This is a genomic window from Saccharothrix lopnurensis (assembly GCF_042658445.1).
In the GTDB taxonomy this organism is placed as follows: domain Bacteria; phylum Actinomycetota; class Actinomycetes; order Mycobacteriales; family Pseudonocardiaceae; genus Actinosynnema; species Actinosynnema lopnurensis.
The window spans coordinates 1-185078 of record NZ_JBHSQO010000015.1; the positions used below are offsets into that span (position 1 = coordinate 1).

132 protein-coding genes and 1 tRNA gene are annotated in these 185078 nt (G+C 74.0%); 53 read left to right on the top strand and 80 right to left on the bottom strand.

Translation table 11 applies throughout. The features are described 5' to 3' along the window. The 3 genes from ACFP3R_RS16800 to ACFP3R_RS16810 all read right to left on the bottom strand — a co-directional run. A partial coding sequence (locus ACFP3R_RS16800; protein ID WP_380637145.1) for a GTP-binding protein occupies window positions 1–1066 on the bottom strand: 1066 nt, incomplete at its 3' end. Then, entirely contained in the window at window positions 1057–2436 is a 1380-nt protein-coding gene (gene selA / locus ACFP3R_RS16805) for an L-seryl-tRNA(Sec) selenium transferase (RefSeq protein WP_380637146.1), read from the bottom strand. The genes ACFP3R_RS16800 and selA, both read right to left, overlap by 10 nt. Before the next feature lie 129 nt (window positions 2437–2565). Continuing rightward, window positions 2566–2660: transfer RNA gene (locus ACFP3R_RS16810), tRNA-Sec, on the bottom strand. A 168-nt stretch (window positions 2661–2828) separates the two neighbouring features. Between ACFP3R_RS16810 and selD the strand changes: the two genes are divergently transcribed. Continuing rightward, window positions 2829–3833, top strand: a complete 1005-nt coding sequence (selD, locus tag ACFP3R_RS16815; protein ID WP_380637274.1) for a selenide, water dikinase SelD — start codon at window positions 2829–2831, stop codon at window positions 3831–3833. Window positions 3834–3961: 128 nt separating this feature from the next. Here the strand turns inward: selD and ACFP3R_RS16820 are convergent, their stop codons facing one another. After that, window positions 3962–4900: a S1 family peptidase gene (locus ACFP3R_RS16820; RefSeq protein WP_380637147.1), complete on the bottom strand. Its 939-nt coding sequence runs from the start codon at window positions 4898–4900 to the stop codon at window positions 3962–3964. A gap of 135 nt (window positions 4901–5035) precedes the next feature. Here ACFP3R_RS16820 and ACFP3R_RS16825 point away from each other — a divergent pair, with 135 nt between their 5' ends. From ACFP3R_RS16825 to ACFP3R_RS16850, 6 genes are all read left to right on the top strand, one after another. After that, complete coding sequence (locus ACFP3R_RS16825) at window positions 5036–8296, top strand: GH92 family glycosyl hydrolase (protein WP_380637148.1); 3261 nt, start codon at window positions 5036–5038, stop codon at window positions 8294–8296. Window positions 8297–8421: 125 nt separating this feature from the next. After that, complete coding sequence (locus ACFP3R_RS16830; RefSeq protein ID WP_380637149.1) at window positions 8422–9966, top strand: extracellular solute-binding protein; 1545 nt, start codon at window positions 8422–8424, stop codon at window positions 9964–9966. Window positions 9967–9995: 29 nt separating this feature from the next. Then, the gene (locus ACFP3R_RS16835; RefSeq protein ID WP_380637150.1) at window positions 9996–10283 is read left to right on the top strand and encodes a hypothetical protein; all 288 of its coding nucleotides are present in this window, start codon (window positions 9996–9998) and stop codon (window positions 10281–10283) included. Between the two features lie 166 nt (window positions 10284–10449). After that, window positions 10450–11301 carry an alpha/beta fold hydrolase gene (locus tag ACFP3R_RS16840; RefSeq protein WP_380637151.1) on the top strand — a complete coding sequence of 284 codons (852 nt, stop codon included), beginning with the start codon at window positions 10450–10452 and terminating at the stop codon, window positions 11299–11301. Next, window positions 11298–12560: a hypothetical protein gene (locus tag ACFP3R_RS16845; protein WP_380637152.1), complete on the top strand. Its 1263-nt coding sequence runs from the start codon at window positions 11298–11300 to the stop codon at window positions 12558–12560. The genes ACFP3R_RS16840 and ACFP3R_RS16845 overlap by 4 nt, the downstream gene beginning before the upstream one ends. Before the next feature lie 8 nt (window positions 12561–12568). Next, window positions 12569–13723 (top strand): SAM-dependent methyltransferase, encoded by a 1155-nt coding sequence (locus ACFP3R_RS16850; RefSeq protein ID WP_380637153.1) that lies wholly within the window; start codon window positions 12569–12571, stop codon window positions 13721–13723. Here ACFP3R_RS16850 and ACFP3R_RS16855 read toward each other — a convergent pair. Together ACFP3R_RS16855 and ACFP3R_RS16860 are read right to left on the bottom strand one after the other, a co-directional pair. Beyond that, window positions 13714–15204, bottom strand: a complete 1491-nt coding sequence (locus tag ACFP3R_RS16855; protein ID WP_380637154.1) for a hypothetical protein — start codon at window positions 15202–15204, stop codon at window positions 13714–13716. The genes ACFP3R_RS16850 and ACFP3R_RS16855 overlap by 10 nt on opposite strands. A gap of 84 nt (window positions 15205–15288) precedes the next feature. Beyond that, the gene (locus ACFP3R_RS16860; RefSeq protein ID WP_380637155.1) at window positions 15289–15708 is read right to left on the bottom strand and encodes a hypothetical protein; all 420 of its coding nucleotides are present in this window, start codon (window positions 15706–15708) and stop codon (window positions 15289–15291) included. Window positions 15709–15790: 82 nt separating this feature from the next. Here ACFP3R_RS16860 and ACFP3R_RS16865 point away from each other — a divergent pair, with 82 nt between their 5' ends. The 3 genes from ACFP3R_RS16865 to ACFP3R_RS16875 all read left to right on the top strand — a co-directional run bounded on the left by ACFP3R_RS16865 (window position 15791) and on the right by ACFP3R_RS16875 (window position 19052). Continuing rightward, window positions 15791–16474, top strand: a complete 684-nt coding sequence (locus tag ACFP3R_RS16865) for a permease prefix domain 1-containing protein (protein WP_380637156.1) — start codon at window positions 15791–15793, stop codon at window positions 16472–16474. Between the two features lie 750 nt (window positions 16475–17224). After that, complete coding sequence (locus tag ACFP3R_RS16870; RefSeq protein WP_380637157.1) at window positions 17225–18115, top strand: AAA family ATPase; 891 nt, start codon at window positions 17225–17227, stop codon at window positions 18113–18115. A gap of 58 nt (window positions 18116–18173) precedes the next feature. Then, a complete protein-coding gene (locus ACFP3R_RS16875; protein ID WP_380637158.1) occupies window positions 18174–19052 on the top strand; it encodes a DUF4082 domain-containing protein in 879 nt (292 codons plus the stop codon). Between the two features lie 231 nt (window positions 19053–19283). Here the strand turns inward: ACFP3R_RS16875 and ACFP3R_RS16880 are convergent, their stop codons facing one another. The 4 genes from ACFP3R_RS16880 to ACFP3R_RS16895 form a co-directional block, all read right to left on the bottom strand. Continuing rightward, complete coding sequence (locus ACFP3R_RS16880; protein WP_380637159.1) at window positions 19284–19808, bottom strand: NlpC/P60 family protein; 525 nt, start codon at window positions 19806–19808, stop codon at window positions 19284–19286. Between the two features lie 131 nt (window positions 19809–19939). Next, entirely contained in the window at window positions 19940–20485 is a 546-nt protein-coding gene (lepB, locus tag ACFP3R_RS16885) for a signal peptidase I (protein WP_380637160.1), read from the bottom strand. Between the two features lie 234 nt (window positions 20486–20719). Beyond that, a complete protein-coding gene (locus tag ACFP3R_RS16890; protein WP_380637161.1) occupies window positions 20720–21721 on the bottom strand; it encodes an alpha/beta hydrolase in 1002 nt (333 codons plus the stop codon). A 7-nt stretch (window positions 21722–21728) separates the two neighbouring features. Continuing rightward, window positions 21729–23078: a cytochrome P450 gene (locus ACFP3R_RS16895; RefSeq protein ID WP_380637162.1), complete on the bottom strand. Its 1350-nt coding sequence runs from the start codon at window positions 23076–23078 to the stop codon at window positions 21729–21731. 133 nt (window positions 23079–23211) lie between these two features. Between ACFP3R_RS16895 and ACFP3R_RS16900 the strand changes: the two genes are divergently transcribed. Both ACFP3R_RS16900 and ACFP3R_RS16905 read left to right on the top strand, forming a co-directional pair. Beyond that, on the top strand, window positions 23212–24081 hold the full coding sequence (locus ACFP3R_RS16900) for an SAM-dependent methyltransferase (RefSeq protein WP_380637163.1): 870 nt from the start codon (window positions 23212–23214) through the stop codon (window positions 24079–24081). A 7-nt stretch (window positions 24082–24088) separates the two neighbouring features. After that, entirely contained in the window at window positions 24089–26197 is a 2109-nt protein-coding gene (locus ACFP3R_RS16905) for a putative bifunctional diguanylate cyclase/phosphodiesterase (RefSeq protein WP_380637164.1), read from the top strand. Here the strand turns inward: ACFP3R_RS16905 and ACFP3R_RS16910 are convergent. Continuing rightward, window positions 26187–28268, bottom strand: a complete 2082-nt coding sequence (locus ACFP3R_RS16910) for a glycosyl hydrolase (protein ID WP_380637165.1) — start codon at window positions 28266–28268, stop codon at window positions 26187–26189. The genes ACFP3R_RS16905 and ACFP3R_RS16910 overlap by 11 nt on opposite strands. 208 nt (window positions 28269–28476) lie before the next feature. Then, on the bottom strand, window positions 28477–29379 hold the full coding sequence (locus ACFP3R_RS16915) for an SDR family NAD(P)-dependent oxidoreductase (protein ID WP_380637166.1): 903 nt from the start codon (window positions 29377–29379) through the stop codon (window positions 28477–28479). Window positions 29380–29456: 77 nt separating this feature from the next. Here ACFP3R_RS16915 and ACFP3R_RS16920 point away from each other — a divergent pair, with 77 nt between their 5' ends. Together ACFP3R_RS16920 and ACFP3R_RS16925 are read left to right on the top strand one after the other, a co-directional pair. Then, entirely contained in the window at window positions 29457–30047 is a 591-nt protein-coding gene (locus ACFP3R_RS16920; RefSeq protein WP_380637167.1) for a TetR/AcrR family transcriptional regulator, read from the top strand. A 49-nt stretch (window positions 30048–30096) separates the two neighbouring features. Beyond that, window positions 30097–33342 (top strand): ATP-binding protein, encoded by a 3246-nt coding sequence (locus ACFP3R_RS16925; protein WP_380637168.1) that lies wholly within the window; start codon window positions 30097–30099, stop codon window positions 33340–33342. Here ACFP3R_RS16925 and ACFP3R_RS16930 read toward each other — a convergent pair. From ACFP3R_RS16930 to hisG, 3 genes are all read right to left on the bottom strand, one after another. Then, window positions 33327–34169 carry an ABC transporter permease gene (locus ACFP3R_RS16930; RefSeq protein ID WP_380637169.1) on the bottom strand — a complete coding sequence of 281 codons (843 nt, stop codon included), beginning with the start codon at window positions 34167–34169 and terminating at the stop codon, window positions 33327–33329. The two genes, ACFP3R_RS16925 and ACFP3R_RS16930, sit on opposite strands and share 16 nt — an antisense overlap. Then, window positions 34166–35140 carry an ATP-binding cassette domain-containing protein gene (locus tag ACFP3R_RS16935; protein ID WP_380637170.1) on the bottom strand — a complete coding sequence of 325 codons (975 nt, stop codon included), beginning with the start codon at window positions 35138–35140 and terminating at the stop codon, window positions 34166–34168. The genes ACFP3R_RS16930 and ACFP3R_RS16935 overlap by 4 nt, the downstream gene beginning before the upstream one ends. Window positions 35141–35475: 335 nt before the next feature. Continuing rightward, window positions 35476–36339: an ATP phosphoribosyltransferase gene (gene hisG, locus ACFP3R_RS16940; protein ID WP_380637171.1), complete on the bottom strand. Its 864-nt coding sequence runs from the start codon at window positions 36337–36339 to the stop codon at window positions 35476–35478. A 293-nt stretch (window positions 36340–36632) separates the two neighbouring features. Between hisG and ACFP3R_RS16945 the strand changes: the two genes are divergently transcribed. After that, entirely contained in the window at window positions 36633–37775 is a 1143-nt protein-coding gene (locus tag ACFP3R_RS16945; protein ID WP_380637172.1) for an MFS transporter, read from the top strand. 86 nt (window positions 37776–37861) lie between these two features. Here ACFP3R_RS16945 and ACFP3R_RS16950 read toward each other — a convergent pair whose 3' ends face one another. Further along, the gene (locus tag ACFP3R_RS16950) at window positions 37862–38440 is read right to left on the bottom strand and encodes an FMN reductase (protein WP_380637173.1); all 579 of its coding nucleotides are present in this window, start codon (window positions 38438–38440) and stop codon (window positions 37862–37864) included. Continuing rightward, entirely contained in the window at window positions 38437–39525 is a 1089-nt protein-coding gene (locus tag ACFP3R_RS16955; protein WP_380637174.1) for an LLM class flavin-dependent oxidoreductase, read from the bottom strand. The genes ACFP3R_RS16950 and ACFP3R_RS16955 overlap by 4 nt, the downstream gene beginning before the upstream one ends. 132 nt (window positions 39526–39657) lie before the next feature. Here ACFP3R_RS16955 and ACFP3R_RS16960 point away from each other — a divergent pair, with 132 nt between their 5' ends. Together ACFP3R_RS16960 and ACFP3R_RS16965 are read left to right on the top strand one after the other, a co-directional pair. Beyond that, the gene (locus ACFP3R_RS16960) at window positions 39658–40698 is read left to right on the top strand and encodes an acyl-CoA dehydrogenase family protein (protein ID WP_380637175.1); all 1041 of its coding nucleotides are present in this window, start codon (window positions 39658–39660) and stop codon (window positions 40696–40698) included. A 94-nt stretch (window positions 40699–40792) separates the two neighbouring features. Continuing rightward, window positions 40793–42010 carry an MFS transporter gene (locus ACFP3R_RS16965; RefSeq protein WP_380637176.1) on the top strand — a complete coding sequence of 406 codons (1218 nt, stop codon included), beginning with the start codon at window positions 40793–40795 and terminating at the stop codon, window positions 42008–42010. Here ACFP3R_RS16965 and ACFP3R_RS16970 read toward each other — a convergent pair. The 11 genes from ACFP3R_RS16970 to ACFP3R_RS17020 all read right to left on the bottom strand — a co-directional run bounded on the left by ACFP3R_RS16970 (window position 42007) and on the right by ACFP3R_RS17020 (window position 53728). Next, window positions 42007–45147: an NACHT domain-containing protein gene (locus ACFP3R_RS16970; RefSeq protein ID WP_380637177.1), complete on the bottom strand. Its 3141-nt coding sequence runs from the start codon at window positions 45145–45147 to the stop codon at window positions 42007–42009. The two genes, ACFP3R_RS16965 and ACFP3R_RS16970, sit on opposite strands and share 4 nt — an antisense overlap. 9 nt (window positions 45148–45156) lie before the next feature. Next, window positions 45157–45702, bottom strand: coding sequence for a SagB/ThcOx family dehydrogenase (locus tag ACFP3R_RS16975; protein ID WP_380637178.1), 546 nt, complete (start codon window positions 45700–45702; stop codon window positions 45157–45159). After that, entirely contained in the window at window positions 45699–46988 is a 1290-nt protein-coding gene (locus ACFP3R_RS16980; RefSeq protein WP_380637179.1) for a YcaO-like family protein, read from the bottom strand. The genes ACFP3R_RS16975 and ACFP3R_RS16980 overlap by 4 nt, the downstream gene beginning before the upstream one ends. Next, window positions 46985–48325 carry a CocE/NonD family hydrolase gene (locus ACFP3R_RS16985; protein ID WP_380637180.1) on the bottom strand — a complete coding sequence of 447 codons (1341 nt, stop codon included), beginning with the start codon at window positions 48323–48325 and terminating at the stop codon, window positions 46985–46987. Before ACFP3R_RS16985 ends, ACFP3R_RS16980 begins: the two co-directional genes overlap by 4 nt. Next, window positions 48315–49094 carry a hypothetical protein gene (locus tag ACFP3R_RS16990; RefSeq protein ID WP_380637181.1) on the bottom strand — a complete coding sequence of 260 codons (780 nt, stop codon included), beginning with the start codon at window positions 49092–49094 and terminating at the stop codon, window positions 48315–48317. The genes ACFP3R_RS16985 and ACFP3R_RS16990 overlap by 11 nt, the downstream gene beginning before the upstream one ends. Before the next feature lie 58 nt (window positions 49095–49152). Further along, complete coding sequence (amiA, locus tag ACFP3R_RS16995; RefSeq protein WP_380637182.1) at window positions 49153–49263, bottom strand: streptamidine family RiPP; 111 nt, start codon at window positions 49261–49263, stop codon at window positions 49153–49155. A gap of 62 nt (window positions 49264–49325) precedes the next feature. Then, entirely contained in the window at window positions 49326–50105 is a 780-nt protein-coding gene (locus ACFP3R_RS17000; protein WP_380637183.1) for an ABC transporter ATP-binding protein, read from the bottom strand. Further along, entirely contained in the window at window positions 50102–51055 is a 954-nt protein-coding gene (locus ACFP3R_RS17005) for a FecCD family ABC transporter permease (protein WP_380637184.1), read from the bottom strand. The genes ACFP3R_RS17000 and ACFP3R_RS17005 overlap by 4 nt, the downstream gene beginning before the upstream one ends. After that, window positions 51052–52002, bottom strand: coding sequence for a FecCD family ABC transporter permease (locus tag ACFP3R_RS17010; protein ID WP_380637185.1), 951 nt, complete (start codon window positions 52000–52002; stop codon window positions 51052–51054). Before ACFP3R_RS17010 ends, ACFP3R_RS17005 begins: the two co-directional genes overlap by 4 nt. Further along, on the bottom strand, window positions 51999–52970 hold the full coding sequence (locus ACFP3R_RS17015; protein ID WP_380637186.1) for an ABC transporter substrate-binding protein: 972 nt from the start codon (window positions 52968–52970) through the stop codon (window positions 51999–52001). The genes ACFP3R_RS17010 and ACFP3R_RS17015 overlap by 4 nt, the downstream gene beginning before the upstream one ends. Then, a complete protein-coding gene (locus ACFP3R_RS17020; RefSeq protein ID WP_380637187.1) occupies window positions 52967–53728 on the bottom strand; it encodes a sugar phosphate isomerase/epimerase family protein in 762 nt (253 codons plus the stop codon). Before ACFP3R_RS17020 ends, ACFP3R_RS17015 begins: the two co-directional genes overlap by 4 nt. Before the next feature lie 354 nt (window positions 53729–54082). Between ACFP3R_RS17020 and ACFP3R_RS17025 the strand changes: the two genes are divergently transcribed. Next, window positions 54083–54247, top strand: coding sequence for a hypothetical protein (locus tag ACFP3R_RS17025; protein WP_380637188.1), 165 nt, complete (start codon window positions 54083–54085; stop codon window positions 54245–54247). A 16-nt stretch (window positions 54248–54263) separates the two neighbouring features. Then, window positions 54264–56063 (top strand): HEXXH motif domain-containing protein, encoded by a 1800-nt coding sequence (locus tag ACFP3R_RS17030; protein WP_380637189.1) that lies wholly within the window; start codon window positions 54264–54266, stop codon window positions 56061–56063. A gap of 154 nt (window positions 56064–56217) precedes the next feature. Here ACFP3R_RS17030 and fxsT read toward each other — a convergent pair whose 3' ends face one another. The 6 genes from fxsT to ACFP3R_RS17060 form a co-directional block, all read right to left on the bottom strand. Continuing rightward, window positions 56218–60354, bottom strand: a complete 4137-nt coding sequence (gene fxsT / locus ACFP3R_RS17035) for an FxSxx-COOH system tetratricopeptide repeat protein (RefSeq protein WP_380637190.1) — start codon at window positions 60352–60354, stop codon at window positions 56218–56220. 2 nt (window positions 60355–60356) lie between these two features. Beyond that, window positions 60357–61319, bottom strand: coding sequence for an AAA family ATPase (locus ACFP3R_RS17040; RefSeq protein WP_380637191.1), 963 nt, complete (start codon window positions 61317–61319; stop codon window positions 60357–60359). Window positions 61320–61405: 86 nt separating this feature from the next. Then, complete coding sequence (locus tag ACFP3R_RS17045; protein ID WP_380637192.1) at window positions 61406–62881, bottom strand: VMAP-C domain-containing protein; 1476 nt, start codon at window positions 62879–62881, stop codon at window positions 61406–61408. A 330-nt stretch (window positions 62882–63211) separates the two neighbouring features. Continuing rightward, window positions 63212–63883 (bottom strand): hypothetical protein, encoded by a 672-nt coding sequence (locus tag ACFP3R_RS17050; protein WP_380637193.1) that lies wholly within the window; start codon window positions 63881–63883, stop codon window positions 63212–63214. 107 nt (window positions 63884–63990) lie between these two features. Further along, a complete protein-coding gene (locus ACFP3R_RS17055; RefSeq protein ID WP_380637194.1) occupies window positions 63991–66471 on the bottom strand; it encodes a DNA gyrase/topoisomerase IV subunit A in 2481 nt (826 codons plus the stop codon). A gap of 20 nt (window positions 66472–66491) precedes the next feature. After that, complete coding sequence (locus ACFP3R_RS17060) at window positions 66492–69506, bottom strand: ATP-binding protein (RefSeq protein ID WP_380637195.1); 3015 nt, start codon at window positions 69504–69506, stop codon at window positions 66492–66494. Between the two features lie 253 nt (window positions 69507–69759). On the opposite strand from ACFP3R_RS17060, the gene ACFP3R_RS17065 reads away from it, so the two are divergent. Then, window positions 69760–71847, top strand: a complete 2088-nt coding sequence (locus ACFP3R_RS17065; protein WP_380637196.1) for a hypothetical protein — start codon at window positions 69760–69762, stop codon at window positions 71845–71847. A gap of 73 nt (window positions 71848–71920) precedes the next feature. Here the strand turns inward: ACFP3R_RS17065 and ACFP3R_RS17070 are convergent, their stop codons facing one another. Continuing rightward, entirely contained in the window at window positions 71921–72967 is a 1047-nt protein-coding gene (locus ACFP3R_RS17070; RefSeq protein WP_380637197.1) for a polysaccharide deacetylase family protein, read from the bottom strand. Between the two features lie 149 nt (window positions 72968–73116). On the opposite strand from ACFP3R_RS17070, the gene ACFP3R_RS17075 reads away from it, so the two are divergent. Then, window positions 73117–74673: a putative glycoside hydrolase gene (locus ACFP3R_RS17075; RefSeq protein WP_380637198.1), complete on the top strand. Its 1557-nt coding sequence runs from the start codon at window positions 73117–73119 to the stop codon at window positions 74671–74673. Next, window positions 74670–75470 (top strand): DUF3152 domain-containing protein, encoded by an 801-nt coding sequence (locus ACFP3R_RS17080; RefSeq protein ID WP_380637199.1) that lies wholly within the window; start codon window positions 74670–74672, stop codon window positions 75468–75470. The genes ACFP3R_RS17075 and ACFP3R_RS17080 overlap by 4 nt, the downstream gene beginning before the upstream one ends. Before the next feature lie 335 nt (window positions 75471–75805). Here the strand turns inward: ACFP3R_RS17080 and ACFP3R_RS17085 are convergent, their stop codons facing one another. From ACFP3R_RS17085 to ACFP3R_RS17110, 6 genes are all read right to left on the bottom strand, one after another. Further along, window positions 75806–75934, bottom strand: a complete 129-nt coding sequence (locus tag ACFP3R_RS17085; protein WP_380637200.1) for a hypothetical protein — start codon at window positions 75932–75934, stop codon at window positions 75806–75808. Window positions 75935–76300: 366 nt separating this feature from the next. After that, window positions 76301–77899, bottom strand: a complete 1599-nt coding sequence (locus ACFP3R_RS17090; RefSeq protein ID WP_380637201.1) for a CATRA conflict system CASPASE/TPR repeat-associated protein — start codon at window positions 77897–77899, stop codon at window positions 76301–76303. A gap of 10 nt (window positions 77900–77909) precedes the next feature. After that, a complete protein-coding gene (locus ACFP3R_RS17095) occupies window positions 77910–78218 on the bottom strand; it encodes a CATRA system-associated protein (protein ID WP_380637202.1) in 309 nt (102 codons plus the stop codon). A gap of 58 nt (window positions 78219–78276) precedes the next feature. Further along, entirely contained in the window at window positions 78277–81195 is a 2919-nt protein-coding gene (locus ACFP3R_RS17100; RefSeq protein WP_380637203.1) for a CHAT domain-containing protein, read from the bottom strand. Window positions 81196–81336: 141 nt separating this feature from the next. After that, window positions 81337–81882 (bottom strand): GNAT family N-acetyltransferase, encoded by a 546-nt coding sequence (locus ACFP3R_RS17105; RefSeq protein WP_380637204.1) that lies wholly within the window; start codon window positions 81880–81882, stop codon window positions 81337–81339. After that, a complete protein-coding gene (locus tag ACFP3R_RS17110; RefSeq protein WP_380637205.1) occupies window positions 81879–82688 on the bottom strand; it encodes a class I SAM-dependent methyltransferase in 810 nt (269 codons plus the stop codon). Before ACFP3R_RS17110 ends, ACFP3R_RS17105 begins: the two co-directional genes overlap by 4 nt. 53 nt (window positions 82689–82741) lie before the next feature. On the opposite strand from ACFP3R_RS17110, the gene ACFP3R_RS17115 reads away from it, so the two are divergent. Beyond that, window positions 82742–83335 (top strand): TetR/AcrR family transcriptional regulator, encoded by a 594-nt coding sequence (locus tag ACFP3R_RS17115; RefSeq protein WP_380637206.1) that lies wholly within the window; start codon window positions 82742–82744, stop codon window positions 83333–83335. Window positions 83336–83448: 113 nt separating this feature from the next. Here ACFP3R_RS17115 and ACFP3R_RS17120 read toward each other — a convergent pair whose 3' ends face one another. From ACFP3R_RS17120 to ACFP3R_RS17135, 4 genes are read right to left on the bottom strand one after another with little or no spacing between them, the layout of a single operon-like run. Beyond that, a complete protein-coding gene (locus ACFP3R_RS17120) occupies window positions 83449–84825 on the bottom strand; it encodes a GH1 family beta-glucosidase (RefSeq protein ID WP_380637207.1) in 1377 nt (458 codons plus the stop codon). Continuing rightward, window positions 84822–85703 (bottom strand): carbohydrate ABC transporter permease, encoded by an 882-nt coding sequence (locus ACFP3R_RS17125; protein WP_380637208.1) that lies wholly within the window; start codon window positions 85701–85703, stop codon window positions 84822–84824. The genes ACFP3R_RS17120 and ACFP3R_RS17125 overlap by 4 nt, the downstream gene beginning before the upstream one ends. A gap of 14 nt (window positions 85704–85717) precedes the next feature. After that, the gene (locus tag ACFP3R_RS17130; protein WP_380637209.1) at window positions 85718–86638 is read right to left on the bottom strand and encodes a carbohydrate ABC transporter permease; all 921 of its coding nucleotides are present in this window, start codon (window positions 86636–86638) and stop codon (window positions 85718–85720) included. Further along, complete coding sequence (locus ACFP3R_RS17135) at window positions 86638–87882, bottom strand: ABC transporter substrate-binding protein (RefSeq protein WP_380637210.1); 1245 nt, start codon at window positions 87880–87882, stop codon at window positions 86638–86640. The genes ACFP3R_RS17130 and ACFP3R_RS17135 overlap by 1 nt, the downstream gene beginning before the upstream one ends. 257 nt (window positions 87883–88139) lie before the next feature. On the opposite strand from ACFP3R_RS17135, the gene ACFP3R_RS17140 reads away from it, so the two are divergent. Further along, window positions 88140–89174 carry a LacI family DNA-binding transcriptional regulator gene (locus ACFP3R_RS17140; RefSeq protein WP_380637211.1) on the top strand — a complete coding sequence of 345 codons (1035 nt, stop codon included), beginning with the start codon at window positions 88140–88142 and terminating at the stop codon, window positions 89172–89174. A gap of 255 nt (window positions 89175–89429) precedes the next feature. On the opposite strand, the gene ACFP3R_RS17145 is transcribed toward ACFP3R_RS17140, so the two are convergent. The 4 genes from ACFP3R_RS17145 to ACFP3R_RS17160 all read right to left on the bottom strand — a co-directional run bounded on the left by ACFP3R_RS17145 (window position 89430) and on the right by ACFP3R_RS17160 (window position 92898). Further along, complete coding sequence (locus ACFP3R_RS17145) at window positions 89430–89933, bottom strand: hypothetical protein (RefSeq protein WP_380637212.1); 504 nt, start codon at window positions 89931–89933, stop codon at window positions 89430–89432. A 49-nt stretch (window positions 89934–89982) separates the two neighbouring features. After that, a complete protein-coding gene (gene ctaD, locus ACFP3R_RS17150; RefSeq protein ID WP_380637213.1) occupies window positions 89983–91746 on the bottom strand; it encodes an aa3-type cytochrome oxidase subunit I in 1764 nt (587 codons plus the stop codon). Between the two features lie 220 nt (window positions 91747–91966). Next, window positions 91967–92185 carry a hypothetical protein gene (locus ACFP3R_RS17155; protein WP_380637214.1) on the bottom strand — a complete coding sequence of 73 codons (219 nt, stop codon included), beginning with the start codon at window positions 92183–92185 and terminating at the stop codon, window positions 91967–91969. Then, entirely contained in the window at window positions 92182–92898 is a 717-nt protein-coding gene (locus ACFP3R_RS17160) for an AfsR/SARP family transcriptional regulator (RefSeq protein ID WP_380637215.1), read from the bottom strand. Before ACFP3R_RS17160 ends, ACFP3R_RS17155 begins: the two co-directional genes overlap by 4 nt. 204 nt (window positions 92899–93102) lie before the next feature. Between ACFP3R_RS17160 and ACFP3R_RS17165 the strand changes: the two genes are divergently transcribed. Then, window positions 93103–93963 carry a manganese catalase gene (locus ACFP3R_RS17165; RefSeq protein ID WP_380637216.1) on the top strand — a complete coding sequence of 287 codons (861 nt, stop codon included), beginning with the start codon at window positions 93103–93105 and terminating at the stop codon, window positions 93961–93963. A gap of 67 nt (window positions 93964–94030) precedes the next feature. Continuing rightward, on the top strand, window positions 94031–95260 hold the full coding sequence (locus ACFP3R_RS17170; protein ID WP_380637217.1) for an Nramp family divalent metal transporter: 1230 nt from the start codon (window positions 94031–94033) through the stop codon (window positions 95258–95260). On the opposite strand, the gene ACFP3R_RS17175 is transcribed toward ACFP3R_RS17170, so the two are convergent. Both ACFP3R_RS17175 and icmF read right to left on the bottom strand, forming a co-directional pair. Continuing rightward, window positions 95250–96059 carry an MBL fold metallo-hydrolase gene (locus ACFP3R_RS17175; RefSeq protein WP_380637218.1) on the bottom strand — a complete coding sequence of 270 codons (810 nt, stop codon included), beginning with the start codon at window positions 96057–96059 and terminating at the stop codon, window positions 95250–95252. The genes ACFP3R_RS17170 and ACFP3R_RS17175 overlap by 11 nt on opposite strands. A 36-nt stretch (window positions 96060–96095) precedes the next feature. Then, window positions 96096–99338, bottom strand: a complete 3243-nt coding sequence (gene icmF, locus ACFP3R_RS17180) for a fused isobutyryl-CoA mutase/GTPase IcmF (protein WP_380637219.1) — start codon at window positions 99336–99338, stop codon at window positions 96096–96098. A gap of 520 nt (window positions 99339–99858) precedes the next feature. Between icmF and ACFP3R_RS17185 the strand changes: the two genes are divergently transcribed. From ACFP3R_RS17185 to ACFP3R_RS17195, 3 genes are all read left to right on the top strand, one after another. Further along, window positions 99859–100023 carry a hypothetical protein gene (locus ACFP3R_RS17185; RefSeq protein WP_380637220.1) on the top strand — a complete coding sequence of 55 codons (165 nt, stop codon included), beginning with the start codon at window positions 99859–99861 and terminating at the stop codon, window positions 100021–100023. A 62-nt stretch (window positions 100024–100085) separates the two neighbouring features. Then, complete coding sequence (locus tag ACFP3R_RS17190) at window positions 100086–100718, top strand: alpha-ketoglutarate-dependent dioxygenase AlkB (protein ID WP_380637221.1); 633 nt, start codon at window positions 100086–100088, stop codon at window positions 100716–100718. A 144-nt stretch (window positions 100719–100862) separates the two neighbouring features. Beyond that, on the top strand, window positions 100863–101543 hold the full coding sequence (locus ACFP3R_RS17195) for a phosphatase PAP2 family protein (RefSeq protein WP_380637222.1): 681 nt from the start codon (window positions 100863–100865) through the stop codon (window positions 101541–101543). A gap of 514 nt (window positions 101544–102057) precedes the next feature. On the opposite strand, the gene ACFP3R_RS17200 is transcribed toward ACFP3R_RS17195, so the two are convergent. Continuing rightward, window positions 102058–102378: a hypothetical protein gene (locus ACFP3R_RS17200; protein ID WP_380637223.1), complete on the bottom strand. Its 321-nt coding sequence runs from the start codon at window positions 102376–102378 to the stop codon at window positions 102058–102060. Between the two features lie 223 nt (window positions 102379–102601). After that, the gene (locus tag ACFP3R_RS17205; protein WP_380637224.1) at window positions 102602–103651 is read right to left on the bottom strand and encodes an RNase H family protein; all 1050 of its coding nucleotides are present in this window, start codon (window positions 103649–103651) and stop codon (window positions 102602–102604) included. Window positions 103652–103828: 177 nt separating this feature from the next. Between ACFP3R_RS17205 and ACFP3R_RS17210 the strand changes: the two genes are divergently transcribed. Further along, window positions 103829–105340, top strand: coding sequence for a sensor histidine kinase (locus tag ACFP3R_RS17210; protein ID WP_380637225.1), 1512 nt, complete (start codon window positions 103829–103831; stop codon window positions 105338–105340). Further along, window positions 105337–106020 (top strand): response regulator, encoded by a 684-nt coding sequence (locus tag ACFP3R_RS17215; protein WP_380637226.1) that lies wholly within the window; start codon window positions 105337–105339, stop codon window positions 106018–106020. The genes ACFP3R_RS17210 and ACFP3R_RS17215 overlap by 4 nt, the downstream gene beginning before the upstream one ends. A 158-nt stretch (window positions 106021–106178) precedes the next feature. Here ACFP3R_RS17215 and ACFP3R_RS17220 read toward each other — a convergent pair whose 3' ends face one another. Beyond that, on the bottom strand, window positions 106179–106622 hold the full coding sequence (locus tag ACFP3R_RS17220; RefSeq protein WP_380637227.1) for a winged helix-turn-helix transcriptional regulator: 444 nt from the start codon (window positions 106620–106622) through the stop codon (window positions 106179–106181). 189 nt (window positions 106623–106811) lie between these two features. Here ACFP3R_RS17220 and ACFP3R_RS17225 point away from each other — a divergent pair, with 189 nt between their 5' ends. Next, window positions 106812–108584 carry a protein kinase domain-containing protein gene (locus ACFP3R_RS17225; RefSeq protein ID WP_380637228.1) on the top strand — a complete coding sequence of 591 codons (1773 nt, stop codon included), beginning with the start codon at window positions 106812–106814 and terminating at the stop codon, window positions 108582–108584. A 67-nt stretch (window positions 108585–108651) separates the two neighbouring features. On the opposite strand, the gene ACFP3R_RS17230 is transcribed toward ACFP3R_RS17225, so the two are convergent. The 5 genes from ACFP3R_RS17230 to ACFP3R_RS17250 form a co-directional block, all read right to left on the bottom strand. Further along, window positions 108652–110889 (bottom strand): transglutaminaseTgpA domain-containing protein, encoded by a 2238-nt coding sequence (locus ACFP3R_RS17230; RefSeq protein ID WP_380637229.1) that lies wholly within the window; start codon window positions 110887–110889, stop codon window positions 108652–108654. Beyond that, on the bottom strand, window positions 110886–112031 hold the full coding sequence (locus ACFP3R_RS17235; protein WP_380637275.1) for a DUF58 domain-containing protein: 1146 nt from the start codon (window positions 112029–112031) through the stop codon (window positions 110886–110888). Before ACFP3R_RS17235 ends, ACFP3R_RS17230 begins: the two co-directional genes overlap by 4 nt. After that, on the bottom strand, window positions 112031–113017 hold the full coding sequence (locus tag ACFP3R_RS17240; RefSeq protein WP_380637230.1) for an AAA family ATPase: 987 nt from the start codon (window positions 113015–113017) through the stop codon (window positions 112031–112033). Before ACFP3R_RS17240 ends, ACFP3R_RS17235 begins: the two co-directional genes overlap by 1 nt. Next, on the bottom strand, window positions 113014–115197 hold the full coding sequence (locus ACFP3R_RS17245) for an NHL repeat-containing protein (RefSeq protein ID WP_380637231.1): 2184 nt from the start codon (window positions 115195–115197) through the stop codon (window positions 113014–113016). The genes ACFP3R_RS17240 and ACFP3R_RS17245 overlap by 4 nt, the downstream gene beginning before the upstream one ends. A 249-nt stretch (window positions 115198–115446) precedes the next feature. Further along, window positions 115447–115938 carry a MarR family winged helix-turn-helix transcriptional regulator gene (locus tag ACFP3R_RS17250; RefSeq protein WP_380637232.1) on the bottom strand — a complete coding sequence of 164 codons (492 nt, stop codon included), beginning with the start codon at window positions 115936–115938 and terminating at the stop codon, window positions 115447–115449. Between the two features lie 89 nt (window positions 115939–116027). Here ACFP3R_RS17250 and ACFP3R_RS17255 point away from each other — a divergent pair, with 89 nt between their 5' ends. Beyond that, the gene (locus ACFP3R_RS17255) at window positions 116028–116570 is read left to right on the top strand and encodes a YceI family protein (RefSeq protein ID WP_380637233.1); all 543 of its coding nucleotides are present in this window, start codon (window positions 116028–116030) and stop codon (window positions 116568–116570) included. Window positions 116571–116847: 277 nt separating this feature from the next. Then, the gene (locus ACFP3R_RS17260) at window positions 116848–117342 is read left to right on the top strand and encodes an ATP-binding protein (RefSeq protein WP_380637234.1); all 495 of its coding nucleotides are present in this window, start codon (window positions 116848–116850) and stop codon (window positions 117340–117342) included. Between the two features lie 163 nt (window positions 117343–117505). Here ACFP3R_RS17260 and ACFP3R_RS17265 read toward each other — a convergent pair whose 3' ends face one another. Further along, window positions 117506–118351 carry an EamA family transporter gene (locus ACFP3R_RS17265; protein WP_380637235.1) on the bottom strand — a complete coding sequence of 282 codons (846 nt, stop codon included), beginning with the start codon at window positions 118349–118351 and terminating at the stop codon, window positions 117506–117508. A gap of 178 nt (window positions 118352–118529) precedes the next feature. Between ACFP3R_RS17265 and ACFP3R_RS17270 the strand changes: the two genes are divergently transcribed. The 6 genes from ACFP3R_RS17270 to ACFP3R_RS17295 all read left to right on the top strand — a co-directional run bounded on the left by ACFP3R_RS17270 (window position 118530) and on the right by ACFP3R_RS17295 (window position 149227). Further along, window positions 118530–119150 carry a GTP pyrophosphokinase gene (locus ACFP3R_RS17270; RefSeq protein WP_380637236.1) on the top strand — a complete coding sequence of 207 codons (621 nt, stop codon included), beginning with the start codon at window positions 118530–118532 and terminating at the stop codon, window positions 119148–119150. 753 nt (window positions 119151–119903) lie between these two features. Next, window positions 119904–121178 carry a serine hydrolase domain-containing protein gene (locus ACFP3R_RS17275; protein WP_380637237.1) on the top strand — a complete coding sequence of 425 codons (1275 nt, stop codon included), beginning with the start codon at window positions 119904–119906 and terminating at the stop codon, window positions 121176–121178. A 99-nt stretch (window positions 121179–121277) separates the two neighbouring features. Then, entirely contained in the window at window positions 121278–129029 is a 7752-nt protein-coding gene (locus tag ACFP3R_RS17280) for an amino acid adenylation domain-containing protein (RefSeq protein ID WP_417750596.1), read from the top strand. A 7-nt stretch (window positions 129030–129036) separates the two neighbouring features. Next, window positions 129037–147819 carry a non-ribosomal peptide synthase/polyketide synthase gene (locus ACFP3R_RS17285; RefSeq protein ID WP_380637238.1) on the top strand — a complete coding sequence of 6261 codons (18783 nt, stop codon included), beginning with the start codon at window positions 129037–129039 and terminating at the stop codon, window positions 147817–147819. Then, the gene (locus ACFP3R_RS17290; protein WP_380637239.1) at window positions 147816–149039 is read left to right on the top strand and encodes an MFS transporter; all 1224 of its coding nucleotides are present in this window, start codon (window positions 147816–147818) and stop codon (window positions 149037–149039) included. Before ACFP3R_RS17285 ends, ACFP3R_RS17290 begins: the two co-directional genes overlap by 4 nt. Beyond that, window positions 149036–149227: an MbtH family protein gene (locus ACFP3R_RS17295; protein ID WP_380637240.1), complete on the top strand. Its 192-nt coding sequence runs from the start codon at window positions 149036–149038 to the stop codon at window positions 149225–149227. Before ACFP3R_RS17290 ends, ACFP3R_RS17295 begins: the two co-directional genes overlap by 4 nt. A 196-nt stretch (window positions 149228–149423) precedes the next feature. Here the strand turns inward: ACFP3R_RS17295 and ACFP3R_RS17300 are convergent, their stop codons facing one another. Together ACFP3R_RS17300 and ACFP3R_RS17305 are read right to left on the bottom strand one after the other, a co-directional pair. After that, window positions 149424–149915, bottom strand: coding sequence for a metallophosphoesterase family protein (locus ACFP3R_RS17300; RefSeq protein WP_380637241.1), 492 nt, complete (start codon window positions 149913–149915; stop codon window positions 149424–149426). Window positions 149916–149925: 10 nt separating this feature from the next. Further along, the gene (locus ACFP3R_RS17305) at window positions 149926–150168 is read right to left on the bottom strand and encodes an acyl carrier protein (RefSeq protein ID WP_380637242.1); all 243 of its coding nucleotides are present in this window, start codon (window positions 150166–150168) and stop codon (window positions 149926–149928) included. 176 nt (window positions 150169–150344) lie between these two features. Between ACFP3R_RS17305 and ACFP3R_RS17310 the strand changes: the two genes are divergently transcribed. Next, on the top strand, window positions 150345–151547 hold the full coding sequence (locus tag ACFP3R_RS17310) for a glycosyltransferase (RefSeq protein ID WP_380637243.1): 1203 nt from the start codon (window positions 150345–150347) through the stop codon (window positions 151545–151547). A gap of 71 nt (window positions 151548–151618) precedes the next feature. On the opposite strand, the gene ACFP3R_RS17315 is transcribed toward ACFP3R_RS17310, so the two are convergent. Both ACFP3R_RS17315 and ACFP3R_RS17320 read right to left on the bottom strand, forming a co-directional pair. Continuing rightward, window positions 151619–152035, bottom strand: coding sequence for a DUF6292 family protein (locus ACFP3R_RS17315; RefSeq protein ID WP_380637244.1), 417 nt, complete (start codon window positions 152033–152035; stop codon window positions 151619–151621). A gap of 135 nt (window positions 152036–152170) precedes the next feature. Then, complete coding sequence (locus tag ACFP3R_RS17320; RefSeq protein ID WP_380637245.1) at window positions 152171–152614, bottom strand: DUF4383 domain-containing protein; 444 nt, start codon at window positions 152612–152614, stop codon at window positions 152171–152173. Between the two features lie 135 nt (window positions 152615–152749). Here ACFP3R_RS17320 and ACFP3R_RS17325 point away from each other — a divergent pair, with 135 nt between their 5' ends. Next, complete coding sequence (locus tag ACFP3R_RS17325) at window positions 152750–153430, top strand: DUF1990 family protein (RefSeq protein ID WP_380637246.1); 681 nt, start codon at window positions 152750–152752, stop codon at window positions 153428–153430. 1 nt (window position 153431) lies between these two features. Beyond that, window positions 153432–154481, top strand: a complete 1050-nt coding sequence (locus tag ACFP3R_RS17330) for an NAD-dependent epimerase/dehydratase family protein (RefSeq protein ID WP_380637247.1) — start codon at window positions 153432–153434, stop codon at window positions 154479–154481. 360 nt (window positions 154482–154841) lie between these two features. Here the strand turns inward: ACFP3R_RS17330 and ACFP3R_RS17335 are convergent, their stop codons facing one another. The 4 genes from ACFP3R_RS17335 to ACFP3R_RS17350 form a co-directional block, all read right to left on the bottom strand. Then, complete coding sequence (locus tag ACFP3R_RS17335; protein WP_380637248.1) at window positions 154842–156308, bottom strand: aldehyde dehydrogenase family protein; 1467 nt, start codon at window positions 156306–156308, stop codon at window positions 154842–154844. Between the two features lie 558 nt (window positions 156309–156866). Continuing rightward, window positions 156867–158033, bottom strand: a complete 1167-nt coding sequence (locus ACFP3R_RS17340; protein WP_380637249.1) for a M14 family zinc carboxypeptidase — start codon at window positions 158031–158033, stop codon at window positions 156867–156869. Between the two features lie 413 nt (window positions 158034–158446). After that, a complete protein-coding gene (locus tag ACFP3R_RS17345; protein WP_380637250.1) occupies window positions 158447–159445 on the bottom strand; it encodes a YdcF family protein in 999 nt (332 codons plus the stop codon). A 52-nt stretch (window positions 159446–159497) separates the two neighbouring features. Continuing rightward, window positions 159498–160802 (bottom strand): APC family permease, encoded by a 1305-nt coding sequence (locus tag ACFP3R_RS17350; protein WP_380637251.1) that lies wholly within the window; start codon window positions 160800–160802, stop codon window positions 159498–159500. A gap of 115 nt (window positions 160803–160917) precedes the next feature. Between ACFP3R_RS17350 and ACFP3R_RS17355 the strand changes: the two genes are divergently transcribed. After that, window positions 160918–161304: an ATP-binding protein gene (locus ACFP3R_RS17355; RefSeq protein WP_380637252.1), complete on the top strand. Its 387-nt coding sequence runs from the start codon at window positions 160918–160920 to the stop codon at window positions 161302–161304. Between the two features lie 26 nt (window positions 161305–161330). Here ACFP3R_RS17355 and ACFP3R_RS17360 read toward each other — a convergent pair whose 3' ends face one another. The 4 genes from ACFP3R_RS17360 to ACFP3R_RS17375 all read right to left on the bottom strand — a co-directional run bounded on the left by ACFP3R_RS17360 (window position 161331) and on the right by ACFP3R_RS17375 (window position 164981). After that, on the bottom strand, window positions 161331–161858 hold the full coding sequence (locus ACFP3R_RS17360) for a YflT domain-containing protein (protein ID WP_380637253.1): 528 nt from the start codon (window positions 161856–161858) through the stop codon (window positions 161331–161333). Between the two features lie 75 nt (window positions 161859–161933). Next, complete coding sequence (locus ACFP3R_RS17365) at window positions 161934–163376, bottom strand: family 43 glycosylhydrolase (protein WP_380637254.1); 1443 nt, start codon at window positions 163374–163376, stop codon at window positions 161934–161936. Between the two features lie 31 nt (window positions 163377–163407). After that, window positions 163408–164772, bottom strand: a complete 1365-nt coding sequence (locus ACFP3R_RS17370) for an AbfB domain-containing protein (RefSeq protein WP_380637255.1) — start codon at window positions 164770–164772, stop codon at window positions 163408–163410. A gap of 74 nt (window positions 164773–164846) precedes the next feature. Beyond that, entirely contained in the window at window positions 164847–164981 is a 135-nt protein-coding gene (locus ACFP3R_RS17375; protein WP_380637256.1) for a hypothetical protein, read from the bottom strand. Window positions 164982–165587: 606 nt separating this feature from the next. Between ACFP3R_RS17375 and ACFP3R_RS17380 the strand changes: the two genes are divergently transcribed. Further along, window positions 165588–165932 (top strand): hypothetical protein, encoded by a 345-nt coding sequence (locus ACFP3R_RS17380; protein WP_380637257.1) that lies wholly within the window; start codon window positions 165588–165590, stop codon window positions 165930–165932. Window positions 165933–166007: 75 nt separating this feature from the next. Here ACFP3R_RS17380 and ACFP3R_RS17385 read toward each other — a convergent pair whose 3' ends face one another. Then, complete coding sequence (locus ACFP3R_RS17385) at window positions 166008–166280, bottom strand: hypothetical protein (protein ID WP_380637258.1); 273 nt, start codon at window positions 166278–166280, stop codon at window positions 166008–166010. A 61-nt stretch (window positions 166281–166341) separates the two neighbouring features. On the opposite strand from ACFP3R_RS17385, the gene ACFP3R_RS17390 reads away from it, so the two are divergent. Together ACFP3R_RS17390 and ACFP3R_RS17395 are read left to right on the top strand one after the other, a co-directional pair. Then, entirely contained in the window at window positions 166342–166845 is a 504-nt protein-coding gene (locus ACFP3R_RS17390; protein ID WP_380637259.1) for a SigE family RNA polymerase sigma factor, read from the top strand. Further along, on the top strand, window positions 166842–167870 hold the full coding sequence (locus ACFP3R_RS17395) for an LCP family protein (RefSeq protein WP_380637260.1): 1029 nt from the start codon (window positions 166842–166844) through the stop codon (window positions 167868–167870). Before ACFP3R_RS17390 ends, ACFP3R_RS17395 begins: the two co-directional genes overlap by 4 nt. Window positions 167871–167930: 60 nt before the next feature. Here ACFP3R_RS17395 and ACFP3R_RS17400 read toward each other — a convergent pair whose 3' ends face one another. Then, a complete protein-coding gene (locus ACFP3R_RS17400; protein ID WP_380637261.1) occupies window positions 167931–169019 on the bottom strand; it encodes a Gfo/Idh/MocA family protein in 1089 nt (362 codons plus the stop codon). Between the two features lie 212 nt (window positions 169020–169231). Here ACFP3R_RS17400 and ACFP3R_RS17405 point away from each other — a divergent pair, with 212 nt between their 5' ends. Beyond that, a complete protein-coding gene (locus ACFP3R_RS17405; RefSeq protein ID WP_380637262.1) occupies window positions 169232–170908 on the top strand; it encodes a DEAD/DEAH box helicase in 1677 nt (558 codons plus the stop codon). 358 nt (window positions 170909–171266) lie between these two features. Here the strand turns inward: ACFP3R_RS17405 and ACFP3R_RS17410 are convergent, their stop codons facing one another. Further along, window positions 171267–172571: a carboxylesterase family protein gene (locus ACFP3R_RS17410; RefSeq protein WP_380637263.1), complete on the bottom strand. Its 1305-nt coding sequence runs from the start codon at window positions 172569–172571 to the stop codon at window positions 171267–171269. Between the two features lie 20 nt (window positions 172572–172591). On the opposite strand from ACFP3R_RS17410, the gene ACFP3R_RS17415 reads away from it, so the two are divergent. The 3 genes from ACFP3R_RS17415 to ACFP3R_RS17425 are packed head-to-tail and all read left to right on the top strand — an operon-like array spanning window position 172592 to window position 175720. Further along, complete coding sequence (locus tag ACFP3R_RS17415) at window positions 172592–174172, top strand: pyridoxal phosphate-dependent decarboxylase family protein (RefSeq protein WP_380637264.1); 1581 nt, start codon at window positions 172592–172594, stop codon at window positions 174170–174172. A gap of 10 nt (window positions 174173–174182) precedes the next feature. Continuing rightward, window positions 174183–175136, top strand: a complete 954-nt coding sequence (locus tag ACFP3R_RS17420) for a P1 family peptidase (RefSeq protein ID WP_380637265.1) — start codon at window positions 174183–174185, stop codon at window positions 175134–175136. Window positions 175137–175147: 11 nt separating this feature from the next. Continuing rightward, a complete protein-coding gene (locus ACFP3R_RS17425; protein ID WP_380637266.1) occupies window positions 175148–175720 on the top strand; it encodes a DUF4865 family protein in 573 nt (190 codons plus the stop codon). On the opposite strand, the gene ACFP3R_RS17430 is transcribed toward ACFP3R_RS17425, so the two are convergent. Continuing rightward, entirely contained in the window at window positions 175698–178973 is a 3276-nt protein-coding gene (locus ACFP3R_RS17430) for a CHAT domain-containing protein (RefSeq protein ID WP_380637267.1), read from the bottom strand. The two genes, ACFP3R_RS17425 and ACFP3R_RS17430, sit on opposite strands and share 23 nt — an antisense overlap. Window positions 178974–179367: 394 nt before the next feature. Between ACFP3R_RS17430 and ACFP3R_RS17435 the strand changes: the two genes are divergently transcribed. After that, window positions 179368–179571, top strand: a complete 204-nt coding sequence (locus ACFP3R_RS17435) for a hypothetical protein (protein ID WP_380637268.1) — start codon at window positions 179368–179370, stop codon at window positions 179569–179571. Window positions 179572–179606: 35 nt separating this feature from the next. Here the strand turns inward: ACFP3R_RS17435 and ACFP3R_RS17440 are convergent, their stop codons facing one another. Together ACFP3R_RS17440 and ACFP3R_RS17445 are read right to left on the bottom strand one after the other, a co-directional pair. Beyond that, complete coding sequence (locus ACFP3R_RS17440) at window positions 179607–179771, bottom strand: helix-turn-helix domain-containing protein (RefSeq protein ID WP_380637269.1); 165 nt, start codon at window positions 179769–179771, stop codon at window positions 179607–179609. Between the two features lie 48 nt (window positions 179772–179819). Continuing rightward, on the bottom strand, window positions 179820–180707 hold the full coding sequence (locus ACFP3R_RS17445) for a hypothetical protein (protein WP_380637270.1): 888 nt from the start codon (window positions 180705–180707) through the stop codon (window positions 179820–179822). A gap of 1594 nt (window positions 180708–182301) precedes the next feature. On the opposite strand from ACFP3R_RS17445, the gene ACFP3R_RS17450 reads away from it, so the two are divergent. Next, window positions 182302–183255 (top strand): RNA polymerase subunit sigma-70, encoded by a 954-nt coding sequence (locus ACFP3R_RS17450; RefSeq protein ID WP_380637271.1) that lies wholly within the window; start codon window positions 182302–182304, stop codon window positions 183253–183255. Between the two features lie 218 nt (window positions 183256–183473). On the opposite strand, the gene ACFP3R_RS17455 is transcribed toward ACFP3R_RS17450, so the two are convergent. Next, entirely contained in the window at window positions 183474–184100 is a 627-nt protein-coding gene (locus tag ACFP3R_RS17455; protein ID WP_380637272.1) for a DJ-1/PfpI family protein, read from the bottom strand. Between the two features lie 13 nt (window positions 184101–184113). Next, window positions 184114–184962 (bottom strand): GlxA family transcriptional regulator, encoded by an 849-nt coding sequence (locus tag ACFP3R_RS17460; RefSeq protein WP_380637273.1) that lies wholly within the window; start codon window positions 184960–184962, stop codon window positions 184114–184116. Window positions 184963–185078: the final 116 nt, after the last annotated feature.

Sequence of the window (185078 nt, forward strand, 5' to 3'; positions counted from 1 at the left end):
CGCCGGCCAGGTCCGCGCCGCGCCGCCGGGCCGCCCCGCGCCTGGCCAGGGCGGGCGGGCGCACGTCGAGGGCGAGCACGCCGGCGGTGATCCGGTGGCGGCCCGGGTCGCGCAGCAGGCCCCGGTCACCCGCGCGCAGCGGCAGCGACCGGGCCAGGACGACCCGGGCGGTGTCCGGGCCCAGCGGCCGGACGTGCACGGGCACGGCCGCCGAGCCGACGTGCAGCACGAGCCGGGTGGGCACCCCCTCCACCGACGCGCTCAGCCGCACGTCCACCTCGCGGGTCCCCACCCACGCGCCGGGGGTCAGCAGCGCGTCACCGCGCCCCACCCGGTCCCGCTCCACGCCGCGCAGGTTCACCGCGACCCGCGCGACGCCCCGCACCAGGTCGACCGGCTCGCCCAGCGCCTGGAGACCCCGCACCGGCACGCGCGCCCCGCCCACCTCCAGCTCGTCGCCGACCCGGATCGTGCCCGCGCCGAGCGTGCCGGTGACCACCGTGCCCGCACCGCGCACGGTGAACGAGCGGTCCACCCACAACCGGACGTCGGCGGCCGGGTCCGGTCCGGGCAGCGCGCGCGCCACCGCGTCCAGCCCGGCCCGCAGCTCCGCCAGGCCCGCGCCGGTCGCCCCGCTCACCGCCAGCGACCGCGCGCCGGCCAGCGAGGTCGCCGCCAGCCGCTCGCGCGCCGCCGCCAGCGCGGGTCCGGGGTCGGCCAGGTCCGAGCGGGTCACCACGAGCAGGCCGTGGCGGACGTCGAGCCCGTGCAGCGCGGCCAGGTGCTCGGTCGACTGCGGCATCCACCCCTCGTCCGCGGCCACCACGAACAGCGCGGCGGGCACCGGTCCCACGCCCGCCAGCATGTTGGCGGTGAACCGCTCGTGGCCGGGCACGTCGACGAACGCCACCGGTCCGGCGGGCAGGCGCGTCCAGGCGAACCCCAGGTCGATGGTCAGCCCGCGCCGGCGCTCCTCGGCCCAGCGGTCCGGCTCCATCCCGGTCAGCGCGCGGATCAGGGTGGACTTGCCGTGGTCCACGTGGCCCGCGGTGGCGATCACCCGCAACCCGGCACCCCTCGCTCCGGCACCTCTCTGGCCGGCACCCCTCTGGCCGGCACCCCTCTGGCCAGTGCCTCTCTGGCCGGCACCCCGCACCGCAGCACGGCTTCCCGCAGCCGGTCGTCATCGGCCGGGTCGACGGTCCGCAGGTCGAGCAGGCACCGGCCGCGCTCGACCCGGCCCACCACCGGCGGTCGCCCACCGCGCAGCGCCGGGGCGTACCGCTCGGGCAGGCTCACCGCCGCGCTCGGCAGCTCCACCCCCGGCGCTCCCCCGCCACCGACGGCCGCCGCGCTGGGCCCCGCCGTCGCGTCCACGCCCCGGTCGGCCAGCGCCCGCGCCAGGTCCCGGGCCCGCGCCAGCAGGTCGTCGGCCTCCGCACCCAGGGCCCGCGCGACCGGCGGCGGCGGACCGAGGAGCGTGGCCTCCAGGGCGGCCAGGGTCAGCTTGTCCACGCGCAGCGCGCGGGCCGCCGGGTGGCGGCGCAACCGGTGCACCACCTCGGCGTCGCCCAGCAGCAGCCCGGCCTGCGGGCCGCCCAGGAGCTTGTCGCCGCTGGCCGTCACCACCGCCGCCCCGGCGCGCAGCGCGCTCGCCGCGTCCGGCTCGTCGGGCAGCAGCGGGTGGGGTGCGAGCAGCCCGGAGCCGATGTCCACCACCAGCGGCACGCCCAGACCCGCCAGCTCGTCGATCCCGGGCGCGCTGGTGAAGCCGGTGACGCGGAAGTTCGAGGGGTGCACCCGCAGCACGAAGCCGGTGTCGGGGCCGATCGCGTCGGCGTAGTCGCGCAGGTGCGTGCGGTTGGTGGTGCCGACCTCCCGCAGCCGGGCGCCGGTCGAGGCCAGCAGCTCGGGGATGCGGAACCCGTCGCCGATCTCCACCAGCTCGCCCCGGCTGACCACGATCTCCCGACCGGGCGCGAGGGCCATCGCGCACAGCAGCAGCGCGGCGGCGTTGTTGTTGACCACGTGCACGTCACCCGCGTCCGGCACGGCCGCCGCCAACGCGGCCAGCACCCCGCGCCCGCGCCGGGCCCGCTCGCCGCCGACCAGGTCGAACTCCACGTCGGTGCAGCCGGCCGCGTCGGCGATCGCCGCCACCGCGGCGGCCGACAGCGGCGCGCGACCCAGGTTGGTGTGCACGACGACCCCGGTGGCGTTGAGCACCGGCCGCAGCGAGGACGCGCCGGCGGGCAGCGAGGTCAGCGCGGCGTCGACCACCTCGGCGGGCGCGATCAGCCCCTCGCGCGCCCGCTGCTGGGCCCCCACCACGGCGGTCTTGACCCGGCCCCGGCCCAGCGCCGCCACGGCGGGGGCCAGGCGCGGGTCGGCCAGGACCCGGTCGGTGCGCGGGATGGCGCGCCGGGGGTCGGCCACGGGCCCGGCAGCCGAATCGCCGGCAGCCGGTCCGCCGGCCACCGACCCACCGGCCGCCGGTCCGCCGGCCGCCGGTCCGCCGGCCCTCGAACCACCGGCAGCCGAACCACCGGTCACCGGTCACCGCCATGGCGGAGGCGGACGGGAATCGAACCCGCCAGCGACAGGTCCTGCCGCTCAACGGTGTTGAAGACCGCGCCGGCCACCAGGCCGGATACGCCTCCTCGTGCCATCGCCCAATCCTGCCAGTGCCCCCCGCCGCGCGCGCGACGGGTCCGGCCGACCTGACAGCGCCCGCCGCCCCTGCGCACCGGAGGCAGGGCCACCGCCCCGGCGCGGAGCGAGGCGGCCAACCGGTTCCCGCGGTGCGCGAGCCGGACCGGTCGGCCAGGCTGGCACGCGTGACTCGACCCAGGCTGACCCAGTACGCCCGCGGCGGCGGGTGCGCGTGCAAGATCCCTCCCGGCGAGCTGGAGGAGGTGGTGCGCGGCCTGACCGGGGCCGCGCCCCGCGACCCGCTCGGGCAGCTGGTCGTCGGCCTGGACCACGGCGACGACGCCGCCGTGGTCACCATCCGCGACGGCCTGGCGCTCATCGCCACCACCGACTTCTTCACCCCCGTGGTGGACGACCCCTTCGACTGGGGCCGGATCGCCGCCGCGAACGCGCTGTCCGACGTCTACGCCATGGGCGGCCGACCGGTGCTGGCGGTCAACCTGCTGTCGTGGCCGCGCGAGCTGCTGCCGTTCGAGCTGGCCGCCGAGGTGCTGCGCGGTGGCTTGGAGGTCTGCGCGGAGGCCGGGACGCACCTGGCGGGCGGGCACAGCGTGGACGACGCGGAGCCGAAGTACGGGCTCGCGGTGACCGGCATCGGCGACCCGGACCGGTTGCTGCGCAACGACGCCGGCCGCCCCGGGGTGCCGCTGTCGCTGACCAAGCCGCTGGGCGTCGGGGTGCTCAACAGCAGGCACAAGGCGACCGGCGAGGTGTTCCCCGAGGCGGTGGCGTCGATGGCGCGGCTCAACCGGGACGCCGCGCGGGCCGCGCTGGACGCGGGCGCGGTGTGCGCCACCGACGTCACCGGGTTCGGGTTGCTGGGCCACCTGCACAAGCTGGCCCGCGCCAGCGGGGTGACCGCGGTCGTGGACGCGGCCGCGGTCCCCTACCTGGACGGCGCGCGGGAGGCGTTGCGGGACGGGTACGTCAGCGGCGGCACGCGCCGCAACCTGGACTGGGTGCGCCCGCACGCCGACCTGGGCGCGGTCGACGAGGACGAGGCGCTGCTGCTGGCCGACGCGCAGACCTCGGGCGGGCTGCTGGTCGCGGGCGAGGTGCCCGGCGCGCCGGTGGTCGGGGAGCTGGTGCCCCGGGGTGAGCACACGATCGTCGTCCGCTGAACCCGCTGAACCCGCCACCCGCTGAACCCGCCGGAGCCCCCGCAGCCGCCACGCGGCAGCGGCGGGCGGCAGCGGGCGGCAGCGGGCGGCAGCGGCGGCGGCAGTCGCGCACCAGCCCGCCGGCCCCCTCAACCCCCCAGACCACCCACCACCGACCCGACCCACTCCGCGTAAGCGGGAACCAGCGTGTAAACCCCACCATCCCCACAAGGGCGCACCGCGCCGTCCGTGGCCCGCGACGTCGCACCCGCCAGCAACCACCGATCCCCCACCGACACGTAAGCCGGCCCCCCGCTGTCCCCGTTGCAGCTGTCGCGGTCGAGACCGGGCGCACCCGCCACGAACTCGGTGTCCGGGTGCGCGCCGTACCCCGGCAGGCGCCCGGCCAGCGGCACGTCCACCACCCGCCGACGCCCGTACCCGACGCGACCCTGGAAATCGGTGTTGCCGTACCCCACGAGCCGGACGAACGACGCCCCCGCCAGGGCCCCTGCCGGCGCGATCGGTCGCGGCGCGGTGTCGAGGGGTTCGGCCAGCAGCAGCACCGCGATGTCCCCGTACGGCCCGGACGAGCCGTACGACGGGTGGACCACGGCCTCCCGCACCGCGACCACGCGCCCCGCGCCGGTCGCCTTCACGTCCTCCCCGGAGAAGACCCGCCGCCCGCAGCCGCCCCGCGCGCAGTGCGCCGCGGTCACCACGGCGCCGGGCGCGACGAGCGTGCCCGAGCAGCACCACCCGGTGGCGCTGCCGACGGCCACGCAGTCGGGGAAGTCGGACGTCGGCACCCCGCCGACGATGCGGCGCCGGTCGGCCACCACCTCGCGGAGGTTCGCCAGGTACGTGCGGTCGGTGTAGAGGTCGGGCGCGGACAGCGGCGCGTCCCGCTCGACCGGCCGGCCGGCGGCCTCCCGCGCCAACAGCACCGGGTCCTCGGCGTCCGCGAAGCGCGCGGCCTGGTTGAGCAGGGTCTGGAACGCCAGGGCGAACCGGGTGTCGTCATCGCCCGCGACGACCCGCGCCAGCTCGGCGGCGGGACCCCGCAACGGGTCGGCGTCTTCGGTCAAGGCTCGGCTCCCTCGGTCGGGTGTCACCCCGTCCGGGTACCCCGTTGACCCCCGGCCCGCACGCGTTGTCCGGTTGACGACAGGAATCGCTCACCCTGTGGGGTTGACCGACCACGCTCAGTACGGTCGGGGACCATGCAGCGAACAAGCGTCCTGGCCCTCGTGGCCACCCTGCTGGCGCTCGGTGCGGCACCGGTCACCGCGCAGCCCGACGCCCGGGTGGTCCCCGACCCCGCCGCCCACGTCGACCCGCTCATCGGCACCGGCAACCAGGGGAACACCTTCCCGGGCGCGGTCGTGCCGTTCGGCATGTTCTCCTTCAGCCCCGAGGGCACCCGCGGCAACACCCTGCGCGCCGCGGCGCCCGGCGGGTACCGGCACGACGCCACCCGCCTGCGCGGCTTCAGCCTCACCCACATGTCCGGCACGGGCTGCGCCGGCGGGTCGGGCGACGTGCCGATCTTCCCGCACGTCGGCACGGTCACCACCAGCCCGACCACCGACGCGAAGGACGAGGTCTACGCGAGCGACTTCAGCCACGCCGACGAGGTAGCGCGCCCCGGCCGCTACGACGTGGCGCTGAAGTCCGGCGCGAGGGCCGAGCTGTCCGCGACCACGCGCACCGGCGCGGCCCGCTTCACCTTCCCCGCCGAGCGGCCCGCCACCGTGCTGGTGCACACCTCCAAGTCCCAGGTGGGCAGCAGCGACGCCCGCACCACCGTGGACGCGGCCACCCGCACCGTCACCGGTTCGGTGACCAGCGGCAACTTCTGCGGCTACATCAACCAGGAGGGCCGCCGCAGCTACTATACGCTGCACTTCGCCCTGGAGTTCGACCAGCCGTTCACCGAGGTCGGCACCTGGCGCGACGACGTGGTCACCCCCGGGTCGACCACCACGAGCGGCGGCACCACCTACGGCAGGAACGGCTGGCCCGTGCCGGGCAAGGGCTCCGGCGCCTACCTCGGCTTCGCGCCGGGTTCGACGGTCACCGCGCGCGTCGGCATCTCCTACGTCAGCGCGGACAACGCCCGGCGCAACCTGCGCGCGGAGAACGACGGCCTGACCGTCGAGGACGTGCGCGACAACGCCTACCGCGCGTGGCAGGAGCAGTTGCGGCGCGTCGAGGTCGGCGGCGGCTCGGACGGCGACCGGACGAAGTTCTACACCGCGCTCTACCACTCCCTGCTGCACCCCAACGTGTTCAGCGACGTCAACGGCGAGTACGCGGGCGCGGACGGCAGGACGCACCGCGTGCGACGGCCGCAGCGCGTCCAGTACGGCACGTTCTCCGGCTGGGACGTGTACCGCTCCCAGCTCCAGCTGCTGACCCTGCTGGAACCCGGGATCGGGTCGGACATCGCGCAGTCCCTGCTCAACCAGGCCGAGCAGAACGGCGGCGTGTGGGACCGCTGGACGCACGCCAACGGCGGCACCCACGTGATGAACGGCGACCCGTCGCCACCGGCGCTGGCGGGCATCCTCGCCTTCGGCGGCGACCGGTTCGACGTGCGGCGGGCGCTGGCGTCGCTGGTGCGCGCGGCGACGCGGCCGACACCGCTGGACCTGAGCAAGGACGGCTGGGCGGTGATGTCGGTGGGTCAGCGGCCGTCGCTGGACAAGTACCTGCGGCTGGGCTACATGCCGTCGGTGTCCAACGCGTGGGGCGGCGCGGCGGAGACGCTGGAGATGTCCGGCGCGGACTACGCGATCAGCCGGCTGGCCGCGCGGGTGGGCGACCGCCGCACGCAGCGCGAGTTCGCCGCCCGCGCCCAGTGGTGGCAGCACAACTACGACCCGGTCGCCGACGAGACCGGCGGCTACCTGCGCAACAGGGGCGAGGACGGCACGTGGGCGCCGGACTTCGAACCCGACACCGGCCACGGCTTCGTCGAGGGCACCAGCGCGCAGTACACGTGGATGGTGCCGCACAACGTGGCGGGCCTGGTGGCCGCGCTCGGCGGCCCGGAGCGGGCGAACGCGCGGCTGGACGACTTCTTCCACCACGAGGACGGCACCTGGGCGCTGGCCCGCGCGGGCGGCACGAAGTCCGCGCTGGACAACGAGCCCTCGCTGAACGCGCCGTGGCTCTACAACTACACGGGACAGCCGCACAAGACCCAGCAGACCGTGCGCGAGGTGGTGAACTCGCTGTGGACCACCGGACCCGGCGGCATCCCCGGCAACGACGACCTCGGCGCGATGTCCTCGTGGTTCGTGTTCGCCTCCATCGGGCTGTACCCGCAGGTGCCGTCGCGGGCCGAACTGGTCGTCGGCAGCCCGCTGTTCACCTCGGTGAAGATCAACCGCGGCGGCGGCCGGGACATCACCATCACCGCGCCGGGCGCGTCGCCGCGGGCGATGTACGTGCGGGGCCTGGAGGTGGACGGCCGGGCGAGCACGAAGCCGTGGCTGCCGGAGTCCTTCGTGGAGCGCGGCGGCCGGTTGGCCTTCACCCTGGCCGAGACGCCCGACCCGACCTGGGGTTCCGCGCCCGGTGACGCGCCGCCGTCGTTCCGCGAGGGCGAGCGGCCCGTCCGGCACGACCAGCCCTACCACCTGAAGGTCGAGCCCGGTGACCCCGTGGTGGCGCCCGGCGCGACGCTGGCCGCGCGGGTGGTGCCCACCAAGCTCTACGAGGGCGACCCGGCGGCCACCTACACCGTGACCGGTCCGCCGACGCTGTCGTTCGACCCGCCGTCCGGCGCGGTGCCCGGCGGGTTCTCGATCACCGCCGCGCCCGGCGCGCCGCGGGGCTTCCACCCGGCGACCGTGACGGTGGCGGTCGAGGGCGCGGACCCGGTGGTGCTGCCGCTCGTGGTGAAGGTGGCCCCGGAGGGCAGCATGTTGGCCGCGGTCGACAACACCGGCACCTCCGAGGACGAGACCGGCGACGGCGACTTCGACGGCGGCGGGTACAGCTACTCTCGCCAGGCGCTCGCCGCGGCGGGCCTCGCGCCCGGCGGCACGGGCGCCGTGGACGGCCTGTCGTTCCGCTGGCCCGACTCGCCCGCCGGGCGGCCGGACAACGCGGTGGCCGACGGGCAGCGCCTGGACGTTCCCGGCACCCGGCTGGCGTTCGTCGGCGCGGCCACCAACGGCGCGCGGGCGGCCACCGCCACGGTGACGTTCACCGACGGCAGCACCGCGCCGGTCGAACTGGGTTTCAGCGACTGGACGCTGGGCGGCGGCGGCAACTCCCCCGCCCACGGCAACGCGGTCGTCGCGACCACGCCGTACCGCAACCAGAGCGGGGGCGGCAGCGAGGAGGTGGCCACGCACATCTTCGCCACCAGGACGTTCACCGCGCCGGCGGGCAAGGTGCTGCGCTCGGTCACCCTGCCCGTCGACGAGGACCTGCACGTGTTCGCGATTGCCGCGGAATGGAATATGTGATCGAACAATTGATCGGCACCGCGGTTGTGCGGGTCTGAACAACGGAATCACGACACACCATTCGGCTGTTTGACACTCCCCCCGGTCGCTGTTATCCATGTGATCACACCGACCGGGGGGTTGGCATGACCGAGTCCGAGGGCCAACGACGGCCGGGCTACCGCTTTGTGCTCATGTTCCTGTTCGCGGCCGTGACCGCCGCGGTGACCTCGGTGTCCGCGCGCCTGGTGGCGGACGTGAGCCAGTGGTGGCGGCCCGGCGGGGCCGGTTACCTGGCGGCGACCGCGGTGATGCTCGTGCTGTCCGGCGTGCTGATCAACTCGCTGCCCCGGGTGCTGGGCGACCTCCGGCGCTGGGAGGGCTCCGCCGCCGCCTTCGCCAAGCAGTTCGTGGACGTGCTGGGCGGCGGGCGGAAACGGGCCGGGATCGTCGTCACGGTGGTCGTGCTGGGCCTGGGCAGCTACTTCCTGCTGCCCTCCGCGGACGGGCTGGAGCCCGGCGAGCTGGTCATCATGGCGGCCGAGGACCTGAGCCCGGACGACCCGCGCCGGACGCTGCTGGGCCAGTGGAACGCGACCCACCCCGCCAACCCCGCCAAGATCGTGAACGCGGTCGGCGAGACCGACGAGCAGTACGAGCACATGGTCAACGACGCCAAGCCGGACGGCAAGCACGAGGCCGACGTCTACCTGCTCGACGTGGTGTGGATGGCGCAGTTCGTCGACGAGGGCTACATCCGCGAGCTGGACCGGTCCCGGCTCGGGGCGGTCGACCTGGACGACTTCGTGGACAAGGTGCTGCGCACCGGCGAGCGCGAGGGGCAGGACGGCAAGCTGTGGGCCCTCCCGCTCAACACCGATGTCGGGCTCGTCTACTACCGCACCGACATCCCCACCCCCGTCGAGCCCGCCACCTGGGACGACCACTCCGGGATCACCGCGCGGACCGCGCCGATGGCGGTCCACGCGTTCCAGCTGTCCGGTGAGATGGCGACCATCACCTCGCTGGAGGCCATCTGGGCGGAGGGGGGCGTGGTGGTGCAGGACGACGGCCGGATCAGCCCCACCACCGACGGGGACCGGGCGCGCTTCGCCGACAAGGACAACGCGGGGCTCCGCAAGCTCAACACCGCCACCAGGGACCCCGCCCTGGCCCCGGGCGACCCCGGCCCCGGGGACACGAACGCGGGCGACGCCGTCAACCAGTTCGTCGAGGGCCGCGCGCAGTACATGCGGAACTGGGCGGTGGCGCACGAGCAGCTCACCGACCGGCAGCGCGAGCTGGACGAGAACGGCATCACCTTCCGCGTGGCCGCGCCGCCCACCCCCAGCGTGCTCGGCGGGCAGAACCTCGCGATCTCCGCGCACAACGAGGACAAACCGCGCGCCGCGCAGGCGCTGATCGAGTTCATGACCAGCGCGCAGAGCCAGCTGATCCTGTCGGAGATCGGCGGTTTCGCGCCCGCCCGCGACTCGGTCTACGAGCTGCTCAAGGGAGAGCAGTTCAGCAGCGTGCGCAACGCCCTCCGGGACGCCCGGCCGCGTCCCGCGATCCCCTGCTACACGCGGTGGAGCAAGGACTTCCGCGACGGCGTCCGGGACGTCGTCGGCCCGGACGACGAGGTGTCGGACGAGGTGGCCGAGAAGCTGACGGGCGCCTGCCAGGGGTGAAACGCCGGCCGATCGGGTACGCCGGGGACGTGACCGAACGAGAACCCCTGGACCTGGGTGCCACCGAGCTGTCCGCCGAGGAGGAGGCCCGCCTCCGGCGCGAGCACGACCTGGACCGACCCGAGACCTTCGACCGGCGCAACGGCGTGGACGAGCGGGCGGCGACGCGGGCCACCCTGCTACCCGAGGAGCGGGAGACCGGCAGCGCCGACCCGGAGGCGCAGGCCCGCGAGGTGCTGCGCGACTCGGACGTGCGCACCGAGATCCCGGAGTCCGCGCCGGACACCGTGTTCGAGCGACGGCGCTCCGACGACTGACCGGACATCCCCGGACATATTCCCCCGATTATTCACATTTCTCACTCGATCGGATTATCAAGGACCGGCTAACGCCACGCCGACCGCGCGCGAAATCCAGGACAGGCGCGGTTCGTCGGGCGGCCCGGTCCGGCGTCGCGCTCATTCGCACCGCCGAAGGAGCGCCATGCGCTACCCGACGAGGACCGAGGGCGGCATCCGCTACCTCGACGCCGGACCGGAGTCCCCGACCGGCGTCACCCACCTGCTCGTGCACGGCCTCGGCGGGTCGCTGGAGCAGTGGACGGCGGTGGTCGACGAGCTGAGGCCCACCACCCGGGTGGTCGCGATCGACATCCCGGGCTTCGGGCACAGCCGCACCCGCCGGGGCCACTTCGCGGTCCCGGACGCCGTGCGGGACATCTCCGGCTTCCTCGACGCGCGCGGCATCGACCGGTGCGTGGTCGTCTCGCACTCGATCAGCTGCGTGGTCGCGGCCGGGCTGGCCGCCGCCCGGCCGGCCGGGGTGACCAAGCTCGTCCTGGTCAGCGGCGCGCTGGTGCGGGCCTCGGAGCTGGCGCAGCACCCGGGACTGGCGCTGCGGGACCCGGCGCTGGGCCTGGCGGTGGCCGCCCAGTTCGCGGCGGGCGTGGTGCCGGTGCCGAGGGTCCTGCTGACCGCGCTGGCGGCCTCCCGGCTGCTGCGCACCGCGACGCTCTGGCCGTTCGTGGCGAGCCCGACCGGGGTGCCGACCGAGCACCTGGTGGAGGCGCTGTCCGGCAGCGGCAGCCTCGCCGTCCTGCGAATCCTGCTGTCCGCGCACTCGATCGACCACCACCGCCTGCTGGCCGCGGTGGAGCAGCCGGTGGAACTCGTCGTCGGCGACCGCGACCGCCTGATCAGCCCGAGCGACGTCGCGCGGCTGCGGGCGATCATGCGGGTCACCCGGGTGTCGGTGATCCCCGACTGCGGCCACTGGCCCTGGCTGGAGAACCCGGCGGAACTGGCCGCCCTGATCACCTCCCCGGAGCGCGCATGACCGGCAGGATCGCCACCGAGGACTTCGACCCGTTCCGGTTCTCCCTGCTCTACCGGAACGTCAAGCGGCTGCACACCGGGTGGCTGGCGCTGCCCGCGGTGGCGATCGTGGGCGTGCTCGTGCTGGTGTGCCTCGCCGAGGGCACGTTCGGCGGCCCGGCCGACTTCCAGCCGGTGGCCGACACCCGGCGCGCGGTCGGCGTCCCCGAGCAGGCCAGGTCGGCGCCCAGCTTCCCGTTCATGCGCGACATCGTCAGCTGGATGCTGGTGGTCATCGTGATCACCGGCGCGGTCCTGCTGCACCGCCAGTGGCAGCACCTGGCGAGGTGCCTGTCCGGGCTGGCCGGGAACGGCGTGCTGGTCGCGCGCGACCGGCCCAGGTCCAACCTGCTGTCCAGGCTCCTGCGGGTGGACCGGATGACCGCGGGCACGCCGCCGGAACGGGCCCTGGACGCCGTCGTGACCCGGGTGATGGCGCCGCTGGAGCGGCGGAGCGCGGGCCTGCTGCTGTGCCTGAGCGTGGTCGCGCTGGTGCTGACCATCCTGCTGGTGCTCGGGCTGGAGAACAACGTGTTCCACGTGCTGGCCCCCACCGGCCTGGACGAGGAGGCGAAGGCCGAGTGGACGCGCCAGGCTTACTCCAGCTGGTGGGCGGGCAAGCACCACATCGCCGGGCACATCCTGTACTGGGTGCTGGCCGTGTTCGCGATCTTCATCATCCTGAACTTCCAGGTGGTCGGCGTCATCGCGGTCTACCTGGCGGTGGCGATGCAGTTCGTGGTGCGGCCCTCGGCCGACTGGCTCAACCGCGACGGCCGGTACGGCTGGGCGCCGCTGGCGCGCGTGTACCGCACCGTGGTGTGGTCCAACGCCCTGCTGGGCGTGACGCTGACCATCGTGCTGGCCTCGCTGGGCATCGACAACTACGGCTGGGTCGCGGTGCTGGTCGTGGTCTACATCCTGCTGGTGCCGCTGTGCGTCGTCGTGCCGTGGCTGGTGTTCCGCAGGGCGGCGGAAGCCGCGCGCGACGCCCGCGCCGAGGTTCTGGCCCGACTGGTCGACCAGCGGGGCCTGGACATCGACTCCGACCTGGAGGCGCTGGCGCCCATCGTCGCCGAGCTGGAGCGGTGCCGGTCCGCGCGGATCCGGCCGTTGCGCCTGGGCACCGCGTCCTACTCGACGTACGTGGTGCTGGCCGTCCTGCCGGTCCTGCTGACCGCCGCCCAGATCTTCCTCCCGCTGACGTTCGGCACGCGTTAGGAGTCCCCGTGAACGATGTCACCACCATTCGGCCGATCGCCCTGCGCCACCGCGACTACTACGCCACCCGCCCGGCGGTCTCCTTCGCCGTGCGGGTGGCCTCCGGCCGGACCTTCGAGGTCGGGCCGGGCGACCCCCGCTTCACGTTCGTGGCGCGCGACCGGCGCGGCGAGGAGGCGCTGGCCTCGCTGGACCAGTTCCGGGTCGCCGTGGCGTACCTGGAGGGCTGGCTCGACGTCGAGGGCGACCTGGTGTCCGCGCTGGCGATGCGCGGGTTCTTCCGCGACTTCCACCCGCTCGTGTGGCTCGGGAAGTTCGCGCCGAGCCTGCTCGGCGCGGGCGCCGCCGACGACCGCCGGACCATCTCCTCCCACTACGACCGGGAGAGCGAGTTCTTCCTGACCTTCCTCGACCGCCGGCACCGGTGCTACACCCAGGGCTCGTTCGCCCACGACGACGAGCCCCTGGAAGACGCGATGACCCGGAAGCTGGACCTCGCCCTGGCGTCGCTGGACCTGCCGGCCGACGCGCGCGTGCTGGAGGTCGGCGGCGGCTGGGGCGCGTTCCTGGAGCACGCCGGGCGGCGCGGCGTGGAGGTCACCGCGCTCACCCTGGCGGCCGAGTCCGAGCGGTTCCTCACCGGGCTGGTGGCGCGCCAGGACCTGCCCGTCACCGTGGTGCGGCAGCACTTCCACGAGTACCGGTCCGAGCGGCGGTTCGACGCGGTGGTCAACATGGGCGTGACCGAGCACCTGCCCGACTACGGCCGGTCGCTGCGCCGGTACGCGGAACTGCTGGAGCCGGGCGGGCGGGTGTACCTGGACGCGTTCGCGATGCGCTCGCGCCACCGGATCTCCACGTTCATGACCAGGCTGGTGTACCCGGGCCGCTCCACGCCCCTGCTGCTGCACCGGTACCTGGCGCACGTGGCCCGCTCGCCGTTGCGGCTCGTCGAGCTGCACGACGAGCGGCACAACTACTTCCTGACCTGCCGCGAGTGGGCACGCCGGCTCGACGCCGCCCGGGACGAGGTCGTCGAGCGGTGGGGGCCGGCGCTGCACCGCCGGTTCCGGCTGTTCCTGTGGGCCTCCGCGCTGGGGTTCGACAGCGGGCTGCTCCAGGCGTACCGGTGGACCCTGGAGCTGCCCGCCGATCACCGCTGAGGTCGGTGGCGCATCACGACGAGGTCGCCGTGCCCGCCGTAGCCGAGGACGGGCTCGGCGTACTGCGTGCCGTCGAACGTGATCAGCCACCACTCGCGGCCCACGGGCACGATCACGGGGTGCGGGATGTTGGTGCCGTAGGGCGCGTCCAGGGTGCCGAGTTCGCGCATCGACAGGTCGTAGACGGGGTAGTCGCGGGCGTCGCCGTCGCTGGCGAGCACGTACCAGTCGCGGCCGACGCGCTGGATGATCGTGCCCTCGGTCTGGTCCACGGTCCGGTCGGCGCCGACCAGGCGCAGCGACTCGGCGTAGTCCGCGCCGCGCGGTCCGACCGCGAGCGCCGGGTGGAACACGAACGCGGGCTGCTGCGCCTCGCTCTCCACGAACGCCAGGTGCCACCGGCCGTCGATCCGGGTCAGCGCCGGGTCCCAGGAGCTGACCGCGGTCGGCAGCGGGACCCGCTCGGTGCGCAGCACGTGCACGCCGCGCAGGACGTCGGCGGTGGTGGTGGCGTGGCGGATGTGCACGCCGCGGAAGTCGAAGTCGCCCCAGGAGCTCATGAGCAGGATGAACCGGCCGGTGCGGTCGTCGAAGACGATCTGGCCGGCGTGGTCGCCGACCACCACGCCGTCGCGCTCGAAGAACAGGACGGCGACCTGCTCCAGCCTGGTCGGGTCGGCCAGGTCCAGGGTCCAGACCGCCCAGTGCGCCTGCTGGAAGAACCCGAGCCCGGCGTTGGTCATGGTCAGGTAGAGCTTGCCGCCGCGGGTGAACGGGCGGCCGTCGGCGTGCTGCACCACGTGCGGGTCGCGGACCCCGGCCTGCCCGAAGTAGCCGGCCCGCACGCGGCCGAGCCGGACCGACCCGTCGCCGCGCCCGCCGTAGGCGTACTCCAGCGCGCCGAGGACTGCGGGGACCCGCAGGTCGACCAGGGCCCGCACGGCGTCGCGGGCGGTCACCAGCGGTTGCCAGCCGGTGCCCGTGCCGGTGGGGTCGACGAGCACGGTGACGGCGTTCTCGTTGACCACCACGGCGAGCCGGAAAGCGCCTCGGACCTGCACGGGGGCCGAGGCGACCACGGTGGTGGCCCCGCCCGCGGTGACCTCGATCGAGGCGCGGCCGGCGGCGGGGTCGACCACGCCGAGCACCGACGTGCCGCCGCCCGCGAGCCCGGCGACCACGGCGCCCGCCCCGTCCACCCCCGCGACCTCCACCAGCACCGACGCGAACGGCGCCCGGGGGCGCACCCCGGTGCCGACCAGGGTGGCGAGGGGGCCGGTGGACCGGCCGACGGCGCTGTCGTACTGCACGAAGCGCGGTGCGACGAGGTCGAACGGCCGGAACTTGTGGGTGATCGAGAAGTGCAGGTCGAACGGCGTGAGCGCGGGGGCCGCCGTCGCGGGGAGGGTGCCGAGGAGCGTCGACGCCGCCCCCACGACCCCCGCCGTGCCCACGTGGCGCAGCAGTTCCCGTCGCTCCATGCCCGACCTCCCAGAACGTCGTTGGTCACCGAGTAACCATGTGTTACCCCTTGCGGTGGAAAAACGCCAGGGCCGGTCGGGGGCTCACGCGCCCGTCGTGGAGCCGGGGCGCACGACCATCAGCACCACCACGACCGCCCACAGCAGGTTGAACGCGCCGGTGAACGCGGCCAACCGGCCGGCGAGCCCGTCCCGGCCCGCCAGGGTCCGCCGCTGCGCGGGCAGGATGCCCAGCGCCAGCAGGCCCGCGGCGACCGCGGTCAGCGCGATCGACACCAGCAGCCACGCGTCGCCCAGGACGCCCATCGACGCGCCGGTGGCGAGCCCGAGGACGGGGACGGCGACGCCGACCGCCGCGTACGTGCGGCAGGTCCGGTGCAGGAAGGCCGCGACACCGGTCGCCGGCCCGCGCGCCAGGCGGGGGAACAGCGAGGCGGCCACCGTGATGGGCCCGACGGCCAGCACCGCGGCGAGCACGTGGGCGGAGAGCAGGAACTTGGACACCGGGGATCTCCCGTCGACGGCTGTATAGGTAGACAGGCAATGCATACCAGGACCACGTACGACTTGTGTAGGCTGCCTACCCATGAAGGCAACCGCGCCGGGCCGCCCCGCGAGCGCCGACCCGGTGACGGACTACGTCACCGCCCTGGCCGACGCCCTGCGCGGCCCGGCGCGGGTCAAGTCCGCCCTGATGCGCGAGGTCCACGACGGCCTCACCGACGCGGTCGAGGCGCAGACCCGCCGCGGGGTGCCCCGGACCCGCGCCGCCCGGCACGCGCTGCGCGAGTTCGGCGCCGCCGACGAGCTGGCGCCGTCGTTCCAGCGGGAGCTGACCCTCGCCCAGACGCGCCGCACCGCGCGGGTCCTCGGGGTCACCGTGCCGGTGCTGGTCGTGTGCCACCTGCTCGTGCACACCGCCGCGCCGGGCGCGGGCCCGGGCTCGGACTGGCGGCTGGGCGCGCTGGCCGCGCACCTGGGCGCCGTGGCGACCACCGCCGGCCTGCTCACGGTCACCGCGCTGGCCGCCACCGGCCCGCTGACCCGCCTGCTGCCCACGCCGCACCGGCTGCCACCCGCCGTCGCCTGGACCGCCACCGCCGCCTCGGTGGGGATGGCGCTGGCCGCGGTGGCGCTGGCGGTGGTCTCGGCCCTGTCCGCGAACTGGCCGGTGACCTCGCTCGCCTGCGTGCTCGCCGCCGTGTCGCACGCGGCCGCCGCGACCTCCGCCCGCGCCTGCCGGGAGTGCGCGCGGGCCGTCAACCGGTAAGACCGCGCCCGACCGGGGCGGGTGTCGGCCCGGCTCCGGCTCCCGGCTCCCGGCTCCCGGCTCCCGGCTCCCGGCTCCCGGCTCCCGGCTCCCGGCTCCCGGCTCCCGGCTCCCGAGCGCAGCGTTCCACCGCCCCACCGAGGGACCCGCGGCACGATCGCGCGGTCGACCAGCCGCCCGCCGCGACCGGACTGAGACCGAGGACACGTCCCAGGGGTGAAACAAGAACCCCCTCACTGCCGTTATTACGAGTGGTCGGTGCGGTCCGTGTCCCCCGGGCCTCACCTAATGGGCCTTCGCGGAATACCGTTCAGCTGGAGCCGCGCAGTGCCACTCGCCGAGAGGCGACCGCCGCGCCGACCCCTCAACCCGCCCCCGGCCGCAACCTCCCCCCAGCGCGGCCGGGGGCTGCCCCGGTCCCGAGCCGCCCTCCCCCCGGTGCGGCCGGGACCGCCCCTTCTCCGGCACCGCCCGCTCGACTTCACAGAGCGTGGCGGTCTCGTCGCACTCATCCTGGAAGACCCTGCCCCGCAGAGCCGCGACGGCCCTCGGCGCGAGCCTCGCGCCGAGAACCACCCCGGTCACCGCGCTGGAGCGACCTGAAATTCGTCGGACAGGCCGGTCGCGCCCCGACCGGGCGGGCGGGGACCGGCAGGCCCCGCCCCCCGTCCACAGTGGACTTCATCTCGGATCGCCCGGTCCTCGCGGGCGATCCGGTGCCCGGTCGGCGCGTCCCGCTACCCTCCCCCGGTGGACGACCTCCCGCTGCACCCCTCCGCCGAAGCCGCCGTCGGGACCGACGGGGTGGTCCGGGACCTGGCCGGCGACCTGGCGGGTGCCCTGTCCGACGCCGACGGGATCGCCGCGGAGCTGCTGGACCGGCTGGGGGCCGACCCGCTCCCCGGCGCGGTGGCGCGGGCCGACCTGCTGGCCGCGGCATCGCTGGAGGCCGACCGGCTCGGCGACGTGCTCGTGCGGCCGGAGCACCTGGTGCTCGGGTGGGCGCGGGCGACCGGCTCCGGGCTGGAGCACGTGCGCGGGGAGCTCCAGGGGCTGATGGCCGACCACGCGCAGGCGCGGTACGGGGCGCTGCGGCCGGTGCCCCGCGCGGACGCCGCGCGACCGCCCAGGGCGGTGCTGCTGGCCGGCGTGCCCGGCACCGGCAAGAGCACCCTGGCCGAGGCGCTGGCGTGGCGGCTGCGGGCGCCGGTGTTCTCGATGGACTGGCAGCTCGGCGCGCTCGTCCCGTTCGGCGCGCTGCGGCTGGACAACACGGGCCCGCTGGCGGAGACGAACCTGATCGCGTCGACGGCCCGCCAGCTCCAGCTGGGCCTGGACGTCGTCGTGGACGCGACCGGGCACCGCCGGGAGGCACGCGACCGGTTGCGGTCGGTCACCGAGCGGTTGGGCGGCGTGTTCGTCGGCGTCGAGTGCGTCTGCTCCGACGAGGAGGTCCACCGCGGCCGGGTCGAGGGTCGGGCGCGGGGCATCCCCGGCTGGCACGAGACCGTGTCCTGGGAGCACGTGCTGCGCGTCAAGGCCCTGTGGGAGAGCTGGGACGAACCCCACCCGGTCGTCGACTCGGCCGTGGAGTCGCCCGGAAGCGCGCTGCTCAGGGTGCTGGCGGCGGTGGGGGCGTAGCGGAGGGCGGGTTCCGGACGATCTCGTCCAAAGATCCCCGCTACACCGAGGAGAACGCGTGTCCCGCTTACCGAAGCTGCTCGCGGCGATCGCCGCCGGCACCCTGCTCCTGACCGGCCCGGCGCACGCGCAGGACGCGCCGTCGGCCACCGTCTTCACCCCGACGACCCAGTCTGGCGTCGAGGTCGGCGTGCCGCTGCTGGTCACGGGCAGCTCGTTCAGCGCCAACCCGCAAGAGATCATCGCCACCGAGCTGACCTTCGACGGCGGCGAGACGTGGGTGACCACCGAGCTGATCCGCGTGCTGTCGTCGTTCCGCACCGACTGGCGGCACACCCACACGCCGGAGGTCGCCGGCGAAGTCACCATCGCCGCGCGGGCCGTGACCGCGGCGGGCCCCGGCCCGACCGGTCCGGCGGTGACCGTGCACGTGGGCGGGGCGACCGTGCCGCAACCGCTGAACTGCTCGATCCGGTGCGAGTTCATCTCGCACCACGCCCCGGAGGTCGACGACGCCGACACCCTCCCGGTCGAGGTGGGCGTGCGGGTGCGGGTCGACCGGCCGGGCCAGGTGCTGGGCGCGTCCCTGCTGCGCGGCGCGCACCGGGGGCCGATCGTCCTGCGGATGTGGTCGGAGGACGGCGAACTGCTGGCCGAGCGCACGTGGGACCACCCCGGCCGGATGGCCGAGATCGACTTCCCGACCCCCGTGCCGGTCGAGCCGGGTCACGACTACGTGGTCTCGTACTACACGCCGCTGGGCGGCTACTCGACCTCCGAGAACTACTTCACCGGCACGGCGGTGCGGGCCCCGTTCACCGCGCCGCACAACGGCACGCACGGGGCGGGCGTCTACCACTACGGCGTCGGCGGCGGCTTCCCGACCGACAGCTGGCACGACAGCACCTACTGGGTGCAGCCCGAGTTCCGGGGCTGAGCACGGGGTCCGGGCCGGGCAGGCAGGGCAGGCCGGGCAGGCAGGCCAGGCAGGCCAGGCAGGGCGGGCGGCGGGAGCACCACGCCGCCCGCTCCACCCCTACCCCACCCCCTCCCCGCTCTTGCCTTGCCCGCCCTTCCCCTGCCCTCCCCTGCCCTGCCCTCCCCTGCCCTGCCCTCCCCTGCCCTGCCCTCCCCCGACCGGTCGATCCCGGCTCACCCCGCCGCGCGGTCAGCCAACGATCCGGTCGTACCGGATCGGCGTGTACCGGGCGGCCGTCTCCGGCGACCATGCGCGCTCGACCACCGGTTCACCATCGGGACCGGTGTGCTCCCGCACGACCGGCCGCGTCCTCGCCCCGTCCTCCCACCGGACGAACAGGGCCACGTGACCCGGGCTGTTGAGCGCGTCACCCGGCATCAGCTCCTCACGCGGGATCTCGCGGCTGACCTCACCGAGCCCGCTGGTCGGGCGCGAGCGGTCCAGGCCCCAGGCCAGCGAGACGAACCCGGAGCAGTCGGTGCGGTAGCTGCCGTGCTCGTTCTCGTGGCAGGCCCGTTGGCTGTAGGGCACGTGCGCCTCCAACCAGGTCCGCGTCCTGGCGAGGGCTTCCTCCCGGGACGTCGAGCGGTCCTCGGTGTACGCGCCGCACGCCTGGAGCGCGTCCGGCGCGTCGGCGAACGCGGTCGGCGCGGCCGGCGAGGTCAGCAGGGCGGCGCAGGCGAGAACGGCGGCCGTGGCGGTGCGGGTGGTCATCGTGCCCTCCGGTGCTGGGGGTGGCCACGGGCCGACCGGCCCGTGGCGCTTCGTCGTCCCCCGGTTTCCCGGCACCTGTCCGGGATTGCGCCAAACCACCTGCCCGGGTACTCGTCAGCGGCGGGTACGCCTCACGGGCCGGCGACCGCCGTCAGCGCGGGCGGGTCGACGTCGCCGAACTCCGGCAGCGGCCAGGTGCGCCACCACACCACCCCGGTCACGTCCCCGGCGGGCACGAAGCCGTACTCGCGGGAGTCGGTGGACATCGTCGGGTTGTCGCCGAGCACGAAGAAGCTGCCGGGCGGCACCACCGCCACCGCGTCGATCCCGCCCCGGCCGTCGGCCGCGCAGCACACGCCGGGGTCGCCGCCGGGCGACATCGCCAGCCACTCCCCCGACGCCGGGCGCACCCGGACCTCGCCGCCGGTGATGCGCACCTCGTCGCCCGGCAGCCCGAGGACCCGCCGCACCGCGGTGGCGTTGCCACGTGTGCGGAGAGTGATCAGGTCGAGGCGTTCCGGAGTGCCGTCGAAGGAGAGCACCCGGTTCCCGGACCGCAGGGTCGGGTGCATCCCGTCGCCCGACACGGGGGTCGACAGGACCACCGCCGCCAGCGCCACCACCAGGAAGAGCGACACCCCGCCACCGAACAGCGCGGCTGTGGTCCGTCCGCGCACCCGATGCCCCTCCCGCCGACCCCGACCGCCGCACGGGTCGACCTTGCGGAGACCCGAAGTTCACGCAGGGTAACTCACGACGGGCCGAGTCCGCACTAATGGGGTATGGCGGTGGGCTGGACGGCGGTACGGGAGCACAGCGACGCGGGGGCGGTGCGGAGGTCCTCAAGCGCGGCGGACCCCGCACCGCCACTCAGCAGCCCACCTGAGCCAGCCCACCTCAGGCAGCCCACCTCAGCGACCCACCTCGTCGAGCGCCCACCCGGCCACCGCCGAGTAGTACTCCCGCGCGTTCGGCGCCAGGTTGATCGAATGGCCGTACCCCGCCAGCACGAAGGTCCGCAGCGGAGCCGTGTAGTACGGCGCCTCGGCCGCCAGCACCGCCTCCGCCGACGAGCAGTCGGTGGCCAACGGACCGCACACCGCGCTGTCCCGGCTCCCCACCACCGACAGCACCGGCACCGTGATCAACCGGCTGTACGGCAGCAGCACCGCCACCCCGAGCCCGTCCACCGCCTCGGTCGGCGAGAACACGTCCTTGAGCGACTCCTCCAGCTCCGCCACCCGCCGCACCAGGGGACCGGGCGCGTGGAAGCTCGCGTACCGGGTCCCGGGCGCCGTGGTCAGGTAGCCCAGCGGGTGGAGCAGGCCGAACTTCGGGTCCAGGTTGGCGGGCCGGAAGTTCGCGAACGCGCCCACCACCCCCGGCGGGTTCACCCGGTGCGTCATGCCGGTCACCAGCACGCCGTCCACGTCCCGGTAGGTGCCGGCCTCGATGACGGCGATCGCCGCGCCGAGCGAGTGGCCGCCGACGATCACCCGGTCGAACCTCGGCCCGTACGCGCCGGTCCGCAGGCCGCCCACCACCTGGTGCACCACGTCGGCCTGGGTGAACGCGGTCAGCGTCACCGCCAGGGGCTTGGAGCTGCGGCCGGTGCCGAGGCGGTCGATGGTGAACGTGGCGAAACCGGCCTCGTTCTGCGCCACCCGGAACGAGTGCGCGCCGTCGGGGAAGTCCCAGTAGGAGCTGTTGTAGGTGGCGCCGGGGATCAGCAGCTGGACGGTCGCCGCCCCGGCCGGGGTGCAGAGGGTGCCGCGCACGACCTCGCGCTTGCCGAGCGCGGTCACCGGCGCGTCGACGTCGCGGCAGGCCGCCGGACCGGTCGCGGCCGAGGCGGGCGTCAGGGACGACGCCACCAGCAGGGCGACCAGGCCGACGGCGAGTGAGTACCGCAAGGAGGACCTACCTCCATCGTGATCGGGAACGGGACCGGGGGGTCATCGGCAGGCGGTTGGGGTACAGCAGGCCGTTCACCCTGGGCCGCACCGGTTTTCCCGGCACGGGGACGAGCCGCCAGCGGGCGGCGACGGTGGCGGCCACGAGCGCGATCTCCATCTGCGCGAACGCGTGGCCGGGGCAGTGGTGCAGGCCGCCCGCGAAGGGCACGTAGGCCCCTTTGGGCACGGTCGCGGCGCGCTCGGGCAGCCACCGGTCCGGGTCGAACTCCCCCGGCCGGTCGTGGTAGCGGGGGTCGTGGTGCAGGGCGTGCGGGCTGAACCCGACCTCGGCGCCCGCGGGCAGCTCCACGTCGCCCAGCCGGACGGCGCCGGCGGTGCGCCGCAGCATCAGCCACAGCGGGTACACCCGCAGCACCTCGTCCACGACGCGCCGGGTGTACGGCAGCGAGCGCAGGTCGTCGATCGTCGCCGGCCGGCCGTCGAGCACCCGGTCCACCTCGGCGTGCAGCCGCTCGGCCACCTCCGGGTGCCGGGCCAGCTCGTGGAACAGCCAGGACAGCGCGGTGCCGGTGGTCTCGCTGCCCGCGGTGAGCAGGGTGACCACGTGGTCGCGCACCTGGTGCGCGCCCATCGGCTCGCCGGTGTCCCCGTCGCGCGCGGAGAGCAGCACCGACAGCAGGTCGTCGCGGTCGCCGCAGGAGGAGCCGATCACCTCGTCCACCACGCGGTGCACGTGCGAGACCGCCTCGTCGAACCGCCGGTTGGCCCGGATCGGCAGCCTCTCCAGCACCGCCGGGGACAGCGCCCGGACCACGCCGAGCCGGATGAGCGTCGGGGTGTGCTCCCGGACCTCCGCGCTGATCCGCGCGTCGAAATCCGTCGAGAACAGGGTTCGGCCGACCACCGAGATCGCGAGGTCCTGCATCGCCCGGTCCACGTGCACCGGGAGTCCATCCCGCCAGGAATTCGCTAGTTCACCGGCCAGGGAGGTCATGGTTTCCGAATAGCGCACCAGGAACCGGCGGTGGAAGGCGGGCTGGATCATCCGGCGCTGCCGGCGGTGGAAATCGCCGTTCGTGCTCACCAGGCCGTCGCCGAAGGCGCGCCGGAGTTTGTCCACGAAGATGCCCTTCTCGAACACCTCGTCGACCAGCACCCGATCCGCCAATTCGGCCGTGGTGACCACGTGCAGCGGCAGTCCTCCCAGGTAGACCCGCACGACGGGACCGTACTCCGACAGCCGCGCGGTAAACGCGAGCCGTTGTCGCAACAGGGCCGCGGTGTGCCCCAGCACCGGTAATCGGCCCGGTACCCCGCGTTTTCCGGCGTCGCCGGTTTTCGGGCTGGCGGTCATCGCGCGCCGCTCCTCCTCCAGCCGAGCATTGACGGTGAGCACTCTATGCACCGTTCGGACGCCCGCGGGATCGCGCATTCGAGTTAAGTTGTTGCCTCCCCTGGTGCCGGCGGCCCACAGGCGGTTGGATGTCATGGATCAACCCCATGCCCAGCGTAAAAGTGCGGAGTGCGCCGTGAGCGACCTCGATTGGGTCCCCGAAGGCATCGACACGACCGTGCCCAGCATCGCCCGCACCTACGACTACCTGCTCGGTGGCGCGCACAACCTGGCCGTCGACCGCGCGATGGCGGAGAAGGTCGTCGCGGCGCTGCCCGGCACCCGCGACCTCGTTCGGCTGAACCGGGCGTTCCTCCGCCGTGCTGTCACCCATCTGGTGGAACAGGGGGTCCGGCAGTTCCTCGACATCGGCTCGGGCATCCCGACCGTGGGCAACGTGCACGAGGTCGCCCGCGGCCTGGACCCGCGGTGCCGGGTGGTCTACGTCGACAAGGACCCGGTCGCCGTCGCGCACAGCGGGCTGCTGCTGGCCGGCGACCCGAACTCCACCGCCGTGCAGGCCGACCTGCGCGAGCCCGACGACCTGCTGGCCAGACCGGAGGTCACCGGGCTGCTCGACTTCGACGAGCCGGTCGCGCTGCTGCTGCTGCTGGTCGTGCACTTCATGACCCCGGAGGACGACCCGGTCGGGCTGCTGGCCCGCTACCGCGACCGGTTGGTGCCGGGCAGCTACCTGGTCGTCTCGCACGCCACCGCCGACGGCCGCCCCGGCACCATGCGCCGCGCGGCCGAGCAGGTCCGGGAGAGCCGGTCGCGGGACAACCTGGTCTACCGCACGCACGAGGAGGTCACCGGGTTGTTCGCCGGCTACGAGCTGGTCGAGCCGGGCGTGGTCGGGTGCGCGCTGTGGCGGCCCTCGGGCGCGGGCGACGTGGCGAACCGGGCCGAGGACAACACGCAGGTCTGGGTCGGCGTGGGCCGCAAACCGGTCGGCGGCGGCTGAGGTGACCGTGCCGCTGCCGCTGGACGCGGACGCCCTGCGGGCCCGCTCGAAGCTGGCCAAGAAGTGGGCGTACCTGCTCAGCTCGAAGACGTTCGTGCCGATGTCGACCGCCGAGCTGGAGAGGCGGCTGCTGGGCCTGGTGGACCGGCTGTGCTCCGGGGTCGTGGTCGAGTCCCTGGCGCAGCACGCCGGCCGGGAGGTCGGCGAGGCGCTGGTGGGCCTGAACTGCACCACCCCCGAGGGGCTCCAGATCTCGATCGAGGTGGTCAGCAAGGGCCTGCTCGGCATGTCCTCGCTCGCGCCGCCGGACCGGCTGCGCAACCGCGTGGTGGACGTGATCGCCGCGCTGTCGGCGTCGTTCGTCGAGCGCATCCGGCAGGCCACGATGGAGCAGCAGGAGCAGCTGGGCCGCTCGCTCTACAAGGCGATGCGCGAGGCCCAGGTGGAGCTGCGGCTGAGCCGGGCGCGGGTCGACCTGCTGGAGACGCACTCGTCCACCGGCATCGCGACCGTCGAGCCGGACGGCGTGCTGGTGCGCTCGAACGACGCGCTGGCCCGCATCCTGGACCGGCCGACCGACGAGCTGGTCGGCCTGTCCCTGTTCGACCTGGCGCACCCCGACGAGCGGGCGGGGCTGCGGGCCGACATCGTCGGGCTGGCGGGCGAGGCGGCGCGGGGCGACGGGGCGCGGGCCGTCACGCAGCCGTGCCGGCTGCTGCGCGCGGACGGCGAGCCGGCGTGGGTGATGCTCACGCTCTCGCCGCTGCACCGGGCCGAGGCGCCGCCGCACGTGGTCGTGCTGGCCGAGGACGCCACCGACGTCAACCTGCTCCAGGGGCAGCTCAACCACCAGGCGCTGCACGACGTGCTGACCAGGCTGCCCAACCGGCAGTTCTTCACCAGCCGGCTGGAGCAGGCCCTGCGCACCGCCGACCCGCGCACCGGGGTCAGCGTGTTCCACCTGGACCTGGACGGCTTCTCCCGCCTCACCGGCGGGCTGGGCCGCGAGGTCGGCGACCACGTGCTCAAGGTCGTGGCGGGCAGGCTGGAGGCGGTGGTCGCGGGCGAGAGCGCGATGGTCTCCCGGTTCGGCCACGACGAGTTCGCGGTGCTGGTGGAGAACGGGCCGGCCACGCCGGACGTGGTGACCCTGGTGCGGCGGATCAACGACGTCCTGTCCGCGCCGTTCACCTCGCACGGCCACCGGGTCGCGGTGTCGGCGACCATCGGCGTGGTGCACCGCCCGCCGCCCGACTCGTCGCCGCTGGACCTGCTGGACTCGGCGGACCTGACGCTGCGGCGCGCCAAGTGCGGCGGCGCCCGGCAGTGGGAGCTGGCCGACCCGGAGCAGGACGGCCGGGACCGGCGCACGTTCAGCCTGGCCGCGACCATGTCCGGCGCGTGGGAGCAGGAGGAGCTCCTGGTGCGGTACCGGCCGGTGGTGCGGCTGGCCGACGGGTCGGTGGAGTCCGCCGAGGCGCTGCTGCGCTGGGACCACCCGACGCTGGGCGAGCTGCCGCACGAGCAGTGCGTGGCGCTGGCCGAGGACACCGGCCTGGCCGTGCCGCTGGGCGCGTGGGTGCTGCGGGTGGCGTGCGGGCAGGCGGCGGCGTGGCGGGCGGGGCTGGGCCGGGAGGTGCCGGTGCGCTGGGCGCTGTCGCCGAGCCAGGCGGCCGACCCGGAGCTGGTCGGCCTGGTGCGCGAAGCGCTGCGGGACACGGGCCTGGCGCCCTCGTCGCTGCGGCTGGGCGTGACCGGCCGGGTGCTGTTCTCCGGGCGCGGCGAGGCGGCGGACAACCTGGAGGTGCTGGCCGAGGGCGGGGTGTGCGTCGAGCTGGAGGAGTTCACCGGCGCGCCCGAGGACCTGCTGCGCGTGCTGGAGGGCCTGCCGGTGCGGGCGGTGCGGCTGGGTCAGACGCCGGCGGCCGAGCCGGGCACCCCGGTGGCCCGCGCGTTGGCGGGCGTGCTGGCGGTGGTGCGCGACGCCGGCATCGGCCTCACGGCCACCGGCGTCGCGACCCCCGAGCAAGCCCGGTGGTGGCGGGAGGTGGGTGCGGACACCGCGTCCGGTCCCCTGTTCGCCCCCGCCGGTCCACCGGACGACATCACCCGATAGCGCAAGTCAGGGCAGGCGCTGTCGGGGAGCCGGTGGCCAGGAACCCGAACGTGGTGCTGCCGCCGGGCGCGATCCCGGCGTTCCACGGCAGGTTCACGGCCGTCGCGGTCGAGCCGCTGGTGGTGATCTTCGAGCTCCACTGGCTGTCGATCCGCTGGCCCTCGCCGAGCTGCCAGCTCACCCGCCAGCCGGCGGACGGCGAGTTCTCCGGGTGGCGGACGGTGACCTCGGCGTGGAACCCGCGCCCCCACCGGGCGACCACGCGCAGGGTCGCGGTGCACTGGCCGGGCGTGGTCTTGAAGTCGGGCAGCTCGTCCAGGGTGATCACGCGGTCGTGGGCGTAGACGCGGCGCACGAAGTCCAGCGGGTTGACCACGCCGTCCTGGATGAACGACCCGCTCCAGGTGACGAACCAGCTCCAGCGGGCCTCGTAGGCGGCCAGCAGGTCGGGGTCCGGGATGGAGCCGACCTCGCCCAGCGCGACGAGCCTGCGGTCCTGGCCGAGCTCCACCAGCCGCTCGTACGGGCCGATCACCGGGCCGTGGTCGCCCTGCGGCGGGTAGGAGTCCATGCTGACGACGTCCACCACGTCGTCACCGGGGTACCACTCGGGCGCCACGGAGTTCCACACCCAGATCAGGTTGTGCAGCCCGTGGTGGCCGACCAGGCGCTGGTGCAGCAGCCGGTACAGCTCCTTGGCGGCCTCGGGGCCCTTGGCGCCCCACCAGAACCAGCCGCCCTCGGCCTCGTGCAGCGGGCGCCACAGCACCGGCACCTCCGCGGCGGCCAGGCGCTTGAGCTGCACGGCGATGGCGTCCACGTCGCGGATCAGCAGCCGGTGGTCCGCGGAGGACGGGTCGGCCAGGGCGGCGGCCACGTCGAACGTGGTCGCGTCGGTGTAGAAGCCGCGCCACCACTCCTTGCCCGGCTGGTCGATCAGCCCGCTGGGCGCGTTCCAGTGCCAGGCCATGGTGACCACGCCGCCGCGCCGGTCGTGGGCGATGGCGTGGTCGACGTCGCGGCCGACCGTGCCGCGCTCGACCCGGCTGGGCGAGTAGTCCATCAGGTCGTAGCCGCCGACGGCGGGCACCTCGCCGGTGTTCTGCTCGACCCAGTCGATGCTCGCCTGGTCCTGCTGGCCGGAGAGGATGGTCCGGCCGTAGTTGGCGGCCAGGTACCGCATGAGGCCCTTGGCCTCAGGGGTGGCGGCCGGGTCGGTGAGCGCGCCGGTGACCTGGTGCGGACCTCGGGGCGCGCTGGGGGTCACCTTGATCGCGTCGATCAGGTACCAGCCCCAGTTGTTCGTGATGGTGACCGTGTTGTCGCCCTCGACCAGCAGCACCTTGCCCGCGCCGGTGGTGGTGAACGTCGGGTTCGCCGGGAACTGGACGTCGCCCAGGCCGCTGCCGTTGAGCGACAGGGAGGCCGTCTTCGCGCCGTACGGGGTGGCGTAGCGGATGGTGAGGTCGTGCAGGCCGCCGGGGCTGTCCGGGATGGTGATGGTGACGCTGTCGGTGCCGGTGTCGAAGCCCGCCACGTAACCGCGGCCGGAGAAGCCGGGGACCGCGCTCTCCACGACGGTGCCGTTGAGCTCGCCGTCCTCGGCCTCGTGGAGGCCGGGCTCGGGCGGCGCGCTCGGGGTCACGCTGATCGCGTCGACCAGGTACCAGCCCCAGCCGGTGCCGAAGGTCAGGGTGTTGTCGCCCTCGGCCAGCAGCAGCTTGGAGCCGGTGGCCTCGGTGAAGGAGGCGCTCTCCGGCAGCGGGACCTCGCCGATCGCGGTGCCGTTGAGCGACAGGGCGGCGTTCTTGGGCCCGTACGGGGTGGCGTAGCGGATGGTGAGGTCGTGCAGGCCGCCGGGGCTGTCCGGGATGGTGATGGTCAGGGTGTCGGTGGGCTCGTCGAACCCGGCGACGTAGCCGGTGCCGGAGAAGCCCTCGACGCCCGACTCGACCACCGTCCCGGACAGCGCGCCGGCCTCGGCTTCGAGCCACGGGCCCGGTTGGGCCCCGGCCGTGCCGGGGGTCAGCAGGGTGGCCGCCATCAACGAGACGAGCAGCAACAACCTCACGTCGTCATGTCCCTTCACCGCCGTTGGCAGGGGCGCCGGTCCCGCCCCCACTTTTCTGGGAGCGCTCCCAGCGAGCATAGGGGGCGGGAGGCGTTCGACAAAGCGCTGTTCGCGCGCGGCGGCGCGCGGGCAGGGCCACCCGGAACGCCGCCGCACCGGCCGGGGTTCGCCCGGGGGCAACGCCGTCCCGGGTGAACCCCGGCCGGGGTCACGCCGAGCGGCGCCGCTCCCCGCTCGTGCCGCCGAGACCGCACAGCTCGTCGGCGTCGGCCCACAACTGCTCCTCGCGCCGCTCGTCGTAGGACTCCGCCGACGACGGGATCACCTCGCCCCGGCTGATGTACGCGCCGCTCTCGGCGGGCCGAGGACCCGCCATCACCTCCGCCAGCAGCCGCCCCGCCTCAGCCGGACCGGTGGCGATCGGCGTGGCGCGCAGCAGGTGGCCGACCCCCGCGAACAGCGCTCGCGCCACCGGGTTCGCGTCGCGCGCCAGGCTCGTGCCCGGCACCAGACCGGGGTTGTAGGTGTAGGCGTCCACCCCCTCCGGCAGCCGGCGCGCGAGCGCGTGCACGAGGTAGACCACGCCCAGCTTGCTGGTGGCGTACGCGCGCCGACCGTCCTCGGGCCCGCCCTCCACCGGCCTGGCCAGCTCGCGCGGACCCGTCCAGCGCGGCGGCGGGACCAGTCCCAGGGTGTTGGTCTCCGGGTTGTGGACGTCGCTGCCCACCACCACGATCCGCGCCGGGGCGGTGAACTTCGGCAGCAGCAGGTTCAGCAGCAGGTGGTAGGCGAGCACGTTGACGCCGAAGGTCATCTCGATCCCGTCGGCCGTGGCCTTGAGGGTGGACCGCACCTGGAGCCCCGCGTTGCCCAGGAACCCGTCCAGCGGCCGGTCCACCCGGGCGGCGGCGCGCCGGATGTCGGCGAAGGACGCCAGGTCGCCGGTGATCTCCGAGACGTTGCGGTTGCCGGTGCTCGCGGTCAGCTCGGCGGCCAGTCCCGGCCTGCGGTTGAGCACCAGCAGGTGGCGGTCCGGGTGGTGGCGCAGCAGGTGCTCGGCGGCGTGGCGGCCCAGGCCCCGGCTCGCGCCCGTCATCAGGATGGTGGACACGGTTCCTCCAGGTACTCAATTCAAAGTGGTACTGAGTACCATACAGGACTTCGTACCGGACCCGGTATGCTGGACCCGTGCCCGAAGCCGTGCCCCTCCGCCAGCGCAAGCGGCAGCGCGCGCGGGAACAGATCGTGGAAGCCGCGTTCGCCCTGTTCGCCGAGCGCGGGTTCGGCGAGGTGACCGTGGCCGACATCGCCGAGCGCGCCGAGGTCGGGCGCACCACGTTCTTCCGCTACTTCGGCGACAAGCAGGAGGTCGCGTTCTCCGACGAGCGGCAGATCGTCGAGCGGCTGACCGAGCGGCACCGGGCACTGCCGGCGGCGCACGACCTGGCGGGCGTGGTCGAGCAGATCCGCGCGGTCGTGGTGGAGCTGTGCGACGAGCTGACCGCGGACGTCGAGCACTACCGCGCCTACGAGCGGCTGTTGCGGGAGAACCCCGAGTTGCAGGACCGCGCGGCACGCAAGTTCCACGTGCTCGGCGAGGTGTTCCGGGACAACCTCCTGGGCCGCGGCACGCCCCGCGTGGTGGCCCTGCTCGCGCCGCACCTGGCCCTGGCGTGCTACCACGCGGGGCGTGAACTGGCGGGCGGCGACCCGACCGCGCTGCGCGCGGCGGTGGACTCCGCCTTCGCACAGTTGAGCGAATCTTTCGGCCCGGCGTGACCTGATCGCCGGATTCCTGTCGGTCCGGTGGGCTAAGTTTTCCCCTGCCATGCGACTCATCGGACGGGATCACCCAGCCGGGGTGCTGCGCGCCGAGGTCGACCGCGCCACCCGCAGCCACGGCGGGCTGGTGCTGGTCACCGGCGAACCCGGGATCGGCAAGACCACCCTGGTGACCGGCGCGGCCGAGCAGGCGCGTCGACTGGGCGCGCTCGTGCTCGCCGGGTCCTGCTGGGACTCCGACAGCGCGCCCGGTTACTGGCCCTGGGTGCAGGTGGTGCGGGCGCTGCGCCGGGCCGCCACCGACGAGGAGTGGGCGGCGGTCGACCAGGGCCTCCTGGCCGTGCTGCTCGGGGAGGCGCCGGGCGAGCAGCCGCCGGAGGGCTTCCCGCTCTACGACGCGGTGACCACGGCGCTGGTCGCGGTGTCGCACCACCGGCCGGTGGTGGTCGTGCTGGAGGACCTGCACTGGGCCGACCCGGCGTCGTTGCGGCTGCTGGAGTTCGCCGCCCGGCACACCTGGTTCGAGCGGCTGCTGCTCATCGGCACCTACCGCGACGCCGAGGTGGACGCGGAGGTGGACGCCGGGGCCGGCTCCGGGGTCACCGCCGCGGAGCACCCGGTGCGGCCGCTGCTCACGCCGCTGCTCGGCCGCGCCGCCACCCTCGCGCTGACCGGCCTCGACCCCGCCGGGGTCGGTGAGCTGATGACCCGCACGGCGGGCCGGGAGCCGGACCCGGACCTGGTCGCCGAGGTGCACCGGCGCACCGGCGGCAACCCGTTCTTCGTCGAGCAGACCGCCCGGCTCTGGCACGGCGGCGGCCCGGTGACCGCGGTCGCGCCGGGCGTGCGGGACGCGGTGCGGCGGCGGCTGTCGCTGCTGCCCGGCCCGCTGGGCGAACTGCTGGCGTCGGCGGCCGTGCTGGGCCGCGAGTTCGACCGGCGGGTGCTCGCCGCGACCGCGGCCCGCCCCGTCCCCGAGGTGGACCGGCTGCTGGAGCAGGCCGTGCGGGCGCGGCTGGTGCACGGGCTGGGCGGCGGCCGGTTCGCCTTCGCCCACGACCTGGTGCGCGAGGCGCTGTACGACGCGCTGCCCGACGCGGACGAGCGGCACGCCGCCGTGGTCCGGGCGCTGGAGGGCGACCTCGCCGCCCGGTCGCTGCCCACCGGCTTAACCCTGCACACCGACCTGACCCGACCCGCTGATCCGCCCCGACCCGGCGACCTGAGCCCACCCGGCGAGCCGACCCGGCCCGGCGACCTGGCCCGGCCCACTGATCCGACCGGGCCCACCAACCTGGCCCGGCCCGGCGATCCGACCCGACCCACCCCCCTCTCCCGGCCCGGCGATCCGACCCGACCCATCCACCGGGTGCTGCCCACCCACCGGGTGCTGCCCGCCGACCTGGCCCGGCACGCGTACCTGGCGGGAGACCGGCTCCCCGCCGACCGCGTGGTGGCCGTCATCGTGGCGGCGGCCCGGGACGCCGGCAGCAGGCTCGCGGTCGAGGAGGCGGTGGGCCACTACCGGCGGGCCATGGAGCGGGCGCGGGGGCCGCTGCGGCGGATCGCGGTGGCCGTCGAACTCGGCCACGAGCTGTGCCACTCCGCCGACCACACCACCGCGCACCACGTCTTCGACGAGGCGGCCGCCCTCGCCCGGTCGCTGGCCGACCCGGAGCCCCTGGTCCGCGTCGCGCTGGCCTGCTTCCGGTTCAGCGACCAGGAGGGCCCAGGCGGGCGGCTGCTGCGCGAGGCGTACGGCCGGTTCATCGGGCCGCCGCCGGACGTGCCGGTGGAGGAGCTGGCCCGCCGGATGGGTCTGCGCGCCATGGAGGTCGCGGCCGACGACGCCGCGCTCACCTCGGGCCTGTGGGCGGCGCACGACACCTCCGCCGGCATCGCCGACGCCGAGCGGCGGCTGGAGCTGATCGACGAGCTGATCACCGTGGCGCGCCGCAGCGGCGACCACGACACCGAGCAGTTCGCGGCCTCGATGCGCTGGGTGGCGCTCGTGGAGCTGGGCGACCCGCGCTACCTGGACCAGCTGCACTCGTTCGTGGCCCTGGCGGAGCGGTTGGGCACCACCAGGTTCGGCTTCTCCGCCGCCGCCGACCAGTCGATCATCTGCACCCTGCACGGCCGGTACGCCGAGGCCGAGGCGCTGCTGAGCAGGGCGGCCGACCTGGGCGCGCGGGTGCACGCCGCGTTCTCCATGGTGTACCTGCACCTGCGGTGGGCGCTGCTGCTGCCGCAGGGCCGGTTCGCCGAGCTGGAGCAGTTGGCGGAGGAGCTCGCGGCGAGCACGCACCCGGCCGTCGGGCTGCTGCTCGGCCTCACGGCGCTGGAGCGCGGCGACGTCGAGTCGGCCCGCGCGCACCTGGACGTGCCGGTGCCGGACGAGCGGTACCAGCCGACGTTCGAACCGCTGCGGCTGCGGTTCCTGGCCCAGTTCGCGGCCGCCGCGGGTGACCGCGAACTCGCCGGGCGGGTGCGCGGGCTGCTGGCGCCGCACCGCGGCAAGTGGCTGGTGTCGCTGTACGGGTGCGACATCAGCGGCCCGGTGGACCTGTGGCTGGGCGTGGTGGACCTGGTGCTGGGCCGGTGCGACGAGGCCGAGGCGGAGCTGACCGCGGCGCGGCGGTCGGCCGAGCGGCTGCGGGCCCGGCCGTGGGCGGCGCTGGCGGACCGCCACCTCGCCGCGGTGGCGCGCGTGCGGTCCGGCAGGGCCCCGGCGGTCGTGCCGACCCTGGCCCGGCGCGCCGACACCGACCCGGCCGACGAGTTCCGCCGCGACGGCGAGGTGTGGTCGCTGACGTTCGGCGGGGTGACGGTGCGGGTGCCGGACTCGAAGGGCCTGCGGGACCTGCACGTGCTGCTGAGCAGTCCCGGCGAGCCGGTGCCCGCGATGACGCTGCTGGCGCCGGGGGCGGTGGCGTTCGCGCGGCTCGGCAGCGACCCGGTGCTCGACGACGAGGCCAAGGCCCGGTACCGGCGGCGGCTGGCGCTCCTGGACGAGGAGATCGACCGGGCGCCCGACGACGAGCGGGCCGCCGCGCTCGACCGGGAGCGGGCGGCCCTGCTGGAGGAGCTGCGCGCCGCGGCCGGGTTGGCCGGGCGCACCAGGAGGCTCGGCGACGAGGTCGAGCGGGCGCGCAAGACCGTCACCGCCCGAATCCGCGACGCGCTGCGCAAGCTCGACGCGCGCCACCCCGGTCTCGCGGCCCACCTGCGGGAGACCGTCTCGACCGGGGCGACGTGCGTCTACTCAGGACGGTCTCACTTCCGGTTGTAGAGCCTCATGGTCAGCGAGCCGAACACGGCCGTGAGGACGACGACGTAGCCGAGCGTCCACAGCATCGCGTCGGCGTTCACCTCGCCAGCCATCAGCGCGCGCACCGCGTCGACGAGCTTGGTGATCGGGTTGACGTTGACGAACGCCTGGAGCCAGCCGGGCATGGTGGTCGGCATGACGTAGACGTTGGACAGGAACGTCAGCGGGAACAGCACCAGCATGCTCACGCCCATCACGGACTTCTCGCTGCGCATCAGCAGGCCGAACATGGTCCAGATCCAGGAGAACGCGAACGAGAAGCCGACCAGCGCGGCGACGCCGAGCACGACGCCGACGAACCCGCCGCCGGGCCGGAACCCGAGGACGAGGCCGACGACCACGATGGTGGTCGAGGCGAGCACGTAGCGCAGCAGGTCGCCCAGGATGTAGCCGACCATCGGCGCGGGGCGCCAGATGGGCAGCGTCCGGAACCGGTCGAACACGCCCTTCTCGATGTCGGTGTTCACCGCGAGGCCCGTGTACATGGTGATCATCACGACGCTGGTGACCGTGATGCCCGGCAGCAGGTACTGGATGTACTCCGCCGGCGAACCGGCCAGCGCGCCGCCGAACAGGTAGGTGAACATCAGGATCATCATGATCGGGAACGCGGTCACGTCGAACAGCTGCTCCGGCACGTGCTTGATCTTGAGCACGGCGCGCCAGCCGAACGTGAGCGACACCGACAGCGCGCTGGGGCGCGGCGGGCGCTCGGTCTCCAGCAGCACCTCGCCCAGGTCCGCGGTCCTGGGCGCCGGCAGCAGCTCGGCCTCCTTGGTGACGGTCACGCCGCCGCCTCCTCGTCCTTGTTGTTGCTCTTGTTCTTGTTCTTGTCGGTCAGGGCCAGGAAGACCTCGTCCAGGCTGGGTTGCCCCAGGGAGAAGTTGTCCACGGTGATGCCCTCGCGGGCGAGCCGGGCCAGCGCCTCGGCGGCCTGCTCGGTGGTGCGGTCGGTCAGCCGGGCGGTCAGCGCGACCGGGTCCGGGTCGAGCAGCACGTCCGCGTCGAGCACGTCGGCCAGCACGCGCTGGGCCATCGGGCGCTGCTCGGCGTCGCGCAGGCGCAGGTGCACCGCGCCGACGCCCACCGACGCCTTCAGCTCGCCCTTGGTGCCCTCGGCGATGACACGGCCGTGGTCGATCACCGCGATGCGGGAGGCGAGCTGGTCGGCCTCGTCGAGGTACTGGGTGGTCAGCAGCACGGTGGTGCCGTGGGCGACGACCGCCCGCACGATGTCCCACACCTGGTTGCGGCTGCGCGGGTCCAGGCCCGTGGTGGGCTCGTCCAGGAACAGCAGCTTCGGGGTGTTGAGGATGCTGGCCGCGATGTCCAGCCGGCGGCGCATACCGCCCGAGTAGTGCTTGACCTGCTTGCCGGCGGCCTCTGTCAGGCCGAACGCCTCCAGCAGCTGCGCCGCGCGGCTCTTGGCGCGCGGCCGGCCGTGGCCGAGCAGCCGCGCGAGCATGACCAGGTTCTCGGTGCCGGTGAGGTCCTCGTCGACCGAGGCGTACTGACCGGTGAGGCTGACCAGCGAGCGCACGGCGTCGGGGTCGGCGCGCACGTCGTGGCCGAACACCCGCGCCTCACCGCCGTCGGGGCGCAGCAGCGTGGCCAACATCCGGACCGTCGTGGTCTTGCCCGCCCCGTTGGGGCCGAGCAGTCCGTACACCGTCCCGGCGGGCACGGTCAGGTCGACGCCGTCCACCGCGCGGGTGTCGCCGAAGACCTTGACCAGGCCCGACGTTTCGATGGCGTTCATCTTGTCCTCTCCAGGCGTCACTGAACTCTTCTCCGGGGGCGCGCGCTTCCACGCCACACCACCTAAATTGACGCCCAGCCCACCAAGAACTGTTCGCACGCCCCCACCCCTACCGCGCGAGCCCCCTCGCTAGACCAGACCTAGCACCGCGAGTCGTACGTCCAGACCTCGCGAGTCGTACGTCCAGGACCCCCGAATTCAGCGTTCAGAACGACGAACTCCACGTTCGCACACACCGAAGTGCGCGTGAACGTGGAGTTCGGGGGTCCTGAACGTACGACACGAGGGTCCTGAGCGTACGACTCGCGGGGTCTGAGCGTACGACTCGCGGGGGGTTAGATGCGGCAGGTGTCCAGGGAGCTCACCAGGATGGCGCGGGCGCCCACGCGCCACAGTTCGTCCATGATGAACGGGGCGTCGTCGCGCGGGACCAGGGAGCGCACCGCGACCCAGCCCTCGCGGGCCAGCGGCGAGACGGTGGGCGACTCGATGCCGGGCACCAGCTTGAACGCCTCCTCCTGCGCCTCCGCCGGGCAGTCGAAGTCGAGGATCACGTAGCGGCGGGCGATGAGGACGCCCTGGAGCCGCCGGTGCAGGATCTCGACCGCGCGCACCGAGCCCGGCGTGTCGGCGACGGTGTCGCCCTGGACCAGCACCGCCTCCGACTTGAGGATCGGCGAGCCGAACGTCTCCAGGCCCGAGGTCTTCAGCGTGATGCCGGTCTCCACCACGTCGGCGATCGCGTCGGCCACGCCCAGCTCCACGGCCGTCTCGACCGCGCCGTCCAGCCGCACCAGGTGCGCCTTCACGCCCAGGTCGTCCAGGTGCTGCTCGACCAGGTTCGGGTAGCTGGTCGCGATCCGCTTGCCCGCCAGGCCCGCCGCGTCGTCGATGGTGCCGGGCTTGGACGCGAAGTAGAACTTCGCCCGCCCGAAGCCCAGCGGCAGGATCTCCTTCGCGGACACCGTCGAATCCAGCAGCAGGTCGCGGCCGGTGATGCCGACGTCCAACGACCCCTCCCCCACGTACACCGCGATGTCCCGGGGCCGCAGGAAAAAGAACTGCACATCATTTGCCGGGTCCGCCACGATCAGCTCACGGCCGGACCTGTTCACCCGGTAGCCCGCTTCCGCCAGCATTTGCGCCGCGGGAGCACTCAACGAACCCTTGTTGGGCAGGGCGAAGCGAAGAGGAGCCATGGGGCGCAGTCTCCCACACCGGGCACCGCATCCCCGTCCCGGGCACACCCCTCCGTCCCACGGGGTGGAAACCACCCGGTGTCGTGGCCTGATCACCCGTTCGCGGCTCCCACCAGGTGAGCGAGGCCGCGCGAACGCCTTTCCGCACCGGTCCGCCCGATTCACCGGGCGCGCCCCGAAAAGCGACGAAACACGACAGGACGACCAACCGGAAATGTCCGTTCCCATTATCACGTGAGCCGCGCAAGGGTATTCCACTACCCTGGCGGGATTCCCCCGGCGGGAGGTTGCCCGTGCGTCGACCCGTGGCGCCCCTCGCCTGCTCGGCGTTCACGCTCATCGGTCTCGGCACCGGCGCGGGCGGTGTGCTGCTGGTCGAACAGCTCCGCGATTACGGCGTGGACCGCGCCACCATCGGCCTCACCTTCTTCACCGGCTCCGCCGGTTTCGTGGTCGCCGGCGCCACCGCGGGCGCGCCGGTCCAGCGGTTCGGCTACCGCGCCGCGCTCGTCGCCGGCGGCGCGCTCCACACCCTCACCGCCCTGGTCACGGCCGCGCGCCCCGCGTTCGCGGTGCCGGTCCTGCTCCAACTGGCCGTCGGCTGCGCCACGGGCCTGCTGGAGTCGGTCCTCAACGCCCAGCTCGCCACCCTGCCCGGGGCCACCTCGCTGCTCAACCGCCTGCACGCGTTCTTCGGCGTCGGCGCCCTGCCGGGTCCCGTCCTGGCCACCCGGGTCCTGGCGCACGCGCCGTGGCCCGCGGTCTGGTTGGTGCTCGGCCTGGCCGGCGTGCCGCTGGTGCTGGGCTTCCTGGTGGCGAACCCCCGGTCGCCGACGCCGCGCGCGACCCGGGAACGCACCCCGGGCGGCCTGGCCAGGACCACGCTGCGGCAGCGCGGGGTGCGGTCGGCAGCCGTCCTGCTGACCGTCTACGTGGGACTGGAGCTCGGCGTCGGCACCTGGGCGTTCAGCCACCTGGTCGACGCGCGCGGCCTGCCCGACCAGCTCGCCGGGTACGCGGTCGGCGGCTACTGGCTGGGGCTGACCCTGGGCCGCTTCCTGATCAGCCCACTGGCCGCGCGCGTGGGGCTGACCGACACCGGCCTGATGACCGCCTGCCTGGCCGGTGTCGCCGCCGCCTCGGCCGCCTGGTCGCTGCCCGGCGCGGCGGTGGCCGGCCTGGTGCTGCCGGGTTTCTTCCTCGGCCCGGTGTTCCCGACCACGATGGCGCTCGTGCCGCGACTGGCCGGCGACCGGCTCGCGCCCGCCGCCATCGGCGTGGTGAACGCCGGTTCGGTGGTGGGCGGCGCGGCCCTGCCCTGGCTGGCCGGCACGCTCGCCCAGGGCCTGGGCGCGTGGGCGCTCGCGCCGTTCGCCGCGGCGCTGGCCGTGCTGCAACCGGCCGTCTGGTGGCCGTTGGCGGCCCGCGCCCGTTAGCGCGAGTCGCGGGGAGGGCATGAGCCAACCCGGGCACGGACCGTCACCGCCACGGACCGTCACCGCCACGGGCCGTCACCGCCACCTCACCGCTCGGCCAGCAGCCGGTCGAACGGCACGAAGTCCACCTCGGGCCCGGCCGCCGCCGGACGTCCGGCCAGCAGGTCGGCCAGCTCGCCGCCGGCCCGCTCGACCCGGGCCGGCAGCCCCTCCGCGCCCCAGTCCGACGAGGCCGCGTACACCCCGGTCGGCACGACAACCGCCCGCAGGTGGGCGAACAGCGGCCGGAGGGCGTGGTCCAGCACCAGGGAGTGCCGCTCGGTCCCGCCGGTCGCCCCGAGCAGCACCGGCTTCCCAACCAGCGACCCCGGTTCCAGCACGTCCACGAAGGACTTGAACAGCCCGCTGTAGGACGCGTTGAACGTCGGCGTCACCGCGATCAGCCCGTCCGCGCCGACGACGTCCTCCACCGCCGCGCGCAGCCTCGGCCCCGGGAACCCGGTGACGAGGTTGTCGGCCACGTCCCGGGCCAGGTCGCGGAGGTGCACCGTGCGCACCTCCGCCCCCGGCAACCGGGCCGCCACCGCGCCGGCGAGCCGACCGGCCAGCAGTTCGCTGGACGACGGCGAGCCGAGGCCCGCGTGCACGACCGCCAGCGTCGTCATCGCGCGTCCGCCTTCCCGGTGCGGGCCCCGACCAGCGAGGCGTGGGTGGGCGCGTCCGGCACGTCGGCGGGCCGGCCGATCGCGAACTCGCGACGCAGCGTCGGCACGATCTCGCCCAGCAGGTCCAGCTGCTCCAGCACCGTCTTCAGCGGCAGCCCGGCGTGGTCCATCAGGAACAGCTGCCGCTGGTAGTCGCCGAAGTGCTCGCGGAAGGTCAGGGTCTTCTCGACGACCTCCTGCGGGCTGCCGACGGTCAGCGGCGTCTGCTCGGTGAACTCCTCCAGCGACGGCCCGTGCCCGTACACCGGCGCGTTGTCGAAGTACGGCCGGAACTCGCGCACCGCGTCCTGGGAGTTGCGGCGCATGAACACCTGACCGCCCAGGCCGACGATCGCCTGGTGCGCGCCGCCGTGCCCGTGGTGCTCGTAGCGCTCCCGGTAGAACGCGATCAGCCGCTGGAAGTGCTCCTTGGGCCAGAAGATGTGGTTGGCGAAGAAGCCGTCGCCGTAGTAGGCGGCCTGCTCGGCGATCTGCGGGCTGCGGATCGACCCGTGCCAGACGAACGGCGGCACGTCGTCGAGCGGGCGCGGCGTCGAGGTGAACGACTGGAGCGGCGTGCGGTGCTTGCCCTGCCAGTCCACGACGTCCTCCCGCCACAACCGGTGCAGCAGCGCGTAGTTCTCGATGGCGAGGTCGATGCCGTCGCGGATGTCCTTGCCGAACCAGGGGTAGACGGGCGCGGTGTTGCCGCGGCCCATCATCAGGTCCACCCGGCCGTCGGCCAGGTGCTGGAGCATCGCGTAGTCCTCCGCGATCTTCACCGGGTCGTTGGTGGTGATCAGGGTGGTGGCGGTGGACAGGACCAGCCGCTCGGTGCGGGCCGCGATCCAGCCGAGCATGGTGGTCGGCGAGGACGGCACGAACGGGCGGTTGTGGTGCTCGCCGGTCGCGAACACGTCGAGACCGACCTCCTCGGCCTTCAGCGCGATCGCGACCATCGCCTTGATGCGCTCGGCCTCGGTCGGCGTCCGCCCCGTGGTGGGGTCGGGCGTCACGTCGCCGACGGTGAAGACACCGAACTGCATGACCACTCCTCAAGTAGTTGCGCTTTCAACTAACTCGCTCAACCGTACCCGAGCCCGCGCTATTCCGTGCTTGCCGGGTGGCGCGGCCCACGCCAAGGTGGGAGGCCAACGCGACAACCGGGGGAGGCTGCGGTGGACGAACTCGTCCGGCGGGCCGCCGCGATCGTGCCGGTGCTGCACGCCCGCGCCGCCTGGGGCGAACGGCACCGCCGCCTGCACGACGAGGCGCTGGAGGCCATGGCCGACGCGGGCGTGTTCCGCCTGCGCGCCCCCGCCGGGCACGGCGGCCACGAGGCCGACCTGGGCGCGGTGCTGCGGGTGGTCGCCGAACTGGCCCGCGGCGACGGGTCGGCGGCGTGGACGGCGGCGGTGTGGGCGGTCTCGACGTGGGTGGCCGGCCGGTTCCCCGAGCACGTGCGGCAGGAGGTCTTCGCCAAGCCGGACGCGCGGATCACCGGCATCCTCAGCCCGACCGCCACCGCCGCGCCCGTGCCCGGCGGCGTGCTGGTCAACGGGCGGTGGGCGTTCACCACGGGCGCGCCGCAGTGCGACTGGGCCACCAACGCCGCGCTGCTGGCCCCGCACCGGGAGCCGGTGGTGCTGGCGCTGCCGGTGGCCGACCTGGAGGTGGTGGACGACTGGCACACCACCGGCCTGCGCGCCACGGGCGGCGTCACCACGCTGGCCAGGGACGTGTTCGTGCCCGCCGACCGCGTCCTGCCGCTGTCGCCGCTGCTGGAGGGCGACCCGGCCGCGGCGCGGGCGCTGTTCCGCGCCCCCTACACGCCGGCCGCGTGCGCGACGGTCAGCGGCCCGGCGATCGGCCTGGTCCGCGCGGCGCTGCGGCTCGCGACCGACGGCCCGCGCACCCGGGAGGCGACCGTGCTCGCCGACGACTCGGAGCTGCACGCGAACCGCGCCGCCTCGGTGGTCGACGCGAAGGTGCTCACCGGGAGCACGTGGACGCCCCGGGAGCGGGCGTGGGTGCGGCAGGACCTGGTCGAGGCGTGCCTGCGGGCCAAGGACGCGGTCGACGTGCTGGAGGGCGAGGACCCGGTGCTGCACCGGGTCCGGCGGGACGTGCACGCGCTGAGCCTGCACGCCGTGCTGCACCCCAACGCCAACCTGGAGCGGTACGCGCAGGTCTTCACCGGACAGCCGGGCGGCGGCTGACGTCCGGCGGCCGACGTCCCGCGGCCGACGTCCGGGTGGGCGAATTCCACCGCCCCGGCCACTATCTGAACATGGCATTCATTACCATATCTGGGTGACGATCACCCGCGAAGCGCCGACGCGCGACTTCAACCGCTACCTCACCGCCCGACTGCTGTCCGTCGCGGGCAGCCTGGTGTCCGTCGTCGCCCTGCCCGTGCTCGTCTACCGGCTGACCGGCTCGGCCGGCTGGACGTCGGCGGTGGCGATGGCCGAAGCCCTCCCCTACCTGCTGTTCGGCCTGGTCGCGGGCGCGTGGGCGGACCGGGTCGACCGCAAGCGGCTCATGGTCGGCCTCGACCTGGCCACGGCGGGAGTGCTGCTGACCGTACCGGTGGCGTGGTGGCTGGACGCGCTCACCGCGCCGCACGTGGTCGCGGTGGCGTTCGCCGCGCAGACCGCGTTCGTGTTCTTCGACGCGGCCAACTTCGGCGCGCTGCCGTCGCTGGTGGGCAAGCAGGCGCTGACCGACGCCTACGCCAAGCTCTACGGCCGCACCACGCTGGCGGAGCTCGCGGTGCCGCCGCTGGCGGGCCTGCTGGTGGCGGTGACCGCGCCCGCCGGGCTGATCGCGGTGCACGCGGTGGCCGCCGTGGGCTCGGCGGCGCTGGTCCGCGCGATCACCGGCGCGCTGTCCGCGCCCCGGGAGCACCGCCCGCCGCTGGTCCGCGACATCGGGGTGGGCCTGCGGTTCCTGTGGGGGCAGCCGATCGTGCGCACGTTGACGCTGGTGGGCGCCACGCACTCGGCCGCGGCCGGGGCGTGGGTGGCGGTGCTGGTGCCGTGGGCGGACCGGGTGCTGGGGGTGGCGCCGAGCGGTGACGTGCGGCTGGCCGTGCTGTTCAGCTGCTGGGGGTTGGGCGCGCTGGGCGCGTCGAAGCTGGTGCCGGTGCTGTCGCGGCGGTGGGGCGGGGCGCGGTTGGCGCTGGGCGCGTTGCCGGTGTCGCTGCTGTGCGCGGTGTCGGCGCTGCTGAGCACGCACTGGCTGGCGGCGGCCGGCGCGGCGGTGGCGTGGGGGACGGCGCACTCGACGGTGGTGCTCAACGCCATCACCTACCGGCAGCAGGTGTGCCCGGCGGAGTTGCAGTCGCGGGTGAACACGACCGCGCGGATGCTGTCGTGGGGGGTCGGTCAGCCGCTGGGGGCGGCGCTGGCGGGTGGGGTGGCGATGGCGGGTGGACCGCGGGCCGGGCTGGCGGCGGGGGCGGCGGTGCTGGCGGTGGGGGTGGCGCTGGCGTGGGTGACGCCGACGCTGCGCCGGGCGGCGGGTTAGTCGAAGTGGAGGAAGAGGTCCGCGAAGGTGTCGCTCGACGGGGGCATCGGCACGTTCTCGCTCAAGAGCCGGGCCCGCACCTCGTCCCACTCCGGGAGCGGCTGCGGGCCGAGCAGCCTCTCGGCCCGGTCCACGATGACGTGCAGTGCCGGTCCCAGGCTCCCGTAGAAGGCGCGGTTCTGCCACCGGGGCTCCGCCAGGAGGATCTCCGGGTACAGGTGGGCAACCGTCAGCACGGTCCTCATGTCGATCCCGAAGGGAACCGGGTACTCGGCCAGGCTCTTGACCGCCCGGAGGGTGAATTCCTTGCCCAAGGTCCTCCCGCGAATCCTCAGCAACAGCGACAGCGCCCTACCCACCTCCTGGAGGTCCTCGGTGGAGGCGTTCCCGGGCGGGTCCACGAGCAACGAGGTCGACACCTTCCGCGGCGACACCAGGACGGGCACGATCCAGGTCAGCATGTGGTCGGTCCACCCCGAGCCCCGTTCGAGGAAGATGTGATCGTCGACCAGCCCCATGCCACGCTGGACCCGTGCGGCGTGCACCGGGTCGGCGCCGATCCTGGCCAGCCAGTACTCGTCCACCCCCGCTTTCCCGGAAGGCACGGCCGGTCGCGTCGGGCTCAAGGTCGTCCCGTCGGTGTTGAGCGAGAACAGCAGGGCCTGCCAGCTGTCGGGGTCGAGGCCGGAGCGCCACAGGAACAAGGCGGACCGCCAGTTCCCCAGCGCCTCCCCCTGGTCGTCGCCGAACGGGCCGACCAGGTCGAGACCGGTGGCCGGGTCCCCGCACCAGGTCGCCAGGGTGGTCAGGTTCGCCGAGTACACCGCCACCTGCCGGACGAGGTCCAGCGGCGTCGGCCGGTAACCGTCGAACCGGGCGGAACGCCTCCGCTGCCGGTATGACCGGAGGAGTTCTTCGAGGGCGCGTCGGACGTTGCGCCGTTCCTCGTCCGGCATGGTCCCGAAGATCGCCGCCGCGAACTCGGTGATCGAGGGTCGAGCCGCCCAGACCTGGTGGGACAGCAGCGCGAACAGCACCTCGTCGTCCAGCGGGCGGTCCCCGTAGCGGCCCCCGTAAGCCGCGTTCGCCAGGGCGGCCAGCTCGCTCACCACGTGCAGGGCCACCAGGTACTCGCCGAACGTGGCGTGCAGGAACTCGTAGGACCGCTCCCTGCCCCGGAGCACCGCCTCCGGCGCGTGCACGAAGAAGAACTCCCCCAGCAGGCGCGTGCCGGCGTCGTCGGACAGGTCGGTCCGGCCGGTGAGCCCGGCGAGGTCCGCGCGCACCTCGACCTCCCGCGCGTGCTGCACGCCCCGGTTGAACATCGCCAGCGCCGCGACCGACAAGCGGAACACCTGGTCGTCCACCCGGCGCTCCACCTCGTCCTCGCGCAGCCGGGTGCCCGCGCGCTTGCGCACCTCGCGCCGCGCGAAGTTGTCGAAGATCCGCTCGTACAGCGCCGAGGTCGACAGGCCGGCATCCAGCTTCGGCGACCGGGGGTCTGCCGCGTAGAGCGCGAGCATGAGCAGCAGCAGCGGCTGACGGGCCAGGTCGCGCTGGTGGAGCGCTTCACCCGAGGTCAGGGGGCGCACCAGGCCGGCCTGGATCGCCGCCGCGTTGGCGGCCCGCCACTCGTCCAGCCAGGCGGTGACCTGGTCGTCGGTGAACTCCTCCAACTTGACGACCGGCGAGCCGTGCGGGATGTCGACGCGATCGGCGACGACCGTCCGCGACGTGACCACCACGGCGACCGGCCGGTTCTGCTCCTCCTCGATGCGCTGGAACTCCATGACCTCCCGGAGGTAGCCGCTGCGGTCGAAGGCGGCGGCCTGGAGCAGTTCGTCCAGCCCGTCGAGCAGGACGACCAGCACGGTGTCCGCGCTGTCGTCGGTGACCTCGTGCCACCTCACCCGGTTGTTGGTGGCCGCGTCCAGGGCCTGCTGGACCTGGTCGATGATCGGCGCACCGGCCGCGACGTTGCGCAGCGGGACCCGGACCACGGTGTACTCCTCGGGCGGCAGTCGGGCGGCGAGCACCTTGGTGAGGAGCGACTTGCCCGCGCCGGGGTGGCCGAGGACCACCATCGGCGCCCTGGTGGCGTCCGCGGAGGTGAGGTAGACGGCGATCATCACCTCCAGGTCCCTCAGGACCGCCCGATCCGACCACCAGTTCTCATCGGCGGGCTGCGCCTTCCGGTCGTGCGTGGCGATCCGGTAATGCGGTGTGACGAAGGCCCGTTCGGTGGTCGGGAAGGTGATCTCGGTGTCGTACCGCTCGGCGTCACCGGGCACGACGGGCCGATCGAGCACGCCCGTGTTCGCCCTGTGCAGCCCTTCCCGGTGGCGGCCGATGTCCGCGCGCCCGGACACCAGCGCCAGCAAGGTCGAGACCTTCGACAGGGCCTGGTCTCGGCTGTCCAGAGCGGCTCGCAGGTCCGCGCCCAAGGCGTCGATGCGGTGCCGGGTGGCGGCGTGTTCCCCGAGAACGGCCCAGAAGACGAACTCCGGCACGTTCTGGGCCAACCGCAGGTAGTGCGACTCGTAGCGGCTGAGGGCCCGGCGGCGGAAGTCGTTCCCGAAGCGCACGGTGAGCCTTCGTTCGGTGACCAGGTCGCCGATGAAGAGGTCCACCCGGTTCGTCATGACGACGAGCCAGTCGACGACGCGTCGCAGGTTCTCCTGGAAGCCGCACGAGGGTGACGGAGCGGGGACTTCCGAGCGGTACAGCGTCTCGTGGTACTCCAGCGCGGTGCGCGTGCGGTCGCCGGTGACGAGGAACCGCCGCTCCTCCTCGGTGATGGCCAGGTCGCGCATCGCCCGGCCGAGCGTCTCCTCCAGCACCTCGAAGAACGCCGCCGCCACGAGGGTGGTGTGGGCGGCCAGGATCGCCTCCCGGCGCTCCAACCCCCGCACCCCGGCCAACCGGTCGGACAACCCGCCGACCAGCCCGCCCAGCAGCCGAACCGCCTCGTTCTTCTGGTCGACCCAGCCCCACAGCGCGGCGGGCAGCACCACGCCCGTCCCCGCGGCCAGGACCGCGCCGCCCAACGCCTTGTCCAGCGCGGCGACCACGCCGGAGTCGTGCCTGCCCAGGATGCGCAGGGCGCCCGAGAACGTCAGGGCCGGCTTGCGGTGCACCCGGAAACCCTAGCCCACCACGAACAACACCAGCGGCACCTCGCCGACCATCCCCCGCACCACCTCCTCGGAGAACCCGACCACCGCGCAGCACCTCAGCTCCAGCGCCGTCCCCACCAGGTACAGGTTCTGCACCGCGATCCCCGCGTCCAGCAGCACCGTGCGGTGGTGGCGCGCCCCGTACTTGGCCAGCCCCGGCCCCATCCGCCCGCTCAGCACGACCACGGTGCGGGCGCGCGAGGCGAACTCCGGCTGCGCGAACACCCCGTCCAGCTCGACCGGTCCCACCTCCTCCAGCGCGTGCGGCTCGCGGTGGTACTCGTGCAGCCCGCCGTCCACCACCACGTGCACCCGCAGCGACGGCAGGCCACCCGCGGTCGGGTTGGTGCCCAGCACGTGCGGCGGCACGCGCCGCTGCACGCCCACCGCGTAGCGCAGCAGCGTGCTCAGCACCCCGAGGCCCAACGGCCGGTAGGTGTAGCGGGACCGGCGGGTCAGCAAGACCTGCCCCAACGGCACGGCCAGGTCCGGCGCGGGGTCCGGCAGCGGGATCACAGGAACGGCGGCGGGTCGAGGACCAGGGTCGAGGTGTCGCCCCAGCGGGGCAGGCCGAGGTAGCGGAACGCGCCGGGGGCGTTGGGCACCAGGCCGGTGGCGCAGACGCGCACCACGCTCAACCCGGCCTCGGCCACGTCCGGCGTGGTCAGGTCGACGGTGGCGACGCGCTGCCCGGCCAGGCCCGCGCGCAGGTCCGCCAGGTCGCCGCGGCGCTCCGGCGAGACCACCCGGGACGGCCTGGTGAAGCGGTGCAGCAGCTCGGCCTGCACGCGCGGGTCGAGCCACACCTGCACCTGCGCGCCCAGGTCCCGCACGCGCGAGTACCGCTCCCCCGCCGCGTCCCGGTACGAGCGGTCGGGGCGGTGGTCCAGGTACAGGCCCTCGGCCAGGACGCCGGCGGCGATGGCCTGGAACACCCAGCCGTCGGGTTCCAGCAGCCCCTGGGTGAACACCCACGTGTGGACGGCCTCCAGCACGGCCTTCGCGCACGCCTCCACCGGGTCGAACCGCGCCGCGCCGCCGCCCGCGACGATCCCGGTGGCCGGGTCGACCACGACCGCGGCCACGCACGACACGGGGTGCTCGGTGGGCAGCTCCACCAGGTGGACCTCCAGCGGGCACCCGGCCAGTTCGGCGGCCAGGCCGGGCACGTCCTCGACCGCGATGCCGGCGGTCGGCGCGCCGAGGTGCCACCAGCGCTCCAGGGCGTCGCGCTCGACCAGCTCCAGCAGGGCGCGGGTGAACGCGTCCTCGGCGCTGACGCCCGTGGCGATGCCCGCGTAGTTGAGGTGGTGCAGGCGGGGTTCGCGGCGACGCGCGCCGGAGTGGTAGTTCAGGTAGGCCCAGGACGCGGGCAGCAGGCACGGCTCGCCGTCCTCCTCGCCCTCCGCCCAGGCGATCGGCACGTCGTCGGTGAAGGGCCGGTAGGGGAAGCCGGGCTGCTCGTGCTGCCAGGCGGCGAAGAACGGCAGGTCGTCGGGGCCGAAGTGGCGGACGCCCGCGGCGCGCAGCTCGCCGGCGGTCGCGGTGCGCAGGCCGGGCGGGACGCGGTTGCCGCAGTAGCGCTCCACCGCCTCGCCGACCGCCGCGGCGCGGGCCGCGTCCACGTCGCCGAACGTGGTGCCCAGGCTGACCCGGTCGGCGGGCCACGTGCCGAGCCGGCGGGCGTCGGCGACCTCGGCGGTGACGGCCCGGTAGCGGCGCGGCACCCCGGGCACCGGCGCGACGTCGACGAGCCTGCGCACGATCCCGGTCAGCGGGTCCACCAGCAGCGGCGCGGTCACGATGCGATCTCCTCGGGTAGGGCGGTGGCGGGCACGGCGTCCGCGCCCCGGTGGTGCCAGGGCAGGTCGGCGGTCGCCGCGCGGACCCCGCGCCGGCTGGGCCGCAGCGCGGTGGCGCGCACGGGGTCCTCGCCGGTGTGCGGGTTGCGGGCGTGGCGGGGCCAGTGGTGGCCCGCGACCTCCAGGCGCAGCGGCCCGGTGACCGCGAGGCCGACCGGCGGCAGGTCGAGGGTGACGGTGCGGGGCACGCCGGGTTCGTGCGCCACGCGGTGCACGGCGTGCGCCTCGTGGACCCCGTCGTGGGACAGCCGCACCACCCAGTCGGCGTCCGGGACGTCCGCGACCACGTCCAGGGTGACGGTGGCGCGGCCGCGCAGCTCGCCGGGCGGCAGGTCGGCGGTCAGCAGCGCGCACCGGGGGTCGGCCACCCGGGCGCCGGGCGCCGCGGAGCGGAACGGGTCGTCGGGGTCGGCACGGAACTCCCCGCGCGCGACGCGCAGCGGGACCCGTCGGCCGGCCGGGGTGTGGCGGCGCCACCCGTCCGCGAAGAGGAAAGCCTTGTCACCGCCCAGCTTCCCCAGCGCGCGGGCCCAGGCGACGTAGAGCGCGCCGACTCGGCGGCCCGCGAGCGCGGCGCCGGGCGCGGGCGCGTCCAGCTCGTGGCCCCAGGGCCCGAGGACCAGCCGGGTGGGGCCGCCCCAGCACCGCGCGAGCTCCTCGGTGTCGGCGGCGAACGGATCGCGCAGCCCGCCGACGGCCAGCAGCGGCATGGTCAGGCCGGGCAGCGCGTCCCACAGCCCGGCGGTGCGCCGGGGCGCGGACCACAGCTCGTCCCACCCGTCCACGGCGTCGACCACGGGGGTGTGCCGGAGGTCGTGGTTCCGCGTCGGGGAGACGTGCTCGCCCCACCAGCCGACCCGGCACGCGAGCCGCGCCGCGCCGCCCGGTTCGCGGGCGGTCTCGCCCAGGCCGAGCGCGGGCACGGCGGCCAGCACCCCGGCGACGTGCGCGGGCCGGGCGGCGGCGGCCACGACCGCGCAGTGGGCGGCGTAGGAGGCGCCGGCGGTGATGACCCGGTCGTAGCCCAGGCCCACCAGGTGGTCCACGACGGCCGCGCCGTCCTCGGCCTCGTGCCGGTAGGGGTGGAACGCGCCGGGCGAACCGTGCCTGCCGCGCACGTCGCCGACCGCGCAGTGGAAGCCGCGCCGCGCCCACGCGTCGGCCTCGGGCAGGTGGTGGTGGCGGCCGTAGGGGGTGCGGATGAGCACCACCGGGCCGGGTCGGTCGGCCGTGACGAGGGTGTGCGCGAGCCCCGCCACGGTCAGTTCACGGCGCACTGTCGGGCACGGGGAGCACCGGGTGGTCGGCGATCGCGCCGGTGTCGAGGTCGAGCACGCGCAGCCGCCGGTCGGCCGGGACGCCGGCCGGGGTCAGCGGGCCGCCGGCGCCGGTCGCGCCGGCGAGCCGGCGGGTCAGGTCCTTCACCGCGAGGGCGGCGACCAGCCGGCGCTCGACCGCGTCGGGCGCCTCGTCGCCGGTGACGACCCGGGTGCCCGCCCAGTAGGCGCGCAGGTGCCCGTGCCCGGAGCCGGCCGCGGCGAGCCGGCGCAGCCGGACGTCGCGGTGGGACACGCCGAGGGGTTCGAGCAGCACGTGCCTGCCCTCGCGGCTGACGCGCTGCCAGGCGATGCCGTGCCCGGCGAGCACGTCCAGCTCCAGCCAGTGCTCCGGCGCGGGGCCGTCGTGCCACGCGCACAGCGCGGCGGGCGCGAGGGCCAGCACGGCGGCCGGGTCGGGCGGCACCACGACCACCTTCGCCCCGGCCAGGTCCAGCGCGCGGACCAGTTCGTCGTCGGGGCCGCCGGCGGTGTCGAGCACCGCGACCACGCGCCGGTCCCCGGGCCAGGCGGCGCGGCGGCCCAGGTGCCCGGCGCGGGCGAACGCCGCGAGCTCGGGCGGTGCGGGCGCGTCGCCGGTCAGCGCCGCCCGGACCGCCTCGACGGTCTCGTCCGGCAGGGCGACGGCGAACAGCTCGCCGGTCGCGTCCCGCAGCACCGCGCCGGAGGGCCCGGTGAACAGCGCCGTGCCCGGCTTGAGGGTTTCCACGCGTCCGCCTCCTGGGTCGAGGGCCCGGGGCCGCCCGAACGGGCGGCCCCGGGGTGTGTCACTCGTCGTCGTTGCCGTCGAACGGGTTCTCGACCAGCGCGTTGCTGTGGCTGGCGGAGTTGTGCGGCAGCAGGCGCTCGGCCTCGACGTTCACGAAGACCTGGTCCATCGGACGTCTCCTCTCTGTCGGGTGCCCGGGTGACCGGGCTCGGTCGTTCGACCTCCACCAACCTAATCTGGAATGACAACCATTTTCAATACTTTCCCGGTGGTGATCCAGCGCACTTCGCCGGACACGCCGTAGACGTCCTTCAGCAACGCCGCGTCCACCACCTCGGCCGGCGCGCCGTCGACGTGCACCAGGCCGTCGAGCAGGGCCACCAGGCGGTCGGAGTAGCGCGCCGCCTGGGCCAGGTCGTGCAGGACCGCGACGACGGTGAGGCCGCGTTCCCGTTGCAGGGCGCGGACGAGCTCCAGCACGTCGATCTGGTGGCGCACGTCCAGGAACGTCGTCGGCTCGTCGAGCAGCAGCACCGGGGCGTCCTGGGCCAGGGCGAGCGCGAGCCGCACCCGTTGCCGCTGACCACCGGACAGCCGCTCCAGCGGCACGTCGGCCCACCGCGCGACCCCGGTGCAGCGCAACGCCTCCCGCACCTGGTCGTCGTCGGTGTCGCCGAGCATCCCGAGCGCACCGCGGGCCGCGTACCGGCCCTGGCGCACGAACTGCCGCACGGTCAGCCCGCGCACCACGGGCGTCGCCTGCGGCAGCACCGCCAGGCGGCGGGCCACCTCCCGGCGCGACAACGACCCCAGCGGGTCCGGACCTGTGTGGACGGTCCCCCCGGTCGGGCGCAGCAGTCCCGCGAGCACCCTCAGCAGCGTGGTCTTGCCGCTGCCGTTGCGCCCCAGCAGGCTCACCCACTCCCCCGGCTCCACGGCCAGGTCCACCCCCCTGAGCACGACGTGCCCACCGAACCGCACGTGCACCCCTTCGGCACGCAGCGCTGTCACCCGATCCCTCCCGTCCTCCGCGCGACCACCACCAGCACCACCGCGCCGATCAGGGCGGTGATCGCCCCCGCCGGCACCCCCACGAGCTGCCCCACCGCGTCTGCCGCCGCCACCGAGACCGCCCCGGTCAGCGCGGACGCGGGCACCGCCCAGCGGTGCACCGGCCCGACCAGCCACCGCGCGGCGTGCGGGGCGAGCAGCCCGACGAACGCGGTCGCGCCCACCGCCGCGACCGCCGCCGACGTCGCCACCGCGGCGAGCAGCAGCACCGCGCTGCGCCACGGCACGACCGCCAGGCCCACCGCGTGCGCGTGGTCGTCGTCCACGGCCAGCACGTCCAGCACACCGCCCAGCGCCGTCGCGACGACCAGCACGGCCACCAGCACCGGCCACAGCGGCGCCAGGTGCTCCCAGGTCCGGCCGACCAGCGAGCCCAGCAGCCACCGCGACACCGCCCCGGCCAGCTGCGGCCGCGCGGTGAGCAGCAGCAGCGTCGTGCCGACCAGCACCGCCGACACCACCACGCCGCGCACCGCGACGTCGCCGGAGGTCCCGACCACCACCCACAGCACCCCGCCGCCGACCACACCGCCCACCAGCGCGGCGGCGGCCATCGGCACGGGCTGCGCGGCGGCGCCGCCGACGACCGACGCGACCACCGCGCCCAGCACCGCGCCCGACCCGACACCGGTGATCTCCGGCGAGGCCAGCTGGTTGCGCACCCCCGCCTGGAGCAGCGCGCCCGAGACGCCCAGGCACGCCCCCGCGCACAGCCCGACCAGCAGCCGCGGCGCGCGCAGCTCCAGCACGACGGCGCGGGCGCGCTCGTCGTCGCCGAACAGCGCGCCGAGCGTCGCCCCGGTGGCCCCGATGCCGAGGTGCGCCAGCGCGGCGGCCAGCAGCAGCACCGCCAGCCCGCCGAGCACCAGCGGAGCACCCGGGCGCGTCACCGCGCACCCACCCGTCCCGACCGGGTCCGCCCCCGGACCAGCAGGCCGACGGCGACCGCCGCGAACGCGGTCAACCCGCCCACCGGCAGTTCGACCGGGTAGAGGGCGGTCCGCGCCACCAGGTCGGCCGCGACCACGAGCAGGGCGCCCAGGAAGGCGGTCGCCGCGACCCCGGTCGCCGCCGTGGCCGACCCCGCGGTCAGGCGCTCGGCCAGCCGCGGCGCGAAGAACCCGACCCACGCGACCGGCCCGGCGGGACCGACCACCACAGCGACCAGCAGCGAGGCCACCGCGAGCACGGCCACCCGCGCCCGTCCCGGCCGCAGCCCGGCCGACCACGCCTCCTCGTCGCCCAGCCGCAGCAGCCGGACCCGGGGCAGCACCAGCACCACCGCGGGCACCGCGAGCGCCAGCCCCACCGCGACCGGGCCGAGCGTCGGCCACGTCGTCCCGGTCAGCGACCCGAGCAGGTAGCGGACCAGCACCCCCTGCTCGCGCGAGTCGGTCGCGGCGGTGGCGGCGAGCATCACCGCCTGGCACGCCGAGCTGACCGCCGCGCCGATCAGCAGCACCGCGGCCGGCGAGGTCGCCCCGCGCACCGCCAGCAGCGTCACCCCGCCGCCGACCAGCGCCCCGACCAGGGCGGGCGTCAACGGCGCGCCGACCACGGTCACCCCGAACGCCACGCAGGTCCCCACCGCCGCCGCGGCCCCGCCGGCCACGCCCAGCAGCTCGGGCACGGCCAGCGGGTTGCGCAACGACGTCTGCAACAGCAGCCCCGCCACGCCCAGGCACGCCCCGGCGACCGCGCCGAGCAGCAGCCGGGGCGCGCGCAACTGCCACACCAGCACGTGCTCCAGCTCGGTCGCGGGGAACCACACCACCGGCTGCCCGAGCGCCAGCGACAACAGCACGACGACGACCGCGACGGCCGTCAGCGACCTCAAGCCGGGACCTCGGCCAGCGCCTCGTCCACCACCGCGGTGAGGCTGCGCAGCCCGCGCCCGGCGCCCCACAGCTTGGCGTGCACCTCGTGCACCTGCCCCGACGCCACCGCCGGCACCTGCCGCCACACGGGGTTGTCGGCCAACTGGCTGCTCAGCGTCCTGTCCTCGGACGAGAACAGCAGCGAGTACACGAACACCACGTCCGGTTGCCGGGCCAGCAGCTCCTCCACGCTGTAGTTGGAGGCGGTGTCGGTGTCGCCGCCCTTGGCGGGGAAGGGGTAGTCGAACAGCTGGTCCAGCAGGTGGCCCTTGAGCGAGGAGGCGGTGTCCACCCCGATGGCGTCCACGCTGCCGTACACCAGCAGGACCTTCCTGGCCGCCTGGCCGCTGTCGCGGGTCCGGGCGACGGCGTCGGCGAGGTGGCCGCGGAAGGTCTCCTCGGCGCGCACGGCCTCGTCGGTGCGGCCGGTGAGCGCGCCCAGGGCGCGCAGGTAGCCGACGGACTCCTCCCAGGTGGCGGGCTCGGCCAGCCACAGCGGGGCGAACCCCTCGATCGCGGGGCGGAGCGCGTCGTGCACCCCGGGCAGCCCGATGACCAGGTCCGGTTCGAGCCCGGCGATCGCCTCCACGTCCTCGCTGCCGAACGTGCCGGGCACGACGGGCACGGCCGCGCCCGCGTCGCCGAGCAGCGCCGGGTGGGTGATCAGCGCGGGGTTGCTGGTGCCCACCGGCGTCAGCCCGAGGTCGACCACGAGGTCGTCGCACAGGCCGTTGAGGCAGACGATGCGCTCGGGCGGCTCGGCCAGGGTGACCCGCTGCCCGTGCGGATCGGTCACGGTCAGCGAGGCGGTGAGCGGTTCGGCGGCGCGCACGACCGAGGTCACGACGGTGTCCTCCGCCTGCGGCGAGGCGGTGGCGCAGGCGGAGAGGAGCAGCAGTCCGGCGGCGGCCGGCGCGACGAGCTTCACGCGACCTCACCGACCCAGGAGAGCAGGGTGGCGGCGTCGCGGCGGAACGCGTCGGGGTCGTCGTCCCGGACGAACTCCAGCAGCACGTGCCGCTCGGCGTCGTCCCCGGCGAGCAGGGCGAGGACCGGCCGCCACAGGTCGGCGCGGTCGGCCAGCGGCAGGCGCTCGGTGAAGCCGTCCGCCCCCCACGAGAACGCGTGCACCGCGGCCAACCCGGGCAGCAGGGCGGTCACCTCGGCCAGGCACTCCCGCACGTCGGGCTCCTCCCGGGGCTGCCAGTGGCCGACCAGTCCGGGCACGTCGCGCCGCAGCCGGAGGGCGGAGTCGAGCGTGTCGGTCAGCGAGGAGACGTGGTGCTCGACGGTCACCGCGACCCCGCCCTCGGCCGCCAGGCGGGCGCACCGCCGCAGGTCGTCGGTGATGGCCTCGCGCTCCGCCGGACCGGTCTCGGCCGAACCGCGCACCCCGGCCCACACCCGGATCCGCGGCGCGCCCAACGCCCCGGCGGCGGCCAGCGCGCGGTCGAAGTCGGCGGGGTCGCTGTCACCGGCCTTGTAGTAGGAGCCGTAGGTGCCCACGGTCAGACCGCGCTCGCGGCACAACCGGGCGGCGCGGGCGGCCCCGACCGGGTCGCCGGGCGGCACGTGGACGTCGGCGCCCCACTCGACCACCCCCAACCCGGCCCCGGCGGCGAGGTCGACGACCTCCTCGACCGTCCTGCCCCGGAAGGTGACCGAAGCCAATCCTGCGGTGATCATGTGCGTCCTTCACTCGTGCGGGTGAGGACCCATACTTACCTGAAGATGAGAACGATTATCAAGAGCATGTTCGCCGAACGATCCTTCGACTTGACGTAGTCGCCGCCGGTCGCCCCAGGCCGGCACTCCACCCGATCGTGTGGTCGACGCGTGTACCCACAGCGCCGCCGGCGGCCGCGGTGCGTTGATACTGCTCCGGGTGCCGAAGGTTCCGGAGCGGCGCGACCAAGGGCGAGGGCCCCACCCGGGGGATCGCGGCTTGCGCTTCGGGGTGTAACAAATCGCGAACGACGGACCGACAGTTGGATACGGTGGTGCCTCGCCACCGGACGGGTGGCTTGGAAAGGACGGCACGTGAACGAGTTCGAGGTCAGGGCCGAAACCGGTCTGGTGGACCTGACCGGGGTCTCCCTCGACGCGCTCGGCTCGCTGGACCGGTCGGCGCTGGCGCCCTCGGTCGCGAAGCTGCTGTCGCAGATCGACCGGGCCGGCAGCACCGTCGGTGGCTACGACTCCTGAGCGGAACGTGTCGAACGTGCTCACCTACCACCGGATCACCCCGCCGCAACTGGACCGGCTCGCGGTCGGCGACAGCGGCACCGGGATCGGGCTGCTCGTGGACGCCGAGCGCAGCCGCCGCCTGCTGGCGCTCCAGGTGCTGCTCGACCGCTCGCGGCACGACGCCGCGCTCACCGCGCCGCTGCCCCCGGTGGACGAGGCGTGGCGGCTCCTGGTCGAGGCGCACCGCACCGCGCCGGAGCGGGTCACCCCGCTGCTCGGCCACCCGCACGTCGGCGTGTGGACCGGACACCTCCTGGGCAGGCTGCGGGGCAGGGTCGACCACCCGTCACCGCTGTGGTTCCACCTGGGCCAGTTCCACACGCTGGCGGTCGCGGCGGCCGTCGCCGCCGGTCTCGGCTTCCGGATGCCGATCCCGTTCTGGAACGGCGTGGCGGTCCTGCCCGGCCTGGGTTCCGCGCACCTGCCCACCACCGGGTGGACGCACGCCGACGTCGTCTCCGATGCCGACGGCGTGCGGGTGGAGGACCGGGAGGGCCGCGCGGTAGTGCGGATCGGCGCTGAGGACGACGCCGGGTGGCGTCCCTTCCGCGTCTTCCGGGCGCCGGGCGGGCCCGACGACCTGTCGATCAGCATCGACGACGCGAGCCCCTACCGCGGGCTCCGGGTGCCGATGCCGGTGGACCTGCTCAGCGACTCGGACGGCGACCGCTGGGTCGAGTTGCTCGCCGGGGCCTGGCCCCTGCTGGCGACCGACCACGCCGACCGGGCCCGGGAGATCGTCGAGGGGCTGTCGGTGATCACGCCCCGCCCCCTGGTGCACCGGTTCCGGCCGCACAGCGCGTCGGTCGGCGAGGGGTTCGGCGCGGCGATCGCGGCCGAGCCGCACGACCCGGCGGAGCTGGCCGCGGTCCTGATCCACGAGTTCCAGCACAGCAAGCTGAACGCGATCCAGCACCTCGTGGAGCTGTGGGGCGACGACCCGACCCCCGACAGCTACGCGCCCTGGCGGGACGACCCCCGCCCCACCGGCGGCCTCACGCACGGCGTCTTCGCCTTCACCGCCCTGGCCGAGTTCTGGGCGGTGCACCGCGAACGGGTGTCGGGGCGGGAAGGCGACCTGGCCGAGTTCGAGTTCGCCGTGCTGCGGATGCAGGCCACCCGGGGCCTCCGGGGCCTCAAGCACCGTCGACCGCTCACCGACCTGGGTCGCCGGTTCGTCGCCGGGGTCGAGCGCAGGCTCCTGGCGCTGCGCCCGCTGGAGGTCCGGGCCGACCTGCTGCGGGCCGCGCGGCTCGCCGTGGTCGACCACCGGGTCGGCTGGCGGGCGTGCCACCTGGTGCCGGACCCGCGCGCGGTGCGGGAGGCGGCGACGGCGTGGCGCAGGGGCGAACCAGCGCCGACGTCCATCGCCCGCTCCGTCGTGACCCCGGACCCGCGACCGCCCAAGCTCAACGTCAAGGGCGTGCTGACCAGGCTGCTGCTGGCCGACCCCGGGGAGTTCGCCGCGGTCGGGGGGGCGCTGGACGAGCGCCAGGTCTTCCCAGACTCCGCGGCGGGCGACTTCGCGCTGGTGGCGGGAGAACACCGGGAAGCGGCCGAGCTGTACGCGGCCGAGCTGGCGCACGGGTCGGACCGACCGGGCGCGTGGTCCGGCCTCGGGCTGGCGCTGTGGCTGCGTGGACCGGGCCCGGCGGCCACCGCCCTGCTGCGGCGGCCGGAGTTCGTGCGCGCGGTGCACCGGCTCGTGGTCGACACCACCGGCGTCCCGCCGCGTGCGGGTGACCTGGCCCGGTGGCTCGGCTCGGCGCCGTAGGGCCTGTCCTCACCGCGGGTGGCGCCGCTCGGCCTCGGTCCGTGGTACGCCGCCGCGGTCGACGAACTCGGCCACCGGGTTCCGGTCGCCCCCGCCGCCGCGCCGGTCGCCCCGCCGACGGGGTCACGCCCCTGCGGCGAGGACGCCGGGACCGTCACAGGGGCAGCGGGTCGATGTCGCAGTTGGCCCGGCCCTCCGGATCGCTGAGCACGGTGATGACCGGGTGCCGGGGCCCCAGCCTCGCCCGGAGGCCGCGCAACGCGTCCCGGCGCAGCTCCGCCGCTTCCCCCGCGGTGGCGAACACGCGCTGGTCCTGGGCCAGGTTGGCGCGGCACACCAGCGTGGTCGGGTGGTCCGCGCCGAGCCTCATCACGGCCCGGCCCAGGGTCACCGCCCCCACCTCGTAGGCCGCCCACAGGTCGCCGTCGGCGTGCAGGTCGCTGGCCAGGTTGACCGCGGTGACGATCGACGAGGGGTGGTCCTCGCCGAGCCGCTCGCGGAAGGTCGACGTGGTGGCCCGGTCCAGCTCCAGCGCACCGGTGACGTCGCCGGTCAGCCGCTTCACCGTCGCGACGTTCACGGCGGCGGCGAGGGTGTGCGGGTGCGTCGGGCCCAGCACGCGCCGGTAGCTCTCGAACACGTCGTCGGCCATCCTCGCGCCGGTCGGCAGGTCCACCTCCCTCAGGTCGATGGACCGGCTGAGCCTGGCGGCCAGCGTGTCCGGGTGGTCCGGGCCGTAGCGCAGGGTGAAGCCCTCCAGCGCCTCGTCGACCGCCTCCAGCGCGCCCCCGTGGTCCCCCGCCTTGCGACGGGACACCGCGAGCTGCCGCAGCGCGAGCAGCAGCGCCGGGTGGGTCGGGCCGTGCAGGCGGCGGTACGTCGCCACGACCTCCTCCAACGAGGACCGCGCGCCGAGGTAGTCACCCGCCTCCCGCCGGTCGATGGCCAGCCCGACCTGGGTCATCAACGCCTGGAGGTGCTGCCGGTCGAACGTCTTGATCTTCTGCCGCCACGTGTCGGCGTCCAGCGCGTACGCGGCCTTGAACTCGCCCGCCAGGCGCAGGCTCACCCCGAGGTTGTGAGCCGCGTTCAGGGTGATCGCCTCGTCGTTGTCGAAGGCGTCCCGGCAGATCGCGTGGTTGCGCCTGGCCAGCCTGAGCGCTTCGGCGAAGTCACCGGCGGCGCGCTTGTCGCCGGCGACCGCGTTCACCGCCTGGATGGTCATCTCGTGCGCGTCGCCCCCGGTGCGGCGGCACAGCTCCAGCAGGTCCGCGTTGAGCCGGGACGCCTCGCCGAACCGGCCGAGCACCCACCACACGAACCCGAGCCACAGCCCTATCCGCAGGGTGTCCGGGTGCTCCGGGCCGAGCTGCGCGGTCCACCCCCGGTACAGCACCTCGGCGAGTTCCGCGCTCTGCTCCGGCTCACCCCAGCGGTGCAGGAACTTCACCTGGTGGCGGTGGAACCGGCGGACGGAGTCGTCCTCGCACTCGACGGCCCCCGAGGCGAACAGGTGGGCGTTGAGCTCCGCGTAGAGCGGCCAGTGCTCGGGGTTCTCGGGCTCCTTCGGGTCCTTCGCCGCGATCACCAGGTGCGCGACGTGGCGCATCCCGGTTCGTTCGCGCTCGTCCATCCGGCTGACCAGGGCCGCCTGCACCAGCCGGTGCACGTCAAGGGAGAAGGTGCTCCGGTCGAAGCGAGCCAACCCGTACCGGCCGACCTCCCGGAACGCCTCGCTCAACCGCATCCGGTCCCGCAGCAGCTCCTGGAGCTCCGGCGGCGCGGCGATGTGGCCGCCCCGGGCGAACAGGGCCCGGGGCACGGGCTGCGGCGCCAGGAACGCGCACACCTGGAGCAGCCGCAGGGCGGGCAGGTTGTCGCGGCGCAGCTGCTCCAGCGACAGCGTCCACGCGGCGGCGACGCTGAGCGGGTACTCGCGGTGGGGCGCCAGGTCCGCGAGCTCCGAGCGCCGCTGGTCGAGCAGCCGCAGGTACTTGTCCGCCGACGTCCCGGTGCTGCGGCGCCAGGTGGCCGCCTGCATCAGCGCCAGGGGCAGGTCGCCCAGCGCGTCGGCCAGCCGGTCGGCGTCGCCCTCGGGGAGGGTGGCGTCGTGCTGCCGCAGCAGCGCGGTGCTCTCGCGCCGGCGGAAGACGCCCACGTCCACCACGTGCGCGGTGTCGCCCCAGCCCGCGTGCCGCGAGGTGATCAGCACCGAGCCGGAGGTGCCGCGCGGCAGGTACGGCTCCAGGTCCTCGGCGCCGGTCGCGTTGTCGAAGATGAGCAGCCAGTTCCCCGGCACCCGGTGCGGTCCGACGCCCCGCAGGGCGTCCAGCACGGGTTGGACGGCGCCGCGCGCGCCGTCGCTGAGGGAGATGCCGAGCCGCCGTCCCAGCTTCAGCAGGGCGTTGACGATCTGCACCCGGCGCGACGCCGGGATCCAGCAGATCACGTCGTGGTCCCGCTCGTGCCGGTGGGCGTACTCGATGGCGACGTGGGACTTGCCGACCCCGCCCGTCCCGTGCAGGACCACGGTCGCGGTCGTCCCGTCGCCGGGCGCCAGGCGCGTGCGCAGGTCCGCCAGCAGGTCGTCCCGGCTGGTGAACGCCGGGTTCCGGCCCGGCACGTCCACGACCAGCGGCACCCTCTCCCGCTCGGCCGGGCCGGCGGGAACCGCGTGCCGGTGCCCCGGGCCGGCGGGCAGCCCCTCCGGGGTCCTGCCGAGCAGCGCGCCGAGCCGGTGCGCCTGCGGCTGGTGCGCCCCGGACAGCGCCTGGAGCACCGCCAGCTCGGCCTCGAAGAAGTGCGCGGTCGCCGGGGAGACGTCCTCCGCGCGCACCTCGCCGCGCGCCGCGCGGGCGGTGTAGCCGAGCAGGTCGGGGATGCGCTCGCCCAGGTGCGCGTGCACGTAGCGGCGGACGCGGGCGGTGGTGGCGCGCCTGCCGTGGGCCAGCAGCTCGGACCGGACACCGGCCACGAAGTCGTAGACGACGCCGCCGGCGCCCATCGGCGAACCGGCGGTCACCGGCACCACGAGCGGGCTGGCGAGCAGTTCCGCCTGGTGCTCCAGCTCGGCCGTCGACACGCTGGTCCGGATCAACGACATCAGGTCGGGGTCCAGCGGCGACGCGGCCAGGTGGACCGCCAGGGTGAACGCGGTCGGCGACGCCGCCGCCTGGAAGTCGGCCACCAGCCGGGCGGCCGAGGCGCGTTCGGCCGGCGGCCCCTCGGTCCGGTCCGGCCGCGCGGGCACGAGCACGGCGCCCAGCGCCATCGGCCCCGGCGCGCCCGCCGTCATGCGGCTCCAGCGGTCCAGCGCGGCCGAGCCGAGCTCCAGCACGCAGACCGGCATCGCGTCGTCGAGGCCGTCGAACACCCCGGGCGCCTCCGCCTGCGGTGTCCACTCCAACCGGGAATTGGCCGCGCCGGGGGCGGGTGAGCGGATCAGCAGCCGGTGGATCTCCAGCCCCATGCGGTTGGCGACGGACCAGGGCAGCAGGTGCACGAGCGCGACCGGGTGCGCCGTCCCCCACAGCCGCAGCACCGCCGACGCGGTCCCGTCCCGCCACATGTCGGCCACCCCGTCGGTGACGACGAGGACGACCCGGCGCCGCGCCGGGTCCACCAGTTCCGCCACGTGCCGGCGCGGTGCGCCCCGGCCCGTGCCGCGCAGCGCCGGCACGCCGTCGGGTCCGGGGCCCAGCCGGCGCACCCGCACGTCGCGGAACGCCCCCAGCCTGGTCAGGGTGGCGACCAGGTTGTCCACGTCGTGGGCCCAGAACCCGACCGAGGCGCTGTCGTCCACGACCACGACCACGTCCCAGCGCAGCTCCCGCACCGGCCGGTAGACGGGCAGCCACCGCTGGTCGCCCGCGGCCCGGGTGGCGGTGGCGTCCTCGTCGAACTCCTGGTCCCGGTCCGACCACGTCACCTGCTTGAGCGGGCGCAGCGCGCGGAAGACGCGACGGCCGACGGTGACCCGCCCGACGCGGCGCGGCCGGTGCGCACCGCCGCGACCCGGCCCCACCGGGCCCGGCTCGGGCCGGGGCTCGTCCCCGTCCGGGTCGGTCCCGTCCCCGTCGACGTCCCAGTCGACCAGCCGCCACGCCGCGGGCCCCGGCTCCGACCGCTCCCCCCGGCGGTGTGGCCCGGCGGCCGCGTCGGTCGGCGCGGGTTCGGCGGCGGCTCCCCCGTGCTCGGCCGGCCCGCCGACCGCCCGGCCCCTGCGCCGGCGCAGGGCCAGCCACAGCGCGTCGGCGATCTCGCGGGCGAACAGCCCGCTGTCGGGGCGCACGGTCACTCCCTGGCGGAGAGCTGGTGCCAGACGGTGTTCACGACCTCGTCGAGCGACCGGCGACCGGCGACCGTCAGCGGGCTCGACCGCACCAGGTGGACCGCGTTGAGGAGCTGGTCGGCCGCCATGACTCCGGTGCGGCGGCGCTCCTCGAACATCGCGATCAGCTCCTCGGTGAGCCCGGCCTCGTGCTCGGGGAAGTGGGCGGCCACCATCGCGGCCAGCCTGTCCGGCGTCGGCTGGGGCAGGGTGAGCTCGATGCAGCGCCGGAGGAAGGCGGGCGGGAAGTCGCGCTCGCCGTTGCTGGTGATCACGGTCAGGGGGAAGGCGTGGCACTGCACCCGCCCGTCGACCACCCGCGCCCGGCCGTCCGGGTCGTGGGTGTGCACGACCACCTCGGGCGTGCGGTCGCGGACCCGCACCAGCTCCGGGATGGGGAACTCGCCCTCCTCGAAGATGCCGAGCAGGTCGTTGGGCAGGTCGAAGTCGCCCTTGTCCATCTCGTCGATCAGCAGGACCCTCGGCAGCCGGTACGGCAGCATCGCGGTGCCCAGCGGTCCCAGGTGCACGAAGTTGCCGATGTCGCTGTTCTCGTGCATGGCCATCGCCTGCGCCCGGCCGAACGCGTCGTAGCCGAAGAGCCCGGACTCCAGCCTGGTGCGGCTGGTCACCTGCCACCGCAGCACCCGGCCGAGCGCCAGCTCGTGGGCGATGGAGTAGGCGAGGCTGGACTTGCCCGACCCCGGCGGGCCGGTGATGAGCAGCGGACGGGCCAGCGCGATGGCCGCGTTCACACCGTTGAGCAGGTCGAAGTCGCGGGTCAGGTCGAGTGGGACGAGGCCCAGCCGCCGTTCGGACTCGCGGGGGTCGACCGCGGGCACCGGCAGGTCCGGCTCACCGGAGAAACGACGCCACGGCGGCGGCTCCGGCCACTCGGCGGCCAGCAGGTCCGCATCGACCGGCACCCCGGACCCGCGGTACACCCACCAGTCCGGCGCGTCCGGTTCCGGACCGGCGGATAAGTGGGCCGGGCCGGCGTCGTCCCGTTCCGTCAATTCGACCGCCCCTCCGCGCGCCACCACGACCCCGGTGGTTCCGGAACCCGATCGGCGTCGTCCCACAGTAGGGCAAAGCTGTGCCCCGGGTGGTGCGCCTCGTGGTTCCCCCCGCCGCGCAGGGCCGCGCGGCGCAGTTCCCGCACGCGCAGCGGCAACTGCCCGATCCCGCCCTCTCCCAACACCGATTCCACGGCGTCCCGGAAGAAGTCGCTGGAACAGTCCCGGCGGTCCCACAATATCGCCGGTATTCCAGCCCGGAACGCCATCGACACCTCACGCCACGCGACGCTGTTCCGGTCGCCCGGCGGTTCGCTCAGCACCATCGACACGATGCGCTCGTCCGCGCTCAACTCGGTCGCCAGCCTGGTGAAGTGCTCGTCGTCCCCGCCGGGCGCGCTGCGGTACGAGCGGACGTCCGCCGAGCTCGTCGCGATCGCGCTCCAGCGCCGCCGCCACGCGAACCGGTGGCGGGCGGCGCGCATCCGGTCCAGGCTGCGCAGCACGACCGGGTGGTCGATCGCCAGCGGCACCCGGTCGACCGACATGGACGACTTGCGCCAGAACTCCACCGGCGTGTTCAGCAGCTCCCACGGCAGCACGAACTCCAGGTGGATGTCCTGGGCGTGGACGTCGTCGGCGAGCACGCCCAGCTCCGTCTCCAGCTCGCCGACCAGCCGGTCCACCTCCACCTCGACCTCGGTCAGCCGCACCTCGACGTCGCCCTGGCGACGGGGGCGCCAGCCGTTGACGTCCCACTGCCACCAGTACGACAGCATCAGCACCTCCTCGTCGAGCGGGTCCGGGTCCAGCTGGATCACCAGGTAGGCGTTCGCGGACCGGTGGGCGGCCGCCAGCGCCGGGTACCACTCGGCCTGGTCGACGTGGCCGGGCAGCTGGAACCTCGCGGCCCAGTCCCGCCACCAGCCGTGGCACCTCTCCGCCACGGCGGGGTCGTCGACGCTCTCGGCCAGGCAGGCGAGGAACAGCACGGCGGGCGGCGGCGACCCGGCCACCGCGTTCGCCCCGGCCAGGTGCAGGAACGCCGTCCACGCGGACCGGCAGCGCGACGGCAGGGGCCCGCCCCGGCCCCTGAGCGCCTTGTGGGCCAGCTCGCGCAGCCAGCGCAGCTCCTCGCGCCCACCGTCGGCCAGCCGCAGCGCGCCCAGCACGCCGCGCAGGTCCTCCCAGTCGTCCGAGGGCAGCGCGGTGTAGGCATCCCACTCGTCGCACAGCAGGACCATCTCCGCCAGCTGCGGCGTCAGCGGGTCGAGCACGGACACCCCGTCGATCAGCACGCGCAGCCCGTCCGGCAGCTTGCCGCACCGCCCCACGAGGTCGACGAACTGGAGCCGCGGCGCGGTCCCCCGCAGCACGAGCACGTCGCCGAACGAGTCCGTCAGGACCTCGACGAGCATTTCGCGACCGGATTCGCCGTGCAGGACGGGACAGCGCACGAGGGCTTCCACCATTTCCCGCTTGATCCTGGCCTGAACACCACCACCGCGAGCGGGAAGCACCAAGACCCCGTCCCCCTCACCCGACCCGAGGTCGCGCACCGACAGCGGAAGTCGTTCCACCGGCTCACGGTCGAGCGAGTGGCTTGAGATGTTCCCCGGATCGCGCGATCCCGGCAAGTCACCGGCTCGCCGGTGTCCGGATCGCAATGACGCGCGTGCCGATGACGAATGCGTAGTCGCACAATTGCGGACCGACCCGGAACGCGAGCCGTTGTCGTCCGGGCCCGGCCGCGCCGGAAAGGCACCCCTCCCGGAACGGGTGTCAGAGCCGCGGAACGGGCGTCAGAGCTCCGGCACGGTCCACTGCGCCGTGGCGGTGGCCACCAGCACGTCACCCGGCCCGTAGATCGAGGTCACCGTGGCCGCCACCGGTCCTACCCGCCGCACCTGCCGCGCGACCACCACGTGCCGCTCGCCCGGCACCGGCGGCGACACCAGGTCGGCGGCCATCCTGGTCAGCGTCATCGGCTCGTCGGTCGCCCAGCTCGCCGGGCAGTCCAGCGCGGCCCACAGCACCTCCGGCGAGGTCTCCACCGGCGTCCACGTGCAGGCCACCTCGTTCTCCCCCACCAGCCCCGGCGCCAGCATCAACCCGTCGAGGCGGTCGTGCCCGCACGCGAAGCACGTGGGCGACGGGTGCGCGTCGAAGCCCGCGAAGGACTCCGCCGCCCGCTCGGCCTCCAGCACCCCCACCGGCGGCAACACCGGCACCGGGTCGGGGCTGGCCACCATCGTGGCCACCACCTGCTCGCCGAACACCAGCACCGCCTGGTCCGGGCTGATCTCCAGGTGCAGCGGCTGCTCCAGCGGCACCGGCAGCAGCAGCGACACCACCGGCGTGCCGTCCACCGGACCCACCGACGAGGCCAGCACACCGCACGTGTAGCCACCGTGCGCGGTGTCCGGCGCGCCGCTGAAACGCGCCGGGACCACCACTCCGCTCTCCGCGATCACACCTCTAACAGTGCCCCGGAACGGGCCTCGCCAACCCCGACCGGCCCCGGCCGATCCGGTCGGGGCCGGTCGGCCCGGTGGCCCCGACCCGCTCCGGCCGGCCCCGGTCAGCCCCGTTCGACCAGGTGACCCACCACGTCCGGACCGGGGTGGGCGTGCCCCGAGCCGTCCCGGCGCTCGTCCACGGCGGGCAACTCCACCGGCGACCCGTTCTCCGCCGCGCCCGCCGGCCTCGGCCCGACCCACGCCAGCGCCAGCCCGCCCTCGTCCTTCAGGAACCGCTGCGCCCGCACCCCGCCGGTCGCCCGGCCCTTCGCCGGGTAGACCGAGAACGGCGTCACCTTCACGCTCCGCCCCGTCGACGTCACGACCATCGGCTCACCGTGCTCGTCGTCGTCCGTGCGCACCGCGCCGAAGAACACCACCCGCGCGCCCGAGGCCAGGTTGATGCCCGCCATGCCGCCACCCCGCAGGCCCTGCGGGCGCACCAGCGACGCCGGGTAGCGCAGCAGCGAGGCGTCCGAGGACACGAACACCAGCGACTCCTCGGCGCCGCCCAACCACGTCGCGCCGACCACCTCGTCACCCTCCTTGAGGGTGATCACCTCGAACTCGTCCGACCGCACCGGCCACTCCGGCGAGCACACCTTCACCGTGCCCGACCGCGTGCCCAGCGCCAGCCCCGGCGACTCCCCGGGGATCACCGGCGCGATCCCGACGACCCGCTCCCCCGCCACCAGGTCGACCAGCTCACCGGCCGCCATGCCACCGCTCAGCGACACCGTGCCGCTCTGCTCCGGCAGCACCGGCAGCGGCAGCACGTCCGTCTTGAACGCCCGGCCCCGGTTCGTCACCAGCAGCACCTGCCCGCGCGCGGTCGTGTGCACCACCGCCGCCACCGCGTCGTGCCGGACCCGGCCGCTGCGCCGCCGCGCCTCGCTCGCCTCCTCCGACTCCGCCGCCGTGCGCGCCACCAGGCCCGTCGCCGACAGCACCACCTGGCACGGGTCGTCCGCGACCTCCAGCGGCCCGGCCGGCCTCGACGCCGCCAGCACCTCCTTCAGGTCGCCGCCCAGCAGCACCGTCCGCCGCTCCCGGCCCAGGTCCTTGACCACCCGGCCCAGCTCGGCGGACACCAGCCGGCGCAGCACCCGCTCGTCGTCCAGGATCTTGCTCAGCTCCGCGATCTCGCCGCGCAGCTTCTCCTGCTCCGCCTCCAGCTCCAGCGAGTCGTAGCGGGTCAACCGGCGCAGCGGCGTGTCCAGGATGTAGGACGCCTGCACCTCCGACAGCGCGAACCGCTTGACCAGGCCCTCCTTGGCCGCCGCCGCGTCCTCGCTGCCCCGGATCAACCGGATCACCTTGTCGATGTCCAGCAGCGCCTTCAACAGGCCCTCGACCAGGTGCAACCGCTCCTCGCGCCGCCGCCGCCGGTACCGGGTACGCCGCGTCACCACCTCGTACCGGTGCCGGAGGAACACCTCCAGCAGGGCCTTCAGCCCCAGCGTCCGCGGTTGGCCGTCCACCAGCACCAGGTTGTTGATGCCGAACGACTGCTCCATCGGCGTGAGCCGGTACAGGTCGGCCAGCAGCGCCTGCGGGTTCACCCCGACCTTGCACTCGATGACCACCCGGATGCCGTTCTCCCGGTCGGTCAGGTCCTTGACGTCGGCGATCCCGGTGAGCCGCTTCGACTTCGTCACCTCGTCGGTGATCTTCTCGATGATCTTCTCCGGGCCCACCCCGTACGGCAGCTCGGTGATCGTGATCGCCTGCCGCCCCCGGCTGCCCTCCAGCGGCCCGGTCTCCACCCTGGCGCGCATCCGCACCACCCCGCGCCCGGTCTCGTACGCCTTGCGCACCTCGTCCAGCCCGAGCAGCACCCCACCCGTCGGCAGGTCGGGGCCCGGCACGAAGCCCATCAGCTCGTCCAGCGTGGCGTCCGGGTGCGTCACCAGGTGCCGCGCGGCCGCCACGACCTCGCCCAGGTTGTGCGGGATCATGTTCGTCGCCATCCCGACCGCGATCCCCGACGTGCCGTTGACCAGCAGGTTCGGGAAGGCGGCCGGCAGGACCGACGGCTCCTCCAGCGAACCGTCGTAGTTGGGCCGGAAGTCGACCGTCTCCTCGGCCAGCTCCCCGACCAGCAACATCGCGGCGGGCGACATGCGGGCCTCGGTGTAGCGCGACGCGGCCGGGCCGTCGTCCGGACTCCCGAAATTCCCGTGCCCGTCGACCAGCGGCGTGTTCAGCGAGAAGTCCTGGGCCAAGCGGACCATCGCGTCGTAGATGGCCGTGTCACCGTGCGGGTGGTACTTGCCCATGGTGTCGCCCACCACGCGCGACGACTTCACGTAGGGGCTCGTCGGCCGGTGCCCCTGCTCGTTCATCGAGAACAGGATCCGCCGGTGCACCGGCTTCAGGCCGTCCCGCGCGTCGGGCAGGGCGCGGGAGTGGATGACCGAGTACGCGTACTCCAGGTAGGAGTCCTCGATCTCGGTGGTGAGCGAGTTGTCGAAGACCTGGGCGCCGGCGCGGTCGAAGGCGGACGGGTCGACCCGGGTGACGGGGGTCTTGCGGCGTGCCATGGCTGGGCGTTCCCTCGTGTTCAGACGTCGATCGCGGACTGGTCGACCCGGGCGGCCGACTCGACGAGCCACGCCCGGCGCGGCTCGACCTTCTCACCCATCAGCAGCTCCAGCGCGGCCTCCGCGGCCTCGGCGTCGTGCATGGTGATGCGGCGCACCGAGCGGGTGGCCGGGTTCATCGTGGTGTCCCACAGCTCGTCGGCGTCCATCTCGCCCAGGCCCTTGAACCGGGGCACCGGCTTGACCACGGTCTTGCCCGCCTTCTCCAGCCGGGCGACCCGCTGCTCCATCTGGCGCTGGGTGAAGGTGAAGTGGGTCTCGGGGTTGCGGCCCCTGGTCATCACCTTGTGCAGCGGCGGCATGGCGGCGTAGAGGCGGCCGTCCTCGATGACCGGGCGCATGTACTTGGCGAACAGGGTGATCAGCAGGGTGCGGATGTGGGAGCCGTCGACGTCGGCGTCGGCCATGAGGATGACGCGGCCGTAGCGCATGGTGCCGAGGTCGAACGTGCGGCCGGTGCCGGCGCCGAGGACCTGGACGATCGAGGCGATCTCGGCGTTGCGCAGGGTGTCGGCGAGGCTGGCCTTCTGCACGTTGAGGATCTTGCCGCGCAGGGGGAGCAACGCCTGGTACTCGGAGACGCGGGCCATGCGCGCGCTGTTGTGGACGAAGACGCCGGCTTCGAGGGCGAAGTTGTGGTAGCCGTCCACGGTGAGGTCGTACACGTCGGCCGTCTCGATCAGCGGTTCGACGGAGGCGACGGTGTGGTTGACCCGGCTCGCGGCGTCGCGGAGACGGGACAGGTCGCCGTCGAAGCCGTCGAGGAGGCGGTCGAAGCGCAGGCCCGTGCGCGCGGTGGCCAGGCGCTCCTCCTCGTAGGCGGCGCCGAGTGCGGCGTCGTCGAGCCGGAGGAGGGGGCGCAGTCGCCTGAGGGCGGCGAGGTCGGCGTACTGCCCGGTCGTGGTCCGGGAGCGCCAGGCGCGTAGGTCTGCGTCGCGCCACTGGGCGGAGAGCATCGCGGACTTGAACTCCAGGCCGCCTGCGGCCGGCCACGCCCGGTGACCGGCGTGGACGTGCTCGCCCATCGTCGAGGCGTGCAGGGCCGCGTGGTCTTCCCAGGTCATGCGCCGCAGGTTGCGCGGGTCGTTGTTGCGCTTGTCGACGTCCACGTGGTGACGGACGGTGCCGTTCTCGGCGCTGTCCAGGCCGTTGCGGAGGTTGTGGGCGTCTGCCAGGTAGTGGGTGTAGACCCACTCGGCGCGGTCGTTCATCCAGATGCGCTCGTAGCCGTCGAGCTTGTCGCCCGCCGCCTTGGACGAGACCGACCGGTACAGCGGCATCAGCGAGTCTCCGGCCTGCAACCGGTCGGCGCGGCGGTAGGAGCCGTCGCGCAGCCGGAACAGGTGGTCCGGGGTGCAGCGGACGGATTCGCCGGTGTCGAGGGTGACCCGGACGAGCGGCGCGGCGCGCTTGGTCAACCGGGGTTCGACGAGCGGGGCGACGACCACGCGGCCGGCCCTGTTGGTGGCGTAGCCGAAGTGCGTGACACCCCGCTGCCAGTCCGCGGCGAGGTCGGCGAAGCTCATCGCCCGGCCGGAGGCCAGCGCGACCGTCGTGTCACCGGTGAAGCAGCCCAACGCGCTGTCGCCCTCGACGAGGAACAGCTCGCTGCGCGCCACCCCCGTGGTGCGGCAGTCGACCAGCTTGGGCGGCATCGCGGCGCCCTCCAGCGCCGTCTTGCGGCGGGCCGCGTCCTTCTGCTGCTTCTGGGTCAGCCGGACGCGGGCGGCGTCGACGACCTTCTGGAGGACGATCTTGGCCTCGCCCTTGGTGCGCCGGTCCTCGGTCCACGCCCTGATGTGCTTCTCGACGATGCCCTGGGTGACCTTGGTGATGCCCGCGGTGGACAGCTCGTCCTTGGTCTGGGAGGTGAACTGGGGCTCGGGGATGCGCACGTGGACGACGGCGGTCATGCCCTCCAGCACGTCGTCGAGGGTGGGTGGGTCCTCCTTGGGCTTGAGCAGGCCCCTGGTGCGCCCGATGGCGTCCTGCACGGCCTTGAGCACGGCCCTCTCGAAGCCGCGCCGGTGGGTGCCGCCGTGCACGTTGCGGATGGTGTTGGTGAAGCACTCGACGGTGCGTTCGTAGCCGGTGCCCCAGCGCAGCGCGATCTCGACCTCGGCCTGGCGCTCGACCTTGGACCGCATGACGCCGTTCTCGTCGGCGGCGTTCTCGTGGTAGACGCCGTCGCCGGTGATCAGGAGGGTGCCGGAGACGGACTTGTCGTTGGCGGGTGCGAGGAAGTCGACCATGTCGGTGACGCCGCCGGGGAAGTGGAAGGTCTCCTCGCCGGCGGTCTCACCGGTGGCGTCGCGCAGCACGTAGGTGACGCCGGGCACGAGGAAGGCGGTGTTGCGGAGCTTGGCGCGGACGCCCTCGACGTCGAGGGCGGCGCCGTTCTCGAAGTAGCGGGCGTCGTGCCAGTACCGGATGGAGGTGCCGGTCTTCCTGGTGCGGCCGGTGACGCGCAGGCCGGTCTGGCGGGTGAAGGCGGCGTCGGGTCCGGGGCCGTCGAAGACGCCGGGCACGCCGTGGGCGAAGGACATCTCGTGGGTCTTGCCCTCGCGGCGCACGACGACGTCGAAGCGGTGGGCGAGGGCGTTGACGGCGGAGGCGCCGACGCCGTGCAGGCCGCCGGAGGTCTTGTAGCCGGAGCCGCCGAACTTGCCGCCGGCGTGGAGCCTGGTCAGGACGAGTTCGACGCCGGAGAGGCCGGACTTGGCGTGGACGCCGGTGGGGATGCCGCGGCCGTCGTCGTCGACCTGGACGCTGCCGTCGGCGTGGAGGGTGACGACGACCTTGGCGGCGTGGCCGGCCACGCCCTCGTCGGTGGCGTTGTCGACGATCTCGGTGAAGAGGTGGTTGACGCCCCTGCTGTCGGTTGACCCGATGTACATGCCGGGGCGCTTGCGAACCGCTTCCAGACCTTCGAGGTGGGTCAGGTCGTCGGCACCGTACAGGATCTCAGCGGTCACCGGGTCGTTCTCCCCAGGTCGTGGCGTATGTCGAGCGGTTCACGGTAGAGGAGGGTAGTCAGTGGGTCCGACAATTCCGCGTGAACCTCGGCGGGGTCGGGGGTGACGTGGCACGCGTCGGCACGTCCCGGACCTGCGTTGATCCACTGTGGACGGCCTGTGAGCACGGGCGGAAGGCGCGCTGCTCCCGGGGTGGCCGGGTCCGCGTAGAGTGCGGGCGGTCCCGCGCAGTACCTGCCTGGAGGGCGTCCTGATGTTCCGACGTGCCGCGCCGAAGGAGGCCGCTCCGCCCGTGGAGCCCGTGCCCGTGGTCGAGCCCGAGCCCCTGCCCCAACCCCCTCCCCCGCCGCCGGCGCCCGAGCGGTTCTCGGCCTCGTTCGCCGGGGCGACGCTGGTGGTGGGGCCGCCCGGCGGTCCCGGCCAGCAGGCGGTGGCGCTGGCCCGGTCCCTGCCGGTGGACCGGGGGCGGACGGTGGTCGTGGTGGACCCGCCGCACGGTGACGAGGTGGCGTTCTGGCCGGTGGTGGCGGCGGCGTTGCAGGGCCGGGGTCCGGTGCGGCTGATGACGTCGTACTCGGGGTCGATGCGGCCGACGGCGCCCGCGCAGTGGCTGTCGGAGCAGGTGCAGGCCGAGGTGGTGGCGCCGGACGGCGCGGTGACCACGGTGCCGGGTGCGGCGTTCGTGGTGGGCAACGGCGGGTACGGGTGCTGGCTGCGGTTCGTGCCGGGGTCGTCGCCGGTGCCGATGGGCCGGCGGTTCCCGGTGCCGCAGTGGGAGGCGGTGGACCCGAACGCGCCGTGGCCGACGGGCGAGGTGGGGGTGTCCGAGCCGATCCCGGCGGGGCTGTGGCTGCGGGCGCAGCGGGCGCCGTTCGACCCGCAGGCGCCGGAGGTCCGGGCGGTGCTGGGGCTGCCGTGCCGGGACAACGTGCTGACCGTGGTGGTCGGCGGGCCCGGTCAGCCGCCGATCCCGGTGGAGGAGGTGGGCCGGCTGCTGGGCGGGCTGTCGTCGGCGGCGCGGTCGCGGGTGCGGCTGGTCTGGTACGGCGCCGAGCACCAGGCGCAGGCGGTGGCCGACCAGCTGGGCGAGCCGATCTCGCTGTACACGGGCCTGCCGGTGGGGTCGCTGCGCACCGGGGCGGCCGTGGTGGCGGTGAACCCGCGGGGTCAGCAGACGTGGCGGCCGTACGTGACGGAGGTGCGGCACTCGCCGGGCGGGCCGCCGGTGGTGTCGGGCTACCGGGTGCCGGTGGCGGGGCTGGTCGAGCGCGGTCCGGGGATCTTCGACCTGGGTGGCGGGGTGTACCTGGAGGTGGTCCCGTCGGGTTTGTGGGTGCGGGACGCGGAGGACATCAGCGCCGAGGTGCGGGCGCTGCCGGTGGACCCGGAGTGGGCGCGGCTGACGGTGGGCACGCCGGGCCGCACGACCGCGGGCGCGGTGGCGGTGGCGGGCGCGTCGCTGGTGGAGCGGCTGGAGCCGGAGGTGCGCCGGCTGCTGAAGGTGGTGTTCTGCGACCCGACGCCGCCGGTGCGGCCGCCGGTGGCGGAGGAGGCCGCGGTGGACCCGGTGGCGGAGGTTCCCGAGCCGGACGCGGTGGAGTCGCCGGTGCCGATCAGCGTGGACGGGCCGCTCCAGCCGCCGCCCGCGCCGGTGTGGGGTGAGCAGCTGGGCGACGAGGTGGTGCCCGCGGACCACCGCAGCACCGAGCCGGAGCGGGACGCGCTGCGCCGGATGCTGGGCGAGCGGTACGGGGAGCACGCGGCGGTGGCGTGCCGGCACATCGTGTCGCGACCGGAGGACCCGGAGGCGTTCGAGGCGGTGGTGACGGACCTGGCCGCGGTGTCGGCGTGCCTCCAGCAGGACGAGGAGATCCTGGTCGAGGCGTTGCGGACCGGGAAGCTGGGCCGGTTGTGGCCGTACGCGGCGTCGGTGGTGTCGGGCCTGCGGCGGTTGCCGGTGCACCAGGGGGTCACGGTGTGCTGGGGCGAGGCGCACCGGTACCGGACCGGGGACGTGCTGGTGGAGCACGGCCTGCTGAGCACGGTGGCGGGGCCCGCGGTGCCGGTCGACGGGCGGGTGGAGTTCCTGCTGTGGTCGATGACCGGGCGGCGGGTGTCGGTGGTGGACTCGTTCGGCAGCCTGGTGCAGGAGCGGGTGGTGTTCCCGCCGGGGACGGCGTTCAAGGTGCTGGCGGTGGTCGAGGCGGAGGAGTCGGCGGCGATGCAGGTGATGGCGCAGGAGGTGGTGGGGCGCCACCACGAGCTGCCGCCGGGGGTGCTGGGGACCCTGGAGCGGGCCGCGATGGCGCTGCGCAACCACGCCCGCGCGACGGCGGGCTAGCGGGGTCGGGCCGGGCTGCCCGACCCCGGGCCACCCGGCCCGACCGCCGCGCGAGCCGGGCGGCCCGACCCGCTCAGTAGGCGTTGGCCCGGTCGGCGAACCCCGGCGCCAGGACCGCCCCCCGCGCCGCCGGGTAGGAGATCCGCTCCGGGTCGCCGTCCGAGGTGTAGCGGCTCGCCGGGGCGGCGGCCAGCTTGTCCAGCCACGCCGTCGAGCCGTACTCCGCCTCGTGGCCCGCGGCGTCCTGGGACCGGATGCGGGGCGTGTTGAGCGGGTCGAAGTCGGTCGAGTGGGGTGACGGCGCCGGGTTCGCGCCGACCAGCAGGACGCACGCGTGGTCGTACGACGCGCCGGCCGCCGTGCCGCGGCGGGCGAGCTCCCCGTTCGCGGGCACCGCGCCGAACGGCAGCGCCAGGCTGGTCACCCGGTGGTCGGGCAGGGCGCGCTGGATCTCGCGCTGCCCCAGCGCGATCGCCTCCAGCACCTGCGGGTCGCCCGCCGAGGCCAGGTTGGTGTGGTGCAGGGTGTGGTTGCCGATCTCGAACCCGTGGTCGCGCAGCCACGGCAGCACGCCCGCGCCGTCGGCCGAGCCGAACGGGGCGGCGTTGACGTACAGGCTCGCCACCGGGCGGAAGCCGGGGTGGCGGGCGGCGACGTCGAGCAGGATGGCGACCGCGGTGCCCGGCGCGGGCCCGCCGTCGGGGCCGAGCGCGAACTGGGTGGGGTCGCCGTCGTCGAAGGTCAGCACGACCGGGTGCCTGCCGGCGGGGATGTCGATCCGGCCGGTGGCGTACTCGGTGGTCGTCACCGGCACGTAGCCCTCGGTGGCCAGCCGGTCCAGCTCGGCCCGGAACGCCGCGGGGGTGCGGTCGTAGACCGACTCGGTCCGCTCGACGATCCGGTGGTACATCAGGATGGGCACTTGGCCGAGCTCGTCGGCGCCCACCGCAGCCGGGTCGGGGGCGGCGGACGAGGGGGCGGCGGCCGGGCGCGCGGAGGACGCCGGCGCGGCGACGGGCTGGAGCGCCGGCTCGGGTTCCCCGCCGCACGACCAGCAGGTGGCGGCGACGATCGCGAGCACGGTGGCGGTGGTCCTGGACGACCGGGGTGCGCTGTTCACCCGTCGATCGTGACCCGTGCCGGGCTGCCGGATGGACTTGTGCACACGTTCGTATGAGGTCTGGTTTGGGGGTGGGTGGGGTCGGCTAGTCGCTGGTGGTCCGTGCCGTGCCGAGAGCGGAGCTGCCGATGCCGGATTCACCCCGAAAGATGAAGCGCTTCCTCATACCGGCCGTCGGTGTCGTGGTCCTGCTGCTGGTCGCCGGGGTGGTGACGACGATCGTGCACTCCCGGGGCGTCGGTCTGGCGGTCACCGACCTGGACGACGGCGCCGTGGTCACCCCTTCGGGTGTCGAGCGCGTGTCCATCACCACTGCGGACCCCGGTGAGCTGCACCGTGTCAGCGTGCAGGTGGACGGGCGCCCCGTGGAGGCGCGACGCGAGGACGGGCGGATGACGCTGGCCGGGGTCGACCTGGCGGAGGGCGAGCACACGCTGTCGGTGCGCGCGGCCAACCCGCTGCCGTGGCTGCCGGACGTCTCGGCGGAGCGCCGGTTCTCCGTCGACGCCACCCCGCCCGCGCTCGCCGTCGAGTCGGCCGGGGCCGAGTCGCTGCGCGGCCCGGTCACGGTGCGCGGCACCGCCGAGGGCGCGGAGACGGTGACGGTCGGGGACCAGCGGGTCCGGGTCGCCGACGGCAGGTTCGAGGTGTCGCTGGCGAGCGTGCCCGCGCAGGTGCGCGTCACGGCCGACGACGCCGCCGGCAACAGCCGGCAGCAGGAGGTGCCGGTGAGGGTCACCCACCCCGGGATGCGCGCGGTGCACATGAGCGCCGCCGCGTGGGCGACCCCGTCGCTGCGCGACCCGGTGCTGGCGATGGCCCGCGAGGGCCGCATCGACACCGTCCAGCTCGACATCAAGGACGAGAGCGGCGAGATCGGCTACCAGTCGCAGGTGCCGCTGGCCCGCGAGATCGGCGCGACCCGCGACTACTACGACGCCCGCGCGGTGCTCGACGAGCTGCACGCGGCGGACGTGCGGGTGGTCGGCCGCCTGGTGGCGTTCCGCGACCCGGTCCTGGGCAGGGCGTCGTGGCAGGCGGGCGCGCGCGACCGGCTCGCCCAGAGCACCTCCGGCGCGCCCTGGTCGGCGCACTACGGCGAGTACGCGTTCACCAACTTCGCGAACAAGGAGGTCCGCGACTACAACACCGCCATCGCGAAGGAGGCCGCCGAGCTGGGCTTCGACGACGTGCTGTACGACTACGTGCGCCGCCCGGACGGCCCGATGGGGCAGATGTCGTTCCCCGGCCTGACCGGCACCCCCGAGCAGTCCATAGTGGACTTCCTGCGGGACAACCGGGCGGTGCTGCGGCCGCTGGGGACCTACCTGGGCGCGTCGGTGTTCGGCATCGCCGCGAACAGCGGCACCGACATCGCCCAGGACATCCCGGCCATCTCGGCGCAGGTGGACTACGTCGCGCCGATGGTCTACCCGTCGCACTGGGGTCCCGGCGAGTACGGCGTGGACGACCCGGACCGCAAGCCGTACGACATCGTGAAGGCGTCGGTCGAGCACTTCGTGCGGCTGACCGAGGGCACCGGGGCCACCGTCGTGCCGTGGCTCCAGGCGTTCTCCCTCGGCCACCACTACGGGCCGGGTGAGATCCAGGCCCAGGTCGTGGCCTCGCGGGACGTGGGCGCGCCGTCGTTCCTGCTGTGGAACGCGGCCTGCACCTACGGCTCGGCCGGGTTGGAGCCGGCGTGAGGGTCCAGCCGTTCGTGCCCTACCTGACCGGGGTGTGCCTGGCCGCGACCGCGCTGCTGGCGCTCGAACTCCACCAGGGGGAGCGGCCGACCGCCGGCGAACCGGCGGCGCAGGTCCCGCCGCCGTCGAGGGCGGTGGCGGGGGCCCGGTCGGCGGCGCCCGCCGCGGAGCCCCAGCGGTTCCGCACCGACGCCGACCTGCCCGCCGGCCCGCCCGTGCCCCAGCGCGGCGCGGGCACCTGGCGGGTGGTGCCGGGGACCTTCGGCACCACCGGGACGCCGTACTCGGTGGAGGTGGAGGACGGGGTCGTGCCGCCGCGGGGCGACGCGCCGTTCGCCGCCGTGGTCGACCACGCGCTGGCCCACCCGCGCGGCTGGCGCTCGGCCGGGCACGCGTTCCGCCGGGTCGACGCCTCCGGTTCGCCGCAGCTGCGCATCCGGCTGACCTCGCAGGACACCGCGCGGGCGCTGTGCGGCTTCGAGCTGCCCTACGACACCTCGTGCCGGATCGGGTCGAGCGTGTACCTGAGCGCGGCGCGGTGGCTGCGCGGCGCGCACGCGTTCACCGGGAACCTGCGCGGCTACCGGACCTACGCGGTGAACCACGAGGTCGGGCACTTCCTCGGGCACGGGCACGAGACGTGCCCGGTCGACGGCGCGCCCGCGCCGGTGATGATGCAGCAGACGTTCAGCACGGCCAACGACGAGCTGGCCGCGATCACCTCGGGCACCGACCAGGGCGTGGCGATCACCCCGGACGGTCGGACGTGCGCGCCGAACCCGTGGCCGGCCCGCTGAGCCGCCCGGCGTCCCCGAACGCGGTCAGGTCGCCCACCGGGACAGCCGGCAGCACTCGGTCGCGTTCGGAACCGGCCCAGCCACTCCGGCCTCGGCACGCGCGGGAACGCCGCACGGACCGCAGGCGGGCCACCGACAGCGATGGCCCGGTCGGTCACGGGCAGCGCGTCACCCCGCGCGGTTTCGGGTGCGGTGGTCGTTCGGACGCAGCGTGACCGGTTCGTCGGTGAGCTCTGCGGGGAACGCAGCGGAGTCTCAACCCGAGCCACCACCAGCGCCCGACCGAGGCGGCGCAGGGGAGCCCGCCCTCCGGGACAGGCGCGGACCGGCTTCGATCACCAGCTGTTGAGCCGGAAGGTCACCGGTTGCGGGGCCGTCGACCTGTCCATGCACGTGGGGCAGGAGCCCATCGCCACCTCGAACGTGCGGGCGATACTGCCCAGCAGGCCGTTGGCCCGCGGCACGACATGTCCCGCCGCCGCATACGCGCAGTCCCGACAGACGTGCTGGTCACAGGTACCGCAGACGCGCACGGGCAGTGCGGGGCCGGTCGAACCACAGTGGTCGCACTGGACCAACAATTCGAAGTGGATGGCCACGGCTCTCCAGGGTTCGGGTCGAATTGGTGTACCGATCAGGTCCACCCTGGCCCGGATACCGGGTTCCCACAGGACTGGATTTCAATTCTCACCGGCTCACGACGCGGCCACACCGCAATTGTGCGCACGCCGGACAGGTGTGCCTGGTTCGTGATGATTCTCTTTTCAAAATCAAAACACGACAACTCGTACCCGTGGGACGACTCGGGTTCACCCGGTGCAACGTCATTGTCACCGCAGGTGCGTCCCGTCCTGGTCGAGGTCGTCGGGATCCCGGTCCTCGCCCCGCGGATCGAGCCACAGCCAGCCCTTTGCGTAGAACGTCTTGACGGCCACCTCGACCGGGAGGAAGCTCGCCGGATCGGTTCCCCGCGCGCCCTCCTCGACCACGTAGCCGTGCAACCGGTCGGAGACGATCACCGCGAGGTCGGTCACGGGATTGGACCGGATCGCCCCTCGGAGCGGTTCGCTGTCCAGCAGGCGCCCCAGGCTGGTGGCGACCTTGCCGCCGAAACCGAGCGCGGTCGTCGTCACCGGTCCGACGTCGACCGCCATGCGCAACCGGAGGCGATCCCGGTGGACGGTGTTGTCGAGCCGGAGCTGTTCCGCCATCGCGCGCAGCAGAGCGGGCAGGGCGCGTTGGACATCGACCCCGCTCGGGAGGAACATCATCAGGCCGTCACCGGTCCCGCTGCTGTCCACTTCAGACAGGTCGAGGTCCAGGTCGGACAGCGCCGCGCGAACCAGGTCGGAAATCCGGCTCTGCACCCGTTCCCCCGCCGGTGTCGTCCGCGAGCTGTAGTCGACGGCATCGAGCGCGAACCCCATGCGCAGGGTCTTCACCCCCGAGCGCGGTGCGCTCGGCGTCCGAGGGGCGGGCACACCCGCCCCGACGTCCTTGACCAGTTCGAGCGCCCGGTCGAGCCGCTGGATCGACGCGTCCAGCCCGGTCAGGAACCAGTCGGTCAACCCGTCGTCACCGGGTAGCGGCTCGGGTTCCAGCGCGGCCATGTTCGCGTGCGTCACCTCGACGGACGTCCTCATGCGCTCAAGCCGGTGGCGTGCTGCGCGCAGCGCGACCTCATTCCGGTGCAACCGGTGCGGAGCAGGCTCGGCTCCTGAGTACAGGGCCTCGACGTGCGCGATCGCCCGGTCGTGGAGATCCGCGATCGCGGGCTCGTCGCGCCGCCACACACCGATGTGGTGCCTGAGCACGGCGGCCTGGAGCAGGTAACGCGCGAGCCTCGGCATCTCCGGCTTCCCGCGGCTCCACGTCCACGCGGTCAGTTCGGCGTCCTCGTGCACGTCGGCGAGCACGACCACGTCCCGCACCTCGGCGGGCCCGGCCTCCGGTTCCCACAGCAGGAAGCCGCGGCGCCGGTGCCAGTGGACGACGTCCCGCACCCGTTCGGGCAGCGCGGCACGTGCGTTCCCGGCCGGCCGCTTGCCCTGGTGGACGCGCACCACCCCGAGTGCGAACCTCGTGTCGTCACGGGCGATCTCGTCCCAGATCGCGTCGAACTCGATCCAGCCCGGCGGCGCCGTGCCGTGCGGTCGCCGGCAGGCCGTCGACGAGATGATCACGGACAGGTTCGCCGCGTCCGTCGTGCGCCGGAGGACCACCTGGGTGTTCACAGCTCCGTCCTGCGCGGCGGCCAGCGCGCCTTCCGGTGCGGAGGCGATGTCGACGGGCGGCCTGGTCGGCAGCCCCAGGCGGGGCACGGGTGCGGTGGTCCCGAGGATGTGCCGGCACCGGTCCCAGATGCGGTTCAGCCCCGCGAGCGCGTTGGTGCCGTTCTTCCCGCGCAGCGTTGCGAAGACGTGGACCACGAGTTCCTGCTCACCTGGAGGTGCGTGGTCCATCACCGGGCTCCGCGGTGATCGAGTCGAGGATTTCCGCCCGTTGTTCCCGCACCCGGTCCGGAGGACCGACGATCTCCTCCTCGCCCAGGTTGGGGCTCATGTCCGGGGAGAGCAGTTCGAGCGCCACGGTGGCCGCGACCACGGCCCTCGTGTCATCGGCGCGGAACGCCGTCGCCAGATCACGGAGCGAGACCGACACCTCGGCCCACGAGCGCCGGTGCAGCTTCCACCTCGGGATGTCGGTCAGCACGTCCAGCGCTTCCGTGATGGCTTCCGACCTGACCACGTCTTCTCCGTTCCGCCCGTGCGCCCGCCTGTTCACCGCAGGTTGCGCCAAGACCCGCTCAACGACCGCTGTGCATCAGCGCTGCCCATATCTCCGGTTTGTCCGGGTACCTGTCCCGCAGTTCCACGCAGGCGAGGCGCAGAGCTTCAGCGTAGGTGCGGTCGTCCAGGTAGCGGTAGAACGCCGCTGCGGCTCGTGCCGCGGGAACGTCCTTGAGCGGCCAGGAAGACGCCACGACCCCGGCGAAGCCGGCGAGTTGGAACACCGACGCCGTGGTGATCGCGGTATCGGAGTGCCGCAGGCCGGCGGCTGCGGTGTCGCACGCCGAGAGGTAGGCGAAATCCGCGTGGGGCAGGTGAAGATCCACGATGTCGGTCAACGGCAACCGGGCACCGTCCGCCAGCCGCAGACCGCTCCGCGAGGGGATCGTCAGGTCGACCTCCGCGTGGCACGCGAAGTGCACCCGGCCGGCGGCGGGCAGTGCGGCGAGGACGCGGCCCGGTGTGGCGTCGCCGTCGACGAGGGGTGCCAGGCCGGGGGTGCTCGCGTGCAGCTCCAGCGCGTACCTCGTGGACCTCGGCAGATCCGACAGGTCGCCGGCTCCGGCGACCGCGACGACGAGCTGGGCGTGGTGCCCGGTAGGTGAGGTCTTCGTCGCGAGTGCGCTCAAGGTCGGCGTGTAGGAGGAGACAACGGCCTCCAGCAGCCCGGGTCGCCCCTCGGGTGCCGCGGCGTGGATCGGGAGCATGCCCATCAAACCGAGCGGGAGCCACCACACACGAGGCAGCGCGACAGCCGGCAGGTGGGGCAGCAGCGGCTCCGCCACGGTGGTCCACAACCAGTCGAGCACACGCGACAGGGGCAGCTGCGCCGTGAGGTCGTCGTCCTCGCCCGTGGTGACCAGACGGATGCCGAAGGCGCAGAGCGTGGTCTCATCGTGGTGGAGGTCGGGAAGGGCGACGACGCGCGGCGGCGCTCCGGCCGTCAACACGATCGCGTCGCCGCGGTACGTGGCCGAGTTCACCAGGACCACCGCCTCGTCGGCGGCGAGTTCCGGCCACTCGTCCTCGAACCGGAGGAAGTTCTCGTGGCCGGGAACCTCCCTGATCCGGTTGACCACCTCGTCGTACTCGTCCCGCCAGCGGCGACGAGTACGCGCGCTACCCGTGGTACCGCCGCGCAGCACCGCCGACCGATCGCGGAACTGCTGGGCCAGGGCGGGGTGCCGGTGCTCCAGGAGGTCCAGTCCCCCGGGATCTCCCCGTTCGTTCATGACGCCGGCCAACAGGAGAGCGCGACCCCGCTGGACCGCTCGAACCGCTCCTGCCGCGTCTCCCGCGGCGCAGTGCGCGGCCACCGCCTCGGAAACGAGGTCGTGGTGGCCGCCGAAGCGGTGTTCCTGGTCGGGCCAATCGCTCTCCCGGGGCGCCACGCCCGGGAGCAGTTCGATCGCCTCGTCGAGGAGCGTCACGGCGATGCGGTGCTCCCCGAGTCCCGCGGCGAGGAGCGCGAGCTGCTGACGCGTCCGGACCTGGTGCATCGGTGCTGCCGACGCGCAGCGGTGAAGCCGGTCGACGAGATCGTGGAGCATCTCGCGAATTCCCCGGCGGTCGCTCAGGGCCAGCCACTCGTGGAGGCACTCGGCCACCCGCGCGATCCGCTGGGCCGTGTCCGGGTGGTCCGGCTTGCTCGACTCCATCGACTTGACAGCGGCACGACTGGCCGCGAGCAGGTCTTCGCGGGATGTCGACGACTGGTACCGCGTCAACAGGGCCGTTGCCTCGTTGTGCAGGCCGACGGCACGCCGCTCGCCGCTCGTGGCGGCACCCACAGCGCTGCGGAAAGCCTTTATCGCATCGTCGATGTCACCGGACCGCTGGTTTTGGATGAACCTCTTCTTGAGCATCAGCCCGCCCAGGTTCAGCGCAGCCGAACGCTCATCACCGGCAGCGCTGCGAAGCGCACGGTTGATCAGCTCGAACGTACTCTTCTCCAGCGCCTCGTCCTCGACGCGACCCAACTTGGTCTGGCACGACGTCGCCAGGTTGATGAGCGCCCCGACGATGCCGGGATGTCCGGGGGGATAAGACCTCAGGGCTTGCTCGTGGAAGTCCACCGCGGCGTCGAGATCGGAGAGAACTCCTGTGTGCAGGTACATCAAATGGCGGCAACCTGCCATCATGGAGCACAGTTGGGCCCGGTCGACGTGGAACTCCGGAAGGCCCCTCATGGATTCGGAGAACAGGTCGAGAGCTTGATCGAGTTCGTTCAGCTGCCCCGTCTCCGCGAAAAGCTTGGTCTTGAGAACGGCGACGTTCGCGAGCAATCGGTCGCGCGACATAGCCGACCCCGGATGATGGGCCTCCAGTGCTCGACCGGTGAGCGCATGCGCGGTGACCAGGTCTTCCACCAGGAAAGTGAGGTCATACCTCGCCTCGTGGGCCGCACTGAGCTGGAGGAGGGCCAGGGGTTGGTCGGAGAAGATCGCCCGTGCGTTCGACCCGAGCATGGTCATCGCATCGGAGATGTCCCTGTCGTCCTTGTTCTTGAGGTAACGGCCGATCAACGCGTTGCCCAGCTTCGAGAACACCAGCCTGCGCCCATCAGGGTCACCGGCCAGAAGCGTCAAAGCCGTTCTTCCCGCCTCGACCGCACGATCGAGGTGATCCATGTCGTCCGTCGCCACGTACGTGCTCATCAGGAAGTACGCCTGGCAAAGGCCCATCGACGCGTAACCCCTGAGGCGGTCGTCCTCCGGCAGGTCCGCAGAGAGCAGCCGGATGGCGGTCCTCAGCACGTCGACGACGTTCCCGGCTTCGACGCCGATCCCTGTGTCGACGGCGTTCAACAGCAGCAGGGCGTTGTCGACGCTCCGGGTCGCTTCGTCCGGATCGGTCATCTTGATCCCCCGTAGCGGTGCGCGAAGTCGCCTGCGGTACCGAGCGGCAAAATTGCGGATTTCGTCCACAACGTCCACGACACCTGCACGCGGCCGTTTTCCCGCTCACCTCACCGTGATCGAGTACACGCCGGTGGGCGTTACACCGCCTCTGGTGGCGTGATCGCGCGCTGAACCGCATCTCCGCAATACGGCGGGCTTCGTCCTCGGGAACGCGCCTCAGATTCCCCGCCGCCACCGGACCTCGCCGTCGTGCCGCTCGTCGGTGGGCGCGAGCCCGACCGCGGCGGCGACGGCGGCCGACGCGCGGTGGTCGGGGTGGACGTGGGCGACGACGGTCCGCACGCCCCGCCGGCCGAGCAGGTCGACGAGGCCCCGGGCCGCCTCGGTCGCGATGCCGCGCCCCTGCCAGGGCGTCCCCACCACCCAGGCGACCTCGGCGAGCGGACCGGTGACCGTGGCCTGGACGGTGCCCGTCAGGCAGCCCTCCGCCCGGAACCGGACCACCCAGTTCAGCCAGGAGACGGCGGGGTCCGGCGAGCCCTCGGCCAACCGCCGGTAGCGCGACCGCAGGGCTTCCGGGGTGGCCGGGGTCCCGCCGGTGTGGGTGTGCAGGGCCGGGTCGGCCAGCACGGCGGCCATCTCCTCGGCGTGCGCCACGCGCAGCGGCAGCAGGTCGAGCCGTTCGGTGCGGATCTCCTCGGTGCGGATCTCCCCAGCACGGATCTCCCCAGCACGGATCTCCCCAGCTCCGGGGGCGCTCACGCGGCGCCGGTCCGCGCCGCCGTGACCACGACGGTGGAGCAGCGCACCGCGACGCTGCCGCCCACCGCGTCGATGGCGGCCCCGATGCCCTCCAGCACCCGCGCCAGCACCTCGGCCGGGAGCCGGGTGTGCAGGCCGGTCGTGGGCAGCAGGTCCAACCACTCGGCGCGGGTGCGGGTCCGCTCCCCCTCGAACCGCCACCGCTCCGGCTCGTCGAACGCGCCCGCCGCCCGCACCCCGTCGGCCGCCCGGTCGCACATCAGCTCGTAGCCCTCCGGGCCGGCCGCCCCCGGTCGGCGGACGACGGGCGAGTCCGGCAGCACCCGCCGGTAGACGGCGGTGAACGCCTCGGTCGCCTCGGGCGACGGGTGCTCGACGTTCCAGAACACGGCCAGCCGGCCGCCGGGCCGCAGGACCCGCGCCGCCTTCGCCGCCCCGGCGACCGGGTCGACCCAGTGCCACGCCTGCCCGGAGACCACGGCGTCGAACACCCGGCCGGCGGGGTCCCAGTCCTCGAACGCGGCCACCTCGACCTCGTGCCCGCGCCGCCGCGCCCACCCGGCCATCCGCGGGTCGACGTCGACGCCGAGCACCCGGCTGCCGGCCGCCTCGAACTGCCGGGCCGCGATGCCGGTGCCGATACCGACGTCGAGCACGTCGGGGCCGGGTGCGGTGGCGACGATCGCGGCCACCGCGGCGTCGGGGTAGCGGGGGCGGGCCCGGTCGTAGCGCTCGGGGTCCACGCCGAACGATCCGGCCACGTCCTTGAGCTGGTGCAGTTCGGGTAACGTCTGTTCAGTGGGCATCCGCCCACTATGAGTGGGCAAGCGCCCACTCGTCAACCGGGAAAGGGGTCGCGGTGCCGACCGGCGTAGCCATCCGGGACGTGCGCGAGCAGCTGTTCGACGCCGCCGAGCGCATCCTGCTGCGGGCCGGGCCGAGCGCGTTGACCAGCCGGGCCGTCACCACCGAGGCGGGCTGCGCCAAGGGCGTGCTGCACCGGCACTTCGAGGACTTCGACGCCTTCCTGGCCGCGTTCGTGCTCGACCGCGTCGACCGCTTGGACGCCCGCGCCGCCGCCCTGGTGGGGTCCGCCGGGGCCGGGACCGTCGTCGACAACCTGACCGACGCGCTGAGCGCGCTGTTCGGGTCGGTGGCGGTGGCGATCGTCGCCCTGGTGAGCTTCCGGGACGACCTGCGCGCCCGGCTGCGGCGGACGTGGCCGGCCGGCGTCCCGGTGCTCACCGAGGCCGTCGCCGTGATCGACGCCTACCTCACCGCGGAGCGCGACCTCGGCCGCGTCTCGGCCGACGCCGACGTGGCGCTCCTCGCGCCCACCCTCATCGGGACCGGGCACCTGCTGTTCGCCGACCGCGGGGCCGCCCCGCCGGAGCGGGAGGCCGTGCGCAGGGTGGTCGCCTCGGTCGTCGCCGGCGTCCTGCGCGAGGGGTGAGCGCCGGCCGGGGCGAACCCGGACAGGAGTGAACCCGGACAGGAGTGAACCCGGACAGGGGCGAACGCCACCGCCGTGCGGGACGCGCCTCCCGCACGACGGCAGCCCGCGGGTCATCCCGCCGCGCCGCCCGAACGGGCGTGCTGCTCGGCGACCAGGTCCCGGTACCAGTGGAAGCTCGCCCGGGGCGTGCGGACCAGCGTCTCGTAGTCCACGTGCACCAGCCCGAACCGGGGCTTGTACCCGTGCGCCCACTCGAAGTTGTCCAGGAACGACCACACGAAGTACCCGCGCAGGTCGATCCCGGCGTCGATCGCCGCGCGCGCCGCGTCCAGGTGGTCGCGCAGGAAGTCCACGCGCTCCTGGTCGACGAACCCGGGCCGGTCCGGGAACACGCCGCCGTTCTCGGTGATGTAGACCGGCGGCAGGTCCGGGTAGCGCTCCTTGAGCCCCACCAGGGTGTCGGTCAGGCCGAACGGCTCGACCGGCCAGCCCATCGCGCTGCGCGGCACGTCGGGCAGCCGGGTGGTGTCGATGCCGATGTCGATCGACGTCCGGGTGGCCGGGTCCGGGTCGCGGTGCGGCGCGTCGGCCACGTGCTGCCGGTAGTAGTAGTTGATGCCCACGTAGTCCAGCGGCTGGGAGATCACGCCCAGGTCGCCGTCGAGCCGGAACGAGGCGTCGGTGACCCCGGCGAAGGTCTCCAGGTAGTCGTCGGGGTAGCGGGTGGAGAACAGCGGGTCGGTGAACTGGCGCCGCAGCAGCAGGTCGTGCCGCCGCGCCGCCGCCACGTCCGCCGCCGACGAGCTGACCGGCACCGACGGCGACTGGTTCAGCACGATGCCGAACTCGTGGTCGGGCCGCCGGGACCGCATCTCCCGCACCGCCAGCCCGTGCGCCACCAGCAGGTGGTGCGCGGCGGCCAGCGAACCGTGGCCCTCGCGGGCGCCCGGCGCGTGCCTGCCCTCGCCGTAACCGACGATCGAGGACACGTACGGCTCGTTGAACGTGGTCCACCTCGACACCAGGTCGCCCAGCGCGTCCTGCACCACCAGCGCGTAGTCGACGAACCGAAGCGCGGTGTCGCGGACCCGCCAGCCGCCCTTCTCCTCCAGCGCCTGCGGCAGGTCCCAGTGGTAGAGGGTGAGGAACGGCTCGATCTCCCGCTCCAGCAGCGCCTCGCACAGCCGCCGGTAGAAGTCCAGGCCCCGCTGCTCGACCCGGCCCTCACCGGTGGGCATCACCCGCGACCAGGCCACGGAGAAGCGGTAGGCGTCCACGCCCAGCTCGCCGAGCAGCGCCACGTCCTCGGGCATCCGGTGGTAGTGGTCGCACGCCACCGCGCCGGTGTCACCGCCCGCGACCGCGCCCGGCACCGCGCCGAACGCGTCCCAGATGGACGGTCCCCTCCCGTCGGCGTCGACCGCGCCCTCGATCTGGTACGACGACGTGGCGACGCCCCAGCGGAAACCCAGGGGGAAGTCGGTCATCCCTTCAACGCTCCTTGCATGATGCCGCCGACGATCTGCCGGCCGAACAGGAGGAACACCGCGAGCACCGGCAGGGTGCCGATGGTCGCCGCGGTGAGCACGAGGGTGTAGTCGGTGGTGTAGCCGCTGGCCAGGGTCGACAGCGCGGTCTGCACGGTCGGGTTCTCCGGCGTCAGCACCACCAGGGGCCAGAAGAAGTCGTTCCACGCCTGCATGAAGGTGAACAGCCCGAGCACGGCGGCGGCCGGGCGCGCCGCGGGCAGCACGACGTGCCAGTACAGCCGGATCGAGCTGCACCCGTCCATCCGCCCCGCCTCCAGCAGCTCGTCGGGCACGGCCCGCTCGAAGTACTGGCGCATGAAGAACACGCCGAACGCGGTGACCAGGCCGGGCACGATGACCGCGTGGATCTCCCCCGCCCAGCCGAAGTCGCTCATCATCATGTAGAGCGGGATGACGCCCAGCTCCGTGGGCACCGCCTGGGTGGCGACGACCAGGAGCATGAGCGCGGACCGGCCGCGGAAGCGGAGCTTGGCGAAGGCGAACCCGGCGAGGGTGGAGAAGAACACCACGGACAGGGTGATCGTCCCGGACACCACGATCGAGTTCCACAGCGCCAGCGCGAAGTCCGACTGGTCGAACACCCGCGCGATGTTGTCGAACAGGTGGCCGCCGGGCACCAGCACCGGCGGCACGCTGTCCACCTTGTCCGGTGTCTGCGAGGACACCACCAGGGACCAGTACACCGGGAACGCCGAGCCGGCGAGCACCGCGATCAGGGCCGCGTAGGTCCAGGGTCCGGGCAGCCGCACCGCGCGCCGCCGCCGCTTCCCGGACGGGGCCCCGGCCGGGGCGGGCCGTTCGAGCACGCTGGTCATGATCTCCTGGCCTTTCAGTCGGTCCGGATGCGGCGCGCGGCCAGGTAGCTCAGGCCGGTGATCGCCACGGTCGCGATCAGCAGCAGCCAGGCGATGGCCGAGGCGTAGCCGAAGTCGAACTTGGCGAAGCCCTGCTCGTACAGGTACAGCGCGGCGGTCTGGAACTGCCGGTCCGAACCGCCGGTCGCCGCGCCGGAGCCGGGGTTGAACAGCAGCGGCTCGGCCAGCAGCCTCATGTTGCCCGCGGTGGCGATCACCGTGGAGAAGATGATCTGCGGGCGCAGCATGGGCACGGTGATGCGCCAGAACTGCTGCCAGGCGTTCGCCCCGTCCAGCCGGGCCGCCTCGTACACGCTGCTCGGGATGGCCTGCATGGAGGCCAGGAAGATCAGCGCGTGGTAGCCGGTCCAGCGCCACACCACCATCGCGGCGATGGCGGTGTGGGAGCTGGCGGTGCCCGCCTGCCAGTCGATCCGACCGGCGCCGAACAGCTCCAGCACCCAGTTGATCAGGCCGAAGTCCCGGCCGAACAACTGCGCGAAGATGATCGTCACGGCGGCCACCGAGGTGATGTTCGGCAGCAGCACGCCCATCCGGAAGAACGTCCGGCCGCGCAGCCGCCGGTTGAGCAGCTGCGCGATGCCGAGCGCGAACAGGATCTGCGGGACCGTGGTGAACAGCCACAGGCTGAGCGTGTTGCCCATCGCGTTCCAGAAGTACGGGTCCGCGGTGAGCAGCTGGACGTAGTTGTCGAGCCCGATGAACGTCGCCGCGTCGCCGTCGAGCAGGTTCCGGTCCTGCATCGACACCCAGGCGGTGTAGAGCAGGGGGAAGAGGCCGAACACCGAGAACAGCAGGAAGTACGGCGCGACGTAGGCGTAGGGCGCGTACCGGGTGTCCCAGCGGTGGCGGCGTTCCCGCCAGGTGAGCTCCATCAGCCCTCGAGCTTCTTCGCGTCGGCGACGAACTGGTTCCAGGACTCCTCCGCGCCCTGCTTGCCCTGCTCGACGCGCAGCATGGCGTTGCCCAGCTCGGTCTGCACGTCACCGGCCTTCGGGCCCTGGTACTGCGGCTTGAGGGCGCGCGCCGCGGCGGTGAACACCGCGCCGACCGGGGCGTTGTTGAAGAACGGGTCCTGGTACTGGCCCACGGACTGCTCGCTGAGCGCCTTCGTGGTCGAGGGCAGCAGGTTGTTCGAGGCGAACACCCGGGACTGCTGCTCGGGCGCGGTCAGCCAGGCGGCCAGCTCGACGGCCTTCTCCGTGTTCTTGCCCTGCTTGGGCACGGTCAGGTAGGAGCCGCCCCAGTTGCCGCCGCCGCCGGGCACCGTGGCCAGGTCCCACTTGCCGGCCGTGTCGGGGGCCTGGTCCTTGATCTTGGCCATCTGCCACGCCGGGCAGATCACGGTGGCGAACTGGCTCTGCTTGAAGCCGGTGTTCCACTGCGGCGTGCTGTAGAGCAGGCCCGCGGAGAGGCCGTCGGCCACACCCTGCGCGACCAGGTCCCAGCCGGCCTTGATCTCCTGGTTCTCGCCGACGACGATCTTGTCCTCGCGGTCGTAGTACCCGGTGGGCGCCTGACCGACGATGGCGTTGAGCAGCGACGGACCGCCGTCGAACCACTTGGTGCCCTCGGGCGCCCCAGACTGGAACTCGCGGCCCTTGGCCATGAACGCCTCCCAGTCGGGCCACAGGGCCGACACGGCGTCGCGGTCGGCCGGGAGACCCGCGGCCTCCAGCAGGTCGCGGCGGTAGCAGATGGCCAGGCCGCCGATGTCGGTGCCGTAGCCGATCTGCTTGCCGTCCTTGGACAGCGAGGCTTCCCACTTCCAGTCCAGCCAGCGGTCCTTCAGCTCGGGGCCGAGCTCGACGAACCGGTCCGGGTTGGCCTTGAACTGGTTGATGTAGCCGGAGTCGACGGCCTCGATGTCCGCGGCGCCGTTGTTCGTGGCCAGGTGGGCGGCCAGGTTCTTGTGGTGGTCGGCGTAGGAGGCGGTCCGGTCGGTGATGTCGACGTCCGGGTGCGCCTTCTCGTACTCCTCGAACAGCTGCTGGTAGCCGAAGTTGCCGAACATGCCGACGGTGATCCTGGTCTTGCCGTCGCCCGCGTCCCCGCCGCAGCCCGCGAGCAGCGAGGCGGTGAGCAGGCCGACGCCGATGGCGGTCCCGGTTCGTCTCATGGTGGCGGTTCCCTTTCCTCTTTTGGGCAAGCCGGATGCGCGGAGGGTCGATCCGGGGGTTTCCGGCGAATACCGACCGGGTCCAGAACGCGGCCGGTGTGGTCTACATGACAACCGCGGCGCGCGATACCGTCAAGTAACGAAGCGATAACCCGCCCGTTTCAACCATCCGACGTTTGCGCAGGTGATAGGTTGTCCACCCTGGTCAGGGACCGCTCTTAGAGGCTCTGTAACCGGTTACAAAGAAGGGGCCGGAGATGACCACGATCCGTGAGATCGCCCAGCTCTGCGGGGTGTCGGTGGCGACCGTTTCGCGTGTTTTCAACCAGCCGCTCACGGTGAGCAGGGAAAAACGCGAAGTGGTCGAGCGGGTGGCCCGGGAGCTGGACTACCGGCCCAACGAGTCGGCCCGCGCCCTCGCCACCAAGCGCTCCGGCCTGATCGGCCTGGTGTGGGACACCGACCACCGGCGGCCGGGCTGGCGGCACCCGTACCTCCAGGAGCTGCTGATCGGCCTGAAGTCGGCGCTCAGCGCCCACGGCTACCACCTGCTGATGCTCGCCACCAGCGGCTCGGCGGCGCTGCGGGCGGTCGGCGCGTCCCTGGCCGACCCGGTGGCGTACGTGAACATGACCCGGCGCCACCACCTGGGCGGGCTGGTGCTCATCGACAGCGGCTCCGACGCGCCCGCGTTCACCGCGTTCGCCCAGTCCGGCCTGCCGTGCGTGGCGGTGGACGTGGCCGTGGACGGGCCCCGTGCCACCTTCGTGACCTCGGACAACGCCCAGGGCGCGCACCAGGCCGTGCGGCACCTGGTGGAGGCCGGGCACCGCCGGGTCGCCACCATCACCGGGCCGGGCCGCAACCTGCCCGCCGCCGACCGGCTGGCCGGCTTCCGCGCCGCGGTGGCCGGGGCGGGGTTGGCGCTGCCCGACGAGTACGTGGTGGAGGGCGACTTCTACCGCCCCAGCGGCCAGGCCGCGATGCGGTCGCTGATCGCCCTGCCCGAGCCGCCCACCGCGGTGTTCTGCGCCAGTGACGAGATGGCGGTGGGCGCGCTGCTGGCCGCCCGGCACGCCGGCCTGCGGGTGCCCGACGAGCTGGCCGTGGTCGGCTACGACGACATCGAACTGGCCGCGCTGGTGGACCCGCCGCTGACCACGGTGGCGCAGGACAAGGCGGGGATCGGGGTGGCCGCGGCGCGGGCCGTGCTGACCATGGTGCACGGCGGTGCGACGCCCGAGCCCGCGTTCCTGCCGACCAGGCTCGTGGTGCGCGCCTCCAGCCGCTGAACCGCGCCGCCCCGGGCACGGCGGGAGGCCGCCGCTCCCCCGCGCGTGACGCGGGGAGGCGACGGCCTCCACGTGGTGGGCGACGGCTCGGGCCGCGGGTGACGGCCTCCCCGGTAGCGGGCGGCGGCCCCGGCCTGCGGGCCCCAACCTGCGGGTGATGGCCTGCGGGCGACGGCCTTCGAGCTGCGAGCGGCAGCCCCGACCTGCGGGCGACGGCCTCCCGGTCCCGACAGCCGGCCCTGGGCCTGGCCCGGCTCAGGGCCGGCTGTCGTCGGGCAGCCGCCCCTCCGGGTCGTCCAGCAGCCGGGCGGCGTCGGAGTCGACCCGGGGGCTGCCCGCCTCGTCGGCGGCCTGGCCCCGGCGCTCGGCCTCCGCCAGCGCCTCGTCGGCGCCGCCGGGCGTCAGGTCGGCCACGTCGTCCAGGCCGACCACGCCCTCCTCGCGGGCGATCGAGTCCTCCTCCAGCGGGTTCGGCTCCCGGACCTCGGCGGTGACGTCGGGCTGCTCCTCGCCCAGCCGCTCGTCCAGCGGTCGGGGGGTCCGCAGCTCGCGCGGCGTGGTCCCGTACTTGTCCGCCCCGCTCCAGTGCTCCGGCGGGTCCATCCCCGCCTCCAGCGGGTCCTGCCGGAGGCGGTCCTCGTCCAGGTCCTCGGCGCTGTTCAGCGCCGCCGGGTCGGTCTCGACCGCGTCGGGCGAGCCGGTGTCGTGCGGCGGCGTGTACGAGTCCTGCGTGTACTCGTCCTGCTCGTTCGAGGTCATGGGCCCGTGTACCCGTTCCGCCAGGTTCATTCACCTGGCTCGGTGATGATCACTCGTCGTGCTTGCCCTCGCGGTCCGTCGGGGCCAGGTACTTCTCGGTGGTCTTGTCGACCCCGGTGTCGCCCTGGTCCCGGTTGCGGATCGAGTAGTGCGACTCCGCGCGCATCCGCTCGACCATGTGGGGGTAGTGCAGTTCGAAGGCCGGTCGTTCGGAGCGGATGCGGGGCAGCTCGGTGAAGTTGTGGCGGGGCGGCGGGCAGGAGGTCGCCCATTCGAGGGAGTTCCCGAACCCCCACGGGTCGTCGCGGCCCGCCGGGTCGCCGAACCGGTAGCTGCGGAACACGTTCCAGATGAACGGCAGCGTCGACGCGCCCAGCACGAACGCCGCGATCGTGGAGATCGTGTTGAGCGTGGTGAACTCGTCGATGGGCAGGTAGTCGGCGTAGCGGCGGGGGAAGCCCTGGTTGCCCAGCCAGTGGTGGACCAGGAACGTGCCGTGGAAGCCCACGAACGTGGTCCAGAAGTGGACCTTGCCCAGGCCCTCGTGCATCATCCGCCCGGTCCACTTGGGGAACCAGAAGTAGATGCCCGCGTAGGTGGCGAACACGATCGTGCCGAACAGCACGTAGTGGAAGTGCCCCACCACGAAGTACGTGTCGTGCACGTGGAAGTCGATCGGCGGCGACGCCAGCAGGATGCCGGTCAGGCCGCCGAACAGGAACGTGACCAGGAAGCCGATGGCGAACAGCATCGGCGTCTCGAAGGTCAGCTGCCCCTTCCACATGGTGCCGATCCAGTTGAAGAACTTGATGCCGGTCGGGATGGCGATGATGAACGTGGTGGCGGAGAAGAACAGCAGCAGCACCGCGCCGGTGGCGAACATGTGGTGCGCCCACACCACGACCGAGTACAGCGCGATCGCGATGGTGGCGTAGACCAGCCCCTTGTAGCCGAACAGGGGCTTGCGGGAGAACACCGGCAGGATCTCGGTGACGATGCCGAAGAACGGCAGCGCCACGATGTAGACCTCGGGGTGGCCGAAGAACCAGAACAGGTGCTGGTAGAGGATCACCCCGCCGTTGGCCGGGTCGAACACGTGCGCGCCGAGCTGCCGGTCGGCCAGCAGGCCCAGCAGCGCGGCGGTCAGGATCGGGAACGCGATGATCACCAGCAGCGAGGTGACGAGGATGTTCCAGGTGAAGATCGGCATCCGGAACATGGTCATGCCGGGCGCGCGCAGGCACGCCACCGTGGTGATCATGTTGACCGCGCCCAGGATGGTGCCCAGGCCGCTGACCGCCAGGCCGGTGATCCACAGGTCGCCGCCGGGGCCGGGGCTGTGGGGCGCGGTGCTCAGCGGCGTGTAGGCGGTCCAGCCGAAGTCCGGGGCGCCCGCCGGGGTGAGGAACGAGCTCATCGCCATCAGGCCGCCGAACAGGAACAGCCAGTAGGAGAAGGCGTTGAGCCGCGGGAACGCCACGTCCGGGGAGCCGATCTGGAGCGGCAGGATGAAGTTGGCGAACCCGAACACCACCGGTGTCGCGTAGAGCAGCAGCATGATCGTGCCGTGCATGGTGAACAGCTGGTTGTACTGCTCGTTGGACAGGAACTGGAGCCCGGGGCGCGCCAGCTCGCCGCGCATCAGCAGCGCCATCAGGCCGCCGGCCAGGAAGAACCCGAACGCCGTCGTCAGGTACATCAGGCCGATCAGCTTGTGGTCGGTCGTGCGGAACAGCCGCAGCAGCGCCGACCCCTTCGAGGCGCGCCGCGCCGCCTCCACGGGCACGATCGGCGTGGGCTTGAGCGTGGTCATCGCGGTGCGCCGCCGCCTTCCCCGGTCGCCTCGCGCCCCACGTCCTCGGCCTCGTACCGGGGCTCGGTCATGGCCCCTCCTTCCGGTCGCACGGGCAACGCGCGGTGAGTTGCCCGCCCGGGAGGTCGCAAACTCATCATTTCGAGGGTTCACCCGACCCGGTTCACTCGGCCAGGTTCACCCGACCCGGTTCACCCGGCAGGGGCTCGACGGAGCCGGTTCAGCCGACCACCAGCAGGCCGGCCCCCGCGACCGCGAGCAGGGAGCTCGCCGTGAGCACCCACGGGCCCAGCCGCTGCCAGGCGGCGATCCGCCGGGCGTCCCGCAGCCGGTGCGGCTCGGCCGCGGACCACCGGCAGGCCAGGGCGAACACGCCGAACCCGCCCAGCCACAGCAACCCGGTGCAGACCAGCACCGCGCCCAGCGCCGCCCCCGTCACCGGCCACCCATCAGGGGTCGGACCAGCCGGTGGATCTCGGGCGAGGGCTCCAGGCCCAGCTCGGTGCGCAACCTGACCCGGTAGGCGGTGTACTGCCGCAGCGCCTGGGCCGGGTTCCCGTCGGCCAGGTGCAGCTCCACCAGGGTCCGGTGGGCGCTCTCGCGCAGCGGGTCGGTCTGCACCGCCGCCAGCGCCGCCTGGTGGGCCCGGTGCCGGTCGCCCGCGGACCGGAAGCGGGTGCTCAGCACCTCCAGGGCGCGCAACCGCGCCTCGCGCCACCAGTCCTGCTCGGCGTGCAGCCACGGGTGGTCCCAGCCGGGCAGCAGGTCCGCCTTCAGCAGCGCCACCGCGTCCGCGTCGGGCACCCGCTCGGTCACCGCGACCGCGTCCGCGAGCCGGCGGGCCCGGCGGAAGTCCACGTCCACCGCCGCGCCGAGGACCAGGGTGTCGTCGACCGCCTCGACCAGCGGCTCGCCGGGCTTGGCCAGCCGCCACAGGGTGGACCTCAGGCACGCCGCGGCCCGGCGCGCGGTCGCCTCGGGCCACAGCAGCGCGGCCACCACCGCCCGGCTGACCGGTTCCTCGCGCACCGCCAGGAGGGCGAGGAGCTTGCGCACGCTCGGCAGGACGTGCACGCGCGCCTGGTCGTGGTCCATGCCGAAGCCGTTGAGCAGGTGGAGGGTGGTCCGGGCTGGCGCGTGGGTGTCGCTCATGGGGGCAGGACCCGTCTGCTTCGAGGGTGTGTCGGGGTCGTTCGGGTGCCCTCAGAGTGCCGCACCACACCACCCGGATCGATTTTTTCGCCCACCCTGAGCAGGGAGGGTGCCGTGGTGGTGACGCACCCGTGTCGCGGCAACGCCTTCCCGGTCACGCCCCGTGCTTAACGTCGCTGCCACTAACCCGATCGAGGAGGCCGGATGTTCCTGCACACCAGCAAGTTGCAGTTCGAGGCCAAGCCCTCAGCGCCCGACGCGCTGTTCGCGCGCAAGCTCCAGGAGCTGATCGGTGGCGCGTACGGCGAGATGACCGTGACGATGCAGTACCTGTTCCAGGGCTGGAACTGCCGCATGGAGGGCAAGTACAAGGACCTGATCATGGACGTGGCCACCGAGGAGATCGGCCACGTGGAGATGCTGGCGACGATGGTGGCGCGCCTGCTGGAGGGCGCGCCGTCCGAGGTGACCGCCAAGGCCGTGGAGGACCCGGTGGTGGCCGCCGTGGTCGGCGGCATGGACGTCCAGCAGGCCATCGTCAGCGGTGGCGGGCCCACCCTGTCCGACAGCAACGGCGTGCCGTGGAACGGCCGCTTCATCGTGGCCAGCGGCAACCTCATGGCCGACTTCCGGGCCAACGTCGCGGCCGAGGCGCAGGGCAGGCTCCAGACCGCGCGCCTGTACAACATGACCGACGACCCGGGCGTGCGCGACATGCTCAGGTTCAACCTGGCGCGCGACACGGCGCACCAGAACATGTGGCTCGCCGCCATCGAGGAGCTCCAGGAGGACGGCCTCGAAGGTCCGATCAGCCCGAGCGCGCTGTTCGACGAGGAGTACCAGGAGCACGCGAGCACCATCTGGCACAACTCCGACGGCGTGCACGGCCCCGAGGGTCGCTGGGCGTCCGGACCCACGCCGGACGGCGCGCACGAGTTCTCCTACGTGATGGACGCGCAACCGCTGGGCGACAAGGCGTCCGCGCCGAAGCCCGACCCGCTGCTCTACGCGACCAGCCCGGCGAACCTGGGCATGATCGAGAAGGCCATCCGCAAGCTCACCTGATCGCGAACCCCCGGCGGCGGCCACCCGACCGGGTGGCCGCCGCCAAGAGCACGGAAGGGACGGTGGGATGGTCGGCACCTCGTTGGGCACGCCGGTCGCGCGGCTGCGCTCGGCGGCCGTGGTCATGGGCCCGGCCTTCGTGGTCGCGGTCGCCTACGTCGACCCGGGCAACTTCGCCACCAACATGGCGGGCGGGGCCGCCCACGGCTACCTGTTGCTGTGGGTGATCGTCAGCGCGAGCGCGCTGGCGATGTTCATCCAGTACCAGTCGGCCAAGCTCGGCATCGTCACCGGGCGCAACCTGCCCGAGCTGTGCCGGGAGCACTACCCGCGGCCGGTGACCCGGCTGCTGTGGGCGCAGGCGGAGCTGGTGGCGATGGCCACCGACCTGGCCGAGTTCGTCGGGGCCGCGGTGGCGCTGAACCTGCTGTTCGACGTGCCGCTGCTGCCCGCCGCGCTCATCACGGCCGTGGTGTCCGCGGGCATCCTCGCACTGGCCCCGCTGCGCCAGCGGCGGTTCGAGTCGGTGATCATCGGGCTGCTCGCGATCGTGCTCGGCGGGTTCCTCTACCAGGCGCTGCGGCTGGGGCCGCCGACCGGCGCGGCGGCCGGTCTGGTGCCCGGCTTCGCCGGCGCGGACAGCGTCCTGCTGGCCACCGGGATGCTCGGCGCGACCGTCATGCCGCACGTCATCTACCTGCACTCCGCGCTCACCCAGCACCACCACGCCACCGACGCGCCCACCCGGCGGCGCGCGCTGCGGGCCAGCCGCGCCGACATCGTGGTGGCCCTCGGCATCGCCGGGGTGGTCAACGCGAGCATGCTCGTCGTGGCCGCCGGCGCGTTCCACGGCACCGGCACGGCCGGCGAGTCGCTGGAGGACGTGCACAGCGGCCTCGGCTCCCTGCTCGGCCCCGGCGCGGCGCTGGCGTTCGCGCTGGCGCTGCTGGCCTCGGGCCTGGCCGCGTCCAGCGTCGGCACCTACTCCGGCCAGGTCGTCATGGAGGGCTTCCTGCGCCGCCGCATCCCGCTGTCGCTGCGCCGGCTGCTGACCATGGCGCCGGCCCTGGCGGTGCTCGCGCTGGGCGTCGACCCGACCCGGGCGCTCGTGCTCAGCCAGGTGGTGCTGTCGTTCGGCATCCCGTTCGCCCTGGTGCCGCTGGTGCTGCTGGGCCGGCGCCGCGACGTCATGGGCGAGGCCGTCAACCGGCGGGGCGCCACCCTGTTCGGCCTGGCCGGCGCGCTGGTCATCTCGGCGCTGAACCTGTTCCTGCTGGTCCGCACCGTCACCGGGTGAGGTGGCTGGGCAGCGCGACGGTCCGGCCGCGGTCGACGCGCGTGACCGCGGCCGGCGGGTCGCGCCGCTCGACCTCGGCGAGGAAGTCCGACAGCGGCGACTTCATCACCGTGTAGTCGTCGTAGTGCACCGGCACGACCCGCCGCGGCCGCAGCAGCTCCAGCAGGTCGACGCCCTGCGCGCCGTCCATGGTGAGCAGCACGCCGAACGCCCGGGTCCCGCCCAGGTGCACCACGGCCACGTCGATGACCGGGTAGCGCTCGCGGACCTCGCGCAGCTCGTCGTGCACGAGCGTGTCGCCGCTGAGGTAGATCCGCAGCGGTTCGGCGTCGGGCGCGGCCCGGTACTCCAGCATGCTGCCCATCACCGGCGGCAGCAGCCGGGCCAATCGGCCGCGGGCGTGCGTGCCGGGCAGGGACGTCACGGTCACGCTCGCGCCGCCCTTGGTCAGCCTCAGGTCGTCCCAGGTGGGCAGCGCGACCGTCTCCCGGAACCCGCGCCGGCCCAGGTGGCGCGCCGCCTGCGGGGTGGTCAGGATCGGCAGGTCGCGGTTCAGCTCCCGCACCGCGACCCGGTCGAAGTGGTCGCCGTGCATGTGCGACAGCACCACCGCGTCCAGCGCGGGCAGCTCGTCGATGCCGATGGCGGGGTCCTTCAGCCGCCGGGACAGCAGGCCGTTGCCCAGGTAGGTCCACTGGCCGCGGCGGATGAAGTTGGGGTCGGTCAGCAGGGTGAACGGCCCCAGCCTCAGCACGGTGGTGGCGTTGCCGATGAACCGGAGGGAGTTCTGCTCGTCCATGGGGCCGGGGTGCCCGAACGAGCGGTGCCCAACCGCTCAGACGTTGCGCCGGTACTGCCCTCCCACCTCGAAGAACGCCTCGGTGATCTGGCCCAGCGTGCACACCCGCGCCGCGTCCACCAGCACCTCGAACACGTTCTCCCCCGCCGTGGCGGCCTCCTTGAGCCTGCGCAGCGCGGGCTCGGCCTCGGCGGCGTGCGCGGCGGCGAACGCCCTGGTCCGCTCGACCTGGGAGCGCTTCTCGTCCTCGGTGGCGCGGGCCAGCTCGATGGTCACCGGTTCGCGCGAGCCGTGCTCGGGCAGGAAGGTGTTCACGCCGATCAGCGGCAGCGAGCCGTCGTGCTTGCGCTGCTCGTAGAGCATCGACTCGTCCTGGATGCGGCCGCGCTGGTAGCCGGTCTCCATCGCGCCCAGCACGCCGCCGCGCTCCGAGAGCCGGTCGAACTCGGCCAGCACCGCCTCCTCGACCAGGTCGGTCAGCTCCTCGACGACGAACGAGCCCTGGAGCGGGTTCTCGTTCATCGACAGGCCCCACTCCTTGTTGATGATGAGCTGGATGGCCATGGCGCGGCGCACCGAGGACTCCGTGGGCGTGGTGATGGCCTCGTCGTAGGCGTTGGTGTGCAGCGAGTTCGTGTTGTCGTAGAGCGCGCACAGCGCCTGCAACGTGGTGCGGATGTCGTTGAAGTCCATCTCCTGCGCGTGCAGGGACCGCCCGGAGGTCTGCACGTGGTACTTGAACTTCTGCGACCGCTCGTTGGCGCCGTAGCGCTCGCGCATGGCGACCGCCCAGATGCGCCGCGCCACCCGGCCGATCACGCTGTACTCGGCGTCCATCCCGTTGGAGAAGAAGAACGACAGGTTGGGCGCGAAGTCGTCCACGTCCATGCCCCGGGCCAGGTACGACTCGACGTAGGTGAACCCGTTGGCCAGGGTGAAGGCCAGCTGGCTGACGGGGTTCGCCCCGGCCTCGGCGATGTGGTAGCCGGAGATCGACACCGAGTAGAAGTTGCGCACGTCGTTGCGGATGAACCACTCCTGGATGTCGGCCATCATCCGCAGCGAGAACTCGGTGGAGAAGATGCAGGTGTTCTGGCCCTGGTCCTCCTTGAGGATGTCGGCCTGCACGGTGCCGCGCACGGTGGCCAGCGCCCGCGCCCTGAGCTCGCCGGCCTCCGCCTCGGACGGCTCGCGGCCGTGCTCGGCGCGGAACCCGTCGACCTGCTGGTCCACGACCGTGTTGAGGAAGAACGCCAGGATGGTCGGCGCGGGCCCGTTGATGGTCATCGACACCGACGTGGTCGGCGAGGTGAGGTCGAAGCCGTCGTAGAGCGCCTTCATGTCGTCCAGGGTCGCGATGGACACGCCGGACGTGCCGACCTTGCCGTAGACGTCCGGCGGGGTCCCCGGGTCGCGGCCGTAGAGGGTCACCGAGTCGAACGCGGTGGACAGCCTGGTCGCCGGCGAGCCCTGCGACAGGTACTTGAACCGGCGGTTGGTGCGGAACGCGTCGCCCTCGCCGGCGAACATCCGCGCCGGGTCCTCGCCCTCCCGCTTGAACGGGAACACGCCCGCGGTGTAGGGGAAGCGGCCGGGCAGGTTCTCCGCGCGCAGGAACCGCAGCAGCGTGCCCCCGTCCTCGTAGCGCGGCAGCGCCACGCGGCGGACCCGGTTGCCCGACAGCGTCTCCCTGGTCAGGGTCGTGCGGATCTCGCGGTCCCGGACGCGGACCACCAGCTCGTCGCCGCTGTAGTCCTCGACCACCCGGGGCCACCCGGCCAGCAGCGCGGCGGCCTCGGCGTCGACCCGCTCCTCCGCCGACCGCAGCAGCGAGGTGATCGCGGCGGTGTCGTGGCCCGCGGCCTCCAGCTCGTCGCGCGCCGCGCGCAGGTGCGCGGCCCGGCGCACCGCGTCCACGTGCGTCTCGGTGGCCCGGTGGTAGCCGCGCACGGTCTCGGCGATCTCGGCCAGGTACCGGGCGCGGGAGGCGGGGACCACGGTGGCCGCCGACGTCGAGACCCGACCGGTCGCGGCGGGCAGCGCGCCCTCCTCGGTGGGCAGCCCGCGCCGGGCCAGCTCGTCGCGCAGGTGCTGGTAGAGCGCTGTCACGCCGTCGTCGTTGAACGTGGCCGCGGACGTGCCGAAGACCGGCATCTCCTCCCAGGGGACGCCGAACGCCTCCCGGTTGCGCACCAGCTGGCGGGCCACGTCGCGGCGGGCGTCCTCGGCGCCGCGGCGCTCGAACTTGTTGATCGCCACCGCGTCGGCGTGGTCGAGCATGTCGATCTTCTCCAGCTGCGACGCGGCGCCGAACTCGGGCGTCATCACGTACAGCGAGAGGTCGACGAACGGCACGATCGCCGCGTCGCCCTGGCCGATGCCCGGCGTCTCCACCACGACCAGGTCGAACCCCGCCGCGCGGCAGGCCAGGATCGCGTCGGACAGGCCGTCGGGCACCTCCGAGCCCGCGCGCCGGGTGGCCAGGGACCGGAAGAACACCCGGTCGCCGTCCAGGCAGTTCATCCGGATGCGGTCGCCGAGCAGCGCGCCGCCGCCCTTGCGGCGGGTCGGGTCCACGGCCAGCACCGCGACGCGCAGCTTGTCCTGCTGGTCGAGCCGGAACCGGCGGACCAGCTCGTCGGTCAGCGAGGACTTGCCGGAGCCGCCGGTGCCGGTGATGCCCAGGACGGGGACGGTCCGCGAGCCGGCGGCCGCGACCAGGCGTTCCCGCAGGTCGTCGGGCAGCCGGCCGGCCTCGATGAGGGTGATCGCGCGGGCCAGCACGTCGTCGGCGCCGGTGAACAGGCCGTCCCAGGACGCGGGCGCGCGGTCGGCCAGCGGGTGGTCGCACGCCTCGACCATGGTGTTGATCATCCGGGCGAGGCCCAGCTCCTGGCCGTCGGCCGGGGAGAAGATGCGCGTCACGCCCCGCGCGTGCAGCAGCTCGATCTCCTCGGGCACGATGACGCCGCCACCGCCGCCGAAGACCTTGACGTGGCCGGCGCCGCGCTCGTTGAGCAGTTCCACCAGGTAGGTGAAGTACTCGACGTGCCCGCCCTGGTAGGCGCTGATGGCGATGCCCTGCACGTCCTCCTGGACGGCCGCGTCGACGACCTCGCGGACCGAGCGGTTGTGGCCCAGGTGCACGACCTCCGCGCCCTGCGACTGGAGGATGCGGCGCATGATGTTGATCGCCGCGTCGTGCCCGTCGAACAGGCTCGCCGCGGTGATGAAGCGGACCGGGTGCTCCGGGGTGTGCAGCGTGGTGGCGGCGGTCACGACGGCTCCTTCGGCATCGACGACTGCCACCAGATTACTAGGACATCCATTTATCGGAAGTAATACCGACCTGTGGGGCGCGTCACCGGGGTCGCGGGCCGGCTCGACCGGTTGGTCCGCCGCCGCCCCGGCCGCCGGGACCGCTCCCCGCGACCGTCGGGACCGCTCCCCGACCGACCGCTCGTGATCATCCCGGACCAATGGGCGCCGAGCGGTCCGCCCCACCCGAACCGCCGCGTCGCACGATCCACCCGGGTTCCCCCGCCAGGCGCGCGCGAACCCGGCAGGAGTATTGCCGCGTTCCCGCCTCGGGGGAACCGAATGCTTTCCCCTTCGGTCCCGAACGATTCGAACAATGTTCGCCTTTTACCACGAACAGGGCCTTGAACAGGCCGCCGACAGACGTCCCACCACACGGCCAGGTGATACATCCACCCCGTTCAGGTCGTTCCCCGACCCTGCTCGCGGATGATCAGGATCATGCGTGTAACTTGCCTCCAAAAGGGGTAGAGGGACGTCCATGAGCAGCACACCGATCTACGACGAGCTGGCCGCCATCCTGCTCGCCGACAACCAGGCGGCCGCCGAGGCGGCCCCGCAGCACCAGGCCGAGCAGGCGGCGGAAGAGCCGGCCAAGCAGGTCCGGACCGGCGGCCGTCGGCGCAAGCCGGAACCGGAAGCCTGAGCCCTCGGCCTCCTGCTCTTCCGGGTCGAACAGGCGTTCGACCCCCGCGCTATGCTGCGGACATGCAGGTGTCGCTGTTCGACGACGGTGCCGTGCCCGCCCTGCGCCCCCTCACCGCCCTCCGGCGGACCCCCCTCGGTGACGACGCGTGGATCGACGTGCTCCCGGGTTGGCTCACCGGCGCGGACGCGCTCTTCCAGCACCTGGCCGACGAGGTCCCGTGGCGCGCCGAGCGCCGGCGGATGTACGAACGCGTGGTGGACGTTCCCCGCCTGCTCTGCTTCTACGACGAACAGGCCCCCCTGCCCCACCCGGTGCTGACCGGGGCGCGCACCGCGCTCGACGACCGGTACCGCGAGGAACTCGGCGAGCCGTTCCGCACCGCCGGCCTCTGCTACTACCGCGACGGCCGGGACAGCGTGGCCTGGCACGGCGACACGATCGGGCGAGGCGCCACGCAGGACACGGTGGTGGCCATCCTGTCCGTGGGCGCTCCCCGCGTCCTGGCCCTGCGCCCGCGCGGTGGCGGTGGCGGTGGCGGTGGCGGCGCGACCGTGAAGCACGCGCTGGGCCACGGCGACCTGATCGTCATGGGCGGCTCCTGCCAGCGGACGTGGGAACACGCGGTGCCCAAGGCGAGCCGATCGGTAGGCCCGCGCATCAGCGTCCAGTTCCGCCCACGCGACGTGCGCTGACCCGCGCGGTCCACAGTGGACCGCACTCCCCCGTTCACCCCGCTCGTTCTTCCACAGGGGCAGAACACCCTACATCCTTCGACAAGGTCAACTCATGACCTCGGCCAGCAGACCACCACCCCACCCCGCCGTAGGGTCAGAGCCATGACAACACCCCCCATGGCCCAACCCAACCCGGACACCTCAACACCGGACGTCCCCGACGTGAGCGCCGAGTGGTACCTGGAGGTGACCACGTGGGCCGCGTCGAGCCCGGGTTGGGCGCAGTGGCTGATCGCCTTCCTGACCGAGGCCCTGGTGGTCGTCTTCCTGGCCCTGTTCCTGGTCGTGTGGTGGCGAGCGCGCCACCGACCACCAGCCACGTACCGCCGGGCCTTACTGGCGCCCGTCGTGACAGGCATCGCCTACGTGTCGAGCGAGGCGGTGAAGGTGCTCTGGCAGCAGGACCGCCCGTGCCGGGCACTGGGCGAGGTGAGCACCATCCTCACCTGCCCGGAGGTCGGCGACTGGTCGTTCCCCAGCAACCACTCCACGATCGTGGGTGCCGCAGCAGTAGCCGTCCTGTGGTCGAGCAGGGCCCTGGGCACCCTGGCCGTGGCGACCGCCCTGGTCGCCGCCACCACCAGGGTGCTGGTGGGAGTGCACTACCCGCACGACGTGGTGGCGGGCCTGCTGTTCGGCGCCGCAGTGGCCACCACCCTGCCCCTCCTGTCCCGCCTACCGCTACCGGTCCCGGGCAACCGCCCCGAACCGCCCCCCTCGCCCCCGACGACCAACTACCCGCCCGAGTCCTCTGTGGAGCAAACGGTCCGCCTGTACCGTTGACCGCCCACCAAGCCACCCGGCACCCAACGCTGTCCACCCCGAACGCACCCACCCACCCGACCGGGCAGTCCGGCCTCCAGCCGGCGCCGCACCTGGACTGGCGGGGGCCACCGCCCACCTTCACACCGCCGCCTAGCCAGCGGGGCCGTTCACCCATCTTCGCGCCGCCACCTGCCCACCAGGGCATGTCCCTAGTTTGTCTTTTACCTGTTCGGCGGAGTTGGCGCCCTTCTTGTAGTGGGTTGGTCGGGACTACGCCTGGCCGGTGGCCAGGCGTAGTCCGACGTCGAACCGTTGCGCTGCAACGCGGTTCTTCAATCCGGGTGGTCGTCCTGGGCCGGGTCGGGTGGGTTCGGTGCCGACGCTGGACGGGCGAGCTTCGTGTGGAGGTTGCGGAACTCGCGGCGGACGCGGGCCGGGGTGAGTCTGTCGGGTTCGGCGGGTCGTTCCCAGGGGTGGCGCAGGTCGGCGACCAGTGGGCGGGCCAGTCGGAGTTGGGCGTGGACGGCGAGGATCAGCAGGTCCAGTGGCCGGCGGCGATCAGCCGTTCGCCAGCCCGCGCGGTTGCGCGACGGTCACCGCGGCGACGTCCGCGCCGAGTGGCAGTCGGACCCCCGGCCGGCAGCGCCGTCCACGACGTGCCACCGGTTTCCAGCGCGGTCACGAACGAGTACGGCCACCCCGGGATCATGCGGTGCTCGTTGCGGCCGCGGACGGCGTCGGCCAGCTCGAACAACCCGTCCGCCCGACGGGTCAGGCAACGGTGGAACTCCCGCCGGAACCCGGACAGCTCCCCGAGCGCCAGCTTGGGGTCGAGGTGGTGCGCATTGACCACGCAGCCCTTTGGTCGGTCGTCCTTGCTGTCGCAAGAGTGGTGATCAACCAAGGGTTGCTTCCAAGATCAACCGGGGTGCGCGTCTCCGACCTGGACCTCAAAGGCGTGCTTGCAGGACACCACCTACCCGGTCCTGCTCGGGTTCGTCGCCGTTGTCTTCGCCGTCGCGGTCGTCATGGTGAGGCGAGCGGGCAGTGCCGCGTCGCGTCGCGCGAGTGCACCGTCACGGGTCGCCGTTGAAGACGTTCACCAGGTGCCACTGTTTACCCACGCGGGCCGCGGTGAGCAGGATCTGCCACCCGGTGTCCGCCAGGGCGGCGATGTCGGCGGACACGGTGATCGGGCCGACCTCCAACTCACCCCAGTCGTCGAAGGTGACCGTGTCCTCCGTGACCTTGCGGATGTGCAGGTACTCGTCCTGCACCCACTGCTCGACGGACAACGAGTCGACGTCGGCGCCCTCCTGCTCCAGGTACGCCCGCAGCGCCTGCACGAACTTCCTGACGGCGATTCGCTCGTCGACCATCTCGTCGATCTCCTCGGTCGAGCGGAGGTCGGTCGTCGGGTCGACGTGGCCGTTCTCGGTGAGCCACGCCCTGAGCTTGTTCACCACCTGACCGGCTTCCTTCAACTGCGTGGGTGATGCGAACTGCTTGTGCGGCAGAGTGTGCACGATGAAATCGGCCAGGTGGTCGTCGATCTCCGCGACCGGGATGTGCTCGATGCTGTCGTCGGCGTACCAGTCGATGCTGAACCGCAACGTGGACAGCGTGTTCTCGATCTTGCGCAGGGTGCGCGCCGAGACGACCTCTCGCTGGTCCTCCACGAACATCCGGAGCGCCGCGTCGATCGACAGATCTCCGGTGGGCACCCGGTCCAGGGCCTGTTCCGCCGCCTCCTCCGCCAAGGCGAAGGCGCGCTCGTCCTGATCGTCCTCGGCGTGCTCCCGGAACCACGCCCACTCCACGCGGTGCCGGTCGAGCGCGGCCGTCAGGCGCGGCCACAGGTCGTCGTCCGAGCGGTCGGGTCGCGTGCGCACGTACTCGCTGTCCGTGCAGACCACCACCGGCACCGGACGCGTCAGGCACTCCAGCGCCTGCACAACCGCCATGAGTTCGACGCGCTCAGCGGTGATCCCCCGTTCATGCCCGCTGATCTCACGTCGGTGTTCACCATGGGACAACACCGCACCCCAACCACCGCGGTCGGGATGCGACCGGTGAACGCCCACGACGTGGATGACCGTCTGCTTGCCGCTTAAGCCAGACTCCATGCCGGAAAGCATAGGTGCCGCCGGCTGTGGGCGGATCATCGAACACCCGGGGGACCTGCTCGCACCGGATCACACGACCCCAGCCACACCCCCTCGCCCCTCCTGCTCGGAGAACGGAGTCATCCGCGACAACGCGCCCACCACCCCCACCACCGAAAGGCGAGAACGATCGACCAGATGTTGAAGGTGCGCGCCCTGCTCCTGTGGGCGCTCACGGCCATCCCCCTGCTGTGGGCGGCGGCCACGTCGAGTCCCGAGCGCGTCGACTGGTGGCAGGCGGGCGGTTACCTCGCGGTCTTCACCGGTCTGCTCGTGCTGGTCCGCCACCGGCCCGTCACGGCGCTCGCGCTGGCCCTCGCCGCCTGGCAGGTGAGCTTCTTCGTCCACGTCGAGCAGGACACCACGATCGCCATCTTCGCGACGGCGGGCGGGCTGGCCGCGCTCGGCTTCCTCTCCGGCCGCAACGCCGAGGAGGAGCGGTGGGGCGCGGTGGCCTTGGTGGTCGCGGCGGTCGTCGTGGTGCTGGTGGCGGTGGTGCTGGGCGTCGGCGCGGACACGATCGTGGCCGGGGTGGCGGCGCTCGGGATGCTGGCCGTCGTGCCGTGGTCGTTCGGACGGTACCGGCGCGGGTTCACCGAGCTGATCGGCGCGGCGTGGGAGCGGGCGGCGGTGCTGGAGCGGGACGCGGCGCAGGCGCGGGCCCAGGAGCGGGCGCGGCTGGCGGCGGAGATGCACGACCTGGTGGGGCACGAACTGGCGCACGCGGCCCTGCGGGTGGGTGTGCTGGAGGTCGACCAGACCCTGACGCCGGCGCACCGGGAGGCGGTGCGCGAGGCACGGGCCGCGGTGACGACGGCGGCCGAGTGGTTGGCGGACGTGGTGCGGCTGCTGCGGTCCGAGCGGGAGTCGGTGGAGGAGGTGGTGGAACGGGCCCGGTCGTCCGGGATGCGGGTGGAGTTGGAGGTGCGGGGCGCGGCGACGCAGGACCAGGTCATCACGCGGACCATCCACCGGGTGGTCACCGAGGCGGTCACCAACGCGATGAAGCACGCCGCGGGCGCGGCGGTGGCGGTCCTGCTCGACCACCGCGGCGGCGGCACCGAGGTGCGGGTGTCCAACGGGCCGGGCAGGCCGGGCGCGCCCCGGACCACGGGCGGCGGGCGCGGGCTGCTGGGGTTGAACGAGCGGGTCGCGCTGGTCGGCGGGGAACTGACCGTGCGGTGGCCCGAGGACGGCGGGTTCGAGCTGATCGCGCGGGTGCCGGACCGACCGGCCTCGGCACGACCGACGGAGGCGATGACGCAGATCCTGCGGCTGCGGGCGCAGGTGCGGGCCCGGCTGAACACGAGGCGCGCCGTGCGGGTCGCGCTCGGGGTGACGGCGGCGGCCGCGCTCGGCGTGGCCGGGTACCAGGTGTACGACGCGGCGGGTTCGACGCTGTCCCCCGACCGGTTCACCCGGCTGCGGGTCGGGCAGTCGGAGGCGGAGGCCGGCGCGCTGCTGCCGGGTCGGACGCGGGCCGAGACGTCGGGGGCGCGTCGGCGGGGGCGGTGTGCCGCCTCTACAGCACGCACCCGAACCCGTTCGACGAGCAACGCCACGACCGGTACCGGGCATGCTTCCGCGACGGCGCGCTGGTGGCCAAGGACCTGCTCGTGCACGGCCCGTGAGGGGGGATGCGGAACATGATCAGGGTGGTGCTCGCCGACGACGAGGCGATCGTGCGCGTCGGGGTCCGGGCGGTGCTCGCCTCGGCCGACGACGTGGAGGTGGTGGCCGAGGCGGACGACGGTCGGTCGGCGGTGGACCTCGTGCTGAGGCACCGGCCGGACGTCGCGATCCTCGACATCCGGATGCCCCGGCTGACCGGGCTCGACGCGGCGGCGGAGATCCGGCGGGTCGCCGGGGGCACGGCAACGTTGATCCTCACCACGTTCGCCGAGGATTCCTACATCTCCCGCGCGCTCGGGGAGGGCGCGAGCGGCTTCGTGCTGAAGACCGGTGACCCGCACGAGCTGATCGCGGGCGTGCGGGCGGTGGCCGCCGGCGGGGCGTACCTGTCCCCGCTGGTCGCCAGGCGGGTGGTGGACCACCTCTCGGGCGTCGGTCCCCGGTTGCGGGCGACGGATCGGGTGGCGGTGCTGACCGAGCGGGAGCGGGAGGTGCTGGGCCTGGTCGGGGCGGGGCTGTCCAACAGCGGGATCGCCGCCCGCATCCACGTGGTGGAGGGGACCGTGAAGGTCTACGTCAGCTCGATCCTCAAGCGGCTCGACCTGCGCAACCGCGTGCAGGCGGCGATCGTCGCCCACGAGGCGGGCCTCATCCCGGCCGACGAGCGGGGAGGTCACGACGAGCGGGGAGGTCACTGAGGGAACAGCAGGGGGCGGCCATCGGCCGGCAAGCGGACTCCGGACCCGGCGGGCGGTCATCGGCCGGCGGGGTCATCAGCCGGCGAGCGGACCCCCGGCCCGGCGAGCGGGCTCCGGCCCCAACAGGCGGACCCGGTCTGTCCCGGCCCGGCCGGCGGTCACTGAACCTGGCGGACCGTCACCTCGGCGCGGTCGACGTCCCGGCCGCAGCACGCGCACACCAACCGGGTGCTGACGCGGCCACCGCAGTCGTTGTGCTCGGCCACGCTCGGCGGTCCCGCCTCGCCCGCCAGGTGGTGGTCGCCCCACTCCATCAACGTCATCAGCACCGGGGCGAGTCGTCGCCCCTTGGCTGTCAGCCGGTACTCGTGGCGCGGTGGCCGGTCCTGGTACAGCACGCGCTCCAGCACCCCGTGGTCGACCAGGCCGTTGAGGCGGTCGCTGAGCACGTTGCGCGCGATCGGCAGGCGGTTCAGGAAACCGTCGAAGCGGGTCACCCCGTAGAAGGCGTCGCGCACGATCAGCAACGTCCACCGCTCGCCGACCACCTCTAGCGTGCGGGCGATCGAGCAGACCTGGCCGTCGTACGTGCGTCGGAGCATCTGCGCATGATAACCACGAGTTTCGCGAAGAAACCAACTCATCCGATGATCCGATCACGGGTGGTGACGGTCTCGGGAGGCCCCTGCGCGGACCGTGATGACCAGTTTCCCGTACCGCCGTTGTGGTCAGTCGCCGGACGCCGTTCGGAGGCGTCCGGCCGCGGTGTGCCCGGCCGATACCATCGCGTCGTGGACCAGGCCGACGACCTGCTGGCGTGGGCGCCGCCGCCCTCCCGGGACGCGGCCCCGGCCATCTCCCTGCCCGGTTACAGCGACTTCCGGCTGGTCGCCCACGGCGGCGAGGGCACCGTCTACCGGGCCCGGCAGGACGGGTTGGGGCGGGACGTCGCGGTGAAGGTGCTCGACGTGGCCGACCCGGCGACGGTCAGCCGGTTCCGGCGTGAGCTGGAGATCACCGTCCGACTGGGTCGTCAGCACCCGCACATCGTCACCGTGCTCGACACCGGCGTGATCGCCGGGCAGCCGTGCATCGTGATGGAGTACCACGACCTCGGGTCGCTGCACGACCGGCTCCAGCAGCACGGGCCGCTCCCGGTGCGCGAGGTCGTCGCGGCCGGGATCGCGGTCGCGGACGCGCTGGCGTTCGCGCACGGGCAGGGCATCCTGCACCGGGACGTGAAGCCGCAGAACATCCTGGTGCTGCCCACGTCGTACGTGCTGGCGGACTTCGGCATCGCGCGCGGCGCGGACGCGGCGCACACGGCGTCGCTCCAGCTGGTCAGCTACCGGCACGCCGCACCCCAGATGGTGGACGGCCGCCCACCCGCCGCGTCGGACGACCTGTGGTCGCTCGGCTCGACGCTGTTCACCCTGCTCGACGGCCAACCGCCGTTCACCTCGGACAACCCGGGCGAGGACACGATGCTCGCCTACCTCGGCCGGGTGCGGGAGACCCCGCCGCGCTCGCTGCTGCGGCGGGACGTGCCGGTCGAACTGATCTCGATCATCCTGCGGTGCCTGCGCAAGTCGCGCGAGGAGCGGTTCCCCGACGCGGCGTCGCTGCGCGCGGCGCTGGCGGCGCTGCCCACCTGGACCCCGCAGTCCGAAGTGGACCCCGACCACACGACCGTCCTGCGGCGAGAGGTCGAGGAGCACTACCCGGAGGGCCCGACCGCGATCCCCGACTTCGGCCCGAAATCGACGGCGGAGGCCGGGGACGGGAACGGGGATGGGGACCGGTCTGAGGGTGGGACCGGGGACGGGGGCAGGGGTGGAGCTGAGGCCGGACCCGGTTCTGGTCCGGGAACGGCATCAAGCGGCACCCACGCGGAACCGGTCAGGACGTGGACCGAAGAGCTGGCCGACCTGACGGTCCGCCATGACCCCACGGTCCACCCGAGCACGCCGAAACCTGCCGTGCCGAAGCCAACCGCGCCCGTGCCGCAGGCGGGGCCGGTCATGCCCTTCACACCCATGCCACCGCTGGTGGGGCCGGCCGAACCGCCCGGTGCGCGCCGACGGTCGCGCAAGGTGTGGGTCGCGGCCGGCGTGGGTGCGCTCCTGGCCGGTGTCGCGGTCGGGGTGGCGCTGAGCCTGCCCGACCGGACCGGCGACGTCGCGGCGACCGGCTCGTCGCCGCCCACCTCCCCACCGTCCTCTTCGGCCTCACCGGCTTCGACCGCCACCGCCTCGGCCGGGGTGCCGGTGGGCGGTGACCCCGGGTTCACCCCGGTCCTCAAGCGGTTGGAGGACGGCGGGGACAGCATCGGGCTGTTCTGGACGGACCCGAGCGACGGCAACGCGCAGTTCGTCGTGGTCGACGTGACGGGCGCGGAGGCCAGGTCGCTGGTGACGGTCGTCGCCGGTGAGACGTCGCACGTGCTGGAGGGCCTGGACCCGGCCGCACCGCAGTACTGCTTCCAGGTGCTCGCGATCGGTCTCGACGACCCGACCACGCAGCGCGGTGTCTCGGCCAAGACCTGCGCCGTCCGCAACGGCTGACGCCGGACCCCGACCGTCCGGCACGCGGCACAACGGCGGGAGCGTGCGAACCCGACGGCGGCAGCGGCTAGCGACGCCACAGAGGTCGCGGGTCCACGGCCCAGAACACCCTGCGGTACCAACGAACCCGACCACGCAGCCCGCGCCGGACCTCCCGCGCCAACCGCCACGCCCGCACAGCCGCCTCCGCCGAACCACCACCCGCACGGGCACCCGCCGGGCCCACCGCCTTCCCGGACTCCCCCACCCCCTCCGGCGCGAAAGCAGCCCAATCGGCCAACCGCGCCAGCTCCACCGCCGCCGAACCCAGCCCAGCCGAACCCAGCCCAGCCGAACCCAGCCCAGCCGAACCCAGCCCAGCCGAACCCAGCCCAGCCGAACCCGACCCAGCAGAACCCGACTCCCCCGCAACCCCTCCGTCACCATCCCGAGCGACATCCCGCGCGATGTCCCGGGCAACACCCGGCGCGGTCCGGTGCGGCGGCGGCGTCCGCCCGACCAACAGCAACGCGTCCAACACGTAAGCCCAAGCCCCGACCACCCCGGCCCGCCGCAACCGCCACCGCCGCACCAAACGCGCCAGCACCAGCCCGGACACCAGCACCAACGGCACAGCCGCGAGCACCGCGTACCCGACCCACCGCCGCGACGGCACCAACCCGGACGCGGCCCGCCCCTCCACCGCCCCCGACGGCGTCACCAGCGGCGGGGCGGAGAGCGGGGTGCTGGTCGGGCTCGCCGTGATCGAGGCGAGCCGGTCGAGGACCTCGCGCTTCTGCGCCGCGCTCGACCCTCCCGACGACACCCCGGAGACCGGGTCGAACGGCACCCAGCCCCACCCCGTGAAGTACACCTCGGGCCAGGCGGTGGCGTCCCCGCCCAGCACGGCCCGCTCCTCTCCCGCCCCGGGCTGGAACCCGACCACCACGCGCGTCGGCAGCCCGACCGCCCGCCCCAGCACCGCGAACGCCGACGCGAACTGCTCCGCCGTGCCCGCGCCCGCCCCCGGCTCACCGGGCGCGCCGAACAGGAACCGCTCCAGGCGCGCGTACGACGACCCGACCGGCGCCTGCGCGTCGGGCGCGCGCCCCTGCTTGACGACCTGCTCGATCGCCACCGCCCGCTCGTACGGCGTGCGCGCGTTCCTCACCACCTGCCGCGCGTACTCGGCCAGCGAGTACGGCAACCCGGGCAGCGCCAGGTAGCGCCGCGCCCGCCCGTCGTCCGGCACGCCCGCGTCGAGCAGGTCGTCGTCGTCCGGCACGTCGAGCACGCCGCGCACCCGGTAGGTCAGGCCGGGCCGCAGCTCGGCGGGCAGCACCAGCGAGCCGGAGTCCGGGTCGACCACCGCGCCGTCCAGGGTGACCGACGTCGGCCGGCCCGCGGTCGGCAGCCAACTGCCGCGCAGCTCGCCGATGGTCACCTGGACCTCCTCCTCGACCACGCGCGCGCCCGGCGGTAGGTCGGGCGCGGCCACCGCGCCGAGGGGGCCGTACAGCGAGGCCGCCTGCCAGGTCGCGCCCGAGTAGTCGGACAGCACCACCAGCCGCACGGCGCGTTCGGGCCCGCGCACCCGGAACAGCTCGGTGTCGCCCAGGCCGGCCCACGACGCCAGCTGCGGCAGCGGGTTGGCCACCCCGAGGGGGCTCACCGGCGGCTCCACCAGCTCTCTCGGCTCGAACGCGTCGTCCGGTGGCAGCGCGAGGGCCAGCACGGCCACCGCGGCCACGGGCACGGCGGGCAGCCCGAGCAGCACCCGGCCGCCGGTCTCCAGGCGGTCGACCACCAGCCAGCCCAGCGCGGTCAACGCCACCAGCGCGACCGCGACCAGGCCGGCCCGGTCCGCCCGACCGGCGGTCAGCAGCGCCGCGCAGGTGTAGAGCAGGGCCGCGCCGACGACCGGCGCGAGCAGCGACCGGCCGCCGCGCAGCAGGGCGAGCACCACGAGCAGGGACACCGCGAACACCAGCAGCGCGCCGGGCGCCAGCAGTTCGGGGGTGGCGGGCGCCGGTCGGGCGGCGGTGAGCAGGCGCGGCACCAGGTCCAGCAGCACCGGCAGCGGGTCGGCCGGGTCGGCGGCCGGGTCCCGCGCCACCTGGTGCGCGACGACGACACCCGTCATGAGCAGCGCGAACACCACCAGGCCGGTCGGTGCGCGACGCCACCGCAGCAGCGGCAGGCACAGGAACGCCGCCACCGCGGCGCCCGCGAACACCAGCGACGGCGCGAGGCCCTGCCAGCCGGCCCCCAGGTGCAGCGCGGCCACGACGAGCAGCAGCGCCGACCACCCCCACCGCGCGGTCACCGCGACACCACCGCGTTCCACGCGTCCAGCAGGCCCTCGGCCGCGGGGGCGCGCAGGACCGGCACCGAGCCGATCGCGGACACCGCCCGCCCGGCACCGGGGTCGACCACGAGCACCACGCCGACCGACGCGCGACCGGCCTCCAGCGCCGACGCCGACAGGTCCGACGACGCCCCGCACACCACCGCGACCACGTCCAGGTCGCGGACCGGCACCGAGCGCGCCGCCGGCTCATCGGCCACGGCCGTCAGGTCCGCGAGGGCGGCGAGCACCACCGCGGCGTCGGCGTCCACCGCGCCCGCGGGCAGCTCGACGTCCACCGCGCCGGAGGACGTCAGCAGCCGCACCGGGTGCCCCTCGGCGACCGCCACCGCCACCAGCGACGCGGCCACCTCCACCGCGTCCTCCAGGTGCGCGGGGTCGGGGTAGCCGGCGGCGTGGTCGTCGAGCAGGACCGCGAGGTGCGGGCGCGCCGGGTCGGCGTCCTCGCGGATCATCAGCGTGCCGGTGCGCGCGGAGGTCGCCCAGTGAAGGCGGCGCAGGTCGTCGCCCGGCACGTACTCGCGCAGGCCCACCAGGTCGGTGCCGCCGCGCTCCACCCGCTCGTCCGCGCCGACGTGCCCGCGCCGCACCCCGCCGGGCAGGCCGCGCACCGGCAGCACGCGCGGCACCACGCGCACCTCGACCACGTCGCCGACGACCGCGCGGGCGCGGGCCAGGCCGGCCAGGCCGCGGCGGCCGAGCGTGAGCGGTCCGACCCGCAGCAGGCCGCGGGTGTGCGTGGGGATCGGGTACTCGACCCGGACCCGCTCGCCGGGCGCGAGCAGCGGGACGTCGACCACCACGGGCTCCCCCGCCACCTCGTCGGTGGCGTCGAACAGCACCGGGAACCGCCGGCTGGTGCCGGTCAGCTCCAGCACGCCGCGGCAGGGGCCCAGGCGCTGCACGGTGCGCGGGCGCACGGTCCGCGACGGCGCGACCCGGGCCCGCGACAGCACCGACACCACGCCCGCGACCACGAGCAGCACCAGCGCGGCGCCCAGGCCGGCCACGCCCGGGTAGCGCCACCACAGCCCGAGGGCGAGCAGCGGCACGCCGAGCAGCGCCGTGCCCAGCCCCCGTGCGGTCAGCCGCACGGGCATCACCGCGTGGCCGGTCTCGGCACCGCCACGCCCGCCAGGACGTCGGCCAGGACCTCCTCGGCGGTGGTGCCCGCCAGCTGCGCCTCGCGGGTGAGCACCAGCCGGTGCGCGAGGACGGGCACGGCCAGGGCCTGCACGTCCCCCGGCACCGCGAAGTGCCTGCCCTGCGCGGCGGCGTAGACCTGCACGCACCGCACCAGCGACCGCAGGCCGCGCGTGCTCGCGCCCAGCCGCAACCGGTCGTCCCGGCGGGAGGCGGCCCCGAGGTCGCCGATGTAGTGCAGCAGCGGGTCGGCGACGTGCAGGCCGGCCAGCCGGCGGCCGTGCTCGGCGACCACGTGCGGGTTGGTCACCGTCGGCACCGCGCCGACCTGGCCCGCGCCGCTGCCGGGCCGCAGCACGTCGATCTCGTGCTCCCGGTCCGGGTAGCCGATGGAGGTGCGCAGCATGAACCGGTCGAGCTGGGCCTCGGGCAGCCGGTAGGTGCCGTCGAGGTCGATCGGGTTCTGCGTGGCGACCACGAGGAACGGCGCGGGCACCGCGTGCGCCACGCCGTCGACGGTGACGGTCCGCTCCTCCATGACCTCCAGCAGCGCCGACTGGGTCTTGGCGGCGGCGCGGTTGATCTCGTCGGCGAGCACGACGTTGGCGAACACCGGGCCGGGCCGGAACTTCACCTCGCCGGTCCGCGGGTCGTACACCGAGGTGCCGGTGACGTCGGAGGGCAGCAGGTCGGGGGTGAACTGCACCCGCCGCGACAGGCCGCCCAGCGCGCCCGCGACCGCGCGGGCCAGGGTCGTCTTGCCCGTGCCGGGCACGTCCTCCAGCAGCACGTGCCCGCCCGCGAACAGGGAGACCAGCACGAGGTCCACCACCTCGCGCTTGCCGCGCACCGCCGTCCCGACCGCGTCGCCGAGGCGCGCGTGCAGATCCTGGAACGCCGCGACCTCGTCCTCGCCGATCGCCGGCGCCGTCGTGCTCGTCACTCGTCGTCCTCCGTCTTCTGGCGCCGCAGCCGCAGCAGCCAGGCGGTGGCCAGCAGGCCGAGGCCGCCGCCGACCAGCCGGTCGTCCTCCGACGCCGGCAGGCCGCGCGGCACGCAGCCGCCGCGGTTGCCGCAGCCCGGGTCCCGCTCGGCGAGGTTCACCAGGCGCGCGGCCGAGTCGACGAAGGCCGAGCCGTCGACCGCGTGGGCGCGCACGACGACGTTGTTCGCCCCGAACTCGACCGTGATCGGGGCGGAGCCGCCGGCGCACGGGATCGCGGCGGTGTACCCGTAGTCGGTGTTGACGACCTCGCACCGGCCCGCGTGTCCCGCCCAGTCCGCCGGCGGTCCGGTGGTCACGGTGCGCCGGATCGCGTAGATGCCGCCGGTGACGCTCGTGATGACCGAGGCGCCCGCGGTCGGCAGCGGGGGCGGTGGCGGCGGGGTCGTCGTGGTGGGCGCAGGCGGCTGCGGAGCCGGGGGTTGGGGAGCGGGCGGCTGGGGAGCCGGGGGTTGCGGCGCCGGTGGCGTGGTGGTCGTGGGGGCCGGCGGCTGGGCGGGCGCCGGGCGGACCGCCCACGACGCGGTGGCCGGCTCGCCCGCGCCGGTCCCGTCGTACGCGGCCACGGCCACGTCGACCCGGCCGCCGGCGCAGAACGCCGTCCCGGCGCACGGCAGCGACAGCTCGGCCGAGGTGCCGGTGACCCGGGTGGCGCGGGTGCCGCCGGAGAACGCGCCGGTCGCGGTCACCGAGTAGCCGGACAGCGGTTCGCCGCCCTCGGTCGCGGGGTTCCAGGTCACCGCGAGGACCACGGCCGCGCCGTCGTTGCCGCGCTGGGTGACGGTCACGCCCGCGGGCCGCCCGGGGCCGGTGCCCCGCGGCGCCGGGCTCGGCGTCGTCGTGGGCGGGGCGGTCGTCGTGGACGGGTCCGGTGGCCGGGGTCCGCCACGCGGGTCGCCGCGGCCCGGCGGGTCGGGGCGGGGCGGGTCCGGTCGGGGCGGCGGCGGGCTGGGCACGCTCGGGATCGGCGTCCGGTCCGGGTCGGTCACCGGCAGGTCGGGGCTGCGGACGACCACGCCGCGGGTGCGGCCGTCGGCGTCCACGATGAGGCCCGAGTCCGAGCCTGGCGTGTTGATGAACAGCCGGCCGTCGTCGAAGACCAGGGCCGGGTCGCCGGAGCCGCCGGTGCGCACGTCCTCCGAGCCGCGCCCGCCGTCCCGGTCGAGCACGACGACCTTGCCCGCGCCGAGGCACGGCACGTAGACGCGCTCGCGGAACACCGCGGGTCGGCCGGGCCGGGGACAGGTGAACCGCCCCATGTCGACCCGCACCACCCGGTCGCCGCTGAGCAGGACGACCGCGCCCGCGTCCGGCACCGAGGCGGGCACCAGGCCGGCCGGGCTGGTCTGCGCGGCCAGCACCTCGCCGACCAGCGACGCGGTGCCGGTGGTCAGGTCGCGGCCGGTGCCGTCGCGCACCACCACGCCGCCCTCCAGGCCGAGCAGCGTCACGCCGCGCTCGTGCGGCACCAGGGCCGTGCGCGGGCCCGCGCCGGGCACCGGCCGGTCGGACCGCTCCGCGAACGCCAGGTCTTCGTCGGACCACAGCAGGGCCCGCAGGTTGCCGCCGTGGTCCACGGCCCAGAGGACGCCCTCGTCGTCGACCACCACGTCGGCCAGCGGCTGACCGGCGAACCAGGGCTTGCCGACGTCGGCCAGCGTCACCGGGTCGGTGCGGTGGACCGAGCCCGCCGCGCGGTCGACCACGACCACGCCGTCCGAGACGATGAGCACCTTGGCCGAGGGGCCGGGCGGCGCCTGGCGGCGGCCCGAGGCCAGCAGCGTGGCCAGGTCGATGACGGTGACCTGCCCGGTGCGGCGGTCGAGCACGATCAGCTCGTCGTCGGACTGGGCGATCTCCAGCCGGGCGTCCGCGCCGCTGACCTGGAGCCTCGCCTGAGGCTTCCCGGAACTGGGGTTGACCTGGACGACCTCGCCGCGCTCGTCGTCGTTGAGCCAGGTGAGGCCGTCGGAGACCGCGACGGCGGTGCGGGGGATGCCGTCGCCCAGAGCGGCGCCGACCAGCAGCAACAGGCCCAGCGCGGCGGCGCTGAAGCTCGCCGACTCGCGTCGGCAGGCGTCGAGCGCGCGGCGGGCGAGGGTTCCCGGCTTCGGTAGCACCCGGCGGATGCTAACGGCAGGGCGTGACGTTCCGGCCCCGGCGGGCGAGCCTGCTCCGGACGGCCCACGGGCACTGGACCGGATGCGTCCACATCGGGACGCTCCCACGCGGCTGCCAGCCGCCACCACCACCTACCGCCGCCCCCCGCGGCCACCCCGCACAGCCACCCCGCACGGTCGTCCACGCGGCCGGCACCCACCGCCACCACCCACCGCCGGCGGCCCGAACCCCCACCTAACCCGACCCGCCTAGAACTCGGCCAGCTCCTCCTGCGCCCGAGCGCACTCGACGGTCAGCCCGGAGTCCACCGCGCGGCTGATGTTGGCCAGCACGCGCAGCTGCTCGGCCGTCAGCACGTCGAACAGGTGCTCGCGCACCGCGCTCACGTGACCGGGCGCCGCGGTCTCCAGCACGGCGTACCCGGCGGCGGTGAGCGCGGCGATCGACCCGCGCCGGTCCGAGGCGCAGGCCCGCCGCTCGACCCAGCCCTCCTTCTCCAGCCGGGCCACCGCGTGCGACAGCCGCGACCGCGAGGAGTGGCAGACCGTCGCCAGCTCGCTCATGCGCAGGGCGTGGTCCGGGGTCTCGGACAGCGCCACCAGGATCTCGTAGTAGGCCATGGGCATCCCGGAGTCCCGCTGGAGCTGGCGGTCCAGGTGTTCGGTGAACTTGGTCACGGCGGTCATGAAGCCACGCCAGACCTGTTGCTCCTCGGCGTTCAACCACCGCACTTCGCTCATGGCACCAATCATAGGTTGTTGTTGAACCCTCAACCAGGATGCGCTATGTTCTGTTGAGAGTTCAACCAAGACAACCACGAAGGACCGACATGACCTCGACCCAGATCCCCGGCTACCTCATCGGCACGTGGGCCATCGACCCGGTGCACTCCGACGTCTCGTTCGTGGTCCGCCACCTGGGTGTGTCCAAGGTCCGCGGCCACTTCGGCACGTTCGAGGGCACCATCGTGACCGCCGAGAACCCGCTGGAGTCCACGGTCACCGCCAAGATCGACGCCGGGTCGGTCGACACGCGCAACGAGCAGCGCGACGCCCACGTCAGGGGCGAGGACTTCCTGGACACCGCGAAGTACCCGGAGCTGACCTTCACCTCCACCGGTGTGCGCGCGCACGGCGAGGGCTTCCTGGTGGACGGCGAGCTGTCCCTGCACGGCGTGACCAAGCCGGTGACGCTGGAGCTGGAGATCAACGGCTTCGGCGACGGCATGTCCGAGGGCGCCAAGGTCGTGGGCTTCTCCGCCTCCACCGACATCAGCCGCAAGGACTTCGGCATCACCGGTGGCCCGGCGGGCGCCGTGGTCGGCGACAAGATCACCATCCTGCTGGAGATCGAGGCCGCCAAGCAGGGCTGAACGCACCACCGCAGGGGGCCCGCCGGAGCAGCCGGCGGGCCCCTCGCACGTCCGGGTGGCGCTCGGTGGAGGCGCTGTTCTCCCCGGAGAGTCATTTCGATACGGTCGCTCGACGCGCCGACCCCGGGTGAACCGGGTCCCGTGTTCACCCGTAGTAGGTCTTGACGCCGAATCGGACACAGTCCGCTCACAGTCGTAGACCACACAGGTGACAACGGACGCCGTCATGGCACCATCTGGCGCAGTACGCGCCGGACGCAGGCGAGGAGGGACCCGTGTGAACGCCCAGACCGAACAGGTCGACGACCTTCGGCTCGTCGCGCTCCCCACCGCGGTGAACGTCGCGGACATGTTCGTGCGCTTCTCGCTGGGCGAGTGGCGCCTGCGGGCCATGCAGGACGAGGCCGCGCAGACCGCGCGCCGGCTGGTCGGCGCGGCCGTGGACGTGGCCGACCGGCAGGCCCCGGGCCTCCTGCTGGTGCGCCTGCGGCTGTCCGGCAGCCACCTGGTGGTGGAGGTCGAGGGCAACCGCCTCGCGCTGCCGCCGGAGCTGGCGAGCGGGCGCGCGGGCCTGGTCGACCTCACCGCGGGCGGGCACCTGGCGTGGTGCGAGCTGCCGCTGCCGTCGGGCATGAACGCCTCGGCCGTGCCGCTGCCGCGCCGCGAGCCGCGCCGCTCCCCCGCCGCCGAGCAGATGGGCGACGAGCCGGACGTGGACCCCGAGGTGATCCAGCGCATCCTCTACGGCCTGGGCGGCAACCCCACCCCCTAACCCCGGCGCGAGTCGAACACCCAGGACCACCATGTCGAACACCCAGGTCAGGTGAGTTCTGCGTTCAGGTCGCCCGCCGGGGTGGCGGGCCGGACCCGAACGTAGAACTCGGGGGTCCCGAGCGTTCGACACGGTGGGCGCGAGTGTTCGACTCGCGGGGTTTCTAGGGGCGGGAGAGGGCTGTCAGGGCCAGGGCCAGGACTGCCATGCCGAACCAGGAGGCGAGCGGTAGGCGCTCGTCCAGGACCACCACGCCCAGGACGGCCGCCACGGCGGGTTCGGCCAGGGTGAGGGTGGTGGCGGTGGCCGCACCGGTGTGCCGCAGGCCGAGGCCGAACAGCAGGTAGGCCAGGAACGTGGTGACCAGCGCCAGGTGGGCCGTCACCGCCAGGCCCGCCGGGGTGGCCAGCCAGCCCGCGCCCAGCCACCACAGCACCGGCGCGGTGAGCAGGGACGCGCCGCCGAACACCGCGCCCACCACAGCCCGCGACGGGTGGCCGAGGCCGATCAGGTGCGCGCAGACCACCGAGTACGCGGCGTAGGACAGGCCCGCCACCAGCGCCAGCACCACGCCGACCGGGTCGACGTGCGCCCCGCCACCGCCCAGCACCAGCACCGCGCAGCCGGTGACGGCGACGAGGGTGAGCAGGGGGCGCGAGCGCACGCCCAGCACGATCGGCGCGGTGGCCAGCGCCACGGTGGTGGCCACCGCGACACCCGTGCGCGCCACCGCCGGGTAGAACGCCAGCGCGTAGCCCGCGGCGGTCACCGCGCCGAGCAGCAGCAGCCGCCGGTCGGCGGTGCGCAGCACCTCGCGGGTGCCGCGCGCGGTCAGGAACAGCAGCAGCCCGCCGAACACCAGGCCCGCCGCGCCGACGGCCGCGGCCGGGGCCGGGGCGGGCGCGAAGGAACCGGCGGTGCCGGTGGTGCCCCACAGCAGGCAGGCCGCCAGGATCGGCAGCGGACCGGCGGTGGGACGAGGGCGTGCTCGTACGTCGAAGGTGGGCACTGGGTCTCCGTTCGCGAAAAAGCCGAAGAGGACGCGCGAACGGGCGCACTGCCGAGCAGGTGCGTGAGGGGTCAGCCGGTGGTGCGCCCGGTCAGGCGCACGGCGGGGGGAGGACCACGTGCCAGTGGGTGTTCACGACCCGGATCGTAGCCCGGCCGGCCGGCGGTATCCTGGGATCATGGACGTCGGCGTGGCGGATGACCTGCTGCGGCGGTCTCTGGTGGTGCACAAGTTCGCGGTCGAGGAGCTCATGACGAAGCTCCGCATCCTCAGCGAGGAGTTCGACCTCGTCCACCGGCACGACCCGATCGAGCACGTCACCCAGCGGGTCAAGCGCCCCGACGCCATCCTGGACAAGCTCCGGCGCAAGGGCCTGCCCGCCGACCTGGCGCTGGCCGCCGAGCACCTGGACGACGTGGCCGGCGTGCGCGTGGTCTGCCCCTTCGTCTCCGACGTGTACCGGGTGCGCGACATGCTGGCGCGGCAGAGCGACCTGGAGATCCTCAAGACCAAGGACTACATCGCCCGGCCCAAGCCCAACGGCTACCGCAGCCTGCACTTGATCGTGCGCATCCCGGTGTTCCTGTCCGACCGGGTGGAGCACGTCAAGGTCGAGGTCCAGCTGCGGACCATCGCCATGGACTTCTGGGCCACGCTGGAGCACAAGCTCTACTACAAGTACGACGACCAGGTGCCCGCCGGGTTCGTGGAGGAGCTGACCAACACCGCCGCCATCGCGGCCGAGTTGGACGCCCGCATGGAGGCGCTGCACCTGGAGGTCCAGGAGGACGAGCGCTAGCCGTCGGGAGGGCGGCGCGGACCGGCTCCCGGCCGGCGCGAACCCGGCTCCCGGCTGGCACGAACCCGGCGGCCGAGCCGGCACGATCCGGCTCCCAGGCCGGCGCGGACCCGGCGTTCGAGCCGGTGCGACCCGACTTCCGGCCCGGTGCGACCCGACTCCCGGGCCGGCGCGAACCCGGCGGCCGGGCCGGCGCGCACCCGGCGTTCGGCCCAGCCCGGCGAGTGCCTCCACCCCGGGTGCGTAGAACCACCCCGGAGTGGGCACTCCGTGCTTCGACGGACCGCCCCCGCCACCACCTCTTCGGCACGACCCCGCCCACGACGGCCGGCACGAGCCCGGCCGGGCGGCCCGCCGCGCCTTCTTACCGAAGTACCTCCGATCCCTACGGATCGGTAGCCGCAAACGATGGTTCACGGATCTGGTTACGGTCTCGTGGACAATTTTTGGAGAACCCGTCCGGATTGGGCAGAATGAACTTCAAGTGCCCACCGGATGGACAGCCTACCGAGCACGGCAACCGTTGCCAGGCGACTGCGAATAACCCTCGCTTACTGGGCTTATTTACGAGACTGCCCGGTCCAAACCTACCGATCGAGTGAACCGCACAACACTCGCGAGGAACACGCGACCGCATACCGCAAAAATGTCAGACGACATTTAGTCAAATGCTCCGTTCGGCGGTCGCGACGATCCGGTAACAACAGTCAACGTTGGTCCGCAGCCGACCTGGCTCATTCTCAGAGGATCAGGATGGACACCCAGAAGATCTCCGCTCGATTAACGGCGCTCGCCCGCGCGCACGGCGTGCCGGGCCTCCAGTTCGCCGTGCACCACGACGGCCGGACGTGGACCCACGAGGTCGGTCTGGCCGCCGACGCCGCGGTACCCGTCGGCTCCATCACGAAGACGTTCACCGCGACCGTCGCCATGGCCCTGGTCTCCGACGGGGACCTCGACCTCGACGCCCCGCTGTCGGACCACCTCCCCTCGGTGGAGGACGAGCTGACCCTCCGCCACCTCCTCAGCCACACCGGCGGCCTGCCGTCGGACCCGGAGGACGTGCGCACCACGTCGCTGCGCCGCCACGTGGAGCAGGCGGTCCGCGACCTGGACCTGCTGCACCCGCCCGGCGAGGGCTTCTCCTACTCCAACATCGGCTACTCCCTGATCGGCCACCTGATCGAGGTCGCCACGGGGATGTCCTGGTGGGAGGCCGTGGACGCGGTCCTGCTCCGCCCGCTCGGCATCCGACCGCGGTTCACCGCGGGTCCGGGCGCGGGCGTCGGCGTGGCCCCCGGTCACGCCGTGAACGCGGGCACCGGCCGGGTCGTCCCGGTCGAGCAGTCGCTGGCCCTGGTCGACGCGCCGGCGGGCGCGCTGGCCGTCAGCGCGACCGACCTGGTGGCCTTCGGCCGGATGCTGGGCGGCGCCGCGCCGCGCCTGATCGACACCGCCGAGCTCGACCTGATGCGCACCCCGGTGCGGCACGCCGAGCCGTTCGGCATGGCCGACGGCTGGGGCCTCGGGCTCGCGCTGTTCCACCGGGACGGGGTGCGCTGGGTGGGCCACGACGGCACCGCCGACGGCACCTCGTGCCACCTGCGGATCAACCCCGAGGACGGCACCGCGGTGGCCCTGACCACCGACGCGAGCAGCGGCTTCGCATTGTGGCGCGACCTGGTTCCGGAACTCGCCGCGGCCGGTTTGCCCGTGGGCGATTACGACGGAATGCGCAACCTGAACCACCGCATCCCGCCGCCCCGGGACTGCACCGGCAGCTTCCGCAACGGGGACGTCGAATACGCCGTGCGCGCCGTGGACCGGGAGCGCCTGGCGCTCACCGTGGACGGGGAGCCGTTCGCCGACCTGTCGTTGTTCGACGGCCTGGTGTTCGCGATGCGGGATTCCGACACGGGTGACACCAACCAGACCGGGCGTTTCCTGCGGGATCCCGGCGACGGCAGCATCCGGTGGATCCAGATCGGTGGTCGACTGGCTCGCCGGCAGGTCTCGGAAATGGCCTGAAAGTCACGTTTAGACCTCACTTGAAACGGGTAACGCGCGCCCGTTGAACTCAGAAAGGCACTTTCCGCGATGACGCACGCCCACAACCTGCCGGCCATGGTGGCCGCGCAGGCTCTCCGCACACCGGACGCGGCGGCCGTCGTGTCCGCCGAAGGGGCGGTGAGCTACCGGGAGCTGGACGAGCGGGCCAACCGGCTCGCCCACCTGCTGATCGCCAAGGGCGCGCGTCGGGAACGGATCGTGGCCCTGGCCATGCCGCGGTCCGTGGACATCGTGGTGGCGCGGTTGGCGGTGCTGAAGGCGGGCGCGGCCTACCTGCCGATCGACCCGGCCTACCCGGCCGAGCGGATCGCGTTCATGATCGCCGACGCGGACCCGCTGCTGGTGCTGGACGGTCCGCTGGACACCACGGACCAGCCCGCCACCGCCCCCGAGGTGGACATCCACCCGGACGACCCGGCGTACGTGATCTACACGTCCGGGTCCACCGGCCGCCCCAAGGGCGTGGTGGTGACCCACCGGGGCCTGCCCGCGTTCGCCGAGGCCGAGATCGCGCACTTCGACGTGCGGCCGGGTGACCGGGTGCTCCAGTTCTCCTCCCCCAGCTTCGACGCCTCGGTGCTGGAGCTGTGCATGGCCCTGCCGGCGGGCGCGGCGCTGGTCGTGCCGCCGCCGGGACCGCTGCTGGGCGACCAGCTGGCCGAGGTGGTCGACGGGTTCGGGGTGACGCACGCGCTCATCCCGCCGGTGGCCATGGCGACCGTGCCCGACGTGCCGCTGCCCACCTTCCGCACGCTGATCGTCGGCGGTGACGCGTGCTCGCCGGACCTGGTGGCGAAGTGGGCCCCGGGCCGCCGCATGATCAACGCCTACGGGCCGACCGAGTCCACCGTGGTGACCTCGTGGAGCGAGCCCCTCACCCCCGGCGGCACGCCCCCGATCGGCCGGGCCGTCCCCGGCACCGAGGTGCGCGTGCTGGACGAGGAGCTCAACCCCGCCGCCGAGGGCGAGCTGTACGTCACGGGCGTCGGCCTGGCCCGCGGCTACCTGGGCAGACCCGGCCTGACCGCGCAGCGGTTCGTGGCCGACCCGTTCGGCGCGCCGGGCGCCCGCATGTACCGCACCGGCGACGTGGTGCGCACCCGCGAGGACGGCCAGCTGGAGTTCGTCGGCCGCGCCGACCACCAGGTCAAGATCCGGGGCTTCCGGGTCGAGCCCGGCGAGATCGAGGCGCTGCTGCGCGAGCACCCGGCCGTCGAGCAGGCCGTGGTGGTCGCCCGGGACGAGCCCAAGCGGCTCGTGGCCTACGTCGTCCTCCGCGACGGGGGGCAACAGACGGCGGGGCAACAGACGGCGGGGCAACAGACGGCAGGGCAACAGACGGCCGGACAACAGGCGGCGGGGCAGCAGACGGCGGGGCTGCGCGAGCACCTGGCCGCGACCCTGCCCGACTACCTGGTGCCGTCCGCGTTCGTCGCGCTGGACGCGTTCCCCCTGAGCCCCAACGGCAAGCTGGACCGCGACGCGCTGCCCGCGCCGGTCGTCGGCGAGGCCCCGGAAGGCCACGTCGAGCCGCGCACCCCGGCGGAACACCGGGTCGCGGAGGTCTGGTCCGAGGTGCTGGGCGTGCCGCTGGTCGGAGCCCAGGACGACTTCTTCGCCCTGGGCGGCGACTCGATCCTGGCCGTGCGCGCGCTGTCGCGGCTGGGCGGGCTGCCGGTGCGGGCGATGTTCGACCACCGCACGGTCGCGGAGCTGGCGCGGGCGCTGCCCGAGGACGGCGCGCCCGTTCCCGGGGTCACACCCATCCCCCGGGTCCCGCGCGGCGAACCGCTGCCCCTGTCGCCCGCCCAGCGCCGGCTGTTCTCCCTCGACGGCACCGCCGAGCAGAACACCGCGGTGGGCCTGGAGCTGACCGGGCCGCTGGACGTGCCGCGCCTGGCCGCCGCACTCGACGCGCTGGCGCTGCGGCACGACGCCCTGCGCACCACCTTCGACGTGGTGGGCGACGAGCCGGTGCAGCTGGTCGCACCCCACGGGACCATCCCGCTGCGCGTGCTGCCCCGGCCCACCGAGCGGCCCGGCGCGGGCGAGCTGGGCCTGGACGAGCCGTTCGACCTGCGCCAGGGCCCCCTCGCCCGCGCCGTGCTCGCGCCGCTGGGCGAGGACCGGCACCTGCTGGTCCTGGTGCAGCACCACATCATCACCGACGGCTGGTCGGTGCAGGTGCTGGTGGAGGAGCTGGCCGAGCTGTACGCGGGCGGGCAGCCCGCGGAACCGGCCGTGCAGTACCCGGACTTCGCGGTCTGGGACCGGGGCAACCCCGGGGGCGACGTGGCCTGGTGGCGCGACCGGCTGGCCGGGATCGAGGCGCTCGACCTGCCCACCGACCGGCCCCGCCCGCCGCTGCGCACGACCACCGGCGCGGTGCTGCGCCGGGAGCTGGACCGGGAGCTGGTCGACCGCCTGGCGGGGGTGGGCCGGGCCCACGACGCCACGCTGTTCATGACGCTCACCGCAGCGGTGCAGGTGCTGCTGTCCGCGCGCTGCCGGCAGCGGGACATCGCGGTCGGCACGGCGGGCTCCGGCCGGGACCGCGCCGACCTGGAACGCGCGGTCGGCTTCTTCGTCCGCACCCTGGTGCTGCGCTCCTGGGTGGACCCGGACCTGCCGTTCACCGCGTTCCTGGACCACGTGCGCGGCACCGCGCTGGAGGCGTTCGCCCACGACGACGTGCCGTTCGACCGGGTCGTCGAGGAGCTGCGGCCCGACCCGGACCCCAGCCGCACGCCGCTGGTGCAGGCCGTGGTGGCGCTCCAGCAGCCGCTGGTGCGCGGCAGCCGCTTCGGCGAGCTGGCCGTGACCGAGCACGACCTGCCGCGCCCGGTGGCGCGGTTCGACCTGGTGGTGGAGTTCTGGCCGCGCCCGGAGGCGCGGGGCGGCGGTCTGGCGCTGACCCTGGAGCACAACACCGACCTGTTCGACGCCGCGACCGTCGAGGCGCTGGGCGCGGACCTGGAAGCCCTGCTGCGCCTGGTGGTCGAGGACCCGGACCGCCCGCTGCGCGGCCTGGCCGAGCTGGACTTCCCCCAGGACGACTCGGTCCGCGTGCGCGGCCTGCGCGTGGACCTCGGCGAGGTGGAGCGCGCGCTCAAGAGCCACGACGACGTGCTGGACGCGGCCGTGGTCCTGGCGGACCGGCGGCTGATCGCCTACACCGTGCCCGCGGTCAACCCGGCCGTGCTGCGCGGTTTCCTGGAGCAGGTGCTGCCCGCGCACGCCGTGCCCGCCGCGTTCGTCGGCCTCAGCCGGCTCGACCGGGACGACCTGCCCACGCCGCCCGAGGAGCGCGCCGAGGTGCGCTACGTGGCACCGCGCACGCCCGTCGAGGCGGTGCTCGCGGACGTGTTCGCCGAGGTGCTGGGCGCGGCCCGGGTCGGCGTGCGGGACAACTTCTTCGCGCTGGGCGGCGACTCGATCCTGGGCATCCAGGTGGTCACCCGCGCCCGCCGCGCGGGCCTGGTGCTGACCTCCCGGGACATCTTCGCCCACCAGACCATCGCCGCGATCGCCCCGCACGTGACCCGCGACCTGCCGCCCACCGCGGACCAGGGCCCGGTCACCGGCGACGCGCCGCTCACCCCGATCCAGCGCTGGTTCCTGCACGGCCACACCGTGCGGCCCGAGCACTTCGACCAGTCCGTGGTGGTGGACCTCGACGAGCTGGACGTGCCCGCCCTGCGCACGGCGCTCCAGGCGCTGATCGCGCACCACGACGCGCTGCGCACCGGCTTCCGGGGCGACCGGCAGGTGGTCGCCCCGATCGGGGAGGTCGACCCGTTCGCGCTCGACCGCTTCGACCTGACCACCGGCCCGCTGCTGCGCGCCGAGGTGGTCGGCGACCGGTCGGTCCGGCTCACCGCGCACCACCTCGTGGTCGACGGCGTGTCCTGGCGCGTGCTGGTGGAGGACCTGACCACCGCGTACCGGCAGGTCCGCGAGGGCCGCCGGGTCCACCTCGGGCGCAAGACGACGTCCTTCCGCGACTGGGCCACCAGGCTCGCCGAGCACGCCACGAGCGGCTTCGACGACGAGCGGGCCCACTGGGGCGCGGTGGCGGGGACCCCGACCACCGTGCCCCACGACCGGCCGGGCCCCAACACCGTCGGCTCGCAGCGCGAGGTCACCGTGCGGTTCACCGCGGCGGAGACCGCGGCGCTGCTGCGCGACGTGCCGCCGGTGTACCGGACGCAGGTCAACGACGTGCTGCTGACCGCGCTGGGTCGCGTGCTGGCCGACTGGACCGGCCACGACCGCGTGGTGCTGGACCTGGAGGGCCACGGCCGCGAGGAGCTGTTCCCCGACGTCGACCTGTCCCGCACGGTCGGCTGGTTCACCACGGTCTTCCCCGTGGCGCTCGACGTCCCCCGGGCGGGGGCGGACTGGGGCACGGCGCTGAAGTCGGTGAAGGAGCAGCTGCGCGCGGTGCCCCGGCGCGGCATCGGCTACGGCGCGCTGCGCCACCTGGCCCGCACCGCGCCGGCCTGCGACCCCCGGGTCAGCTTCAACTACCTGGGCCGGTTCGCCGAGGACCAGCGCGACCTGGAGCTGTCCGCCGACCCGGCCGCGCCGCGCCCGCACCTGCTGGACGTGGTCGGCCAGGTGCGCGGCGACCGGCTGGAGTTCGCCTTCCACTACAGCGACCAGGTCCACGACGAGGCCACGGTCCGGACCCTGGCCGACGGGTTCGCCGCCGCGCTGCGCGGCATCGCGGCGCACTGCGCCGAGCCGGGCGCGGGCGGCCGCACGCCGAGCGACTTCCCGCTGGCGCGGCTCACCCAGGAGCAGGTGGACCGCCTCGACGGCGAGGACGCCTACCCGCTGACCCCGATGCAGGCCGGCATGGTGTTCCACGGCCTGGGCGAGAAGGGCGTCTACTTCCAGCAGACCACGTTCGTGGTGGACGGGGTGACCGACTCGGCCGCGTTCGCCGGCGCCTGGCAGCGGGTGGTCGACCGGACCCCGGCGCTGCGGTCGAGCGTGCTGTGGGAGGGCGTGGCCGAGCCGCTCCAGGTGGTGCATGAGCGCGTCGAGGTGCCGATCGCCTTCCTGGACTGGAGCGGCCTGGACGACGCCGGCCGCGCGGAGCGGCTGCGCGAGCTGCTGGCCGAGGACCGCGAGCGCGGCCTCGACCTGGCCGCGGCGCCGCTGATGCGGTTGACGATCGCCCGGCTGTCGCCGACCAGCGTGCACGTGCTGTGGACGTTCCACCACGTGCTGCTGGACGGCTGGAGCGTCTTCCACGTGCTGTCCGACGTGCTCAAGCGGGGTGAGCTGCCCGAGCGCCGCCCGTTCCGCGACTACGTGGCGTGGCTGGCGGAGCAGGACGGCGCGGCGGCCGAGGCGCACTGGCGGCGCGTGCTGGGCGACTTCGACTCGCCCACGCCGCTGCCCGCCGACCGCCCCGCCGAGCACGGCGCCTCGTCGCGGCGGGTCCCGCTGGAGCTGACCGCCGAGGAGTCCGGGCGGCTGTACGAGTTCGCCCGCGAGCACCGCGTCACGCCGAGCGCGGTCGTGCAGGCCGCGTGGGCGCTGCTGCTGGCCCGCTCCAGCGGGCGGCGCGACGTGTGCTTCGGCGCGACGGTCTCGGGCCGGCCCGCCGACCTGCCGGGCGTGGACGACATCACCGGCATCTTCATCAACACCCTGCCGGTGCGGGTCGCGGTGGACGGCGCGGCGCCGGTCGCGGCGTGGCTGCGCGCCCTCCAGGACACCCAGGTCGAGTCGCGGCGCTTCGAGCACGTGCCGCTGACCGCGCTCCAGGCGTGGAGCGGGGTGGAGCGCGGCACGAACCTGTTCGACAGCGTGGTGGTGTTCGAGAACTACCCGGCCGACCTGGCGGAGGGCATGGGCCTGCGCGAGCTGTCCGCGGAGGAGACCACCAGCTTCCCGCTCAGCGTCACCGCCTACCCGGAGGAGCGGTTGGGCCTGCTGCTGGGCTACGAGCCCGCGATGTTCGACGCGGCGACCGTGGAGCGGTTGGCGCGGCGGCTGCGGACCCTGCTGGTGGAGCTGGTCGCGGACCCGGACCGGCCGGTGGCCGAGGTGCCGTGGCTGTCCGACGACGAGGTGCGCCAGGTGCTCGTCGACTGGAACGGCACGGCCGGCGGCCCGGTGGACGGCACGATCCCGTCGCTGTTCGCCGCCCGGGCCGCGCGCACGCCCGACGCGACCGCCGTCACGTGCGCCGGCGAGTCGCTGACCTACCGGGAGTTGGACGAGCGGGCCAACCGGCTCGCCCACCACCTCCTCGCGGCGGGCGCCGGACCGGAAACCCTGGTGGCGCTGAAGTTCCCGCGCTCCCTGGACCTGGTGGTCGCGGTGCTGGGCGTGCTCAAGTCGGGCGCGGCGTACCTCCCGATCGACCCCGACTACCCCGCCGACCGCGTCGCCTACGTGATCGAGGACTCGCGGCCGGTGCTGACGCTGGACGCGCTGCCGGACCTGACCGGGCTGCCGGGCACCGCGCCGGAGGTGGCGCTGCTCCCGGGGAACACCGCCTACGTCATCTACACGTCCGGTTCGACCGGCAAGCCCAAGGGCGTGGTCGTCCCCCACGCCAACGTGGTGCGGTTGTTGACCCGGACGGACCAGTGGTTCGGCTTCGGGCCGGACGACGTGTGGACGCTGTTCCACAGCTACGCCTTCGACTTCTCCGTCTGGGAGCTGTGGGGCCCCCTGCTCCACGGCGGCCGGCTCGTCGTCGTGCCGTTCGAGGTCTCCCGCTCCCCGCGCGACTTCGCCCGACTGCTCGTCGACGAGGGCGTCACGGTCCTCAACCAGACCCCGTCCGCGTTCTACCAGCTCATCGCCGAAGCGCCCGACCTGCCGGTCCGGTACGTCATCTTCGGCGGCGAGGCGCTCGACGTCCGCAAGCTCGACGCGTGGCGCGGCCGGGGCGCGCTGATCAACATGTACGGCATCACCGAGACCACGGTCCACGTCACCTGGACCCACGCGGACGGCACGATCGGCGTCCCCATCCCCGACCTGCGGGTCTACGTCCTCGACGAGGACTTGAAACCGGTGCCGCCCGGGGTGGTCGGCGAGATGTACGTGGCCGGGGCGGGACTCGCCCGCGGTTACCTCAACCGGCCCGGCCTGACCGCGTCCCGGTTCATCGCCAACCCCTTCGGCGAGCCCGGCGAGCGCATGTACCGCAGCGGCGACCTCGCCCGCTGGGGGGATGGCAAGCTCGATTACCTGGGCCGAGCGGACCAACAGGTGAAGATCCGGGGGTTCCGGGTCGAACTCGGTGAGGTCGAAGCGGCACTGCGGGCGCATCCCCACGTCTCGCAGGTCGTTGTAGTGGTGAACGAACACCGTCTGGTCGCGTACTTCGTGCCGGACAAGCCGACAACGGCCACGGAGCTGCGCGAGCACACGGCCAGGGTCCTGCCCGACCACATGGTCCCGGCGGCGTTCGTCGCACTGGAGAAACTGCCGTTGACCTCGAACGGCAAGCTGGACCGCGTCGCGCTCCCCGCGCCCGAGCGCGACGCGGTCACCTCCTCCGACTACGTGGAACCCCGCACCGAGACCGAGGCGGCCATCGCCGAGATCTGGGCCGAGGTGCTCGGGGTCGAACGGGTGGGCGTGGAGGACAGCTTCTTCGCCCTCGGCGGCGACTCGATCCGCAGCCTGCACATCACGTCCCGCACCAAGGCGGCGTTCGACGTCGACCTGTCCCCGCGTGACGTCCTCACCGCCCGCACCGTGGCAGCCCTCGCCGACCTGGTCGAGGACATGGTGCTGGCGGACCTCGAAGCCCTCGCCGACACGGAGGCGTGACCCCCCGATGACCACGTCCAAGGACGACCGGATCTCCGCGCTGCCCGCGCACCTGCGGGAGAAGCTGCGCCAGCGGCTCGCGGGCAAGGTGGCGGCCACCGCGCCGCGCGCCGACGAGATCCCGCCCGCGCCGCGCGACCGGCCGCTGCCGCTGTCCGCCGGTCAGCAGCGGCTGTGGTTCCTGGCCGAGTTCCAGCCCGGGAGCACCGAGTACACCAGCGCGCTGGCGCTGCGGCTCACCGGCGCGCTCGACCGGGACCGGCTGACCGCCGCGCTGCGCGGCCTGGTGCGGCGGCACGAGTCGCTGCGCACCACGTTCGACCAGGTCGACGGCCGCCCGGTGCAGGTCGTGCACGACCACGTGGACCTGGACGTCGTGCTGGTGGACGACCTGCGCCCCGAGCTGGACCGGCCGTTCGACCTGCGGCGGGGCCCGCTGTTCCGGGCGGCGCTGTTACCGGCGGCGACCGGCTCGGACGACGCCCACGTGCTGCTGCTGACCACGCACCACATCGTGGTGGACGGCTGGTCCCTGGGCCTGCTGGCCGAGGAGCTGGGCGCGCTGTACCGGGGCGAGGAGCTGCCGCCGCCGCGGTTGCAGTACGCCGACTACGCCGTGTGGCAGCAGGGCAGGCCGGTGGACGTCGGCTACTGGCGCACCCAGCTGGCCGGCGTGGCGCCGCTGGAGCTGCCCGCCGACCGGCCGCGACCGGCCGAGCGCACCTCCGCGGGCGCCGCGCACGAGCTGACCGTGCCGAAGGGCGTGGCCGACCGGCTCGCCCGGCTGGCCAGGGACAACGAGACCACGCTGTTCACCACCCTGATGGCGGCCGGGCAGCTGCTGCTGGCCCGCTACTCCGGGCAGGACGACATCGCGGTCGGCACGGTGACCAGCGGGCGCGACCGGCCCGAGCTGGCCGGCGTGGTCGGCTTCCTCGTCGGCACCGTGGTCATCCGGTCCACTGTAGACACCTCGCGGTCGTTCACCGAGTTCCTGGCGCAGGTCAACCGCACCGCGCTGGACGCGTTCGCCCACGACGACGTGCCGTTCGACCGGGTGGTGGAGGCCGTGGGCGCGCCGCGCGACCCGAGCCGCACGCCGCTGTTCGACGTCATGGTGGTGCTCCAGAACGCGGGCCGCGCGCTGCCCGAGCTGCCGGGCCTGCGGGTCGAGGAGCACCCGCTGACCCGCGACCAGGCGAACTTCGACCTGAGCATCGACTTCACCGCGGGCGACGACGGCCTGCACGTCCTGATGGAGTACAGCACCGAGCTGTTCGACGCGGCCACGGTCGAGCGGATGGGCCGGCACCTGCTCGCCCTGCTGACCGGCGTCACCGAGGACCCGCACCGGCCGATGGGCGCGCTGCCGCTGCTGCTCGGCGACGAGCCGGACGGCCGCGGTCGCGCGCTGGACGTGCCCGCCACCACCTTCCAGCAGCTGTTCGAGGCGCAGGCCCGCCGCACCCCCGACGCCACCGCGCTGGTGTGCGGCGACGAGCGGCTGACCTTCGCCGAGCTGGAGGCGCGGGCGAACCGGCTGGCCCACCACCTGGTGGCCGGGGGCGTCGAGCCGGAGCAGGTGGTCGCGCTGTCGCTGCCGCGCGGCGTGGACGCCGTGGTCGGCATCCTGGGCATCCTCAAGGCGGGCGCGGTGTACCTGCCGGTCGACCCGGGCCTGCCCGAGGCGCGCCGGGCGCACCTGCTCGGCGACTCCGGCGCGGTGCTGGTGCTCGACGAGCCGGTGGACACCTCGGCGTACGCGGCCACCAGGCCGGCGGTGGCGGTCGACCCGGCGAACGCCGCCTACGTCATCTACACCTCCGGCTCGACCGGCCTGCCCAAGGGCGTCGTGGTCGAGCACCGGCAGCTGGTGCAGCTGTTCCACAACCACGTCACCGACTTCGCCCGCGAGCACATGCGGGTGGCGCTGTCCGCGGTGTTCTCGTTCGACACCTCGTGGGAGGGCCCGCTGCTGATGGCGGCAGGCCACGAGCTGCACGTGCTCCCCGACGAGGTGCGGCTGGAGCCGACCGCGCTGGTGGACTACGTGCGGGCCAACCGCATCGACTTCCTCGACCTCACCCCGTCCTACGTGCAGCAGCTGCTGCCCGCCGGGCTGCTCGACGGCGACCACGCGCCGAAGGTGCTGATGCTCGGCGGCGAGGCCCTGGGCACGGCGCTGTGGCAGGAGCTGGCGCGCTCCCCGGGCACGAGGGCCTACAACTTCTACGGGCCGACCGAGACGACCGTCGACGCGGTGTCCACGCCCGTGGTCGGCGACCGGCCGGTCATCGGCCGCCCGCTGGCCAACCTGACCGCGCGGGTGCTGGACGAGGAGCTGCGGCCGCTGCCGGTGGGCGTGCCGGGTGAGCTGTTCATCGCGGGCCCGCAGGTCGCGCGCGGCTACCTCAACCGGCCCGGCCTGACCGCCGACCGGTTCCAGGCCGACCCCCACGGCGAGCCCGGCTCGCGCATGTACCGGACCGGCGACCGGGTCCGGTGGCTGGCCGACGGGACGCTGGAGTACCTGGGCCGCAACGACGACCAGGTCAAGATCCGGGGCTACCGGATCGAGCTGGGCGAGGTCGAGGCCGCTCTGCTGGGCCACCCCGACGTGCGCGAGGCGGCCGTGGTCGCCCGCACCGAGAACGGCCACCCCCGGCTGGTCGCCTACGTGGTGACCACCGGTTCCGCCAACCTGCGCGAGCACCTGCGCCGGTCGCTGCCGGAGTACCAGGTCCCGTCCGCGTTCGTGGAGCTGGACCGCATCCCGCTGACGCCGAACGGCAAGCTGGACAGGGCCGCGCTGCCCGCGCCGCAGGCCGTGGGCGACGGCGAGTTCGTCGCGCCCCGCACGCCCGTGGAGGCCGAGCTGGCCCGGATCTGGGCCGAGGTGCTGGGCGCGGAGCGGGTCGGCGTCGAGGACAACTTCTTCGCGGTCGGCGGCGACTCGATCCTGTCGATCCAGCTGGTGTCCCGGGCCCGGCAGGCCGGGCTGCACCTGACCTCGCGCGACGTGTTCCGCCACCAGACCGTGGCGGAGCTGGCGCTGGTCGCGGGCACCGCCGCCGAGGCCGCGCCGCAGCGGGTGTTCACCGGTCCCGCGCCGCTGACCCCGATCCAGCGCTGGTTCTTCACCGAGCACGGCCCGCTGGCGCACTTCACCATGACGCTGCTGGTGGAGCTGGAGCCGGGCGTGGACGCCGAGGCGCTGCGGACCGCCGTGCACGCCGTGCTGGCGCACCACGACGCGCTGCGGCTGCGGTTCCACCAGGTCGACGGCCGGTGGGTGCAGGAGGTGGGCCCCGGGAACGGTGCCGGGGACGGCGCCGTGTTCCGCGTCGAGCGCGAGGCCGACGCCGAGGCCGTGGCGCGCGAGGCGCAGCGGGGCCTGGACCTCGCCGCCGGTCCGCTGCTGCGGGCGGTGCTCTTCCCGGGCGAGCGGCCCGAGCTGCTGCTGACCGCCCACCACCTGGCGATGGACGGCGTGTCCTGGCGCGTGCTGCTGGGCGACCTGGAGCGGGCCTACCGGGGCCTGGCGCTGGAGCCGGTCGGCACGCCGTTCACGCAGTGGGCGCACCGGCTGGACGAGCACGTGCGCTCCGGCGCGCTCGACGGCGCGAAGGCGCACTGGGAGGCGCTGCCCGAGCCCGGGTCGCTGCCCGTCGACCGGGACGGCGCGAACACGGCCGGCTCGGTGCGCACGGTGTCGGTGCGGCTGGACCGGGAGACCACCGAGGCGCTGCTGACCGCCGTGCCGCCGGTCTACCGGACGCAGGTCAACGACGTGCTGCTGAGCGCGCTGGGCCGCGCCCTGGCCGAGTGGACCGGGCGGGACGCGGTGGGCGTGGCGCTGGAGGGCCACGGCCGCGAGGAGCTGCTGCCGGGCGTGGACCTGTCCCGCACGGTCGGCTGGTTCACCACCCAGTTCCCGGTGGTGCTGCCGATCCACCGGGACGGCGCCGACGGCGCCCGCACCGATTGGGGCCGCACCGATTGGGGCCGCACGCTCAAGGCCGTCAAGGAGTCCTTGCGCGCGGTCCCGCACAAGGGCCTGAGCTACGAGGCGCTGGGCGGCACCCGGCTGCCCGAGATCTCCTTCAACTACCACGGCCGGTTCGACGTGGCCGACGGCGGCTTCTACCGGGCGCGGCGCGACGCGGTCGGCGAGGACCTCGACCCCGGCCAGGCGCGCGGCCACCTGATCGACGTGATCGGCCTGGTCGAGCACGACGAGCTGGAGCTGGCCTGGCAGTTCTCCGCCGAGGTGCACGACGAGGGCACCGTGCGGCGGCTGGCCGAGCGGGTGCTCGACGGGCTGCGCGAGATCGTCGCGCACTGCGCCGAGCCGGGCGCGGGCGGCCGCACGCCGAGCGACTTCCCGCTGGCGCGGCTCACCCAGGAGCAGGTGGACGCCGTGGTCGGGCCGGACGTCGAGGACGTCTACCCCCTCACCCCGCTCCAGGCGGGCATGGTCTTCCACAGCCTCGTCGAGCCCGGCGCGTACGTGGACCGGATGCGGCTGGTGCTCGACGGCGTCACCGACCCGGCGGCGCTGGAGCAGGCGTGGCAGCGGGTCGTCGACCGCACGCCCGTGCTGCGCTCCAGCGTGGTCTGGGAGGGCCTGGACGAGCCGGTGCAGGTCGTGCACCGGGACGTCCGGCTGCCGTTCGGCCCGGTGGAGGGCGAGTTCGACCTGTCCACCGCGCCGCTGCTGCGGGTGCGGATCACCCCGTTGGACGGTGACCGGGTCGAGCTGGTCTGGTCGTCCCACCACGTGGTCCTGGACGGCTGGAGCACCGCGCAGGTGTTCGGCGAGGTGCTGGAGCAGTACCGGGCGATCACCACCGGCGAGCCCGCGCGGCTGCCCGCGCGCCGGCCGTTCCGCGACTACCTGCGGTGGCTGGCCGAGCAGGACCGGGCCGAGGCCGAGGCGCACTGGCGCGCCGTGCTGGCCGACGTGGACGGCCCGACGCCGCTGCCGTTCGACCGCCCGCCGACCCAGGCGCACCGCGCCGAGGCGACTGGGTCGGTCGCGTTCTCCCTCGACCTCGGCGACGCGGCGCAGCGCGCGGGCCTGACCGTGAACACGGTGGTGCAGGGCGCGTGGGCGCTGCTGCTGTCCCGCGTCTCCGGCGAGGCCGACGTGGTGTTCGGCACCACGGTGTCGGGCCGCCCGGCCGAGCTGCCGGGCGTGGAGTCGATGGTCGGCATGTTGATCAACACCGTGCCCGCCCGCGCCTCGGTCGACCCGGGCGCGGAGGTGGGCGCGTGGCTGCGCGCGCTCCAGGCCGCGCAGGGCGAGGCGCGGCGGTTCGACCACGCCTCGCTGGCCGAGATCCAGTCCTGGGTCGGCACGCGGCTGTTCGACAGCGTCGTGGTGTTCGAGAACTACCCGTTCGAGCGCGACGGCGCCGGGCCGCGGGTGGCCGAGGTGGACGCGGTGGACAACACCACGCTGCCGCTGGCGCTCACCGCCTCCCTGACCGACCGGCTCAACCTGGACGTGGCCTACGACCCCGGGCTGTTCGACGCCGGGACCGCCGAGCGGCTGGCCGGGTGGCTGCGCGACCTGGTGACCGCGATCGCCGCCGACCCGTCGACGCGCGTCGCGGACCTGCCGTGGCTGTCCGCCGACGAGCGGCGGCAGGTGCTGGTCGAGTGGAACCGGACGGCGGCGGAGTTCCCCTCCGCGCTGTACCCGGAGGTGTTCGCCGAGCAGGCCCGCCGCACGCCCGACGCGACCGCGCTGGTGTTCCGCGGCCGGTCCTGGACCTTCGCCGAGGTCGACGCCCGCGCCAACCGGCTGGCCCACCACCTCCTCGCGCACGGCGCGGGCCCGGACCGGGTCGTCGCGCTGCGGCTGCCCAGGTCGGCCGACCTGGTGGTGGCGGTGCTGGCCGTGCTCAAGGCCGGCGCGGCGCACCTGCCGATCGACCCCCGGCTGCCCGCCGAGCGGGTGGACTTCCTGCTGCGCGACGCCGCGCCCGCCCTGGTGCTGGACGAGCTGCCGGGCACCGACGGGTTCCCGGGCACCGCGCCCGAGGTCGTGCTGCGGCCCGAGCAGGCGGCCTACGTCATCTACACCTCGGGCTCGACCGGCACGCCCAAGGGCGTCGTGGTCGAGCACCGGCAGCTGGCGAACCTCTTCTACGCCAACCGGCGCGACCTGATGGACGAGCCGCTCAGGTTCGCGGTCACCGCCACGTTCTCCTTCGACACCTCGTGGGAGGGCCTGCTGTTCCTGGCCGCCGGGCACGAGCTGCACGTGGTGGACGACGACCTGCGCCTGGACCCGGCCGCGCTGGTGGCCTACGTGACCGAGCACGGCATCGGGATGCTGGACCTGACCCCGACCTACGCGCGCCAGCTCGTGCAGGCGGGCCTGCTGGACAGCGGGCTGCGCAGTCTCATGCTCGGCGGCGAGGCCGTCGACGAGGCGCTGTGGCGGGAGATCGCCGCGTCCCCGGTGGTGGGCTTCAACTACTACGGTCCGACCGAGGTCACCGTGGACTCGGTGGCCACGCCGGTCACCGGCGACCGGCCCGTGATCGGCCGCCCGCTGCACAACCTGGCCGCGTACGTGCTCGACGCCGACCTGCGGCCGGTGCCGCCGGGCGTGCCGGGCGAGCTGTTCCTCGCGGGACCGCAGGTCGCGCGCGGCTACCTCGGGCGACCCGGCCTGACCGCCGACCGGTTCGTGGCCGACCCGTTCGGGGCGCCCGGCTCGCGCATGTACCGGACCGGCGACCGGGTCCGGTGGCTCGCCAACGGAACGTTGGACTACCTCGGCCGCAACGACGACCAGGTCAAGATCCGCGGCTTCCGGATCGAGCTGGGCGAGGTGGAGTCGGCGCTGGCCGACGTCCCCGGCGTGCGCGAGGCGGCCGTGGTGGTCCGCGGCAACCGGCTGATCGGCTACGTCACCGGCGCGCCGGAGACCGACGCGCGCGACGTGCTGGCCCGCGCGCTGCCGGACTACATGGTGCCCTCGGCCGTGGTGGTGCTGGACGCGCTGCCGCTGTCCCCGAGCGGCAAGCTGGACCGCCGGGCGCTGCCGGAACCGGACTTCTCCGGCGAGCACGTCGCGCCGCGCACCGACGCGGAGCGGATCGTGGCCGGCGTGGTCGCGGACGTGCTCGGCCTGGAGCGGGTCGGCGCGACGGACGACTTCTTCGCCCTCGGCGGTGACTCGATCCTCAGCATCCGCGTGACCTCCCGGTTGCGCGCGGCGTTCGGCGTGCAGCTGTCGCCGCGCGCGGTGTTCGAGCACCCCACGGTTTCCGGCCTCGCCACCGCGGTGACCGGAAGGGCAGGAGTGGACGCCATCCCGGTGATCCCGCGCGATGGCGTCCACGGCCCCCTCGTCCACGAGCAGTCCCCCGCGCAGAAGCGGCTGTGGTTCCTGGACCAGTTCGAGCCGAACAGCACCGAGTACGTCACGCCCACGGCCCTGCGCCTGCACGGTCCGCTGGACCTCGACGCGCTGCGGCGCGCGCTCAACGGCCTGGTGGCGCGGCACGAGTCGCTGCGCACCACGTTCGACGACGGCGTGCAGCTCGTCCACGAGCCCTACGAGGTGCCGCTCGCGGTCGAGGACGTGGACTGGGAGGACGTGCTCCACCAGGAGGTGAGCACGCCGTTCGACCTGCGCCGCGGCCCGCTGCTGCGGGTCCGGCTGGTGCGCGTGGCCGCCGAGGAGCACGTGCTCGTGCTGACCCTGCACCACATCGTCACCGACGGCTGGTCCACCGGCGTGCTGGCCCGCGACCTGGGCGAGCTGTACGCGGGCCGGGAGCTGCCGCCGCCACCGGTGCAGTACGTGGACTACACGGCCTGGCACCAGGCCCCGCCGGTGGACTACTGGGCGCGCCGGCTGGCCGGGGTGCCGCCGCTGGAGCTGCCCACCGACCGGCCGCGCGCGGCCGTGCGCGGCGTGGCGGGCGCGATGCACGGGTTCACCGTGCCCGCGCCGGTCGCGGAGGCGCTGAAGTCCCTGGCCGCGCGGCGCGGGGACACCCTGTTCACCGCGCTCGTCGCGGCCACCCAGGCGCTGCTGGCCCGCTACACCGGGCAGGACGACATCGCGGTGGGCACCGCGGTGTCCGGGCGCGGCCGGGCCGAGCTGGACGACGTGGTGGGCCTGTTCGTCAACACCGTGGTGCTGCGCTCCACAGTGGACCTCCGGCGCTCCTTCGACGAGTTCCTGGCCCAGGTCCGCACCACCGTGCGGGACGGGTTCGCGCACCAGGACGTGCCGTTCGAGCGGGTGGTGGAGGCCGTGCGGCCCGACCGCGACCCGAGCCGCAACGCCCTGTTCGACGCCATGGTGCTGCTCCAGAACACCGGCGACGAGCTGCCGGAGCTGCCCGGCCTGCGGGCCGAGGAGGTCGGGCTGCCGCTGCTCACCTCGACCTGCGACCTCACCTTCGAGTTCGGCGAGTCCGGCGGCGAGCTGCGCGGCGCGGTCGAGTACAGCACCGAGCTGTTCGACGCGGGGACCGTGGACCGGATGACCCGGCACCTGGTGGCGCTGCTGGCGGGCGTCACCGCCGACCCGGACCGGCCGCTGGCCGAGGTGTCGCTGCTGCTGGGCGACGAGCCCGACGGGCGCGGCGAGCCGCTGGAGGTCGCGGGCGGCACGTTCCCGGAGCTGTTCGAGGCCCAGGCCGCCCGGACGCCGGACGCCGCGGCGCTGGTGTGCGGCGACGAGCGGCTGACCTTCGCCGAGGTGGACGCCCGCGCCAACCGGCTGGCCCACCACCTGCTCGCGCGGGGGGCGGGCCCGGAGCGGGTCGTGGCGGTGTCGCTGCCACGCTCGGCGGACTCCGTGGTCGCGATCCTGGCCGCGCACAAGGCGGGCGCGGTGTACCTGCCGGTCGACCGGGACCTGCCGCGCGAGCGGGTCGAGTACCTGCTGTCCGACGCGAAGCCGGTGCTGGTGCTGGACGAGGTGCCCGACCTGGGCGCGTTCCCCGCGACCGGGCCGGACGTGGTCGTGCGGCCGGACCAGGCCGCCTACGTGATCTACACGTCCGGGTCCACCGGCCGGCCTAAGGGCGTGGTGGTGGAGCACGGGCAGCTGGCCAACCTGTTCCACAACCACCGCGACGCGTTCGGCGGTTTCGGCCGGCTGCGGGTCGCGCTCACCGCGGTGTTCTCCTTCGACACCTCGTGGGAGGGCCCGCTGCTGATGGCGGCCGGGCACGAGCTGCACGTGATCACCGAGGACGTGCGGCTGGAGCCGGACGCCCTGGTCGACTACGTCCGGGCGCGCCGGATCGACTTCATGGACCTGACCCCGTCGTACGCGCAGCAGCTGCTGCCCGCCGGGCTGCTCGACGGCGACCACGCGCCGAAGGTGCTGTCGCTGGGCGGCGAGGCGCTGCCCGCGGCCCTGTGGCGCGAGCTGGCCGGCGCGCCCACCACCGCGTTCAACTACTACGGCCCCACCGAGGTGACCGTGGACTCGGTCGCCACCCGGGTGACCGGCGACCGGGCGCTGATCGGGCGCCCGCTGCGCAACCTCGTGGCACGCGTGCTCGACGAGGACCTGAGGCCCGCCCCGGTGGGCGTGCCGGGCGAGCTGTTCCTCGCGGGACCGCAGGTCGCGCGCGGCTACCTCGACCGGCCCGGCCTGACCGCCGACCGGTTCGTGGCCGACCCGTACGGCGAGCCCGGCTCGCGCATGTACCGCACGGGTGACCGGGTGCGCTGGGTGGCCGACCAACTGGAGTACCTCGGCCGCACCGACGACCAGGTCAAGATCCGGGGTTTCCGGATCGAGCCGGCCGAGGTCGAGGCCGCGCTGCTGGAGCACCCGGAGGTGGCGCAGGCGACCGTGGTGGCCCACGCGCACCACGGCCACCAGCGGCTGGTGGCCTACACCGCCGGCACCGCGACCGACCTGGGCGCGTGGCTCAAGCAGCGGCTGCCGGACTACCTGGTGCCCTCGGCGTTCGTGGCGCTGGACGCCCTGCCGCTGACGCCGAGCGGCAAGGTGGACCGGCGGGCGCTGCCCGCGCCGACGTTCACCGACGAGGCCGGCTACGTGGCCCCGGAGGCGGGCGTGCCCGCGCGGCTGGCGGGGATCTGGGCCGAGGTGCTGGGCGTCGAGCGGGTCGGCGCGCGGGACAACTTCTTCGCGCTGGGCGGCGACTCGATCCTGTCCATGCAGGTGGTGTCCCGGGCCCGCCAGGCGGGGCTGAAGCTGACCTCCAAGGACATCTTCCTGCGGCAGACGATCGCGGACCTGGCGCTCGCGGTGACCGAGCACGCCGGGCAGGCGCACGAGGTCGTGACCGGGCCGGTGCCGCTCACCCCGATCCAGCGGTGGTTCTTCACCGAGCACGGTCCGCTGGCGCACTACACCATGTCCGTGGTCGTGGAGCTGGGCGCGGTCGAGCCGGGCGCGGTGCGCGACGCCGTGCGGGCCGTGCTCGCCCACCACGACGCGCTGCGCACCCGGTTCACCCGGGTGGACGGGGTGTGGCAGCAGGAGGTCGTGCCGGTCGAGGCCGCGGGGTTCGAGGCAACGGGGTTCGAGGCGGCCGGGGTGTTCCGGGTCGCGGTCGACGACCTGCGCGTCGAGGCCGAGCGGGCTCGGGCCTCGCTGGACCCCGGGCGCGGGCCGCTGCTGCGGGCGGTGCTGTTCGACGACGGGCGGCTGTTCCTCACCGCGCACCACCTGGTGGTGGACGCGGTGTCGTGGCGGGTGGTCCTGTCGGACCTGGAGACCCTGCTCGCGGGCGGCGCCCTGCCGCCCCGGACCACGGCGTTCGCGGACTGGGCGCGGCGGCTGGACCGGCACGTCCGGGACGGCCGGTTCGACCACGCCCTGCCGCACTGGGCCGGGCTGCCGGTCGAGGAGCCCGTGCCGACCACCGCGGGCACCGCGCGCAGCGTGTCGGTGCGCCTGGGGCGCGCCGAGACCGAGGCGCTGCTGCGCGACGTGCCCGAGGCGTACCGGACGCAGGTCAACGACGTGCTGCTGACCGCGCTGGCGTGGGCGTTCGAGGGCCGCGCGCTGGTCGCGCTGGAGGGCCACGGCCGCGAGGAGCTGTTCGACGGCGTGGACCTGTCGCGCACGGTCGGCTGGTTCACCGCCCAGTTCCCGGTGTCGCTGGAGCTGCCCGGCGGGGGAACCGGTTCGGGCGACTGGGGCGACGCGCTGAAGGCGGTCAAGGAGCAGCTGCGCGCGGTGCCGGACAAGGGCCTGAGCTACGAGGCCCTGAAGTACGGCGGCCGGGACCTGGCCGGCGCGCTGCCCCGGGTGTGCTTCAACTACCTGGGCCAGTGGGACGACGAGGTCACCGAGGCCGAGCACGGCGAGGAGGTGCCCGCCGACTTCGTCCGGGGCCACCTGCTCGACATCACCGCCGCCGTGGCGGCGGGTGAGCTGGTGCTGGACTGGGAGTTCTCCACCGAGGCCCACGACGAGGCCGCGGTGCGGGCGCTGGCCGACCGGATGTGCGAGGCGCTGCGCGCGATCGCGGAGTTCTGCGCGCGGCCGGGTGCGTGGGGCCGCACCCCGTCGGACTTCCCGCTGGCGCGGCTGACCGCCGAGCAGGTCGACCGGATCGCCGACCGGGACGTGGAGGACGTCTACCCGCTCACCCCGCTCCAGGCGGGGATGCTGTTCCACGACCTGGTGGACGACGGCACGGCCTACTTCAACCAGATGCGGGTGCGGCTGACCGGCGTGTCCGACCCGGGCCGGCTGGGCGAGGCGTGGCAGCGCGTGGTGGACCGCACCCCGATCCTGCGCTCCGGCGTGGTCTGGGAGGGCCTGGACGAGCCGGTGCAGGTGGTGCGGCGCGGCGTGCGGGTGCCGATCGCGTACGCGGAGGTGACCGACGAGCTGGTCGCGGCCGACGCCGCGGCGGGCATGGACCTGGCCGGGCCGTCGCTGATGCGGCTGGCCATCGGGCGGGTGTCGGACACCGAGGTCGACCTGCTGTGGACCTCGCACCACCTGGTCCTGGACGGCTGGAGCACCGCGCAGGTGTTCGGCGAGGTGCTGGCCGAGTACGCGGGCGAGGCGCCCACCGCGCGCCGCCCGTTCCGCGACTACCTGGCGTGGCTCGCCGAGCAGGACCAGGCCGCCGCCGAGGCGCACTGGCGGGGCGTGCTGGCGGGCGTGGAGTCGCCCACGCCGCTGCCGTTCGACCGGGCCCCGGAGCAGGCGCACCGGGCCGAGTCGTCCGCGCAGGTGGTGCTGGACCTGCCGGTCGACCGGCTGGACGCGGTCGCCCGCGGCCACGGCCTGACGGTGAACACCCTGGTGCAGGGCGCGTACGCGCTGCTGCTGGCCCGCACCGCCGGGCAGTGGGACGTGGTGTTCGGCAGCACGGTGTCCGGCCGCCCGGCCGAGCTGCCCGGGGTCGAGTCGATCACCGGCATGTTCATCAACACCGTGCCCTCGCGCGTGGTGGTGGAGCCGGACGCGGTCGCCGCGGACTGGCTGCGCCGCCTCCAGGAGGAGCAGACCGAGTCGCGGCGGTTCGACTTCGTGTCGCTGGCCCAGGTGCAGCAGTGGGCGGGCACGCGGCTGTTCGACAGCCTGCTGGCGTTCGAGAACTACCCGGTGGACAAGGACTCCCCGGACGGCGCGCCGGCCATCGGGGACGTGGACAGCCTGGACACGACCACCTACCCGCTGACCGTGCGGGCGTACGCGGACGACTCGCTGCACGTGGAGCTGACCTACGACCCGAGGCTGTTCGACGAGCGCACCGTCCGGGTGCTGGGCGAGCGGCTGGCCCGGCTGCTGGACGCGCTCGGCGCGGACCCGCTGCGGCGGGTGGCGGAGCTGCCGTGGCTGTCCGACACCGAGCTGGAGCAGGTGCTGGTGTCGTGGAACGGCGCCGCCCCCGCGACGCCGGTGGACGACACGATCCCGTCGCTGTTCGCCGCGCAGGCGGCGCGCACGCCGGACGCGGTGGCGGTGACCTGCCGGGGCGAGTCGCTGACCTACCGGGAGTTGGACGAGCGGGCCAACCGGCTCGCCCACCACCTCCTCGCGGCGGGCGCCGGACCGGAAACCCTGGTGGCGCTGAAGTTCCCGCGCTCCCTGGACCTCGTCGTGGCCGTGCTGGGCGTGCTCAAGTCGGGCGCGGCGTACCTCCCCATCGACCCCGACTACCCCGCCGACCGCGTCGCCTACATGGTCGCGGACGCCTGGCCGGTGCTGACCCTCCAGAAGCTGCCCGACCTGGCCGGGCTGCCGACGAGCCCGCCGGACGTGGTGGTGCGGCCGGAGAACAAGGCGTACGTGATCTACACGTCCGGTTCGACGGGCAAGCCCAAGGGCGTGGTCGTCCCCCACGCCAACGTGGTGCGGCTGATGACGCGGACCGAGCAGTGGTTCGGCTTCGGGCCGGACGACGTGTGGACGCTGTTCCACAGCTACGCCTTCGACTTCTCCGTCTGGGAGCTGTGGGGCCCCCTGCTCCACGGCGGCCGGCTCGTGGTGGTGCCGTTCGAGGTCTCGCGATCGCCGCGCGACTTCGCCCGACTGCTCGTCGACGAGGGCGTCACGGTGCTCAACCAGACCCCGTCCGCGTTCTACCAGCTGCTGGCCGAAACCTCCGAGCTGCCGTCGATCCGGTACGTGATCTTCGGCGGCGAGGCGCTCGACGTCCGCAAGGTGACGGCGTGGCGCGGGCCCGGCGCCCTGATCAACATGTACGGCATCACCGAGACCACGGTCCACGTCACCTGGACCCACGCGGACGGCACGATCGGCGTCCCCATCCCCGACCTGCGGGTCTACGTCCTCGACGAGGACCTGCGGCCGGTCGCGCCGGGCGTGGTCGGCGAGATGTACGTGGCGGGTCCCGGCCTGGCGCGCGGCTACCTCAAGCGGCCCGGTCTGACCGCGTCCCGGTTCATCGCCAACCCGTTCGGCGAGCCCGGCGAGCGCATGTACCGCAGCGGCGACCTGGCCCGCTGGGTGGACGGGCGGCTGGAGTACTTCGGTCGCGCAGACCAGCAGGTGAAGGTCCGCGGGTTCCGCATCGAGCTGGGCGAGATCGAGGCGGCGCTGGCCCGGCACGCGGCCGTGGCGCAGGTCGCCGTGGTGGTCCGCGAGGACCGGCTGGTCGCCTACTGCGTGGCGGCCGGGTCGGACGCCTCTGGGTCGGACGCCTCTGGGTCGGACGCGGCGCTGGACGCGGCGGGCCTCCGGGCGCACGCCGCGCGGTCGCTGCCCGACTACATGGTGCCCACCGCGTTCGTGGCGCTGGAGCGGCTGCCGCTCAACGCCAACGGCAAGCTGGACCGGGCCGCGCTGCCCGCGCCCGAGCGGGAGGCGTCGGCGGCGGGCGGGTTCGTCCCGCCGCGCACCGAGGCCGAACGCCGGGTCGCGGACGTGTGGGCCGAGGTGCTGGGCCTGGACGCGGTCGGCGTGGAGGACAACTTCTTCGCGCTGGGCGGCGACTCCATCTCCAGCATCCGCGTGGTGTCGAAGCTGCGCTCCTCGTTCGACCTGTCGCCGCGCGACGTGTTCGAGCACCCGACCGTGGGCGCGCTGGCGGCCCGGCTGTCCACGGCGGGCGGGTCGGCCATCCCGCGCACCGGTGCCACTCCGCCGCTGTCGTTCGCGCAGCAGCGGCTGTGGTTCCTGGACCAGTTCCAGCCCGGCGGCACCGAGTACGTGACGCCGCTGGCCGTGCGGCTGCGCGGCGGGCTGGACGTGCCGCGGCTGGAGCGGGCGCTGACCGCGCTGGTGGCGCGGCACGACCAGCTGCGCACCGCGTTCCCGGCAGTGGACGGGCTGCCGGTCGCGGAGGTCCACCCGCCCGCGCCGGTCGTGCTGCCGGTGGTGGCCGCGCTGCCGGAGGTCGAGCCGTTCGACCTGACCACCGGGCCGCTGTTCCGGCCGGTGCTGGTGCGGCACGCGGACGACGACCACACGCTGGCGCTGACGATGCACCACATCGTCACCGACGGTTGGTCCGGCGGCGTGCTGATGTCCGACCTCGCCGCGCTGTACGGCGGCGAGGAGCTGCCGCCGCCGCCGATCTCCTACGGCGACTTCGCGGCCTGGCAGCGGCAGCAGCCGCTGGACACCCAGCTCGGGTACTGGCGCGAGCAACTGGCGGGCGTGCCCGCGCTGGAGCTGCCGACCGACCGGCCCCGGCCCCCGGTGCAGACCACGGCGGGCGCGCAGACCGAGTTCGCGGTGCCCGCGCCGGTGGTGGCGCGGCTGCGCCGGCTGGCCCGGGACGTGGACGGCACGCTGTTCACCGCGCTGGTCGCGGCCTGCCAGGTGCTGTTCCACCGCTGGTCCGGGCAGGACGACTTCGCGCTGGGCACGGTGGCCTCCGGGCGCGAGCGGCCGGAGACGCAGGACCTGGTCGGGTTCTTCGTCAACACGCTGGCGCTGCGGGCGCGGATCGACCCGGCGGAGAGCTTCCCGGCGTTCCTGGCCCGCACGCGGCGCGCGGTGCTCGACGCGTTCACCCACCAGGACGTGCCGTTCGAGCGGGTGGTGGACGCGGTGCAGCCCGACCGGGACACCAGCCGCACGCCGCTGTTCCAGGCGGTGGTGGCGCTCCAGAACGCGCCGCAGGCGCAGGGCTTCCCCGGCCTGGCCGCCGAGGACGTGGCGCAGTCGGTGGTCAGCGCCGCGTTCGACCTGACGGTGGAGTTCACCGAGGTCGACGACGGCGCCCTGCACGGGTCGGTCGAGTACAACACCGACCTGTTCGACGCGGTCACGGCGGACCGCCTGGTGGCGCACCTGCTGGTGCTGCTGGACGGGATCGCCGAGGACGCCGACCGGCCGCTGTGGGCGCTGCCCGTGCTGCCGGCGGCCGAGCGGGAGCTGCTGGAGACGTGGGGTTCCGGCGGGCCGGGCGTCCGGGGGCCGGGGCTGGTGGCCCTGGTCGAGGCGCAGGTCGCGCGGGTGCCCGAGGCCCTGGCCACGACCGGCGCGGCGGACGTGACGTTCGCCGAGCTGAACGCGCGGGCCAACCGGCTGGCGCACCACCTGATCGACCTGGGCGCGGGACCGGAGCGGGTCGTGGCGCTGCGGCTGCCGCGGTCGGTGGACCTGCTGGTGGCCGAGCTGGCGGTGCTCAAGGCGGGCGCGGCGTTCCTGCCGGTCGACCCCGCCTACCCGGCCGAGCGGATCGAGTTCATGCTCGCCGACGCGAAGCCGCTGGTCGTGCTGGACGGCCCGGTGGACACCTCCGGTCAGCCGGGGACCAACCCCGTGGTGGCGGTGCGGCCGGACCACCCCGCGTACGTGATCTACACGTCGGGGTCGACCGGGCGGCCGAAGGGCGTCGTGGTGTCGCACGCCGGGCTGGCGGCCTTCTCGGCGGCCGAGATCGCGCACTTCGACGTGCGACCGGGCGACCGGGTGCTGGAGTTCTCCTCCCCCAGCTTCGACGCCTCGGTGCTGGAGCTGTGCATGGCGTGGCCGGCGGGCGCGGCGCTGGTCGTGCCGCCGCCGGGACCGCTGCTGGGCGACCAGCTGGCCGAGGTCGTCGACCGGCACGGGGTGACGCACGCGCTCATCCCGCCGGTGGCGCTGGCCACCGTGCCGGACGGGGCGGAGCTGCCGACGTTCCGGACGCTGGTCGTGGGCGGCGACGCCTGCTCGGCGGACCTGGTGCGCCGGTGGGCCCCGGGCCGGCGGATGATCAACGCCTACGGGCCGACCGAGTCCACCGTGGTGACCTCGTGGAGCGAGCCGCTGGAGCCGGGCGGCGCGCCGCCGATCGGGCGGCCGATCCCCGGCACCGACGTGCACGTGCTGGACGCCGCGCTGCGGCCGGTGCCGGTCGGCGTGCCCGGTGAGCTGTACGTGTCGGGCATCGGCCTGGCGCGCGGCTACCTGGACCGGCCGGGCCTGACCGCGCAGCGGTTCCCGGCCAACCCGTTCGGCCCGCCCGGCTCGCGGATGTACCGCACGGGCGACGTGGTGCGGTGGAACCGGGACGGGGTGCTGGAGTTCGTCGGCCGCGCCGACGAGCAGGTGAAGATCCGCGGGTTCCGGGTGGAGCTGGGCGAGATCGAGACCGCGCTGGTCGAGCACCCGGACGTGCGCGAGGCGGTCGTGGTGGCGCGGGCGGACGCGCGCGGCCACAAGCGGCTGGTCGCCTACGTCGTGGGCGAGGTCGCGAAGCTGCGCGAGTTCCTGGGCGAGACGCTGCCGGACTACCTGGTGCCGTCGGTGTTCGTGCCGCTGGACGTGCTGCCGATGAGCCCCAACGGGAAGGTGGACCGGGCGAAGCTGCCCGAGCCGGACCTCTCCGGCATCGGCGGGGCCGAGCACGTGCCGCCGTCCGGGCCGGTGCAGGAGGCGCTGGCCGCGGTGTGGGCCGACGTGCTGGGCGTGCCGCGGGTCGGGGCGGAGGACAACTTCTTCTCCCTGGGCGGCGACTCGATCCTGTCCATGCAGGTGGTGGCGCGGTCCCGGCAGGCCGGCTACCGGTTCACCACGCGGGACCTGTTCACCAACCAGACGATCGCCTCGCTGGCGCCGCACGTGACCGTTGAGGTCTCGTCGGCCGACGACCGGGCGGCGGTGGTGGGCGAGGTGCCGCTGACGCCGATCCAGCACTGGTTCCTGCACTCCGGGCGGCGCAACCCGCACCACTTCAACCAGTCGCACCTGGTGGAGCTGGACCCGGCGGTGGACGTGGACGCGCTGCGGCGGGCCCTGGGCACCCTGGTGGCGCACCACGACGCGCTGCGGCTGCGGTTCACCCTGGAGGACGGGGTGTGGCGGCAGCGCAACGAGGACGTGGACGCCGGGGCCGAGGTGCTGACCGTGGTCGACGGCGACGCCGACCTGGAGGCGGTCGCGGACGAGGTGCACGCCTCGTTCGACATCGGCGCGGGACCGCTGTTCCGGGCCGTGCTGTTCCGCCGCGACCAGCCGCTGCTGCTGCTCGTCGGGCACCACCTGGTGGTGGACGGCGTGTCGTGGCGGGTGCTGCTGGACGACCTGGAGACGGTCTACGGCGGCGGCGACCTCGGCGCGAAGACCACCTCGTACCAGGAGTGGTCGCGCGAGCTGGAGGCCCACGTGCTCGGCGGGGGGCTGGACCGGGAGCTCGACCACTGGACGATGGGGTTCCCGGAGTTCCCCCGGCCCGGGGGCGAGGCCGCGGCGGTGACCGTGGAACTGTCCGAAGAGGACACCGAGGCGCTGCTGCGCGGCGCGCCCGCCGCCTACCGCACGCGGATCAACGACGTGCTGCTGGCCGCGCTGGCGTGGGCGCTCTCGCGGTGGACCGGGTCGTCGCGGGTCGCGGTGGACCTGGAGGGCCACGGCCGCGAGGACGTGCTGGACGACGTGGACCTCTCGCGGACCGTCGGCTGGTTCACCACGGTGTTCCCGGTGGCGCTGGAGGTCGACGACGCCGGCGGCTGGCGCGACCGGGTGAAGGCGGTGCGGCGGCAGCTGCGGTCCGTGCCCGGCAACGGGTTCGGCTACGGGGCCCTGCGCCAACACGGCCTGGTGCCCGACCGCGGGCGGCCCGCGGTGTCGTTCAACTACCTGGGCCAGTTCGACACGGGCCAGTCCTCCGGTGGCGCGGACGGGCCGACCGGCCTGTACCGGGCGGTGTTGCCGTCGGTCGGCCGGGACCACGACCCGGCGGACGCCGGCGACCACCTGGTCGACGTGGTCGGCGAGGCGGGCAAGACCCTCGGGTTCACCTGGTACCACCACCCGTCGGCGCACCCGACCGCCGAGGTGGAGGCGGTCGCGGCCGACTTCGCCGCGGCGCTGCGGGCCATCGCCGAGGACTGCCGGGGGGCGCTGTGACGGTGTCCCTGGCGCGCAACCGCAACTACACCCTGCTGTGGGGCGGGCAGGCGCTGGCCGAGGTCGGGTTCAGCGCCACCGTCCTGGCCCTGCCGCTGCTGGTGTACGCGGTCACCGGGTCCTGGTTCGTGGCGGGCCTGGCGCTGACCGTCGACTCGGCGGCGCAGCTGCTGGTGGGGCTGCCCGCGGGCGCCCTGGTCGACCGCTGGGACCGGCGCCGGATCATGCTGTGCTGCGAGGCGGCGCAGGTGGTCGCGCTGGCCGGCCTGGTGGCCGCGGTGTGGTTCGACTCGGTGACGGTGCCGCACGTGCTGGCGGTGGCGGCGGTGCTGGGCGTGTGCCGGGCGATGTTCGAGCCGGCCGAGGACGCGTGCCTGCCGCGCCTGGTGCCCGAGTCGCAGCTGGCGACCGCGGTGGCGATGAACACCGCCCGGTCGCAGCTGGGGCAGATGGGCGGCACCGCGCTGGGCGGCGTGCTGTTCGGCGTGGCCCGGTGGCTGCCGTTCCTGCTGGACCTGGTCACGCACGTGCTGGCGTTCGTGGCGCTGCTGTTCCTGCGGGTGCCGCCGACCGAGCGGGTGGTGGAGCGGCAGCACCTGCTGCGCGAGATCGGCGCGGGCCTGCGCTGGGTGTGGGGCCGGGCCGAGGTGCGGGTGACGGCGCTGTGCGCGGTGGTGCTGAACCTGTTCTTCACCGCGTTCTACCTGGTGGTCATCGGGCTCGCGCAGGGCCGCGGCGCGTCGGAGGCCGAGATCGGCGTGATGGCCGCGATGCTCGGCGTCGGCGGGGTGCTCGGCGCGCTGGCCGCGCCGCGGCTGCACCGGTCGCTCGGGCCGTTCCGGTCCATCGCCTCGGTGTTCTGGGCGCTGTGCCTGCTGACCCCGCTGGCGCTGGTGCTGGACTCGCCCTACCTGCTGGGCGGGATGTTCGCCCTGATGACGTTCCTGGCGCCGACCGCCAACACCACCATCGGCACGTACCAGCTGCTGCTCACCCCGGACGAGCTGCGCGGGCGGATGAGCGGTGTGATGGCGGTGGTCGTGGGGACGGCGGGCGCGATCGGTCCGCTGGTCGGCGGCGCGCTGACCGAACTGCTGTCCGCGCACGCGGCCGTGACCGCGTGCGCGGTGGGGATTTTCTTGATCACGGTGTTCGTCACGGTCAACCCGACGCTGCGCGGGTACGGGAAAGATCTGATCCAGGAGGAAGAAGAGGCATGAGGGACGACATCACCTACCAGGTTCTGGTGAACGACGAGGGCCAGTACTCGCTGTGGCCCGCGCACCACGAGGTCCCGGCCGGGTGGCGGTTCGAGGGCACCCGCGGCACCAAGGACGAGTGCTCGGCCCACGTGGACGAGGTGTGGACGGACATGCGCCCGGCTTCGCTGCGCGCGGCCATGGACTGAGGCCGCGGCCTCCCCGGGCGGGGGTGGCCGGCGCACGTCGCCGGCCACCCCCGCCCGGGTGCTCGGGTGCTCAGGTCGACCCGGGTGCCCGGGTGATCCAGGTTCCCCGGGTCATCAGGGGTGTCCAGGTCACCGGGGGTGTCCAGGTCACCGGGGGTGTCCAGGTCACCGGGGGTGCCCGGGTCACCGGGGGCGCTCAGGTCACCGGCACGATCCGGGCGTCCAGCAGCACCCCGTCCTCGATGTCGAGCAGCCCGACGGTGCCGTGCGGCTGCCGCCGCCGGTCGGTCGGCGAACCGGGGTTGAACACCCGCACGCCGTCACCCGTCAGGTCCACCGGGATGTGCGAGTGCCCGTAGACCACCAGCTGCGCGTCGGGGAACCGGCGGCGCATCCGGGCGGTGCGGCCGGTCGCCTGCCCGCTGTCGTGGACCATCGCGACCCGCAGGCCGGCCAGGTCCAGCGAGACGGTCTCCGGCGCGCCCCACTCGGCGACGTCCGGACCGTCGTTGTTCCCGCGCACGGCGGTGACCGGCGCGTACTGCGCCAGCTCGTCGAGCACGCCGGCCACGCAGACGTCACCCGCGTGCAGGACGACGTCCGCGCGGCGCAGGTGCTCCGCGACCGCGGGCGGGCAGGACCTCCACCGCCGGGGCGCGTGGGTGTCGGCCAGGACGACGACCCTCATGGACCCGGCCTCAGGTCAGCGCCGGACCGGACTCGTCGCTGCCCGACAGCTGCTTGAGGAACTCGTGGCACTGCCTGGCGCGGGCCGAGTCCTCCTCCATCACGCGGCGGAAGAAGTCCGCGACGTCCTGCCGGCCCGCGTTCTCGGCGTCGCGGACGTACTGGCCGTAGTCGTGCCCCGCCTTGAGCGAGTGGTACTGCACGGAGATCAGGTCGAAGCTGACGTCGTCGAAGCCGGTCTCGCCGGTGGCCATCCGAATCCCTCCTCGGTCGTGATCGGTCCCCTGTCCGTACCCGGCGACGGCCCCGCCAACCTCCCGCGTTCCAAGTGGCAGCACCCGGGTGTTGCTTGTACGGTCCACCGTGGGTTGAAAACACAGCCTGCCGTGCGCGACCAGGCCCCGCCGGTCGCGCTGTCGGAGGACAACCCATGAAGATCGCGGTCGTATCGGTCCACGCCAGTCCGCTGCCGGTGCTCATGGATCAGGAGGAGGGCGGTCAGGACGTCCACGTGGCGGACCTGGCCGCGGCGCTGACCGAGCAGGGCCACGACGTCACCGTCCACACCCGCCGGGACTCCGTGCGACCGCCCGAGGTGGTGCGGGCGAAGCCCGGCTACGAGGTGGTCCACGGGCCCGCCGGACCTCCCGGCCCCCTCCCCTCGGACGAGCTGCCGCCGCACCTCGACGAGTTCATCCGCGCCCTGCGCGACCGGTGGCAGGCCGACCCGCCGGACGTGGTGCACGCGCACTCCTGGACCTCGGGCCTGGCGGCCGTGCTGGCCGCGAGCGGCCTGGGCGTGCCGGTGGTGCAGACGTTCCACGAGCTGGGCTGCCTGGAGCGCAAGGTGCGCGGTCGGGTGATCCCGGCGGCGCGCGTGTCCACCGAACGGCTGATCGCCCGCGAGGCGAGCCGCGTCGTGGCCACCTCGTCGGACGAGGTGCTGGAGCTGGTCCGGATGGGCGTGCCGCGGCAGCACGTGGCCGTGGTGCCGCCCGCGGTGGACGTCTCGCGGTTCACCCCGGACGGGCCGCGGCTCACCCGGCAGCTGCCGCACCGGCTGATCACCTTCGACGACGGCGCGGAGGAGGTCGTCGTCGCGCTGCGCGGCGTGCGGGACACCGAGCTGGTCGTGGTCGGCGGCGGCCCGGAGCGGGTGCGCGCGCTGCGGGAGCTGGCCCGCGAGCACGACGTCGCCGACCGGGTGCGGCTGGTCGGCCCGGTGCCGCGGGTGGCGCGGCCCGCGCTGCTGCGCTCCGCCGACGCGGTGGTGTGCACGACGTGGGGCGAGACGGCCTCGGCGCCGCTGGAGGCGATGGCCTGCGGCGTGCCGGTGGTCGCCAGCGCGGTGGCCGGCCTGGCCGAGACGGTCGTGGACGGTGTGACCGGGGTGCTCGTGCCGCCGGGCGAGCCGAACGCGCTGGCCCGCGTGCTGCGGCCGCTGCTGGTCGACGACGCGCGGCGGGACGCCTACGGCACGGCGGCCGCGGACCGGGTGGAGGCGCGCTACCGCACCGACCGCATCGCCGCCGAGATCACCCGGGTGTACCGGGACGCGTCGGGGCTGGAGGAGGCCGCTGAGGCGGCCGCCCAGGGGCCGGCCGAGGTCCGCTCGGGCCTCCAGGACGCGTAGCGCCGGTGGCGTTTTCAGGACGCGTAGCGCCGGGCAGCGCCTCTCAGGACGCGTAGCGCCGGTAGCGCCTCTCAGGGCGCGTAGCCGCCGAGGTCGTCCACCAGGCCGTCGGCGTCGCCCACCGCGCGCAGCCGGACCGGTCGCGGGTCACCGGGGTGCTCCCCGCGCAGGAGCGCCCTGGTGAACGCGGCCACCGCCGCGGCCGGGGGCAGCACCTCGCCGCCCAGGTAGGCCAGCACCGCCAGGTCGTCGTCCCGCTCGACCGCCACCGCGGCGCCCCAGCCGTACTCCTCGTCCCACACCAGCACCACCACCCGGTCGGGGAACGACGGCAGGTGACCGCGCACCGCGAGGTGGCCGCGGGCGGGCGGCCCGCCCTCGGCGCGCCCGTGCTCCCCCGTCATCCCCAGCTCCGCGGCGACCGCGCCCACGTACCGGCGGAGCCCGCGGACCGGGGCCCCCTCGGGGTGCTCGGGCCGGCCCGTCACCACCGCGTGCGTCCGGTCATGAGGTTCACCCTTCCGGGCGAAGAAGACGACACGACCGGGATCGCAGGGCGCGATCCCGGTCGGCTGGGGTGGGGGGCCGGCCCGGTCAGGACCGGTCCCGGCGGGCCGTGCCCGTCAGGTCCGGCGCGGCAGGGACGAGCGGCCCAGGGCCATGCCCAGGCCGGCCATGCCGACGGCCAGCAGCAGGTGCAGCCAGTTGTCGGCGTTGTTGAGCGGCACGAAGTTGGCCGCGCTGTCGTGGTCGATCAGCAGGCCGTAGAGCCAGAGCACGAGGTAGATCACGGCCCCGCCGACGAGGAACAGGTAGGCCCCGCGAGTGGTCCTGGCCAGCGCGAGACCGGCCACGCCGAACAGCAGGTGGACGATGTTGTGCAGGATGGAGACGTTGAACAGGCCGAACAGCATGGCCTCGGAGTGGTGCCCGGCGAACTGGAGCGTGTCGTACTCGGTCGTCAGGCCCGGGATGAACCCGGCGATGCCGACCACCAGGAACACCGCGCCCACCACCGTCGCGGCCAGCTGCACCGGCGTGCGCGTGGTTGAGTTGGTTCGGGACATGTCGACTCCCGTCGATGGGCGAACACGCTTCGTGTTGACCGACTACCCGGACGTCCCGATCACAAACGGTTCGGGCGACATCGGTTCGCCCACTCGTGGGGTTTCGCGGCGGTCAACCCGGCAACCCGGCTGGTCGTGCGGTTGAGCAGACCCGGGCAGGTCGACATCGGGGCCGTGCTGCGCGATCTGCGCGGCCGCGGCCTGAACTACGACCCGGCGGAGGTGGGGCCTCGGGACTGGGTCTTCGACGTGCACCGGCGGTCGCTGGGGCACGAGGGCGCGGGACCACCGGAGGAGGGCGGCCTGTGGCAGCGGTCGCGCGAGGTGGTCGCGGAGTACGGGTTCACGCCGCCGGAGACGGTGCGGGCGTACTACGAGCGCGGGTCGGCGCTGCTCGGGCGGGACGTCCTGCTGGAGGCGAGGTTGCCGGGGCTGCGGTTCCTGATGGGGGTGCGGGTCACCTCGGTGCGGGACGAGTCGAACGCCGACCGGACGCTGTGGGGCTGGGGCTACGAGACGCTCCAGGGCCACCTGGAGCGCGGTCGGGTGGACTACGAGCTGGTCAAGGACCACCGGTCCGGCGAGGTCGGGTTCACCGCGCGCAGCCACTCGCAGCTGCACCCCCGCGCGCCGTGGTGGATGCGGTTCGGCTGGCGGCTGGTGGGCCGACGCACGCAGCTCGGCTTCTACCGGCGGGCCGGCGAGCTGCTGGCGCGCAAGGGGTCGGTGGTCGAGGTGCCCTCGGGCGGGGCCCGCAGGCTCGGGGTGATCGTGCTCGACCCGGTGGTCGGGCGACCAGGAGAACGGAGCGGTTGACGTGAAGATCGTGATCACCGGGGCGTCCGGGAACGTCGGCACCGGGGTGCTGCGCGCCCTGGCCGCCGACCGCGAGGAGCACGAGGTCATCGGCATCTGCCGCCGGCCGCCGGACCCCGTGCCGCCGTACGACACGGCCACGTGGCGCGCCTGCGACCTGGCCGACGCGGGGGCGCGGGACGTGCTGGACGAGGCGTTCGCCGGCGCGGACGCGGTGGTGCACCTGGTGTGGATGTTCCAGCCCCTGCGCGACGGCGGGCGGCTGCACCGCACCAACCACCAGGGCACCGCGGCGGTGCTGGAGGCGGTGAAGCGGGCCGGGGTGGCGCAGGTGGTGCACACGTCGTCCATCGCCGCGTACGCGCCCGCCGGGGACGACCCGGTGGACGAGGACTGGCCGACCACCGGCGTGCCCGGTTCGGTGTACGGGCAGGGCAAGTCGGAGGTGGAGGCGCTGGTGCGGCGCTTCGCCGAGGAGAACCCCGAGGTGGCCGTGGCGGTGGTGCGGCCGACGCTGGTGGCGCTGCGGGAGGCGTCGGCGAGCTTCCTGGCGCTGTTCTTCGACCCGGTCACCCCGCGCTGGCTGCTCCGGCTGGTGCACCGGGGCCTGCTGCCCGTGCTGCCGCTGCCCGCCGGGCTGGCCGTGCAGCTGGTGCACGCCGACGACGTGGGTGACGCGGTGGTGCGCATCCTGCGGCGGCGGGCGCGCGGCGCGTTCAACCTGGCCGCCGACGTGATCACGGCGGCGGACCTGGCCCACCTGACGGGCGCGCGGCTGCTGCCGCTGCCCGGTCGGGTGATGCGGACCGCCGTGGACGTGCTGTGGCGGTTGCACGCGATCCGCATGTCGCCGGGCTGGTTCGACGTGGGCACCCGGTCGCCGCTGGTGGACACCGGGCGGGCCAGGGCCGAGCTGTCGTGGGTGGCGCGGACGAGCAGCGCGGACGCGGCGCGCGAGCAGCTGGCGGGCCTGGCCGACGGGGCGGAGGGCGGCAGCCCGGCCCTGCACCGCGACCGGCTGGAAGGGGCGGCCGAGCCCGCGCTGACCTGAGTACCGCCCTCGGGCGCGGCCGGCCAACGTCGTGCCGCGCGAGGAACAGCAGCCGCTCGACCGCCTCCCCCGGCGCGCCGCCGCCGACGTGCGGGGCGGTGCCGACCGCCGCGAAGCGCTGCGGACCCATCGCCTCCCGCTCGACGAGCGGCGTGGGCGGCGGTGGCACCCCCGGGAGGCCCACGTCCCGGGGGATGCGCGGTGCGGCGGTGCCGCCGGGCCGCGGATCGGCCACCGCGTCGCCGGTGCGGTGCTCGTCACCGGCTCGCCGGCGCTCCCGGCCCCGGTCGTGCGGCCCTCGGTGAAGCCGCCACCCGTGGTGATCCCACCCGCGTTGTCCGGTCCCGGGCCGCGGCACCGTCAGATGGGGTAGTGGCGTTCGCCGCTCTGCAAGGTGATCCACCGCAGTTCGGTGAACTCCTCCAGTGCCGCTCGGGAACCGAAGCGGCCCCACCCGCTGGCCCCGAGGCCGCCGAAGGGCATCTGGGGCTCGTCGTGGACGGTGGCTCCGTTGACGTGGCAGATGCCCGAGCGGATCCGGCGCGCCACGCCCAGTGCGGTGGTGGCGTCCCGGCCGAAGACGGCGGCCGAGAGGCCGTAGTCGGTGTCGTTGGCGATCCGGACGGCCTCGTCGGGGTCCGCCACCTCGGTGATCGTGACGAGCGGGCCGAAGGATTCCTCGGAGTAGGCGCGCATCCCGGCGGTCACGCCGCGCAGCACGGTCGGTCGCACGAACAGTCCGTCCGCGGTGCCGCCGGTCAGCACCCGGGCGCCGTGCTCGCGGGCGTCGTCGATCAGCGCCATCACGTGGTCGCGGGCGGCGGCGTGCACGACGGGACCGATCTGGGTGGCCGGGTCGTCGGGGGGACCGACGACGAGGTTCGCCGCGTGGGCGGTCAGGCGGTGCGACAGTTCGTCGGCGACCGAGCGGTCCGCGATGAGGCGCTCCGTGGCCATGCAGATCTGGCCCTGGTTGAGGAAGGCGCCGAACCCGGCGGCCGCCGCGGCGGCACCGAGGTCGGCGTCGGCGAGGACCACGAAGGGTGCTTTGCCACCCAGTTCCAGCACGGTCCGGGTGAGGTGCCGTCCCGCCGTCTCGGCGACGATCCGGCCGACGCGCGTCGAGCCGGTGAAGTTCACCCGGGTGACCGCGGGGTGCGCGATGAGCGCCTCGACGACCTGTGCCGCGTCTTCGGGAGCGTTGCTGACGAGGTTGACCACACCTGCCGGGACCCCCGCGTCGTGCAGGACTTCGACGATGGCCGCATGGGTGCACGGCACCTGTTCGGATGCCTTGAGCACGACGGTGTTGCCGAAGACCAGGGGCATCGCGATCGCCCGCACGCCGAGGATCAGCGGGGCGTTCCACGGCGCGATGCCGACCACCACGCCGCACGGCTCCCGCAGGGCCAGGGCGGTCATCCCGGGGATGTCGGAGGGGATCACCTCGCCGACCGCCGAGTACGCCCGGGCGGCGGCCTCGGTCAACATGCCCCGGGCGAGGCGCACGTTGAACTCGCCCCACAGCCGGGTCGCGCCCATCTCCTTGCGCATGAGCGTCGACAGCTCCGCCGCCCTCTCGCCCAACAGGGCGGCTGCCCGGTGCAGGATTTCCCGTCGGCGGGCGGGAGGCGTCGCGGCCCAGGCCGGGAAGGCCGACGCGGCCGCGGCCGCGGCCCCCCGGGCGTCCGCGACGGAGGCGGCGGCGACCAGGGCGATCGGGTGCCCGGTCACCGCCTCCACCGTCTGCCGGTACCGGCCGCCTTCGGCCGGGGACCACTGTCCGCCGATGAACAGGTCCGAGGTGACGGTGTCGTTGGTCGGCATGGTTTCCCCTCAGCAGGATGGCGCACCGGGCAGGGTGCGGCGGGGGTGGCCGGTCGCGGTGTCGCGTGCGGGGGCGCGATCTCGTTCCACAGGGCGTGCCTCGACGCGTCGGCCTCGACCCAGGCCGACCTTCCCGGCGTACGACACCAACACGTGCGACGAGCCGTGGTTGTTCGCTCGATCCGCGTCACGTCGACGGTACTCGGCATGTCGACGAGCGCGGCGCACCCGACACGTCGAGACCACCGCCGGTGAGGACGGCCGGGCACCACCGCGGCCCCGGGTCCGACCGCTCGTCCGGGTTCACCGACCGCACCTCGGTGGTGCGCGGGTCGCGCACCCCGGCGATCCACGCGCCTCGCGGACGGCGGCCCGCGCGACCACCGGGTCGCACGGGCCGCCGTCGCACGGGCGCCGAACCCGCCGACGGACGCCGGGACCCGGGACGCCACCGACGCGACCCGGACGGTTCTCGGCACCGCCCCGTCCGTTGAACGGCGGGCAGTCGATCAGACCGGCACCCCCGCGGCTCGCGACGGCCGCGGGCTCGACGCGGGATCAGCTCGCGTAGGGCGCCCTCGCCGCCTTCGCCGCCGTCAGGAACGCACCCTTGTTCCGCGGCCAGAACAGGCTGTCCACGCACGAGTACTGCGGGAAGAAGCCGCCACAGCTGCCGCTGCCCGAGCCGATCTCGAACGTGTAGCTCGCGATGCCCAGGTTGCCGTAGGTGAAGTCGTCGGTCGTGCCCGTCGTGTCGCCCTCGGCCACCACGGTGTACCCGTTGAACGCCGCCATCTTCCTGCCCAGCGCCGCCAGCTGCGACGCGTTCGGGTTGGCGTTCCACGTCCAGCCCCACGGGGGCATGATCAGGTTGCCGTAGCTGTGGATCGTGATCATCACACCCCTGGTCGTCACCGGCGCCGGCTCGGTGTCGCCCGGACCCCGCTGGTCGGGGAACAGCTGCTTGAACCACGCCTCGACCGCCCTGGTCTCCGGCTCGGAACCGGCTGCCGTGCCCTGGTAGGTCTCGCCGCACCGGCTCGTGCCGGCGCCACCCCACTTGAACGTGGAGTTGCGGTTCAGGTCGATGCCGTAACCCGGCGCCGAGCAGGAGGCGCCGGTGTTGTTGGCGTTCTTGCGCTGCATCAGCGGCTGGTTGCCACCGGAGGCGACGATGTCCACGCCGTCGGGGTTGACCACCGGCACCACCCACAGCTCCGTGGTGTCCAGGATCGACGTGACTTCGGCGTCCGTGCCGTAGCCCCGGGTGACGTGGTCGATCCACCGCCACGCCAGTTCGCCCGTCGCCAGTTCCCGCGCGTGGACCTGCGCGATCACGGCGAACCGGGGCTTGGCGGAGTTGGGGCTCAGCGCGCAGTCGCCGGCCTGCTTCCTGGTGATGCAGATGGCCTTGATGTCGTGCCCGCCCTGGCCGCGCGTCTTGCGCCAGCTGTCGCCGATGTCGTAGACCTGCGTCAACGCCGGGAAGGCCGCCGCCACGTCGGTCAGGCGCCTGTCGTGCTCGGCCGCGGTCCGGTAGCCGCCGTAGAAGGTCTGGACGCCGATGTCCGAAGCCCCGCCGGGGACCACCGGCTTGTACACCGCGTCGAACTTCCTCGGCCGGTAGCCGAGAGCGGTCAGCCGGTCCGCCACGCGCGAGTCGCCGACCACCTGCACCGTGCCGTCGACGCCGTGCTCGACGTCGAACCCGGCTGCTTCCAACATCCGTTCACCGGCGCCCGGGACCTGCCAGTAGTACGGCGTGGTGTCGGGCTGAGCGGCCAGGGCACCGCTCCCGGGGAGCAACAACGCCGTCGCGACAAGACCTATCCATGCCTTCATCGACAGACCTCCAGACAAGGCCGGCGGCCGAGGCAGGGTGACAGGAGGCCGCCGCGCCGAAGGCGAGTATGGAGCAACGGCCACGTGATCAGAACCTACGAAAGGTGGTCGCGCACATCCGGAGCGTGACCACGGGTGGGGTCGGGTCACGGGGTGCGCCGGCCCGCGAGTGGACCGGGCGGGGCCGGAGCGGACCGCCGACCTGATCGCCACGGGGTTCGAGCGGTGGGTGGGGCGCGGTCTCACCGCGGGCAGGCCGGGGGTGACCGGCGACGGCCGCGCCGCCGGGCCGGGCCTCACGCCAGGGTCGGCACCAGGTACAGGAGCACCAGCAGGCCGCAGGACAGGGCGTGCGCGACCGGGTTCTGCGCCAGCAGGGCCACGAACTCGCGCAGGAACGCGCTGGGCAGGAAGTACCGGGCCGTGCGCGCGCCGATGATCTGCGTCCGCAGCCGCAGCCGGCGCGCCACCACGGCGGCCCGGAAGACGTGGAAGTTGTTGGTCACCGCGACCGTCCGACCCGTCCGGCCGCGCTCGGCGAGCAGTACCGCGCTGTAGGCCAGGTTCTGCTCGGTGGTCGTGGCCCGGTCCTCCAGCACGACCGCCTCCCCGGGCACGCCCCGGCGCTCCAGGTACTCGGCCATGGCCACCGCCTCCGGCACGGCCTCGTCGGCGCCCTGCCCGCCGGAGACCACGACCAGCGGCGCGCGACCGGCGTCGACCTCCCGCCGGTACAGCCCCAGCGCGCGGTCGAGCCGGCTCGCCAGCAGCGGCGGGACGCGGTCGCCGATCAGGCCCGCGCCGAGCACCACGATCGCGTCGAACCCGCTGCGGCGGCCGACGCTGCCGTAGACGACCGAGTAGAGCAGGAGGCTGACGAACAGGAACGCCACGTAGGCGGCCACCACCAGCAGCGCCCCGATCACCGCGTCGACCAGCGGCCCGGTGCGCGCGGTGGCGAACGCGAAGGCGAAGCCGACGCCGAAGATCGCCAACCCGGCCAGCAGCGACAGCAGGTTGGCCGGTTTCAGCCCCTCCCGCTTGAGCATGACCACGCCGTTGGCGAGCAGCGCGAGCGGCAGCACGAGCCCCAGCCCGACCGCCACGGCCACGAACGCGTACCCGACCGCGACCGCCGCCCACCCCTCGGCCTCGGCGGCGCGGAAGACCAGCCACAGCAGCAGGAGCACCAGGGTCACGCCGAGCCACACGGCGTTGGAGATCCGCCGCCGGTCCCGGACCATGCCGATCACGAAGAACAGGGCGGGGACGACGGCGGCGATCCCGAAGATCATGGGTGCGAATCTAGGCGGCGAACCGCGTGGCGCGCGAACCGGCCGGGGCCGGTCACCGCTCGTCGGCGGGGGTCCGCCGTCGCCGGGCCGCGTTCACCACGGCCAGCAGCACGCCCAGGCCGACCAGGGCCAGGCCGCGCAGCCACACCGCGCCGTCGATCCGGGTGAACAGCAGCAGGCACGAGGCCACTCCCAGCACGGGCACGACGGCGGGCACCCGGAAGTGGTCGGCCTCGCCGTCGTCGCCGCGGCGCAGCACCAGCACGGCCACGTTGACCGCGGTGAACACGATGAGCAGCAGCAGGACCAGCGTCTCGGCGAGCGCGGCGACCTCGCCGGTCAGCGCGAGCACCAGGGACAGCGCCGCGGTGGCGGTGATGGCCACCCACGGCGTGCGGCGGCCCGGCAGCACGCGGGTCAGCGGGGCGGGCAGCAGGCCGTCGCGGGCCATGCCGTAGGCCAGCCGGGAGGACATGATGCCGGTGAGCAGCGCGCCGTTGGCGACCGCGACCAGCGCGATGACGCTGAACAGCTGCTCGGGCACGCCGCCGGCCACCCGCACCACCTCCAGCAGCGGGCCGCTGGAGGAGGCGAGCCGGTCGGTGGGCACGGAGGCGCTGGTGACCAGCCCCAGCAGCAGGTAGACCGCCCCGGCGGTGAGCAGCGCGCCGAACAGCGCGATCGGGTAGGACCGCCGCGGGTTCGCCACCTCCTCGGCCAGGTTCACCGAGGTCTCGAACCCGACGAACGAGTAGAACGCCAGCACCGCGCCCGCCAGCGTCGCCGCGACCACGCCCTGCTCGCCGGTCCCGGCCTCGGTCAGCCGCCCCAGGTCGGCGTCACCCCGCAGGACCACCCACGTGCCCAGGCCGATGATCAGCGCCAACCCGCCGACCTCGACGAGCGTGGCGGCCACGTTGGCGCCCAGCGACTCCTTGATGCCCCGGAGGTTGAGCAGCGCCAGGGCCACCAGGAACACCACCACGACCACGGCCGCGGGCCAGGAGACCAGGGCTTCGAGGTAGTCGCCCGCGAACGCCCGCGCCAGCGCGCCGACCGACACGATGCCCGCCGCCAACATGCAGACCCCGACCAGCGAGCCGGCCGCGGGTCCCAGCGCCTTCGTCGCGTAGTGGGACGCGCCGCCCGCTCTCGGGAACCTGGTGGCCAGCTCGGCGTAGGAGGCGGCGGTGAGGGAGGCCAGCGCGAGCGCGGTGAGCAGGGGCAGCCACACCGCTCCCCCGGACTTGCCCGCGATCGAGCCGATCAGCACGTAGACGCCCGCGCCCAGCGTGTCCCCCAGGATGAAGAAGTACAGCAGGGGCGTGCTGACAGCCCGCTTCAGCGTGGTCTCCATGCCCGTTCCGGTACCCCTCGTGAATGCCGGCGAAGCACGGGTTTGAACCCCGGCGATCAGGGGTAGACAGGCCCAGCGCCTTGAGCAGACAGGGCGCCTAAGGTGGTGCTTGCAGATGAACGCGACGGGGCTGCCGGGTGATGGATGTGACCCGGTGCTCGCCGAGGTCCCGCCGCCGGTGGACGTCGAGAGCTGGGTCCGCGAGGTCGCCGACGACTTCCCGGCCGGGCTCGTGAAGGACTTCGTGCTGATAGCGGAGGAGCTGGTCGCCAACGCGCGCCGGCACGCCGGTGGGCCGCTCCTGGTCCGCCTGCGGCGGGAGGGCCGCGCGGTGCGGGTGGAGGTGCGGGACCGCAGCCCGAGCCTGCTGCCGGTCCTGGGCAGACCGGACGTGCCGACCCACGGCAGCGGCCTGCTGCTGGTCAACCGCCTGTCCTCGCACTGGGGCTTCCGGTGCGAGGACGGGTACAAGGTGGTGTGGGCCGAGGTCCGGGCCCCCTGAAGCGGAGCGGGCCCGGACCCGGGACCTCAGGCGGTCGGGCGCGGCGAGGGCGCGGGGTGGTCCGCGCGCGGCGCGGGCGCCGCGCCCAGCAGCCGCGCGGCCTCGTCCGCCAGGTGCGCCGACACCAGCACCTCGTAGCTGTCGGCCCGCATCGCCGAGATCGACGAGAAGTCGCGCCGACCACCGGTCAGCGAGTGGCCGACCACTCCCAGCACCGCGCCCAGCGCCGCGCCGAACAGCAGGCCGTAGAACGCGAGCAGCAGCCCGGAGATGACCGGGTCGACCCAGTTGAACAGGCCGAAGATCCAGCCGAACAGGGCGCCGAGCACCGCGCCGGACAGCGCGGACTGACCGGCGGCCCCGAGGGTCGTCAACCGCCCGGTGACCTGCTCGACGCTGTTGAGCCCGCGCCCCACGATCGCGGTGTGCTCGACCGGGAACCCGGCGTCGGACAACCGGTCGACCACGCGTTCCGCGTCCGCGTACTCGCGGTAGCTGCCGAGCACCACCCGCTGCTCGCGGGCGTCCTCGGCCCGGTCGTGCGGTCGGGTCATGGGAACCCACCTCCCTGTCGTCGCTCGTGGGGTGAGTTCCCGCTCCCCGACCGCCCAACCACCTCCTGTGACGAACTACTCCACCACGAACGTGGCGTCCGCGCGGCCGGTGGCGTCACCCACCGCCCCGATGCCGAGCGTGGTGCCGTTGTGCCTGATGAACAGGCCCGGGAGGTTCTGCGACTCGAAGGACGCGGCCGAGGCGTCGGCCAGCCCGGCGCGGCGGGTGAAGCTCGCGTCGCCCCGGAACAGCGCCGAGCCGTCACCGCGCTCCACGTACAGCTGGTGGTCCCGGTGGCGCAGGTGGTAGCCGGGGTAGTTGGCCGACTCCAGCGACACCGTGCCCGTCCCGGCCAGGCCGGGGACCAGGCGGAACTGGGAGTCGGCCAGCGGCCGCACGTTCGCCTCGACGCGGGCGCGGAAGTCGTAGTGCCGGACGAACCGGTCCGGGTAGCTGTAGGACTTCAGCCGCACCGGGGTGACGCCGTCCGCGACCGGGATGCCGAAATCGGGCGTGCCGTCGGCGCTCCAGTAGACCTTCTGCACGCGGGTGCGGCGGTTGGGGTCGTTGAGCGGGTCGCCGGAGATGTCCCGGTAGTTGCGGTCGTGGTAGACGAGGATGTCGCCGCGCCCGTCCTCGGACACGGTGAACGAGTTGTGGCCGGGCCCGTACTGGCCGGTGGCGGCGTTGCTCTGGAAGACCGGGGTGGACGACTTGCTCCACGACGCGGGGTTGAGCAGGTCCGCCGAGGCCGACGCGGACAGCATCCCCAGGCAGTAGTTGGCGTCGGTGGCGCTGGCCGAGTAGGTCAGGAACACCCGCCCGTCGCGCTGGACGACCGCCGGTCCCTCGGCGACCTTGTAGCCCCGGGTCTCCCAGGTCAGCGTGGGCACCACCAGCCGGGCCACGGTGCCGGTGACCTGCCAGGGGTTGGCGCCCATCCGGGCGAGGTAGACGTTGGAGTTGGTGCTGATGCCCGGTTCGGCCTGCGCCCAGGTCAGGTAGCGCACGCCGTTGACCACGAACGTGGACATGTCCAGCGAGAAGGTGTCCCACGGGACGTTGACCCGGCCCCGCTCGGTCCACGTGCCGCCCAGCGGGTTGGCGCTGGAGTTCTCCAGCACGTACGGGCGGATGCGCCACACGTCGTCGGTGCGCCCGGCGGCGAAGTAGACGTACCACCGGCCGTTGACGAAGTGGATCTCCGGCGCCCAGATGTGCGCGCCCATCTCGCCGCTGGTGTGCCGCCGCCAGATCACCTGCTCCGACGCCGTGGCCAGGCCCTGGATCGTGGTGGCGCGGCGCAGCACGATCCGGTCGTACTCCGGCGCGGTGGCGGTGAAGTAGTAGTAGCCGTCGGTGTGCCTGAAGATGTGCGGGTCGGCCCGCTGGTTGGCGATCGGGTTGGTGTACTGCGCGGCGGGCGTGGCCTGGGCGGGCGCGACCACCAGGCCCGCGAACGCGGTGAGCAGCGCGACGGCGAGCAGCAGTGGTTTTCGGGGCGCGGTTCGGTTCATCGTGGGGGCTCCGGTCGGCCGAGGGGACGCGTCAGTAGCCGACGTGGAAGGTGGCGTCGGCGCGGTCGGTGGCGGTGCTGACGGGGTCGATGCGCAGCAGGTAGTTGGCGTGGCGCAGGTGGCGGTCCGGGAAGTTGTGCGACCGGAAGGAGGCGCGGGAGCCGTCGGCGAGGCCGGCGACGCGGTGGAAGGTGGCGTCGGCGGCGAAGGCGGCGCTGCCGTCGTCGGCCGCCAGGCCCACCACGTAGCCGGAGTGGCGCAGGTAGCGGTCCGGGAAGTTGACCGAGCGGAACGACACCCCCGACGACGCGGCCAGGCCGGGCACGAGCTGCCACAGCGAGTCCTGGTAGGGGTCGAACGGGTACGGGTCGATCCGGGCGGCGTTGTCGGCGTGCCGGACCAGGTGGTCGGGGTGGTTGTGGGACTTGATCCGGTTCCAGGCCGGCGTGCCCCACCTGCTGATCAGGTTGGCGTGCTCGGTGGCGGTGATGCCGCAGATGGTGGGGTGCTTGGCGTTGAGCGGCTGGGTGTACTGCGCCTTGGTCAGCGGCGTCCAGGAGTCGGTGGCGACGTTGCCGCTGCGCCAGGCGTAGAGCTCGCCGTTGACCGGGGAGAACGAGTCGCCCCACAGCCACCACTCGTCGCGGTCGTGGGCCTTGACCACGATCGGGGCCTCGATGCCGCCGCTGACGACCCCGGCGGTGTAGGTGGTGAAGCCGCGCGGGTTGAGCGTGGCCGACCGCGCGCCGTAGAGGCGGCCGTCGCTGAAGCTCTTGTAGTACAGGTAGTTCGCGCCGCCGCCCACGTGGACGGTGGCGTCGAGGACGTTGAAGCCGGGGTCGAAGAACAGCTGCGGCGCGGAGACGGTGACGAAGTCGGTGGTGTAGTTGACCCAGATGCCGTCGCGGCCGCCGCTGTTGGCCGAGTAGATGATGCCGTACTGACCGCGCGCGGCGTCCCAGAACGCCTCCGGCGCCCAGGTGTGCGTGGGCATGGAGTGCATCTTCAGCCTGCGGTAGTTGGTGAACGAGCGCAGGTCGGCCGAGTCCCAGGCGTGGATGTACTGGTTCTGCCGGGTGAAGTCGGTGCCGGTCAGGTCGGTGGCCAGCACCACGAACCCGCCGGTCTGCCTGCGCAGGATGAACGGGTCGCGCAGCCCGCGCGTGCCGGCGGTCGGGGTGGCCACCGGGTTGCCCTGGTTGAGCGGGGTCCAGTTCAGGCCGTCCGCGCTGACCGCCAGGTGCAGGGCGTAGCGGTCGGCGACCCTGTTGGGCGATTCGGTGAAGTAGCCCATCACGTAGGCGGAGTCGCCGGGGGCCGCGGCGGCGGTCCGGGCGGTGACGGCCAGGGCGGCGGCGGACAGCCCGCCGGCCAGGAACGTGCGTCGTTGCAGCATGGTCGGGCTCCTCGGGGCAGCAGGGGGGTGGCCGGCGGTGGGAGAGGACCGCCGGCCACCGGGAGGGCGCTCGGTCAGGCCGAGGGCTCGCCGGAGGAGGGGGCGAGCGCGGGGTCGAGCCGGACCGAGGTGCCGGAGTTCGGGGTGCGCGGGTGCGGGGTGCCCGGCGCCGGGGTGCCGCCGCCGTCGCTCGCGGGGTGGCCGGTCATGGCGCGCCCGTCACGGACGGACCGGCCAGGACGGGATTGGTTCTCATGGCTTCACTCCCTGCGACGCTGCACGGAAGGGCTGAGGTAACCGGCGGACTGTGTTAACGCTAACAGCGAGGCATCGCCCAACTCAACACCGAATTTTCAGCGCACTGTCGAAGCCCTATGACAACCTTGTCAGGCAGCCACCACCACGGCGTTAACACTTGTTAGCGATAACAGCTATCGATCAGCGCCCTCGGCGCGGCGAGGGCGCCGCGACGACCTCGCGGTGCTCGCGGCCCGGGGTCTCGACCGACAGCCCATCCTCCGCCGGCCACCGCCACCGCACCGGCAGTCGCCACCGATCGCCCGGTCCCCCGTGACCGCCATGCACCGCGTTACCCGTGCGGGCGACCCGAAAAAGTGGTCCCGCCACGAAAGTGCGAATCCCCGGCGTGTTCACTCACAGGGAGGGCATTTCGCACACGCGATGTGATAACAGCAGTTCACGATGTCCGGCGGGGTTCAAACATGTGCCACCCGATGTGCGACACCAGCGATATGTGCCCCGAACAGGGGTAACGATCGGAACGCATGGTGATCACAACATCTAGGAGGTTTTCCATGCGCAACATGACTCGCCTCATCTCGGCCGGTGCGCTGTCGATCCCGATGCTCCTGGGCGCGGCCGGCCTGGCGATGGCCGACCCGGACGTGTCGTACGAGAGCGGCACCTACGTCGCGGGCCCGGAGGGCGCGGGCTTCGAGGCGGTCCACTCGGGCGCCGGGCACGACTACGCCTACTACGTCGAAGGGTGGGGTTGGGCCGGCGAGGACGGCGCCTTCAGCGAGGAGACCGGCGCCGCCTCCTTCCACGACTCCGCGTACTTCTGGGAGAGCGCGGAGTACGCCACCGAGGACGGCGCGTACAGCGAGCACACGGACAGTTCCGTGGAGGATGACGACTGACCTGCCCCGACAGGTCGGACAACACCGGGCCGCCGCGCACCGAGGGGTGCGCGGCGGCCCGTTCTCCCGGGTGGTTCAGCCCCGGTCGGGGTCGTCGGCCACCGAGCGGTCCGAGAGGCCGGTGTCGCCGGTCGGGCTCGCCTCGGGGTGGTCGGAACCGGTGTGGCCGCGCCCGGCCGGGTTGCCGATGCCGTCCAGGGGACCCGAGGCCCCCTCGTCCAGCGAGGCGCGGCCCGCGTCGTCGTACTCCTGCTCGGGGTCGTTCCCGGGCTGGTGGTCCGTGCCGGCCGGCCACCCGGCGCGCCGACCGACAACCGGTGTGGCGCACACCACAGCACCGCCGTTCAACGTCGCGCGTCCTCCACGGGGTTTCCCGACCGCAACCGACCCAGCGGCAGAAGGGGGCGACGTGCGGGACGACTTCGACCGGTTCGTCACCGATCGCCTTGACCGACTCTTGCGCTACGCCACAGCGCTGACCTGCGACAAACACCTGGCGCAGGACATCGTCCAGGAGGTGCTGCTGCGGGCGTCGCGGCGGTGGGACCGGATCGGGGCGATGGAGGCGCCCTACCTCTACCTCAAGCGCATGGTCACCAACGACTACCTGTCGTGGCGACGCCGCCGCGCCGCCCGCGAGGTGTCCACCTCGCACGCGGCGCTCGTCGCGGTCGGCCCGACCGTGGACGACCCGGCCGTGCGGCACGCCGAGCGGGACGCGATGCGCGCCCTGATCGCGACGCTGCCGCGCAGGCAGCGGGCCGCGATCGTGCTGCGCTACTACGAGGACAGCACCGACGCGGAGATCGCCGCGGTGCTGGGCTGCGCGGAGGGCACCGTGCGCAGCCACATCTCCCGCGCGCTGGGGAAGCTGCGGGTCGACCGGAACGCCCCGACGGAGGTGCTGCGATGACCGAGCAGGAAGCCCTCATCCGCGAGGCCGTCGCGGCCGAGGCCGACCAGGCCGTCGACCACCGCGAGGTGCTCGCCGGCCTGCGGACCGGGCGGGCGCGCCGGCGACCGTTCGCGCTGATCGCGGTGGGCGCGCTGACCGCCGTCGCCGCGGTCGTCGCGGTGGCGGTCCCGCTGGTCGTCGACCGGAGCGCCCCACCCGCCGGCGGCGGGCCCGCGCCCGTCGGGCAGACCGTGCTCCTGATGGGCCTCGACGACGGCCCCCGGCCGGACGCCGTGGTCGTGGCGCGGATCAGCCCCGGCGGGGCGGTCAGCGCCCTGTCGCTGCCCAGGGACACGTGGGTCGACATCCCGGGCGTCGGTCCGGGCAGGTTGAACTCCGCCTACTCGCGGGCGCACGAGGCGGCGGGGGCCGCGGGGCGGGACGCCGACCAGGCGGGCGCGGAGGCGGTGGCGCGGACGGTCGCCCAGCTGACCGGCGTGCCCGTCGACCACCACGCGACCGTGCCGATGAGCGCCTTCGGCGAGCTGGCCGACGCCCTGGGCGGGGTCGAGGTGTGCCTGCGGGCCCCGGTGTCGGACCCGTTCTCCGGCGCCGACCTGCCCGCCGGTCGGACCACGCTGCGCGGCGAGCCCGCCCTGGCGTTCCTGCGCCAGCGGCACCTGCTGCCCCACGGCGACCTGGACCGCGTGCTGCGGCACCAGGCGTTCCTGACCGGCGCCCTGTCCCGGGTCGCCACCCTCGCCGACGACCCCGCCGCGCTCGCCGACCTGGCGGCCGTCGTGCGGCGCACCGTGCGCACCGACCCCGGCTGGGACCCGCTGGAGGTGGCCGCCCTCCTCCGCCCGGCCGGCCCGACCAGGAGCGCGGTCATCCCCCTGGGCGACCCGATCGACACCGGGCAGGGCACGGCCCTCTCGGCGGACCCGGCGGCCGTGCGCGCGTTCGCCACGGGCCACCTGTCCGACCCGGACCCGAACACCCCGCCGCCCCCACCCCCCACCGGCGACAACTGCGTGAACTAGCCCGAAGGGGGGTGCCCCTCCCCGGCGCACCCCCCTCGTGCCCCCCTTCACCACGTCACCTCACCGCGACAGCTCCACCCAGTCACCCACGGCGTTGGCCCTGACCAGCGCCTCCCCCACCCGCGCAACCCGAACCGAGTGCCCGAGCGACACCAGCAGCTCCCCCTCTCCCTCCCCCTCCCCCTTCTCCCCCTCCCTCTTCTCCCCTTCCCATCCCCTCCTACTTCCCCTCCGCCACCCGATCGCGTCGGCGAAGGCCGCGATTTGGAGTTCGTACGCGTCCGCGGCGGGCACGACCTCCTCCCGCACCCCGTCGAGCGCCACGACGGTGATCAGGCCGTCCTCGTGGGGGGTGGTCCAGGCGTTGCGCACCGAGATCGACCCGCGCGTGCCCTGGAGCTCGTAGTGGGCGCGCGGCCCGTACTCCAGGCTGTAGTCGAGCACCGCCGAACGACCGCCACCGAAGTCGAGCACCGCCACCGCGCCCAGGTCGACCCCGCCTTTCCCCGCACTCCCCCCGCTCCCCCCACTCCCGCCACTCCCGCCACTCTCGTGGAACCGCGCCCAGACCCGTCGGGGCTCCTCCCCGAACGCCCACAACGGCACGTCGAACGCGTAGCAGCCGACGTCCCACGTGGCGCCGCCGCCGAGCGCGGGGTCGAACCGGATGTTGCCCTCCACCGGGGTCGGGTACGCGAACGCCGCCCGCACCACCCTCAGCCCCCCGATCGCGCGACCCTCCGCCAACAGCTCCGCCACCCGCCTCTGCTGGGGGTGGAAGCGGTACATGTAAGCCTCCATCACCACCAGCTCACCGGCGGCCCGCACGACCCGCAGGCAGTCCTCTTCGGACAACGCCATCGGCTTCTCGACCAGCACGTGCTTGCCGGCGTCCAACGCCCGCAACACCCACGGCACGTGCTCCGAGTTGGGCAGGGCGACGTACACGGCGTCCACCTCCGGATCGAGGAGCAACGCCTCGTACCCGTCGTGGACCCGCGCCCCGAACCGGCGCGCCACCTCACCCGCCGCCGCCAGTCGACCCGGCCGACCGGCCACCGCCGCCACCACGTTGCCCGGCACCCGCCCCACCGCCGGCAGCACCCGCCCGGCGATGTGCGAAGTAGCCCCCAACACTCCCCAGCGCACCGTCACCACACCTGACCTTAACCGCTTAACCAGCCTCCCACCCCACCGTTCACCCCCCGCGAGTCGTACGTTCAGACCCACCGTGTCGTACGTTCAGACCGGGCGTGTCGAACGTTCAGGACCCCCGAGTTCTACGTTCAGGACCCCCGCCCACCCACGCGCGGCGGACCCCTCGCCGCGCGCTTCCAGGGCGATCAGCGAAACTTGACCTCATGAACGACGAGCCCGACGACCGGACCAGCTTCGCCGACCTCGGGTTGCGCCCCGAACTGCTCCGCGCCCTGACCGGCCTCGGTTACGAGGAGCCCACCCCCATCCAGCGCGAGGCCATCGGGCCGCTCACCGAGGGCCTCGACCTGCTCGGCCAGGCAGCGACCGGCACCGGCAAGACGGCCGCGTTCGCGCTGCCCGTGCTGGAGCGCATGGGTGGCGGCGGCCGGACCGAGCAGGCCCCGTTCGCCCTCGTCCTGGTGCCCACGCGCGAGCTGGCGGTGCAGGTCTCCGAGGCCATCCACCGGTACGGGCGCGAGTTGGGCGCGCGGGTGCTGCCGATCTACGGCGGTCAGCCGATCGGGCGACAGCTGCGGGTGCTGGAGCAGGGCGTCGATGTCGTGGTCGCGACGCCGGGCCGGGCGGTGGACCACCTCAACCGCGGCACGTTGAAGCTGGAGCAGCTGAAGGTCGTCGTGCTGGACGAGGCCGACGAGATGCTCGACATGGGTTTCGCCGAGGACCTGGACGCGATCCTGGCCGAGGCCCCGGTCGACCGGCAGACCGTGCTGTTCTCCGCGACGATGCCGTCGCACATCGACCGGCTGGCCCGGCGGCACCTCAAGGACCCGGTGCGCATCACCATCGGCCGCGAGCAGACCGAACCCGGCGAGACCCCGCGGGTGCGGCAGAGCGCCTACATCGTGCCGCGTGCCCACAAGCCGGCCGCGCTGGGCCGGGTGCTCGACGTGGAGGCGCCGACCGCCGCGATCGTGTTCTGCCGCACGCGCGACGAGGTCGACCAGCTCACCGAGACCCTCAACGGCCGCGGCTACCGCGCGGAATCCCTGCACGGCGGCATCAGCCAGGAACAGCGCGACCGCGTCATGGCGCGCCTGCGCAACGGCACCGCGGACCTGCTGGTGGCCACCGACGTGGCGGCCCGCGGCCTGGACGTGGAGCAGCTGACCCACGTGGTCAACTACAACGTGCCGTCCGCGCCGGAGTCGTACGTGCACCGCATCGGCCGGATCGGGCGGGCGGGGCGCGAGGGCGTGGCGATCACCCTCGCGGAGCCGCGCGAGCACGGGATGCTCAAGACCATCGAGCGGGTCACCAAGCAGCGGATCCAGGTCGAGAAGGTCCCCACCATCGCCGACCTGCGGACGCGGCGCCTGGAGCTGACCCGGGCCGCCCTGCACGAGAGCCTGCTGGAGGACGACCTGGAGGGGTTCCGGGTCGTGGTGGAGACGCTGGCCGACGAGTTCGACGTGATGGAGGTGGCGCTGGCGGCGGTCAAGCTGGCGCACGAGGCCAGTGGCGCGGCGGCGGACGAGGAGGAGATCCCCGAGTACGTGCCGCGGTCCGGTGAGCGGCGCGGGCGGGAGGTCGGTGGTGAGCGGCGGGAGCGCAAGCCGCGGCGGCCTTCGGCGGGGATGACGCGGCTGTTCGTGGGCGCGGGACGCAGTGCGGGCATCCGGCCGCAGGACCTGGTGGGGGCGATCGCGGGTGAGGCGCGGCTCAACGGTCGCGACATCGGGGCCATCGAGATCGCCGACCGGTTCTCGCTGGTCGAGGTGCCGGAGGCGTCGGCGCAGCAGGTCATCGCGTCGCTGCGGGGGGCCACGATCAAGGGGCGCAAGGTGACCGTTCGCCGGGAGCGTGACGAGCAGCGTTGACGAGCGGGGCCGGCCAGCGAGGCCGGCCAGCGGGACGGGCGCAGCGTTGACGAGCAGGGCCGGCCAGCGAGGCCGGCGCGCCGCGTTGACCAGCGGCGCCGGCGGTCGGTCCTGTCGGTCCTGTCCGTCTGCTCCGGCGGTCGTCGGTGACGTTCGCCGGGCGGGTGGTTCGGGGTTCCTTCATGTTCTACCGAGTGGCGGGGACGCTGTTTTCGTACATTTTCGGCGAAGGTTCACCCGATTGTGTTCGACGGCCGGTCGTGCGCCCTCTCGCCGAGGTCGACCCTAGTCCCCGGGGCGTGTTTTTCGGGTCAAGTCCGGAGACCCGCGAAATACCCCGGGGAAAGCCGGAACCACGTCACGTCGGCGGAACCGGGGGGTGCGGGAACACCGGGTCCAGGGCGACCCCCCGCCACGGGGCCCGGCGCGGCTCGGTCGGCGGGCCCCAGTGGTGGACGCCGCGCCAACCGGGGTCGCCGGTGGCGCAGAAGGACACCCACGAGGCGAGCACGCGCCGGGACAGGGCGTGCTCGTCCGGACCCGCCGGCCCGCCGATGAGGAAGTCGGCCCCGCCCAGGTTGCCGAAGCAGAACGGCAGGTCCGCGTTGTGCCAGGCCGGTGGTCGGGTGAAGCGGGCCAGGCGGGCGCGCGGGTGGGTCTCGAACAACCGGTTGACCGGCTCGACGAACAGGAAGTCGCCCGCCAGCAGGGTGTGGGCGTCGGGCAGCCCGCGGTAGGCGTCCACCACGTGGTCGGGGATGCCCCAGTCGCGCCCGAACCGCGTCAGCCCGGCGTCGGTGCGCGCGACGCGGAAGCCGCCCAGCTCCGCGAACAGCCGGTACTCGACGTCGGTGTGGGCCAGCAGCAGGTCGACGTGCGGCGGCACGGTGGGCAGCCGGTCGGCGACGGGGCCGAACAGCACCGGGTCGTGGGACAGGGGTCCGGTGCGCTGGGCCGCGGCGAGCCGGGCGGCGGACAGCACGGTGGACTCCGGCGTGGTGGTGTCGACCCAGCGGGCGACGCCGCGCGCGAACCCCTGGCCGTAGACCCGGTGGGGCGGGCTGTGGGCGATCACCCGCCGCACGGGTTCGGCGGCGGCGAGGAACAGCGCCGAGGTCGCGCCGGCGGAGTGCCCGGCCACGGTGATGTCGTCGGGGTCGCCGCCGAACGCGCCGATGTGGTCGCGCACCCACCGCAGCGCCGCCCGCTGGTCGAGCAGCCCCCGGTTGTCCGGCCGGCCGGGCACGTGCCCGAAGCCCTCGAACCCGACCCGGTAGTTGCAGGTCACCACGACCAGTCCGGCGCGGGCCAGTGCGGCGCCGTCGAAGTCGGGCTGCGCGGACGACCCGAACGTGTAAGCCCCGCCGTGCAGGAAGAACAGCACCGGTCGGGGGGACGGGGAGGTCGGCGGCGCCCAGACGTTGAGCGTGAGCACGTCCTCCTGGCCCGGCCGCCACAGGGGCGTGCCGGGCAGCAGCGCGGCCTGCGGGGCGATCGGGCCGAACCCCAGGCAGTCGACCGGCGGGCCGGACGCGGGCACGTCCACGGGCACGGGTTCGGCGAAGCGCCGCGGCCCGAACGGCGGCTCGGCGTACCGGATGCCGAGGAACGCCTCCACCGCCCGGTCGACCGACCGCCCCCGGAACCGCCCACGCCGCGTCATCGGCGTCTACCCTGCCACGGGTGGGTGATCCGCTGAACGACCGGGGGAACGCCGCCGAGGCGCTGGGTCTGGTGGCCGCCGCCGCGGGCCCGTACCTGGACGCGCTGCCCGACCTGCCGGTGCGCGACGCCTCGCGCGCCCACCTGCTCGACGACCTCGACGGGCCGCTGCCGGAGTCCGGCGAGGGCGCGCCGGCCGCGGTGGCGGAGCTGCTGCGCATCGGCACGGGAGCCGCCACGCACTCGTCCGGGCCGCGGTTCTTCCACTTCGTCGTGGGTGGCGCGACGCCGGCGGCGCAGGCCGCGGACTGGGTGACGTCGCTGCTGGACCAGGCCGGGGGCCTGTGGTTGGCCTCGCCGCTGGCGGCGCGGGCGGAGTCGGTGGTGCTGCGGTGGCTCAAGGAGCTGCTCGGCCTGCCGCCGGGGTACGGCGGGGTGCTCACGCCCAGCGCGACGTTCGCGAACCTCACCGGGTTGGCGTGCGCGCGGTGGTGGTGGGCGCGGCGGCACGGCGTGGACGTGACCGCGGACGGCCTGGTGGGCCTGCCCCGGATGCCGGTGTTCTCCAGCGGCTACGTGCACGCGAGCAGCCGCAAGGCCCTCCAGGTCCTGGGCCTGGGCCGGGACGCGGTGCGCACCCCGACGCGGGACGACGCGGGCCGCCTGGACACCGCCGCGCTGGACCGGCTGCTGGCCGACGAGGGGCCGGCGGTGCTGATCGGCAACGCGGGCGAGGTCAACGGCGGCGACCACGACCCGATCGACGAGATGGCCGACCTGGCCGCGCGGCACGGGGCGTGGCTGCACGTCGACGGCGCGTTCGGCCTGTTCGCCGCCCTGTCGCCGCGCACGGCGCACCTGGTGCGCGGGATCGACCGCGCCGACTCGCTGGCCGCCGACGGCCACAAGTGGCTCAACGTGCCCTACGAGAGCGGTGTCGCGTTCGTGCGGGACCCGGAGGTGTTGGGGCGCGCGTTCGGCGGCTGGAACGCCCCGTACCTGCCGGACCCGGACGAGGAGTTCGTCAACTACAACAACCTGGGTCCGGAGTCGTCGCGCCGCGCCAGGGCGCTGCCGATCTGGGCGACGCTGCGCGCCTACGGCCGCGAGGGGCACCGGGCGATGGTGGAGCGGCACCACGACCTGGCGCTGCGGGTGGGCCGCCGCGTCGGGGAGTCGCCGGACCTGGAGCTGCTGGCGCCGGTCGCGGTGTTCGTCGTGTGCTTCCGCTTCCGCCCGCCGGGCGTGCCCGAGGACGAGCTGGACGGGCTCAACCGCCGGTTGGGCGAGGAGCTGGTGGCCGACGGCCGCGTGTACGCGGGCACCACGGTGTACCGGGGCGTGGTCGCGCTGCGGCCGGCGATCGTGAACTGGCGGACCACCGAGGGGGACGTGGACCTGCTGGTGGAGGTGGTGCGGGAGATCGGGGCGCGGGTGCTCGCCGCCCGCAGGTCGGCCGGCACGCAGCACCCCGGCACGCAACATCCCGGCACGCAACATCCCGGCACGCAGCACCCCGGCAGGCAACACCCCGGCACGCAGCACCCCGGCACGCAGCACCCCGGCAGGCAACACCCCGGCACGCAGCACCCCGGCACGTAGCATCGAGGTCGTGCGCAACGCGATCACCGACGTCCCCGGCGTGCTGGTCGGGCACGCGACGCGGGTGGGCGGCGGCGCGCTGACCGGGGTGACGGCGGTGCTGTTCCCGCCCGGCACGCGCGCCTCGGTGGACGTGCGCGGCGGCGGTCCGGCGACCCGGGACACGGCCGCGCTCGACCCCCGGCACGGTGGCCGCGAGGTGCCCGGGATCGTGCTGACCGGCGGCAGCGCCTACGGCCTGTCGGCCGCCGACGGGGCGGAGCGCGAGCTGGGCGGTGTCGTGCCGGCCGCGGCGCTGTTCGACCTGGGGCGCGGTGGCGACTTCGAGGCCCGCCCGGGGCCGGCGGAGGGCGCCGAGGCGGTGCGGAACGCGGGGCGCGGGTTCGCGCGGGGCAACGTGGGCGCGGGCACGGGGGCCCTCAACGCCGCGCTGAAGGGCGGGGTGGGCACCGCGAGCGCCGAGCTGCCCGGCGGGGTCGTGGTGGGCGCGGTCGTCGCGCTCAACGCGGTGGGCCCGTCGGTGGACGTGACGACCGGGCTGCCGTTCGCCGCGCGCCTGGGCGGGCCGGGCGAGTTCCCGGGGCCGGGCGGCGACGACCTGGCCGCCGCCGGCGCCGCGGTCCTGGCCCGGACGCCGGGCGGGCGGCCGTTCAACACGGTCATCGGCGTGGTCGCGACCAACGCCCGGACCGCGCCGTACCCGCTGGCCTCCGCCGCCCAGGACGGGCTGGCGCTGGCCGTGCGACCGGCCCACGGCCTCACCGACGGCGACACGGTCTTCGCCGCCGCCACCGGCACCCACGACGCCGACCCGCGGGCCGTGGCGGCCGCGGCGAGGGTGGTGTTCGCCCGCGCGCTCGTGCACGGGCTGCTCGGCGCGGAGTCGGTGACCACGCCGTGGGGCCGCCTCACCGCCTACCGCGAGCTGTACCCGCGCACCGCGGCCGACTACCGGGGGTTCTGACCTTGCACGCCATGCACTACGAGATCACCCTGCCCGCCGACTACGACATGGGCGTCATCCGGACGCGCGTGGCCACGCGCGGGTCGGCGATGGACGGGTTCCCCGGTCTGGGGCTCAAGGCGTACTGCGTGCGGGAACGCGGCGTCGACGGCTCGCCGGTGAACCAGTACTCGCCGTTCTACCTGTGGCGCACCACCGAGGGCATGAACAGCTTCCTGTGGGGGCCGGGTTTCCGGGGTCTGAGCGCGGACTTCGGCCGCCCGGTGGTGCGGCACTGGGTCGGCCTGGCCTTCGCGCGCGGCCCGGCCGCCACCCCCACCGGCGCCACCAAGCGCACCCGGGCCCTGCCCGCCGACGCGGACGCGGCCGAGGCGGTCGGGGCGGCCGTCGAGGACCTGGGGCGGGTCGAGGGCCACCCCGCGCTGCACAGCACCGCGGTGGCCGTCGACCCGGCGCGCTGGGAGCTGGTGAGCTTCAGCCTGTGGAGCGGGCCGCCGCCGGAGGAGGACGGCGCGATCCGCTACCGGGTGCCGCACCTGTCGAGCCCGGAGCTGGACGACCTCAGCGCGGGCCGCCACTGGTAGGCCGGGCGCGCAGCCGCTGCGGGTAGGGCACCGACAGGTAGGCGACCAGGTCGAGCACGCCGCCGCTGGTGCGGTCCAGTTCGCGGGCGAGCCCGAGGACGCCCCGGTCGACCCGGTCCATCAGCCACGCCAGCAGCACCACCACCACGTCGGCGAGCAGGCCCACCTGGGTGGGCATGTCCTCGCGCCGGCCCGCGGTGACGGCGCTGGCGAAGTCGGTCATGCCGCGCTGGGTCAGCTCCCGGGGCCCGGTCTCGATGGCGCGTTTCATCGAGTCGACCACCAGCGGCACCAGCGACGCCCACACCGGGCGCGGCGCGACCTCGCAGATGAGGCCGCCGCACAGGGCCGCGGTCCACAGCGCCTCCGGGTCGCCGGCCCGCACCGCGCCCACGGCCAGGTGCGGCAGCAGCTCCGCGCCGCGCTCCCACGCGCCGCCGGCGACGAGCTTCTCCACCGCGTGCCGGTAGTGGCCCAGCGCCTCGGCGTGCTCGCCCTGGGCGGTGAGCACCCCGCCGAGGTCGTCGTGGAAGAAGGCGACGTCGGGGGCCGAGCCCAGCTGCTCGGCGCGGGCCAGGCCGGTCTCGGCGCGGTGCCGCGCGCCGGCGAGGTCGCCGCGCTCGCGGTGGCACGCGCCGAGCAGGCGCAGCGCGGTCAGCTCGCCGGGGCCGTCGTCCTCGGCGCGGAACAGCCCGACGGCCCGCTGCCCGGCTTCGACGGCGGCGTCCAGGTCGCCGGCGGCGCGCCGGCGGGGGCACTCGTCGAGCGTGAACGCCGCCTGCCGGGCCCGGTCGCCGAGCTCCCCGGCCAGGTCGTGGCCCTCGACGGCGAGCCGCAGGGCGGTCTCGGGGTCGTCGTCGCCGATGTCGTTGAGCACGGTGAGCGATTCCAGCAGACCGGCGCGCGAGCCCCGCGCCCGGTGCTCCTCCGCCGCGGTGAGCGCCACCTCCCTGGCCTCGTCCACCCGGTCCTCCCGCATCAGCAGCACCGCCATCCGCACCAGCACGTCCGCCCGGTCGCGGCACGCGTCGCCGAGGTCCACCCCGCGTTCGAAGTCGGCGAGGGCGGCGGCGCGCTCCCCGCGCCGCTCGGCCCGCGCCCCGGTCAGCACGTACCGGCCGGCGCGGCGCTCGTCGGCGCCCTCGGCCAGGCCGGACAGCACCGCGTCGACCTTGCCCACCAGCTCGTCGGCCCGCGCGTCGTCCTCCTCCAGCGCCAGTTCGGCCAGCAGCAGGTCGGCGTAGGCGGGGGTGTCGGTGGCGCCGCCGGACTCGACGGCGGTGCGCAGCGCGGCCAGCTCCCGGCGCAGCACGCGGGCCGCCGGGCCCTCGGTGTGCTCGCGCGCGGCGTCCGCGAGGAGCTCGCAGGCGGTCAGCGCGGCCTCGGCGTCGGTGGTGGACCGGTCGCGCCACTCGTCGAGCCTGCCGTTGACGGTCCCCGCGTACAGGTAGGACCGCTCGATGCCGCCGGGGGTGCCGGTGTTGACCACGGCGTGCGCGGCGGGCGCCTCCTCGGCGGTGAGCCGCCGCACGACGGTGCGGGCGAACCCGGCGGCGAGGTTGGGCGGGATGGCCCACAGGGTGCCGATGTAGCCGCGGGCGCCGGCCCGGGTGAACTCGCGGCCCAGGTCGGTCCAGGAGCGGCACGAGTTGTTGAACACCACCGGCCGGTGCGGCAGGGTCAGCGGCAGGTCGTGGCCGGGCAGCTCCTCGCCGCCGAGCACGATGCCGTGGCCGGCGTCGTGGGTGTTGAAGAAGATCAGCTCGACGGGCAGGCGGGCGGTCAGCTCGCGCAGCGCGGCGATCGACGCGTCGGCCCCGGACAGCACGATCGAGTGGGTGTGGTGGCCGAGCGGGGCGGTGGTCCCGGGCAGGTCCCGGAACACGCCGGGGTCGAAGACCAGGCTGAACGCGCCGGGTTCGCGCGCCACGCCCGCCCGGTGCAGCTCGGTGAGCACGACCAGCGCCGGGTCGGCCACCACGTGCCCGATCGGCTTGCGCGCCCAGTTGGCCTCGCCGGTGCGCACGAACGGGTAGGGCAGGCCGGTGGTGAACGCGGTGAGCCTGCGGTCGCCGACCTCGGCGACCGCCTCGGCGGGCACCTGCGCGGTCACCACGGCCTCGACCGCCGCGTACGGGTCGTGCCCGCCGGTGGACAGGTAGCGCCACAGCGCCTCGACGAACCCGATGCCCTTGACCGCGTCGCCGATGGCGCCGGCCGCGGCGGTGACGCGGTCCTGCTCCTCGGCGACGACCCGGGTCACCTCGGTCAGGTCGGGGCGCGGGGTGACCACGAGGCGGGCGCCGCGGTGGTGGGCGTAGAGGGCGGCGACCAGGTCGTCGGCGTCGCCGGTGCGCTCGACCAGCACGGCCTCGTCGCCGTCGGCCGGGTTGTGCGCGGCGAACGGCACGGGTGGCGCGCCGTCGACCACGCGCAGCGCCGCCCCGGCGCGCAGGGCGGTGAACAGGGCGGCGACGGGGTCGGCGTCGGGGGCGACGTCCAGCACTCGCCCGGGTTCGCCGCCGCGCAGCAGCGCCCACGCCCGGGCGGTGAGGTCGGCCGGGGCGGTGGGGGCGGTGGGGTCGGTGGGGTCGGTGTGCGGCAGGTGGACGTGCTCGGGCAGGTCGAACGGGAGCCCGCCGGGGTGGTGCGGGTCGGTCAGCAGGACCGCGCGGCGCACGCCCGTCCCGGCCAGCAGGTCCGCCACCAGCTCGTCCCGGCGCGCGGCGCCGCCCTCCCCCGGCCGGAGCACGACGACCGGCGCGAGCCCGGGTCCCGGCAGGCACGAGAGCACCACGGCCGCCTCGACGGCCTGGTCAGGGCGGCACACCACGGCGGTGTCGCCCACGTCGAACACCGGGTCGCTGGTGACCGCGACGGTCAGCTCCGACTCGCCCTCGGGCAGCCACACGCAGACGCCGTCGTCCTCCAGCGCGCACGGCTCGGAGCCGGACACCAGCAGCCGCACGGAGCCGGGCAGCTCGAACGCCACCCCGTCGTCGGTCCGGGTGCCGGGCGCGTCGACGGCGAGGCTCCAGCGGGCGGGCGCGGGCAGGTCGAAGCGCTGCCGCAGCACCGCGCGCACGTGCCCGTCGCGGGTCTCGTCGACCAGCAGGTCCCGGGTGCCGCCGTGCAGGCCGGACAGCTGCTCGGTCGCGTCCACCGGGGGTTTGCGGTGCACGTCGAGCAGGACGGCGCGCAGCAGTCCCGCCTCGAAGCGGAACCGGATTCCGTGCGGGGCACCGAGGTCCACTGGCTCACGACCCTTGCGAAGCGAACGGCGAGGTCCACCGGAACAGGAGGTGGCGGGCAGAAACTACGCCACGGACGGGCCCGATCGTGGGAAAACCGGCGGTTGGCGGCGGTGGGCGCGCCGCACCCGCCCGGACCGGTCACGCACCGGGTCGATCACACTCCGGACCGGTCACGCCCCGGACCGGTCATACTCCGGACTGGCACGCCCCGGAACAGGAGGTGGCGGGCCTCACGTCCCGGCTCGTTCACGCCCCGGGTCCGTCCACCCCGGACCCCTCGACCCGGGCCGCGGGCGTCAGCGGCGCGCGGCCGGTCGCGGCGCGCACCTGGTCGCGCTGGCCAATCACGCTGGCCCCGACGGGTCGGAGGCGTTCCCGTCGGTCGGCCAGCCGATGCGCTACACCCGCCTGTCGTGGCGCACCGTCCAGCGGGCGCTGCGATCGTCGAAGGAGCTGGGCCTGATCCGCGAGGGCAACACCCGCTACCGCGACGCCCGGATCGAGCGCGCCGACCTGCGCCCCCAGGTCTACGACCCGGTGCTGTCGGCCGGGTTGTCCACAGGCACAGGCACGGGCGTCAGGACGACGCCCCGCTGACCGGCACGGGGCGTCAGCAGCGACGCGACGGGGCGTCATGCTGACGCCTGAACCGTCCTATCAATCATCGAAAGGTAGGCCGGGGTGATCCCGGCGAGCCCGGCAACGACGGTCAGCGACAGCCGACGCCACGAGCGGACCTCCCGCAGGCGTCGGCCGATGTGGTTGTCGTTGACGTCCACGCGCACCTCCTCGGCCACCTCAAGGGTAGGCGGGGCGGGCTGGCGCATCATTCGCGTGACGGCCTGTTAGTCGTCGGGAAGCTGGGACGCGCACTCCCGCATGAACGCCGCCGTCTGCGAGCAAGCGGTGGAAAGTTCGTCGCAGTCACGAGCCCAGTACCCCGCCATGGCTTCACCAGCTCGCGCGAGCGCATCCGCCACATCGGCTGCCATGAGGGTGTGCCGCTTCTGTCCCAGCTTCGTGCGGCTGTGAACGCCACCGCCGTCCTCGGCGATCTCGTAAGCCGACCAGTTCCCCACAGCCCACGCGGCGTGGTGCGCGACTCCGCTCCACTCGGCGTACAGAGCACCCCCGGGCTGACCAAGCGTCTCTCGGATCACGCCGGCCTGACCGAAGGTCCTCACCTTGCCGTCCACCTTCACGCCGAGCTTGTACCCGGCCTCCTTGACCTCCAGGCCGCAGCTCCGCACCGCTTTCTTCCAGTCCTCCAACGTCCACACGTTCGGATCGGTGGAGGGGGGACGGCGGTCCTCCTTGGCGGACCACAGGCCGATCAGGCCGGCGCGGAGGACCCGCTCGTCCAGGTCGATGTCAGGAGCCATCAGCCACACCACCATGGCCGCGCCCTCCAACACGGCGCGCGCAGCGGAGTACGCACCGGTGCCCGGCCACTCATCCGGGGCGAGTTCGTCACCCGGTACACCGTCCGCCCGGTACACCTTCGCGAGGCAGCGCAGGTGGTGCAGCACGCTCTTGCTCGCGTCCACCGCCATGAGCTCAGCGCCTTGGAGGAGCAATTCCTTGTCCGTGATGGGGGACCCCTCGGGGCCGATCACCCATTCAAAGCCCGGAGCATCCTCACCGCGACGTCGATCTTGAAGAGTGCTTCGCCATGCGGCGCGCAGGTCGGCGTACGCCATGTGCAGGGCGTCGATCACTCGTAGGTCGGTCACGGAAGCACTCTCCTCGTGTCGTATCGCGATTGCGACAGATGGAGTACATGGTGCCGCAACGATGCGAATCGGCGAACCGGGTTTACCCGGTTGGCCAGCGCTGGGCGAGAGAGGCACACAGCGCACGTCCGTCACATGATGTCGCCGTCAAGTGACCGGTGGCACCGGTCCACCCTCGAGCAGGGGCGGGCCGGTGCCATCAGGACTACTTCCGGCTCACGACCGGCCGGGCGCGAGGCTCCTGCACGTCGGACAGAACCGCCCCGTTGCGACCAGGCTCCACGGAAGGCATTGGATCGACCTGTTATCTACTTACCGGCAACACCCCTGGATTTGTGCGCTGGTGTAGTCATTCCACCCCACGCCAAGACGAAGCGCTCAGCCAGATCGACAAGCCGATCGAGCCGCCGACGACTCCATCGTCCAAGTGGTCGCAGCGCAACACCCCCGGCAAGCGCGAGAGCAGACACAGCTATGAGCATGGACGTGGAGGTAGAGCCTGCCAGCCATGTCTGCACAGCTTGAGGAACAGTGCTGTCCCAACACAAAACCATGATCAAGAAGGTGATGGCCGCTCCGGAAGCCACACCTACGCCCAGCAATATAAGCAAGGCTTGCCTTACTTGCACCCTGACGGCCCCGCCGTCCTCTACCATGTACACGCCATTCACGTTCTCCACCAAGGGACTAGGGATGGCGGAGGCCGGTCTCCGCGCAAGGGGGACCGGCCTCCCTTGTCTCAAGATCATCGAGAATCACTTAAGACCACTCCACTAGACACGACCTGGAGGCTTCGCCGGGGTACCGCCACATACGAAACCTGGCACCCTGCTTTGTAGAGTCGCCACAACTGCACCGGTTAAACTCTGTAGCAACCCGCCATTGACCTATTGACAATAGGGGAAAAATAGTATAGCAGCGATCCTCCGACTAGCGTTGCTTAACCACAGCAAGATCACAAGTCGGACATTCGGACTACAGTCCCACGCTGCACATCGGGTCGTCGCGCCACTTGTCCACGGCACGCACGCAGCCGAGCACGACCGGCGAGCCTTCCTTCCAGCGTCCGCGCACGGCGATCACCGAAACTGGTGCCCCGGCCCCGGTAGGAGGCCGGCACCATCACCGAGGCGGTGAACACGGACCGGTGCGGCGGGCGGGAAGCGTCCCAGCGGCCGACGAACCACCACCGGTGCAGGTGGATCAGCACGACGTGGGCGACGACCAGGACCGGCGGCAGGACCAAGACCGGCGGCAGGACCAGGGCCGGCCAGGAGCCAGATGCCGCACAGGTCGACGTGCGGCGGGTGGCCGTGGTCGCGGCCGGCGCGCTCGACCAGGCGGGAGCAGTGCAGGTGCAGCGCGGCGCAGGCGACGACGACGACGGCGAACGTAATCTGCCCGTGGTTCCCGCGACCGTCCCCCGGACCGGTGCAGACCGGCCTCGACCCCAGCGGCGGGCCGGGCGGGGTGTCAGCCGCTGCGGGGGTGACGCGGGTCCGGGGAGGACGACCGAACAGTTCTCCGGCGCCGCGCCGTCACACGGGGTGCGGCGTGCGACCGGCACGTCATCGCGCGAGCCCGGAGGGTGGACATGGGCGAGGTTCCGAAGACGGTGGTCGACTTCACCGGCGAGGCCGAGCGGTACCGGCACGAGCTGCGGGTGCACTGCTACCGGATGCTCGGCTCGTTCGACGAGGCCGAGGACCTGGTGCAGGAGACGCTGCTCAAGGCGTGGCGCGCCCGCGACACGTTCGAGGGGCGCTCGTCGTTCCGCGCCTGGCTCTACCGGATCGCGACCAACGCGTGCCTGGACGTGATCGGCCGCCGTCCCGCGCCCGCCGCGACCGGGGGGATGCCCGCCGCGGAGGTGCCGTGGCTCCAGCCGTTCCCGGACGAGCTGCTCGACCGCGCCGAGCCCGGCGCCGGGCCGGACGCCGAGGTGGTCGCGCGGGAGACGATCGAGCTGGCGTTCCTGGCCGCGGTGCAGCACCTGCCGGGCAGGCAGCGGGCGGTGCTGGTGCTGCGGGACGTGCTGGGGTGGCCGGCGGCGGACACCGCGGCGCTGCTGGGGGACACGGTGCCGGCGGTGAACAGCGCGCTGCACCGGGCGCGGGTGACGCTGCGCCGGCACCTGCCGGAGCGCCGCGCGGACTGGTCGGGCGAGCCGAACGCGCGGGAGCGGGCCGTGGTGCGCGAGTTCGTGGAGGCCACCGAGAGCGGCGACATGCCGCGGCTGGCGGCCGCGCTGCGCGAGGACGCCACGTGGACGATGCCGCCGCAGCCCGAGTGGCACCGCGGCCGGGACGTGCTGATGGGGTTCTGGGCGCCGTTCATGGTGGGCCCGGAGGCGATCGGCGAGTGGCGGGTGCTGGAGACGCGGGCCAACCGGCAGCCCGCCGTGGCGAACTACGCGCGCCGGCCGGGCGGCGCGTGCTTCGAGGCGCTGGCGCTGGACGTGCTGCGGGTCGAGGGCGACGCGATCGCCGAGGTGATCACCTTCCCGGCGGACCGGTTCGCCCTGTTCGGCCTGCCGGCGACGCTGTGACGTCCGGGGGGTTCGACGTCCGCGCCGTCACCGTCGCGGACGCGCGCCCCCTCGACCCCGCCGAGTGGCGCGGGGCGCTGGTCGTGGTGCTGGCGGGGGTGCTGGACGTGGACGGCGAGCTGTTCGCGGCCGGTTCGGTGCTGGCGCTGGCCGGGGTGCGGGCCCGGGTCCTGCGACCGCACGGCGGGCAGCCCGCCGTGCTGGTCGCGGTGCCCCGGTCAGCGCGGCCGCAGCACGTCGCGGGCGAACGCGACGACCTCGGCGGGCGCGGTCTCCGGCGACCCGGCCCGGTAGGGCGGGCGGGGGTCGTACTCCAGGACGAGCTGGGTGAACTCGGCCCGGCGGTCGCCCCAGACCAGGCCGACGAGGGTGAGCGCCATGTCGATGCCGGCGGACACCCCGGCGGCGGTGATCACGGACCCGTCGACGACGACCCGGTCGGTGCGGACCAGCGCGCCGAGGGCGGCCAGCTCGTCGCGGACCGCCCAGTGCGTGGTGGCGGGGCGGCCGGTCAGGATTCCGGCCCGCGCCAGCAGCGTTGAGCCCGTGCACACCGAGGTGGTCCAGGTCGCGGTGGGGTGGGCGCGGCGCAGCCAGGCGGTGACCGCGCCGTCCTCCAGGGCCTCGGCCCACCGGCCGCTGCCGGGCACCACGAGCACGTCGGCGGTGGTCAGCTCGTCGAACGTGGCGGTCGGCACGAGGACCAGCCCCGCGTCGCACCGCACCGGGTCGGGCGAGGCCGCGACGAAGTGCGCGGTCACCTCCGGCTGGTTGGCCAGCACGTCGTAGGGTCCGACCAGGTCGAGCGCGGTCATGCCCGGGTAGAGCGCGAAAGCGATGTCCATCCTTCTCCCCTCCTCACGCCGCACCGGTGGTGCGGAACCTCTGGCGGTAGCCGCCCGGCGTCACGCCGAGCACCCGCAGGAACGCCCGGCGCAGGGTCTCGGCCGAGCCGAAGCCGCAGCGCCTGGCCACCACGTCCAGCCCCTCGTCACCGGACTCCAGCACGCCCGCCGCCGCCTCGACCCTGGCCCGCTCCACGTACCGGGCGGGCGGGACGCCGACCCGGCGCGGGAACACCCGGGCGAAGTGGCGGGGGCTCATGGCGGCGCGGCGGGCCATCTCCTCGACCGTCCAGCGGGCCGCCGGGTCGTCGGCGACCGCGTCGAGCAGGGCGCGCAGGCCCGGCTCGCGCACCGGTGGCACGCGGGCGCGCACGCTGAACTGGGACTGGCCGCCGGGGCGCTGGAGGAACACCACCATCCAGCGGGCCACCAGGCGGGCCAGCGCCGCGTCGTGGTCGTGCTCCACCAGGGCCAGCGCGAGGTCGATGCCCGCGGTGACGCCGGCGGAGGTGGCGGTGGCGCCGTCGCGCACGTGGATCGCGTCGGGCACCACCTCGACCGCCGGGTGCTCGGCGGCGAGCCGGTCGCAGTAGGCCCAGTGCGTGGTGGCGCGGCGGCCGTCGAGCAGCCCGGCCGCGGCGAGCACGAACGCGCCCGTGCAGACGCCGGCGACCCGCCGGGCCCGCGACGCCAGGCGCCGCACGTGGTGCAGCAGCTCGGCGTCGCGGGCGGCGGTGGTGAAGCCGAAGCCGCCGACGACCAGGACGGTGTCCACCCCTCCGGACACCGTCCGCAGGTCCTCTGCCTCCAGCCGCAGGCCGCCGTGCACCGCGAACCCGCCGCCCGGGGCGGCCAGCCGCACCCGGTAGCCGCCGCGGGCGGCGGGTGCGCGGGCGGCGGCTGCGCGGGTGGGGTCGGGGGGGGGGGGGGGGGGGGGGGGGGGGGGGGGGGGGGGGGGCCGGGGGGGGGGGGGGGGGG

Excerpts from the sequence above, each read along its gene's own strand:
- ACFP3R_RS16825 (WP_380637148.1), top strand. The coding sequence starts at position 5,036 with ATGCAGCGAACAAGCGTCCTGGCCCTCGTGGCCACCCTGCTGGCGCTC.
- ACFP3R_RS16830 (WP_380637149.1), top strand. The coding sequence starts at position 8,422 with ATGACCGAGTCCGAGGGCCAACGACGGCCGGGCTACCGCTTTGTGCTC.
- ACFP3R_RS16840 (WP_380637151.1), top strand. The coding sequence starts at position 10,450 with ATGCGCTACCCGACGAGGACCGAGGGCGGCATCCGCTACCTCGACGCC.
- ACFP3R_RS16845 (WP_380637152.1), top strand. The coding sequence starts at position 11,298 with ATGACCGGCAGGATCGCCACCGAGGACTTCGACCCGTTCCGGTTCTCC.
- ACFP3R_RS16855 (WP_380637154.1), bottom strand. The coding sequence starts at position 15,204 with ATGGAGCGACGGGAACTGCTGCGCCACGTGGGCACGGCGGGGGTCGTG.
- ACFP3R_RS16865 (WP_380637156.1), top strand. The coding sequence starts at position 15,791 with ATGAAGGCAACCGCGCCGGGCCGCCCCGCGAGCGCCGACCCGGTGACG.
- ACFP3R_RS16880 (WP_380637159.1), bottom strand. The coding sequence starts at position 19,808 with ATGACCACCCGCACCGCCACGGCCGCCGTTCTCGCCTGCGCCGCCCTG.
- ACFP3R_RS16895 (WP_380637162.1), bottom strand. The coding sequence starts at position 23,078 with ATGACCGCCAGCCCGAAAACCGGCGACGCCGGAAAACGCGGGGTACCG.
- ACFP3R_RS16900 (WP_380637163.1), top strand. The coding sequence starts at position 23,212 with ATGGATCAACCCCATGCCCAGCGTAAAAGTGCGGAGTGCGCCGTGAGC.
- ACFP3R_RS16925 (WP_380637168.1), top strand. The coding sequence starts at position 30,097 with ATGCGACTCATCGGACGGGATCACCCAGCCGGGGTGCTGCGCGCCGAG.
- ACFP3R_RS16935 (WP_380637170.1), bottom strand. The coding sequence starts at position 35,140 with ATGAACGCCATCGAAACGTCGGGCCTGGTCAAGGTCTTCGGCGACACC.
- hisG (WP_380637171.1), bottom strand. The coding sequence starts at position 36,339 with ATGGCTCCTCTTCGCTTCGCCCTGCCCAACAAGGGTTCGTTGAGTGCT.
- ACFP3R_RS16950 (WP_380637173.1), bottom strand. The coding sequence starts at position 38,440 with ATGACGACGCTGGCGGTCGTGCACGCGGGCCTCGGCTCGCCGTCGTCC.
- ACFP3R_RS16955 (WP_380637174.1), bottom strand. The coding sequence starts at position 39,525 with ATGCAGTTCGGTGTCTTCACCGTCGGCGACGTGACGCCCGACCCCACC.
- amiA (WP_380637182.1), bottom strand. The coding sequence starts at position 49,263 with ATGGACCAGGTCTTCGTGAACGTCGAGGCCGAGCGCCTGCTGCCGCAC.
- ACFP3R_RS17020 (WP_380637187.1), bottom strand. The coding sequence starts at position 53,728 with ATGATCACCGCAGGATTGGCTTCGGTCACCTTCCGGGGCAGGACGGTC.
- ACFP3R_RS17045 (WP_380637192.1), bottom strand. The coding sequence starts at position 62,881 with ATGGTGGAAGCCCTCGTGCGCTGTCCCGTCCTGCACGGCGAATCCGGT.
- ACFP3R_RS17055 (WP_380637194.1), bottom strand. The coding sequence starts at position 66,471 with ATGGCACGCCGCAAGACCCCCGTCACCCGGGTCGACCCGTCCGCCTTC.
- ACFP3R_RS17065 (WP_380637196.1), top strand. The coding sequence starts at position 69,760 with ATGTTCCGACGTGCCGCGCCGAAGGAGGCCGCTCCGCCCGTGGAGCCC.
- ACFP3R_RS17075 (WP_380637198.1), top strand. The coding sequence starts at position 73,117 with ATGAAGCGCTTCCTCATACCGGCCGTCGGTGTCGTGGTCCTGCTGCTG.
- ACFP3R_RS17110 (WP_380637205.1), bottom strand. The coding sequence starts at position 82,688 with ATGCCCACTGAACAGACGTTACCCGAACTGCACCAGCTCAAGGACGTG.
- ACFP3R_RS17120 (WP_380637207.1), bottom strand. The coding sequence starts at position 84,825 with ATGACCGACTTCCCCCTGGGTTTCCGCTGGGGCGTCGCCACGTCGTCG.
- ACFP3R_RS17125 (WP_380637208.1), bottom strand. The coding sequence starts at position 85,703 with ATGACCAGCGTGCTCGAACGGCCCGCCCCGGCCGGGGCCCCGTCCGGG.
- ACFP3R_RS17130 (WP_380637209.1), bottom strand. The coding sequence starts at position 86,638 with ATGGAGCTCACCTGGCGGGAACGCCGCCACCGCTGGGACACCCGGTAC.
- ACFP3R_RS17135 (WP_380637210.1), bottom strand. The coding sequence starts at position 87,882 with ATGAGACGAACCGGGACCGCCATCGGCGTCGGCCTGCTCACCGCCTCG.
- ACFP3R_RS17140 (WP_380637211.1), top strand. The coding sequence starts at position 88,140 with ATGACCACGATCCGTGAGATCGCCCAGCTCTGCGGGGTGTCGGTGGCG.
- ACFP3R_RS17145 (WP_380637212.1), bottom strand. The coding sequence starts at position 89,933 with ATGACCTCGAACGAGCAGGACGAGTACACGCAGGACTCGTACACGCCG.
- ctaD (WP_380637213.1), bottom strand. The coding sequence starts at position 91,746 with ATGACCACGCTCAAGCCCACGCCGATCGTGCCCGTGGAGGCGGCGCGG.
- ACFP3R_RS17160 (WP_380637215.1), bottom strand. The coding sequence starts at position 92,898 with ATGAGCGACACCCACGCGCCAGCCCGGACCACCCTCCACCTGCTCAAC.
- ACFP3R_RS17165 (WP_380637216.1), top strand. The coding sequence starts at position 93,103 with ATGTTCCTGCACACCAGCAAGTTGCAGTTCGAGGCCAAGCCCTCAGCG.
- ACFP3R_RS17170 (WP_380637217.1), top strand. The coding sequence starts at position 94,031 with ATGGTCGGCACCTCGTTGGGCACGCCGGTCGCGCGGCTGCGCTCGGCG.
- ACFP3R_RS17175 (WP_380637218.1), bottom strand. The coding sequence starts at position 96,059 with ATGGACGAGCAGAACTCCCTCCGGTTCATCGGCAACGCCACCACCGTG.
- ACFP3R_RS17185 (WP_380637220.1), top strand. The coding sequence starts at position 99,859 with ATGAGCAGCACACCGATCTACGACGAGCTGGCCGCCATCCTGCTCGCC.
- ACFP3R_RS17190 (WP_380637221.1), top strand. The coding sequence starts at position 100,086 with ATGCAGGTGTCGCTGTTCGACGACGGTGCCGTGCCCGCCCTGCGCCCC.
- ACFP3R_RS17195 (WP_380637222.1), top strand. The coding sequence starts at position 100,863 with ATGACAACACCCCCCATGGCCCAACCCAACCCGGACACCTCAACACCG.
- ACFP3R_RS17205 (WP_380637224.1), bottom strand. The coding sequence starts at position 103,651 with ATGGAGTCTGGCTTAAGCGGCAAGCAGACGGTCATCCACGTCGTGGGC.
- ACFP3R_RS17210 (WP_380637225.1), top strand. The coding sequence starts at position 103,829 with ATGTTGAAGGTGCGCGCCCTGCTCCTGTGGGCGCTCACGGCCATCCCC.
- ACFP3R_RS17215 (WP_380637226.1), top strand. The coding sequence starts at position 105,337 with ATGATCAGGGTGGTGCTCGCCGACGACGAGGCGATCGTGCGCGTCGGG.
- ACFP3R_RS17220 (WP_380637227.1), bottom strand. The coding sequence starts at position 106,622 with ATGCTCCGACGCACGTACGACGGCCAGGTCTGCTCGATCGCCCGCACG.
- ACFP3R_RS17235 (WP_380637275.1), bottom strand. The coding sequence starts at position 112,031 with ATGCCCGTGCGGCTGACCGCACGGGGGCTGGGCACGGCGCTGCTCGGC.
- ACFP3R_RS17250 (WP_380637232.1), bottom strand. The coding sequence starts at position 115,938 with ATGAGCGAAGTGCGGTGGTTGAACGCCGAGGAGCAACAGGTCTGGCGT.
- ACFP3R_RS17255 (WP_380637233.1), top strand. The coding sequence starts at position 116,028 with ATGACCTCGACCCAGATCCCCGGCTACCTCATCGGCACGTGGGCCATC.
- ACFP3R_RS17270 (WP_380637236.1), top strand. The coding sequence starts at position 118,530 with ATGGACGTCGGCGTGGCGGATGACCTGCTGCGGCGGTCTCTGGTGGTG.
- ACFP3R_RS17275 (WP_380637237.1), top strand. The coding sequence starts at position 119,904 with ATGGACACCCAGAAGATCTCCGCTCGATTAACGGCGCTCGCCCGCGCG.
- ACFP3R_RS17285 (WP_380637238.1), top strand. The coding sequence starts at position 129,037 with ATGACCACGTCCAAGGACGACCGGATCTCCGCGCTGCCCGCGCACCTG.
- ACFP3R_RS17295 (WP_380637240.1), top strand. The coding sequence starts at position 149,036 with ATGAGGGACGACATCACCTACCAGGTTCTGGTGAACGACGAGGGCCAG.
- ACFP3R_RS17300 (WP_380637241.1), bottom strand. The coding sequence starts at position 149,915 with ATGAGGGTCGTCGTCCTGGCCGACACCCACGCGCCCCGGCGGTGGAGG.
- ACFP3R_RS17305 (WP_380637242.1), bottom strand. The coding sequence starts at position 150,168 with ATGGCCACCGGCGAGACCGGCTTCGACGACGTCAGCTTCGACCTGATC.
- ACFP3R_RS17310 (WP_380637243.1), top strand. The coding sequence starts at position 150,345 with ATGAAGATCGCGGTCGTATCGGTCCACGCCAGTCCGCTGCCGGTGCTC.
- ACFP3R_RS17320 (WP_380637245.1), bottom strand. The coding sequence starts at position 152,614 with ATGTCCCGAACCAACTCAACCACGCGCACGCCGGTGCAGCTGGCCGCG.
- ACFP3R_RS17335 (WP_380637248.1), bottom strand. The coding sequence starts at position 156,308 with ATGCCGACCAACGACACCGTCACCTCGGACCTGTTCATCGGCGGACAG.
- ACFP3R_RS17340 (WP_380637249.1), bottom strand. The coding sequence starts at position 158,033 with ATGTTGGAAGCAGCCGGGTTCGACGTCGAGCACGGCGTCGACGGCACG.
- ACFP3R_RS17345 (WP_380637250.1), bottom strand. The coding sequence starts at position 159,445 with ATGATCTTCGGGATCGCCGCCGTCGTCCCCGCCCTGTTCTTCGTGATC.
- ACFP3R_RS17350 (WP_380637251.1), bottom strand. The coding sequence starts at position 160,802 with ATGGAGACCACGCTGAAGCGGGCTGTCAGCACGCCCCTGCTGTACTTC.
- ACFP3R_RS17355 (WP_380637252.1), top strand. The coding sequence starts at position 160,918 with ATGAACGCGACGGGGCTGCCGGGTGATGGATGTGACCCGGTGCTCGCC.
- ACFP3R_RS17360 (WP_380637253.1), bottom strand. The coding sequence starts at position 161,858 with ATGACCCGACCGCACGACCGGGCCGAGGACGCCCGCGAGCAGCGGGTG.
- ACFP3R_RS17365 (WP_380637254.1), bottom strand. The coding sequence starts at position 163,376 with ATGAACCGAACCGCGCCCCGAAAACCACTGCTGCTCGCCGTCGCGCTG.
- ACFP3R_RS17370 (WP_380637255.1), bottom strand. The coding sequence starts at position 164,772 with ATGCTGCAACGACGCACGTTCCTGGCCGGCGGGCTGTCCGCCGCCGCC.
- ACFP3R_RS17375 (WP_380637256.1), bottom strand. The coding sequence starts at position 164,981 with ATGACCGGCCACCCCGCGAGCGACGGCGGCGGCACCCCGGCGCCGGGC.
- ACFP3R_RS17380 (WP_380637257.1), top strand. The coding sequence starts at position 165,588 with ATGCGCAACATGACTCGCCTCATCTCGGCCGGTGCGCTGTCGATCCCG.
- ACFP3R_RS17395 (WP_380637260.1), top strand. The coding sequence starts at position 166,842 with ATGACCGAGCAGGAAGCCCTCATCCGCGAGGCCGTCGCGGCCGAGGCC.
- ACFP3R_RS17405 (WP_380637262.1), top strand. The coding sequence starts at position 169,232 with ATGAACGACGAGCCCGACGACCGGACCAGCTTCGCCGACCTCGGGTTG.
- ACFP3R_RS17410 (WP_380637263.1), bottom strand. The coding sequence starts at position 172,571 with ATGACGCGGCGTGGGCGGTTCCGGGGGCGGTCGGTCGACCGGGCGGTG.
- ACFP3R_RS17425 (WP_380637266.1), top strand. The coding sequence starts at position 175,148 with ATGCACTACGAGATCACCCTGCCCGCCGACTACGACATGGGCGTCATC.
- ACFP3R_RS17435 (WP_380637268.1), top strand. The coding sequence starts at position 179,368 with ATGCGCTACACCCGCCTGTCGTGGCGCACCGTCCAGCGGGCGCTGCGA.
- ACFP3R_RS17450 (WP_380637271.1), top strand. The coding sequence starts at position 182,302 with ATGGGCGAGGTTCCGAAGACGGTGGTCGACTTCACCGGCGAGGCCGAG.
- ACFP3R_RS17455 (WP_380637272.1), bottom strand. The coding sequence starts at position 184,100 with ATGGACATCGCTTTCGCGCTCTACCCGGGCATGACCGCGCTCGACCTG.